Origin of the sequence: Rhizobium mulingense (assembly GCF_029194105.1) — a bacterium.
In the GTDB taxonomy this organism is placed as follows: domain Bacteria; phylum Pseudomonadota; class Alphaproteobacteria; order Rhizobiales; family Rhizobiaceae; genus Rhizobium; species Rhizobium mulingense.
In genome coordinates this window covers 56,688-245,965 of sequence record NZ_JARFVE010000011.1, presented here as the reverse complement: position 1 = coordinate 245,965, position 189,278 = coordinate 56,688, and the positions used below count along the sequence as shown (strand labels likewise).

General features: G+C 61.6%; 185 protein-coding genes and 11 pseudogenes (1 of these 196 only partly in view). 99 read left to right on the top strand and 97 right to left on the bottom strand.

All coding sequences use genetic code 11. The annotated features are described in order from the left end of the window. Positions 1 to 81, top strand: a pseudogene (locus tag PYR71_RS23515) (ThuA domain-containing protein); the annotation flags it as partial. 99 nt (positions 82 to 180) lie between these two features. Beyond that, the gene (locus PYR71_RS23510) at positions 181 to 1,224 is read left to right on the top strand and encodes a Gfo/Idh/MocA family protein (protein WP_183934658.1); all 1,044 of its coding nucleotides are present in this window, start codon (positions 181 to 183) and stop codon (positions 1,222 to 1,224) included. A 49-nt stretch (positions 1,225 to 1,273) separates the two neighbouring features. On the opposite strand, the gene PYR71_RS23505 is transcribed toward PYR71_RS23510, so the two are convergent. The 5 genes from PYR71_RS23505 to PYR71_RS23485 all read right to left on the bottom strand — a co-directional run bounded on the left by PYR71_RS23505 (position 1,274) and on the right by PYR71_RS23485 (position 6,439). Further along, positions 1,274 to 1,666, bottom strand: coding sequence for a DUF4112 domain-containing protein (locus tag PYR71_RS23505; RefSeq protein ID WP_275621038.1), 393 nt, complete (start codon positions 1,664 to 1,666; stop codon positions 1,274 to 1,276). 165 nt (positions 1,667 to 1,831) lie between these two features. After that, complete coding sequence (locus tag PYR71_RS23500) at positions 1,832 to 2,905, bottom strand: alcohol dehydrogenase family protein (RefSeq protein ID WP_275621037.1); 1,074 nt, start codon at positions 2,903 to 2,905, stop codon at positions 1,832 to 1,834. Positions 2,906 to 2,916: 11 nt separating this feature from the next. Beyond that, the gene (locus tag PYR71_RS23495; RefSeq protein WP_275621036.1) at positions 2,917 to 4,296 is read right to left on the bottom strand and encodes an aspartate aminotransferase family protein; all 1,380 of its coding nucleotides are present in this window, start codon (positions 4,294 to 4,296) and stop codon (positions 2,917 to 2,919) included. Between the two features lie 28 nt (positions 4,297 to 4,324). Further along, the gene (locus PYR71_RS23490) at positions 4,325 to 5,821 is read right to left on the bottom strand and encodes an NAD-dependent succinate-semialdehyde dehydrogenase (protein ID WP_275621035.1); all 1,497 of its coding nucleotides are present in this window, start codon (positions 5,819 to 5,821) and stop codon (positions 4,325 to 4,327) included. Between the two features lie 120 nt (positions 5,822 to 5,941). Further along, entirely contained in the window at positions 5,942 to 6,439 is a 498-nt protein-coding gene (locus tag PYR71_RS23485; RefSeq protein ID WP_275621034.1) for an Lrp/AsnC family transcriptional regulator, read from the bottom strand. Positions 6,440 to 6,540: 101 nt separating this feature from the next. Here PYR71_RS23485 and ehuR point away from each other — a divergent pair, with 101 nt between their 5' ends. The 10 genes from ehuR (at position 6,541) to doeB (ending at position 16,139) form a co-directional block, all read left to right on the top strand. Then, complete coding sequence (gene ehuR, locus PYR71_RS23480; RefSeq protein WP_275621033.1) at positions 6,541 to 7,926, top strand: MocR-like ectoine utilization transcription factor EhuR; 1,386 nt, start codon at positions 6,541 to 6,543, stop codon at positions 7,924 to 7,926. Between the two features lie 122 nt (positions 7,927 to 8,048). Then, entirely contained in the window at positions 8,049 to 8,834 is a 786-nt protein-coding gene (gene ehuA / locus PYR71_RS23475; RefSeq protein ID WP_020919732.1) for an ectoine/hydroxyectoine ABC transporter ATP-binding protein EhuA, read from the top strand. A gap of 60 nt (positions 8,835 to 8,894) precedes the next feature. Continuing rightward, positions 8,895 to 9,743 (top strand): ectoine/hydroxyectoine ABC transporter substrate-binding protein EhuB, encoded by an 849-nt coding sequence (gene ehuB, locus PYR71_RS23470; RefSeq protein WP_183934651.1) that lies wholly within the window; start codon positions 8,895 to 8,897, stop codon positions 9,741 to 9,743. Between the two features lie 76 nt (positions 9,744 to 9,819). Beyond that, positions 9,820 to 10,479 (top strand): ectoine/hydroxyectoine ABC transporter permease subunit EhuC, encoded by a 660-nt coding sequence (gene ehuC / locus PYR71_RS23465; protein WP_183934650.1) that lies wholly within the window; start codon positions 9,820 to 9,822, stop codon positions 10,477 to 10,479. A gap of 4 nt (positions 10,480 to 10,483) precedes the next feature. Next, positions 10,484 to 11,143, top strand: a complete 660-nt coding sequence (gene ehuD / locus PYR71_RS23460; protein ID WP_275621032.1) for an ectoine/hydroxyectoine ABC transporter permease subunit EhuD — start codon at positions 10,484 to 10,486, stop codon at positions 11,141 to 11,143. 1 nt (position 11,144) lies between these two features. Beyond that, positions 11,145 to 11,924: an ectoine utilization protein EutA gene (gene eutA, locus PYR71_RS23455; protein ID WP_183934648.1), complete on the top strand. Its 780-nt coding sequence runs from the start codon at positions 11,145 to 11,147 to the stop codon at positions 11,922 to 11,924. 4 nt (positions 11,925 to 11,928) lie between these two features. After that, positions 11,929 to 12,930 carry a hydroxyectoine utilization dehydratase EutB gene (gene eutB / locus PYR71_RS23450; protein ID WP_275621031.1) on the top strand — a complete coding sequence of 334 codons (1,002 nt, stop codon included), beginning with the start codon at positions 11,929 to 11,931 and terminating at the stop codon, positions 12,928 to 12,930. Then, complete coding sequence (gene eutC, locus PYR71_RS23445; RefSeq protein ID WP_275621030.1) at positions 12,927 to 13,910, top strand: ectoine utilization protein EutC; 984 nt, start codon at positions 12,927 to 12,929, stop codon at positions 13,908 to 13,910. The genes eutB and eutC overlap by 4 nt, the downstream gene beginning before the upstream one ends. 32 nt (positions 13,911 to 13,942) lie before the next feature. Next, complete coding sequence (gene doeA, locus PYR71_RS23440) at positions 13,943 to 15,124, top strand: ectoine hydrolase DoeA (RefSeq protein ID WP_275621029.1); 1,182 nt, start codon at positions 13,943 to 13,945, stop codon at positions 15,122 to 15,124. Between the two features lie 7 nt (positions 15,125 to 15,131). Then, positions 15,132 to 16,139 carry a N(2)-acetyl-L-2,4-diaminobutanoate deacetylase DoeB gene (gene doeB / locus PYR71_RS23435; protein ID WP_275621028.1) on the top strand — a complete coding sequence of 336 codons (1,008 nt, stop codon included), beginning with the start codon at positions 15,132 to 15,134 and terminating at the stop codon, positions 16,137 to 16,139. Between the two features lie 41 nt (positions 16,140 to 16,180). Here doeB and PYR71_RS23430 read toward each other — a convergent pair whose 3' ends face one another. Beyond that, the gene (locus PYR71_RS23430) at positions 16,181 to 17,998 is read right to left on the bottom strand and encodes a methyl-accepting chemotaxis protein (RefSeq protein ID WP_275621027.1); all 1,818 of its coding nucleotides are present in this window, start codon (positions 17,996 to 17,998) and stop codon (positions 16,181 to 16,183) included. 589 nt (positions 17,999 to 18,587) lie between these two features. On the opposite strand from PYR71_RS23430, the gene PYR71_RS23425 reads away from it, so the two are divergent. The 11 genes from PYR71_RS23425 to PYR71_RS23370 all read left to right on the top strand — a co-directional run bounded on the left by PYR71_RS23425 (position 18,588) and on the right by PYR71_RS23370 (position 30,494). Next, complete coding sequence (locus PYR71_RS23425; RefSeq protein WP_275621026.1) at positions 18,588 to 21,692, top strand: autotransporter family protein; 3,105 nt, start codon at positions 18,588 to 18,590, stop codon at positions 21,690 to 21,692. 501 nt (positions 21,693 to 22,193) lie between these two features. After that, positions 22,194 to 22,841: a TetR/AcrR family transcriptional regulator gene (locus PYR71_RS23415; RefSeq protein ID WP_275621025.1), complete on the top strand. Its 648-nt coding sequence runs from the start codon at positions 22,194 to 22,196 to the stop codon at positions 22,839 to 22,841. A 737-nt stretch (positions 22,842 to 23,578) separates the two neighbouring features. Further along, positions 23,579 to 24,418 carry a transporter substrate-binding protein gene (locus tag PYR71_RS23410; protein WP_275621024.1) on the top strand — a complete coding sequence of 280 codons (840 nt, stop codon included), beginning with the start codon at positions 23,579 to 23,581 and terminating at the stop codon, positions 24,416 to 24,418. A gap of 162 nt (positions 24,419 to 24,580) precedes the next feature. Then, a complete protein-coding gene (locus tag PYR71_RS23405; RefSeq protein ID WP_275621023.1) occupies positions 24,581 to 25,243 on the top strand; it encodes an amino acid ABC transporter permease in 663 nt (220 codons plus the stop codon). A gap of 5 nt (positions 25,244 to 25,248) precedes the next feature. Beyond that, on the top strand, positions 25,249 to 25,908 hold the full coding sequence (locus PYR71_RS23400) for an amino acid ABC transporter permease (protein ID WP_183934639.1): 660 nt from the start codon (positions 25,249 to 25,251) through the stop codon (positions 25,906 to 25,908). An 11-nt stretch (positions 25,909 to 25,919) separates the two neighbouring features. Further along, entirely contained in the window at positions 25,920 to 26,690 is a 771-nt protein-coding gene (locus tag PYR71_RS23395) for an amino acid ABC transporter ATP-binding protein (protein WP_183934638.1), read from the top strand. A gap of 157 nt (positions 26,691 to 26,847) precedes the next feature. Then, positions 26,848 to 27,597, top strand: a complete 750-nt coding sequence (locus tag PYR71_RS23390) for a GntR family transcriptional regulator (RefSeq protein ID WP_275621022.1) — start codon at positions 26,848 to 26,850, stop codon at positions 27,595 to 27,597. A 4-nt stretch (positions 27,598 to 27,601) separates the two neighbouring features. Next, the gene (locus PYR71_RS23385) at positions 27,602 to 28,387 is read left to right on the top strand and encodes a transporter substrate-binding domain-containing protein (protein ID WP_275621021.1); all 786 of its coding nucleotides are present in this window, start codon (positions 27,602 to 27,604) and stop codon (positions 28,385 to 28,387) included. Between the two features lie 76 nt (positions 28,388 to 28,463). Further along, positions 28,464 to 29,135, top strand: a complete 672-nt coding sequence (locus PYR71_RS23380) for an amino acid ABC transporter permease (RefSeq protein WP_275621020.1) — start codon at positions 28,464 to 28,466, stop codon at positions 29,133 to 29,135. Continuing rightward, positions 29,132 to 29,791 (top strand): amino acid ABC transporter permease, encoded by a 660-nt coding sequence (locus PYR71_RS23375; protein ID WP_275621019.1) that lies wholly within the window; start codon positions 29,132 to 29,134, stop codon positions 29,789 to 29,791. Before PYR71_RS23380 ends, PYR71_RS23375 begins: the two co-directional genes overlap by 4 nt. Further along, positions 29,769 to 30,494 carry an amino acid ABC transporter ATP-binding protein gene (locus PYR71_RS23370; protein WP_183934633.1) on the top strand — a complete coding sequence of 242 codons (726 nt, stop codon included), beginning with the start codon at positions 29,769 to 29,771 and terminating at the stop codon, positions 30,492 to 30,494. The genes PYR71_RS23375 and PYR71_RS23370 overlap by 23 nt, the downstream gene beginning before the upstream one ends. 139 nt (positions 30,495 to 30,633) lie before the next feature. On the opposite strand, the gene PYR71_RS23365 is transcribed toward PYR71_RS23370, so the two are convergent. The 3 genes from PYR71_RS23365 to PYR71_RS23355 all read right to left on the bottom strand — a co-directional run bounded on the left by PYR71_RS23365 (position 30,634) and on the right by PYR71_RS23355 (position 32,992). Next, complete coding sequence (locus tag PYR71_RS23365) at positions 30,634 to 31,122, bottom strand: cupin (protein ID WP_275621018.1); 489 nt, start codon at positions 31,120 to 31,122, stop codon at positions 30,634 to 30,636. A gap of 257 nt (positions 31,123 to 31,379) precedes the next feature. Continuing rightward, on the bottom strand, positions 31,380 to 32,042 hold the full coding sequence (locus tag PYR71_RS23360) for a ZinT family metal-binding protein (protein ID WP_275621017.1): 663 nt from the start codon (positions 32,040 to 32,042) through the stop codon (positions 31,380 to 31,382). Positions 32,043 to 32,398: 356 nt separating this feature from the next. After that, positions 32,399 to 32,992: a TetR/AcrR family transcriptional regulator gene (locus PYR71_RS23355; RefSeq protein WP_275621016.1), complete on the bottom strand. Its 594-nt coding sequence runs from the start codon at positions 32,990 to 32,992 to the stop codon at positions 32,399 to 32,401. A gap of 94 nt (positions 32,993 to 33,086) precedes the next feature. On the opposite strand from PYR71_RS23355, the pseudogene PYR71_RS23350 reads away from it, so the two are divergent. The 4 genes and pseudogenes from PYR71_RS23350 to PYR71_RS23335 form a co-directional block, all read left to right on the top strand. Next, positions 33,087 to 33,494, top strand: a pseudogene (locus PYR71_RS23350) (NAD-dependent epimerase/dehydratase family protein); the annotation flags it as partial. After that, positions 33,422 to 33,976 carry an NAD-dependent epimerase/dehydratase family protein gene (locus PYR71_RS23345; RefSeq protein WP_323115736.1) on the top strand — a complete coding sequence of 185 codons (555 nt, stop codon included), beginning with the start codon at positions 33,422 to 33,424 and terminating at the stop codon, positions 33,974 to 33,976. The pseudogene PYR71_RS23350 and the gene PYR71_RS23345, both read left to right, overlap by 73 nt. After that, complete coding sequence (locus tag PYR71_RS23340; protein ID WP_275621015.1) at positions 33,963 to 34,118, top strand: hypothetical protein; 156 nt, start codon at positions 33,963 to 33,965, stop codon at positions 34,116 to 34,118. Before PYR71_RS23345 ends, PYR71_RS23340 begins: the two co-directional genes overlap by 14 nt. A 38-nt stretch (positions 34,119 to 34,156) precedes the next feature. Continuing rightward, positions 34,157 to 34,549 carry a nuclear transport factor 2 family protein gene (locus PYR71_RS23335; protein WP_246720413.1) on the top strand — a complete coding sequence of 131 codons (393 nt, stop codon included), beginning with the start codon at positions 34,157 to 34,159 and terminating at the stop codon, positions 34,547 to 34,549. A gap of 122 nt (positions 34,550 to 34,671) precedes the next feature. Here the strand turns inward: PYR71_RS23335 and PYR71_RS23330 are convergent, their stop codons facing one another. Next, a complete protein-coding gene (locus PYR71_RS23330) occupies positions 34,672 to 35,409 on the bottom strand; it encodes a PspA/IM30 family protein (RefSeq protein ID WP_275621014.1) in 738 nt (245 codons plus the stop codon). Beyond that, the gene (locus PYR71_RS23325; RefSeq protein ID WP_183934626.1) at positions 35,406 to 35,840 is read right to left on the bottom strand and encodes a YjfI family protein; all 435 of its coding nucleotides are present in this window, start codon (positions 35,838 to 35,840) and stop codon (positions 35,406 to 35,408) included. Before PYR71_RS23325 ends, PYR71_RS23330 begins: the two co-directional genes overlap by 4 nt. Before the next feature lie 115 nt (positions 35,841 to 35,955). Between PYR71_RS23325 and PYR71_RS23320 the strand changes: the two genes are divergently transcribed. Genes PYR71_RS23320 through PYR71_RS23300 form a run of 5 tightly spaced genes read left to right on the top strand, consistent with a single transcriptional unit; the run spans position 35,956 to position 39,871 of the window. Beyond that, complete coding sequence (locus PYR71_RS23320; RefSeq protein ID WP_275621013.1) at positions 35,956 to 37,011, top strand: ion channel; 1,056 nt, start codon at positions 35,956 to 35,958, stop codon at positions 37,009 to 37,011. Continuing rightward, the gene (locus PYR71_RS23315) at positions 37,008 to 37,667 is read left to right on the top strand and encodes a YjfK family protein (protein ID WP_275621012.1); all 660 of its coding nucleotides are present in this window, start codon (positions 37,008 to 37,010) and stop codon (positions 37,665 to 37,667) included. Before PYR71_RS23320 ends, PYR71_RS23315 begins: the two co-directional genes overlap by 4 nt. A gap of 34 nt (positions 37,668 to 37,701) precedes the next feature. After that, positions 37,702 to 38,103, top strand: a complete 402-nt coding sequence (locus PYR71_RS23310) for a DUF350 domain-containing protein (RefSeq protein ID WP_183934623.1) — start codon at positions 37,702 to 37,704, stop codon at positions 38,101 to 38,103. Positions 38,104 to 38,115: 12 nt separating this feature from the next. Beyond that, positions 38,116 to 38,712: a DUF1190 domain-containing protein gene (locus PYR71_RS23305; RefSeq protein WP_275621011.1), complete on the top strand. Its 597-nt coding sequence runs from the start codon at positions 38,116 to 38,118 to the stop codon at positions 38,710 to 38,712. Between the two features lies 1 nt (position 38,713). After that, positions 38,714 to 39,871, top strand: a complete 1,158-nt coding sequence (locus PYR71_RS23300) for a glutathionylspermidine synthase family protein (RefSeq protein WP_275621010.1) — start codon at positions 38,714 to 38,716, stop codon at positions 39,869 to 39,871. 87 nt (positions 39,872 to 39,958) lie between these two features. On the opposite strand, the gene PYR71_RS23295 is transcribed toward PYR71_RS23300, so the two are convergent. The 9 genes from PYR71_RS23295 to PYR71_RS23255 form a co-directional block, all read right to left on the bottom strand. Beyond that, positions 39,959 to 40,291, bottom strand: a complete 333-nt coding sequence (locus tag PYR71_RS23295; protein ID WP_275621009.1) for a type II toxin-antitoxin system RelE/ParE family toxin — start codon at positions 40,289 to 40,291, stop codon at positions 39,959 to 39,961. Then, entirely contained in the window at positions 40,288 to 40,527 is a 240-nt protein-coding gene (locus PYR71_RS23290; RefSeq protein ID WP_183934619.1) for a type II toxin-antitoxin system ParD family antitoxin, read from the bottom strand. The genes PYR71_RS23295 and PYR71_RS23290 overlap by 4 nt, the downstream gene beginning before the upstream one ends. 98 nt (positions 40,528 to 40,625) lie before the next feature. Then, positions 40,626 to 41,612, bottom strand: a complete 987-nt coding sequence (locus PYR71_RS23285; protein ID WP_275621008.1) for a sugar kinase — start codon at positions 41,610 to 41,612, stop codon at positions 40,626 to 40,628. 19 nt (positions 41,613 to 41,631) lie between these two features. Beyond that, entirely contained in the window at positions 41,632 to 42,447 is an 816-nt protein-coding gene (locus PYR71_RS23280) for a carbohydrate ABC transporter permease (protein WP_183934617.1), read from the bottom strand. After that, the gene (locus PYR71_RS23275; protein WP_183934831.1) at positions 42,447 to 43,388 is read right to left on the bottom strand and encodes a carbohydrate ABC transporter permease; all 942 of its coding nucleotides are present in this window, start codon (positions 43,386 to 43,388) and stop codon (positions 42,447 to 42,449) included. The genes PYR71_RS23280 and PYR71_RS23275 overlap by 1 nt, the downstream gene beginning before the upstream one ends. Further along, the gene (locus PYR71_RS23270; RefSeq protein ID WP_275621007.1) at positions 43,385 to 44,713 is read right to left on the bottom strand and encodes an ABC transporter substrate-binding protein; all 1,329 of its coding nucleotides are present in this window, start codon (positions 44,711 to 44,713) and stop codon (positions 43,385 to 43,387) included. The genes PYR71_RS23275 and PYR71_RS23270 overlap by 4 nt, the downstream gene beginning before the upstream one ends. 55 nt (positions 44,714 to 44,768) lie before the next feature. Next, complete coding sequence (locus PYR71_RS23265) at positions 44,769 to 45,446, bottom strand: GntR family transcriptional regulator (RefSeq protein WP_275621006.1); 678 nt, start codon at positions 45,444 to 45,446, stop codon at positions 44,769 to 44,771. Positions 45,447 to 45,453: 7 nt separating this feature from the next. After that, the gene (locus PYR71_RS23260) at positions 45,454 to 46,338 is read right to left on the bottom strand and encodes a dihydrodipicolinate synthase family protein (protein WP_275621005.1); all 885 of its coding nucleotides are present in this window, start codon (positions 46,336 to 46,338) and stop codon (positions 45,454 to 45,456) included. A 171-nt stretch (positions 46,339 to 46,509) separates the two neighbouring features. After that, a complete protein-coding gene (locus tag PYR71_RS23255) occupies positions 46,510 to 47,547 on the bottom strand; it encodes a class I SAM-dependent methyltransferase (RefSeq protein WP_275621004.1) in 1,038 nt (345 codons plus the stop codon). Positions 47,548 to 47,777: 230 nt separating this feature from the next. Between PYR71_RS23255 and PYR71_RS23250 the strand changes: the two genes are divergently transcribed. The 4 genes from PYR71_RS23250 to PYR71_RS23235 all read left to right on the top strand — a co-directional run bounded on the left by PYR71_RS23250 (position 47,778) and on the right by PYR71_RS23235 (position 51,772). After that, positions 47,778 to 49,724, top strand: a complete 1,947-nt coding sequence (locus tag PYR71_RS23250; RefSeq protein WP_275621003.1) for a putative bifunctional diguanylate cyclase/phosphodiesterase — start codon at positions 47,778 to 47,780, stop codon at positions 49,722 to 49,724. 117 nt (positions 49,725 to 49,841) lie between these two features. Beyond that, positions 49,842 to 50,699 (top strand): AraC family transcriptional regulator, encoded by an 858-nt coding sequence (locus PYR71_RS23245; RefSeq protein ID WP_097607343.1) that lies wholly within the window; start codon positions 49,842 to 49,844, stop codon positions 50,697 to 50,699. Positions 50,700 to 50,735: 36 nt separating this feature from the next. Next, complete coding sequence (locus tag PYR71_RS23240; RefSeq protein ID WP_416340306.1) at positions 50,736 to 51,470, top strand: AzlC family ABC transporter permease; 735 nt, start codon at positions 50,736 to 50,738, stop codon at positions 51,468 to 51,470. Next, positions 51,467 to 51,772 carry an AzlD family protein gene (locus tag PYR71_RS23235; protein WP_275621002.1) on the top strand — a complete coding sequence of 102 codons (306 nt, stop codon included), beginning with the start codon at positions 51,467 to 51,469 and terminating at the stop codon, positions 51,770 to 51,772. The genes PYR71_RS23240 and PYR71_RS23235 overlap by 4 nt, the downstream gene beginning before the upstream one ends. 153 nt (positions 51,773 to 51,925) lie before the next feature. On the opposite strand, the gene PYR71_RS23230 is transcribed toward PYR71_RS23235, so the two are convergent. Then, a complete protein-coding gene (locus PYR71_RS23230) occupies positions 51,926 to 52,951 on the bottom strand; it encodes a LacI family DNA-binding transcriptional regulator (RefSeq protein ID WP_275621001.1) in 1,026 nt (341 codons plus the stop codon). 440 nt (positions 52,952 to 53,391) lie between these two features. Between PYR71_RS23230 and PYR71_RS23225 the strand changes: the two genes are divergently transcribed. From PYR71_RS23225 to PYR71_RS23195, 7 genes and pseudogenes are all read left to right on the top strand, one after another. Continuing rightward, complete coding sequence (locus PYR71_RS23225; RefSeq protein ID WP_246720412.1) at positions 53,392 to 54,537, top strand: fatty acid desaturase family protein; 1,146 nt, start codon at positions 53,392 to 53,394, stop codon at positions 54,535 to 54,537. Continuing rightward, entirely contained in the window at positions 54,534 to 54,896 is a 363-nt protein-coding gene (locus PYR71_RS23220; RefSeq protein ID WP_416340305.1) for a MocE family 2Fe-2S type ferredoxin, read from the top strand. Before PYR71_RS23225 ends, PYR71_RS23220 begins: the two co-directional genes overlap by 4 nt. Beyond that, positions 54,893 to 55,729, top strand: coding sequence for a 3-methyl-2-oxobutanoate hydroxymethyltransferase (locus tag PYR71_RS23215; protein ID WP_275621000.1), 837 nt, complete (start codon positions 54,893 to 54,895; stop codon positions 55,727 to 55,729). The genes PYR71_RS23220 and PYR71_RS23215 overlap by 4 nt, the downstream gene beginning before the upstream one ends. Positions 55,730 to 55,824: 95 nt before the next feature. Next, the gene (locus tag PYR71_RS23210) at positions 55,825 to 56,766 is read left to right on the top strand and encodes a substrate-binding domain-containing protein (protein ID WP_275620999.1); all 942 of its coding nucleotides are present in this window, start codon (positions 55,825 to 55,827) and stop codon (positions 56,764 to 56,766) included. 69 nt (positions 56,767 to 56,835) lie between these two features. Then, a pseudogene (locus PYR71_RS23205) lies at positions 56,836 to 57,857 on the top strand (ABC transporter permease). A 1-nt stretch (position 57,858) separates the two neighbouring features. Continuing rightward, the gene (locus tag PYR71_RS23200; protein ID WP_275620998.1) at positions 57,859 to 58,620 is read left to right on the top strand and encodes an ATP-binding cassette domain-containing protein; all 762 of its coding nucleotides are present in this window, start codon (positions 57,859 to 57,861) and stop codon (positions 58,618 to 58,620) included. Beyond that, positions 58,617 to 59,663, top strand: coding sequence for a hypothetical protein (locus PYR71_RS23195; RefSeq protein ID WP_275620997.1), 1,047 nt, complete (start codon positions 58,617 to 58,619; stop codon positions 59,661 to 59,663). The genes PYR71_RS23200 and PYR71_RS23195 overlap by 4 nt, the downstream gene beginning before the upstream one ends. 165 nt (positions 59,664 to 59,828) lie before the next feature. Here PYR71_RS23195 and PYR71_RS23190 read toward each other — a convergent pair whose 3' ends face one another. From PYR71_RS23190 to denD, 6 genes are all read right to left on the bottom strand, one after another. After that, entirely contained in the window at positions 59,829 to 60,728 is a 900-nt protein-coding gene (locus PYR71_RS23190; protein WP_275620996.1) for a carbohydrate ABC transporter permease, read from the bottom strand. 11 nt (positions 60,729 to 60,739) lie between these two features. Continuing rightward, positions 60,740 to 61,672, bottom strand: a complete 933-nt coding sequence (locus PYR71_RS23185; protein WP_275620995.1) for a carbohydrate ABC transporter permease — start codon at positions 61,670 to 61,672, stop codon at positions 60,740 to 60,742. A gap of 80 nt (positions 61,673 to 61,752) precedes the next feature. After that, entirely contained in the window at positions 61,753 to 63,057 is a 1,305-nt protein-coding gene (locus PYR71_RS23180) for an ABC transporter substrate-binding protein (protein WP_275620994.1), read from the bottom strand. Between the two features lie 159 nt (positions 63,058 to 63,216). After that, positions 63,217 to 64,284 carry an ABC transporter ATP-binding protein gene (locus tag PYR71_RS23175; RefSeq protein WP_275620993.1) on the bottom strand — a complete coding sequence of 356 codons (1,068 nt, stop codon included), beginning with the start codon at positions 64,282 to 64,284 and terminating at the stop codon, positions 63,217 to 63,219. 77 nt (positions 64,285 to 64,361) lie between these two features. After that, complete coding sequence (locus PYR71_RS23170; protein ID WP_183934597.1) at positions 64,362 to 65,135, bottom strand: SDR family oxidoreductase; 774 nt, start codon at positions 65,133 to 65,135, stop codon at positions 64,362 to 64,364. Next, entirely contained in the window at positions 65,132 to 66,118 is a 987-nt protein-coding gene (gene denD, locus PYR71_RS23165; RefSeq protein ID WP_275620992.1) for a D-erythronate dehydrogenase, read from the bottom strand. Before denD ends, PYR71_RS23170 begins: the two co-directional genes overlap by 4 nt. A 369-nt stretch (positions 66,119 to 66,487) precedes the next feature. Here denD and PYR71_RS23160 point away from each other — a divergent pair, with 369 nt between their 5' ends. Then, positions 66,488 to 67,486, top strand: a complete 999-nt coding sequence (locus PYR71_RS23160; protein WP_275620991.1) for a LacI family DNA-binding transcriptional regulator — start codon at positions 66,488 to 66,490, stop codon at positions 67,484 to 67,486. Between the two features lie 210 nt (positions 67,487 to 67,696). Then, positions 67,697 to 67,939, top strand: a complete 243-nt coding sequence (locus PYR71_RS23155) for a hypothetical protein (protein ID WP_275620990.1) — start codon at positions 67,697 to 67,699, stop codon at positions 67,937 to 67,939. Between the two features lie 13 nt (positions 67,940 to 67,952). Here the strand turns inward: PYR71_RS23155 and PYR71_RS23150 are convergent, their stop codons facing one another. Then, positions 67,953 to 68,420: an NUDIX hydrolase gene (locus PYR71_RS23150; RefSeq protein ID WP_275620989.1), complete on the bottom strand. Its 468-nt coding sequence runs from the start codon at positions 68,418 to 68,420 to the stop codon at positions 67,953 to 67,955. A 98-nt stretch (positions 68,421 to 68,518) separates the two neighbouring features. Between PYR71_RS23150 and PYR71_RS23145 the strand changes: the two genes are divergently transcribed. From PYR71_RS23145 to PYR71_RS23130, 4 genes are all read left to right on the top strand, one after another. Continuing rightward, on the top strand, positions 68,519 to 69,340 hold the full coding sequence (locus PYR71_RS23145; RefSeq protein WP_275620988.1) for a DUF1206 domain-containing protein: 822 nt from the start codon (positions 68,519 to 68,521) through the stop codon (positions 69,338 to 69,340). Positions 69,341 to 69,387: 47 nt separating this feature from the next. Then, positions 69,388 to 69,885: a metallophosphoesterase family protein gene (locus tag PYR71_RS23140; protein ID WP_275621048.1), complete on the top strand. Its 498-nt coding sequence runs from the start codon at positions 69,388 to 69,390 to the stop codon at positions 69,883 to 69,885. A gap of 151 nt (positions 69,886 to 70,036) precedes the next feature. After that, positions 70,037 to 70,609, top strand: coding sequence for a GXWXG domain-containing protein (locus PYR71_RS23135; RefSeq protein WP_275620987.1), 573 nt, complete (start codon positions 70,037 to 70,039; stop codon positions 70,607 to 70,609). A gap of 59 nt (positions 70,610 to 70,668) precedes the next feature. Next, complete coding sequence (locus PYR71_RS23130; RefSeq protein WP_275620986.1) at positions 70,669 to 71,187, top strand: hypothetical protein; 519 nt, start codon at positions 70,669 to 70,671, stop codon at positions 71,185 to 71,187. 147 nt (positions 71,188 to 71,334) lie between these two features. Here the strand turns inward: PYR71_RS23130 and PYR71_RS23125 are convergent, their stop codons facing one another. Beyond that, entirely contained in the window at positions 71,335 to 71,691 is a 357-nt protein-coding gene (locus PYR71_RS23125; protein ID WP_183934589.1) for a response regulator, read from the bottom strand. Next, complete coding sequence (locus PYR71_RS23120) at positions 71,688 to 73,382, bottom strand: sensor histidine kinase (protein WP_275620985.1); 1,695 nt, start codon at positions 73,380 to 73,382, stop codon at positions 71,688 to 71,690. The genes PYR71_RS23125 and PYR71_RS23120 overlap by 4 nt, the downstream gene beginning before the upstream one ends. Positions 73,383 to 73,534: 152 nt before the next feature. Here PYR71_RS23120 and PYR71_RS23115 point away from each other — a divergent pair, with 152 nt between their 5' ends. Next, positions 73,535 to 74,827: a GGDEF domain-containing protein gene (locus PYR71_RS23115; RefSeq protein ID WP_275620984.1), complete on the top strand. Its 1,293-nt coding sequence runs from the start codon at positions 73,535 to 73,537 to the stop codon at positions 74,825 to 74,827. A gap of 49 nt (positions 74,828 to 74,876) precedes the next feature. Here PYR71_RS23115 and PYR71_RS23110 read toward each other — a convergent pair whose 3' ends face one another. Further along, a complete protein-coding gene (locus PYR71_RS23110) occupies positions 74,877 to 75,074 on the bottom strand; it encodes a hypothetical protein (RefSeq protein WP_275620983.1) in 198 nt (65 codons plus the stop codon). A 165-nt stretch (positions 75,075 to 75,239) separates the two neighbouring features. Between PYR71_RS23110 and PYR71_RS31050 the strand changes: the two are divergent. Continuing rightward, positions 75,240 to 75,501: pseudogene (locus PYR71_RS31050) on the top strand (hypothetical protein); the annotation flags it as partial. 106 nt (positions 75,502 to 75,607) lie between these two features. On the opposite strand, the gene PYR71_RS23100 reads toward PYR71_RS31050, so the two are convergent. The 6 genes from PYR71_RS23100 to PYR71_RS23075 form a co-directional block, all read right to left on the bottom strand. Further along, positions 75,608 to 76,642: an L-idonate 5-dehydrogenase gene (locus tag PYR71_RS23100; protein ID WP_275620981.1), complete on the bottom strand. Its 1,035-nt coding sequence runs from the start codon at positions 76,640 to 76,642 to the stop codon at positions 75,608 to 75,610. A 10-nt stretch (positions 76,643 to 76,652) separates the two neighbouring features. After that, entirely contained in the window at positions 76,653 to 78,059 is a 1,407-nt protein-coding gene (locus tag PYR71_RS23095; RefSeq protein ID WP_275620980.1) for a TRAP transporter large permease, read from the bottom strand. 4 nt (positions 78,060 to 78,063) lie between these two features. Further along, positions 78,064 to 78,636: a TRAP transporter small permease gene (locus PYR71_RS23090; RefSeq protein WP_275620979.1), complete on the bottom strand. Its 573-nt coding sequence runs from the start codon at positions 78,634 to 78,636 to the stop codon at positions 78,064 to 78,066. A gap of 227 nt (positions 78,637 to 78,863) precedes the next feature. Then, positions 78,864 to 79,838: a sialic acid TRAP transporter substrate-binding protein SiaP gene (locus PYR71_RS23085; protein WP_275620978.1), complete on the bottom strand. Its 975-nt coding sequence runs from the start codon at positions 79,836 to 79,838 to the stop codon at positions 78,864 to 78,866. A 23-nt stretch (positions 79,839 to 79,861) separates the two neighbouring features. Beyond that, positions 79,862 to 80,620 carry a FadR/GntR family transcriptional regulator gene (locus PYR71_RS23080; RefSeq protein ID WP_275620977.1) on the bottom strand — a complete coding sequence of 253 codons (759 nt, stop codon included), beginning with the start codon at positions 80,618 to 80,620 and terminating at the stop codon, positions 79,862 to 79,864. Positions 80,621 to 80,708: 88 nt separating this feature from the next. After that, positions 80,709 to 80,855, bottom strand: coding sequence for a hypothetical protein (locus PYR71_RS23075; protein ID WP_275620976.1), 147 nt, complete (start codon positions 80,853 to 80,855; stop codon positions 80,709 to 80,711). A gap of 239 nt (positions 80,856 to 81,094) precedes the next feature. Between PYR71_RS23075 and PYR71_RS23070 the strand changes: the two genes are divergently transcribed. Next, complete coding sequence (locus tag PYR71_RS23070; RefSeq protein WP_323115734.1) at positions 81,095 to 81,382, top strand: hypothetical protein; 288 nt, start codon at positions 81,095 to 81,097, stop codon at positions 81,380 to 81,382. On the opposite strand, the gene PYR71_RS23065 is transcribed toward PYR71_RS23070, so the two are convergent. After that, positions 81,342 to 82,106 (bottom strand): Crp/Fnr family transcriptional regulator, encoded by a 765-nt coding sequence (locus PYR71_RS23065; protein WP_275620975.1) that lies wholly within the window; start codon positions 82,104 to 82,106, stop codon positions 81,342 to 81,344. The two genes, PYR71_RS23070 and PYR71_RS23065, sit on opposite strands and share 41 nt — an antisense overlap. Positions 82,107 to 82,281: 175 nt before the next feature. Between PYR71_RS23065 and PYR71_RS23060 the strand changes: the two genes are divergently transcribed. Together PYR71_RS23060 and PYR71_RS23055 are read left to right on the top strand one after the other, a co-directional pair. Next, positions 82,282 to 83,661 carry a sensor histidine kinase gene (locus PYR71_RS23060; RefSeq protein ID WP_275621046.1) on the top strand — a complete coding sequence of 460 codons (1,380 nt, stop codon included), beginning with the start codon at positions 82,282 to 82,284 and terminating at the stop codon, positions 83,659 to 83,661. A gap of 327 nt (positions 83,662 to 83,988) precedes the next feature. Further along, complete coding sequence (locus PYR71_RS23055) at positions 83,989 to 84,756, top strand: Crp/Fnr family transcriptional regulator (protein ID WP_275620974.1); 768 nt, start codon at positions 83,989 to 83,991, stop codon at positions 84,754 to 84,756. Between the two features lie 165 nt (positions 84,757 to 84,921). Here PYR71_RS23055 and PYR71_RS23050 read toward each other — a convergent pair whose 3' ends face one another. Further along, a complete protein-coding gene (locus PYR71_RS23050; RefSeq protein ID WP_275620973.1) occupies positions 84,922 to 85,209 on the bottom strand; it encodes a hypothetical protein in 288 nt (95 codons plus the stop codon). Positions 85,210 to 85,478: 269 nt separating this feature from the next. Between PYR71_RS23050 and PYR71_RS23045 the strand changes: the two genes are divergently transcribed. Further along, positions 85,479 to 85,850, top strand: a complete 372-nt coding sequence (locus PYR71_RS23045) for a response regulator (protein ID WP_275620972.1) — start codon at positions 85,479 to 85,481, stop codon at positions 85,848 to 85,850. Between the two features lie 182 nt (positions 85,851 to 86,032). Then, on the top strand, positions 86,033 to 86,506 hold the full coding sequence (locus PYR71_RS23040) for a hypothetical protein (protein WP_275621051.1): 474 nt from the start codon (positions 86,033 to 86,035) through the stop codon (positions 86,504 to 86,506). A 30-nt stretch (positions 86,507 to 86,536) separates the two neighbouring features. Here the strand turns inward: PYR71_RS23040 and PYR71_RS23035 are convergent. Together PYR71_RS23035 and PYR71_RS23030 are read right to left on the bottom strand one after the other, a co-directional pair. Continuing rightward, positions 86,537 to 87,255: pseudogene (locus PYR71_RS23035) on the bottom strand (Crp/Fnr family transcriptional regulator). A 108-nt stretch (positions 87,256 to 87,363) separates the two neighbouring features. Then, complete coding sequence (locus tag PYR71_RS23030; protein WP_275620971.1) at positions 87,364 to 88,350, bottom strand: alpha/beta hydrolase; 987 nt, start codon at positions 88,348 to 88,350, stop codon at positions 87,364 to 87,366. 262 nt (positions 88,351 to 88,612) lie between these two features. Here PYR71_RS23030 and PYR71_RS23025 point away from each other — a divergent pair, with 262 nt between their 5' ends. Beyond that, positions 88,613 to 89,359, top strand: a complete 747-nt coding sequence (locus tag PYR71_RS23025; RefSeq protein WP_275621045.1) for a Crp/Fnr family transcriptional regulator — start codon at positions 88,613 to 88,615, stop codon at positions 89,357 to 89,359. A 189-nt stretch (positions 89,360 to 89,548) separates the two neighbouring features. Here the strand turns inward: PYR71_RS23025 and PYR71_RS31045 are convergent. Then, positions 89,549 to 89,693: pseudogene (locus tag PYR71_RS31045) on the bottom strand (cytochrome b/b6 domain-containing protein); the annotation flags it as partial. Positions 89,694 to 89,873: 180 nt separating this feature from the next. On the opposite strand from PYR71_RS31045, the gene PYR71_RS23015 reads away from it, so the two are divergent. The 4 genes from PYR71_RS23015 (at position 89,874) to PYR71_RS23000 (ending at position 91,454) form a co-directional block, all read left to right on the top strand. Then, on the top strand, positions 89,874 to 90,422 hold the full coding sequence (locus PYR71_RS23015) for a sigma-70 family RNA polymerase sigma factor (RefSeq protein ID WP_183934574.1): 549 nt from the start codon (positions 89,874 to 89,876) through the stop codon (positions 90,420 to 90,422). Further along, positions 90,419 to 91,063 (top strand): NrsF family protein, encoded by a 645-nt coding sequence (locus tag PYR71_RS23010; protein WP_275620970.1) that lies wholly within the window; start codon positions 90,419 to 90,421, stop codon positions 91,061 to 91,063. The genes PYR71_RS23015 and PYR71_RS23010 overlap by 4 nt, the downstream gene beginning before the upstream one ends. 68 nt (positions 91,064 to 91,131) lie before the next feature. Beyond that, positions 91,132 to 91,284, top strand: coding sequence for a hypothetical protein (locus PYR71_RS23005; RefSeq protein ID WP_183934572.1), 153 nt, complete (start codon positions 91,132 to 91,134; stop codon positions 91,282 to 91,284). Beyond that, on the top strand, positions 91,284 to 91,454 hold the full coding sequence (locus PYR71_RS23000; protein ID WP_183934571.1) for a hypothetical protein: 171 nt from the start codon (positions 91,284 to 91,286) through the stop codon (positions 91,452 to 91,454). The genes PYR71_RS23005 and PYR71_RS23000 overlap by 1 nt, the downstream gene beginning before the upstream one ends. Positions 91,455 to 91,499: 45 nt before the next feature. Here PYR71_RS23000 and PYR71_RS22995 read toward each other — a convergent pair whose 3' ends face one another. The 11 genes and pseudogenes from PYR71_RS22995 to PYR71_RS22950 form a co-directional block, all read right to left on the bottom strand. Beyond that, on the bottom strand, positions 91,500 to 92,834 hold the full coding sequence (locus tag PYR71_RS22995) for a cytochrome P450 (RefSeq protein WP_323115733.1): 1,335 nt from the start codon (positions 92,832 to 92,834) through the stop codon (positions 91,500 to 91,502). A 142-nt stretch (positions 92,835 to 92,976) separates the two neighbouring features. Then, positions 92,977 to 93,504 carry a sigma-70 family RNA polymerase sigma factor gene (locus PYR71_RS22990; protein ID WP_183934569.1) on the bottom strand — a complete coding sequence of 176 codons (528 nt, stop codon included), beginning with the start codon at positions 93,502 to 93,504 and terminating at the stop codon, positions 92,977 to 92,979. A 99-nt stretch (positions 93,505 to 93,603) separates the two neighbouring features. Continuing rightward, positions 93,604 to 93,777 carry a hypothetical protein gene (locus PYR71_RS31040; protein WP_416340308.1) on the bottom strand — a complete coding sequence of 58 codons (174 nt, stop codon included), beginning with the start codon at positions 93,775 to 93,777 and terminating at the stop codon, positions 93,604 to 93,606. Between the two features lie 3 nt (positions 93,778 to 93,780). Continuing rightward, positions 93,781 to 94,079 (bottom strand): annotated as a pseudogene (locus tag PYR71_RS22985) (ATP-binding cassette domain-containing protein); the annotation flags it as partial. A gap of 37 nt (positions 94,080 to 94,116) precedes the next feature. Further along, positions 94,117 to 95,835: a GH32 C-terminal domain-containing protein gene (locus PYR71_RS22980; protein WP_275620968.1), complete on the bottom strand. Its 1,719-nt coding sequence runs from the start codon at positions 95,833 to 95,835 to the stop codon at positions 94,117 to 94,119. 4 nt (positions 95,836 to 95,839) lie between these two features. Next, positions 95,840 to 96,733 carry a carbohydrate ABC transporter permease gene (locus tag PYR71_RS22975; RefSeq protein WP_183934567.1) on the bottom strand — a complete coding sequence of 298 codons (894 nt, stop codon included), beginning with the start codon at positions 96,731 to 96,733 and terminating at the stop codon, positions 95,840 to 95,842. After that, entirely contained in the window at positions 96,726 to 97,664 is a 939-nt protein-coding gene (locus PYR71_RS22970; protein ID WP_275620967.1) for a carbohydrate ABC transporter permease, read from the bottom strand. The genes PYR71_RS22975 and PYR71_RS22970 overlap by 8 nt, the downstream gene beginning before the upstream one ends. A gap of 93 nt (positions 97,665 to 97,757) precedes the next feature. Beyond that, positions 97,758 to 99,050: an ABC transporter substrate-binding protein gene (locus PYR71_RS22965; protein ID WP_275620966.1), complete on the bottom strand. Its 1,293-nt coding sequence runs from the start codon at positions 99,048 to 99,050 to the stop codon at positions 97,758 to 97,760. A gap of 36 nt (positions 99,051 to 99,086) precedes the next feature. Beyond that, positions 99,087 to 100,091: a LacI family DNA-binding transcriptional regulator gene (locus tag PYR71_RS22960; RefSeq protein ID WP_275620965.1), complete on the bottom strand. Its 1,005-nt coding sequence runs from the start codon at positions 100,089 to 100,091 to the stop codon at positions 99,087 to 99,089. 225 nt (positions 100,092 to 100,316) lie between these two features. Then, positions 100,317 to 100,637 (bottom strand): hypothetical protein, encoded by a 321-nt coding sequence (locus tag PYR71_RS22955; protein WP_275620964.1) that lies wholly within the window; start codon positions 100,635 to 100,637, stop codon positions 100,317 to 100,319. 316 nt (positions 100,638 to 100,953) lie between these two features. Further along, positions 100,954 to 101,109: an NUDIX domain-containing protein gene (locus PYR71_RS22950; RefSeq protein WP_275621044.1), complete on the bottom strand. Its 156-nt coding sequence runs from the start codon at positions 101,107 to 101,109 to the stop codon at positions 100,954 to 100,956. A gap of 77 nt (positions 101,110 to 101,186) precedes the next feature. Between PYR71_RS22950 and PYR71_RS22945 the strand changes: the two genes are divergently transcribed. Together PYR71_RS22945 and PYR71_RS22940 are read left to right on the top strand one after the other, a co-directional pair. Then, complete coding sequence (locus tag PYR71_RS22945) at positions 101,187 to 101,504, top strand: hypothetical protein (RefSeq protein WP_275620963.1); 318 nt, start codon at positions 101,187 to 101,189, stop codon at positions 101,502 to 101,504. Between the two features lie 107 nt (positions 101,505 to 101,611). Then, entirely contained in the window at positions 101,612 to 102,205 is a 594-nt protein-coding gene (locus PYR71_RS22940) for a phosphotransferase-like protein (protein WP_275620962.1), read from the top strand. Between the two features lie 169 nt (positions 102,206 to 102,374). Here the strand turns inward: PYR71_RS22940 and PYR71_RS22935 are convergent, their stop codons facing one another. Both PYR71_RS22935 and PYR71_RS22930 read right to left on the bottom strand, forming a co-directional pair. Beyond that, a complete protein-coding gene (locus PYR71_RS22935) occupies positions 102,375 to 102,620 on the bottom strand; it encodes a hypothetical protein (protein WP_275620961.1) in 246 nt (81 codons plus the stop codon). 224 nt (positions 102,621 to 102,844) lie between these two features. Further along, entirely contained in the window at positions 102,845 to 103,297 is a 453-nt protein-coding gene (locus PYR71_RS22930) for a GFA family protein (RefSeq protein ID WP_275620960.1), read from the bottom strand. A gap of 610 nt (positions 103,298 to 103,907) precedes the next feature. On the opposite strand from PYR71_RS22930, the gene PYR71_RS22925 reads away from it, so the two are divergent. From PYR71_RS22925 to PYR71_RS22915, 3 genes are all read left to right on the top strand, one after another. Then, a complete protein-coding gene (locus PYR71_RS22925; protein WP_275621043.1) occupies positions 103,908 to 105,650 on the top strand; it encodes an adenylate/guanylate cyclase domain-containing protein in 1,743 nt (580 codons plus the stop codon). A 436-nt stretch (positions 105,651 to 106,086) separates the two neighbouring features. Continuing rightward, positions 106,087 to 107,166, top strand: coding sequence for a YihY/virulence factor BrkB family protein (locus tag PYR71_RS22920; protein WP_275620959.1), 1,080 nt, complete (start codon positions 106,087 to 106,089; stop codon positions 107,164 to 107,166). 86 nt (positions 107,167 to 107,252) lie between these two features. Beyond that, positions 107,253 to 108,536 carry a cystathionine gamma-synthase family protein gene (locus PYR71_RS22915; protein ID WP_275620958.1) on the top strand — a complete coding sequence of 428 codons (1,284 nt, stop codon included), beginning with the start codon at positions 107,253 to 107,255 and terminating at the stop codon, positions 108,534 to 108,536. A gap of 49 nt (positions 108,537 to 108,585) precedes the next feature. On the opposite strand, the gene PYR71_RS22910 is transcribed toward PYR71_RS22915, so the two are convergent. From PYR71_RS22910 to PYR71_RS22895, 4 genes are all read right to left on the bottom strand, one after another. Further along, positions 108,586 to 108,999, bottom strand: a complete 414-nt coding sequence (locus tag PYR71_RS22910; RefSeq protein WP_275620957.1) for a cupin domain-containing protein — start codon at positions 108,997 to 108,999, stop codon at positions 108,586 to 108,588. A 62-nt stretch (positions 109,000 to 109,061) separates the two neighbouring features. Continuing rightward, positions 109,062 to 109,826 carry an SDR family oxidoreductase gene (locus PYR71_RS22905; protein ID WP_275620956.1) on the bottom strand — a complete coding sequence of 255 codons (765 nt, stop codon included), beginning with the start codon at positions 109,824 to 109,826 and terminating at the stop codon, positions 109,062 to 109,064. A gap of 367 nt (positions 109,827 to 110,193) precedes the next feature. Beyond that, entirely contained in the window at positions 110,194 to 110,331 is a 138-nt protein-coding gene (locus tag PYR71_RS22900) for a hypothetical protein (protein WP_275620955.1), read from the bottom strand. A gap of 47 nt (positions 110,332 to 110,378) precedes the next feature. Continuing rightward, positions 110,379 to 110,648, bottom strand: a complete 270-nt coding sequence (locus PYR71_RS22895; RefSeq protein WP_275620954.1) for a cupin domain-containing protein — start codon at positions 110,646 to 110,648, stop codon at positions 110,379 to 110,381. A 216-nt stretch (positions 110,649 to 110,864) separates the two neighbouring features. Between PYR71_RS22895 and PYR71_RS22890 the strand changes: the two genes are divergently transcribed. After that, positions 110,865 to 111,293 (top strand): LysR family transcriptional regulator, encoded by a 429-nt coding sequence (locus PYR71_RS22890; protein ID WP_275620953.1) that lies wholly within the window; start codon positions 110,865 to 110,867, stop codon positions 111,291 to 111,293. A gap of 156 nt (positions 111,294 to 111,449) precedes the next feature. On the opposite strand, the gene PYR71_RS22885 is transcribed toward PYR71_RS22890, so the two are convergent. Genes PYR71_RS22885 through PYR71_RS22875 form a run of 3 tightly spaced genes read right to left on the bottom strand, consistent with a single transcriptional unit; the run spans position 111,450 to position 114,570 of the window. Then, positions 111,450 to 112,652 (bottom strand): thiolase family protein, encoded by a 1,203-nt coding sequence (locus PYR71_RS22885; RefSeq protein WP_275620952.1) that lies wholly within the window; start codon positions 112,650 to 112,652, stop codon positions 111,450 to 111,452. After that, complete coding sequence (locus PYR71_RS22880) at positions 112,630 to 114,150, bottom strand: class I adenylate-forming enzyme family protein (protein ID WP_275620951.1); 1,521 nt, start codon at positions 114,148 to 114,150, stop codon at positions 112,630 to 112,632. Before PYR71_RS22880 ends, PYR71_RS22885 begins: the two co-directional genes overlap by 23 nt. A gap of 3 nt (positions 114,151 to 114,153) precedes the next feature. Then, positions 114,154 to 114,570, bottom strand: coding sequence for an acyl-CoA thioesterase (locus PYR71_RS22875; RefSeq protein WP_275620950.1), 417 nt, complete (start codon positions 114,568 to 114,570; stop codon positions 114,154 to 114,156). Between the two features lie 53 nt (positions 114,571 to 114,623). Between PYR71_RS22875 and PYR71_RS22870 the strand changes: the two genes are divergently transcribed. Then, the gene (locus PYR71_RS22870) at positions 114,624 to 115,616 is read left to right on the top strand and encodes a zinc-dependent alcohol dehydrogenase family protein (RefSeq protein WP_275620949.1); all 993 of its coding nucleotides are present in this window, start codon (positions 114,624 to 114,626) and stop codon (positions 115,614 to 115,616) included. A 219-nt stretch (positions 115,617 to 115,835) separates the two neighbouring features. Here the strand turns inward: PYR71_RS22870 and PYR71_RS22865 are convergent, their stop codons facing one another. After that, the gene (locus PYR71_RS22865; RefSeq protein WP_275620948.1) at positions 115,836 to 116,711 is read right to left on the bottom strand and encodes a LysR substrate-binding domain-containing protein; all 876 of its coding nucleotides are present in this window, start codon (positions 116,709 to 116,711) and stop codon (positions 115,836 to 115,838) included. A 106-nt stretch (positions 116,712 to 116,817) separates the two neighbouring features. Between PYR71_RS22865 and PYR71_RS22860 the strand changes: the two genes are divergently transcribed. Further along, a complete protein-coding gene (locus tag PYR71_RS22860) occupies positions 116,818 to 117,522 on the top strand; it encodes an SDR family oxidoreductase (RefSeq protein WP_275620947.1) in 705 nt (234 codons plus the stop codon). A 14-nt stretch (positions 117,523 to 117,536) separates the two neighbouring features. After that, positions 117,537 to 118,112, top strand: coding sequence for a pyridoxamine 5'-phosphate oxidase family protein (locus tag PYR71_RS22855; protein WP_275620946.1), 576 nt, complete (start codon positions 117,537 to 117,539; stop codon positions 118,110 to 118,112). Between the two features lie 37 nt (positions 118,113 to 118,149). Here the strand turns inward: PYR71_RS22855 and PYR71_RS22850 are convergent, their stop codons facing one another. From PYR71_RS22850 to PYR71_RS22835, 4 genes are all read right to left on the bottom strand, one after another. Continuing rightward, entirely contained in the window at positions 118,150 to 118,617 is a 468-nt protein-coding gene (locus PYR71_RS22850) for a response regulator (protein ID WP_275620945.1), read from the bottom strand. Positions 118,618 to 118,782: 165 nt separating this feature from the next. After that, a complete protein-coding gene (locus PYR71_RS22845) occupies positions 118,783 to 120,702 on the bottom strand; it encodes a sensor histidine kinase (RefSeq protein WP_275620944.1) in 1,920 nt (639 codons plus the stop codon). Further along, a complete protein-coding gene (locus PYR71_RS22840; RefSeq protein WP_183934547.1) occupies positions 120,699 to 121,358 on the bottom strand; it encodes a response regulator in 660 nt (219 codons plus the stop codon). Before PYR71_RS22840 ends, PYR71_RS22845 begins: the two co-directional genes overlap by 4 nt. Next, entirely contained in the window at positions 121,355 to 122,485 is a 1,131-nt protein-coding gene (locus PYR71_RS22835) for a sensor histidine kinase (RefSeq protein WP_275620943.1), read from the bottom strand. Before PYR71_RS22835 ends, PYR71_RS22840 begins: the two co-directional genes overlap by 4 nt. 187 nt (positions 122,486 to 122,672) lie before the next feature. On the opposite strand from PYR71_RS22835, the gene PYR71_RS22830 reads away from it, so the two are divergent. The 4 genes from PYR71_RS22830 (at position 122,673) to PYR71_RS22815 (ending at position 124,620) form a co-directional block, all read left to right on the top strand. Beyond that, positions 122,673 to 123,143: an SgcJ/EcaC family oxidoreductase gene (locus PYR71_RS22830; RefSeq protein ID WP_275620942.1), complete on the top strand. Its 471-nt coding sequence runs from the start codon at positions 122,673 to 122,675 to the stop codon at positions 123,141 to 123,143. Positions 123,144 to 123,329: 186 nt separating this feature from the next. Continuing rightward, positions 123,330 to 123,887: a DUF3299 domain-containing protein gene (locus tag PYR71_RS22825; protein WP_275620941.1), complete on the top strand. Its 558-nt coding sequence runs from the start codon at positions 123,330 to 123,332 to the stop codon at positions 123,885 to 123,887. A 65-nt stretch (positions 123,888 to 123,952) separates the two neighbouring features. Further along, on the top strand, positions 123,953 to 124,213 hold the full coding sequence (locus PYR71_RS22820) for an antitoxin (RefSeq protein WP_275620940.1): 261 nt from the start codon (positions 123,953 to 123,955) through the stop codon (positions 124,211 to 124,213). Further along, positions 124,210 to 124,620, top strand: a complete 411-nt coding sequence (locus tag PYR71_RS22815) for a type II toxin-antitoxin system VapC family toxin (RefSeq protein ID WP_275620939.1) — start codon at positions 124,210 to 124,212, stop codon at positions 124,618 to 124,620. Before PYR71_RS22820 ends, PYR71_RS22815 begins: the two co-directional genes overlap by 4 nt. 101 nt (positions 124,621 to 124,721) lie before the next feature. Here PYR71_RS22815 and PYR71_RS22810 read toward each other — a convergent pair. Both PYR71_RS22810 and katG read right to left on the bottom strand, forming a co-directional pair. Next, a pseudogene (locus PYR71_RS22810) lies at positions 124,722 to 124,874 on the bottom strand (SDR family NAD(P)-dependent oxidoreductase); the annotation flags it as partial. Between the two features lie 406 nt (positions 124,875 to 125,280). After that, complete coding sequence (gene katG / locus PYR71_RS22805) at positions 125,281 to 127,467, bottom strand: catalase/peroxidase HPI (protein ID WP_275620938.1); 2,187 nt, start codon at positions 127,465 to 127,467, stop codon at positions 125,281 to 125,283. A gap of 143 nt (positions 127,468 to 127,610) precedes the next feature. Here katG and PYR71_RS22800 point away from each other — a divergent pair, with 143 nt between their 5' ends. After that, complete coding sequence (locus tag PYR71_RS22800; protein WP_275620937.1) at positions 127,611 to 128,525, top strand: hydrogen peroxide-inducible genes activator; 915 nt, start codon at positions 127,611 to 127,613, stop codon at positions 128,523 to 128,525. Positions 128,526 to 128,610: 85 nt separating this feature from the next. Here PYR71_RS22800 and panB read toward each other — a convergent pair whose 3' ends face one another. After that, positions 128,611 to 129,432 carry a 3-methyl-2-oxobutanoate hydroxymethyltransferase gene (gene panB / locus PYR71_RS22795; RefSeq protein ID WP_275620936.1) on the bottom strand — a complete coding sequence of 274 codons (822 nt, stop codon included), beginning with the start codon at positions 129,430 to 129,432 and terminating at the stop codon, positions 128,611 to 128,613. After that, entirely contained in the window at positions 129,429 to 130,322 is an 894-nt protein-coding gene (panC, locus tag PYR71_RS22790) for a pantoate--beta-alanine ligase (protein WP_275620935.1), read from the bottom strand. The genes panB and panC overlap by 4 nt, the downstream gene beginning before the upstream one ends. A 234-nt stretch (positions 130,323 to 130,556) precedes the next feature. On the opposite strand from panC, the gene PYR71_RS22785 reads away from it, so the two are divergent. Then, positions 130,557 to 131,027: a ProQ/FINO family protein gene (locus tag PYR71_RS22785; RefSeq protein ID WP_275620934.1), complete on the top strand. Its 471-nt coding sequence runs from the start codon at positions 130,557 to 130,559 to the stop codon at positions 131,025 to 131,027. Here the strand turns inward: PYR71_RS22785 and repC are convergent. From repC to PYR71_RS22740, 9 genes are all read right to left on the bottom strand, one after another. Further along, the gene (repC, locus tag PYR71_RS22780) at positions 131,020 to 132,303 is read right to left on the bottom strand and encodes a plasmid replication protein RepC (RefSeq protein ID WP_275620933.1); all 1,284 of its coding nucleotides are present in this window, start codon (positions 132,301 to 132,303) and stop codon (positions 131,020 to 131,022) included. The two genes, PYR71_RS22785 and repC, sit on opposite strands and share 8 nt — an antisense overlap. A gap of 214 nt (positions 132,304 to 132,517) precedes the next feature. Next, positions 132,518 to 133,489 (bottom strand): plasmid partitioning protein RepB, encoded by a 972-nt coding sequence (gene repB / locus PYR71_RS22775; protein ID WP_275620932.1) that lies wholly within the window; start codon positions 133,487 to 133,489, stop codon positions 132,518 to 132,520. Between the two features lie 69 nt (positions 133,490 to 133,558). Further along, a complete protein-coding gene (repA, locus tag PYR71_RS22770; RefSeq protein ID WP_275620931.1) occupies positions 133,559 to 134,767 on the bottom strand; it encodes a plasmid partitioning protein RepA in 1,209 nt (402 codons plus the stop codon). Between the two features lie 238 nt (positions 134,768 to 135,005). After that, positions 135,006 to 136,067, bottom strand: a complete 1,062-nt coding sequence (locus tag PYR71_RS22765) for an ABC transporter ATP-binding protein (RefSeq protein ID WP_275620930.1) — start codon at positions 136,065 to 136,067, stop codon at positions 135,006 to 135,008. Positions 136,068 to 136,089: 22 nt separating this feature from the next. Continuing rightward, positions 136,090 to 136,944: a sugar phosphate isomerase/epimerase family protein gene (locus tag PYR71_RS22760; protein ID WP_275621042.1), complete on the bottom strand. Its 855-nt coding sequence runs from the start codon at positions 136,942 to 136,944 to the stop codon at positions 136,090 to 136,092. Positions 136,945 to 136,971: 27 nt separating this feature from the next. Continuing rightward, positions 136,972 to 138,210: an ROK family transcriptional regulator gene (locus PYR71_RS22755; protein ID WP_275620929.1), complete on the bottom strand. Its 1,239-nt coding sequence runs from the start codon at positions 138,208 to 138,210 to the stop codon at positions 136,972 to 136,974. 39 nt (positions 138,211 to 138,249) lie between these two features. Continuing rightward, positions 138,250 to 139,092, bottom strand: a complete 843-nt coding sequence (locus PYR71_RS22750; protein ID WP_275620928.1) for a carbohydrate ABC transporter permease — start codon at positions 139,090 to 139,092, stop codon at positions 138,250 to 138,252. Next, positions 139,089 to 140,018: a carbohydrate ABC transporter permease gene (locus PYR71_RS22745; protein ID WP_275620927.1), complete on the bottom strand. Its 930-nt coding sequence runs from the start codon at positions 140,016 to 140,018 to the stop codon at positions 139,089 to 139,091. Before PYR71_RS22745 ends, PYR71_RS22750 begins: the two co-directional genes overlap by 4 nt. Positions 140,019 to 140,262: 244 nt before the next feature. Further along, positions 140,263 to 141,561: an extracellular solute-binding protein gene (locus PYR71_RS22740; RefSeq protein WP_275620926.1), complete on the bottom strand. Its 1,299-nt coding sequence runs from the start codon at positions 141,559 to 141,561 to the stop codon at positions 140,263 to 140,265. 351 nt (positions 141,562 to 141,912) lie between these two features. Here PYR71_RS22740 and PYR71_RS22735 point away from each other — a divergent pair, with 351 nt between their 5' ends. Beyond that, positions 141,913 to 142,962, top strand: a complete 1,050-nt coding sequence (locus PYR71_RS22735; RefSeq protein WP_275620925.1) for a Gfo/Idh/MocA family protein — start codon at positions 141,913 to 141,915, stop codon at positions 142,960 to 142,962. Here PYR71_RS22735 and PYR71_RS22730 read toward each other — a convergent pair. Further along, positions 142,959 to 144,098: an ROK family transcriptional regulator gene (locus PYR71_RS22730; protein WP_275620924.1), complete on the bottom strand. Its 1,140-nt coding sequence runs from the start codon at positions 144,096 to 144,098 to the stop codon at positions 142,959 to 142,961. The genes PYR71_RS22735 and PYR71_RS22730 overlap by 4 nt on opposite strands. Positions 144,099 to 144,328: 230 nt before the next feature. On the opposite strand from PYR71_RS22730, the gene PYR71_RS22725 reads away from it, so the two are divergent. Then, positions 144,329 to 144,781: a hypothetical protein gene (locus PYR71_RS22725; RefSeq protein WP_275620923.1), complete on the top strand. Its 453-nt coding sequence runs from the start codon at positions 144,329 to 144,331 to the stop codon at positions 144,779 to 144,781. A 53-nt stretch (positions 144,782 to 144,834) separates the two neighbouring features. Here the strand turns inward: PYR71_RS22725 and PYR71_RS22720 are convergent, their stop codons facing one another. Beyond that, positions 144,835 to 145,023 carry a hypothetical protein gene (locus PYR71_RS22720; RefSeq protein WP_246720401.1) on the bottom strand — a complete coding sequence of 63 codons (189 nt, stop codon included), beginning with the start codon at positions 145,021 to 145,023 and terminating at the stop codon, positions 144,835 to 144,837. A 149-nt stretch (positions 145,024 to 145,172) separates the two neighbouring features. Here PYR71_RS22720 and PYR71_RS22715 point away from each other — a divergent pair, with 149 nt between their 5' ends. Next, a complete protein-coding gene (locus PYR71_RS22715; protein WP_275620922.1) occupies positions 145,173 to 145,721 on the top strand; it encodes a DEAD/DEAH box helicase family protein in 549 nt (182 codons plus the stop codon). A gap of 185 nt (positions 145,722 to 145,906) precedes the next feature. Next, positions 145,907 to 148,933 carry an alpha-mannosidase gene (locus PYR71_RS22710; protein WP_275620921.1) on the top strand — a complete coding sequence of 1,009 codons (3,027 nt, stop codon included), beginning with the start codon at positions 145,907 to 145,909 and terminating at the stop codon, positions 148,931 to 148,933. Positions 148,934 to 149,460: 527 nt separating this feature from the next. Here the strand turns inward: PYR71_RS22710 and PYR71_RS22705 are convergent. After that, complete coding sequence (locus PYR71_RS22705; RefSeq protein ID WP_275620920.1) at positions 149,461 to 150,375, bottom strand: LysR family transcriptional regulator; 915 nt, start codon at positions 150,373 to 150,375, stop codon at positions 149,461 to 149,463. 120 nt (positions 150,376 to 150,495) lie between these two features. Here PYR71_RS22705 and PYR71_RS22700 point away from each other — a divergent pair, with 120 nt between their 5' ends. Further along, positions 150,496 to 151,431: an alpha/beta hydrolase gene (locus PYR71_RS22700; RefSeq protein WP_275620919.1), complete on the top strand. Its 936-nt coding sequence runs from the start codon at positions 150,496 to 150,498 to the stop codon at positions 151,429 to 151,431. A 32-nt stretch (positions 151,432 to 151,463) separates the two neighbouring features. On the opposite strand, the gene PYR71_RS22695 is transcribed toward PYR71_RS22700, so the two are convergent. After that, complete coding sequence (locus PYR71_RS22695; RefSeq protein ID WP_275620918.1) at positions 151,464 to 152,459, bottom strand: substrate-binding domain-containing protein; 996 nt, start codon at positions 152,457 to 152,459, stop codon at positions 151,464 to 151,466. A gap of 174 nt (positions 152,460 to 152,633) precedes the next feature. Between PYR71_RS22695 and PYR71_RS22690 the strand changes: the two genes are divergently transcribed. The 6 genes from PYR71_RS22690 (at position 152,634) to PYR71_RS22665 (ending at position 157,979) form a co-directional block, all read left to right on the top strand. After that, positions 152,634 to 153,581: a sugar ABC transporter substrate-binding protein gene (locus PYR71_RS22690; RefSeq protein WP_275620917.1), complete on the top strand. Its 948-nt coding sequence runs from the start codon at positions 152,634 to 152,636 to the stop codon at positions 153,579 to 153,581. A gap of 123 nt (positions 153,582 to 153,704) precedes the next feature. Continuing rightward, complete coding sequence (locus tag PYR71_RS22685) at positions 153,705 to 154,826, top strand: ABC transporter permease (RefSeq protein WP_275620916.1); 1,122 nt, start codon at positions 153,705 to 153,707, stop codon at positions 154,824 to 154,826. 2 nt (positions 154,827 to 154,828) lie between these two features. Continuing rightward, a complete protein-coding gene (locus tag PYR71_RS22680) occupies positions 154,829 to 155,623 on the top strand; it encodes an ATP-binding cassette domain-containing protein (RefSeq protein ID WP_275620915.1) in 795 nt (264 codons plus the stop codon). Between the two features lie 74 nt (positions 155,624 to 155,697). Continuing rightward, positions 155,698 to 156,501 carry a TIM barrel protein gene (locus PYR71_RS22675; RefSeq protein ID WP_275620914.1) on the top strand — a complete coding sequence of 268 codons (804 nt, stop codon included), beginning with the start codon at positions 155,698 to 155,700 and terminating at the stop codon, positions 156,499 to 156,501. Between the two features lie 42 nt (positions 156,502 to 156,543). Next, a complete protein-coding gene (gene iolG, locus PYR71_RS22670) occupies positions 156,544 to 157,536 on the top strand; it encodes an inositol 2-dehydrogenase (RefSeq protein ID WP_275620913.1) in 993 nt (330 codons plus the stop codon). Between the two features lie 107 nt (positions 157,537 to 157,643). Continuing rightward, positions 157,644 to 157,979: a MurR/RpiR family transcriptional regulator gene (locus PYR71_RS22665; protein ID WP_183934521.1), complete on the top strand. Its 336-nt coding sequence runs from the start codon at positions 157,644 to 157,646 to the stop codon at positions 157,977 to 157,979. Between the two features lie 124 nt (positions 157,980 to 158,103). On the opposite strand, the gene PYR71_RS22660 is transcribed toward PYR71_RS22665, so the two are convergent. Continuing rightward, positions 158,104 to 158,733, bottom strand: coding sequence for a TetR/AcrR family transcriptional regulator (locus PYR71_RS22660; protein ID WP_275620912.1), 630 nt, complete (start codon positions 158,731 to 158,733; stop codon positions 158,104 to 158,106). A gap of 187 nt (positions 158,734 to 158,920) precedes the next feature. Between PYR71_RS22660 and PYR71_RS22655 the strand changes: the two genes are divergently transcribed. Further along, positions 158,921 to 161,380 carry a glycoside hydrolase family 3 C-terminal domain-containing protein gene (locus tag PYR71_RS22655; protein WP_275620911.1) on the top strand — a complete coding sequence of 820 codons (2,460 nt, stop codon included), beginning with the start codon at positions 158,921 to 158,923 and terminating at the stop codon, positions 161,378 to 161,380. 61 nt (positions 161,381 to 161,441) lie between these two features. Here the strand turns inward: PYR71_RS22655 and PYR71_RS22650 are convergent, their stop codons facing one another. Further along, positions 161,442 to 161,978 carry an OmpA family protein gene (locus PYR71_RS22650; protein WP_010031899.1) on the bottom strand — a complete coding sequence of 179 codons (537 nt, stop codon included), beginning with the start codon at positions 161,976 to 161,978 and terminating at the stop codon, positions 161,442 to 161,444. A gap of 14 nt (positions 161,979 to 161,992) precedes the next feature. Next, entirely contained in the window at positions 161,993 to 162,667 is a 675-nt protein-coding gene (locus PYR71_RS22645) for a L,D-transpeptidase (RefSeq protein ID WP_275620910.1), read from the bottom strand. 384 nt (positions 162,668 to 163,051) lie between these two features. Between PYR71_RS22645 and PYR71_RS22640 the strand changes: the two genes are divergently transcribed. The 5 genes and pseudogenes from PYR71_RS22640 (at position 163,052) to fhuF (ending at position 168,724) form a co-directional block, all read left to right on the top strand. Next, positions 163,052 to 164,035: an ABC transporter ATP-binding protein gene (locus PYR71_RS22640; RefSeq protein ID WP_275620909.1), complete on the top strand. Its 984-nt coding sequence runs from the start codon at positions 163,052 to 163,054 to the stop codon at positions 164,033 to 164,035. Position 164,036: 1 nt separating this feature from the next. After that, complete coding sequence (locus PYR71_RS22635; RefSeq protein WP_275620908.1) at positions 164,037 to 164,831, top strand: ABC transporter permease; 795 nt, start codon at positions 164,037 to 164,039, stop codon at positions 164,829 to 164,831. Beyond that, a complete protein-coding gene (locus tag PYR71_RS22630; RefSeq protein WP_275620907.1) occupies positions 164,789 to 165,634 on the top strand; it encodes an ABC transporter permease in 846 nt (281 codons plus the stop codon). The genes PYR71_RS22635 and PYR71_RS22630 overlap by 43 nt, the downstream gene beginning before the upstream one ends. Positions 165,635 to 165,855: 221 nt before the next feature. Further along, positions 165,856 to 167,934 (top strand): annotated as a pseudogene (locus PYR71_RS22625) (TonB-dependent siderophore receptor); the annotation flags it as partial. A gap of 4 nt (positions 167,935 to 167,938) precedes the next feature. Continuing rightward, a complete protein-coding gene (fhuF, locus tag PYR71_RS22620; RefSeq protein WP_275620906.1) occupies positions 167,939 to 168,724 on the top strand; it encodes a siderophore-iron reductase FhuF in 786 nt (261 codons plus the stop codon). A gap of 33 nt (positions 168,725 to 168,757) precedes the next feature. Here the strand turns inward: fhuF and fhuB are convergent, their stop codons facing one another. Genes fhuB through PYR71_RS22605 form a run of 3 tightly spaced genes read right to left on the bottom strand, consistent with a single transcriptional unit; the run spans position 168,758 to position 172,076 of the window. Next, complete coding sequence (gene fhuB / locus PYR71_RS22615) at positions 168,758 to 170,722, bottom strand: Fe(3+)-hydroxamate ABC transporter permease FhuB (RefSeq protein ID WP_275620905.1); 1,965 nt, start codon at positions 170,720 to 170,722, stop codon at positions 168,758 to 168,760. Then, entirely contained in the window at positions 170,722 to 171,552 is an 831-nt protein-coding gene (locus tag PYR71_RS22610; protein WP_323115735.1) for an iron-siderophore ABC transporter substrate-binding protein, read from the bottom strand. Before PYR71_RS22610 ends, fhuB begins: the two co-directional genes overlap by 1 nt. A 32-nt stretch (positions 171,553 to 171,584) precedes the next feature. Further along, positions 171,585 to 172,076, bottom strand: coding sequence for a GNAT family N-acetyltransferase (locus PYR71_RS22605; RefSeq protein WP_275620903.1), 492 nt, complete (start codon positions 172,074 to 172,076; stop codon positions 171,585 to 171,587). A 164-nt stretch (positions 172,077 to 172,240) separates the two neighbouring features. On the opposite strand from PYR71_RS22605, the gene PYR71_RS22600 reads away from it, so the two are divergent. Continuing rightward, positions 172,241 to 172,897 (top strand): sigma-70 family RNA polymerase sigma factor, encoded by a 657-nt coding sequence (locus tag PYR71_RS22600; RefSeq protein ID WP_275620902.1) that lies wholly within the window; start codon positions 172,241 to 172,243, stop codon positions 172,895 to 172,897. Here the strand turns inward: PYR71_RS22600 and PYR71_RS22595 are convergent. The 3 genes and pseudogenes from PYR71_RS22595 to PYR71_RS22585 form a co-directional block, all read right to left on the bottom strand. Beyond that, positions 172,788 to 173,975 carry a PLP-dependent transferase gene (locus tag PYR71_RS22595; protein ID WP_275620901.1) on the bottom strand — a complete coding sequence of 396 codons (1,188 nt, stop codon included), beginning with the start codon at positions 173,973 to 173,975 and terminating at the stop codon, positions 172,788 to 172,790. The two genes, PYR71_RS22600 and PYR71_RS22595, sit on opposite strands and share 110 nt — an antisense overlap. 10 nt (positions 173,976 to 173,985) lie before the next feature. Next, a pseudogene (locus PYR71_RS22590) lies at positions 173,986 to 175,403 on the bottom strand (MATE family efflux transporter). Next, positions 175,400 to 176,386, bottom strand: coding sequence for a GNAT family N-acetyltransferase (locus PYR71_RS22585; RefSeq protein WP_275621041.1), 987 nt, complete (start codon positions 176,384 to 176,386; stop codon positions 175,400 to 175,402). Before PYR71_RS22585 ends, PYR71_RS22590 begins: the two are co-directional and overlap by 4 nt. Positions 176,387 to 176,580: 194 nt before the next feature. Here PYR71_RS22585 and PYR71_RS22580 point away from each other — a divergent pair, with 194 nt between their 5' ends. The 3 genes and pseudogenes from PYR71_RS22580 to PYR71_RS22570 all read left to right on the top strand — a co-directional run bounded on the left by PYR71_RS22580 (position 176,581) and on the right by PYR71_RS22570 (position 182,165). After that, positions 176,581 to 176,799 (top strand): MbtH family protein, encoded by a 219-nt coding sequence (locus PYR71_RS22580; RefSeq protein WP_096764123.1) that lies wholly within the window; start codon positions 176,581 to 176,583, stop codon positions 176,797 to 176,799. A gap of 18 nt (positions 176,800 to 176,817) precedes the next feature. Further along, positions 176,818 to 180,810 (top strand): annotated as a pseudogene (locus PYR71_RS22575) (non-ribosomal peptide synthetase). Further along, positions 180,807 to 182,165 carry a lysine N(6)-hydroxylase/L-ornithine N(5)-oxygenase family protein gene (locus PYR71_RS22570; RefSeq protein WP_275620900.1) on the top strand — a complete coding sequence of 453 codons (1,359 nt, stop codon included), beginning with the start codon at positions 180,807 to 180,809 and terminating at the stop codon, positions 182,163 to 182,165. The pseudogene PYR71_RS22575 and the gene PYR71_RS22570 overlap by 4 nt, the downstream one beginning before the upstream one ends. On the opposite strand, the gene PYR71_RS22565 is transcribed toward PYR71_RS22570, so the two are convergent. From PYR71_RS22565 to PYR71_RS22550, 4 genes are read right to left on the bottom strand one after another with little or no spacing between them, the layout of a single operon-like run. Then, complete coding sequence (locus tag PYR71_RS22565) at positions 182,138 to 182,857, bottom strand: 4'-phosphopantetheinyl transferase family protein (RefSeq protein WP_183934501.1); 720 nt, start codon at positions 182,855 to 182,857, stop codon at positions 182,138 to 182,140. The genes PYR71_RS22570 and PYR71_RS22565 overlap by 28 nt on opposite strands. Before the next feature lie 46 nt (positions 182,858 to 182,903). After that, positions 182,904 to 183,701: an ABC transporter ATP-binding protein gene (locus PYR71_RS22560; RefSeq protein WP_275620899.1), complete on the bottom strand. Its 798-nt coding sequence runs from the start codon at positions 183,699 to 183,701 to the stop codon at positions 182,904 to 182,906. Positions 183,702 to 183,712: 11 nt separating this feature from the next. After that, on the bottom strand, positions 183,713 to 184,606 hold the full coding sequence (gene ntrB / locus PYR71_RS22555) for a nitrate ABC transporter permease (RefSeq protein ID WP_275620898.1): 894 nt from the start codon (positions 184,604 to 184,606) through the stop codon (positions 183,713 to 183,715). Between the two features lie 56 nt (positions 184,607 to 184,662). Further along, positions 184,663 to 185,976, bottom strand: a complete 1,314-nt coding sequence (locus PYR71_RS22550) for a CmpA/NrtA family ABC transporter substrate-binding protein (RefSeq protein ID WP_275620897.1) — start codon at positions 185,974 to 185,976, stop codon at positions 184,663 to 184,665. Positions 185,977 to 186,666: 690 nt separating this feature from the next. Here PYR71_RS22550 and PYR71_RS22545 point away from each other — a divergent pair. Then, on the top strand, positions 186,667 to 188,544 hold the full coding sequence (locus PYR71_RS22545; RefSeq protein ID WP_275620896.1) for a HAMP domain-containing methyl-accepting chemotaxis protein: 1,878 nt from the start codon (positions 186,667 to 186,669) through the stop codon (positions 188,542 to 188,544). Positions 188,545 to 188,777: 233 nt separating this feature from the next. Then, a protein-coding gene (locus tag PYR71_RS22540; protein WP_416340304.1) for a putative bifunctional diguanylate cyclase/phosphodiesterase crosses the window boundary here: on the top strand, positions 188,778 to 189,278 show its beginning. It continues 1,230 nt past the right edge of the window; 501 of the gene's 1,731 nt are visible here — the first part of the coding sequence; its start codon is at positions 188,778 to 188,780; its stop codon lies off the right edge, out of view.

The following is a 189,278-nucleotide window of genomic DNA, read 5'->3' as shown; positions in this document are numbered from 1 at the left end:
GTGCCGGTAGAAAAGGCGCTGGAGCCGATCGTCGAACGCGGCCCGAGACTGCACCAGGCCGGCGAAGCCGGTTACCGATAACAGATGAGATGCCGTGGGCAGGGGCCGTTTGGCCCCGCAAGACGCCGTGATGATCGCGCGGCCGCTCACGCTTTGATGGATAACGATGAGGACAAAAGAATGCGCTTGATCATTCTCGGTACCGGAGGATGGGCAAATACCCATGCCATGCATTTTTCGGAAATCGCCGGCGTCAAAATTGTTGCCGCTGTCGATACGGATGAGGTTCGGCTGCGGGCCTTCGCGCTCAGGCATACTATCCCGCTGACGTTCACGTCGCTCGATGACGCCCTTGCCTGGGGAGAATTTGACGCCGTCACCAATGTCACGCCGGATCGCGCGCACTATTCCACGACGATGAAGTTACTCGCCGCGGGCAAGCATGTCCTCTGCGAGAAGCCGCTGGCGGTCAACTACCGCGAAGCCAAGGAAATGGCCGATGCCGCCGCGGCATCCGGCAAGGTCACGATGGTCAACCTTACCTATCGGAACGTGGCGCCGTTGCAGGCAGCGCGCAAGATGGTGCTGGACGGCCGCCTCGGCGCCATCCGTCACTTCGAAGCGTCCTATCTGCAGAGCTGGCTGGTCTCGAAGGCCTGGGGCGACTGGACCAAGGAATCGCAATGGCTTTGGCGGCTGTCGACGAAGCACGGCTCCAATGGCGTGCTGGGCGACGTCGGTATCCACATTCTCGACTTCGCGGTCTTTGCCGCCGGAAGCGACGTCAAGGCGGCGGCATCGCATCTCAAGGTGTTCGACAAGAGTCCCGGGAACCGGATCGGCGAGTATGAGCTCGATGCCAATGACAGTTTTCTGATGATGGCAGAGCTCGAAAACGGTGCGGCCGGCGTCATTCATGCGACGCGCTGGGCAACCGGCCATCTGAACGAATTGCGCCTGCGCCTGCATGGAGACAAGGGCGCGCTGGAGGTGGTGCATACGCCTGAAGGTTCGACCCTCAGGGTCTGCGAAGGCGCCGATGCCGACAAGGCAATCTGGCGCAAGATCGAGGTCGAACCGGTTATCACCAATTTCCAGCGATTTGCAAAAGCGGTGCAAAAAGGGCAGCCGGATGAGCCGGGTTTTGCCCACGCGGCCAAGCTGCAATTCGTACTCGATCACGCCGTGAAGACGGCGGGCGCCCTGACCGAAGTTTCGGCGTGAGGCGCCGGCTGCATGTTCTCATCCGAGCTGCCGGCGAAGACGAGGGTTCTCAGATTCTCCGGTTCAGCTCGTCTTCGCTGATGCCGAAGTGTTCGAGGATGATACCGACGTTGCGGCGATGCGATTTGAAATAGACGTCGAAGAGATCACCGACCAGCGGAACCGTCCCGCCGGCCGCATCGATGCCGAGATTGACGGCCATGCGTGCGAGCTTGTGGTTGGGAACGCCGAGACGCCGGGCCTCATTGAGGATGTAAAGGCCGATGAGCGACGTGGCAACGTCGCCGATGCCGGGGAGGAGGCCGAGCACCGAATCGGCGCCGATCCGTACGCCGATGAAAGGCAGTCGGACTGCGGTGTCCATCAGCCGTGCAATGCCCACAGCACGACGAATCTTTTCGAGTTCGACAGGGGTCAGGTATGTCGTCTTGGCAGCCGGCATCAGAGACCTTCTGGCGTGACCGGCGGTTTCGCTTCCTTCAAGGCCGCGGAGACGCCCCAGATTGCCTGGTTCAACGAATGGCCGATGTGATCGCGACGATTGTTCATGGCCGTGAAACGCCGATACGCCGATAAGGTTCGCCAGCGGCGCGATCGGAATCTCGCCTTATCCTCGGTCGGGCACCACGACCAATTTGCCGACGAAATTCTTCGCCATGAACTCGGTCTGGGCGCGATGGAATTCAGACAGCGGATAAACACCGCCGACGAGAGGCCGGATCTTCCGGCTTTCGATATAGCCGACCAGCCGGCGGAAGTCGGCGCGGCTTCCCTGGCTCGATCCATGCAGTTCCAGCTGCTTCAGATACATGGTCCTCAGGTCGAGCTGGACGACGGGCCCGGCGATTGCGCCGGCCGTCGTGTAACGGCCCTCTGGGCGCAGGATCTTCAGGAGATCGTTGAACAGCGGCCCGCCGACGAGGTCGGCGACGACATCGATCGGTTGTCCGCAGCTTGCGGAATGGACGGCTTCGACCAGATCGCCCTTGCCGCGGGTCACGACCGCTTCGGCGCCGATATCGAGCATTGCCGCCTCCTTGCCCGGTCCGGCGACGGCGATCGGGATGGCGCCGCGGGCGCGCGCGAGCTGGATGATCGCCGAGCCGACGCCGCCCGAGGCGCCGGTGACGAGGACGCGTTCGCCTGCGGCAAGCCGCGCCCGTTCCAGCATGCGCTCGCCGGTCAGATAGGCGCAGCAGAAAGTGGCGAGCTCGATATCGGTCAGATCGGTTGCGACGACATGGGCGTTTTCGGCCGGCAGCGCCATATATTCGGCGTAGCCGCCGTTGCGGCCATGACCCATGTAGTCGATGTCGGCGAGACTGTCGTCGTCGCGATTATAGATCGAGAAGTCGACCATGACGCGTTCGCCGATGCGCGCGGGGTCGATACCGCGGCCAACGCCGACAATGTGGCCAACCGTATCGGTGCCCTGAATGCGTGGAAATGTCAGCGTATTGCCCTGCCTGCGCCAGGTCGAGATTGCGGAGGGGTCGTCCTCGGTGCCATAGGCGCCCTCACGGACCCAAACGTCGGTATTGTTCATGCCGCAGGCGGTGACGCGGATCAGCACCTCGCCCTCCGCCGGCGCCGGCACGGGCACGTTTCGGTCGTAGACGAGCTTCTCCAATCCGCCGTGGCCGGTGAGCAAAACGGCTGCCATCTTTTCCGGGATCGTCATGCGGCTTCTCCTCAGATGTTCTTGAAGGCGCTTTCGATCGCGTCCGCTGTCGCCATGACGACAATGTCCGCCTCCTGACGCGTTAGGCAGAGCGGCGGCGCAAAGCCGAGGATGTCGCCCTGTGGCATGGCGCGGCCGATGACGCCGCGTTCGAGAAGGGCCGAGGCGACCTGCGGGCCGATTTTGCGGCCGGGATCGAAAAATATCCGATCATCCCTGTCCTCGACGAACTCGACCGCAGCCATCAGGCCGTCGCCCCGGACGTCGCCAACGTTGCGATGGCCGCCCACCGCCTTCTCCAGTTCCGAGCGGAAATAGGCGCCGGTCGTGCCGGCATTTTCGACGATGTCCATTTCGTCGATCAGTTCGAGGTTGGCGATGCCGGCGGCGGCGCAGATCGGATGGGCGGAATAGGTCCAGCCGTGGCCGATCGCTCCCAATTCATCGGAACCCTGCACCAGCACCTGCCACATCTTGCTCGAAACGATGCTGCCGGAAAGCGGGGCATAGGCGGAGGTCAGGCCCTTGGCGATGGTGATCAGATCCGGCTTCATGCCGTAGTGATCCGAACCGAACATCGTGCCGAGACGACCGAAGCCCGTGACGACCTCGTCGGCGACGAGCAGGATGTCGTATTTGTCGAGCACGGCCTGGATCTTCTGCCAATAACCTTGCGGCGGCGGTACGATGCCGCCGGTGCCGAGGATCGGTTCGCCGATGAAGGCGGCGATGGTATCGGGGCCTTCGGCGAGGATCATCTCCTCCAGTCTGTCGGCGCAATATTGCGAGAACTGCTCCTCATCCATCGACCGGTCGGCGCGGCGGAAATAATAGGGTGCTTCGGTATGAAGGATCGGCGCGCGCGGCAGGTCGAAGGCATTGTGGAAGAGCGCCAGGCCGGTGAGACTGCCGGTCATGACGCCGGAGCCGTGATAACCACGCCAGCGCGAGATGATCTTCTTCTTGTCGGGGCGGCCGAGGATGTTGTTATAGTACCAGATGAGCTTGATGTTGGTCTCGTTGGCGTCCGAGCCCGAGAGGCCGAAATAGACACGGCTCATGCCGGCGGGCGCGCGGTCGATGATCATCTTCGACAGCGTAATCGACGCTTCTGTACCGTGGCCGACATAGGCGTGATAATAGGCGAGGTTTTTCGCCTGTTCGGCGATCGCGTCAGTGATCTTCTGGCGGCCGTAGCCGACATTGACGCAATAGAGCCCGGCAAAGGCATCGAGGCTTTTGCGGCCGCTCGTGTCGGTGATGTAGACGCCTTCCCCTTCGGCGACGACACGCGTCGGCGTCTCGCCGCGCGCGTGCATGCCCATATGGGTGGAGGGGTGAAAGAAGTGATCGCGGTCCCAGGCGGTGAGTTCGTTGCTTTTGTCGAGCATGTCCTGTCCTCTTCTTGAAATTGGGTGCTCAGGCGGCGGTGTCGATGCAGAGGTATTTGAGCTCGGTGAAGGCCTCGAGCCCGTGGCGTGAGCCCTCGCGGCCCAGGCCGGATTGCTTCCAGCCGCCGAAGGGGATGGGACCGCCGGTGATCTTCACGCGATTGATCGCCACCATGCCGTATTCCAACGTGCGGCCGAGGCGCATCTGGCGGGCGCCATTCTCGGTGACGACATAGGCAACCAGGCCATATTCGGTATCGTTGGCACGGGCGACGACCTCTTCCTCCGTATCGAAAGTGGCAAGTGCGGCCACAGGCCCGAAAGTCTCCTCCCGCATGATCAGCGCATCCGCGGGAACATCCGTCAAAAGCGTCGGCTGATAGAAGAGCGGGCCGGCCCTATGGCGGCTGCCGCCGGCAACGAGCCGGGCGCCACGCGCCAACGCGTCAGCGACCTGGTCCTCGATCTTGACGACGGCGCGTTCATGCATCAGTGGCCCGATTTTGCTGTCAGCCTCGATGCCTGCGCCGACCTTCAGCGCGCCGATGCGCGCGGCAAAAGCCTTGGTGAAGGCATCGGCAATGCGCCGCTGGACGAAAATGCGGTTGGCGGCAAGGCAATCCTGGCCCGATGTCGCAAACTTGGCGCCGACGGCGATCTCGACGGCTTTCGCGACATCGGCATCGTCGAAGACAATCAGCGGCGCGTGCCCGCCGAGTTCCATTACCAGCCGCTTCATGGTCGGCGCGCACTGGGCGGCGATCAGGCGGCCAACCTCGGTCGAACCGGTGAAGCTCATGGCGCGCAGGCGGCTATCGCTGCACATCCGTCCGACGATCGTTGCGGCATGGCCGGTGACCACGTTGAAGACGCCAGCGGGAATGCCGGCCCGTTCGCCGAGTTCGGCAAGCGCGAGGGCCGAAAGTGGCGTCTCCGAAGAAGGGTGGGCAACGACCGTGCAGCCTGCGGCAAGTGCTGCGCCCGCCTTGCGGGTGAGCATGGCGGAAGGGAAATTCCAGGGTGTGACGACGCCGACGACCCCAAGCGCCTCGCGCCGCACGATCATTTCCGCTCCGGCCAGATGGCTGGTGACGCTTTCGGCGTTCAGCCGCTTGCCTTCTTCGGCATACCACTCGATGAAGGAGGCGGCGTAGTCGATCTCACCACGCGCTTCTGCAAGCGGCTTGCCCTGTTCGAGCGTCATGATCAGCGCCAGATCTTCCCTGGCGGCGAGCATCAACGCGTGCCATTCCCGCAGGATCGCCGCGCGGTGCTGCGGCAGCATCGCGCGCCAAGCGGCAAAGGCCAGCGACGCCCCATCGATCGCCATTGCTGTCTCCTCCGCATCGAGGCTCGCAACCCAGGCCAGCGTTGCCGACGAGGCCGGATCGGCAACAGCGAAGCTTTTGCCTGTCGCCCCCGCCATCCACCGGCCGCCGACATAAGCGAGATCGCGTAGGAGATGACGGTCGGCAAGCCGTGACAGCGCATCATGATAGTCGGGGCGGGCAAAAACGGCGGTCATGTCCAATCTCCTCGTTGCGGTTGACGCAAGTCTTCCACAAGAGCCGACGAGAGATTGTCCTTTACCGAAGGCGGAAAGAGACAGACGGTCTAAAGGACGGCCGTCTGCTAGACAGATTGTCTACGAGACATTCTGTTCTTCCCCAGAGGCGGAGAAGGAAGAGACCGGAAGGACTGTGTCCTCCTTCACCGTTTTGGTGACGATGTAGGTGAAGTAGCGGTCGATGCCGAGTTCGCGGTCGAGAAGACCATCGACCAGCCGCTGATAGGCGTCGATATCGGCCGCCATGATTTTCAGGATATAGTCGACGCCGCCGCCGACCGACCAGCAGGCGACGATCTCGGGGGTTGCGGCAACGGCGCGCTCGAAGCGCTCGAAATCGGCCTGGCGATGATTGGCGAGCGTTACTTCCATCATCACGCTGGCCACCGGCGCAATGCGCCGCGGGGCGATTCGGGCGTGGTAGCCGGTAATGATCCCTGCCTTTTCGAGCTTGCGCAGCCGCATCCAGCACGGCGTCGGCGACAGCCCGGCCTTTTCGGCCAGCGCCAGCTTAGTGATGCGGCCGTCGTGCTGGACGGCGTCGAGGATGCGCAAGTCGATGGCGTCGAGCTTCATGGCGCTTTCTTCAGAAAGAAATCATTTCAAACGCGGCGAAAAGACAATGGAAGCGGATTTTGGCATTGTCAATTGAACTGATTTTCAGCAGTGTTGAAATCATGACAAATTGGCGCCCTGATCCCTCGCAACTCCGTCGGCCTGCCTATCTCTCGCTCGCCGAGCAGATCGCCAATGCGATCACCGACGGCAAGCTCTCTGACGGCACGCAATTGCCGCCGCATCGCAAGCTGGCGGATGATTTGCATCTTTCCGTGCAGACGGTGAGCCGTGCCTATGACGAGCTGAGCCGCCGGGGGCTGATATCGGGTGAGATCGGACGCGGCAGCTTCGTGCAGACGCGGCCGCGCGAGCCGGAGCCGCCTTATCTGCCGGAACGACTGGGGGAGGTAATCGATCTTTCGATCCTGAAACCGGTGTGCGAGCAGATCCATCTGGAAAGACTGCGCCAAGCCTTTGGCTGGCTCTCCGAGAATCTGCCGTCCAGCTCGGCCCTGTCGTTCCGGCCGAATATGGTTTTTCCCCGCCATCGCGTCGTTGCCACGGAATGGCTGGCGCGCTGCGGGCTCGACGTATCGCCGCTGAACGTCAGCCTGACGAATGGTGCGACCTCGGGCATGACGGTAGCGCTGATGAGTGTCGCCCCGCCCGGTTCGACCATTGCCACCGAGGCGATCAGCCATCATACGCTGGTGCCGCTCTGCGGCTATCTCGGCCTGCACCTCGAAGGGTTGGCAATCGACGAGGAGGGGATGATTCCCGAAGCGCTGGACGAGGCCTGTCGAACGGGGCCGATCCGGGCGATTTTCCTGCAGCCGTCGGTGATCAATCCGATGGCGGCGCTGATGAGCGCGGAGCGCCGGCGGGCGCTAGCCGCCGTCGCCGCCAAGCATGACATAGCGATCATCGAAAACGATATTCTCGGGCCGATGATCGAGGACCGGGCGCCGCCGATGGCGGCCGTTGCGCCGGAGCGCACGCTTTACGTCACGAGCTTTACGAAGATTACCGTTCCCGGCCTCAGGATCGGCTACCTTGTCGCGCCCGACCGCTATGTTGCCGCCGTCGCCAACCGGCATCTCGTCTCCAGCTGGATGGCGACGCCTGCCATGGCCGAGATCGCTAGTCGCTGGGTCAGCGATGGCACGGCGATGGAACTCGTCAACTGGCAGCGCCGCGCCCTTGTCGGACGCCATGCGATCGCGGCGGAGATGCTGGCCGGCCTGTCCTATCGAACGCACCCGCAAAGCCTGCATGTATGGCTGCCGCTGTCCGGCAGCCATACGGAGGATGGTTTCGTGTCGCAGGCAAGGCTGCGCGGCGTGGCGATTGCGCCGGGCAAATCCTTCCACACCACCGATCATGGCTGGACGCCAGCGGTGCGCATATCGCTCGGCTCGACGACGGAAGGCGAACTGCGAACCGGACTTGGGATTGTCGCCTCGCTGGCGCAGGGAAATCCGGAAGAGCTGCTGCTCGCGATTTGACGCCAGCGCTGCATTTGTCGGCAGGCGCAGAATAATTGTCATGATATTATTTTACGAATTGACATGATTTTCGTGGGCCGTCATCGTTAGGTTATTGCTTGTCTCAACAAGGAGAGACATGAATGCCTGCGCCCATCATCCGCATCGACAACATCGTTAAGAGATACGGTCCGCTGACAGTGCTCGACGGTCTGTCGATGAATGTTATGCCGGGCGAGAAGCTGGCGCTGATCGGGCCTTCAGGCTCCGGCAAGACGACGATCCTGCGCATCCTGATGACGCTGGAGACGATCAGCGGCGGCCATATCGAGGTCGACGGCGAGCAGCTCTACCACATGCCTGGTGGCAGCGGGCTGGTGGCGGCCGATGAGCGGCACCTGCATCGCATGCGGGAAAAGATCGGCATGGTCTTCCAGCACTTCAACCTGTTCCCGCATAAATGCGTCCTCGATAACGTGACGCTGGCGCCGATGCTGACCAAGGGAATCAAGCGGCCGCAAGCCGAGAAGCGGGCGATGGAGCTTCTCGATATGGTCGGCCTAGCCGACAAGGCGAAAAGTGTGCCGGCGCAGCTTTCCGGCGGGCAGAAGCAGCGCGTCGCCATTGCCAGGGCGCTGGCGCTGTCGCCGAAGATCATGCTGTTCGACGAGGTGACCTCGGCACTCGACCCGGAGCTGGTCGAGGAGGTGCTGAACGTCATGCGGAAGCTCGCTTCCGAGACCGATATGACGATGCTTCTCGTCACCCACGAAATGGGCTTTGCCCACGACTTTGCCGACCGCGTGCTGTTCTTCGATCGCGGCAGGATCGTCGAGGAAGGCAGGCCCGGCGACATCTTCCGCAATCCGACGCAGGAAAGGACGCAGACCTTCCTGCGCAAGATCATCGCGGCTGGGCACCGCGTCTGACCTCAGACATTGCCCGCAAAGAACAAAACGCAAAGAGAAAAGCCAGAGGAGTTGGGAACGATGAAAGCAGGATATGTTTTGAGCGCCGTCAGCCTGTCGGTGCTTCTGGTTACGGCGGCCGCTTCGGTATCCGCCGCCGATGACAAGCTCGAACAGCTGAAGGAACAGGGTTTTGCCCGCATCGCCATCGCCAACGAGCCGCCATTCACCGCCGTCGGCGCCGATGGCAAGGTTTCGGGCGCCGCCCCCGATGTGGCGCGCGTGATCTTCGAAAAGCTCGGCGTCAAGGAAGTGGTCGCCTCGATCTCGGAATACGGCGCGATGATCCCCGGCCTGCAGGCCGGCCGCCATGACGCGATTACGGCGGGCCTCTTCATGAAACCCGAACGCTGCAATGCCGTCGCCTATTCCGAACCGATCCTGTGCGACGCTGAAGCCTTTGCCCTCAAGAAGGGCAACCCGCTGAAGCTGAACAGCTACAAGGATATCGCCGACAACCCGAACGCCAAGATCGGCGCGCCGGGCGGCGGCACGGAAGAGAAGCTGGCGCTGGAAGCCGGCGTGCCGCGTGACCGCGTTATCGTGGTTCCGGACGGGCAGAGCGGCATCAAGATGCTGCAGGACGGCCGCATCGACGTCTATTCGCTGCCGGTCCTGTCGATCCACGACCTGTTGACCAAGGCGAACGATCCAAACCTCGAAACCGTCGCGCCCGTCGTCAATGCGCCGGTCTATTGCGACGGCGCCGCCTTCCGCAAGCAGGACGTTGCGCTTCGCGATGCCTTCGACGTCGAGCTGAAGAAGCTGAAGGAATCGGGCGAATTCGCCAAGATAATCGAACCTTACGGCTTCTCGGCCAAGGCGGCGATGTCGACGAGCCGCGAAAAGCTCTGCGCCGCAGCCAAGTGACCTGATGTAAGCAGCCGGCCATGCTCCCGCCATGGCCGGTTGCCCTTCGCACCATCTCCAGAGAAGTGAGCTACCGATGTCGGTGTGGTCCGGCTATCTGACACTGATCCTTCAAGGCGCCTTGGTGACGCTCGAACTGACGATCATGGGCTCGGCGCTGGCGCTCGTCATGGCTTTCCTGGCCGGCCTCGGCCGCCTGTCGCGTTTTTTTGCCGTCCGGGCTCTGGCGACCGCCTATATCGAATTCTTTCGCGGCACCTCAATCTTCGTCCAGCTCTTCTGGGTCTATTTCGTCCTGCCCTTCGCGGGATTGACCTTGACGCCGCTGCAGGCGGGCGTGCTGGCGCTCGGCCTGAATGTCGGCGCCTATGGCGCGGAGGTGGTGCGTGGCGCCGTCAAGGCGGTCGGGCGCGAACAGTCGGAAGCCTGCATCGCGCTCAACCTCTCGCGATACCAGCGCATGCGCCATGTCATCTTGCCGCAGGCGTTGCCGCTGATGCTGCCGACCTTCTGCAACAATGCGATCGAGCTTTTGAAGGGTACGGCCGTGGTGTCGCTGATCTCGCTGACGGACATGACGTTTCAGGCGCAGGTGGTGCGGGCGCAGACCGGCAATACGCTGGTGCCCTTCGCGACGATCCTCATTCTATATTTTTTCATGGCCCTCGCGATTTCGACGGCAATGCGCTGGCTCGAGCGGCGGATGGCGCGTGGCGTCGACGGCATAAGGGCCTGACCGGATGGAATGGGATTGGGACTTCGTCTGGCAGATCATGCCGACCCTTCTCGAGGGGTTCAAGATCACTATTCTAGCCACCATCCTCGGCGCCGCGGTCGCGATGGTGGTCGGGCTGGCGCTTGCCATTGCGCGGCGATCCCCGGTCGCCGCCGTCTCACGCACGGTCGGTTTCGTCCCCGAATTCATTCGCGGTACGCCGCTGCTGGTGCAGCTCTATTTCATCTTCTATGTGCTGCCGGATATCGGCATTCGGCTGTCGCCGCTAACCGCCGGCGTCATCGGCATGGGGATTCACTACGCGACCTATACCGCCGAGGTCTATCGCGCCGGCATCGAGAACGTCTCGCGCGGACAATGGGAGGCGGCCAGGGCTACCAATCTGACGACGCGCCAGACCTGGATTCACGTGGTCCTGCCGCAAGCCATTCCGCCGATGATCCCGGCGCTCGCCAATTATTTCATTGCTATGTTCAAGGAAACGCCGCTGCTTTCGGCGATCACTGTGCTCGAGCTGATGAACCAGGCCAAGAGCATCGCCAACAGCAACTATCGCTACATCGAACCGATGACGCTCGTTGGCGCCTTCTTCCTCGTCATCAGCCTGATCTCGGTCGTAGGCTTGCGCTGGCTTGAGGAGCGTTACGCCAGGATGGATGACTGACATGACCTCTGGAATCGAAATCATCCCCGCCGGCCGGCGGCCACGGCTGGATGACCGGCCGCTCGAAAAGCGCATCGGCCTCGTCATTCTGGCGACTGATCACACGAGCGAAGTCGACTTCCGGCGCATGGTCGCCAGCGACCGCATCGGCGTCTATGTCAGCCGCATCCATTATGCCAATCCGGTCACGCCGGAAAACCTTCTGAAAATGCAGCCGTCTTTGACGGAAGGCGCCGGGCTGATCCTGCCGGATGAGGCGCTGGATGCGATCATGTATTCCTGCACCTCCGCCTCGGTCGTCATTGGCGACCGCAATATCGAAGCGGCGATCCACGCTGCTAAGCCGGGCGCTTCAGTGGTGACGCCGACGGCGGCGGCGATGAAGGGCCTGAAGGCGCTCGGCGCCCGCCGGATTTCGGTGCTGACGCCTTATACGATCGAGACCAGTCGGCCGATGGCGGATTATTTCGCAGCTCTCGGCTTTGCGATCGACCGCTTCACCTGCCTCGGCCTGAGCGACGATCGCGAGATGGCTCGGATTGCGCCGGATGAGATCGCCGTCTTCGCGCGTGAGGCGCTGGCGCCGCGGTCCGACGCGCTATTCATCTCCTGCACGGCTCTGCGCGCCGCACAGGTCGCCGCCCGCATCGAAGGCGAGACCGGCAAGCCGGTGGTGACCAGCAATCTCGCAACCGCCTGGGCCTGCCTGAGGCTTTGCGGCGAAGATCGGGTGCGGCCCGAGTTCGGCCGGCTGATGACCATGCCCTATGGGGAAGGCTGAGATCATGGTGAGCACCTTGCCGGTTTCGCTGGAGGATATTCGCGCAGCGGCGCGGCGGATCGCCGGCCGGGTCGTCGAAACACCGATGGTGCTGTCGGCATCGCTTGCCGAGATTGCCGGCGTTCCGGTCTGGCTGAAGCTCGAACATCATCAGACGACGGGCAGCTTCAAGCTACGCGGGGCGACCAATGCGGTGTTGTCATTGTCACCGGCAGAACGCGCACGCGGCGTCGTCGCCGCCTCGACCGGAAATCACGGCCGGGCGCTTGCCCACGCCGCGAAGGCGCAAGGCGCAGTCGCGACGATCTGCATGTCGCGGCTGGTGCCGGAGAACAAGGTTGCGGAAATCCGCCGTCTCGGCGCCGATGTGCGCATCGTCGGCCGATCGCAGGACGAGGCGCAGCAGGAAGTCGACCGGCTGGTGCGGGAGGAGGGGCTGATGATGATCCCGCCTTTCGACCATCCTGACGTCGTCGCCGGGCAGGGAACGCTCGGGCTCGAAATCGCCGACGCCTTGCCTGAGCTGACAACGGTGCTGGTGCCGCTTTCGGGCGGCGGCCTTGCGGCGGGCGTCGCCGCCGCGGTCAAGGGCGTCAATCCCAAAACGAAGGTGATCGGCCTGTCGATGGAACGGGGCGCGGCGATGAAGGCGAGCCTCGATGCCGGAGGGCCGGTGCAGGTCGAGGAGATGAGGAGCCTCGCCGACTCGCTCGGCGGCGGCATCGGCCTCGACAATCGCGTGACCTTCGCCATGTGCCGCGAACTTCTCGACGGCGTCGTCCTGCTGACAGAGACGGAGATCGCCGCCGGCATGCGCCATGCCTATGCCTGCGAGGGCGAGGTCGTCGAGGGGGCGGGCGCAGTCGGCATCGCAGCGCTGCTGGCCGGAAAGATCCGCACCGGCGGCCCGGTCGTTGCGATCCTTTCGGGTCGGAATGTCGACATGGAACAGCACCGCCGCGTGATCAATGGCGAGGATGTGGCGTTCGCGGAGGATACTGCATGATTATTCTGACGGAAGCGGAATTGCGAGAGATCGTCGGGCTCGATCCAGACGCGGTCGCTTGCGTCGAGCAGGCCTTCGCCGCGCTTGCGACGAAGGCGGTCGCCATGCCGCCGATCCTGCGACTCGACATTCCGGAGTATCGGGGCGAGGTCGATGTGAAGACCGCCTACATTCCCGGCATCGAGGGTTTCGCGATCAAGATCAGCCCCGGCTTCTTCGACAATCCAAAAATCGGTCTGCCGAGCACCAACGGCATGATGGTGCTGCTGTCGAGCCGGACCGGCCTGGTGCAGGCGCTGCTTCTCGACAACGGCTATCTCACCGACGTGCGCACCGCCGCGGCCGGCGCCGTCGCGGCAAAACATCTGTCGCGGCAATATTCCAGCGTGGCGGCAATCTTCGGCGCCGGCATGCAGGCGCGGCTGCAGCTGGAAGCGCTGACGCTAGTGCGGCCGATCCGTGACGCCAGGATATGGGCGCGGGATGCGACCAAGGCTAAGGGCGTGGCTGCGGAACTGGCGGCAAGGCTCGGCTTTCCCGTCAACGCGATATCCGACCCGCGGGAAGCAATGTCCGGCGCCGATATCGTGGTGACCACCACGCCCGCGGAAAAACCGATTATTGGAGCCGGCTGGCTCGGACCCGGGCAGCATCTGACGGCCATGGGATCGGATGCCGAGCACAAGAACGAGATCGATCCCGCGGCCATCGCCGGCGCCGGCCTCTATGTCGCCGACAGCCTGAAGCAGACGCGCCGGCTGGGTGAGCTTCACCATGCGATCGAAGCGGGCCTCGTCGAAAGGGATGCCGATTTCGCCGAACTCGGCCGGATCGTCGCCGGGCGAATGCCGGGCAGGACGGGCGACGAGCAGATCACCATCGCCGACCTCACGGGAACCGGCATTCAGGACACCGCCATCGCCACGCTCGCTTTTGCCCGAGCCGGCGCGGCGAATGCCGGCACCACATTCGAAAGCTGACCGGCGCGGCGCCGGACAAGAAGGGAAGAGATATGACCCAGCCCCATCTGAAGTTCTCGCTCGGCGAATATGCCGAGCGCCTGGAAAAGACACGGCGTGCCATGGAGGCGAAGGGCGTCGATCTGCTTATTGTCAGCGATCCCTCGAATATGGCCTGGCTGACCGGCTATGACGGCTGGTCCTTCTACGTGCATCAGGCGGTGATCGTGCCGCCGCAGGGCGAGCCGATCTGGTTCGGCCGCGGCCAGGACGCCAACGGCGCCAAGCTCACCGCCTATCTCAGCCACGACAACATCGTCGGCTATCCCGATCACTACGTGCAGTCGACTGAGCGCCACCCGATGGATTACCTCTCCGGCATCCTGACGGAACGCGGCTTCGGCAAGCTGACGATCGGCGTCGAAATGGACAATTACTGGTTCTCCGCCGCAGCCTTCGCCGCGCTGCAGAAGCATCTGCCGAATGCGCGTTTCACCGATGCGACCGCGCTGGTCAACTGGCAGCGCGCGGTCAAGAGCGAGACCGAGATCAAGTACATGCGCAATGCCGCCCGCATCGTCGAAGCCATGCATGCCCGCATCTTCGACAAGATCGAAGTCGGCATGCGCAAGTGCGATCTGGTGGCGGAAATCTATGACGCCGGCACGCGCGGCGTCGACGGCATCGGCGGCGACTATCCGGCCATCGTGCCGCTGCTGCCGTCCGGCGTCGAAGCATCCGCTCCGCATCTGACCTGGGATGATCGGCCGCTGAAGAAGGGGGAGGGCACCTTCTTCGAGATTGCCGGCTGCTACAACCGCTATCATCTGCCGCTGTCGCGCACCGTCTTCCTCGGCAAGCCGACGCAGGCCTTTCTCGACGCCGAAAAAGCGACGTTGGAAGGTATGGAAGCCGGTCTTGCGGTCGCCAGACCCGGCAATAGCTGCGAGGATATCGCCAATGCCTTCTTCGCGGTGCTGAAGAAATACGGGATCGTCAAGGATAACCGTACGGGTTACCCGATCGGGCTTTCCTATCCGCCGGACTGGGGCGAGCGCACCATGAGCCTGCGGCCGGGCGATCGGACGGAGTTGAAGCCCGGCATGACCTTCCATTTCATGACCGGCCTCTGGCTCGAGGACATGGGGTTCGAAACGACGGAGAGCATCCTCATCACCGAGAGCGGTGTCGAGTGCCTCGCCAACGTGCCGCGCAAACTGATGGTGAAGGATTGAGGCTGTCATGACAGAGACCCGTTTGCGGCCGTCGCCGATCAGCGCGACGGTGGATTTCGCCGCCGAGGGCGTCCAGCACGGTTTTCTCAGGCTGCCCTACAGCCGCGACGATTCCGCCTGGGGATCGGTGATGATCCCGATAACGGTCGTCAGGAACGGCAAGGGGCCGACGGCGCTTCTGACCGGCGGCAATCACGGCGACGAGTATGAGGGACCGATCGCGCTCTTCGATCTCGCCCGCTCGCTGAAGCCTGAGGAGGTGAGCGGCGCCGTCATCATCGTGCCGGCAATGAATTATCCGGCATTCCTGGCGGGCACCAGGACGTCGCCGATCGACAAGGGCAACATGAACCGCAGTTTCCCCGGCCGGCCGGACGGCGCGGTGACCGAGAAGATCGCCGACTATTTCAGCCGTGTGCTTCTGCCGATGGCGGATATCGTCCTCGACTTCCACTCCGGCGGCAAGACGCTCGATTTTCTCCCGTTCTGCGCAGCGCACATCCTGCCGAACAAACAACAGGAGGCGCAGGCTTTCGATTTCGTGACAGCCTTTGCCGCACCCTATTCGATGAAGATGCTGGAGATCGATGCGGTCGGCATGTATGACACGGCGGCTGAAGAAATGGGCAAGATCTTCATCACGACCGAGCTCGGCGGTGGAGGTACCGCCACGGCCAGAAGTGCGGCGATCGCCAAACGTGGCACCATGAACGTGCTGCGACATGCCGGTATCGTCGCCGGCGCCGTCGATACCGAGCCAACGACCTGGCTGGATATGCCGGATGGCCGCTGTTTCTCTTTCGCTGAACAGGGCGGTTTGATCGAGCCCGCCATCGATCTCGGTGAAGCGGTCGCCAAGGACGCCGTCATCGCTCGCATCTATCCGACGGGCAGGACGGGTGAGGCGCCGCGCGAGATCCGTGCCGCCATGGACGGTATTCTCTGTGCGCGGCATTTCCCGGGGCTGGTCAAATCAGGCGATTGCGTTGGGGTCGTGGCGATTGTGACGAACTGAACGGCGACTGGCGTGTGGTGAACGTCACCTTCCGATCAACATCAAGCTGCCTTCCGCGCTCTTGACCCAGCAGTTGCCGCATCGGTCTGGAAACGACCGACAATCCCTTCCAGCGTCTGCGTCTGGCCGCCGAGCGCACGGCAGGCTGAGACCGTTTCCGCGGCCATGGCGGCGTTGCGCTGCGTGACCTCATCGAGCGCATTGACGGAAGCATTGATTTCCCCGATCGCCACCGTCTGCTCGGAGGAAACCGAAACGATGCGGGCGATCAGGTCGGCGACCTGCTCGACCTGGCCTTCGATTTCCATAAGCGCCTTGCCAGTGCGGTTGACGAGCTCCACGCCGGTGGAAACCTGAGACGATGACGTGGAAATCAGAGATCTGATCTCCTTGGCGGCATTGGCCGAACGGAGGGCGAGCTCACGTACTTCCTGCGCTACAACGGCGAAGCCTTTGCCCGCTTCGCCTGCGCGGGCGGCTTCCACACCGGCGTTGAGCGCCAGAAGGTTGGTCTGGAAGGCTATCTCGTCGATGACGTTGACGATCTCACCGATCTGGGCGGACGAAGCTTCGATCTTCTGCATGGCAGCGATCGCATCGCGAACGATGGCAGCCGAATGTTCGGCGCTGCTGCGCGTCTCGGCCATCATGCCGGTCGCCTTGCCGGCATGGTTCGAAGCATCCTTGGCCTTGGCGTTCATTTCGCCGAGCGCGCTCGTAGCCTCTTCAAGCATCGCTGCCTGCTGTTCGGTACGCAATGCAAGGCTGTCGGCGGCATTCGTGATGCCGGCGGAGGAGCTGCCGACCTGCCTGGAGGTCTGGGCGACCTCGGCCATTGAGGCCGAAAGCGCGTTCATGCTGTCGTTGAACTTGGCGCGCAAGCTCTCGTAGGTGGCGGCAAAGGGTGTCGTGAGGCGGCAATCGAGATTGCCGTGCGACAGCTGATCTAGGCCGTATGTCAACTCGTCAATAACCGTTTCGCGTGTCCGCTCCTCGGCCGCCTTCTCGGCCATCTGGCTGCGCTCGCGCTCGAATTCGGCATCGCGAAGGACCGCTTCGCGCTTCTGCGCGTCTTGACGTTCCAAGGCGTTGCGGCGGAAGACCGCGACGGCCTTGGACATGGCGCCGATCTCGTCGGAACGGTTCGCATAGGGAACTTCGGTCGAAAAATCGCCCTCGGCCAGATTGCCCATATAGGCCTTCATGCCGTCGAGCGGCACGATTGCCCGGCGGCGCAGGAGATAGAGCCCGACCAGCAGCAGAGCGAAGGAGCCGAAGCCGGCAGCTCCCGCATAGATCGTCCAGGTCACGATTTCAGAAGCTGCGTTCTTTTCCTCGCCCTTCAGGAAAGCGTCGGAATTCGCGACGAGCTTCTCCACAGCATCCTGGTGCGTATGGAAGGCGACGCGCAATTGCTCGATCGCGCCGTGCGCCTTATCTTCGTCCTTTGCTTTCAGCGCCGGGATGATCTCGCGGTTCATCACCTCCCAGAATGCATCGCCCTTGGTCAGCACATCGCTTTCAAGCTCATCCTTCAAAGCCTGCGGCAGCCTGGTGGTTTTCCAATAGGCGCGACGGTCGTCGTAAGCGGCTTTCAGATTGGCGATCTTCGCCAGATTGGTTTCGGTGAGCTCGGGGAATTTGCTCGCCTCGAAGGAGAGCATGTAGGATTCGACCACGAAGAGCGGAGGCGGCAATATATCGGCGATGAGATCCTTGCCGTAGACCACCTGCTCGTAAACCGGGCCGTTGACCTTCAGCCTTTCAAGCGCCGATTGCTGCAATCCAATCGACATGAAAAGGCCGGCTGAAACGGCGATGCCAAAGGCCACCAGACTGCGCGCAATGGTAAATGCCAAGACTGTCTCCAAATAACTTTTGACTTCTCTTCTTCGAGATGCCTGATCTACGTATGCCATTATTTCGCGAGAACACTGAAATATGGTTAAAACTCTTGTCGAATTGTTCACGATTGGAACGAATGCCGCTGTGGCGCCGCCCTAGTGGCTTTTACGCAACAATACGTTGAATTTTGCGCCTGGTAATCGCCTAGTCTGGTGCCGGCGGCAGAGTTGTGATTTACACTTATGCTGTTATTTCTCTCCCGTGAATGATCAGAAAAGTCTTTTTTATCAAATGCTTAAATATGAGCCGGCTTGCGATGCACTCGAACTGTGATGTGCCTGGCAACTGCAAGCAAGATCGCGTGAAACGGGAGCCTGTGCCGACGCGACGGCATTGTTCACCGGTGATGGACGAGGCGCCGCTTCGGAAGACGATCGCCGCCGCAGATGCGAATACTCCCGTCTCAGCGCCCACGCATCCATGAGCACCCCCAGAAGACCTCGATACGGATGACCGGCCGCAGTCTTGTCGCGCCCGTCTTGCCGTCGGGCATTGGTGCCGAATGCAATTGAACATAAGGATCGAGGGAATATCATGTTGCCGATGAGCGCCGCCGTCCGCCGGAAAAGGGCCGAGAGCTGGAACGCAATTTCTCGTGCCGCGCTTTCTTCCACATCGTTGGTCGCCCTGGCGGCAATGCTAGCGTCCATGCCGCACAGCGCTGACGCCGCCAACGAATGCGGCGCGCCGGTCGGTGGCGTGGTCACTTGCTCTGGCAGCAGTTATCCTTCGCCTGGCATCAGCTACAATGTGAACGGCATAACCGTGGTACTCAATAACTCCAACCTGGTTGCTCGAAAGACGACCGCGGGTCTGGGCGCAGTCTACGTCGTGGGCGGCGGAATCAACGTCAACGACATTGTTATCAATGCCCTCCTGTTTCAGTCAGTCCAGGCGACCGCATCTCTGACGAACGGCCTATTTGCCGTGAACAACGGGACCGCCGGCAATTCCATCATCCGGATGGACGCCGGTAGCGTGACGACGGCAAGCACCGGCGCCGGCACAGGCGCGCTTAACGCGCAAATCAACAACAGCCTCGGTACTGGCAATGCCGTGATCACTCTCAATGGCGGACAGGTCACCAATACCGGTGTGGGGGGGCATGGCGTAAGTGCCCTGAATGCGGGCACTGGCAATGCTGCCGTCACGATGAATGGCGGCGCGGTCAGTACCAACACCGGCGTCGGCCTGCGCGCGATTGTCAGCAACACCACCTCTTTCGGCACCGCCAGCGTCGCCATCAGCGGCGCATCGGTGATGACGACTTCCGGCACGGGCGTATTGAGCCAGTCGGAGCGGGGTAACGCCGGCATCACCATGACGGCCGGCAATGTCACGGTCCAGGGCGGCGCCAATCCCGCCCTGACAGCGGTGGTCAACAACGCCGCCGGCACTGGCACGGCCAGCATCGCCATGAGCGGAGGCACTGTGACGAACAACGGCAGCGGCGACGGCATATTCGCCAACAACAAGGGCACAGGAACTTACAACATCAGCGTCACAGGCGGCACGGTGACCGGCGGCTCCGGCACGGGCGCCGCCATCCATGCGGCCGCTGCTTCGGGCGGCACGATCGCCATCGGCTCCGACGCTGTCGTCAATGCCGGAGCCTCGGGCATCGCCGTCAGCCAAACTGGCGGCGCGGCCACCATTACCACGGCTGGCACTGTAACCGGCGACATCAACCTGAGCAGTGCCGCCAATACCCTTTCTTTCACGGGCGGCACCATCGACGGCAACATCAGCGGCGGGGGCAATACGGCGCTGAGCTTTGATTTGGGCACCGGCAGCTTCACCTACGACGCCGCCTACGCGATCAGCGGAATGGGCAGCGTCGCCATGAATTCGGGGTCGGCCGAAATCGGCGGCAGCCTTGCCACCAACACGCTTGCCGTCAACGGCGGCAGTCTCATCCTCAACGGCGCCGCGTCGGTGTCGAGCGGCACGACAATCTCGGCCGGCACTCTGCAGCTCGGTAACGGCGGCAGCTCCGGCTCGATCACGGGCGACGTGACTAACAACGGCACGCTCGCCTTCAACCGATCGGACGCCTATATCTTTGATGGCATCATTTCCGGCTCGGGTGCTATCCGGCAAATCGGCTCCGGTCTGACAAGGCTCACCGGCGACAGCTCAGGGTTCACAGGAACGACCTCGGTGGAAGCCGGTACACTTTCGGTCAACGGCAACGTGTGCGGCGACATGAACGTGCTTTCCGGCGGTCGGTTGCAGGGCGTCGGCACGGTGTGCGACACCGATAATGCCGGCATCATCGCCCCCGGCAACTCGATCGGCACGCTGACGGTGAGCGGCAACTATGTCGGCAATGGCGGCACGCTGGAGATCGAAACGGTGCTGGGGAACGATGCCTCGGCCACGGACCGGCTGGTGGTGACCGGCAATGCGTCGGGCAGCACCAACGTCAAGGTCGTCAATGTCGGCGGCGGCGGCGCGCAGACCATCGAAGGCATCAAGATCGTCGACGTCGGCGGGACCTCGAACGGCACGTTTTCGCTGCTGGGCGACTACGTCTTCCAGGGCGACCAGGCGGTCGTCGCAGGAGCCTATGCCTATCGGCTCTACAAGAACGGGGTCGGCACGCCCAGCGATGGCGACTGGTATCTGCGGTCGACCCTGATCAATGGCTCGGGTGCGGGTGCATCGCCGCTTTATGCGCCGGGCGTGCCGCTCTATGAGTCCTATGCGGGTGTCCTGCAGAGCTTCAACCAGTTGGGCACTCTCCAGCAGCGCACCGGCAGCCGCTCCTGGACGGCCGGCGACGGCAACGTTGACGAGAATACGAGTCCGCTGGGCATCTGGGGACGGATTGAGACTGCGCACAGCCATCTGGAGCCGGGGACATCGACGACCAGCACCGACTACGATTCGAACATCTGGAAGCTTGAGACGGGCGCGGACGGGGCGTTGGCTGAAAGCGCGGCCGGCGCCCTGATTGGCGGGTTCAGCGTTCACTATGGGACGGCTTCCGCAGACGTATCCTCTCTGTGCGGTACCGGCGACATCGACGCCACCGGCTACGGGCTTGGCGGCACCATGACCTGGTACGGCAATAGCGGCCTCTACCTCGACGCTCAGGGGCAGCTGACCTGGTATGACAGCGATCTTCATTCCGACGACCTGAGCAGAACGCTGACAAAGGGCAACGACGGCTTCGGCTATGCAGTGAGCATCGAAGCCGGGCAGAAGATCAGTCTTGGCACCCAATGGTCGCTGACGCCGCAGGCCCAGCTTTCCTACTCGTCCGTGCGATTCGAAGACTTCACCGATCCCTATGGTGCCGCTGTATCGCTTGGCGACGGCGACACTCTGCTCGGCCGCCTTGGACTTTCCGTCGATTATGAGAACGAATGGAAGGATGCCAAGGGACGGGCGAGCCGCGCAAGTGGCTACGGAATCGCCAATCTCTACTATGATTTCCTCGACGGATCCGATGTCGACGTCTCGGGGACGAGATTTGTGAGCGAGAACCGAGCGCTGTGGGGCGGACTGGGCTTGGGCGGCTCCTACAACTGGTCGGATGAGCGCTATTCCATCAACGGTGAAGCATTCGCGCGCACCAGCCTCCAGGACTTTGGCGACAGCTACTCGATCGGCGGCAAGGTGAGTTTCAATGTGAAGTGGTGAGGGTACTGACTGTTCATAAAGGCAACGCCGATGAACTAAAGCCCTCCACCTCTTTGACGTGCGAGTGCCCCATAGACCTGTCATCCCTCATCTGCTTCAGCCTTATAAGACGCAATTCCGAACTGGAGCCGATTGATCGGAAGAACGGCTTAACGCCAAATCGATATCAACTCCGACAAAGTTTATCCGGGCTGCTGGAGATGTCTTCGTCGAGCTTCCCGCTCGTGGTTGATTTTTTTGCCGAAACTGTACTACAGGATTGAATGCCTTGGGATGCGGATGTCGAGCTCTTGCTATAGGAATAGGAGGAGACTGACGCGGCGGCTGAAAAGGTCGGCATAAGCGCTCCATCGCCAGACATTGGGTGCAAACGCATTACAGAACCATTTAGTTCTCTCCGTCGAATTTACTGATGCCGCAACCGGAAAAATCATCCCTCAGAAATAGCAGGCTGCTTTTCAGGATCGATGGCATGCGCTTCGGCAAAGCGGTGTGATCGTCATGGATATTGCCGACGAGCGCGCAGAGGAGCCGCGCAGACGCGGGCGGCCGAAAGTCTCTAGCGACGAAGACAAGCGGACGCATATCGTTGAAGTCGCCCGCCGCGTTTTCGTAAAATATGGCTATGCCGGAAGCACGACCGCAGTCGTCGCCTCGGAGGCGGGTGTTTCCAAGCAGACGCTCTACAAGCTGTTTCAGAGCAAGGAAGAGCTGCTCGCCGCCGTGGTCGGCGCACATCGGCGCCTGATGCTCGACCTACCCAGACCCGCTGAAGATATCCCGATCGCCGAGAGCCTCGAACGTATATTCATGATCGATATGGACGAGGACCTAGATGCGGAACGCGCCGGTTTCCTGCAGCTCGTCTTTCGCGAAGCGGCGCAATTTCCCGAGCTTATCGACATTCTCCAGCGCGAAGGCATACTCGCCAGCCGGCAGCATCTCGCCGACTGGCTGAGCGATCGCCGGGCGGAAGGCAGGCTGTCGCTGGATGATCCGGAGAGCGGCGCCCGCATGCTGATGGATATGATCTTTGGCGGCATGGGCCCACCGGAAGGCCGCGTGCAAGCCTGGCCCGACCGGAGGCTGATGCTTGCTCATCTTCACCGCTGCATCGCGATCTTCGCCGTCGGCATCGGGGCCGCTTAGACCGGAAAGCGGCGCAGCAACTAAATCGAGCCACTGGTCTCGACCGTACTCTGTATTTCGACTTCCAATTCCTGATTGGATTATTGATAGAACCATATGATTCGATTTGGCCATATGCAGCTGGCCCCCGCCTGTTTTCAGCAAAGACCAGAAGCTTCAACCGCTGCTGCCGACAAGCTTTCGCGCGGCGTTGCCCTGCTGGAGCAATTCCAGCCAAAGTGCGTCGCGGTTGCACATCCGGAATTGCGGCTTCACCACCGATACGCTGCTTGCCGTGGCAACTGAAAGGCAGCGAAATGCGCCGACTGCACTTGCGGTGGCCTGAAGAACACTCACCAGCCTCCGCTTTCGCTGAAGTCGGGGTGCAGGGCCGTTCCAACAACTTGTAAGGATCCGAACATTGGCGACAGGTTGTCCTGCTCCGCCATCGTCAATGCGGGGTTGCGTTGCGATCTTTGCGGACTTGAAAGCCACCTGCCGGCCCAGAGCGTGCAGGTCGAATATTCACTTGAGCCGCTCTGATCTCACTTCCGTGTCTGCCGAGGAGGGGGCAGTGCGGCGATTCGCACATAAGTCGTCGCTGTGCGGCGCTGCCGGATCGCCACGCACATAACTGCGCGTTTTTCGCCACGGCCCATTGACAATTCATCCCCAATGGCACTTGATACATCATTCCAGTAAAACAGACATACGTCCATTATATTGGAATAAGAGAAACCAATCACAAGGGGAACGCCATGACCATTTCCTTTCGCGCTGGCCTGATGTCGCTGGCCCTCGCCGCCTTGGTGTCGACGCCTGTGCTCGCCGAGGGCAGCAAGCTCGATGAAGTGCTGGCTCGTGGCCATCTCGTCCTCGGAACCGGCAGCACCAACGCGCCCTGGCATTTTAAGAGCGCCGACGACAAGCTTCAGGGTTTCGACGTCGACATGGGCCATATTATTGCCAAGGCGCTGTTCGGCGATCCTGAGAAGATCGAATATGTGAACCAGTCTTCGGACGCTCGCATTCCGAACATCACTACCGATAAGGTCGACATCACCTGCCAGTTCATGACTGTTACGGGCGAACGCGCCCAGCAGGTCGCCTTCACGATTCCCTATTATCGTGAGGGCGTCGGCCTGATGCTCAAGGCGGACGGAAAATATAGCGACTATGCCGCCCTGAAGGCTGCCGGCTCCTCGGTCACCATCTCGGTTCTCCAGAACGTTTATGCCGAAGCTATGGTGCACGCGGCATTGCCGGAGGCGACCGTCGACCAATACGAATCCGTCGACCTGATCTATCAGGCGCTGGAGTCGGGGCGTGCTGATGCCGCTGCCACGGATCAGTCGTCGCTCGCCTGGTACATGACGCAGAACCCGGGCCGCTACAAGGATGCCGGCTACGGCTGGAATCCACAGACCTATGCCTGCGCCGTCAAGCGCGGTGATCAGGACTGGCTGAACTTCGTCAACACCGCTCTTCACGAAGCGATGACCGGTGTCGAGTTCGACTTCTACGCCAAATCCTTCAAGACCTGGTTCGGCAAGGATCTGGCGCCGCCGCAGATCGGCTTCCCCGTCGAATACAAGTGACCGCGATACGGGGCGGGAGCTTGCTCCCCGCTCCGCTGGAATAGGATGATCTTGGTCCAGATCGGGCTAAGATCTAACTCCACTTCTGAATCGAATGGTTGGAGCATGACGTCTTCCGGGCCGCTCGGATTCGGCGGCATGCTCCGGTCTGAAAGGACCCGTATGGGTTACACACTGAATTTCGCAGCCGTCTGGCGCAATTTCGACTTTCTCTTGAGCGGACTTGCCCTCAGCCTCGGCCTTGCCGTGATCTCGATCCTGATCGGGGCCGCAATCGGTCTTGTCGTGGCTTTCGCGCTGACGTCGAGGAGCCGCTTCGCGCTCGTGCCGGCGCGCGTCTATGTCACTGTCATTCGCAACCTGCCAATTCTCGTCCTGGTGCTTTTCGCCTTTTTCGCGCTGCCGCAGATGGGCTTGCGCCTCGACAAGATGAAAAGCTTCGTGCTGGTTCTTTCGCTCTATTCCGGCGCCTATCTCGCCGAGGTGTTCCGCGCCGGACTGCTGTCGATCCCGAGAGGATTGACGGAAGCCGGCCTCGCCATCGGCCTGACGGCAATGCAGATCCGCAGCTCGATCATCGCACCGCTGATGCTGCGCAACGTGCTGCCATCGCTCTCCTCGACGATCATCTCGCTCTTCAAGGACACCTCGCTCGCCGCCGCCATCGCCGTGCCCGAGCTGACCTTTGCCGCCCGCAAGATCAATGTCGAGAGCTTCCGCGTCATTGAAACATGGATGGTTACATCAGCCCTCTATGTCGCGACCTGTTTCATCATCGCCGCCTTGATGCGCCTCGTCGAGCGCCGTCTGGCCCTGCCGAGATAGTCCCGATGTCTCACGCTTTCCTCGAACAACTCTGGATCGCCCGCTACGTCATCATGAACGGCATTGCGATGACGGTGTCGATTTCGCTGCTGGCCATTCTCGCAGGTTCCGTCCTCGGCGTTTTCGTCGGGCTGGCGCTCGTCTATGGCGGCATGATTTTACGCCTCCTCGTACGCGCCTATACGGATATCATCCGCGGCACGCCGGTGCTCGTGCTCGTGCTGGCAAGCTATTATGTCTCCGCCGCGGTCGGTCTCGATCTGGGGCCGTTTTCCGCCGGCGTGCTCGCTCTTGCGATCTTCTGTTCTTCCCATGTCGGCGAAATCGTACGCGGAGCGCTTCAGGCGATCCCGAAGGGGCAGACGGAAGCCGCCAAGGCGATCGGCCTGACCTTTACCCAGACCTTCACCTCGGTGCTGTGGCCGCAGGCCATGCGCCAGTGCCTGCCGGCCTGGGTGAATACGGCGGCCGAGATGGTGAAGGCTTCGACGCTGCTCTCCGTCATCGGCGTCGCCGAGCTTCTCCTGCGCACGCAGGAGATCATTTCCCGCAATTTCATGAGCCTCCAGTTCTATTTTCTGGCCGGCGGTCTCTATTTCATCGTCAACTACGGCATCGAGCACTTCGGCAAATATGTCGAGCGCAAGACCGCCCTGCCGTCCTGAGGAGCCTACCGATGGCCAAGACCATTCTCGACATCAAGGGTCTGCGCAAGACTTACGGCATCCATGAGGTTCTCAAGGGCGTCGATTGCGCCGTGCAGGAAGGCGAGGTCATCTCCATCATCGGCTCCTCCGGCTCCGGCAAGACCACCTTGTTGCGATGCGTCAACATGCTCGAGGAATTCCAGGGCGGCACGATCAGCCTCGACGGAGAGGAGATCGGCTATCACGTCGACGGCGCGACCCGGCGGCGCAAGAGCGAGAAGGAGATCGCGCGCCAGCGTGCGCTGACCGGCATGGCTTTTCAGCAGTTCAATCTCTTCCCGCATATGAGTGCCGCCGAAAACGTCATGCTCGGGCTCGTCAAGGTGAAGAAGATGACGAAGCCGGAAGCCCGCATCATCGCGGAAAAATGGCTCGACCGGGTCGGCCTCGCTGCCCGCGCCAATCATTATCCCGGTCAGCTCTCCGGCGGCCAGCAGCAGCGCGTCGCGATCGCCCGCGCCATCGCCATGTCGCCGCGGCTGATGCTGTTCGACGAGGTGACCTCGGCGCTCGACCCGGAACTGGTGGGCGAGGTGCTGCAGGTGATCAAGGGGCTTGCCGCCGACGGCATGACCATGCTGCTCGTCACCCATGAGATGCGTTTCGCTTACGAGGTTTCGTCCCGCGTCATCTTCATGAACCAGGGCGTCATCTGCGAGGAGGGCGATCCGAAGGAAATGTTCGTACGTCCGAGGACCGAACGGTTGGCCGAATTTCTCAAAACCTCGAGCTTCAACTAAGACGGGGCGAAGCGTGCGGCAGGTCGGCGACGGGGCCGCGCTCGCTTAAATTACGTTCAGTCTGCATTCCCGGCAGGCATATTTTCCGCAAAGCATCCGAGGCGTGCCGAAAATCCTAAGCACAGGATTTTGGCATGCGCTTTGCTTTCTGTCTTGTATGCAAGATAGCCACACATCCGAGACCAACCAGAAGTCCATCGAGGCGACGATCGTCTCCGGCATCCTGTCCGCTAAGATCAGGCCCGGTACGCGGCTTGGCGAAAACCAGCTGGCGGCACTCTTTGGCGTGTCCCGAACCCGCGTCCGTGAAGCCATGATGCGCCTGGAGACGCGCGGCATCGTGCATGTCAGCCCCCGGCGGGGCTGGTTTGTCGTCGAGCCGTCCGCCGAAGAAGCGATCGCGGTTTATGAGGCAAGGCGCATCGTCGAGGCCGGTTTGCTGCGCAGCATGCGCAAGTTGACGGAGGAGGGGCGCAAGGCTCTCGACGCGCATCTGAACGAGGAACGAAATGCGATGGCGGCGGGCGACCGCCAGCGCCTGACCTATCTGATGGGCGATTTCCATATCCGCGTCGCGGAACTGAGCGGCAACGCCATCATCGTCGATATCCTGCGCGACCTGACCGCGAGGACAATCCTCATTTCGATGCTCTATCAATCCGAATTTCATGCAGCACAGTCCCACGAGGGGCGCTGCCGCATTTTCGAGGCAATGCAGGCAGGCGATTTCGGCAGAGCTGCGGCGCTTGCCGTCGAACATCTTGATGAAGTCGAAATGGGCCTCGACCTCACGGCGCGCCCGGATCCGCTTTCGGATCTGCGCAATTCCCTGTCGCTTCCGCTAAAGGCCGCGTCCGCCGTCTCCCGACAGTCAGACTTAAAAACCACAACCTCAAAGGAGCAATGAATACATGCTGACAAGACGAGTCTTTTTCGCAATCGCGGGCCTGGCCGCGACCTTCGGCTTCAACGCGCCGTCTCACGCCGATGCTCTCGCTGACATTACGGCGCGCGGTACCCTGCGTGTCGCAGTCCCGCAAGATTTCCCGCCCTTCGGCAGCGTCGGCACCGATATGGCGCCGATGGGCTACGATATCGACGTGGCCAATCTCATTGCCGAAAAGCTGGGCGTCAAAGCCGAGCTGGTGCCGGTCACGAGTGCCAACCGCGTCCCCTATCTGCAGACGAACAAGGTCGATCTCGTCATATCAAGTCTCGGCAAGAATCCGGAGCGCGAAAAGGTTATCGATTTCTCGGTCGCCTACGCGCCCTTCTTCAACGGCGTGTTCGGACCGGCCGATCTTGCGGTCGCCAAGGCGGAAGATCTCGCGGGCAAGAGCATCGGCGTCACGCGCGGCGCCGTGGAGGATCTCGAGCTGACAAAGATCGCGCCGGCCGATGCGACAATCAAGCGCTACGAGGACAATAACGGCACCATCTCGGCGTTCCTGTCCGGCCAGGTCGACATCATTGCCACCGGCAACGTCGTGGCGGCTGCGATCCTCGCCAAGAATCCTCCCAAGCGCCCTGAGCTGAAGTTCCTCATCAAGAACTCGCCCTGCTACATCGGCCTCAGCAAGGAACAGTCCGGCCTGCTGGAGAAGGTGAACGGCGTTATCGCCGCCGCCAAGTCCGACGGCACGCTGAACGCGATATCGCAGAAGTGGCTCGGCGCCGATCTGCCGTCCGATCTGTAAGCAAACCTGGATCTTGCGCATGTCTCCTGCGGCCGCGGGATGACATGCGCTCCGTCACCGCAAGAGGGGACATTCCTTGAGCTACCATTTCGAATTCGGTTGGCTGCTTCAATATTATCCCGAGATCATCAAGGGTGTGCTGATTACCCTGGAGCTTATCGCCATCGGCGGTGTGCTCGGCATTTCGCTCGGCATCTTCTGCGCCTGGGTGCGGGCGCTCGGCCCGGTCTGGCTGAAGCCGGTCGTCGCGGCCTATGTCGAACTGATCCGCAACACCCCGTTCCTGATCCAGCTTTTCTTCATCTTTTTCGGTCTGCCATCGCTTGGCCTCCAGCTCTCCGAACTGACAGCCGCCAATCTTGCCATGGTCGTCAACCTCGGCGCCTATAGCTGCGAGATCATCCGTGCCGGCATCCAGGCAACGCCAAAAGGCCAGTTCGAGGCAGGCGAGAGCCTCGCCATGACGCGCTTCGAGACTTTCCGCCACGTCGTTCTCGTGCCGTCGCTGCAGCGCATCTGGCCGGCGCTGTCGTCGCAAGTGGTCATCGTCATGCTCGGCTCAGCGGTCGTATCGCAGATCGCCGCCGAGGATCTGACCTTCGCCGCGAATTTCATACAATCGCGAACCTTCCGCGCCTTCGAGGCCTACATAGTCTCGACATCAATCTATCTCGCGCTGGCGATCCTGCTCCGGCAGGTGCTGGGCCTGATCGGCTGGTTCATCTTCCCGAGGAGGGCAGTGCGATGATCACGTTCACGCTTTGGGACATCCTGCGCAACCTGCTGCTCGCCACCCGCTGGACGATCCTTCTTTCGCTCGTCTCGTTCGTCGGCGGCGGTATGGTTGGCTTGTGTCTGCTATTCCTGCGCATCAGCAGGCGCAAGCCCGCCAGGGTACTCGCAAAATATTACATCGAGCTCTTCCAGGGCACGCCGCTGCTGATGCAGCTCTTCATCGCCTTTTTCGGTCTCGGCCTCTTCGGAATAGACGTGCCGGCTTGGCTTGCCGCGGGATTGGCGCTGATCCTGTGGAGCGCCGCCTTTCTCACCGAGATCTGGCGAGGCTGCGTCGAAGCGGTTGCGAAGGGGCAATGGGAAGCTTCCGCCAGTCTCGGCATGGGGCGTCTGCAGCAGATGCGTTACGTCATCCTTCCGCAGGCGCTGAGGATCGCCATACCGCCGACCGTCGGTTTCTCCGTTCAGATCATCAAGGGCACGGCGCTGACCTCGATCATCGGCTTCGTCGAATTGTCGAAGGCCGGCACCGTGGTCACCAACGCCACCTTCCAGCCCTTCACCGTCTATGGGCTCGTGGCGCTCATCTATTTCGCCCTTTGCTGGCCCTTGTCGAAAAGCAGCCAGGTCCTGGAGAGAAAACTCAATGTCGCTCATCGAAATCACTGACGTCCACAAAAGCTTTGGCGCCACCGAGGTGCTGAAAGGCATCAATCTCGATGTCGAGCCGGGGGAGGTCATCGCCATTATCGGCAAGAGCGGTTCGGGCAAATCGACCCTGCTTCGCTGCATCAACGGACTGGAGACAATCACCAGCGGCTCCATCTCCGTGGCCGGTGCGCAGCTCCTCGACGATGAGGTGCACCTCAAGGCACTGCGTCTCAAGGTCGGCATGATCTTTCAGCAATTCAACCTTTTCCCGCACTTAAGCGCCGGCGGCAATGTCATGCTGTCGCAAACCGTGGTCAAGAAGACCGCGAAGGCCGAGGCAGAAGCTACCGCCCGCAAGATGCTGGAGCGGGTGGGGCTGGGGCACAAGTTCGACGCTTATCCGGATGAGCTCTCGGGCGGCCAGCAACAGCGAGTCGCCATCGCCCGCGCGCTCGCAATGCAGCCGACCGCGCTTCTCTGCGACGAGATTACGTCGGCGCTTGATCCGGAACTGGTCGCCGAAGTTCTGGCCGTCGTGCGCGAGCTTGCCGCCGAGGGAATGACGCTGCTGATGGTCACGCATGAGATGAAGTTCGCCCGCGACGTCTGCAGTCGCGTCGTCTTCATGCATCAGGGCAGGGTCCACGAAGCAGGCCGGCCGGAGGATGTCTTCGCCAATCCGCAGACTGCCGAGCTCAGGCAGTTTCTTGGTGTCGGCTAAAGCGCGCCGCATCAAATTTGATTCATGCGACGCGCTTTAGCTCTTTGTTTTTATGCATGTCGTTGTCCCGGAACCGTGCACAGTTCCGGGCGACATGCATTGGGTCGTCATGGTGGCCGCGTGATTGGGCGGCAAACAGCTACCGCCATTTTTTGGTGAGAAATCCCGACGGACCTTGAACCGGATCGCTGTGGGGGAGGGGTACGGATGCGATTTTTGCCAGCATGTCGCTGGATGCAGCCGAAGTCTGAATGTCGGCATGCTGTCCCTTGGGATAAGCGCCGACCACCTGGAAGTCCGACGTGCAGCCGAGATTTTGGTGCCCTGTCCCGGCCGGAAGCACCAAACAATCCCCCGCCGCGACCTTTATGGCTTGACCGCCGGGACCGCCAATCAGAAGGGTGGCGCTACCGCGTGCAACTCCGAGCACCTCGTGTGCGCCGGCATGGTAGTGCTGATAATCGAAAACACCGTTTGTCCAGATGCCTGTCCAACCGCTTGCCGCGAAGCGATCCTCGAAATCGCAATGTCCGTAGTCGTCAACAAGCCCCGTGTAAAGCAGCACAGGAAGGCGCTGATTGTTCGGAACCCAGTCGCTCGGCTCGAAAATTGTCGCTTCGGCGTGCATGTCCAATTCCCAGGTTGTCATCGATTGCCGCGGCGAGAGAAAGCGAGGAGCCGTTGCAACTGTTCACACCGGCGTTTTGACGCGCTCTTCGCCGAAGGCATCCGCGCTGGCGGCGGCAAAAACCAAACTTTGGTGATTGCCAAAGGTTCCTCGACACGCCCGGCAGGAGGTTGCCTGATGCTCGCGCTCCGAGCCAAGACAAGAGCGAGGGCGCTCTGCGCGCCCCCGATCCGGCAACGTGCGGTCGCTTCGGCTCGTCAGTGGGCCAGCATCTCCTCGGCGATCTGCTTGCCGTTCAGGTTCGCGGGGTAGTAGGTCGGCCAGTTGGTGACCTCGTTCAACAGCGCGGCGCGGTCATTGCCCCAGTAAAGATGGTAGTGGTCGGCCTTCTCGGGGGCGACGATGTGGTCGCTGAACTGAATGAACCGAGGTGCGGCGTCGTCACCGGCGCTTTTCCTGAAGATGAAACGAACGCCTCGATTGCCCTTCTTGTAGGTGAGGATTTCGTGCCCATCAGTCTCGTAGTCTCCGGTCACGGAGTCCTTGCCGCGGAAAAACGTAACCTTCTTTCCGTTGATGACGATCCGGCCGACGTTGGTCTTGTATCCCCTGTCATAGTAGGCACGATATTCCCCGCCGCTCTTGTCGCCATGTTTCGCCTTGTCGGCCAACACCGGATCCAAGGTTCCGTCGACAAGATAGGGGTAGACCGACTGCCAATCGCCTTCCCAGTCCGACAGTTCACGCGCCTTTACCTGATCGTCATCGAAATACCCATCATGTACCGACCCCTTCTTATCGTGGGAATGGCTGTGGCCGTGATTGTTCCCCGAAGATGTCTGGGCGCCTGCCGTTCCCGCAAAAGTCAACGTTGCGGATACAGCCAGGGCGTAGCTGAGTGTTGTGATCGCCTTCTTCATTCACTGAAACCTTTCGATTGGCCGGCACGGCTCGTGCTCGATATGTCATGTAATAACATTACAGACGCCGATTAGCGTGGTTTGGCCGCAAGCGCAAGGTAGGAGATGCGCGTCGCTTGGTGATCACCATTCGAACGCATTGCGTTCAAGTCAATTGGGGGGCATCGCTGCAAAAGCTCGGGTTCATACCGAAATCCCGCGTCATCTTCATGAACCAGGGTCGTCTGCGGGGAGGGCGATCCGAAGGAAATGTTTGTGCGTCCGACGCAAATAGCCACCTTGGCCTTATGGACTTCGATCTCGCGGCCGGCGTCTGCTAATTTCTGCGGCAAAGCTGCCGCGGCGATGCCGGTCGGTCATCTCCTGCTTTCCGGCATGAGCGCCAATTGCAAAATCCGCATCAACAGCCGCATGGATTCATCCGATGGTCCACCGGCGCGGAAATTATGCTTGATGCCATCCATCGCAGCCGCAATAAGCGCAGCGAGGTCAGCAGGTCGGCCTCCTGATGCTACCAGATCGATTTCCCCCCGCTCTAGGGCTTCCCCCAGGGCCCCTGACAACAGCGCGATGAGCTTCGATCGGGCGGCAATCGTTATGTCCTCGGCGAGCTCCATGTTCGTTTCGAACAGTTCCTTGGCATTTTCGCTGTTGCCGAACGGGGCGATCAACCCTTCCTGGAAGGCGGAGATGGCAGCCGCGATACGATCGATCACATCGCCCGTCCGATTAAGGACCGCTTCCACCTCGGCCATTGTCAATCGGTGCGCACGGGCGGAACCGGCCCGAAACAGTTCTTCCTTGCTGTTGAAAGCAAGATAGAGCGAAGCGCGCGATATCCCTGCCGCGCGCGCAATATCCGCCATGGTGGTTTTCTGAAAGCCGTACCGGGCGAACACTGGGAGCGCGGAATCCAGAATATGAGCTGATTTGCGATCTTCATTTTTCATATGGACACATTGACACTGCTTGTCTGAGGCGTCAAAAGTCAGATAGACAAATTGAGTCCAATTGTCTATCTGACCATCGCTAAGGAGCAGGACGATGAATCGGACGCAACTACCGAAGGACACCACGGTCCTTGTCACAGGTATCAGTGGTTTCCTGGGCGGGCACGTGGCGCTGCAGTTGCTGCAACAAGGTTATCGCGTTCGGGGAAGCATGCGGGCGATGCGTTCAGCGCCGGAAATCGGCTCGCGCTTTCAGCCTTTCGCTAAAAGTCTGAGCTTCGTCGAAGCCGACCTCGACCAAGATCTCTGCTGGACGAAGGCGATTGAGGGCTGCGACTACGTCATCCATACGGCGTCTCCGTTTCCAAGCGGCGCGGTGCGCGACGCGGCAGGGCTCATCCGGACAGCGCGGGAGGGTACTCTCCGCGTATTGCGCGCCGCCCATTCGCGGAAAGTGCAAAGGGTCGTCCTTACCTCATCCATCGCGGCCACCAACCATGGTGGCGCGCTCCATTCAGCGAGACGGACTGGACCGACACTGAGAGCAAACGGGCAACCGCTTACTACCAATCCAAGACATTGGCCGAACGCGCCGCATGGGCGTTCGCCGAACAAAACGATCTTCCTCTCGCCGTGATAAATCCAGGCCTCATCCTTGGCCCTTTAATGGGCAATGACTGCGGCACGTCGGTTGGACTGATCAAACATTTGATGAGCGGCAGATTCACGAGGCTCCCGCGTTACGGCTGTGCAATCGCGGATGTTCGCGATGTCGCCCTTGCCCATGTCCGCGCGATGATCCAGCCTGAAGCTGCCGGACACAGATTCATGGTTGGAGGAGGCGTCTTCTGGATGAAAGACCTTGCGCGCGTTCTAGCCCAATCCTTTCCAGATTACGCATCACAATTGCCATCCGCAGAACTTCCGAACTGGGTCGTCCGAATTCTGACTCATCGATGCCGACGCTCGGATGATCGTTCATGAGCTTGGACGGGACCTGCGCATCAACACCGCCAAGGCAGAAACGATGTTGCAATGGCAGCCGCGCCCTGAGGAGGAAACTATCCGCGCCTGCGGTCAGAGCCTGATCGACAACGGCCTGGTGACCGCCGGTCGTCAAAATTGATCTGCGCGGCGAAGAGCAAATGCATCCAGGAGATGAAAATGACAAGCAATGGTCAAACTGCAGCAGACCACATCCGTGAAATCGAGCGCACCCGGCTGCGTGCACTGGTCGCGGCCGATATGGCCGCGGCCAGGCCTCTTCACGCCGATGATTTTCAATTGATCACGCCAATCGGTGTAGCCCTCTCGCGCGAGGAATATCTAGGCGCTATCGAAGCCGGACACATCGAGTATCGGGCTTGGGAGCCAAGTGACATTGCGGTCCGCCTCAATGGCTCCGCTGCGGTGATACGTTATCGTGCGCGCCTCGAAGTCATCTTCAACGGGCACGCCGTGCCGCCCGGGGAGTATTGGCATACAGATACTTATGAACACCGCGACGGAGAGTGGATGGTTGTCTGGTCGCAGGCAACAGCCGTCGGCCGCCGATAGCCGCGAGATCGGCGCCCCCGCGACGCAAATAGATCTTCGCCTTCGCGAGATCTACCGAAGTTCAACGTGCGGCCGCTCGGTCTTCGGGAATAAATATCTCGACAGGGCGGCCGCTCCGGGAATTATCGGTCCTTGTTGCCGGCAGGGGCGGGCAGCAAGACTGGCTCGGTCGAGCGTGTCGGAGCCATCAGCTGTGCAAGGACGTCATCGGCCGACTGGCTCGAACTGCCGATGCCGGCCTCACGCAGCTGGCGGTCGAGATCGCTGCCGTTTTCCAGTGCGGCCAGTTCAGCCCCGGCTTCGATGCGTCCGGCGGTGATTTCCTGGCGTTTCTTGATGCGTTCGAGACTTTCCACGGCGCTGCCGAGACGGTTGTTGATGCCCGACTGGTTATGGGCGATCGCCGATTGGGCGCGCAAGAGCGACTCATTGGCTTTGACGTTCTCCACCTCGCGCTTCATCTGCGCGATGCGCGACTCAGTTTCCTGAATCGTGCGCAGCATCTGCTGCTGGCGGGGCAGCAGCCGATCGAGCTCTTCCTGGTCTCGCTGCACTTCGGCGCGACTATTGGCAATGCGCTGCGCCAGACCCTGCGCGAGATCCGTACGGCCCGCGGAGATCGCAGCGCGGGCGCTGTCGGTATCCTTGGTTTCCTTCGCTCGGTTTTCTTCAAGCCGGCGCATGACGCTCTTGTTCGATGCCATAATGCCGGCGAGATCGGATCGCGCCCGGCGCAGCGACTGTTCGGCGTCGCGAATTTCCTGGTCGAGAATGCGCATGGATTGGCTGTCGGCGGCTGCTTCTGCTGCCTCGTTGATGCCGCCGCGAATGGCGGTAAAAATTTTTCCCCAGGTGCTCACGCTGCAATCTCCCCGCTTTTCCATTCTTCAATCATATGCGCTGCATCGACGGCATTGGCAGCCAGAATTGCGACTTCCTCCACGACGGTCTCGGCCGGCGAGCGTGCTGAAAGCGAGCCAAACAATTCGTACCATTCCTCACCGTCGATCGTGGTGATGCCGAAACTGGAAAGCGGCACGAACTTGTGCGTCTTCAGAACCATGCGTTCGAAGGCCTCTCGCTTGGGCACCTCCTTGCAGGGCACTAGAACAACGCTGACGAGGATGTCGCGCTCGCCGCTCACCGTGACGAAAACGTCAAGATCGCCTCTTTCCTTCAGCGTTACGCACAAGACGTCCCCGTGTTCGGGTACGGCTACGTCAACATCGCCGAGCGCCTCCGGATCCGCGGCGAACAGGCGCGTTAAAGTGGTGAGGTTCCAGGTCTCCAAAAAAGTCCTCCATCGGTTAGAGCGTCAAAAATATCTGGGTAGTCGGTTTACAACTTAAAGGTCTGGTGCGCGAAATAAATTTCGGTAGGGTGCACGTTAGCAACGGGGGAATCGCTTGCCATTTATCGCTTCATTTTTGCGGCGTATATATCTTTCGCTCGGCGAATTGGCCTGGTCAGCGCTTTTTCTTGTCCTCGTTCTCCATCTGGTCGCGTCTTACCTGCTCTTTATGTTGGCAGGCGAGGGCGATCTCGTCGGCAACCCCGTCGACTTCCTTTACTACTATATGGTCACCGCAACGACTGTCGGCTATGGCGATCTTTCTCCAAAGTCGGCGCCCGGCCGGATCATCACCGTCCTGGTCGTTCTTCCCGGTGGCATTGCCATCTTTACTGCAGTTCTTGGCAAGTTGTTGACAGCTATCGGTACGATCTGGAGGAATCGCATGCGCGGATTGGGTGATTACAGCGAACGCGCCGGCCATATCATTGTTCTGGGCTGGCAAGAGGGGCAGACATACCAGACGATGCGGCTGCTGCATTCCGAACGCCAAGCCAACGAGCCGATGAGCGTTCTGGTCGCCAAGGATCTGCCGGAGAACCCCGCCAGCGACTGCACCGACTATATCAGAACCGATCGGCTTGCCGATGCCGATGCACTGGTGCGGGCCGGCGTGGCCCAGGCACGCCCCATCATCGCGCGCGGCGCTAATGACGACGAGACGCTGGCCGCAGTCCTGATTGCCGAGGATCACGCGCCCAATGCCCATATCGTGGCCTATTTCGCCGATGACCACACGGCACAGATGGTCAAACAGCTGCGGCCGCGCGTCGAGGCGGTGGGCTCGCTCGCCGAGGAGCTTCTGTCGCGTTCAGCGCGTGACCCGGGCTCCTCGGAAATCGCCGCACGACTGCTGTCGGCCGCCTCCTCCGACACGGCCTTTTCCCTGCCGGTACCACCTTTGCAAACGCCACTGCTCTATGGCGACGTGTTTTTAAGGCTCAAGCGTCGGTACAACGTGACACTGGTGGGCATGCTGAGCCAAGGCATGACCGATCTGAATTGCCGAGACGAGACGCCGATGCACGGCGGGGAGACTCTTTACTACATCAGCGGAATGCGGCTAGATCCCGCTGCCATCGTCTGGGCTAGAATGGGAGACGAAACATGATCGGCTGGTTCGGTGGAAATAAGAATGAAAAGCCTCTGCCCAAAGAGCTGGGCCCCTTAAGCGCGGCCATCGGTGGGGCGTTCGAGATCGATTTCCTCTCCCTTGAAGCCGATGCTCTTGGCGGCGAGCCGGCCATGCCGCTGCCACGGAGCGGGCCGTTCATCATTGCCGGCTACGGTGAGGTTTCGCTCGATGCCGGCACGGTTCTGTCGCGCTACTACGATGAAGAGAACCGGATGATTCAGGTGATGTCGGCCTCGGGCAAGCCGGGTGACGCGATCGACGATATCAGCTTTTATCAGCCGTGGGACAGTGTCGTGCCGGCCGGTCAGAGCGAATGGCGCCGCTGGACCGGTCCGGCCGGCCTGATCGGCCAGCCATCCTATGATGCCGACGGGATCCTCTATAACCGATTCTGGGGCGACGGCCCGGAACGCGCCCAACTGGTGGAATTTATTGAAAAGGTCGACGACGGCGAAGCGCAGCGCTCCATTCACCAGACCTGCATGTTGTATTACCGCCCACTTGGCTCGACGCGCGAAATGCTTCTGATCAACGTCGAGCGCGACCTCGACCTCGGCCAGAGCCAGGCGGGCAGTTCAGTGGAATTTCTGATCGGTTACGGTCTGGCTCCAGCCGATGTTCGCCGCGTCTGATGGACCCTATCAATTTTAACGGAGGAATTTATCGATGCTCGATTACGTGGCGGGCCTGCCTGCCTTCCTTGGCTATTTCGCCGTCGGTCTAGCCGCATACGCTGTTTTCGCGGTGATCTACACATTCCTGACACCGCAAAAGGAAGTCCAGCTCATTCGCGCAGGCAATCTTGCCGCGGTCACGGCATTTTTGGGAGCGCTTGTCGGTTTCAGTCTGCCTCTGGCTTCGGCCGCGGCCAATTCGGTCAGCATCGTCGACTATATCATATGGGCGGTGGTCGGCATTCTGGCGCAGATCCTCGCTTTCTATATTGCGAATTTCACCATGAGGGATCTGCATGAGAAGATCACTGCCGACAATATCGCCGCAGGCATCTGGGGCGGCGGCATCGCGCTGGTCATCGGTATTCTCAACGCCGCCTGCATGACCTATTGAGGGGAGGGAACGATGCGCAGACGTAAGAGCGGGCATAGACGACCTTTCCTGGCCCTTGGCACTATCGCTGCCTCGACCCTGGCGCTATCCGGTTGCGGCGATCAGACGCCTTCGGAGGTTATGTTCACCTCCGTCGACCAATGCGTGGCATCCGGCATGGACCGGCAGGTCTGCCAAGCCGGCTATCAGGATGCGATGCGGGCCCACCTTGCCGCCGCGCCGCGTTTCGACGGCATGGCCGCCTGCGAAGCCGAATATGGCAAGGGCCAGTGCACGGAACAGCAGGCCAACGCCGTCCCCAACAATACCGGCGGCAGCGGCAGCTTCTTTACGCCGTTCCTGGCAGGCTACATGCTGTCTTCGGCACTGAACAACATCAGCGACTATTCCGATTATCGCCGGCGCCAGGAGGCGAGTGGTTCCTACTACGGTTCGACGCCGATTTATCGCAATCGCTCGGGGCAGACGCTGACAACGACGGTTCGCTCAGGCGGCGCGGACAGTGTGACTGCGCCCTCGCGCCAGAGCGTCAAGCCGGTCAATGTCAATACCCGCACCGTCGCCCGGCAGGGCTTCGGTGGCCGTTCGTCCTTCAGTTTCGGCGGCTGACATGAAGCGCATCACTCTTCCCGCGCGTCCTGATTGGCGTGACAAGGCGCGCGCCGTCGGCTTCGGATTTCACGTCATGTATGGCGAGCCCTACTGGCTCGACGATGCCGCCTATACGTTCACGCTCGACGAAATCGAGGCGCAGATCGAAGAACCGAGCCAGGAACTGCATGACATGTGCATGGATCTGGTCGGTGATATCGTCGGCAGCGAAGAGTCGCTCGACAGGCTGGCCATTCCGGAGGACCTGCGCGATGTGGTACAGCGCTCCTGGCAGCGTCGCGACCGGCACCTTTACGGCCGTTTCGATCTTGCTTACGACGGCAGCGGCCCGGCTAAGCTGCTCGAATACAACGCCGATACTCCCACCTCCGTATTCGAGACCGCCTATTTCCAGTTCAACTGGCTGACCGATCAGATCGCTTTGGGTGTTCTGCCGAAGGAAGCGGACCAGTATAATTTCCTGCAGGAGAGCCTTGTCGAGGCGTTCGACCAGTTTCCAAAGGAGCCGATCTTCCACTTCGCTGCGATAACCGACAACGAGGAGGATCGCGGCACGACGGTCTATTTGATGGACTGTGCGGTGCAGGCCGGCCATCGCGTCGAGCTTCTCGACATTCGCGAGATCGGCATCGATGCCGAGGGCCGCTACACCGATCTCAAGGATCGGGTGATCGACCGCTGCTTCAAGCTGTATCCATGGGAATTCATGCTGCGCGAGCCGTTTGCCCGCGAACTCGCGCGCTCGGGCGATGTTTTCGTCGAGCCCGCCTGGAAGGCCGTGCTTTCCAACAAGGGGCTTCTGCCTTTGCTCTGGCAGCGCCATCCCAATCACCCCAATCTTTTGCCGAGCTATTTCACCGATGACCCTGCGGCGTCCACCTTGACCGACTATGTGCGCAAACCGCTGTTGTCGCGAGAAGGTGAGAACGTCACGATATTTCGACAGGGGCGGGAACTGGTTTCTGCTCCGGGCGATTACGGCGACGAAGGTTTCATCATCCAGGCCTACGCCCCGCTTTTCGAAAGCGACGGCGGCTTCGCCGTGCTCGGCAGCTGGGTCGCCGGTGATCGCGCCTGCGGTCTTGCGGTTCGCGAAGATCGGACACGGATAACGGCCAATCTATCGCGCTTCGTGCCGCATGTTATAATGGAGTAATAGGTGATATGCCCGTATTGATAGCAAAAGTGGCGTAAGATAGCTTATGGAACATCCCTTGAAGAAGGGCATTACAAATACGTCGCGCTAATCCGATGCCTCTGAATCCTGCAGCCACGCCGGAATGTCCTGTTTGGCGTGCAGAAGCCGCCACACATCGACGTGGTCGGCCCGCTCAAGATAGAAGACCACATAGGGAAAGCCTTTGATCGTCGTGCAGCGCAGATCGGGCAGACCGAGTTCATATGCGTAGCGCAATGAACCCGATGCGGGATGCTCTGCGATCAAAGTATAGGTCGATTGCAGTGCATCGATGAAACCTACCGCTATCTGTGCTCCCGCCGTGCGAGCGTAATAATCCACGGCATTCTCGACATCCCCGCGAGCTGACTGGCGGGGGACGACAGGTTTCGCGGTCACTTGGCGCTTTGTTTCGTTGCGCGTTCGCGCAAGCTATCGAAATAGCTGGTATTAACGGGTTCGGTCACCTCGGTTGACGCGCCTTCAAGCAGAAGATTGCGCAACTGCTGCCGATCCTTGTCGTGACGGATCAGTTCGCGCACGTACTCGCTGCTCGTGCCATATCCTCGGCCGGCCACCTGCTGGTCGACGAAGTGCTTCAGATGATCGGGTAGCGAGATATTCATCGTGCTCATGGGACCAAAATAGCCGCCATGGCAAAATTTGGCAAGGGGTGGCCCTTCGTACGGCGGCGAGGCGCATCGCGCCATTGGCGACGACGCAGCGTTCGACCTCAGCTATCGAACGCGATTTCGCTCGCCTTCCGGGAAACTCCGAGATTCCAATCCCGTAGAGCATCGCACACCTCGGCTCGTGTGGGCGCGCCGGTGCGTCCGCCGAACACCCGGCATTTCAGCGCCGCCGCCATCGACGACAAGCGCATCGTCTCTTCGATCGGCAGGCCTTCAGCGATCGCCAGCGCGAAAGCGCCGTGGAAGATGTCGCCCGCCGCAAGCGTGTCGACCGTTCTGACCTTCGGGGCGGCAAGGTGACGGATATCGCCGCTTGGGTCATCGAACCACAGGGAGCCTGTTTCGCCGGCTGTGACGCTGATGAAGGCGTGTTCGAATTTCCGCTTCAGAAGGCCGACGCTTTCCACGAGATCTGCCGTTCCGGCAAGTCGCTCGGCGGCCGGCTGCGAAAAGATGATGTGAGAGGCGGCCGGCGCGAGCATTTCGATAACGCCCTCGCCAGCAACATCGCCATCGAGAATAGCAGGTTTGCCGGCTTCGCGGGCCGCGATCAGCGTCCGCAGCGCCAGCTTCGGCCAGCGGACGTCGACCAGCACGGCATCGAAGGCAGAAATCTCCTGCGCGCTGACCGGCCTGACCGTATCGTGGAGCCGCGCGTCGTAGAAGGGCACGATCAAGCGTTCGCCCTGATCATCGATGAGGATCGTCGAGATGGCCGAGCGGGCGCCGTCGATACGCAGCATGTCGCTCGTAACGATGCCGCTCTTGCCAAGATCGGCAATGATGCGTTCGCCGGCAGCATCGTTGCCAACCGCGCCCCAGAGGCTGGCAGCGCCGCCAAGCCGGACGATGGCATAGGCTGCACTCGACGCCATGCCTTCGGCAACCTGCAGCATCTCATAGGGCAGGATCTTGCCCTGGCCAGCGGGCAAAGTTCGGACGCGAAACAGCGTGTCCAGAACTGCCGCGCCGACACATAATACGCGGCGCGCCGGACCGGGCGGCCGGTCGAGGCTGAAGGAAGTCATCAAGGGCCGCCTCGCCCGCTCACTTGACCGCTCCGGCCGTCAGCCCTGCCACGATCTGCCGTTGCGCGAACACGGTCAAGATCAGGACGGGCAAGGTGACGATCAACGCCGCCGCTGCAAGCGGCCCCCAACTGACCTGCTCGAAGGAGAGCATATTGTAGACGGCAACGGGAAGTGTGCGCGTCTCGCGGCTGGCGAGCACGATGCCGAAGACGAAATTGTTCCACGAGAAGATGACCGACAGAATGAAGGCCACGACGATGCCCGGCCTCGCGATCGGCAGAGCGACCAGGCGGAAAACCTGCCAGGGCGTCGCGCCGTCGATGCTTGCGGCCTCCTCCAGCTCCATCGGCGTCGTCTCGAAATAGCCGATCATGATCCATACGACGATCGGCACCGTGACCACCAGGTGGATGATGATCTGCGGCATCAGCGTCCCAAGCAGGTTCAGCCACTGAAACAGCAGAAAGAGCGGAATGAGGAAGGACAGGCCCGGCGTCATGCGCGCGATCATGATGACCATCGCCGACTTCTCCGCCTTCAGGCGGGCGATGCCATATCCGGCAGGCACGCCGATCAAGAGCGCCAGAAGCGTGGCGCTGCCTGTTACCAACAGCGAATTCCAGAGATAGAGGAAGAAGTTGTTCTCCTCGAAAACCTTCAGATAGTTCGTCCAGGCGAAACGCTCCGGAATGAAGATCGGCGGATAGGCGCCATTGTCGATTTCATATTTCAGCGACAACGAGATCATCCAGAGGAAAAACAGGATGACTGGCGAGATCATCACCAGAGCGACGAACAGCAGTCCGATGCGGTCGAGCGTCTTGCGCTTCATCAGCGTCCCTCCCCGTTCGACCAGTTCGCCCGCTGCCGGACCATCAGAAGCACGAAGGACAGCAGTACGATCAGGATGAAGAAGATGACCGCCATGGCCGAGCCGTAACCGATATCGTAATAGGCGAAGGCCGTGTTGTAGAGATAGATGTTGATCGTTTCCGAGGCCGTGCCGGGGCCGCCCTGGGTCATGGCGTAGATGATGTCGAAGCTCTTTACGGCATCGATGCTGCGGATGATCACGGCGATCATCAGGAACGGCGCAATCATCGGCAGCGTCAGATAGCGGAACTTCTGCCAGACATTGGCTCCGTCGATCTCCGCACTTTCATAGGGTTCGCGCGGAACCGCCGCCAGGCCGCCGAGCACGATCAGCATGACGAGCGGCGTCCATTGCCAGGTCTCGACCAGAACCAGCGAGGGGATGACGCTGCTCTGGTTATAAATCCACTCCTGCGGTCCAATGCCGACAAAGGACAGGAGGTAATTGAGAACCCCGAGCTGCGGATGGAACATCATCGTCCACACCAGCGCGATGGCGACAGGCGTCGCCATCATCGGCATCACGAATATGCCGCGTAAAAGACCGCGGAACGGAAACTGGGCATCGAAGATCAGCGCGGCGAGCGTCCCAAGAAACAGGGGCGCTGCCACGGAGAGCGTCGTATAAAGCATCGTGTGCCAGAGCGACTCCCAGAAACGCAAGTCGACCGCCAGGCGGGCATAATTGTCCAGCCCTGCAAAGACTTGCGATTGACCGAGCGTCCAGCTGTTCACGCTCATCCACAGGGTAAACACCCATGGAAAAACGATGACGGCTGATATGACGATCAGCGCCGGGATGACGAAGGGCCAGTAGTTCGGAGCAAACCGATCCGGTTTGCTCCTTCCTTTGTGCGCGGCCTTGGTCGCTGCGGCCGTTTCAATGCTCGCCGCCATTATCCCTCGCTTTTCGCCAGGACGGGTTCGAATTGGGCCGTCGCCGCCTTCAGCTCGGTTGCCGGATCGGCGCCGCCGATCATGTTGGTCAGACCGACGCCATAGATGTCGCGGAACTCGGTGACCGGAATGATGACCGGCAACGCGAGCTGCGAAATCTTGCCGGAGCCGGCGACCGCATCCAGCCATGCGGCCGGCATCTTGACGCCTTCGCGGACCTTCGCATCCTCAAGCACGGACTGACGGAAAGGAACACCGGCGCCGGCCTGCAGCAGGCGCGCGCCCATGTCGTGCGAAATCGCCCATTGGCAGAAGAGGTAGGCTGCTTCCTTTTTCTGGCTTGCCGCGACGACGCCAAGGCCGTCGCCGAAGGTTCCCGCTGCTTGCGCCTTCGGGCCTTTCGGCATGATACCGTACCCGACCTGGCCGACGACACGCGACTTTTCAGGGTTCTCGATCGGCGGGGCAAAGCCGACGCCATCCAGCCACATGCCGATCTTGCCTTGCAGGAAGGCAGACTGCGCCTCGGCCCAATTGAAGCCCGAGACGCCGGGAGGGGCGGTCTTGGTCATCAGCCTCTGGTACAGCGTGGCGGCATCGATCGCTTCCTGCGATGTCGTCCGTAGCTTGCCGTCCGGTCCGAGCGGGCTCGATCCGTAGCCGAGCAGCAACGTCGTCCAGACCGGCGTATTGGCGTTCTTCAGGCCGCGGGCGACGAAGCCGTAGGTGTTGGTCGAAGGATCGGTCAGCGCCTCTGCGGCGCTTGCCAGCTCTTCGAAGTTCGTGGGGTAAGCAAGCCCCTTTTTCTCGAACAGCGTCTTGTTCCAGTAGATGATCCAGTAATCGACCGAGAAGGGCAGCGAACGCAGGACGCCATCCGCATCCTTGGCGAAGGCGAGGCCGGCTTCGGCAAAATCGCTTTCAGTAAGCGACGGGTCGGTTAGGGATGGGTCCTTGAGAAACCCGCTGATATCGGCAAGCCAGCCGCCTTTCTCGAACTGCCGTTTCTGAACGTGGTAGCTCATGTGCACCACGTCGAAGCTCGGCTTCCCGGAGCTGAGTTCTATGGTCGTCTTCTGGCGCTGCTGTTGTTCAGGCGTTGCTTCGGCATTGACCTTGATGCCGGTGAGTTCCTCGAACTCGGGCAGGTACTTGGTCAGGATTTCGCTGCGCGGGCTCTTGACCAGGTTGACTTCGAGCGTTGTGCCGGCGAAGCGCTTCCAGTCGACGGCAGCGGCGGCCGGCCGCATGCCCAGCACGCTGCTGGCCCCGAGAGCGGCCGTGCCCGCTAGAAAACCGCGCCGCGTCGAATTGAAGAATGATGGCATGTTGATCCTCCTCCTTTTGCCGGCGATCTCCTCATCCCCGGCTGTTCATTCCCGATTATATCCTGAGCGCACGATCCCTTGCATGATTGATATGTGCGACAAGGCTGTTGACGGCGTCCTCCGCCGATCGTCGTTCGATCGCCTCGAGCACTTTCAGATGCTCGCCCATGACGGGTCCGACGTGACCGTCGATGCGAAAGCGATCCTGGCTGATCAGGCGCATCTTGATCGAATTCACGCGGTAGGCGTTCGAAATAATGGTATTCTCCAGGGCATCGATAAAGGCATCGTGCATGCCCCAATCGACGGCCTGGGCACGCAGCTCCAATTCGTGCGAGCTATCGCCGTTTCGGATGGCCTCGGCAATATCCCGATGCTGCTTCAACAGTCCGGCGATCGTCTCGTCCGACGCCGACCGGGTGAAGAGCGCCACGGCCTCCTTTTCCAGGAACACGCGCAGTTGGAAGGCTTCGCGAATGAGGTTCAAATCGATGTGAGCGATCTGCAAGCCCCGTTGCGGCACCGTCTTGATCAGCCCTTCGGCTTCAAGCCTGGGAATGAGCTCGCGGATGGCGCCAAGCGTCAGTCCCGTCAATTCGACGAGGCGGCGCTGCGAAACGAACTGGCCGGGACGCACGTCACGCGCAAGCAGGTGGCGCGTGAAACTCGCATAAGCCTTTTCCCGCAGCGTCGGCTGCTCGTCCGTTCCGTCCATCGCCTCCTCCAGCAACATGTCCGACCTACGCGGCTTTCGACTGGAAAAGATCGTCGAAAGCGCGGGCGAGCTGGGCCTTCCCCTCCCCGGATATTGAAACGAGCGGCGGACGAACCGCAAGCCAGATTTCATCCGATGTCTGATGTGCCACCATGGCTTTCACCGCTGGGACAACAGGATATTTGAGCAACTCGTCCACGAATGCCTCGATGCGGGGGTCGTCCTTGCCGTCTTCGGCCATCAGCTTGACGTCGCGGGGTACAAAATTCGCCATACCGGAGATCGCGCCCTGGCCGCCAAGCCGAACGCCCCTGGCGAGATGGCGTTCATCGCCGATCAGGATGATGAGGTCGCCGTGTGTCTTGAGCAGGCTTTCCGTGAAAGGCCAGTCGCCGGAAGAATCCTTGACGCCAGTGACAATGTTCGGAAAGGCGGTGCGCAAGCGGCCGATCAGCGACACCGTCAGCGGAACCATGGTGATGGAGGGAATGTTGTAGACGATGATGTCCCGCGCCTGATCACCCAGCATGGCGAAGACCGCCGAAAACCACTGGAAGACGCCATCATCGCCGACGTTTTTAAAATAGGACGGCGGAGCCAGAAGGATATTCCTCGCTCCGAGCGAAAGGGCATGACCCGCCTGTGTCGCCGCATCCTCCACCGAGTCGACCAGCACGCCGGCGATAATGTCCTCTGCAGCGATCCCTGCATCGAGGAAGGCGGCGACCACGCGCTCGCGTTCCCGGCTTCCGATGGATGAGCCCTCCCCCGTCGTCCCGAACAATGTGACGCTGCCGCAGCCGGCAGCCAGGCACCGTTGCCCCTGCGCAATCATCGCATCGAGGGCGATATCGCTATTGCCGTCAAACGGCGTGGCAAGGGCGACAGAAAGCCCGAATTTTGATGGCAATATCATTCCTCCCCATCTGGTGGATCAGGTTTAGCAGACTAACATGTTAGCTGTAAAGACCTCGCAGCGGGACTTAGGAAGCAATAGCAAGCAAACCTTCAGTAAGGCCGTTTCTGCAGCGTCCGTGCCGCTTGGCGCCAACGCCGTTGCGTATCGGGCCAAAGGGCGACCCTAGGACGTTCTTTCGATTTCGCAGTAGACAATGCTCCGATTTGAGCCGGACCATACAGACACCTTCACACCCGCCCCAGTCACGCTTTCACCCGCAATCAACCCCATCTCGTGTTCTGACCGCAACAGCAGCGCCCAGTTCATGAATGTCTCCATATAGCCATCAACATCCGTTTCCGGGGAGAAGTTGGCGAAGAGGAATGTGCCCCCAGGCTTAAGCATGCCGACGCACTTCCTGGTCAGCTTCACGGCCACCGCGTCCGGCAAATAGTCGTAGAGACCTGCGGCGTAGACGAAATCGAACGTTCCCAGCGCATGCCTTCCACCGAGCACGGATTTGACCGACCCGTTCACCGCCTCGACGGACGTACCGGCGAAATCGCGGGCTACGGTTCCGACGCTTATCGGGTCCTGATCCAAAGCGACCCAGCGTTTGATCGCGCCGGTGCCGAGCGCGCGCGACAAAGGCCCTTCACGAAGATGCCCCGAAGCGATGGCCAGAACTTCGGTGGAACCAGGCCGAGCCGAAGCGATTTCGTCGACGCGGCGCGCCAGAATGTCTCGACGCTCCCTTACCGCGACGGATGACGAAGCATTTCGAGTATAGGCGTAGATCGAACGTCCCAAGTCGCTTGATGATGCGACTGCGTCATCGATCTCAGGCCTGCCGTAGATGAAGTCTAGAAGACGTGCGTCGCCAGAATAGCCGCGCGGCTTTTCGAACGACCAGCGCGTCAATGGATCTTGATGTAGATAGTGAGCAACCGGATGAGATTGCGCGATCGGAACGATGACGTCCCACACGTCAGGATGAAAGCGACGCCGTAACTGATGCAGGGCCTCGGTGAGACGCTCGATTATCGCACCAGGCTCGACGCCGGAATTGAACTGACGGAGCGACACGTCAAGGCTGATGGCAAGCTCGGCTTTGGCAACTATCAGGTCGCCGGGCTTTGGCGCGGCAAACCTCCTTGCTGCCTGACGAATTTCACCGGGCGCAACAAGACTTTCACCATCCAAGACAAGACTTCGTGCCATTTTGAGACCCCTTTGACCTAGCGTTAAGCATAATCAACCTCGAAATAGGATGCGACTGGAATCTGCACGGGATAAGGGTAATTCTACTGTTGCGGGTGGGAACCCGATTCTCTACGAACGTTAAATAATAAGACAAACCGGTTGCAGGTTGCGGAACGAAATCCTGGAGGGCGCCGAAGCATGGTTTACAGTTTACCTTCGTTAGATCGTAGCCAGGCTGGCATCGTTACATGAGCGCGGCTCACCCTACTGTGCGGCGCGATGAATCAACCGACAGTTTTTCATTTGCCGAGGCTTGCAAGTCTCTGGAAGCCGAAAATGATTCTGTCAGAAGGCAAAGCTCACGGCATGGTCTCTGGATCGCGGTGGCCGTTTATGTGTCCTTCGCACTTCCCGATCGGTGGCTTATCCCCGACGTTGCGCCTTTGACGATCGCCGCGCGATTCGTCGTTGCAGCGATGGCGCTGCTGGCTTTTGAAGCCTTGCGACTTGCAAAAGCGAAAATCGTCTGGCTCGACATCACATGCGCCGCGGCACTGCTGGCGGGCTATTTGGGCTGGCTTTACCCGGCGATTGGCACCCGTGACGTCGCTGCCATGTCTTACTATATGATTTTCGGCGCCATCTTCATGATGGGCGCCAACCTCTTTTTCAGTTTCTCGTTTCGGCTGTCGGTGATCACCTCCAGCTTCGTGCTTTGCGCATTTTTCGTGACGATCGAGACGTATTTTCCTTCAAGTCAAGTCTACAAGCTTGCCTTCGGGATGTTCTACATTTCCTGCTTTGTCTTCACGTCTTCAATCAATTGGCGATTGAATGTCGAGCGTCGAAACGTGCTGCTGAACGCGGCGGAGGCGCGCTATCAGCACTGGGAAGCGTCTGAGCGCGGAAGGTCGCTGCTCGAGCTTTCAAATACCGACTACCTGACAGGGATAAGCAACCGGCGTGCGCTCGATCGGCGACTCGACGAATGCTGGGCTGCTTGGAAAGACGAAGGCCGCGACTTCGTCGTATTGCTCATCGATGTCGACTTTTTCAAACGCTTCAATGATCGCTACGGACATCAGGAAGGGGACCGATGCCTCGCTGTCATCGCCAATCTGCTGAAGGCGGTTGTAGAGTCGTCGGGTGGCATGATCGGCAGATACGGCGGCGAGGAGTTTATCGTGGTCATGCCGGCCGAAACTCCCTCGATCGCGATGAGCCTCGCCGAGAAGATCAGGATGGAAGTCGAGCTTCTCGCGATTGCTCATGACGAGCGACCAGATGATAGCCCAATCGTAACCGTCAGCATTGGCGTAGCTTTCACCAGCGAGGACGTTGGAGAGAAAGTTGAACGGATAGTGCGAGAAGCCGATCTTGCTCTCTACAATGCAAAAGCGAGTGGCCGAAATTGCATTCGTAGGTTTGATCCCTCGTTGCCTCGGCCCGACGACAACGCTGGTAAACTCGTCCCGCTGCTGACGGCCGCCATTGACCGCAAGCTGGTCTCGCTCGTTTACCAACCGATCTTCGACCTGACGAACGAGAGAGCAAGAGCCGTCGAGGCTTTGATGCGCCTCAGGATGCCTGATGGTACCGCAGTTTCGCCAAGGACATTCATTCCGGTTGCCGAACGAACCGGCGCTATCCTCGAATTGGGTAAGTGGGCGATCGAGACGGCATGCCGTGATATACTGATGACAGATCGGATGGCCACCGTCAGCGTCAACGTGTCGCCCATACAACTGCGCTCCCCCGGCTTTGCCGCGAGTGTCGCTGACATTCTTGCTCGGTGCGGGGTCTGCGGGTCGCGGCTGGCCTTGGAAGTCACCGAGGGTCTGGACATGGATATGCAGTCCGAGGTGCTGAAATGCATTGCGGATCTGCGGGCTCTCGGCGTCGAAATTTGGCTTGACGATTTCGGCTCCGGCTTCGCGGGCCTCTCTTGGCTGAGGGCGATCGAGTTTCAGACGGTCAAGGTCGATCGGACCTTTCTGCACGACTGCTCCAACCCACGCGGGTTGACGATGCTTCAGGACATGGTCTCTCTAATCCGCAATCGTGGGAATACGATCCTGGTGGAAGGGGTCGAAACGGCAGCACAATTGTCCCTGCTCAAGGATCTTCGCATTGACCGCGTCCAAGGCTTTCATATGGGAATGCCGGTTAGCGCCGAACGTCTGAACGCTGCGTAAGTCGAACTCAACGTTTCCAGAAGACCGGTATCTTTTGCCGATCGGCTGGGAATGTGGCCAGCTTCGCTGATCACTTTTGTTCAAGAAGCGTCGCGGGAAAACTGCTATATCCGCCCGATGCAGAATATTTCCCAGGAACAGGCGACCGAAGCCATGCCACTCGCGGGAGCGGAGACGACGCGCTTTTGGCGCGATCCGCGCTTCGGCGGCATGGAATGCCTGAGCGCGACCTTCCTGACGCATGAGTTCGCACCGCACGCCCATGATACGTTCAGCATCGGCGCCATCGAGAGCGGCAGCCAGATCGCCACGATCTGCGGTGCACGCGAGGCCTCCGGCCCCGGCGATCTCTATCTGATCAATCCGGGCGAGACGCATGACGGGGCGCCGACCGATGGCGGCTATCGCTATCGCATGATCTATCCCGACCTGTCGCTCTTTCGCGAAATCCTCGAGGATGTCACCGGCCGCACCTTTCGCGGCACGCCGGCCTTCGGCAAGCAGATTCTTCACGATCCCAAACTGGCCGCGGCGTTTCTTGGTGCCCACCGGACCTTGGAGGCCGGAGTCGGGGCACTGGAGACCAGCCAGAGCATGTTCCTGGTGCTCGACGCAATGTTTCGCCAGCATGGAAGCTCGATCATCGTGCCGACCGACACCTCGGAGCGTTCAGCAGTTCGGCGCGCGCGGGATTATCTGACGGAACACTATGCGACCGATCTGGGGCTGGAAGAACTCGCCGCCGTCGCCGGCCTCAGCCGCGCGCATCTGATCCGCGCCTTTCGCAAGGAATTCCATATCACGCCGCACGCCTTCCTTACCGACGTCCGCGTCAGGAGCGCGCGCCGCAGGCTGCGGGCCGGTGACCTGCCGGCAGAGGTCGCGCTGGAATGCGGTTTTGCCGACCAGGCGCATTTCACCAGGCACTTCAAGGCGCGAACGGGATTAACCCCTGGCCAGTATCGGGCGCGATAATCACTTTCGTTCAAGACGTCGCTTCGGCACGGCTCTATGACCTCGGCATCAAGCGGAGGTTCGAACGTGCGCAAAAACGAAATCTGGGCCGAATTTTCAGGCGGAATGCGGGCGATTGCGCCACTCGTTGCCGCCGTCATCCCCATTGGGCTGGTGTTCGGCGCCGTCGCCGCAACGAAGGGGCTCTCGCCTCTTGAAGTCAGCCTGATGAGCGCGCTCGTTTTTGCCGGCGGTTCGCAATTCGTGGCGATGGATATCTGGACACATCCCGCCTCCTGGACGAGCCTCGGTTTCGCAGCCCTTCTCGTCAACATCCGCCACGTGCTGATGGGAGCATCGATCGTCACGAAGATGCAGGCGTTTTCACCACGCGCCCGTTATCTCTCGGTGCTTTTCCTGGCCGATGAAATCTGGGCAATGGCGGAGTTCCGCGCCGGTGTGGCGAGGCTGAAACCGGCATGGTTTACCGGCCTGGCAGCGCCCTTCTACATGGCATGGGTTCTTTCCGGGCTGGCGGGCGCCACACTCGGCGCCTTTCTCGGCGATCCCGCAGCGCTTGGGCTGGATTTCGCATTTCCGGCCGTCTTCATCGTGCTTGTCATGGGATTCTGGAAAGGACGAGAGACCGGCGCCGTTCTGCTTGCGAGCGCGGCAGCGGCCGTGCTTACCCACCACTTCTTACCGGGCGTCTGGTATGTCGCGGCCGGCGCTCTTGCCGGTGTCGCAGCCGCGACCTTCAGCGGTATGCGCCGCCTGGAGGTGACGCCATGACGCTCGACCTGCAGACCTTGTTCGCCATTCTGGCCATGGCGGCCGCGACCATCCTGACGCGTGTCAGCGGGCTTTTTCTGCTGCGATATGTGTCGCTGGACCGCGGCAGGCGCAAGGCGATCGAATCCATTCCGCCCGCAGTGCTCATGGCCGTGGTGGCGCCGACTGCTTTTGCGACAGGTATCGCGGAGAGCGCGGCCTGTGCCGTTGCCGCGCTCGCTGCCCTGCGTTTGCCGATGCTGGTTTCCGTCGCGGCCGGCGTCTTTTGCGTGGCTGTGCTGCGGGCAATCGGCCTTGGCTGAGCTCACACGCCCCCTCATTATTTCTCTAGGAAAAAGCGCCCTCTGGAAGCATGGCATCGGCGAGACGCCCCGGTGGCAGACATCGGGACAGCTCCTGTTCGGCGCGGCTTCGCTTCCTGATGCGGTGAGATTCTCTTACGCAAGCGTTCCGCGTCAAACGAGTGGGATATTCTCGCGAAAGATGATCCGTGGCTCGATGTTCTTCAAAGACAAGGTCGGCGTGCTTGCCGCGATCGAGCCGAGGAGCCTTATGACCACCTGCTCGCCGATCAGGCGCGCATTCTGGTCGATCACGACGTCGATCAGATCTTCTGCCAGCCATGCCCGCGTCGCGTCGGTGAGGTCATGCATGATGACGAAGGGACGCTTGTTTCCTTTCGCTGCTTGCAGAACTTCGGCGATGCCGGCCCTGCCTGCGCCGACGCAATAGACGCCGACGAGATCGTCGGTGTCGCGTAGCATCCGTTCCATCGCCGGCTGGGACAGCTTGTTCTCGTCGCGGGTTTCTATGGCAGGAAGGATCGTCAGATGCTTGAATTGCTCCTCCAGCAACGTCCGGAATCCATATTCCCGCTGCTGGTGTCCGTGGAGCGTTCGCGAGCCGAGGAACAGTCCTATCGATCCCTTCTTCTCACGCGACGTGAGGCCCATGATCAGCGCCGCGGTTCGCCCCGCCACCAGATTATCGACGCCGACGAAGGCAGAGCGTGGGGTCGAGAGAACATCCGTCACTAGGGTCACGACGCGGACGCCGGATTCGCACAGGCGGCGGATCGCATGCCGTGTCTTCGGGTGATCGACGGCAATCACGCCGACGCCGTTGGTCCGGAGCGGAAGACCTTCCAGCGCCGCTACGAGCGCGTCAGGGTCGATGCCGTCGAGTGCCGTGACATTGCACGACGCCACCAGCGGCAGGGATGACGCGAAGCTGGTGATCTTCCTGGCGACGTCCTGCATGAATGAGTTGTGCGCAAAGGGGATGAAGAACTCCAGATGCGCGGGGCGCGTGGGCAAGGGAAGCATCCCCTCGGTCGGCAGATAGCCAAGTTCCTTCGCGGCACGAAACACCCTCTGGCGATTGGCGGCACTGACACCACCACGGTCGTTCAATGCTCGATCGACTGTTGCAGTCGAGAGGCCAGCCCTCCGGGCGACATCGGAAATCGTCGTTTTCTTCATGATCCTTCCCTTTGCGCAGCTGAGGGGAATGCCGTTTTGTCGCATCAAAAGATGAGGCTATTCACATCATATCCAACCTGCAACATAAGTAAGGCCACGAAATGAAATAAGCATCTCAAATACAATTATTACCAAGAGTTCTGCTGAATTCCAATCAATATGGGAGGAAACATCTGATGTGATTTGATGTGATATTGAGTTGCTAAGCTTCTTTCGGCAGCCCAGTTTGGCATCAGCAGGGTCATTACAACATCACGGGTAGCAGGCCGAGGATCGGCAGATCTCGCAGCGGCCATGCGTGATGAATATGGATATAGGGGTGAACGGGTGATGTGTCCGGAGCGATCCGAGGTGCCGGCGGCAATACAGGTGAACGGCCTGAGCGGGACCGGTCTGTCGCTTTCAGCGCAGCATCTGTTCCCGCCACCGGAGATGATCGCATGAGCGCCAATTCGGCCAACATGGAAACAAGCGGGCAGTCTGCCGCCCTCCCCCGCGACTACGGTTTGACCGGTGCTTCCGCTAGACAAGCCGTCGAGGCGGGGCTGGTGGCGGCCGAATGGTATCACACCGAAGTGCCGCGCAAGCTGATGAAGGAGTTGATGCAGCGCAGCGACCAGCCGGCGATCCGCGACACGATTCTATGGGCAGTTCTCCACGTGGCTTTTGCCGCTGGCGGCATCTGGTTCTGGGGCAGTTGGTGGGCGGTGCCGTTCTGGTTTGCCTATGGGGTGATGTATGGCTCGGCCTGCGACGCACGCTGGCACGAATGCGGCCACGGCACCGCCTTTCGCACGCGCTGGATGAATGACGTGCTTTATCACATCTGCTCGTTCCAGGTGGCACGCAACCCGGTGAACTGGCGCTGGAGCCACGCCCGCCACCATACCGATACAATCATTGTCGGCCGCGATCCCGAGATCGCCTGGATGCATCCGATCGCGCTGACGCTGAAAGCGCTCGCCTATACCGGCGTGGTCGAGGTCTGGCAGAACCTCAAGACACTCGCGCGCAATGCGGCCGGGGTCCTCTCGCCGGACGAGAAGGACTACGTGCCCGAGAGCGAATGGCCCAAGGCGGTGTTCTGGGCGCGGGTGCATATGGCAATCTACGCAGCCGCCATGATGACCACCATAGGCATGCTCATCGCCGGTGCAGGTTGGAAGGCGGCGATCCCGCTTCTTCTGGTCGGCGGTCCGCGCATCTATGGCTGTTGGCATATGGTGATGACCGGGCTCCTCCAGCACGGCGGGCTCGCGGAAGACGTGCTCGACCATAGGCTTAATTCGCGCACCGTCTATATGAATCCCGTCAGCCGCTTCATCTATTGGAACATGGGTTATCACGTCGAACACCACATGTTCCCGATGGTGCCTTACCATGCGCTGGCAAGGCTGCACGAGGCGATCAAGCACGACCTGCCGCCCGCAAACACCTCGATCTGGGACGGCTATCGCGAGATGTTTCAAGCGATCATGCGGCAGAGACGGGAGCCTGGCTATTATCTCAAGCGCGCCTTGCCGCAAGGGGCGAAGCCTTATCGCGAAGAGCTGCATGCGGCTGTGCCGGAAAGGTCCCTCGCATGATCGCCCCACCATCAGAGATTCCCATTGAACATGGAAACGAGGACCATATGCCCTGGATTGCTGCCTGCGCCGAAGACGACATTGAAAAGGAAGACGTTTTGGGCTGGATCCATGGCGGACGGAGTTTTGCAATCTTTCGCAGCCCTAACGACGAATTCTTTTGCACTGATGGGCTCTGTACCCATGAGCAGGTAGAGCTCTCAGACGGATTGGTGCTCGACTATGTGATCGAGTGTCCCAGACATAATGGCCAATTCGACTATCGAACGGGTGAGGCCAAGCGCTCGCCTGCCTGCGAGAACCTGCGAACTTATTCCGTCCGGCGCGAGGGCGGGCAAGTCCTGGTGTTGGTCGAATGACAGAGTTGAGCAAACAGGAGAGCCGGGGCGCTGCATCACGCCGTTTGCCGACGGTGGCGGACCTGCGCGCCTGGAAAGGCCGCCGCCAGCTGACCATGCTGCGCTATTTCAGCCTCGATGAGGCGGCAGCCGCCGAAGCCGCGGGCATCGACATCGCCTCCGTGCCGGCCGACATCGTCCTTAATCCGCGCTACCGCGCGGTTGCGCCGACGGTCTTCTCGATGACCGGGCAGACCCATCTCGAGATGGGGACCCCGGACGATTATCTCCGCTGGTGCGGCAATGCGCTAAACCGCGGCGCCGACGCGGTCTACTGTTCGGGCTCGCTGAAGACGGTCGAAAAGCTCTCTCGTGAATATTTCCCCGTTGTCGGGCATGTCGGGCTGGTTCCCACCCGTGCCACCTGGACCGGTGGCTTCAAAGCGGTCGGCAAGACTGCCGAGGCGGCGTTGCGGCTCTTCGAGGAGGTTAAGGCCTATGAGAGCGCCGGTGCCTTCGCAGTCGAAATCGAGGTCGTGCCCGCCGAGGTCGCGGCCGAGATCAGCAAACGGGTCGGAATCCTGCTATGGTCGATGGGCGCCGGCCCAGGCTGCGACGCGCAATATCTCTTCGCCAACGACATACTGGGCTACACCGAAGGTCATGTTCCGCGCCACGCCCGAGCCTATCGCGATTTTGGCTCGGAATATGCGCGGCTGCAACGCGAGCGGGTCGCGGCTTTCAGCGAATATGCCGCGGATGTCGCCGACGGCGCCCTCCCGGAGGAGCGCCATCTGATCCGCATGGATCCGCGTGAATTGGAGAAGTTCATCGACGCGGCCGAGCGGCAATGAGGAGACTGACCGAGCCAATACGTCGTTCGTCACACAACAGATTTCACCGGCCGGGAGGAGCATAGAGACCGGCCACCAACGGGAGGAGACAGGACATGCTGAGACGAACTTTTCTGGGCGCGGTGGCCGCGTTGGCGCTGATGCCGGCAGTAGCAATGGCGCAGAGTGCCGCGAACAAAACCTTTTACTGGATATCGCACGGCTCCCCAACCGATCCAGTCTGGACCTACTTTCTTCAGGGTGCCGAGAAATTCGCTGCCGATACCGGGGTGAAAGTGAACACCTCGTTCCATTCGAATGATGTACCGAGCCATCAGGAAGCCATCCGCGCCGCCATCGCCGCCGGCGCGAACGGCATCTGCACGACGAGCCCGGGGCCTGGCACCTTGGTGGATGTTGTCAACGAGGCCAACCGGGCCAACATCCCGGTCATCAACTTCAACACCAAGGACCCGGCGCCGGCCTGGAGAGCCTATGTCGGCGTTGATCTCAAGGTCGTCGGCCGCACGTGGGCACAGTATCTGGTCGACCATAAGCTGGTGAAGAAGGGGGATTTTGTCTGGATGCCGCTCGAAGTTCCGGGGGCAGGCTATGGTGAAGAGGAATCAGCCGGTGCCGACGAAGTGTTCAAGCCGCTCGGGATCACCTGGGAAATCCAGGACGCCTCCTACGACCAGGCCGAGGCCATCAACCGAATGACCGACTACGTGACCGCCAACCGCAAAAAGATCAATGCGGTCATCGGCCTCGGTGATCTGGTAACCGGTTCGGTCAAACGCGTCTGGGATCAGGCCGGCATCGCCAAGGGTGAGATTCCGGTGGTCGGATGGGGCAACTCGTTGGACACGACCTCGGAGGTCAGCGAAGGGTATGTGAATGCGGGCATGTGGCAGGATCCACTGGCAACCTCTTACATGTGCCTCTCGGCACTGATGTCTGAAGCGAGCGGCATCCCGATCAACTTCGACATCATTACCGGCGCACTCTACGAAGCCGACAAGGCGCCGTTCTACGCCAAGATCATGGGCGGTAAATAAGCCTGCCATCCTGGCATCCGCGGTATGCTGCCGCGGATGCCTGTTTCAGCCCCAACGCGAGTGCGCACCATGATCGAGCAAAGCAGCGATGCTTTCACCCCGCCACGTGAAAGGCCGAGCCTTGTCAGGACCTTCATCGCCTATCCGGAATTCGGGCCTTTCGTCCTTCTGATCGCGATGCTGGTGGTTTTCACGGCAATCAACCCCGCCTTCCTGTCGCTGATCAATATCGGCAATGCCTTGACCTTCACCGTCGAACTCGGCCTCTTGCACTGGCGATGACGCTGCTGATGACCGCGGGAGAATTCGACCTTTCGGTCGGTTCGGTCTTCGGCTTCGCCCCCGTGGTGATGTGGACATTGTTCAATGCGGACGTGCTGCCCTTGCCTTTGGCATTTCTTGCGGGAATAGCCGTCGCTCTGGCGATCGGTCTTTTCAACGGCCTCTTCGTTACCCGTCTGGCTATCCCGTCATTCCTGGTGACGCTTGGAACGCTGCTGGTCATCCGCGGCACGGCCTTGTGGCTGACGGCCGGCTTTCCGCAGCGCACCTGGGAAGCGGGCGAACAATGGCTGGCGCAATTGCTGGTCGGCGACTTCTATATCGGCAACCTGCGCGTCTTCATGAGCCTGATCTGGTTCGTAGCGCTGGCATTGGCGCTCCACTACGTCTTGACCCGCACACGGTTCGGCAACTGGATCCAGGCGACCGGCGGCAATGCCAACGCCGCCCGAAACCGCGGGGTGCCGACCGCAAGGGTCAAAGTGATCCTGTTCATGCTGTCGGCGGCCATGGCGGCCTTTGCTGGCATCATCTCGTCGATCCGCGTCTCGGCCGCCAATCCGAATGCCGGTACCGGCTATGAACTCGAAGTCATCGCGATGGTGGTGATCGGCGGTACCGTCCTGACCGGCGGCCGCGGGACGATCCTCGGGACCATGCTCGGCGTGCTGATCCTGCGGCTGATGCGCAACGGGATCGTCCTGATTGGCGTGCCCGGTCTCGCCTACAATATTTTCATCGGTGCGATCATCCTGGCGATGATGGCGCTCCATGCCGGCCTCGAACGCCGGCACAATACGGGGGTCTGAGATGAGCGATAGCGAAACCCTGGTCCAGATGCGGCACATCGAGAAATTCTATGGTCGTGTCCACGCTTTGCGCGATGTCAACCTCAGCATAAGGAAGGGCGAGATCGTCGGCCTTCTCGGCGACAACGGCGCGGGCAAGTCCACCCTGATCAAGGTGCTGTCGGGCGCGGTTCCCTACACATCCGGCCAGATCTTCATCAAGGGACGCGAAGTGCAGCTGCGCAGTACCAACGACGCGATCGGCAGCGGCATTGAGACCATCTATCAGGACTCCGCCCTGGTCCCACAGCTTTCCATCGCTCGCAACCTCTTTCTTGGACGGGAGCTCCGGACGGGCCCCGGCTTCCTCGACCGGCTGGACCAGGAGCGGATGAACGCAGTTGCCGCCGATCTTCTGAAGCGAGTCGGCATTTCTAAGAACATTCCGCCCACCACCCCGATCGGATCGCTTTCCGGAGGCGAACGGCAGGCCGTGGCCATCGCGCGCGCCATGTATTTCGACAGCGACCTGATCGTCCTTGACGAACCGACCAACAATCTCGGCGTGGCCGAAACCCAGGGCGTACTACGCTTCGTGCGCGAGGCACGCGACACCGGCCACTCCTGCATTTTCATCGCGCACAACATCCATCATGTCTTCCAGGTGGTGGACCGCATGGTGGTGATGCGACGCGGCACCGTCGTGGCCGACGATCTAAGTCCCGCCACCGCATCGATCCAGGAGGTCGAAAATATCATAACCGGCGAACATCTCGCGGCATGATCGAGATCCGTGCCAAGGGAATCCGTTTCGGCTTCGATGCGCGGACCGGTCTCCTTGACGGCTTTACCGTGGAAGATGAGGGGCACGAAATCGCTCTGCTGCACCGTGCGCCCTGGGTCGGCACGGAGGAGATAATGCCCCCCGGTACGCCGCCGCATCTGATGACGCTCGGCGGCGATTTCTTCTGCGCACCCTTCGCAGGCAGCCAAGAGGGATCGCCCCTTCATGGATGGACCGCCAATTCACCCTGGGATGTGGTCGAACACGAGGCCGGGCGGCTGCGGGCCAGGCTGCAACGCACCGTCTGCGGCGCGACGGTCACCAAGGAGCTCGAGGTTGAAGACGGGCACGCCTGGGTCTATCAGCGCCATGTCTTCGCCGGCGGGAGCGGCCGCATTGCCGTCTCGAACCATGCCAACGTCTCGCTGCCTCGGGGCGGACTCATCAGTTGCTCGCCCAAATCGGCATGGGAGACGCCGCCGGCGCCGCCTGAAGTCGATTCCGCCCGCGGGCGTTCCGGCCTGCGCTACCCCTCGCGGTCAACGGCGCCCGATCACTTTCCCGGAATCGACGGATCGGTGGATTTGAGCCGGTTCCCGTGGAACCCGCGGCATGAGGATGTCGTCATCGCCATAGAAGGCCGCGAACACAGCTTGGGTTGGACCGCGGTGGCGCGGCCGGTCGAGAGAGACCTGTTTCTTTCCCTCCGGAATGCCCGCCGCTTGCCCATGACTATTTTCTGGCATTCCAACGGCGGCCGTGACTATCCCCCGTGGTCGAGCCGACACTTCGGCTGTTTGGGGGTCGAAGAGAGTGCGGCCGCAGCTTTGCGCAGCCGCTCCAGCGAAAACGACCTCTCAGGTCCCGGGGCTCTCACCCTCGTCCGGGACGAGGAAGCCGAAGTGAGGCATGCCATAGGCGCCATATCGTGGCCTTCAGGTGAGCGCGTCGAGGATATTCGTGTGGTGGACCGCGCCATAGAAGTTTGCGGCAGTCGAGGAGGGTTCCGGCGCCTGGCTTTCCGGACGCACTTTCTCGACTGAGGCGAAGGACACAAGATCGGTGGGGCGAGCCCTTGCCGAAAACCGGGCGACTCAGTCTCGGCGCGTTGGGAGCGAAATCGCACTCTCAGGCCGCCTGCAACGCAGCGTCGATGACAAGGCAAAAATGACTTGCCTTGCTCGTTGCCGAAAAGCTCGGTCCGGGCGCTACTCCTTCACTGCGCCCGTCATCGACGACACGTAGTAATCGACGAAGAAGGAATAGAGGATGACCACAGGCAGCGAACCGAAAAGCGCGCCGGCCATCAGCGATCCCCATTCGAAGACGTCGCCGCGCACCAGTTCGGTCAAGACGCCGACCGGAATGGTCTTGTTCTCCGAGGACTGGATGAATGTCAGCGCATAGATGAACTCGTTCCACGACAGGGTGAAGGCGAAGATGCCGGCCGAGATCAAACCCGGCACCGCAAGCGGCAGGATGATCTTGACCAGGATCTGCCAGCGGTTGGCGCCGTCGACCAGCGCGCTCTCCTCGAGTTCGAACGGGATCGAGCGGAAATAGCCCATCAGCAGCCAGGTGCAGAAGGGAATGAGGAAGGTCGGATAGGTGAAGATCAGCGCCAGGCGCGAATCGTAGATGCCGAGCTTGAAGACGATGAAGGCGAGCGGAATGAACAGGATCGACGGCGGGATGAGATAGGCGAGAAAGATCACGAGGCCGATCTGCCGCGAGCCGGTGAAACGCACACGCTCGATCGCATAGGCGCCGAAGACCGAGGCCACCAGCGACAGCGCCGTCGATCCCATCGCCACCAGCATCGTGTTCCACAGCCAACCCGGATAGGACGTTTCCAGGAACAGATATTTGATGTGATCGAGCGTCGGCCCAATCACCCAGAATGGGCTGTAATTGTTGTAGTCGGTCAGCTGCTCGTTCGGCTTCACGGCGGTGATCGCCATCCAGTAGAAGGGAAAGAGCAGCACGAAGACGAAGACCGCCATCGGCAGGTAGAGCATCACCACCCGCCGCGGCAGCCGGTTTAGGTAGCTCATGCCCTCGGCATTGTCGGTCAGGACCTGATCGGCCGTTTTGAGATTGGTCGACATCGTTATTCCCCCTAATCCTGGCCGCCCTGCTGCCATTTGCGGCGTTGCAGGCCGAAGAAGCTGAACATGATGGCGCCGAGCAGGAAGGGGACCATGGCGACGGCGATGGCCGCCCCTTCGCCCAGCTGCCCGCCTGGAATGCCGCGTTGGAACGAGAGTGTCGCCATCAGATGCGTTGCGTTGACCGGTCCGCCCTTGGTCAGCACGTAGATCAGCTGGAAATCCGTGAAGGTGAAGAGCACCGAGAAGGTCATGACGACGGCGATGATCGGCGTCAGCATCGGCAGCGTCACATAGCGGAAGCGCTGCCAGCTCGTTGCGCCGTCGAGCGAGGCGGCCTCCTGCAGCGAGGCCGGGATGGTCTGCAGGCCGGCGAGCAGCGAGATCGCCACGAAGGGGATGCCGCGCCAGACATTGGCGACAATCACGGCGATGCGTGCATTTGTGGGATCGCCGAGGAAGTTGATCGGCGCGTCGATCAGCCCCAGCTTCATCAGCGACCAGGAAATGATCGAGAACTGGGAATCGTAGATCCACCAGAAGGCGAGCGCCGAAAGCACCGTCGGAACCACCCAGGGCAGAAGCACAATCGCCCGGAAGAAGGATTTGAACGGAAGGTGCTGGTTCAGAAGCAGCGCCAGCCAGAGGCCGAGCGCGAATTTTAGCACCGAGGCGATGACCGTGTAGAGAATGGTGTTGAAGACCGACAGCCAGAAAACCGCGTCATCGGCCAGGAACTGGTAGTTCTCCAAGCCGATGAAGATGCCGTCCCGGCCGATCCGGGTATCGGTGAAGCCGAGCCAGACGCCGAGCCCCAATGGGTACGTGAGAAAGCAGACGAGGAACACCGCGGCCGGGAGCATGAACAGGAAGCCGAGCACGTTGTTGTTCTGCATGAGCGAGGAGATCGGGCCGCGCGTATCCCCGGATTTCAAGGTCGACATTGCTTGCCTCCAGATTGCTTCAATTCTTGAGAGACGGGCGGCATGCCGAAGCCGGACATGCCGCCTCTCCTGGCTCTGGATCAGACTCGGTAGTACCGGTTCGCCCGGCGCTCTGCTTCCTTCATTGCATCCTCCGGCGACTTCTGGCCGGTGACGGCGGCAGCATACATATCGACCAGCACATAATCGGCCATGGTCGCCGCCGAGGCATAGCCAAGCGGGCCGGCATAGCCGTTCGGGCGCAGCCTTTCCGAAGCGCGCGCATAAGGCGCGTGAACGGGATCGGCGGTCCAGACCGGATTATTGGCGAAGGCCTTGAGGGGCTGGCAGCAATAGGCGCTGGAGCCTTGGATCCAGGCGTTCATCTGGTCGGCTTCCATCATGAACTTGATATAGGCCTTGGCCGCTTCCGGATATTTGCTGTGCTTGAAGAGCAGCAGCGAGCTCGTCTGGAAAAGCTCGACGCTCTTGCCGACCGGTCCGATCGGGAAGTTCGTCGTGCGCATGTCCTTGGCGATCTCGGCGAGCTTCGGATCGTTCTTGGCCGTGTAATAGACCGAGACGCCATTTGCGATCAGCGATACTTGGCCCGCCAGGAATGCGCGGTTGTTGTTGACGTCCTGCCAGCTTTCCGTGCCGGGAATGAAGGTCGCGTAGAGCTCCTTGGCGTAGTTGATTGAGGCGAGGGTTTCCGGGCTGTTGATCGTCACCGTGCCGCTTTCATCGACCATCTTGCCGCCATGGCTCCAGAGCAGCCAATGGGCGTAGTTGTTGCCGTCTCCGACGGCCTTACCATGCGGGAAGCCGGCGGGCGTGCCCTTCGCCTTCATGGCCTTGCATAGCTCGAGGAAGCCCGCGGTATCGTTCGGAAATTCGTTGAAGCCGGCCGCCTTGACGTGGCTGTCGCGATAGACGACCGCATTGCCGATCGCCGTCAGCGGCATGGCGATGAACTTGTCGTCGCGTATGGCGTAGCCCTTGAGGCCGTCGTACCAGCCCTCATACTTGTTGCCGAGATAGTTGCCGAGTTCGGTGAGATCGACCAGCTTGTCGGGATATTGGTGCGCGTCGTCGAACCAGCACATGATGAGATCGGGGCCGGAGCCGACATTGGCCGCGACGGCTGCCTTCGGACGAATGTCTTCCCAGCTCTCCTTGTCGATGCGAACTTCCACGCCTGTGGCTTCGGTGAACTTCTTGGTATTGGCGATCCAGGCATCCTCATCGCCCTTCACGAAAGGCGTCCAGCGCAGCAGCCTGAGGCTCGCGCCGCTTTCCGGTGTGTAGGTCGGCTCGGCCTGCGCAAAGGATGGTTTAATGCCAAGACCGGCGACACCGGCAACGGCTGCCGATGCGGCAAGAAATTCACGTCTCTTGATCGTCATGAGATTCCTCCTCATTGAAACAGCGGGAGCAATTCTCCGGCATCCACCTCCCGCTTGGTGAACGGCGGCCTGGCATCTCCGGGGAGCTTGCGCTCCCGGGATGCTTGCTCTCCGGTGGCAGGGAGAACTCCTCCTCTCCCGTGCCGCCGCCGGATGGCATCAGTCGGTCAACCTCTTGCCGCCTTCGGCATCGAAGAGGTGAACATGCGCGGCGTCGATCGCCACGCGGATGGCTTCACCCGGGCGGGCATCGACACGCTCGCGGAAGACGCAGCTGACCTCGCTGCCGCCGAGGCGGACGGTCAGATGTGTTTCATAACCGGTCGGCTCGATCACTACGATTTCGGCTGCCAGGCCGTTGGGATCGAGCGAGATATATTCGGGGCGCAGCCCGTAGACGAGGTCGCGGCCCACAGCGCTCGCCGGCGGATTGGCGACCGGCAGCCGCGTGCCGTTGGCCGCAACGAATTGACCGGGATCTTCCGGATCGAGCCTGCCGTGGATCATATTCATCGCGGGCGAGCCGATGAAACCGCCGACGAAGAGATTGACGGGACGGTCGTAAAGCTCGAGCGGCGAACCGATCTGCTCGACGATGCCGTCATGCATGACGACAATCTTGTCAGCCATCGTCATCGCCTCGATCTGGTCATGGGTGACGTAGACGGTCGTCGTCTTCAGGCGCTGGTGCAGTTCCTTGATCTCGGCGCGCATGGCGACGCGCAGTTTCGCATCGAGGTTGGACAGCGGCTCGTCGAACAGGAAAACTTCGGGATCGCGCACGATGGCGCGGCCCATGGCGACGCGCTGGCGCTGGCCGCCGGAGAGCTGGCGCGGATAGCGGTCGAGCAGCTTGTCAAGGCCGAGGACGCCGGCGGCATATTTCACCCGTTTCTCGGCTTCCGCCTTCGGCGCCTTGTTGAGCATGAGCGAAAAGCCCATGTTCTGCTCCACCGTCATATGCGGATAGAGCGCATAATTCTGGAAGACCATGGCAATGTCGCGGTCCTTGGGCGGCAGTGTGTTGACGACGCGGCCGCCGATCTTGATCTCGCCGCCGGAAATGTTCTCGAGCCCGGCCAGCATCCTCAGAAGGGTCGACTTGCCGCAGCCCGAGGGGCCGACAAGGATGACGAATTCGCCATCGGCAATATCGATGTCCACCCCCTTGATGACAGGATGCGCCCCAAATGATTTCCGGACATCTTCGAATTGAACGTTTGCCATACTCCCTCCTCCCAGATCATGAGCATTACGCAATGCACTGTATCTATGTCGTTTTCGGCCGGCGGCAGCCCGCCTTCTCACCCCCGCCCGACAAAAGGCATCTTCGTTGCCATCACTGTCATGGTCAGCACATTGGCGCTGAGCGGCAGGCCCGCCATGTAGACGACCGCATCGGCAATATGCGCCGGGTCGATCGTCGCCTCCGCGGCAATACTGCCGTTTGCCTGCAAGACGCCGGCCGCAATCCTCGTCGTCATGTCGCTTGCGGCATTGCCGATATCGATCTGACCGCAGGCGATGTCGAATTCGCGCCCGTCGAGGGCGGTGGATTTCGTCAGTCCTGTAATGGCGTGCTTCGTCGCCGTGTAAGGTGCGGAATTCGGGCGCGGTGTGGTGGCGGAAACGGAGCCGTTATTGATGATGCGCCCGCCGCGCGGATTCTGGCTCTTCATCAGTCGGAAGGCCTGCTGGGTGCAGAGAAAAGCGCCGGTGAGATTGGCGGCGACGATGGCGCTCCATTGCTCAAAGGAAACCTCTTCCAGCGGCACCCCCGGCACAGTGACGCCGGCATTGTTGACCAGCAGGTCGAGCCGCCCGTATTTTTCCGAGATGGCGTCGAAAAGAGCCCGCACCGAAGCGGGATCGCCGACATCGGCGGAAACCGCGAAGAACTCCGCGCCGGTTTCGCCGCCAAGCTCAGCGGCGGCCTTGTCGAGCACGTCGGCCCGCCGTCCTGAAATGACGACCGCGTAACCGGCAGCGCCCAGCCCCCGCGATATGGCTCGCCCGACGCCGGTGCCGCCGCCGGTGACAAGCGCGATCCTTGCCTTTCCGCTGGCCGATATGCTCATGCGATCCTCCCGCCCAGTTCATCCTCGATATGTACTTTCAGGATCTCGTCGAAGCTCGTCTCCGCCTTGAAGCCGAGCGAAGACGCTCTCTCTGCGTCGAACCGGGTCGGCCAGCCGGCGACGATGCGTTCGATTACCGGATCGGGCACGCGTTTGATGAGCGCGACCGCCTTGTCGCCGGCCACGCGGCGCAGCGCTTCGATCTCTTCGGAGACCAGCGCGGAAAGGCCTGGCATGGTGAGGTTGCGCCGCGCGCCGATCCGTGCCGTATCGATCGTCGCGGCATGGATGAAGAAGCCGACGGCCGCGCGCGGACTTGCAAACCAGTGCCGCACGCTGTCGCTGACCGGCAGCACCGCTTCCTTGCCGACCAGCGGTTCGCGCAGGATATTGGAGAAGAAGCCGGATGCTGCCTTGTTCGGTGCACCGGGCCGCACGCAGATAGTCGGCAGCCGGATGCCGATGCCGTCGAAAATGCCGCGGCGGGAATAATCGGCGAGCAGCAGTTCGGCAATGGCCTTCTGGGTGCCGTAGCTCGTCAGCGGCGTGGTGAAGAATTCGTCGGGAATGACTTCCGGGAACGGCGTTCCGAAGACGGCGATCGAGGAGGCGAAGACGAGGCGCGGCACGTAATCGCTCGTGAGGCCGGCCTGACGGATCGCATCGAACAGGGCGCGCGTGCCGTCGAGATTGACGGCGTAACCCTTGTCGAAATCCGCTTCCGCCTCACCCGATACGACGGCGGCGAGATGGAAGATCAGCTCCGGCCGGCCTTCGATCAGCCTGTCGGCGGCGCCGGCACCGGCGAGGTCGACCGTCAGCGCTGTCGAGACCGGCCGGAGCGGTTCCGGCACGGACGGCTGAAAGGCGTCCACCAGCGTCAGCCGGGTGACGGGCCGGCCGAAAGCCAGCGGCTCGCGCGCGATCTTCTCAACCAGCTTGCGGCCGACCATGCCGGCCGCGCCCAAAATCATCACATGCATGGCGGCTCTTCCTCCCGTTCGGCCGGTGTCTTCGGCAAGATCGCGCTGCTCGCCGCGTTCTATGTTGCAGCTGGCGGCACGATCGGAATGTATCCGATCGAATTCAGATAGGTCTGCAACCTGCAGGTCAAGCCGGCTAGGCTGATCCGCAGATGGTCGCAGTCAAACATTCGTACGATGCGGGACGCCCAAAGCCTCGTCCGTCCCGTTTCTGCTCCTGGGTTTGATCGTTGGTATCGATACCGGTATCGGTAACAACGCCCATTTTACTCGCATATGTCAAGTACTGCGTATTTTCCTTTTTTGGAAAAGAGCCTATGAATCTGGTGTTGACCGCTGGCGAGGCAATTCGACTAAGGAATCGGTTCGATGCGTAAATCCACATTGGAAGAGGTTGCCGCCGCGGCCGGTGTCAGCAAAATGACGGCATCACGGGCCCTTCGCGGCGCGGCCGACGTCTCCAAGGAGACCCGCGCAAAAGTGCTCCAGCAGGCGGAACGGCTGAGCTATGTCGGCAACCGGCTGGCGCTCTCGCTGTCGTCGCAGCGCACGAACCTCGTCGCCGTCGTCGTTCCCAGCATGTCCAACATCGTCTTTCCCGAGATGTTGGCGGGCATCTCGGCCGGACTGCGGGGATCCGGCATGCAGGCGGTGTTCGGCATCTCCGACTACGATATGGCGAAAGAGCGCGAGATCATCCGCGACATGCTCTCCTGGCGTCCTGCGGCCATCATCGTGACGGGTCTCGATCAGCCGGCAGAAACGGTCAGAATGCTGCAGAATGCGGAGATCCCGGTGATCCAGCTGATGGACCTCGACGGCACGCCCATCGATTTCAACGTCGGGCTTTCTCATGGCAAGGCGGGAGAGGAGATGGCAAGAGCGCTTTTGGCGGCCGGCCGGCGGCGGTTCGGCTATATCGGCAGCGCGATCGACCGGGACTTGCGGGCCGGCAAGCGGAAGGCCGGCTTTGAGAAGGCCCTGCGCGAAAGCGGCCTGTCTTTCGTGGAGGAGCGGTTCAACGCCGCCTATTCCTCGGTGGCCCACGGCAAGCGGCTGACGATGTCCATGCTCGCGGCGACGCGCGATCTCGATTGCATTTACTATTCCAACGACGACATGGCGACCGGCGGCGCCTTCGCATGCCTGGAACTCGGCGTTTCCAGCCCCGCCGATATTCTGATTGCCGGGTTCAATGGACTTGATGTCGCCCGCGCCCTGCCCGTCAGGATCGCGACCTCGATCTCGCCGCGGCGTCAGATGGGCGAAGCCGCCGCAGCACTTCTGCTTGCGGCGAGCAGAAGTGACGGAAATCCGCCCTCAGAAAAGATCATCGTGTTCGATCCCGAGATTACCGGCGTCGATTAGGCTCCAGCAACCGCTCGTAAACAAAGCCTATCCCCATCCGATTGAGGAATGGCTGATGGCGTCTGCGATGCAGATGGATGTCGTCCGGCGCCGAACATTGAAATAGCGCCAAGCTCGCATATCTGCCCTTGCGCCGCCGCGGGCCTTTCTCGGAGCCAGGGCCGCTGAAGCAGTATGCTTTAGGCGCAGACTTTCTGAAAGAGGTCCTTGATGAGCCGCTCCCGATTGCAGGGGCAGTACGAATATGGTCTTGAAAGACGCCTGGCGTTGGCAAGCTGCAATGGCGGTCCTGTTCCTTTTCACTGCGGCCACAGCCCAGCTGCTGGCTCGGCGAGGCTGAACGTCACGGCCATGAGGACCCAGCCGACCGTGTCATCGATGATGGCCGATGCGACGATCAGCTGGCCAATATTGCTCGAGACGGCCGACCGCTCCTTCATCGAAACGGAGTGATCGAAATGCCTCCTTATCGGCCTCGGCCGAGCTGTTTTGCGAGATCTGCAAGCATTGCGACCTGCCCCTTGAGAATCTTGATCTCAGCCTCTGCGGTGGAAAACCACTCGGCGCGGTCAACTTCGGGAAAATTCTGGAAACGGCCCGATCGTGGCGGCCATTCGAGCTGAAACTCTGAACTGCGCACCTTCGCGACATCAAGCTCGGCCTCCACCGACCAGACGACCACGATTTTTCCGCCCGGTTGGCGATATTCGCCGAGCGGGGCGAACGCTCCCTGGATTTCCACGCCGAGCTCCTCCCGCGCCTCCCGGATTGCTGCCGACAGCTCGTCTTCACCAGCTTCGATCAATCCCTTCGGGATCGACCAGGCGCCCTCGTCCTTCCTGGCCCAGAATGGACCCCCGGGATGCACGAGCAGGACCTCAGGCCTCGTCTCGGAAAGGCGGTGGATCAGAAGTCCGGCGCTACGGACCGGCATCGGCAACTCCCGGCGTGAGCGTCGCCTTTTCCTCGACGACAACTTTCCGCGTGGTGGCGCGTTAGGGGTGACAGCCACACAGATGCGCGGAGTATATCATGGCCAAAGGATTTCGTTTCGACCTGCTTGCCAAGAGCGGCTATGTGGCGCGCGGCGTCGTATTCCTGCTTGTGGCGGGCCTGGCCCTGTTCTCCGGTGTTGCCGGCGGAAGGCCGGAAACGAAGTCGGCGCTTTCGACGCTGCTCGCGCAGCCCTTCGGCCGCGTCTGGGTGGGGCTGATCGGCATCGGCCTGCTCGGATTCGTAGCCTGGCGGCTGTCCCAGTCGCTGGCCGATTCCGACGGGCATGGCACCGGCACCAAGGCGATCGCCATCCGCACGGTTCTCTTCGGCAGCGCTGTCGTCTACCTCGGGCTTGCGGGATACGCCCTGGCACACGCGTTTTTCAGCGGTGGCGGAAGCCAAGGCTCGGGTGAGAAGGGATTGGCCCAGTGGATCATGTCGCAGCCGTTCGGCGCCTATCTTGCCGTTGCCGTCGGCCTCGGCTTCATCATCGGCGGGGTCGTGACGGCAGCCAAGGGCATCACCAGGAAATTCGAGCGCTATCTGAGGCTTGCCGATGCCAGCGGCGTGGTCACCACGGTCTGTGTCTACGGCCTCGTCGCCCGCGGCGTCGTCTTCGTGATCACGGGGATCTTCTTCGCCTATGCGGGTTTCCGCGTCGACCCGCAACAGGCGGGCAGCATGGCGGACGCGCTTGAATGGGTGAGGCAGCTGCCTTTCGGCTCGATCCTTTATATCGCCGTCGCGGCCGGACTGGCGGCCTTCGGAGTCTATAACCTCGTCGAGGCGCGCTATCGCGTCGTGCGCGGTCCGTCCCTTGCCGACATCAAAGATTCGATCCCCACAGCCGGCCATTGAAAAAAACGGCGACTTTCCAACCGGGCGAGCTGCGCCATCTCTGTCAGATGATTTACTTCACCGGCGATACCCATTTTGCAGATCCGCGCGTCCTTCGCATCGACCGACGCCCCTTCCCCGACATGGCCTCGCATGACGTGACGCTGATCCGGAACTGGAACGAAATCGTTGGCCCGCAGGACGACATCTGGCATCTCGGCGACGTCATGTCCTTCCGTGGCGGGAATTGTGACCAGCTCCTTTCGATGCTGAACGGGCGCAAGCACCTCATCATCGGGAATAATGATCCGCCGACGACGACGGAGGCGAGGGGATGGGCGAGCGTTCAGCACTACAAGGAGATGACGCTGGACGATCATCTCCTGATCCTGTGCCACTACCCGTTCCGCACCTGGAACAAGATGGGCAAGAAATCGATCAATCTGCATGGACATTCCCATGGCCGCCTGAAACCCCTGCCCCGCCAGTACGATGTCGGCGTCGACGGGCACGGTCTCAGGCCGGTGTCGCTGGAAGCCTTGCTGTCAACGGAGCGAGCGCTGTGATCCGGCCGTATCGAGAACATTCGGCGTCCGCGGGATCCAAGCCCTGGCAGGTGACGCTCTCCTTGCCGAGGCGCCGGAACCGCATGATCTGGCCGGCGGCGCCGCCATCTGCTTTGTCGCGGGCGAGGTTCGATCGCGTGACTGGAAACGGATGGAAAGCATGGGCCGGCAGGACGAGATGAAGGCCTGGTTCTCTTCGCTGAAGCCTGTCCAGCCGGTCGAGATGATCGGCTTGTGGAGGGGGGCCGGTATTCCGTCCGATCACCCGCTCGACGGCGTTCTCGAGAACCTTGGCTGGTTCGGCAAGCGGTTTCACGCGGACATGCGCGCGGACGCCCTCCTCTTTCAGTGGCGAGCCGATCGGCTGATCGCCATCGAACCCGGCTTTTTTCCAATCGGACTGGCCATCAAAGCCGCACCGTTCGGGCGCACAATGGTCGCCCGAAGCTGGTTCTCCTATCTACAGAAGGCATTGCGTGCGAGGGGCACGACCGCGTCGCTTGCGCTTCAGACTTCGGGGGACGGTGTCACCGCCGCAATGCGTTACGACAGGCAGCCGATCGTCGATTACTTTCGCAGGATGAATGGCCAAGAGCTGGCTGGCATGATGTGCATTGCGGGCGACGCCCGTCGTTATTTCTTCAAGCTGCGAAGAATCGACGCCACCGCAGCGACGGCGGGGTCGTCAGGCCCTTCACCTGCGAGGGCGGCAAAAACAATCTGACGCCGGGAACAATCTGCCATGCCGACCTGTTGTTCGGACACGCAAACCAGGGGGCTGCCATGCGTATGGTCCTGATCGCAACTTTACTCTTGCTGCCTTGCCTGCCTGTCGGGTCGTTGGCGTCGGAGGTGGGTTTTTTGCAGTCTTTGGCCGGCGACTGGAGCGGGACTGGAAGGGTGCTCACGCGGATTGGCGGCACAAATCTGAAGGTCTCCTGCACCCTCCGGTCTGATGCGAGCGCATCCACCGTTTCGATGAACGGAAAGTGTCGCGGCCTGGCGGTTTTCACCAGAAGCTTCTCTGCGACCGTCAAGGCCGCCGGAGAGCATTATACCGGCAACTATGTCGGGCCGTCGGGACTGCCGTCGAAGCTCGCAGGCAGCAGGAAAGGTGCTGCCCTCAACCTGCGCGTGACCTGGGCGCGGCTGGTCAACGGCGATCGAGACGCGGTCTTGATGATCGAGAAAGTCGGGCAGAACCGGCTTCGACTTCAGACCGTCGACCAAGATCCTGCTTCCGGCCAGCCGGTCGTGACCAGTCGCATCGATTTGCAGCGGCCTTCGACGACAGAAAGATAGCAGGCCGCCCGCTTTCGTTTCGGTGCTTTCCGGCGTGATGCTCGCCGCAATCGCCTGTTGTTGCAGCAAGGAAAACGCCGGAGATGCCAACAGGATGCGGTTTGCCCGCGGCATTCAGATGCGCAAGCCCGTGCGTCGACTCAGGTATCAGGTAGCCATTCTGACCAGCGCGTCGCAGAGCTGTCGGGTGTCGTAAGGCTTGGGGAAGAAGACGCCGCGCTCGGGCAATTCATCTTTGTCCGGCTGCTTCATGCCGGAGACGATGATGATTTCAACGGGCGGCCAGCGATCGCGGACGGCCTTTGCGAGTTTCAAACCGTCCATCTTTCCCGGCATGTCGATGTCTGTGAACAGAATCCGAATGCCGGGCACGCTTTCGAAAAGCATCAGAGCCTCATCAGCATTGCGTGCTTCGAGCGGCTCCAAGCCTGCTTCCTCGACGATGCCGACCGCCATCATCAGCAGCAGAGCTTCGTCCTCGACCACGACTACTTTGGTTTTCATGTTTCGCTCGCATGCATGTCATCCTTACCCAGAGGGTCAACTTCGCCTTTCGCAACCGGTTCCCCGATTAAAAATATAACTTCGAAAACGAGGCCACCCGGCCTGTAGTCCGACCTGGACCGCGCCTGCGCCTTCGCCGGGAAGGCCCGTTCTATCAGTATCGAGCCGAAGCCCTTTTTCGTCGGTGTCGAAACCGGCGGTCCATCCGCTTCCGTCCAGACGAGAAGGACGCGTCCGTCATCCTGCTTCCACTCGATGGTGACTGTTCCATATTCGCTTCCGAGACTTCCATACTTGGTTGCGTTGGTCGCCAGCTCGTGCACAACGAGCGAAAGCGGCAGCGCGATGTCTGCGGGAAGAACCACTTCCGGGCCATCCAGGCGAATGCGCTCGGCCTGCGAGGCGACGTGGGCACGCAAGGCTGCGGAGACAATCTCCCTGACAGATGAGACCGATCCCTCGCGCGACAGGATGAGATCATAAGTGCCGGCGAGCGCTGCGAGCCTCTCGGCGAAGGAATTGTATCTTTCCGGATCGGAGCGCGAGAAGGTTTGCCGGGCGATCGCCTGAACGAGGGTGAAGCCATTCTTGACCCTATGAGCCAGTTCGCGGACAAGAAGGCTGCGCTCCTCCTCCGCCTCCTGGCTTTGGCGTCTTCGTTCATCGAGTTCATCGAGCAGCCGATCGAAGGTCGCACCGACGACACCGAGTTCGTCCGGTCCTTTCATGCCGGTCCGCGCCGTCGTTTGACCGCCGCGCCACTTTTCCATCACATCCGCGATCCTGGAGATCGGCACGAGGATGAAGCGGTTGCCGATGAAGATCGCGGCCAGGAAGGCAAAGAGCGCGCCGCCGATAATGGCGAGCGTATTCATCGTCGTCGCCCTGTTGATCGGGGCGAAGGCCTCCTCCTTGGAGAAGCCGGCGCTGACATAGAGAGGATTGGAAGGCAGCGCGATCGGGCGATAGCCAAGGATGCGTTCCGTTCCGTCCTCGCTCATCAGCTCGATTACATCGGGCTGGTCGGCATGGATCAGCCGCTGATAGGCGTCGGGCATGGCGGTGCCGACGAAGCGCTCGGGCGAAGGAACGCGCGCAACGATCGTCCCGTTGCCATCGGCTATCGTCACCGCATTGCCGGTAGCAACACCGCGCTCGGTGATACGGTTCTGCAGCCAGTCCACCCTGATTCCGCTGACGATGACGGCCTTCATGGCGTCGCCCTCCATGAGGGGCATTGCGATCGGCAGGACGGGTCTGTCGACAAGGCGGCTCTGCGTATAGGTGCCGACCACGAAAGCCTTGGTCGTGAGCATCTGCTGGAAATAGTCTCGATCGGAGAAGATCACGCCCTCGGGAAAAGCCATGCTGCCGCAGATCGGCTGTCCGTCGAGCCCGACAACGAAGATGGTGCGGATGTTCGGAATGCTTTCGACAACCGCCTCGAGCGCCGCATTGCAAGCCGGGACGTCGAGCTGCCGGACGGAAGGCATGGCGGCGACGGAGACGAGAAGGGCGTGCAGGCCCTCTATGATCCGTTCGACTTCGGACGAGGCTTGTCTGGCCGCTTGTGCCGCGGATGCGCGCACTTCTTCATTGCGCTGATGGCGGAGCGCGACTTCGTTGTAAACGAGCATCGCCACAACCGGCGCCAGCGCCGCGACCGCTACTGCGACCAGCTTAAGTCTCATCCTGCTCCCTCTCGGAATAAGCTAGTTAGCATGTTCGAAAGGGTCTAGCCCAGATCACGCGGCCAATCTTGTTTACAAAATATCAATGCAGGTATCCGGACGTTCGCGCGGCAGCCTTGCCGAGTTTCCGATTTTGGTTAGATAGAGCAAAGATGAATGATGGCAAAAGCACGTCCTTCGACCGTCCTGCAGCCGGGGCCTACTCGCCGCAGCCGCTGACCGGTGCCGTGGCGGACGAAGTCGAACGCCTCTTATCCGGCCGAACCCGCGATATTCGCCTGACGGGCGACCTGCTGCGCCGGTTCGACGAAAGGCTGTGGCGCCAGAGGGCGAAAGTCATCCGCTCCTGGATGACATGGGTCGCCTTTGTCGACGTTCTGACGCTGGCGCTGAATGCCATGCTGCTTCCCCGCGAGGTTGCCCTATTGATGGTCGCCCCGGCCTGCCTGCTGCCGCCGGCGGCGATCCTGACGGCGCTCGTCTGGACCAAGCCGCGCCCGGCAGCGGTTCAGCGCGCATCGCTCCTCGGCGGAATGTGCGTCATCCTGCTGTCGGTCGCACTCGTCGGCGTCTTTGCCGGAGGCGAATTCTACGAGCGCCATTTGACCATCATGCTGTTCGTCGCCACCAGCGCAATCACCATCTTCAGCGTGCCGCTCGCCTGGACGATCGCAATCGCCTGTTATGCCCTCTGCCTCTATTTCACCTTTCAATGGTACAACCCGCTCGTGGATGCGGGCAGCGTCATAGCCGGGACCCTGTTCTTTTCCTGCGGGATCATCGCGACCGTGGTCGCCAGGCGAACGATGAACATACTGGCGCAGAAGACATTTCTCCTGGACTGCAGGGATCAGCGCCGCGTTGCGGAATTGGCCGATGCGAATGCCCGATTGGAACGGCTGGCCAGAACCGATCCGCTGACGGGGATCGCCAACCGCCGTTGGATGATGGAAACGCTCGAGAGCCTCTGGCGCCACGGCCGTGAAACCGGCATCGTCGCCATGCTCATGTGCGACATCGACCACTTCAAGGCGCTGAACGACAAGCTCGGGCATGGCGAAGGCGACCGCTGCCTTGTCAAGGTCGCCGGCATCATCCAGAGCTGCGTGCGCGCCGATCGCGACCTGGTCTCGCGCCACGGCGGCGAGGAATTTCTCATCGTCCTGCCGGATGTCGACGAAGAAGAGGCCGTCGCGGTGGCGAAGCGAATACGTGAAAGCGTGGAGGCCGCCGCCCTTCCGAACCCGTCTTCCAGCGTCGGCCCGTCGGTGACGCTGAGCGTCGGGGTGGCGTTCAAATCGGCTGCGGACACTGGCCTTTCCCTGGCCAATCTCCAGCACGAAGCCGACGTGGCACTCTATCGCGCCAAGGAAGCAGGCCGCAACCAGGTCTGCGTCTTCCACCGTCCGCCACCCGCTGCGGAGCAGATCGCCGCCCGCCGCTGAAGGCAGCTGGGCGGGAGGTTTCGATCGACGGGCATCGGCGCAATCAACGTCAGCGGATCACTAACACCGCCGCCATGGCGACTGCCGAGACGAAGCCGGCGGCGCTCAGTCCGAATGTCAGATATTCTGTCGCTGTTTGTCGGTGGCCGAGCTCGACACTTCCAAGGACGGCCGCAAGGCCTCCCGCTATCCAGCTCGCCAACGTCAGCGCGCCGAAGAAAAGCGCCCACTGCGTTGCTGTCTCCATGATTCTGCTCCCGTTTCGGCCGCCGCTCGAGGAACTCCTGCGCGGGTCTATCAGTAACAAAACTCGGCCCGCTTTGTTTCCACATGGCCTTGCACTTTTCCGACCATTCGGCACGCCGCTGGTCCATATCGCAGCTTGTCAGGCCGGTTGGCGCTGCGAAACAGCGGCGGTTTTGCGGGCCTGTCGGCGGCGCACCGGCTCTTGCGGCTCGATTCGACGCTGCGGGTCCCGTTCTCGAAGCGGGCATCGTGGCGGGTCCGGCCGACGCCGATTCCGGCTTCATCATCGACCTGCCGCACGAAGTTTCCTCGGATGATTTCATCGAAGGCCTTCACCCTCCGGCCTGTTCTCGCCTGGCACGGTCATCATCCAGCCGGCCGCCTATATAAGAGGCGTGGCCGACTGCCTGCAGGCGCCGGTGCGGCTTTGCAGGCCAAGCCGGCTTCGCTGCCGCCGCAGCCGCTGACGACGATCGGCGCGAAGATCCATCTCGCCTACGCGAATGGCGCGCCTGCAGGGAGTGACACAGACTTCTAAAACGTAAGCTGTACCTTACAGGCGACCGTCCGGTCGCCGGCCAGTGTGAAGGCTGCGGTGGCCTCTTCGAGGGGCAGGCTGTGGCTGATGATCGGCCGGACATCGATCTCTCGACTTGAGATCAGCTCGACGGCGGCGGCGAATTCCTCGTGGAAACGCTGCGTGCCATGGATATGGAGCTCCTTGCCGACGATGGCGTTGAGCGGGATCGGGATCTCTCCTGTGACGCCGACCTGCACGATCGTGCCGCGCGGCCTGATGGCGGCAATGGCACTACGGATGGCGGGTGCGGCGGCCGAGCACTCGAAGACGAGATCGAAATAGCCCTTGCCCGTCTCGAATTCGGCAAGCGCCGCAGCCTCTCGAGACACATTGATCGTCCGGCTCGCGCCCATCGCCTCGGCTCTCTTCAGCGCCGCATCGGCCAGATCGGTCACGATGATCTCGGCCGCGCCGTGATAGCGGGCGGCGGCAACCATCAGGCAGCCGATCGGACCGGCGCCTGTGACGAGGACGCGCTTGCCCGCGAACTCTCCCGCGCGCGATGCCGCGTGCAGGCAAACGGCCAAGGGCTCGCTGCATGCGGCTTCCGAGGCCGTCGCCGCCGCTCCCACTTCGAAGCACTGGCTGGCCGGCACGACCAGCCATTCCCGGAACATGCCCTGCTCATGAGGCAGGCGCATCGCGCTGCCCATGAAGTGCATGTCGAGACAGTGGATCGGCAGTCCCTTCCCGCAATATTCGCACAGGCCGCAGGGTTGGCTCGGGTTGACCGCCACCAGAGTCCCAGGTTTCAGGTCTACCCCTTCCCCTGCACTCTTCACGGTTCCCGATGCCTCGTGACCGGGTATAATCGGCTCGCGTACCCTGATCGGTCCGAAACCGCCGTCCTGATAATAGTGCAGATCGGAGCCGCAAATGCCGGCGGCCGCCATTTTCAGAAGCACTTCGCCTGGGCCGGGAGCCAGTACGGTGCCGGTCTCCACCCTGAGATCGCCCTTTTGATAAAGCCGTGCCAGACGTGTCGGCATCGTAACCCTCCTATCTCAACAGTCCGAGTTGCTGCGGCAGCCAGAGCGATACGGCCGGAATGAAGGTGATCAAGATCAATGCGAGGAAGAGCGGCACCAACCAGGGCAGGATCGCCATTGTGGTGCGTTCGACCGAGAGTTTGGCCACTCTCGACAGCACGAAGAGCACCATGCCGAGCGGCGGATGCAACAGGCCGATCATCAGGTTCAGCGTCATGATCAGGCCGAACTGAACCGGATCGATACCGAACTTGGCGACAATCGGCAGCAGGATCGGCACGAGGATGGTGATCGCGGCGATCGTATCGAGGAAGCAGCCGACGAACAGCATCAGCAGGTTCACGAGGATGAGGAACACCCACTTATTGTCGGTGATCGACAGGATCGCATCGGAAAGCAGCTGGGCGGCCTGGCTGACCGTCAGCAGCCATGCGAAGACGGAAGCCGCGGTGACGATGAAGAGAACGGATGCCGTCGTCTCGATCGTATCGAAGCTGGCCTTGGCGAGCGTCGAGAAGGTCATGGTGCGGTAGCGCACGAGTCCGAGGAACAAGGACCAGAGCACCGCCGCCACCGCAGCTTCGGTCGGCGTGAACCAGCCCATCGTCATCCCGCCGATCAGGATAACCGGGGTCATCAGCGCCATGACGGCGGAAAAGCCAAAATACCAGTCGAGCGCCAGAAGCGCGAGAAGGGCAATACCCGCGGCGGCATTCATCGACAGGCCGGCCCGCATCATCAGATAGATCGCCACGGGCACCATCAGCACGACGATGATCTCCAATCCGGCCGACAGCAGCTGCCTGACGTCGAAGGGTGCGTCCGAGCCCCAGCGCTTGTAATAGGCAAAGGCGGCGACGGTGATCATCATCAGCAGCGTCATCACAATGCCGGGCAGGATGCCGGCCATGAACAGAGCGCCGATCGAGACGTTCGCCATCATGCCATAGATGACGAAGGGCAGCGACGGCGGAAAGATCGGGCCGAGCGTGGCAGATGCCGCCGTGACGCCGACCGCCGCTTCGACCGGATAGCCGTGATCCTTCATCGCCTTGATCTCGATCGTGCCGATGCCGGCCGCATCGGCGAGCGCCGTGCCCGACATGCCGGAGAAGATGACCGAGCCGATAATGTTGACCTGCGCCAGTCCGCCCTTCATCCAGCCGACCAGCGCGACCGCGAAGGAATAGATGCGGCCGGTCACACCCGCCGAGTTCATCAGATTGCCTGCCAGGATGAAGAAGGGCACGGCGAGCAGCGGAAAGCTTTCGACGCCGGCGATCATGCGCTGGGCGACGATAATGTCCGGCGCGATGCCGTAGAGCACGATGTAGAGCACGGATGCGACGGCCATCGAGATGGCGACGGGCACGCCGATCAGCATCATCACCAGAAAGGAACCAAGAAGCAGCAGCATGGGGTCAACCCTCGACGGTCTGGAATTCTTCCGGGCGCTCCAGAACGGAATAGCCGCGGCGCATATTGGCGATGAAGACGATCACTGCGCGGATCAGCATCAGCACGAAAGCGACAAGCACCGAGTAGAAGACGATGTTGCGCGGCAGTTCGATGGTGACCATCTGCTCGTCGGCGACGATTTCGACGTAACGCCACATCAGATAACAGCCATAGGCGAAGAAGCCGATGCGGATGATATCGACGAGAGTTGCGAGCACGCGCGCCAGCCCCGCCGGCATATAATGATAGAACACATCCACCTGGATATGCCGGGAGGTGCGCACGCACATGACGGCGCCGAGGAAGACGACGCCGATCAGGCAGTTGATCGCGATTTCCTCGGTCCAGGCATAGCTGTCGTTCAGCACATAACGCGTGAAGAATTGCAGGAAGACGCAGCCTGCCATCAGCCAGAAGACGATCAGCGTGATCCAGTCCTCGATGGCGTAGTCCGAGACATTTGCGGTCGGCGCGTGGCCTTCGAACTCGTGGCCGATTTCCTCGGCCGTAATTGGCGTGTGAATTTCTTGCGACATGATCGGCCTTGTTCCTGTTGGCGAAGAAGGGCGCGGCGCGGCGGCGCGACCTTGGTTCGTTGAGGGAGGCGCTATCCCTCATCCGGCTGCCGCCACCTTCTCTCCGCACGCGGGGAGAAGGCACAGGCCGCAACCTCTCGGTTCGCCCCCGGCCTCTCGAATGGCACGTCCCCTCGCCCCGTTTACGGGGAGAGGGTTAGGGTGAGGGGCAGTCTTCGCTGAGGAGCTTACTGGATCGCCCGGATCGCTTCCCAATCGGACTTCTCGTAGCCGAAGTCCTCGAACTTGACCTTCTCCATCACGTTCTTTTCGAAGTCGGCCTTGTCGACCTCGGTGACGTTGATGCCCTTTTCCTTGAAGGTGGCGACGAGGCTGTTTTCCTTGCCTGCGATCGTCTTGGTGGTGCGCTCGGCGGCCTCCTGCATCACTTCGCCGAAGATCTTCTTGTCTTCGTCGGAAAGGCTTGCCCACCGCGTCTTCGAGATCACCGTGTTGAGGTGGTCGACGATGTGGCCGGTCAGGATGATGTTTTTCTGGACTTCGAAGAACTTCTTCGCCTCGATCGTCGTCAGCGGGTTTTCCTGCGCCTCGACCGTGCCGTTCTGCAGGGCGAGATAGACTTCGGCGAAGGCGATTGGCGTCGTGTTGGCGCCGCAGGCGCGCGGCATGGCGAGGTAGGCCGGAACGTCGGGCACGCGGATCTTCAGCCCCTGCATGTCGGCGCATTTGGCGATCGGCTTGTTCGAGGTCGTGTGACGCGTGCCGTAATAGCTGACGGCGGCGATATGGTTGCCGGTCTTGTCTTCATAACCCTTGGCGAGGCGCTTGAAGACGTCGCTCTTGGTATAGGCGATCAGGTGGTCCGGGTTACGGAAGATATAGGGGAAATAGGTGACGCCGATCGGCTTGTAGTCGCGTGCCGCAAAGCTCGATCCCGAGATGATGATGTCGACCGTGCCGAGTTTGAGGCCCTGGTTGATATCGGCTTCCTTGCCGAGTTGCGAGGCCGGATAGACTTCGATCTTGTAGCGCCCATCGGTGCGCTTGTTGATTTCTTCGGCGGCCCAGACGGAATCGGTATGGAAGGGCTCGGACGTCTCATAAACATGCGCCCATTTCAGGACGGTCTGGGCATGGGCGATCGCCGTACTCGCCATGATTGCGGCTGCGGTGCAAAGTATTGTTGCCAGTCTGCTCTTCATTGCTCTCTCCTCCCGAGCTCGGGTTAAAACTTGTCGGTTCCTTTCGCGGGACCCTTGTTGCGGCCACGCTCCTCCTCTCCCGAAAACTCCTCCCCGAAGCTCTCGGAAAACCTCTTCTGCGATAGGGTCAAGTGGGTGCGCATGGCAGCCCGAGCACCTGCCGCATCACCGGCGGCGATTGCATCGCGGATCGCCTGATGTTCGCCGAGGGCGGTGCGCCATGTCGTCGGTCCCTCGAAATGGCTGGCCAGCTTCGCGAAATACGGCGTCATGCGCATGTCGAACATTTCTCCGGTCACCCGGATCAGAGTCGCATTGCCGACGATCATGGCAATGCCGGTGTGGAAGGCGCGGTCTGCGGCAAGTACAGCACCTGCATCGTTGACGTCGCTGCTCATGCGCATCAGCGCCTCGTCGAGCAGGGCAATGCCTTCGGGCCCGGCGCAGCCTGCCGCTTCTTCGGCAATGGCGCATTCGATAATCGCCCGAGCCTGCAAGAGCTCGAAAGGCCCTTCCACCGGGTCGCGCTCGCTTGCCGGGGCATGGGCGGCATGCCGGCGCACCACATAGATGCCGGAACCCATGCGGATGTTGATGAGGCCTTCCACCTCCAGCACGATCAGCGCCTCACGAACAGTCGGTCTCGATACGGACAATTGCTCCGCCAGATCGCGCTCGGCCGGCAATCGCTGGCCGACGGCGAGCTCGCCGCTCGCGATCATCAGGCGAATTTGATCCGCCACCTGCCGGTAAAGGCGGCGCGATTCAACGGGCGAAAACATCGTTGCCTCCCTGACGGCATCTCCTCAACGCCGCTGGTCAACTGGCTTGACCAATTGCCTTTATGCCTATCACCGCTTGATTTGTGCGTCAATGCGCCGCATGAAACTCAGGCGGGCGGCTCACACCGTAGACCGCGCCAAGGGTGCGGAAGGTTCCCAGCGTTGCCGGGTCGAGCTCGACCACCTTGCTCTTCCCTGCGGGCAGCCGCCGCCCATTCACGGTCGCCGGTGCCATGACAGCCAAGCCTTCGCGCGCTGGCGAGTTGTGCAGATATCGATATCGATGAAGACGGCGGGTTTGAGGGCGATGACGAAAGCGCCGGCCCGATGGGATGGAGAAGACGGGACCGGGCATCGTTCAATTCAATCCGTTCTAAGATCCCATAATCCCTAGCCAAGCGCCCGTCCTTCTTAAGTCGGCCAGCATGCATATGAGACGACGGCAATATGCTTGGGAACCGCAGGAGGTGTAGTGTGACAGGTTCTGATATTGTCGCGGAACGCAGGTTCGCCTCGACTCTCGAGGCGATGACCGATGAAGAACTATTTGATCTAATGGCCGAGCTGGAGATGGGTTGCGAAGCACCAGAGCGACTGTCGGTCGTCGATGACCTCTTCGCAAAGATCGTGCTGACCGAAAGCGCCATCGAAAGGCGTTTCCCCGGGCAGATGCTGCGGCCTTACAAGGATTGGCAAAGCGGACAGAAGCCGCGGCCGCACGTCAACGTGCAGCAGCCGATGCACGGCCTGCGCGGTCGCTGATCTCGACCAAACAGGGGCCGGATACGCCCAAGAGATCATAAGCATCGGCCGCGAAAGTTTCGAGCGCCGCGCGATTGCGGACGATGACCAGACCTCGGCTGGAGTAGATGAGACGTTCGCCTTCCAGTATATGTAAGGCGTCGGTGACGCTCGATCGCCTTACGCCGAGCATCGTCGCCAGATACTCGTGGGTAATTGCAATTTCCTGACCCTCCAGCCGATCCTGACACATAAGGATCCACTTCGCCAACCGTACATCAATCTTATGCACGGCGTTCGAAAGCGCGGTATGTGCCACTTGCGCGAAGAAAAGATGAAGGAAGTGCGAAAGCAACGGCCGAACTGCCGGCTGCTCATACAGAAACCGTCCCAAAGCGGCAGCTTCTACACGTCGTCCATGACCGGCCATCTGCATGGTGACTTGGAATGGAGATCCCTGTCCCTCCATAATCAGGGCGGGCGGCGACACTCCGTCCCTGCCGATCAGTCCGATCTCTGCCTTTCTGCCTTCGGGGCTGGCGGCCACTATGGAAGCGATTCCGCTTTCCAGAAAATAATAATGGCTGATGGGCGTGCCGGAATGGACAAGATCGACCCACGCGGGAGGAGGAGCGGCTCGAGAATTTTCTCCAGCGCCAAAAGTTCCGAACCCGTCAGATACGATAGAATGAGGTTTTGAGTTTGAGAATGTCGCATGGCCCGGCCCGGAGTTTGGCAAGAGCACGTCGTCTCCCAGCCGCCAACGCCGCCTAGTCTGCTGACGATGTCCGAATTATGGACCTCGGCCCGACCGATTACAAGTTGGATCGGCGGGGTTTTGTGCGAAAGCGCACGTACCATCGAAAGTTATGTAGCAAGTGCTAATGTATGCCGAGGGCAGTGCCGTGGAGTTCGTTGGCATGGATCAATGTTCCTTCCCCGGAGGTGAGGATGAAATCTATCGGCATATTGTCGAGAGCGCCTTCGACTATGCCATTTTCGCGATGGATCTCAGCGGCGCAGTGACGACGTGGAATGCAGGGGCGAGCAAGCTCTTCGGTTATTCAGCCGAGGAGATCATCGGCCAAAACAGTGCCATCATCTTTTCCTTCGAGGATCAACTCGCCGGAGCGGCCCTCAAGGAGATGAGGCTTGCTCTTTCCACCGGCCGCGCAGACGACAACCGGTTGCACGTCAAGAAAGATGGCAGCTTTTTCTGGGCATCCGGATTGATGATGCCGCTTCGCAACGGCGCCGGCAAAGTCTACGGGCTGATCAAGGTCGTTCGCGACCGGACGCAGTCGCTCCAGCAGGACGAAGCATTACGCGCCAGCGAAGAGCGCCTGCAGCTCATTCTTGAAAGTGCTGTCGATTACGCGATTTTTGCCTTCGATCAGGACGGACGGATTATCAGCTGGAACACTGGAGCCTCCCGCATCTTCGGCTATGAGGAGAGCGAAATCCTTGGGCGCGACGCCCGAATCCTGTTCCTGCCGGACGATCGTGAGGACGGGGCGCCGGACCGCGAGATGATGACGGCGCTTGAGCGGGGTAGCGCAGAGAACGAAAGGTTTCACTTGCGCAAGGATGGCTCGACGTTCTGGGGCAGCGGACTGACAATGCCGTTGCGTGTCGATCGCAAACGCGCCGGCTTCCTTAAGGTCCTTCGGGACGATACGGAACGTCACTTCGCCGAAGAGCATCAGCAGGTTATGGTGCGCGAAATGAGCCATCGCGTCAAAAACAGCCTCGCACTGGTCGCGGCTATGCTCGCGATGCAGGCCCGTTCAGCAAAGGAGCCAGAGGCCAGTCGAGCCCTTCGCGACGCCGAGGCGAGAGTGGGAACGATCGCCCAGGTGCATGATCAGTTGTGGCGTCAGCCGCATGTCGAAACAGTAGATCTGTCGGAATTCCTGTCGAGCCTTTGCCAGCGTCTTGAACAGTCGAGCGCGCTGCATAGGGTATCGATTGACGCCGACGGGTGCGTGGTCGATGCCGATCGCGCAATCCAGATCGCTCTTCTGGTCAACGAATTGGTGACGAATGCATTCAAACACGCTTATCCGGCCGTGCATGGCGTCGTTACGGTCAACGCGCGCTGCGCCGGCGATGAGATCCGTCTCGAGATCTTCGATAATGGCAGGGGATTGCCGCCGGATTTTTCGCCCGGCGAGACGAACGGAAGAAGCCTCGGAATGAAGATCGTGCGTGGTCTCGTGCAGCAACTCAAGGCCGAGCTTCGTATCGAGAATCGTCAGCCTGGTGCGGGTTTCGTGATTCGTATGCCGAAAGATGGCTGATTTGGGTTCCTTTCCTTCCGCTGAACAGGCCGGGCGAACCGCCGCTACCGCTCTTCCGGGCTGCTCCAGGACGCGGCGCGGTCGAGCGCTTGGCCTTTCCGCCTCAATGCATACCCTCGGCGAAGCAAGGGTAGCAGCGCAATGGCAAGTCCCTGTATCTAAACGATGATATTGTTTCCCGAGCGACCTACGCGTTTTGTCAAAACCGCACAGAAGGGCTCGCGAATATGGCTTTGGCGGCTCTTTTGAAGCATAAGCAGTTCATTACCGTGACCGCACAGGGTGCCGGTATGAGCGGCGGGCTCTCCTTCCCCGCAGGAGAGGGTCATGGCCGCACCGAATCAGCACGATGTTCATAATCTCTTGTTGAAGGTTTTGCCTACCGACGCCTTCGATATGCTTCTTGCCGATGCGCAGGCGGTCCAGCTGCCAGCAAGACATGTCCTGGTTGAAGCCGACCAGCCGCACGAGCACGTCTGTTTCCTCGAAGATGGTCTCGCGTCGATGGTTGCGGTGAACGGTGAAGACGAGGCCGTCGAAGTCGGACATATTGGATACGAAGGCATGGCGGGCGCGCATATTGTGCTGAAGACCGATACGACTCCCAATCGAACTTTCATTCAGGTCGCGGGATCAGGTCTGCAGGTCTCCGTCGAACGCTTCCGCCGGGTGACGACGGAATTTCCGGATGCCCATACTTTGTTCCTCAATTATGTGCACTGCAGCGACATCCAATTGGCCCAGTCGGCGCTTGCAAACGGGCGCTACAACATGCACGAGCGGCTCGCCCGCTGGCTGTTGATGTGCCATGATCGGTTGAATGGAGGCGACCTGCCCCTCACGCACGAGTTCCTGGCGCTCATGCTCGGTGTTCGCCGCTCGGGCGTCACGAACGAACTGCACGTCATCGAGGGCTTGAGAGCGATCAGGTCGACCCGGGCGAATGTCCGGATTCTGGACAGGGAGCGGCTGGAGGAGATCGCGGGAGGAAGCTATGGCATTCCGGAGCGGGAATACGAACGGCTGATCGGGTTGCCGATCCGCCGTCCGGCTCATCCGATTGCCGATCCGCCGGCCGCTAATCGGCGCGTCTGATCGTCGTCTCGGCAAAGTGCACGACCAGGAGGAGCATCCCCTGTTCGTCACAGATGTGCGCCGTCGCACAAATCCTGGGTTCTTCAACGATCAGCTTCAAGGCAATCTGCCGATCGGAAGTATCGAGACTGGAGCTTGACAGCGACCGAGCCGATGCTGCGACTGCTATCCATTGTGGAATACCCACTGGCTGGCCTTGAAAGTCGCTGGCGGACGCGCCTTCCCCGGCTCCTCCTCAAGGTCCAGATGCATATGGCGCATGAGCCCCGTCAATTTATGCTTGTCGCGAATCCCGCATTCGAACCATGAGACAAGCTCCCTGGCAACGAGTTCGGCCGCCGGACTGGTGATCGCGTAGGACTTTTCCTGGCACCATCCGCGCAGAATCGCTTGCAGCATAGACACGTCGTCAGGCTGCAGCGCCGGCTTCGAAATTCCCGAATGCTGCCTCATCCGCGTTCCTCCCTTTTATATGCAGGGATCCTAAACTTCAGCTTTTCGATTTCAACAGCTGGTGCGAAAGCGTACGGATAAGCATGTAACTCAACTGGGTCATGAAAACCGGGAACCGGTCTACCCTGATCGGGTTTGGGCAGCACGATAAAACCGGTCGCATCACGCGCTTGGATGTGGTAGGCGCGGGCCAGGCTTGGCCGCCCGATGTTGGAAAGCCCTCGACAGCATGTTCACCAGGTAAACTCGTAACGTAGTAAGCGTCCGCCATGAAGTCGCTCAGTCCGATAGCCGGCAAGACGATCCTTATCATTGGTGAAGCCGATTTTCTTTCGGGCGATGCCAAGGCGGCGTTCATTGCGCGCCAGGCGTCCGTCACCGGCCCGATCGTTGTGTCCGGGGTGGTGGATTACCTGCGCGAGGGGCTTGTGTTCGACGCCATGATCATCGACGTCACGATCTGCGACGAAGACATGCTGTGGATGAATGAATGGCTGGAGGCTCGGCAAATTCCCTTTGTCTTTGCTCATGACGAGCGATTTGAAATGCGTCCTGGCGGCTTCGTCCTCAGCGCGCGTCCTTCTGACATCGACGCAATGATTGCGGCGTTGTTCGGGCCGGATTCGTCCTACTACCATTAAGAGGATCCTTTGCACCTCCTGCATGAGGCTGGCTGCATGAGGCTGGGTCGATCGCTCTTAATTTGTCCTCCGGACTTGCGATGTCCGTTTGCGTACAGTTGTCCACGAAAACTTGCGTAGGTCATCTTCCGATCCCATTATCAAAGTGCACAACGAGAATCCTCGGGCCCAGCGAGGCTGCAATGCTCGATGCTCAGTCGATTCATTTGAAAGCGCTTGATTCAGCCGATCTCGACGGCCTGAACGCAATCTTGAACATAATCTCACGAGAGGCAGGCGCGCCGTTGCGCGCGCCAGAGATGCAGGCCGTCGCGGCGATGCTGATAAAATTGTATCGCCATGGCGTGACCGATGAGGAGAAATTGCTGTCGGTCGGGCGCCTGGCATTGAAGCAAGCAGAGGCCCGTCTGCCGCTATCAAGGCCGCCCCTGACAGTCCGCCCGAAGTCAGCATCGAGACGCTCGAGCTCCAGGACAACCGCGAATAACGATGAGCAGGCGGGGGGAGTGAGAACCAACCATGATCCTTCCAACCGGAATAAAATCCCGCCGGCCGGTCCACACGCCAGGGATGACCTGACAGACAGGAGCAAGACGCCTGGCGCCGGATCGCTGCCGGAGAAGGATGAGGAGAGCATTACTCCTGGATCGGGCTGACGAATCCTGAACCGAGCCGGCTTTCTCGTGTCAACGCGCGAGTTGTCTTCCGATCAGCCTTCGGTATTCTTCCTCGGCCGCGCCGTACGACCCGTGTGCTTCCTCGATCAATCCCCGCCGGTTCAGAATGACGATTGGCGGCGGGTCGAGCGGATGAGACCCTTGCCTTCGAGCAGATGCAGCGCGACTGTGACGCCGGCACGGCGGACGCCGAGCATCACTGCGAGAAATTCATGGGTCAGCCAGATAGTCGTGCCGTCGGTTCTATCGTGGACCATCAATAACCAGCGCGCCAGCCGCTCCTCGAGCTTGGCGTGACCGTTGGCAAGTACGGTCGAGGTTGTTTGCGCCAACAGCGCCTGAACATAGGCGAGAAGCAGGCTGCGAAGCGCGCGGCTCTCATCCATCGCGGCGGAAAGCACCCGAGCCGGTAATTTGAAGCCGTGGCCGGTGACCTGCATGAATGTTCTATTCGCGGATTGGCTGCCGCCAAGGATGACTGCGGCGCCTGTCATGCCCTCTCGCCCGACGATGCCCACCTCGATATCGCGCCCGCCAGGAAATCTTGCAACGATCGAGGCAAGTCCGGACTCGAGAATGTAGACGTCGCTGACCGGGCTGTTCTCCATTTCGAGAATCAGAGGCACCTCCAGTTCGATCGGCTCAAGATGAGGCAGCAGAAGTTCACGCTCCTGAGGCCCCATGGCCTGCAAGAGATCATTGCGAAAATGCAAATGTTGATCGTCCATGTCCATCAGCGATCGAAGATAATCGGCCCTATTGCGAGTGAACCTAACCATCTAGAATCGTTGAGCAATATATTGTGCAATAGCGTACAATCTTCAAGGCTGTGACTCTCAATCATCGCCCGACCCATCATTCTCGCAAGACTGCGATATCCACGATCTGACAAGGCCGTTCGCCCTTGCCGCCAGCCTTGTCGGAAAACGGTTGAAGCCGTGCGGCGCATGGGGAAACGCGACGCAGTCGGCATTGCCGCTCTGCTGCTGCCATTGCCGCGCCATCGAAAGGCTGTCGTCGACAATAGGATCGAGTGCCCCTGCAATCAGCAGGGCTGGGGGTAGCCCCGAGAGATCGGCGAACAAGGGGCCTTCGGCTTCGCGTCCCGAAAGACTTGGCGTTAGTCGCCGGAGATTACGAAGCGCCGCCGGCCCGTCAATGACGAGGCTCCTGCCTGTCGAGCGCCGGAGACTTTTCGATCCCGTTAGGTCGAAGGCGCCACAAACCGAGATGAATCCTGCGACGACTCCCGCCCTGCCGCGTTCGCGCAGATGAAGAAGCGTTTCCGCTGCAAGATGCGCACCGGACGATTCGCCGCCAAGAATGATCCGCTCGACCTGCAGCTCGGAGAGATGCTCGACTACCCAGTCGATCGCCGCCCTGCAATCCTCCAAGGTAATGTCGAGCCGGTCATCGACCGCATTGTGAAAGTCGACACCGGCCACCAGCACTCGGCAATTTTGTGCAATGGGCCGGGTGATGCGGTCATCGAGGCGGGCGTTTCCCATCACCCAGGCGCCACCGTGGAAATGCACGTAAAGCCCACGGCGGATCCTCTTGGGAAGAATTAGCCGCAGGCCGACGCGCCTGCCATCCGCAAGGATGGCGCGGTGGGCAATATCGCTGTGGCGCGGCAGTCCCAGGGAACACAAGAACTGGACCGCGCGCACCGTCACCTGCACGGCTTTGGCGTTCCAGCGCCGGTCAGTATGATACCGCGGAAGAACGTTCAGAACAGTATTCAAGCCGCGGGCGCGGGCGAGCTCATGGCGAGTAAAGCATGGGTGCTTGCCGACGGCATTCCCGGGCACAGCCTCGTTCACCTCGAATCAACCTCCACTGCGCTCGTTGATGCATTCTTAGGCCCCGCAGATTCAGTAGCGATGCGCGTTTCAGGGAACTCGATCCGAACCTGCAAAATGCGGCGGCCAAACACGAACAACGAAACCGCAAGACGGTTCCAGGCGGGAACCAACAGAAGTGTTGGGAGTTGGACATGGCGAGCTGGCCATCGCGGCATCGAACTGACGGCATCGTCCGCAGCATCCCGCACTCGCCGAAGGGCGAAGATTGGCAGAAACCATGATGCAGCCCAAAGAGAATCGCTTGCTGGGGCTCCTGCCGAAAGAGGAGTATGCAGGTGTCGTCAGCCAACTCGAACCCTGCGCCATTCCGCGCGGTTTCGTCATCGCCGCGGCAGATGCTGTCATAGAATACGCCTATTTCCCATGCTCGGGCATAGGCTCGGTCATCAATATCTCGCCTGAGGGCAATCGTGTCGAAGCGGGATTGTTCGGCCGCGACGGTTTTGCGCCGGTCGCGGCGGCGATAGGGGCAGGCATCAGTGTCCCTGAGGTCACCATCCAGGTGCCCGGTTTTGCCTATCGTCTGCGACAAACCGCGCTGCTGGATCTGATGAAAACGCAGCCGGTTTTCGCCAGCCTCCTCAATAAGGCTGTTCATGTTCTGGCAACGCAGGCCGGCTTCACCGCGCTCTCCAATGCCGTCCATGAGATCGATGAGCGGTTGGCCCGCTGGATATTGATGTGCCACGACCGGATCGACGGCAATGAGCTCGCGCTGACACACGAGTTCATCGCCTTGATGCTGGCGGTGCGGCGGCCGAGCGTCACCACCGCCCTGCATCTGCTCGAAGGCTACCGCTTCATCCGCTCCGTTCGCGGCCTGGTGATCGTCAGGGATCGCGCCGGCCTGGAAGACTTCGCTTCCGACGCCTATGGCAAAGCAGAAGACGAATATGAGCGTTTGATCGGGCCTCTTAGGAAATCGAGGCGCGGTCTGACCGACATATCTTCCGCACGCCCGGCCTGACCAAGCGGGTCAACGCTTGGCCGTGGCATACAATTCGTAGCCGCGATCCTCCCAGAACCCCGCTATTGCCACCGTAGAGCTGGCCGAGATCGGCGACCGCTTTTGAGAGGCCAAGAAAGCCCGTCATGTTGAAAGTATCGGTCAACCCCTTCACCTGGTGGGCGTGTTCGACGGTCTCCATCAAGGTGCGGTCGTTGTCGGCGCCGTATTGGCCCCAATAGAGCGCCGGGTGCGTATTGAATATCTGCAGTCCGCTAAACAGCAGCACAGCGAGACAAAGGACGTTCACCCATTGCGACAGGCGCACGGCAAGGCTGCGCCGGTAGATAATCATAGAACTCTCCTGATGGATTTTCGTGTCCACCGGCGGCCTGCCGATGGCTCACCTCCGGTTATTCGCGGGAGTGCCGGGAGCGTTACAGCTTCATGCGCATGTGATAGAGCTGTTATGCCGAAATTGCTTTCATCTTCCTGTAACCGATTGGACGCTTCCAGCGAATGAACTCTTGACAGCATGACAACCGCCCATTCGGAAGAAGCCCTGAGAGCATTGATGCTTCTCTCCCTCGATGGGGACGAGGCTGCCTATCGGCGTTTGCTGACGGCGTTGCGTGTGCTGCTTGTCGGTTATTACAGCCGCAGGATGGCTGCGGCGGCGAAAGCGGATATGGAAGACCTGGTCCAGGAGACATTGCTGGCGCTGCATTCCCGCCGGTCCACCTATGACCGAGAAAGACCTTTCACGGCCTGGTTCTTCTCGATCGCCCGCTATAAGCTGATCGACCATCATCGCGGCCGCGGCGGACGCAGGTTGACCGAGACCGAGCTCGATGACGAGATCGAAAACGACTTCAGCGAGGATAGGCTGACAGCCCGCATGGACGTCGAGCGGTTGCTCGACGGGCTGCCGCCGAGACAGCGGGAACTGATCCGGCAGGTGAAGCTCGAGGGCCAATCAGTCGCCGACACCGCGAACCGCACCGGCCAGTCTGAATCGGCGGTGAAAGTCGGCATCCACCGGGCGCTCAAGGCGCTCGGAGAAAGATTGCGAGGCGCATCGTGACAGAGACGGACGACATTATCGAACATCTGGCAGAGGACCTGAAGCCGGTGCCGCGCAACGCGCTGCGACGCCGCTTCACGCTCGGCATCGTGCCGGCCATGGGGTTCTCTTTGCTGCTGATGCTGATCATTCTTGGTCTCAGGATCGATATGCCTGACGTGCTGATGCTACCGGTCTTCTGGATCAAGTCGGCCTATAATGCCCTGGTTGCCGTGGCGGCTTTCATTGCCGTCTACCGGCTTTCCCGCCCCGATGGTTCCGAGGGAGGCTTTTTCGGTCTGCTTGCCTTGATCTTTGCCGCCATGGCCGTTGTTGCCGCCATCCAGCTCCTGATGGCGCCGGTCGGCACCTACCGGTTACTGATCCTCGGGTCCTCGGCGCTGCATTGCCCGCTGCTCATCGTCGGCTTCGCCATCCCCATTTACGCCGGCACGGTCTGGGCGCTGCGCCGCGCGGCGCCTGTGGATCTGCGTCTGACGGGCTTCATTGCGGGCATTGCCGCCGGTGCAGCGGGCGCCTGGGTATATTCCTGGTTCTGCACCGAAAACGGCATGCCGTTCGTGTTGATCTGGTATACGTTCGGTATCCTGATCACCGGCGCTCTCGGCGCCGTGGCCGGACCTCGCCTGCTCCGCTGGTAGAGCCCTTCTCAACCCGTTGTCCGGAACATTCCGCCTTTCGGCTGGTTCGAGAGCCGAAGGAGAGGAAGATGAACCAAGGTTCGGATCGTCGCGCTTTCGCGATCTATATCGCAGCCATCGTCTTAGTCGGGCTTTTGATCGTGCTCGGCACTACGCTCTCCTGGAACGCGGGCAGCAGAAGCGATCATAGCATACAGTTTTCAAGGGAAGCCAATCCGTGATGGAACAGCCGAAAGACGACCCTGTCCGGGTGGACGGGCTGAATGCTGACCAGCAGCGGAACGGCCTGAAAATCCTGTGGTTGGTCATCGCTCTGTTCGCAACAGTGGTCGCCATCGCCTTTCTGCTTTACGTCTCGATCCTCGTCTACGGCGTAATGCAAAGGATGTAGCACCGGCGGAGTTTCGTCGCGAACGAGCGTCACCGAAGGCAGACCCTACTCCTTGCGTCGAGCTGCCAGCCGGAGCCGGATGGCGAAGTGATCGAGACTTCCGGGCAGATTGTCGACAGTGAGCGAGGGTTGGAGCAGCACAACATCGGCCGCCGACAAGAATGCGCCGACGGCAAGGCTCGCAACCGTCGGTACGAGATTATGTGCCGGGCAGATGGCGGGACCGGCACTGAAGGGTACGAGCCCGGCGGCCGGCAACGCATCATTCTCTCCCCAGATGCTCGGTTCCATCCGGTTGGCATAGAGGAACTCGGGGTCTCGATGGAAGAACGGTGCGAAGATGATGACGCCCGTGCCACGCCGGATGACCCTGCCGCCAGATTTGATATCCTCGGTCAGCTGCCTGAGGATGACGGGCGTTGTCGGCCAGAGTCGCAAGACCTCGAGCAGGCAACTGCGGGTGAAAGGGCGATCGAGGTCCCCGCTCATGGCCTCTTCCACGGCTTTGGCCCAATAGCTCACATGGCAGGCCAGCATCGCCAGCGTCCTCATAACGGCAATTCCGGCCGCGTCGAAAGCGAACAGCCACTGAGCCACTTGGCTTTCCGGAGCGAACTCACCGCCTTTCGGAAACCGGCTGACGAGACTGTGTTTTTCCGGGTCGCTGAGATAGTGACTGACCTGCTGATGAAACAGGGCTAGCTTGCCCCGGTCGACCGGGGCGGCAAAAGCCCAGTTCGCCCGCTCCCGGAGGTCGTTCAAGGTCTCGGTCAATTTAATGTCATTGCGCGCCCGCTCGCCGAGGACGAGTCGCCGGACGGCCCGAAACCGGGCCTGCGAAAAAGCTGGCCAATCGAGCTCAGCCGACCGGTTGGATCCGATGTCGCGCAAAAGCTGGAGGAATTCGGCGTCTACGACGGCTTTGAAATGGGCGGAATACGGATGGAGCCGGTCTGCGGTTGCCAATGCCTGCTCATGAGCGGACCGAAGCTCGCCGCGCCGCGAGGCCGACGAGACCAGGACGTTCTTCGGTTCGACGTGGGAAAGGGCGGCGTGCTTTTCCGCCGTTGCAGCGGCAAATGGTTCGGGCGAAGATTGGAGCACCGTGGAGACATCAGCCGGATCCAGGAGGAGCAGTTGCGGCCGGAATGGAATAGGCAGCAGAAGAGGCGCCGGACCGTATTTCCTTTTCAGCCGCTGCATTTGTTTCACGGCTTTTGCATCCCAGTCCTGCTGCTCCGCCAGATGCTCGATCGCCCGGCGGCGGATAATGATGCCCCTGGCAACCGTCGGGGCCACGATCGTCATGATCACCCGAAGCGTATCGGTCCATCCGGCACGGTTTACTCTGGGAAAAACAGCGTGACTTCGCGCATTCATGACACTCCAACCCGGTCGGCAGCGACCCTCCGTAGCGGAGGGGTCTGACCTGTACCTGTAGGGCCATCTTATCGGCGTAAATTTGGAACCAGGACGAGGGCCATTTGTTCCTGCCCGGCCTGCCGATGGACCGACTGGGCGCTCAGTCGGCGAGATGGTTTCCGAGCATCTGCAGCAGGGACTCGCGGGCACGGCTGACGCGGCTTTTCAAGGTGCCGATCCGGCATCCGCACATCCTGGCGGCGTCCTCGTAACTCGTTCCGGCAGCCACCAATGTCAGCGCGCGGCGCCTGTCCTCGGATAGACGCGTCATCGCCCGTTTCAACTCGTGTTCCCGCAGCGTCCACTCCTGGGTCGGTGCGATCGCCACCTGCTCAATCGCCGCATCCATCCCTGCCGGTTCGCGTTTCCGCCGGCGGTAGTTGGTGCAGAACGTATTTCGAAGGATGGTGAAAAGCCAGGATTTGAGCGACGTGCCGGGCTGATAGAGATGCACCGAATTCAGCGCCTTCAGCAAGGTTTCCTGGACGAGATCGTCAATGTCATCTTCACTGCGCAAAAATCTGCGGGCAAAGGCCCGCAAGGCCGGCGTCAATTCGACGATCTCAAGCTCGATTGCGGACTTTTCTTTGCAATGCGACGCAGGACGTACGGAAGACGAGGAAGTCATTTTTCTCTCCTGGAATGAGAGGGAAAGTTCCTGCCGTCCTTTTCGTTGCCGTACGATATCGGACAAACCGGTGTTTTCGCCGGACCGCTTTTTCGTCGATCAGTCAAGACCTCCCCGCGGCCGTCTCTTGCGGATGGAGAGCATTTCATAATCGTGCAAACGGGAACAGAGAACTTTCAGGACCTCGCCGGTCAATTCGGGATCGAGCGCCGACGCAACCTCGTCGAACAGCATCACCTTGGGCTTCATCGCCAGCGATCTCGCGATCGCCACGCGCTGCTGCTGTCCGCCGGAAAGCTGGCGTGGCAAATGATCGAGCTTGCCTTCGAGGCCGACCCGCCGCAACGCGTCCTCGGCGAGGGCGCGCAGCTCATTTTGGGAAGGCTCTGCACGAGGCACGGCGCCAGCGTAATGTTTTGCCCCACCGTCAGGTGCGGAAACAGATTGTAGCTCTGAACCATGCCGACCTGCTGGCGCAGTTTCCTGAGATCCGTCTTCGGGTCGTTTACGGTGATGCCGTCGACGAGGAGCGAGCCGTTCTGGAGCGCTTCCAGGCCGTTGATACAGCGCAACATCGTGCTCTTGCCCGGCATGCTCGTATCATCCTCCAGATCAAAGACCGAGTTGCCAGATTTCGGCAGCGATTATATTTCCCTCGGGTGCGGTCAAACGCACCGCACTCACCCCCTTGAAACCGGGCAGCCGCTTGGTGCCCGTCCAGCGGCCATCGTCGGCGAAGATCTCGATCGAGCCTGCATCGAGAAAGATCCGGATGGTCGACGGGCGTGCGCCGGCGGCGATATAGCGGGGCGATGCTTTGGCATTCGCCACCGAGAAGGGAATGCTCAGCCCGTCGTCGTTCAGCTGAACCGTGACCGTCGCCTCGGGATGTTCGAGATCGAGGCGGAAAGCATTGCCGGCCTGCCTGAGGTTGAGCAGGATTTCGACGGAGCCGCTGGCGAGATCGACGGTCCGGCCGTCGAGAAAACCTTTGGCATCCAACTGGCGCTGACGCAGGCTTTCAACACCCGATACCGGCGGCGTGATCAGCGCACCGCTCTGCAATGCGAGCCGGCGCGGCAGGGTCATCGCCGTCGGCATGTCGATCTCTCTTGATATATCGGTCCAGTTCGCAAGCCAGGCAATGCCGACCGGACCGCCCTCGTCGACGAAGGCCTGGAACGCGTAGGCGTCGGTTCCGAAATCCAGCTCCTGCTCGAATTCTACGGAGAAGCTGCGGCCATCGAAACGGCCGATGGTTGCGAGCGTCATGTTGCGCCGGCCGGTTGCCGGGTCGCGGCTGGTCAGCAGACCGAAGATCAGGGCCCAGCGCGTCGCCGGGTCGTTCGCGGGGCCGTCGAGGGGCAGCATGCAGGGGCATTCCGCCGCCGTCATCCCGAAGCGGTTTTCGCGGTGAAGCGTGCCGAGGAAAGTCCATCCCGCCGCCGCGGCCGGATCGTCGGTTTCGTAGAGCAGGATGACGCCGCCCTCGCGGTCTCGTGTGCCGAGCAGCATCTTCCATTTGCCGTCGGGGCCTGGGAAGACGTAAGGGTCGCGGAAATCGGTCGTCAGCCCGAGCCCGGCGGGACGCGTCGGCAGGATCAGATCTGCCGTCTCGACAGTAACAAGATCGCGGCTGATGGCGGTGAACTGTACCTGTTCCTCCGGTTCTCGATCCTTCATGTGCTCGGTGAAGAAAATGCGAAGGCCGGCTTCAGCGCCGGGAAGAGCGATCGCGGAGCCGGAAAATGCCCCGCCCCGCCCATTGGCCCGGGCGACAAGTTCATCCGAAGGGAAAAGAAAAATCGGGAGATGCGTCCAACGAAGATAGTCCTCCGACACCGCATGGCCCCAATGCATGTTGTTCCACCGCAGGCTATGGGGATAGTGCTGGTAGAAGAGGTGCGGCTTGCCGCCGAACCTTCCAAACCCATTGGGATCGTTCATCCAGCCGAAAGGTGGGCGGAAATGATAACCGCCCGGGACTTCTGGGGCGGCATTGGCAGGGCGGACATGCAGCAGCCGGACGCCTTCTTCGAGAACGCGGGGCTCAAGGAAAGCATAAAGGACCGATATCTCGGTTGTCGCCGGATCGTAGGAGAAGGCGGTCTCTCCGCCTCTTTCCAGCGTCATCGGCCGAAACTCGAACTCATCAGAATTTGACGTTTCGACAGCGCCGGCGGCGTCTCCGTCGACATGTGCCGTCAGCCTTCCCGGGGTGCCGCCACGCGACGCCCTGATCCAGGCATGGACCGTGGACCTCGCGGGCAGGACGGCGCGGATCGTCTCCAGCCCCGCTTCATCCGAGGGCGAGCTCGCTTGGCTTGTCATCGATTCAACCTTTCACCGCAGAGCCGATAAAGGAGCTCACGAACCAGCGCTGGAATGCGAGGTAGAGCCCCAGGATCGGGATCATCATCAAAACGGAGGCGGCCATTGCTCGATCCCAGTAAATGCTGTCCTGTCCGAAGAAGGTCGCGATGGCCACCGCGATCGGCCGCGCATAGTCGGTCTGCGTCACCAGGATCGGCCAGAGATACTGATTCCAGGTCTCGATTCCCATGAGGATCGACACGGTTGCGAGCGCGGGTAGGCTGAGCGGCAGGAAGATCGAGCGATAGGCCCGGAAAAACGAGGCGCCGTCGATCTCGGCTGCCTCCAGCAACTCTTTCGGCAGCTGCGCGAAGAACTGGTAGAACAGGAAGATGTAAAGCGGACTGGCGACCCAGGGCACGATCTGCACCGCGAAGGTATCAGACATACCCGCCCTTGAGACCATGATCACCAGCGGCATGATGATGCTTTCCTGCGGGATCACATAGAGCGCGATCACGATGGACAGAATGACGGCGCGGCCCCTGAGCGATCCCCAGGCGAGAACGAAGCCGGCCATCGAATTCACGATCAGGCCGGAGCAAACCGTGGTGACGAGAATGATCAGCGAGTTGATGAGATAGCGCCCGAAGGCGAGTTCGCCCGAGAGGTGGCCGACTTCGGCATAATTCGAGAGCGTCGGGTTCGACACCCAGAAGGCCCGGAAGCTGCCCATGTCGGCCAGAATCTGGAACCGGTCGTCTTTGAGGCTGGCGACGACCAGAAGCAGCAATGGAGAGACGATCACCAATGCGATGATGAAAATGCTGACAGTTTGGATGGCGCGGAGAACGCTGGCGGCGGAACGAGGGCGCGCGGTGCGGGCCTGTGGAATCGAGAGAGCGATATCAGACATCGAAGCGCCTCAGGAGTTGGCGCTGGACCAGCGCGATGACGAGAACGATGACAAACAGGATGACCGAGACGGCGGAGGCATAGCCCATCTTTTGCTCTTCGAAGCCGGCGCGGACCATGTAATGCACGACAGTTTCGGTGCTGCTCTTTGGTCCGCCCTGCGTGAGGATGGCGACCTGGGTATAGAGCTTGAAGGCCTGGATGGTAGTGATCACCAGCACGAAGACATGGATCGGCCGCAGGCCGGGCATGGTCACATGCCAGAAGCGGCGGAAAGCGTTGGCGCCGTCGATCTTGGCGGCATCGTACAACTCGTCGGGAATGCCCTGAAGGCCGGCGAGGTAGACGATCATCTGGAAACCATAGGCCTGCCAGGCCGAGAGCAGCACCAGCGAGAACATCGCCCATTGCGGATCGCCAAGCCAATCGATCGGCTGGATCGCCCCGCCTGAGAGGAAGCCGAGGATCTGGTTGAACGGCCCGGTAGGATACTGGAACAAGGTGCCCCAGATGACGCAGACCACGACCATCGAGGTGATCGCCGGCAGGAAAAACATGCCGCGCAGCAGATTGCGGAGCGGCAGCTTCTGATGCAGCAGCAGCGCCGTCGCGAAAGCGAGGCCGCACTGCGCCGGAATGATCCAGAAGGTGAAGCGCGAGACGTTCCAAAGCGCTGTCCAGAACAGCTCGTCCTGGAAGATACGGATGAAATTGTTGAACCAGACAAAGCGGACCGGCGTCGGCCGCGGCACCAGAGGCTGGTTGGTCATCGCCGTCCAGAAGGACAGGAGGAACGGCACGATCAGAAAGAGGGTCAACAGGATGACGGCCGGCGCCAGCATGGCGGCTTCCTGCATCAGCCGTCCCTTGTCGTGGCGGCGTGCCGAGGCTTTTCGAACGAACGTCGAAGATGTCGATTGCTGCAGGGCCATATAGCTCCTCCTTTCTCAACTTGGCTGCCGGTCCGGCCCGGCGATGTCTGCTCGAGACATCGCCGCACCGCGACCTGACGACGGCGATGACGCCTATTGCTCGTCGCCGAATGGCGGGTAGCCGTCGTTGTCCTCGATATCCTGATCGATCTTCTTGGCGGCCGATGTCAGCGCCTCCTTCGGATCGCCGCCGTTGAATACCTCGTCGACCGCCTGCATGAAGGCGGAGGTGATGGTCGGATAGGCTGGATGCGGCGGACGGGCGACGGCCGTCTTCGACGCCTGTTCGAAGGCGATCGCCATCGGGCCGCCAGCTGCATAGAGTGGGGATTCGGCGGCGAAGCTCTTCAGGCCGGGATAGCCCGACTGGCTGGCGACGTAGGTCCTGTATTCCTTGTCCTTCAGCAGGAAGCTGATGAACTTGCCTGCGATATCGGGATGCGCCGACGTCTTGGTGATAGCCCAGATCCAGGTGCCGTCGGGGCTCGCGCCCTTGGCGCCGAACTTCGGAAGCGGCAGCACGACGATGTTGTCCTTCATGGTCGCGGCGGCTTCCGCATAGACCCAGTGTCCGCCGAGCGCCAGCGCTGCCGGATTGCCTTCGGCGAAGAACTGGTTGGTTCCGGCCGATTGCGGCACGACCCAGCCGTTCTTGACCCATTTCTGCATCATCGCCAGCGCATCGACGCAGGCGTCGCTGTCGAGCGTGCCTTCGGCTTTCCAAGCCTTGCGATCGATGAGGTCGCAGCCGGCCGATTGCAGGATCGGGCTATAGGCATAGGTAATCCATTCGGTCTTGATGCCGTAGCCGCGGAAGGTGTCGATCGGCCACTTGACCCCATCGAGCTTGGAAAGCTTTTCGAGGTAGGTTTCGAACTCTTCCCGGGTCCAGGCATCGTCGACGGATTTCGGGATGCGGGCGCCGATCGCTTCGAGATATTTCTTGTTGCCGTAAAGAACAACCGAGGAGTCGGTCAGGCCGATCGCGTAGAGGTCCTTGTCGATCGGATATGTGCCCTGGGCGATGTTGGACTCCGTCATGTCGTCGAGAACATCCTTGTCGATCAGCGGCTTGATTGGCTGAAGATAGCCCGACCAGACGTAATTGGCGAGGAACGGCGCATCGAGCTCCATGACGTCGGGTAGCTGCTTGGCCATGACGGCGGCGCTGAGTTTCTCGTTATAGGCGTCGTGCGGCGCGTAGATGAACTGCACGTCGACATCGGGATTGGCGGCCTCAAACCGTTCGGCGACCTTGCCGTAGGCGGCGACAAAACCGGGGTCGCCCTGATGCATGACCTGGATTGCGGTTTTTTCGGCTGCCTGCGCCCCTACGGCTGATAGTGCCGAGGACAGGACCAGCGACCAAAGTAAACGTTTACCCATTAGAATTCCTCCTCAATTGAATGGGCCTGTTTCAATTCATACGGATGCCCGCTCCACCAGCTGGAACGGCAGTTTCTGCACCCCGACCGGAGCCCGGTCTTCAGCAAGCAGGATTTGCGCGGCCCGGCGGCCCATGGCGCGATGCGGAAGCGCCATCGTGGTCAGCGGCGGGTCGAGACGCGAGGCGATCTCGACCTGGTTGTCGAAACTCGCAACGGCAACGTCGTCGGGAATGGACGCGCCTGTCCGGCGCAGCGCGGCATAGACTTCCATGGCCACGCGGTCATTGCCGCACAGGATGGCATCGGGGCGCTGGGAGGCGTTCATCAGCGCATGCACATGCGCGCCCACGATGCTGTGCGCCCGATCGCTGTAGATCGCCTTGCTGACGGCGGGCAGGACGATGGCGCCGGCTCCGTCGATGCCGGCCTGATCGAGCGCTTGCCGGAAGCCGAGTTCGCGAAGTTCGCCGGCGAGCAGGCCGGGCAGATTGATGAAGGCGATGTTGCGGCGGCCGGCATCGATGAGATATTTGGTAATCTCGAGCGCCGCCCCCGTTTCATCAGGCACCAGCGAGGTGACGCGGTCGTTGGCATCGCGGCAATTGATCATGACGCCGACGGCATCGGCAAATTCGGGCGGCAGGTCGACGCTCTTGTGATACATGGCGGCATAGGCGATAGCCCGCGGGCGAAAGCGCCGCATCTCGTCGAGGATCGATGCGATGCTCCGGTGCCCGCCGAGTGTCATGGCGAAGACGGCCATGTCGGCGGCGCGCACGGCGCCGTCGAGCCCCCGGATGATCTCCGTCGCGAAAGGCGAGGTGATCAGATCATCGGCGACAAGGCCGACGAGCGGCATCCAGCCTTGCCGCATGCTGCGGGCGGCGAAGTTGGTGACATAGCCGAGTTCCTGGGCGATTTCCTTGATCCGCTGCCGGGTTTCCTCCGACATGCGTGCCGACCCGCCATGCAAAGCGCCCGAGACGGTCTTGACTGAAACGCCGGCGCGGGCGGCTATGTCGTTGAGTGAAGATGTCACTGGGTTCGCTTGGGTTATCGATTACCCAAATTGATATCGGTCCTTTTGCTGGGAGTCAAGGTGGGATGGCGTTGCGGAACGCAAATGCCGCCTCCGGGGGTTTCCCCTGAGTGCTGTGGTCAACTCACGCGAACTTCTTATGGATGTTCGAATGAGGGTGTCGGAAAGCCACATGTAATCACGAGAAAAACCCCGCCGAAGCGGGGTTTTTCTCGCAGGCAGCGCTCAATTGTTGTGTGCAGCGCAGGCTTCGTCCATCGGCGTGGCATTACTCGTGCCGCCCTGCGTCTGAAGGTTTGCCGAGTTGTTGACCGGATTGGGGCACTTGGTCTTGTCCATTTTCATCGCGCCGCCGGTCGTGGAGCCGGTCGTGGTGGTATCGGTTGCCATCGGCTTTTTGGCATTCGTGTTGCCGCTCGCGCCGCCACCTTGATCAGCCTGGTTCTTATCGATCGTGGCGCCGGCCGGCGCCGGATTGGATTGGGCGAAGGCCGATGTGGCCATGCCGATGGCAAAAAGCGAAGCTGCTACGAGTTTCATACGCATTGCGATATCCTCCTTGGGGAATTTTGCCTTATTGGCCTATCCACAACCTCACTGGCAGGTCATTGTTCCGCAACAGCTGCTGACAAATATGTGGAAGGTCTGGAGCCTTTCGACCGGCAGACGCAGCTTCGGTTGAAAAGCCTAATCGGGCGTGTCAGGTCGTCCGGTCGAAGAGCGCGAGCGACCGGATGTGCTTCAATCGGAAGACCTCGCGGGGCGATTGCTGGCCCGGCGCATTTCGCCCTCGACCGGCTCCAGGAAATCGGCTTCGGCGGGTGCGGCTGCCCGTGGTTTGCAGTTGTTCGAGATAGGGTGTTCAGACGCCGGTCTTTTCCTTCAGCACGCGCCGCGCCGCAGCTTCCAGATCCGCATCCTCGTCGATATGGATCCAGCCGCCCGGCAAGGCCCATTCGGCGGAAAGGGACGCGTTCGCCCGCCGCAGGAGAAGCACGGAGGGGCCAGCCGGCGACAGCGAGAAGATCGCGAGATCGACGGTCGCGATCGGTTTGAAGGCGTCATTGTCATGCGTTCGAGCACGCCGATCCGAAAATGCTGCAGGCGCTCGCCTCGGTCGGCATGATGCCCGGCCAGCTGATGGCGCTCGTCTTCCGCGACCTTGCCGACAATGTTGCCTCGGATGCGGATTATCTGCGCTACTTCGTCCGTGAACCTTTCCCGAGCCGCACCACCGGCGCCACGATCGCCGTCGGCCTCGTCTCCGATACCCAGCCGTTGACCATCGTCTCCGAAATGCCGGAACACGGCGTGATCTTCAGCGACGGCATCGAGGCGGACTTCCTCGCCTTCAACGCCGGAACGCGGGCGGTGGTGACAGTCGCTGAAAGGCAGGGGTCGCTGGTGGTGTGAGCGGTGGGGGATCCGATGCAGGGCGCCGTTGATGCGGCCATTGCGACCTCCGCGATATCCGCTATTCTGCCGATCTCTCAGCGTGAGATTGGAAAGCTGACACCGCCATGAGTATTTTCGTTTTGCTGATGGGCTTCCCCGGCGTTGGGAAGCTGATGATCGCGACTGAATTGAGTTCGCTCTTTCCTGCAAAGATCATCGATAATCATTGGTTCAATAATCCGATACTCCGCGTGCTCGATGACGACGGCGTGACACCGCTTCCGAAAGGACTCTGGGAGTACACCGGCAGAGTGCGGCAAGCGGTGCTGGATGCGATTGTCGCATACTGCCCTCCCCCGGCGAACTTCATTTTCACCCATGCCGGTATCGACGGCGACGATCGTAGCGCTCGCACGTATCAGCAGATCTCCGACGCGGCCCGACGGTGTGGGGCGCTGCTGGTGCCGATTAGATTGCTTTGCGACGAGGAGGAATTGGCGCGCCGTATTTCGACGCCCGCGCGTCGCGACCGGCTGAAGTCAATTGACGCGCAAGCCTCCAGAGAGAAAAGCAGACAAGCGCGCGTGTTCGATCCCAAACATCGATTTACCCTGGATTTGGACGTGACTGCCAAAACCGCAGAGGTCAGCGCAGCAGCAATCCAGCATCACATTTTGAGCGTTGCCGCCGGCGATTTGGGCTCGCCCGCTCCCGCTTGATGATGGCAGTCAAGATTTGGTTCGCTGGCGTAGGTATTCTCCATCGGCCAAGAGAAATTAACACATTGAATTTGTTTGGATGGTTGCTGTTGCGGAAGTGATTTCGGCGTTTATTTCCTCTGCTCCCTGATGCAAAAACGGGCAGCCATGTAGTTGACGCGATTTTTTGTCAGCGATTACCGATAGTTCCCAGTTTCCCAGGTCGAAAATTCTGAGGCCCCATATGGAACGGCAGCCGCCAATACGCGAACCGTCTTGCATCTTCTGCAAGATAAGCGGGCGCTTCTTTCGTTCCGTGCTTGCCGAACGCCTCGATCAGGTGCTCGACCCTCCAGATGAGAAGAGCGGCGGCCGCTACCACCGGTTCGGCCAGCCTGTTCTCTATATGAGCTCTTCGGCTGAATGGGGCGATCATTGCGATTTCCGGCTATATGCGGGAGGATGGGACGACCGCGTGTCGTCGCGCCGCTGTCGGTGAGCGATGCATTCGTGCTCGATCAGTATGATAAGCCGGCCTGGGAACGGCTCGGTATCGATCGGAATATTTCCAATCTCCCTGGCGAGTCGAGATGAGCGGTGAGCCCATGGAGATTATCTGTCAGACACCGGCTCAAAGTGGGCCCAACCGCGGCTTCTGATTCAGCGCATCCGCTCGCCAAGCGGCCGGTCATCTACCGTAGCGGCCAGCGAAACCAATCCCCGCTGCGCACGCGCCATGCCGTCCGGAAGCTGCAACCAGTCATGCCTGGATCGTTCGTACACGGAAACCAGGGGCGCGGGGAACGTCGGGTCTGCGAAGGCGCCGACGGCGACGATGCGGAGATTCGGATTGAAATTGCCCTCCCAATACAAGGAGGTTCCGCAGTTCGGGCAGAAGCGGAAGCGAACCTTGCGCCCGTCCGCACCGGCGCGCTCGAAGAGCTTCCACTTTCCCTCGGTAGTCACCTCGGCTTTCTCGAAGACCGCGCCGCTGCCCGCCACCGCGCCAGTACTGCGCTGGCAGTCGCGGCATTGGCATAGGCTCACCATCAGTGGGTCGCCTGAGGTCTTCGCGCGGAGTGATCCGCAGTGGCATTGTGCAAGTCTTTTCATGTTCCAATCTCGCTTGCTTCGCTGTCGACCCTGACGGGCATTCGATGACAGATGTCGGAGAGCATAGGGTCTGGCGCTCAAGGCCCGACCGCGAGGTTCGAAGGGAGGCGGACGCGCTGGTGCTTTTCGGAGGGGCAGAAGCCCGGCGCGGGAGAAGGCGCCGGGCTTCAATAGTGACCGACAGCATGGGAGGAGGAGTGCTGTCCATCGGGCCGACGCAGCCGAGGAGGAGTATGGCGCGTCGGGTCGTTACGAGGTAGTGAGGCAATACGGCGAATTCAAGCCTGGGGGTTGCGCTAATAATGCGCAGGTGCAACGCGCCATGGCGCGACTACGTCAGCGGGTTCGGTGCTGCGTTGTCCGCGGACAACTATCCCGCTGCCGCCACAACAGGCGGGACCGTTCTGCTCCGGCAAACTGCCATCGCAATCCTTGTTGTCCGCGGACAACCGGATGATCGGCGCTCCTCCGTCTCATGCAGCCGCTGCCGCCGATCAACGTTTCGGTTCGCTGTGCCGCCATAGGACGGCGCGCCGGGTCGATATAGTGGTTTATAGGTTGCCCCTTGTTTGTGTGTTAACGTTTGGCACGTCGTCTTGTGGGGGGGGCTATGGAGAGGAAGCTTGCGGCCATTCTTGCGGCTGACGTCGTTGGATACTCGGCGCTGATGGAGCGTGATGAGACCGGGACGTTCGAGCGTCTCGTCGGGATTCGAAAAGAACTAATCGAGCCGGAAATCGCAAAGCGGCGCGGCCGCATCTTCAAGCTCATGGGCGACGGGTTGCTCGCCGAGTTCGGCAGCGTCGTGGATGCTGTCGAATGCGCGGTGTCGGTGCAGCGGGCGCTCAAGGAGCGCAACGCCGAGGTGAAGGAGAACGAGCGGCTCGAATTGAGAATAGGGCTCAATCTCGGCGAAGTCATCGTCGATGGCGATGACTGTTATGGCGATGGCGTCAACGTGTCGGCGCGTTTGCAGCAGCTCGCCGATCCTGGCGGTGTCTGCATCTCCGGCAAAGTCGCGCGTGAGGTCGAAAAGACGCTCTCCTTCGGGTTTGAAGCGATGGGTGAGCAGCAGGTCAAAAACATTGCCGAGCCGATCACGGTTCACCGTCTCGTGCAGGAAGGAACGTCCCCGCTGGCGCGGCTGTCCAGGCCGCCTACTTTGCCGAACAAACCGTCGATAGCCGTGCTGGCCTTTGCGAACATGAGCGGTGATCCTGAGCAGGAGTATTTTGCCGACGGGCTGGTCGAGGATGTCATCACCAACCTCTCGAAAGTTCCGAGCCTGTTCGTCATCGCGCGAAATTCCACCTTCGCCTATAAAAACAGGGCGACCGACGTCAGGCAGATCGCCAGAGAACTGGGCGTCCGCTACGTGCTGGAAGGCAGCATCAGGCGGGCGGCAAGCCGAGTGCGCATCAGCGCGCAATTGATTGAAGGGAAGAGCGCCACCTATATTTGGGCCGACAAGTTCGAAGGTGCGGCCGAAGACATTTTCGATTTGCAGGACCAGTTGACCGAGCGCATCGTCGGGACGCTCGAACCGACAATCAGGCGTGCGGAGATAGAGCGGGCGCGCCGCAAGCGGCCTGACAGCCTGGACGCTTATGACCTTTTCCTTCGCGCATTGCCGCACAGCTATGCCAATACCCCCGCGGACACGAGCGAAGCATTGCGGTTGCTGGCTGAAGCTTTGCGCCTTGATCCCAACTATGCCGCCGCGCACGGTTACGCCGCCTGGGGATACGAGCAGCGCTTCCTGCGCGGTGGCTTCGATCCCAAGGACAGGGCCGCGGCGCTCAGCCACGCCGATGCGGCGCTCGCCACCGGCTCGGACGATCCGCAGGCGCTGTGCCTCGGAGCCTTCGTTCATGCCACGATCAGCCATGACTACGAGCGGTCGATCAACGCACTCGACAGGGCTTTGATGCTAGACAGCAATTCGTCGCTCGCCTACGGGCTGAGTGCGATGGTGCATATGTTCAACGAGATCTACGACCGGTCCCGCGATCACGCGTTCAAGGCCCTTCGGCTCAGTCCGCTCGATCCGATGAACTATCATTCCTATCTCGCATTGGCATGGGTCAGCCTATTTACCGGGCGGTTCGAGGATGCCGTGAAATACTCGGCCCTGGGAGTTCAGGTGAACCCGGGCTTCAGCATTCTCCACGCTAGCCTGGTGGCAAGCTACGCCAATCTCGATCGTTTGGAGGCTGCGCGAGCGGCCGCCACGCGATTGCTGAAGGTTGCGCCGGACTGGACGATCGGTGGTTTCGTGCGAATGGATGTCGTGCGGCCGCAGCTCATGAAGGGGCTGGCGTCGGCGTTGCGCAAGGCTGGCCTCCCGGAATAAGGATTTCCTGCCTTCCTCTCCCTTTGTCGGTCCGGCATGTCAGATCCTGCCGCTCGAGGAGCCAATCGCGGATAAGGGGAGCGGCTATTGCTGGCCATCGCCGACGGCGCTACTGGATGTGTGCAAGGACTTTTTCGCCTGCCGGGATTCAGCCCCGGCACGCGTTTTCCAGGTTCCGACGCTCAGGGGCGCCACTTACGGCCCCTGTCGATATCACCCTAACAAAGCGGTAACGAAACCAAAGGCCGGTTTTGCTTCCGTAGTGCGGGATAGTTCCTACAAAATCAGTTGCTTATAATCTGCAAAACTTCATGGGTCTGGTCTCTTTTAGGGCGTCAGCCCTCCCCTGCCCCGGGAATTTCTGCAGGAAAGCAACGGCTTGCATCCTTTAGCGGCAATCGGCGTTATCCACGCAGCAAATCGGAGGACAGGGATAATGGCAGATGCGTTCCGCCTCAAGAGGTTCTCGATCGCAGCGACGGTGATGGCCGCAGCGATCGGCGCGTTTGTTGTCCTCCAGGCAAGGCAGCGCGGCACTGTCGCCCTGTCCAGCGATACCGCCCGGGGCGGCGACGATCATGGGCGCAGCGCGGCGACGCCGGAGGCCATTCCGCTCAGCGGCCTTCGTGACGTATTCTGGCGGGTCTTCCACGAGATCCTGAACGACCGGGTCACGCTCATCGCCGCCGGGGTGACCTTCTATCTGCTGCTGGCGATTTTTCCGGCGCTGGCGGCGCTCGTCGCCCTCTACGGACTGGTTGCCGATCCGCTCACCATATCCGAACATCTTCGCGAATTGGTCGTCCTCCTACCGCCGGGGGCCTTCGATCTTCTAACCGACCAACTGACGGCGCTCATCGAACGACGCGAAAGCACGCTCGGAATCACCTTCTTCGTGGGTCTCGCCATCGCGCTCTGGAGCACGCATAGCGGCACGCTCGCGATCTTCGATGCGATGAACGTGGCCTATGAGGAGGATGAGAAACGGAGCCTCGTGCGACTGAACCTGATCGGCTTCTGCTTCACCTTATGCGCAATATTCTTCGCCGTCCTGATGGTTGCCCTCGTCGGCGTGATGCCGCTTGTGCTCTCCTTTCTGTGGCTTGACCAGTTCAAGGAGCAAATGGCGCTCCTTCTCAGATGGCCGCTGCTGCTGCTGGTGGTGGTGGTCGCGGTTATGCTGGTCTATCGCTTCGGCCCGAGCCGCGAGCCCGCCAGAGTGCGGTGGATGACATGGGGCGCTGCTCTGACGACGCTCGCCTGGGCCGTCATGTCGCTCGGCTTCTCCTTCTATCTCGAGCATTTCGCCAACTATAATGCGACATACGGCACGCTTGGCGCGTTGATCGGCTTCCTCATCTGGATTTGGCTTTCCGTCGTCATCCTCATCGTCGGTGCGGAACTGAACGCCGAGCTCGAGCATCAGACGGCCAAGGACACGACGACGGGGCAGCCGCTGCCGATGGGCGCGCGCGGGGCCTATGTCGCAGACACTTTAGGCGAGACCGTGAGCTGACCGTTAAGGAGCGGCATTGATGCCTGCTGCTTCGATGCGGTTTTGATGTAATTTGTGATTCGGCAGGCTCGACAGAGGAGACGATCATGACCGCCCCGCATCCTTCCAAAACGCATATCGGCAATCATGCACTGCATCCCGAAACGCAGATGCTGAACTACGGCTATGACCCTGAGCTCTCGGAAGGGGCGGTCAAGCCGCCGGTATTCCTCACCTCCACCTTCGTCTTCAATTCTGCCGAGGATGGCCGAGACTTCTTCGATTACGTATCGGGCCGGCGCGAGCCGCCGGCCGGCAAGGGGGCGGGCCTCGTCTATTCACGCTTCAATCATCCCAACAGTGAGATCGTCGAGGACAGGCTTGCCGTCTATGAGAAGACCGAAAGCGGCGCGCTGTTTTCCTCAGGCATGGCGGCGATCGCCACCACCTTGTTCGCCTTCGTCCGGCCGGGCGATGCGATCCTGCATTCGCAGCCGCTCTACGGCGGCACGGAAACCTTGCTGGCAAAGACCTTCCTCAATTTCGGCGTCGCCGCGGTCGGCTTTGCCGATGGTGTCAGCGAAAATTCGGTGCAGAAGGCGGCCGACGAGGCGGTGGCCAAGGGCCGCGTCTCCGTCATCCTGATCGAAACACCAGCCAATCCGACCAATAGCCTGGTCGACGTCCCGATGATCCGGCGCGTCGCCGATGCGATCGGCGCAAAGCAGGGGCATACGCCGATCATCGTCTGCGACAACACCCTGCTCGGGCCGGTGTTCCAGCGGCCGATCGAGCACGGCGCCGACATCTCGCTCTATTCGCTGACCAAATATGTCGGTGGTCATTCCGATCTGATCGCCGGGGCCGTTCTCGGCCGCAGGGCCGTCGTCAAGCAGGTCAAGGCGCTGCGCGGCGCGATCGGCACCCAGCTCGATCCGCATTCCTGCTGGATGCTCGGCCGGTCTCTGGAAACATTGCAGCTGCGCATGGAGCGGGCAAACAGCAATGCGCGGGCCGTCGCCGATTTCCTGCGCGATCACCCGAAGGTCGAGAAGGTCCACTACCTGCCCTACCACGATCCGGAATCGCCGTCGGGGCGCACCTTCGCCGCGCAATGCAGCGGCGCCGGCTCGACCTTCTCCTTCGACATCCGCGGCGGTCAGCCGGCCTCGTTCAAATTCCTGAATGCGCTGCAGGTTTTCAAACTCGCCGTCAGCCTCGGCGGCACGGAATCGCTGGCGAGCCATCCTGCTACGATGACGCATTCCGGCGTGCCCGCCGATGTAAGGGAGCGGATCGGCGTGCTGGAATCGACGATCCGCCTGTCGATCGGCATCGAGCATCCCGATGACCTGGTTGCCGATCTGGAACTGGCGCTGCAATCCGCTTGACGGCGCAGCGAGGAAACGATGCCCGGCGGCGCCGGGCATCGAGGGCGGCTTACTTGTCGTCGGTCGTCAGCTCGGTCTCGTCCGAGTTCACCACAAAGATCGCGAGCAGTTTCGCCGGCTCGGTCTTGCTGCCGTTGGCGCTGACGCTGTGATGATCGCCGGGGAATTCGGGAAAGCTTTCGCCGGCCTTATAGGTCTTCACCGGGCCGTCATTCACCTGGCTTTTGATCGAGCCCTCCAGAACGGTGGCGTAGATGAAGGCCGATTTCGGGTGAGTATGACCCGGCGACATGCCGCCAGGCTTATATTCGACGAGCACGGCCTTGATGCTCTTGCCGGGAACATTGGGAAGCTTCTGGTCGTAGACCAGGGTTACCTTCGCCTTGTCGCCCGCGGCATAGGATGTGGTGCAGGCAACAAGGGCAACGGCGAATGCCGCTGCCGTAGTTAATTTTCCTGACATGTCTGGTCTCCTTGGATTGATGGGAACGGTTGCAGCGAGCGCCGCGAAAGCGGCCCCGGCGATCAGGCGCTCATCTTCTGGGGCGGATGCTGGAGCAGCCAGTCGTCGAAGCGGATGCGGCCGAGCCGGGCCTTCGGCCCTGCCACGAGCGAATTGTCCTCGAGCTCGACACCAAAATAGCGGGCGTGCGGATCGGCCATAATCTGACGCGCATCGTTCGTCGCCTTGAAGAGCCGCTTCACGACCTCGGTGAGGCGGATCTTCTCCGGGCCGCCGATTTCGATCGTGCCGTTTAGGGGTGCTGCAAGCGCCACGTCGGCCATGACGTCGGCGACGTCATCCGAGGCGATCGGCTGCACGTAAGCCGGCGACAGGTGCACCATCTGGCCGACTGCGCCCGCCTGAGCAATTCCCGCCATGAATTCATGAAACTGCGTGGAGTGAACGATCGTGTAGGGGAGGCCCGAACCTTTGATCAGCTCTTCCTGCGCCATCTTGGCGCGCATATAGCCGCTGTCCTGCAGCCGCTCCATGCCGACGATCGACAGCGCGATATGATGTTTGACGCCGGCGGCAGCCCCTGCCTTCAGGAGGTTGCGGCCCGAGGTTTGGAAGAATTCCATCACCGCCTTGTCCTCGAAGGAGGGCGAGTTGGCGAGGTCGAGCACCACCTGCGCGCCTGCGAGCGCTTCGGCAAGACCCTTGCCGGTGATGGTATCGACGCCTGAATTCGGCGAGGCCGGCAGCACGTCGTGTCCCTTCTTGCGCAATCTTTCCACCGTCTTTGAACCGATGAGGCCGGTGCCGCCGATAATGACGATTTTCATGGGTAGTCTCCTTGTCCTTTGCGAGGAGTATCCTCTATTGACTTTGAGGGCAGGCGCCGACACCACGGTCCCGATGAGGCTGGCGAAGGCTGCTGTGCCCGTCCCGCTCGCGATGTCCGGCGTGGCCGGCCGAAACCGACGAGCCGCAGAATGCGCCGGATCTTAACCCCGAACCATTCTTCGCTAGTCGCTGTCATCCTATGCAAAGGCAGTAGGGCTGCTCGCCTTGCGACCGAGCCCGTCGGCCGAATGGACGCCGAGGAGAGCTCGTGCAGACCACGGAGCGCCGGGTGCCTGGCGAATATTCACGGCCAGGCGCATTGCGATGTGTGAGGCATTGATTGCGGGCAGCCGCATATCGCGGGGGTCAGGGCGTTCGGTCTGCCTCCCAGTTTGCCGGCCCCCGAAATTCGATGCCGTAGCGTTTCGCCAGCTGCAGCAGCCGATCCATGTCTTCCGGCAGCCGCGGTGCCTGGGCGGCCGCCTCGATGAAGAACTCCTCCATCCCGCCCGGCGTCAGGATGGTGAGATTACGTCCGGGAGATGTGCCGGTTACCCAAACGTATGCGGCACGCGCGGCAGGAAGATCGAGCTGCCCGGACTGACCGGGACAAGCTCGCCATCGCACCAGAACTCGTAGTCGCCTTCGATCACATGGATCACTACGTCCTCGTTGTGATGGATGTGGATCGGTGGTCCGCTGCCTGCAGGAACCTTGCTTTCGAAAAGGCCGAGAATGCCGCCGTTTTCAAACCTGCCGATATTGATGGTGTAAGTCGTGTTCCAGGTTACCGTTCGTACGGTTCTCGCCGCAACGCTCATGGCAATTTCCTTCTGAGGTCATTTGGACTAGAGTTCCAAGCTGCTCACCATCGCTTTCGCCGACGGCCGCAGCGCGGAAATTGAATGATCGTATAAGGGATATTGACCGCGTAATTTCTCCGCCCTCGACCTGAACCTGTTGCGCGTCTTCGACGCCATGATGGCAGAGCTCTCGACGGTGCGGGCAGGCGAGCGGGTCGGCTGTCGTAGCCGGCCGTGAGTTCGGCGCTCGGCAGGTTGCGCGCCTTGTTGGGCGACGAACTGTTCGTCAGGGAAGGCAATCAGATGATGCCGACGGCGCGCGCTCTCGAACTGCGTCAGCCGGTCAGAAAAGCGCTCGCCGGCATGGAAGAGGCATTGGCGACTACCGCTGTTTTCGATCCCGTCACCTCGACCCGTCCCTTCGTGCTGATCGGATCGGATTACTTCTCGACATTGCTGATGCCGCCGCTGGCTGCGCGTGTGGCCGAAGCTGCGCCCTCCGTTACCTTGCAGATGATCGATCATGCCTCGTCAGAAGTCTTCGAGGTGTTGCGCGATGGCCGAGCGGACATCGTCATCGATCGATCGCTCGAGCCGCCGGAGTGGGTCGCCAGCCGCAAGGTGCTCCAGTCATGGCTGGTCTGCTGCCGAAAATGGATGTGACCGTGTACTGGCTTCGTCGCTTCGATGCCGATCCGGGAAGTGCATGGCTTCGAAATGAGATCGCGCAGGCGCTCGCCGCGCCGGAGCCGCCCTATTCCCATCATCGCCGGAGCCGGATCGACTGGAGGATTGATCCCACAGCGCACGATGCGGGTTTCATCCGGAAAGCCGGACAGCCTCGAACAGCGCCGTCAGCCCGATGCCCCCGCCGATGCCGATCATGGCGAGCGCTGTTGCGCCAGACGGCGAACCATCCTCGCGAACCAACTGGCTGTACAGCCGGGTGACGAGGACGGCGCCGGAGGCGCCGAAAGGATGACCGAGCGCGATCGCGCCGCCATCCCTGTTGACCCTGTCGGTCGCGATATCGAGTTGGTCCAGCGACGCCAGGACCTGCGCCGCAAAGGCTTCGTTGAATTCTATGGCATCGACCTCAGATAGAGAAAACCCCGGCTGGCGCTCAAGCAGTTTTCGGGTCGAGGCGACCGGGCCGATGCCGAGCAAGTTGGGGTCGACGCCGGCGGCTGCGCTGTCGATGAAGGCGAGACCTTTTCCGATGCCCAGGCTTCTGGCCATGCCGCGGCTGAGGACGAGCACCAGGCAGGCGCCGTCATTGAGCGGGCAGGCGTTGCCCGCCGTCACCGAGCCGTCGGCCAGGAAGACGGGCTTGAGGTTCGCCAGCGCTTCCATCGATGTCGCCGGGCGCGGGCATTCGTCCCGCTCCACCACCCCGTGCCCGGTGGAAATCTCGATGGTTTCGGACTGGAAGAGGCCGGCTTCGGCCGCCTTTACGGCGAGCCGGTGGCTGCGCAAAGCGAATTCATCCTGCCGCTGGCGCGTGATGGCGAATGCGCGGGCGACGTTTTCTGCGGCGACACCCATCTCGGGATCGCCGATTGCATCGGGAGAGAACCGGGCGCGGCCGTAGAAGCGCGGCAGGGCGCCATGGACTTTCGGCCTTTCGGCCCGCCACGGCGCGGTGCTGACGCTCTCGACGCCGCCGGCCAGAAAGCAGGAGCCTGCCTTTGCCTGGATCAGCCGGGCGGCCATGATGATCGCTTCGAGGCCCGAACCGCATTGCCGGTCGATGGCGACGCCCGGAACGGCGATCGGCAGTCCGGCGGAAAGGGCGGCGAGGCGCGCGATATTGCCGCCGCCGCCGGCGGCATTGCCGACGAGCACGTCGTCTATGGCCTCGGGTGATATGCCTGTCTCGGCAAGGATGCGGCGGATGATCGGCGCGAGCAGGTCTTCGGAGGCGACCGTCGCAAGCGAGCCGAAGGCCCGGCCGATCGGCGTGCGGTAGGCGGCGACCACGACCGGCTGCCAATCCTCGTCAGGCTGATAGGAGTAGGACAAGGCCGTCTCCCGAAATGACCGATGCCTGCACCTGGCCGCGCGCGATCTTGCCGCTGTTCGTCATCGGCCAGGAGGCGATCTGGTAGAATTGCCTGGGGATCTTGAACCTTGCAAGCTTGCCCGCGCAATGGTCGGCCAGGATTCTCGCATCGATCGTCTCGCCGGAGACGACGGCGACGATCCTCTGGCCGTAATAGTCATCCTGCAGCCCGAAGACGACGGCTTCCTCGACGCCGGGGCAGGTCTTCAGCGCGCTCTCCACTTCGGCGGGATAGACATTGTTGCCGCCCGAAATCATCATGCCGCCCGCCCGGCCGATCACCCGTAGCATGCCGTTGGTGTCGATTTCCCCGAGGTCGCCGACGGTGGCGCCGGCCGGTGTAACCCGGAACGCCTGGCCGTCATCTCCCCAGAGATAGCCGTCGGCGATCAGGTCGCTGTTGACGACGATGGTGCCCGGCACGTCGGTGCCGACATCGTTGTCTTCAGGGTCGCGGATGGAAATCACGACGCCAGGATAGGCTTGCCCCACCCGGTCGATTGGAAAATCGGTCTCGCCGCCGACAAGCGTCGAGACGGTCATGAAGCCGATCTCGGAAGCGCCGTAATATTCCCGGATGCGCGCCTTGGGAAAGAGGCGGCGCATGGACTCGACCTCGTTGAGGTTCAGCTTGGCGCCGGCGGTCAGCACGTCGCGCAGGGAGTTGAGCGCCGGCTCGCCGGCCCATACGCGGGCAATCCCGGCTATATGGGTCGGGACTGCGACCAGCCGTTCGATCTCTTCTGAGGCCAGCGTGCGCGCGACCGCGCCGGCATCCCACTTCCGCACCGAATGGAACGTCGCCCCGGCATCGAGGGCTTCCACCAGGGCGTAAAGCGCCAGGCCATGCGCCAGGGCGCCGGGACAGAGGGTCGAGGGCGCGTTTTGGAGTTCGAAAACCAGCCGTCCCCGGTCGAGGCTCCGGCGCCACTGTTCGCGCGAGCGGTAATAGGCTTTCGGCTCGGCCGTGGTGCCTGAGGTGAAGCCGATCAGGAAGATGCCATCTGCATCCGGCAGGTCCTCTCCCAGTGCGGAGAGATCGAAAGGCTCGGCTCCGGCGATGACGACCAATATACCGAGCAGGCGGCCGATCTCCGCACTTGGGCTCGCCTCGTCGTCGACGACAAGCACGTCTGGCGCAAGGCGATCCAGAATGCGCTCGATCCTTTCGGCCGGCATCATCGGGTCGATGACGGCGCAGGCGTTCGGCAAGGCGGTGGCGGCGACGAAATGTTCGGCAAAGCCGAGATGATTGCCGAGGCTGAGCGCGACGAGCTTCTCGACGCCTGGCAGATCGATCGTGCGGCGGTTCGTGCCGGGAAGCTCCTGGAAAAAGCGATAGATCGCCCGCGAGCGCGTATAGAGTTTGCCGTAGCTGAGCGCGCCGTCGTCGATCACCACCGCCGGCTTGTCCGGTCTCGCCATGGCATGTCGACGAAGCTCTGCATGGATCGGCATGGATCAGCCCTGCGACAAGGCGGCTCTGGTCGCCTCGGGAATCGGCGTCGGGCGGCTGTCGGAGAGGCCGACGCAGACCCAGACAAGGCCGGTCGATGCGCAATGAGCGCCATCGCGCCGGCGAAAGAGTTCGATCGCAAAGGCGAGGCTCGTGCGCCCGATCTTCTCGACCGCGACCTTCGCCTCGACGACATCGTCGATGTCGATCGGGTTGTGAAAGGTGATCTCCGCCTTCTTGACGTGATAGGCGACACCCGAGGTGGTGTGGCGGAAGTGGCCGAGGATCTCGCAGTGGCGCAGAAACTCGACGACGGCATCCTCGCAATAATCGAGATAGACCGAATTGTGGACATGGCCATAGATGTCGATGTCTCGCATCGAGACCCGAAACGATGCTAAAGGCCTGTCGTCAACGCTCATTCGATCACCCAAATTCGGTGGGCTGTTCTAACCGCTGTTCTCAGGGGGATGCAATGCAATATCAGGCGGTGGTGCGAAAATTCGGCCCGGCCCATGAGGTCGTCGGGATCGAGCGGACGCCGCTGCCGACGCTGCGGCGCGACCAGGTCCGAGTGCGGCTGCTGGCCCGTTCTATCAATCCTTCCGATATCATCACCATTTCGGGCGCCTATGCCGGCCGCACGACCCTGCCCTTCATTCCGGGCTTCGAAGCCTTCGGCGTGGTTGAAGCCTGCGGCGAAGCTGTCTATGGACTGGCGCCGGGGACGCGCGTGCTGCCGGTGCGCAGCGCCGGCGGATGGCAGGAGTTCAAGGACACCGACCCCAGTTGGTGCCTGCGCGTGCCGGACGCGCTCTCCGATTTCGAGGCGGCGACGAGCTACGTTAACCCGATGACCGCCTGGCTGATGCTGCACAACAAGATCGGGCTGAGACCGGGCATGCGCATCGCCGTCAATGCCGCCGCCTCTTCGATCGGATCGATCCTGATCGGCCTCGCAAATGCCGTTGGCGTCGAGCCGGTAGCGATCGTCCGCAGCGAAGAATCCCGCCAGCGCCTGCACGGCCGGCTCGAGACTGTTATCATCGACAGGGAGGATAGTGACCTGACAGCCGGGCTCGTCGGCCGTCATGGGCTCGATGCGGTGCTCGACTGCGTCGGCGGCCCACGCGCCTCGGTCCTTGCCGATGCGCTCAAGCCGGGTGGCCATTTCGTGCATTACGGCCTGCTTTCGGGTCAGAGCATCCCGAATTCCTTCTGGTCCTCCCATCCCGATATCACCTTTTCCTTTTGCCACCTCCGGGAATGGGTTCATTCGGAAACCATGGACAATGTCCAGCGCGCCTATTCCGATGTGGCCGCGCAGATCGCCGCAAACGTGATCGCAACCGAGGTGCGGGAGGTGTTTCCGCTGGAACAGATCGGCGAGGCACTGCAAGCCGCCCTGCCCTTCCGGATTGGCGGCAAGGTGCTGCTGGCTTCAGGGGGCGCCCGCCTCGTCCTTTGAGGCCTTCGGGGCACCTCCGGATGAGGCTCTCGCGGGCATTGGCGCATCCTCCAACACCCCCGTGATTGTCGGCGCGGCATACTCCAACGTCCCTCATCCTTGTACGTTGGGGATAGTGTGGGGTATGCGGCGTGACGGAGGGCGTGTCATCCCAGGGTTTTGAACTCGTGCCTCAACGAGCGCCTCCGTTGCGGTGAGCCGGTCTCGATCATCAGGCGCTCAGGTGAGCGACAGCCGCGCCGCGCACCAGTCCCACACCGCGTCCACGGCCTTTCGCGGCGATGATGAGCGTTTGCGGACGAGAAAGTAATCGGCTCCGATGGTCGCTGTGGCATTCGTCACCTGCACCAGCCGCCCAGCCTCGAGATCGGCCGCCACGAAAGCCCGGCAGGCGAGCACAACGCCCTGGCCGGCAAGCGCCGCATCCAGCGCCAGTGTCGTGTGGTTGAAAGCCGCGCCCGGCAGCTTCTCCCGGATTCCGAGGAACACGCCCCAGCGATCGTGTGAGTCATGCAGGAGCGGCAGCTTGCAAAGTTCTTCGCCGCTCAACGGGAGGGTAAGGCCCTTGACCAGATGCGGGCTCGCGACCGCGACAAGTTCCTGGCGGAACAGCAGCCTTGCCTCCAGCGTCGCCGGGAAAGCTTGGCTGGTCAGGCGCACGGCGATATCCACCTGGTCGCGGTCGAAATCCGACAGCGCCTCGGTGGCCACCGTCCTCAGATCCACCTCGGGAAAGGCGCTGTAGAGCTCGGCGAGGCGCGGGATCAAAAGCTTGGCGGCTACGGTCGGGGTGACGCTGATCGTCACGGTTTCCGGCCGCGCCAGAAGCCGCCCGGTCGCTTCGCCAAGCATGTCGAAGGCGCGGGTGACGTCGGAGAGGTAGGCCGCACCCTGCGCGGTCAGCGCAAGGCCGCGGGGCAGGCGCTGGAACAGCATGAGGCCGAGCTGATCTTCCAGCGCGCGGACCTGCTGGGCGATCGCACCCTGCGTGACGCCGAGTTCCTCGGCGGCGGCGCGGAAATTCAGCCTGCGGCCCGAAGCCTCGAAAGCGCGCAAGGCATTCAACGGCGGCAGCGCGCGGCGGGATTGGATCATTGGCTTATCCAGTAGATTTTCTACAGTCTCGCATGTTTCTTTCTCGCGCGAAAGCAGAGAGCATATCTGGCATAATGCTTCGCAAACTCAGCAGTCGGAGATTTCAATGTCTGAAGAAAAAGTCGCTCTCATCACCGCAGGCGGATCCGGCATGGGCGCCGCAGCCGCGCGGAAGCTGGCGGCGGACGGCTACCGTGTCGCCATTCTGTCCTCCTCCGGCAAAGGTGAGGCGCTGGCAAAGGAACTCGGCGGCGTCGGCGTCACCGGCTCCAACCAGTCCCACGACGATGTGAAGCGGCTCGTCGATCTCTCGATGGGGCGATGGGGGCGCATCGACGCGCTGGTCAATTCCGCCGGCCACGGCCCGCGCGCGCCGATCCTCGACATCTCAGACGAGGACTGGCACAAGGGCATGGAGGTCTATTTCCTGAGCGCGGTGCGACCGATCCGGCTGGTGGCGCCGATCATGGAGAGACAGGGCGGCGGCGCCATCGTCAATATCTCGACGGCATGGGCTTTCGAACCCTCGCCAATGTTCCCGACCTCGGCCGTCTTTCGGGCGGGGCTGGCGAGCTTCACCAAGATCTTCGCGGACAGCTATGCGGCCAAGAACATTCGCCTGAACAACGTCCTGCCCGGCTGGATCGACAGCCTGCCCGCCACCGACGAGCGGCGCGACAGCGTTCCGATGGGCCGCTACGGCACCAGCGAGGAAATCGCGGCCACCATCGCCTTCCTCCTGTCGGAGGGGGCCGGCTACATCACCGGCCAGAACATCCGCGTCGACGGCGGCATCGCCCGTTCCGTTTGACCAGGGACCTGCCGGTGGATCTCGCTGGGATCGACGCCTCGGCATGGGCGGAGCTCGAAACGGCTGCGGCGGATCCGCAGTCGGGTTTCCGCTATCTCAACCTCTGCTCCGTCGATGTCGAGACGAGGCCGCAGGCGCGCATGGTCGTGCTGCGAGGCGCCGACAGATCGGCGCGGCGTCTCGAATTTCATACGGATACGCGCAGCCCGAAATGGCAGGAGCTTTTCGCAAATCCTCGTGTCACGGTCCTCGGCTTCAGCGCCGAAAGCCGGCTGCAACTTCGGCTTCAGGGAGAGGTCAAGCTTCATGGGCCGGGAAGCGGAGGGACCGAGGCCGCATGGGACAGGCTACCCGCGCGGACAAGGATGACCTATACGGGCGGCCCGCCCGGGGACGAACGCGCCTTCGAAACGATCGACACGGCGGCGGAGCCTGCGGATGAGGCGGAGGCAAAGGCGCGCTTCGGCGTCTTGGTCTTTAGGGCTCGGACGCTCGATTGGTTCCAGTTGCGGCAGCAGGACAATCGCAGAGCATCATTCGGCTATGACGAAGCCGGCGCCCTCTCCTTTTGCCGCTGGGTCAATCCCTGACCTTAGATTGGACTCGCCGACGGATCGGCGACACGGATCAATCGATCCTGGGGCGTTCCGATTTCGGCGTCGCCAGCCCGTGCCTGGCGAGTTCCAGCGTCAGGATACGGGTTTCGAGTAGGTTGAAGATGCGCAGGACCGCCTCGATCGCATCGAAGGGCTTGGTCAGGAAATCCTTCGCGCCGAGGGAAAGCGCGCGCCGGCGCGTCGGCAGGGTCGCATCGGCGGTCAGAACCAGGATCGGAAGGTAGCTGTCGTCGGGGACGAGCCTTGCGAAAGTCTCGAGCAGCGCGAAACCGTCGAGATCGGGCATCATCAGGTCGAGCAGGACGAGATCGACGGGATACTCGCGGAAGAGCCGCAGGGCCTCGCGCGGCTCGGTGGTGCTGATCAGCGCCGTAAAACCCTCGCGCTTGAGGATGCGCTCCAGCAGCGAAACATTGGCGGGCTCATCGTCGACGATCAGGATCGTCGAGGCGCGCAGGATATCGGTGGCATCTGTCATGGACCCAAATCCGCGACGTCATCCTCGGCCTTGTGCCGAGGATTTACGCCGGCCCAATTAAGTTTCTGAAAATAAATGTTTTCCAGCCAAGAAATTATCGTGGTCAGATGCTCGGCACAAGGCCGAGCATGACGGAAGAGAGCCTTTCAACAAACCGGCGGCGCCTTACGGCACCGCGACGTCTTGCGCCGCCGCCTCCCGCATCGCCGGAGGCGCACGCGGCAGATCGACGTGGAACGTGGCGCCGCCCCCCCGCCGGTTGCCGAAGCCGAGCGTCCCGCCCATGGCGTCGATCAGATGTCTGGAGAGCGCGAGCCCGAGGCCGGTACCCTCCTGGCTTATGCGCTCGGCGCCCAGACGGTCGAAGGGGGTGAACAGCCGCGCGACGCGCTCGGCCGGAATGCCTGGGCCTGTATCGCTGACTTCGATGCGGATGCGGTCATCAAGCGCCTGGTGGCCGACGGTCACGCTGCCCCGCGGGCGATTATATTTCACCGCATTGGAAAGAAGGTTGAGCAACACCTGTAGGAGACGCCGGCGGTCGGCGAGCGCCGCCAGATCCGGCTCGGCCTCCATGATCTCGATGCGGATCTGCTCCTTGCCGCAGAGCGGCCTTGCGAGCGACACCGCTTCCTCGATCACCTCCGCGATGGGCTGCGGCTCGACGGCCAGATCCATGCGCCCGGCCTCGATTCTCGCCATGTCGAGAACCTCGTCGATCAGGCTCAGCAGATGCCGGCCGCCTCGCAATATCTGCGCCACGCTCTCCCGGGACTCCGGGTCGTTGACGTCCATTTCCAGAAGCTGGGCGAAGCCGAGCACGGAATTCAGCGGCGTGCGCAGCTCGTGGCTCATGCGCGACAGGAACTCGCTCTTGGCGTTGCTGGCCCGCACGGCATCCTCGCGGGCGGCCAGCAGCGCTTCCTCGAATTGCTTGCGCTCGGTAACGTCGCGGGTGATCTTGGAAAAGCCGCGCAGCCGCCCGGTCTCGTCATGGAGGGCGGTGACGACGACATGCGACCAGAAACGCGAGCCGTCCTTGCGCAAGCGCCAGCCCTCCGCTTCGGTGCGGCCGTGCAGCGCTGCCTTGGAAAGTTCCTCCGCCGGAAATGTCTCCCTGGTCTCAGCGGGATAGAAGCGGGAGAAATGCTGGCCGACGATCTCTTCGACCTGGTAGCCGGTGATCCGCTCGGCGCCGGCATTCCAGCTCACCACCCGCCCATCAGGATTGAGCCCGAATATGCCGTAATCGCTGACGCCCTCGACCAGCTGGCGGAAGCGCTCCTCGCTCTCGGTCAAATCGGTCTCGCGCTTTTTCAGAAGTACGCTCGCATCTGCGAGCGCCTGTCCGAGATTGCCGAGCTCATCACGGAAGGGATCGGCTGATGTCACGACCTCCCCCCGCGAGAGGCGGTGCGCCTCGGCCTTCAGCGCGTGCACGCGGCGCACGATGCTTGCCGAAAACAGGAAGACGGCGACGAGCGCCCCGGCAAAGCCGAGAAAGCCGGCGGCGATCATCAGGCTGCGCGACAGAGTGCGGACCCGGTCGGCGGCCTGCGTCCTAGCATTGAGGAGATCGGCCTCGCGCCGGTTCATCGCGTCGATCTCCTGTCGCAGCATGTCGAGCACCTGCTTGCCCTCGATGAGCTTGGCGGCAAGATCTTCTCGCCCGCCGACGCGCAGGACGTCGGCCTGTTTCAGGAGCTGCAGACGGTCGACTTTGGCGTCGACCAGGGCGCGGATGCGCTCGAGGCGGGCCTTCTGCTCCTCATCGCGCAAGCGCCGGCCGACTTCGTCGAGCACCACGGGCAGCCTGTCCTCCGCCCGGCTGAAGGGATCGAGAAAGTCGCTCCTGCCGGTCAGCAGATAGCCACGCATGGCGGTCGCCGCTTCGGCGATCAGGGCATGCAGCTCCTGAATGCCGGACTGGATCTCCAGCGTCACCCGCACCTGGTCCTCGGCAATGCGGCTCTGCCGGTCGGCGACGAAGACCGAAGCGAGTGCGGTCAGGAGCAGCGCCAGCGGCACCATGATGATGACGATGCCCTTTGCCCTGAGCGGCAGGTTGGCGAAGCGCGGCATCATTGCCCTTCCCTAGCTGTCGGCACGAGCCCGCCGCGCACCGCCATGACGGCGGCCTGCGTCCTATCGCCGGCGCCGAGCTTGGCGATGATGCGCTCGACATGGATCTTGACCGTGCCGGGCGAGATTTTCAGCGCGCGGCCGATCTCCTTGTTGGTCAGGCCCTCAGCTACCTTGCTCAGCACCTCGCGCTCGCGCACCGTCAACGTTTCTAGGCTGTTGGCATTGGTCTGCGGCTTGGTGGCGGCGCGCTTCAGCAGCCTTGCGACCAGCGGGCCGTCGAAGAAGGCGTCGCCTTCGAGCACGCGGCGGATTGTGCGCAGAATGTCGTCGCGGCTCGCATCCTTCAGCAGATAGCCGCTGGCGCCGGCCTCGATTGCCGCTTCCAGATAATCGAGGCTGTCATGCATGGTGATGATCATGACGCGGGTGCCGGGTGAGACGCGCCGGATCTCGCGCGTCGCGGCAAGGCCGTCCATGCGGGGCATGCGGATATCGAGCAGCGCCAGATCCGGTTTGTGCAGTGCTGCCGCTTCCACCGCCTCCGCGCCGTCGCCCACGTCGAGGGCGACATGGAAATCGTCCTGGCCGCCGATCATAGTGATCAGACCGGCGCGGGCGATGTCGTGATCGTCGGCAACGAGAATGGATGCGCTCATCCCGCCGCCTCCTGCTTGAGCGGCGCTGCGGCGTGGACGTGCGTGCCGCCGGAGGCGCCGGCGCCGATCTCGCAACGGCCGCCGAGCAGCGCCAGCCGCTCGCGCATGCCGGCAATGCCAAGCCGGGCTCCCCTTCCCTGAACTTCAGCATGGCGGGCCTCGCCGATGCCCTTGCCGTCGTCGATCACTTCGAGATGGGCCTGCCCAGCGCCGTCTTCGAAAAGGCGCACGATGAGCCGGCTCGCTTCGGCGTGCTTGAGCGCATTGGTGATCGCCTCCTGGGCGACGCGGTAGAAGATGATCCCGGTCGAGGCCGGCCAGCGGTCGGCGGCGCCATCGAGATCGGCGATCACCTCCATGCCGTCGATCGCATCGAGGCGGGTTCGCAGTGCGGCGGCGACACCGAGATCATCGAGCTCAGGCGGGCGCAGATCGGCGATCGCCGCGCGAAGATCGGCGACGGAATGGCGCGCGAGCGCCGCGAGCTCATCGATCTCGGGTTTGAGCGCATGCGCTTCGCCCATCCGCGCCGCCAGATCCTGCAGCCGGTAGCTGAGGCCGGCGGCAAGCTGGGCCGAGCCGTCATGCAGGTCGAGCGCCACCCGCTGGCGCTCCTGCTCCTGCGCCTGGATCAGCTGTGCCACGAGGGCCGCGAGTTCGCTGCGCTGCCGTTCGAGATCGCCGAGCAGCGCCTGCTTTTCCACTGCCTGCCGTTCGAGATTGCAGGCGTCGGCAAGCTGGCCGGCCACCACCTCCAATGTCTTCAGGTCGTCGGCATCGACGGCGTGTCCTCGCAACGGGCCGATGAGCGTGAGGCTGAGACCCGAGCCGTCTTCGGAGGCAAAGAGGATACCCTCGTAATCAATGCTCCTGCCGATCTCCAGCCGCACCGGCGCTGCTCCGTGCAAGGAGGGAAAGACGAGTTCGGCCCGGGAGGCGCCGGCAAAATCGGAAAGGCGGGACAGCACCTCGGGCGCGGCCGCTTCGAAGGCCCGCGCATCGAGCAGGTTTCGTGCCTCGATGATGAAGCGCAGCCGCGCCGCGCGGGCTTCCGCCGCCCGGTAAAGCGCCCGCATTTCCGCGACATCGGGCGCATGGGCGCTATCCGTATTACGCTCCCGACCCAAAGGGACTGCTCCTGCGATGAATGACGCGGGCACGATAGTCATTCCGGCGCGAATGTCATCTATGCCGTTCGGCAGATCGGATCGAAGCCACCCGGCAGATGGGGCAGCGGCGCCCGGCACCTTAGATCTCGGTCATGCGGTCGACCGATGCGATGTCCGCCGGAACCGCGATACAGGAAAGTCAAACATGCGTATGATCATTGCCGCCGCCCTCGTCTTCAGTGCCGTTCAGGTCCAGTCGGCCGCGGCCGCCAGCGATACGGTAACCTGCGCCCCGGTGAGCGACCAGCAGGTCGCCAAGCTCTTCGACCGCTGGAACGGCTCGCTCGCGACGCTGAGCCCGGATGAGGTCGCCAAGAACTACAGCGAGGACTCCGTGCTGCTCGCCACCCTCTCGAACAAGCCCCGCCTGACCCAGGAAGAGCGGATCGATTATTTCAAGCACTTCCTCGCCAACGAGCCCAAGGGCCATATCGACAGCCGCGACATCAAGACCGGCTGCAACTGGGCCGTTGACACCGGCACCTACACCTTCGCGATGAAGGACGGCTCCAAGGTCCCCGCCCGCTATACCTACACCTATGAATTCAAGGACGGGAACTGGCTGATCACCTCGCACCACTCCTCGATGATGCCGGAGAAAGCCGCGGCTCACTGATCGCTGCGGCCCGGCAGGAAGACCCCGTGTTCACCTCACACGGGGTCTTCCCATGACGAGGGCGTGCAATTGCTCTCACTTCAAAAAACACTCACCAAGGAAGGAAGTTTTGACGGCCGAGCGAAATCAGGAGTAGCATTCGCGCGGCAGCGGCAGGTCGCCGAAACGGCCGGCCCAGGAGACGCGATGATGAAGCACAGTCCCTTTTGCCTGATGGTCGCGGTGCTGGCATTGGTTTCCACATGGCCGGTTTCAGATGCATTTGCCGCAGCCCAGCCCATTTTCTGGAGTGCTTTGCGGCCGGCCGATCAGGCCAAGGCGACAATGCCGCTGTCGGGCAAGACGGTCAGCGGCCCGCAGGGCGAAACGCTGGCCTGGCATGACGAGGGCCAGCCGGTCGAATTGACGGGCTTCGTGCTGCCGGTCGACCAGGATGGTGACCTCGTCTACGAATTCATGCTGGTCCCCTGGGCCGGAGCCTGCAGCCATATGCCTTCCCCTCCGCCCAACCAGCTGGTGCGCGTCGTTCCGCAGGAGCCTCTGCATCTCGAAAGAATGTATGAAACAGTCACCGTGACGGCAACGCTGCGGCCCGGCCTGGACCAGGCGCAGTTCTTCATGATCGACGGCGTCCGCGTCCTTGCCTACGGCTACAGCATGAGCCACGCCGAGGTGGCGAAAGCGACGGAGACTGATGATCCCGATCTGCTGACGCTCTCGCCTTTCGGCATTCTGCCTCGTTAGTGGAACGGCTTCTTGGATGAATGCCGCCAGCCGCGGGTATACATACAAGCTGTGGAGCGTTCTCTATGCCGCAATATGCGCGCGTGTTTCAATCCGGCAATTCGCAGGCCGTCCGGCTGCCGAAGGAGTTTCGCTTCGACGTGGATCAGGTGGAAGTGACACGGGAAGGCGATGCGATCATTCTCCGGCCGCGGACTGATCATGGCGTGCGGTGGGCCTCGTTGCGCAGCGCCCTGGAGCGCGGCCTCAGCGACGATTTCATGGCGGAGGGACGCGAGGAGCCGGAAGATCAGGAGAGAACTGGCCTTCAGGACTTGTTCAAGTGATCACCCATCTCATCAACACCAATGCGATGATCGCTCTGATCGGCCGGAAGTCCGACACGCTGCTCGCCCACGTCATGGACAGCGATGAGGGATCGATCGGGCTGTCGAGCATCGTCATGCACGAGCTCTATTACGGCGCCTATAAAAGCGCGAAAATTTCCTACAATCTCGAAACCCTGCGCCTGTTCATGGCGGATTTCCCGACCGTCGGTTTCGAGCGCGAGGATGCGCTGGCCGCTGGAGAGGTCCGCGCGGCGTTGGCGGCAAAGGGAACACCGATCGGTCCTTACGATGTGCTGATCGCCGGGCAGGCGAAGACGCGGGATCTTGTTCTTATTACGAACAACGTCGGGGATTTCCGGCGCGTGGATGGCCTGCGCGTCGAGGATTGGACGACCGGGCGGTAGCCCCAGAGAGCTTCAGCCGTTTCGGCGCGCCGTATCCGCCTCCTGGCCGGTTTATACGGAGATGATTCCACCCTGCCTTCCGCTCAACTCAAATGTCGAAGGAGCCTGCCGCAGGCTGCGTCCAGCGCCGTCTCGTCCCGATCGATCATCACCACCGTACCGCCGGCAGAGATGATCGCTTCGGTCGACGCCAATCCAATACCCGAGGCGGCTCCGGTGATGGCCGCGACTTTACCTTGAAACCGTTCCCCCAAATGCGGCGATTATCTATCGCATTCGAGGTCGCTCATGGCTAGAAGTCTGCGACACTGCATCGACGGCCCGAACGATCGGGAGCTGGAGCCGGGAAACTCCGGTGTGGGAGAGAATGGCTGGAGGCCAACCCCGCTCCTCATTCCTGTGCCACAGGAATCCAGCCACCGCGCGTCCGCGCGGTGAACGACTCAATACAACAATTGAAAAGTGTCTCGCGCCCAAGGACTTGGCGCACTGGATTCCTGTGACGAGCACAGGAATGAGGAAGGAGAGGTGGTGCCCATCTCCACCTAATCTGACTTGGTGAGGCAGGAGAATCACGGCCTTAGCAATACAGGCATTCGATAGAGACGAAAAAGCCCGGGCGCAGCCGAAACCGCGCCCGGGCAAAATTTGCGGGACTGATCAGACGAGGTCGAAGCGGTCGGCGTTCATGACCTTGTTCCAGGCGGCGACGAAGTCATTGACGAACTTCCCCTTGGCGTCGGCCTGGCCATAGACTTCGGCGAAGGCGCGCAACTGCGAGTGCGAGCCTAAGATCAGGTCGACGCGGGTGCCGGTCCACTTGGAAGCGCCCGTTTTGCGGTCGCGGCCCTCATAGACGCCGTCCTTGCCGGCGGCGGGAACCCACTGCGTGCCCATGTCGAGCAGGTTGACGAAGAAGTCGTTCGTCAGCGTCTCGGGACGCGAGGTGAAGACGCCGTGCTCCGGGGCGCCGGCCTTCAGCACGCGCAGGCCGCCGACAAGGACGGTCATCTCAGGACCGGTCAGCGTCAAGAGCTGAGCGCGGTCGACGAGAGCTTCTTCCGGCTTCATGAACTGATGACGCTTGTCGTTCACGTAGTTGCGGAAGCCGTCGATACGCGGCTCGAGTGCTGCGAAGGAAAGCGCGTCGGTCTGGGCTTCAGAAGCATCCATGCGGCCCGGCGTGAAGGGCACGTTGACGGCGTTGCCGCCGGCCGCTGCCGCCTTCTCGATGCCGGCAGCACCGGCGAGAACGATGAGGTCGGCGAGCGAGATCTTCTTGGCCCCGGTCTGGGCGGCGTTGAAGTCCTTCTGGATGCCTTCGAGGACGCCGAGCACCTTGGCGAGCTGCGCCGGCTGGTTGGCGTCCCAGTCCTTCTGCGGGGCAAGGCGGATGCGCGCGCCGTTTGCGCCGCCGCGCTTGTCGGAGCCGCGGAAGGTCGAGGCGGACGCCCACGCGGTCGAGACTAGTTCCTGCACGCTGAGGCCGGTGGCGAGAACCTTTTCCTTCAGTTCGGCAATGTCCTTGTCGTCGACGAGGGGATGGTCGACGGCTGGGATCACATCCTGCCAAATCAGGTCTTCGGCCGGAACTTCCGGGCCGAGGTAGCGTACCTTCGGGCCCATATCGCGGTGGGTCAGCTTGAACCAGGCGCGGGCGAAAGCGTCGGCGAACTGGTCGGGGTTTTCGAGGAAGCGGCGCGAGATCTTCTCGTAGACCGGATCAAAGCGCAGGGCCAGGTCGCTGGTCAGCATGGTCGGCAGGTGCCTCTTCGAGGCGTCGTAGGCGTCCGGAATGGAGGCTTCGGCGTTCTTCGCCTGCCACTGATGCGCGCCGGCCGGGCTCTTCGTCAGCTCCCATTCGAAGGCGAACAGGTTTTCGAAGAAGTGGTTGCTCCACTTGGTCGGCGTCTGCGACCAGGTGACTTCGAGGCCGGCGGTGATCGCATCCTTGCCGACGCCGGAGCCGAACGAGCTCTTCCATCCGAGGCCCTGGTCCTCGATCGCGCCGCCTTCCGGCTCTGGGCCAATGAAAGAGGGATCGCCGGCGCCATGCGTCTTGCCGAACGTGTGACCGCCAGCGATCAGCGCCACGGTCTCTTCATCGTTCATCGCCATCCGAGCAAAAGTCTCGCGGATGTCGCGCGCCGAGGCGAGCGGATCGGGGTTGCCGCCCGGGCCTTCCGGGTTAACGTAGATGAGGCCCATCTGCACGGCGCCGAGCGGTTCTGCGAGCTGGCGTTCGCCGCTGTAGCGCTCGTCGCCGAGCCACGTGCCTTCAGGACCCCAGTAGAGCTCTTCCGGCTCCCAGACATCGGCGCGGCCGCCGGCGAAGCCGAAGGTCTTGAAGCCCATCGATTCGAGCGCGACGTTGCCGGTGAGGATCAGGAGGTCGGCCCAGGAGATGCGGTTGCCGTATTTCTGCTTGATCGGCCACAGCAGGCGGCGGGCTTTGTCGAGGTTGGCATTGTCAGGCCAGGAGTTGAGCGGTGCGAAACGCTGCTGGCCCTGGCCGGCGCCGCCGCGGCCGTCGGTGATGCGGTAGGTGCCGGCGCTGTGCCAGGCCATGCGGATGAAGAGGCCGCCGTAATGGCCGAAGTCGGCCGGCCACCAGTCCTGCGAATCCGTCATCAGCGCGTGAAGATCCTTCTTCAGGCCGTCGAGATCGAGCTTCTTGAACTCCTCGGCATATTCGAAATCCTTGCCCATCGGGTCGGCGCGGCCGGAGTTGTGATGAAGAATCTGCACGTTCAGCTGGTTCGGCCACCAGTCGCGATTGGCTCTGCCGCGCGGCGTATTACCATGGGCCACAGGACATTTGCCTGTGCTGTCAGTGGGGTTGTCCATGATCGTCTCCTTCATTGTTCGATCTGCCTGCGGTTCAAAAGATGAGCCGGGCCGATGCCCCACTCTCTCCCTTGCAGTGTTCATATCGGAAGCATCCAATAATTTTAAGTTGGATTTACTGATTGCTGCGATAAGCTAAGGTTATGAAGAATGTTACCCTGAAACAGCTGCGTTATTTTGAAGCCCTGGCAAGGAACGGCCGTTTCCGCCGCGCGGCCGATGCCTGTGCCATCTCCCAGCCGGCGCTCTCCATGCAGATCAAAGAACTGGAGCAGGAATTGGGCAGCGAACTCTTCGAGCGCAGTGCGCGCGAGGTGAAGCTCACCCCCTTCGGCCAGACCTTTGCACTCAGGGTCGGCGACATCCTGCGCGCTGTCGACGAGCTCGGCGAGTTTGCCCGCGCTTCGCGCGATTCCTTTCTCGTGCGCCTGCGCATCGGCATCATCCCGACGATCGCGCCCTATCTGCTGCCGGCAATTATAAACGATCTCAACAAAACCTTCGCCGGAATTCAGATCGAGGTGCGCGAGACGCAGACGGGTAAGCTGGTTCAGGAGCTGGCGCAGGGCCAGCTCGACATGGCGATTGTCGCACTGCCGGTGTCGGAACCCTCACTCACCGAACTTGAGCTTTTCAGGGAGGAATTCGTGCTGGTCCGGCGGCGGGAGGACGGCGAAAAGCCAGTGCCCGAGCGTGAGGCGCTCCGCGAAATGAGGCTGCTGCTGCTCGAAGAAGGCCACTGCTTCCGAGACCAGGCGCTGTCCTTCTGCAAGGTGGGCACTGCCCGCCCGCGGGAGATCATGGAAGGCAGCTCGCTCTCCACGCTCGTCCAGATGGTCGGCGCCGGCATCGGCGTCACCCTGATCCCGGAAATGGCCGTTCCCGTCGAAACGCGCTCGGCCCACGTCTCGATCTCCCGTTTTCCGTCGCCGCAGCCGTCGCGAACCATCGGCATGGTTTGGCGCAATTCCACGCCGATGGCCAGGCAGTTGCAGGAGGTTGGCGAGGCAGTCCGCCGGTCGGCGGAGACGATGCGTCAGCAGTATGGCGGTGGGTGACGGACTTGGCTGTCCCCGTTGGCGCCCCGAGACCTTCCCCCTGCGGGAAAGGGTTGAGGAGCGATAAGCGGCCAGACCCTTCGTCTTACGGCCGTCGCTTGAACGTGTGGTCGGCTGCCGGGAACTTTCGCGAGCGCACGTCCTCGGCATAGGCGGCGACGGCATCCGCGACCCTCTTGCCGAGTTCGTCATAACGCTTGACGAAACGTGGCGTGAAATCGTTGAAGAGCCCCAGAATGTCGTCAGAGACCAGAACCTGGCCGTCGCAGGCGGCGGAGGCGCCGATGCCGATGGTCGGTATGTGCATGGCTGAAGTCATTTCGCGAGCGAGCGGTTCCACCGTGCCCTCGATGACGACGGCGAAAGCTCCCGAACCGCCGATGGCATGCGCGTCGCGACGGATCTTTGAGGTCTCGTGTTCGGAGTGCCCGACGGATCGATAGCCGCCGGCGGTCTGGACCTGTTGCGGCATCAGGCCGATATGCCCCATGACCGGAATTCCGCGCTTCGTCAGGAAGGCGATGGTCTCGGCCATCTCTTCTCCGCCTTCCAGCTTGACGGCGTCGCAGCCGGTTTCCTGTAGAATGCGGACGGCGTTGCGGAAGGCGGTCTCCTTCGATTCCTGGTAACTGCCGAACGGCATGTCGACGACGACGCAGGCCTTGGCAACGCCGCGCATGACAGCTTTGCCATGTGCGATCATCATATCGAGTGTGACGCCGATCGTGGTCTCCATGCCATAAAGCACCATACCGAGCGAGTCCCCGACCAGCAGCAGGTCGCAATGCTCATCGAGCAGACGCGCCATCGGCGTGGTATAGGCGGTGAGGCAGACGATCGGTTTGCCGCCCTTCATGGATGAGATGCGGGCTGGCGTAAGACGCTTGTGGGATCCGACCGCACTCATCTGCTTACTCCCTTTCCCGGCAAGCTCCGCTCGCCGATAAGCCTGTTGCCCCCGATAACCCTGTTGTCGAGAAGCCGTGTCGAACCGATCCTTACGAAGAGCGCCACGACAACCGGCGCCGTGATCGAGGCGACCGGCTGCAGCGTCGAGGCGTCCCTGACCGCAACGACCTCGGGCTTTGCCAGAGGTTCGCGACCGAGAAACGCCGTCAGCTTCGCCTCGAGTTCGCCGGGATCCGCAAGACCATCGGCGACGAGACGCTCCGCCTCGTCGAGGGTCTGAGGGATGATCACCGCGGCCCGCCGCTCCGCCTCGCTGAGATAGACATTGCGCGACGACAAGGCGAGGCCGTCGCTGTCCCTGACGGTCGGCACGGCAATGACACGCACCGGAACGGCGAGATCATTCACCATTCGCTTGATGATGACGACCTGCTGGTAGTCCTTCTCTCCGAAATAAGCGGTCTGCGGCTGCACGATGTTGAAAAGCTTGCAGACGACAGTCGCAACACCGGCGAAATGCCCGGGTCGCACCGCGCCTTCCAGCTCGCCCCCGAGATCGGGAAGATCGACCACGGTCAGCATCGGGCGGGGATACATATCCTCGACACCGGGCGAAAAAAGGAAATTGACCCCGGCCTGTTTCAGCATGGCTGAATCGCGCTCCAGATCGCGCGGATATTTGCTGAGATCTTCCGCCGGGCCGAACTGCAGTGGATTGACGAAAATCGAGACGACGACGATGTCGTTCTCCGCGCGGGCACGCGCGACAAGCTGCATATGACCGGCATGGAGATAACCCATCGTCGGAACGAGGCCGACGGTCCGGCCCTGCCGCTTCAGCGCATCGAGCGTGTGGCGCAGCTCGTCAATGCTCGAGAAAACCCGCATATATCCTCCCCGCGGCCAGTCATTCTTCTTGGGCGCGGATAAGAAGTGTAATCGATGCCGGAGGTCAATGCACATTCCGCGATAAAAACGATTATATGGGAATGGCAGACCGATAAGGCCGAACCTATATCCGCCCGGAAATGGAAGCTTGCCGCGGGCTAGCAATGTGCGGGCCGCGGCGTTATTGGCCCTGTCCGTCAAGATACCATCATAGTCGGCCGTTATGGAGGATGCATGGACAAACCCTGGAAGATCAGCCGCGGGCCAATTGCGGCGACCGAGCTCGATGTGGAGAAGGCAAACGCGATCAACAGCATGTTGATCCGGCCGGTCGGCGTGCTTCCGGCCAAGCCCGGCGATCCCGTTCTTCCCTTCGCCGTCGGCCTGTTCAACGAGCTGCGTCCGCTATTAAAACCCGAGGCCGGGGTAACGACGCTCCGGCGCGCGACCGCCGCCTATGTCCATTGCCGGCGCTATTATTTCGCCAGCGCCCAGCCCGATTCCATGCGCCACAACATCGACGGCGAACCGGTCGACCCCTTGTCGGCCGAAGACCGGCTGGTCGCGCAGAAGCGCTTCCTGAGCCTCAAGCAGGGCGCTAAGGCCGAGGCGCCCGAGCCGGCGCCGGTTCCACCGCCCGTCCTCAACAAGAACGAACAGATTCGCGCCGCTCTTCTGCGCGGCAGAAAGAGCACCGTCAGCTGACTTTGGCGATTGGCGGATTTTTCACCCGCAACAGCGCCATCAGCATCGGACCGAGCGCGAATTCGCCGCCTCCGGCGCAGCGCGTGAGATCCCTGAGATAGCCGCCGGCGGAGGTGATGCCCCCTCCCCTTTGCAGGATGCAGGCCATGACGGTGGCGGCGTTTTCCGGCCCCATCACCGAACAGGCTTCCTCATAGGCCGGCGGGCTGACGCGCAGCATCGCGCGCACGGTGATCGCCGCCGTCATCAGATCCCGCCAGCTGCCGATGGCCCCGCCCGGACCGTATTCGATGATATCGGGGCAGGCCTGCAGCACCATGCCGAGCGGGAAGGATTTCAATCTCCCCGCATGCGGCCGAGACACGGCCCGCCATCCCTGCCCGCCATCCCCTCGCCTGCTCTGGTCATGGCTTTCCAGTCCTGCCCTCGTCTGATCGTTCCGCCTCGCCTCCTGCCCCGTTTCCAGGCCCGGTTCAAATTCAGATAGGGATTCGGGATTCGAATTCTGTATGTGGCGCTCACTCTGGGATTCATTGGTGCTCGCCATTTGCATTTTATCGTGCGATTCCAATGTGTTGATGATGGAAAGGCGAAGCGTTTCCAGCTCTTCGAGAAGCGGCGGCAGATTTTCGAGCTTTGTCGCCTTCGGGATGCGCCGCAGCAGTGTGTGAAACAGCGAAGACACCCGCTCCCACTCTCCGGGAACGGTTTCCTCAAGTGCTGCTGCGATGAGCTTGACGATGTCGCGTCGGCAGATCGTCAGCCGCTCCTTCATTGCCCGCAGCCTCTGCCGGTCGGCGGCGAGCCCGGCGGCCATCGCCTCAATTTCCGATGCGCGGGCGAGCAGCGGCGCCAGGCTGAAGCCATAGGCCTCGTCGATGCTGCCTTCCCTGCCGCGGCGGACGTAACGCTTGCCGTTCGGGCTGTCCTTGCGGGAGATGAGGCCGGCCTCAACGAGCACGGCGAGATGCCGGCGAAGAGTGGCGGCGGCCATGCCGCGTGCTCGCAGCGAAAGCTGCACATTCGAGGGAAAGACCACCAGCCCTTTTTCGCTGGAGAGCTCGTCCTCGGGATAGAAGCTCAGCAGCGCGTCGAGCACGGTGAGCGCCCGGTCGGTCACGCCGAGCCCTGCCCGCGCCTCGCAGACCGATCGGAACAATTTCCATTTGTTGCGCGTGGTTCCAGCCGCGATCGCTTCGCCGCGCCGCTGTTTCAGCAGCAGGGCAAGCGACATCGGCCGCCGCCCGAAGGGCGTCGTCACAGATTCACTCTCCATTTCCTTCACCTCTCATCAGGCAAAAGAAATCCGCTCACCGAAACGATGGGAGGAGGAAAAGCGCTGCAGCGTCATTGCCGCATCTGAAAAGACACGGGTGCGCGCTTCAGGACTCTTGACGGGGATTCGTGAAAATGCGATTCTCTGTCTTGCTTAAGGATGTGAGAAGGGCTTCCACGACTCGTTCGTTTGGGGGCCTTTTTCTTTTGCGGTTTCAGTCTCCTTGTGTGCCCTCCTCGGCGAGGAATTGCTCATAGAGCGCATCCAGCCTGCCGGAGAGAAATTCCCCGAAGCGGCCGGCATTCCTCGCCTTCATCGAGAGCGAGAACGCCTTGCCGTCATTCTTCATTTCCGCCTGAACCGCCTTGTCCAGCGGCTGCCATGTCACCTTCCTGGCGGCGGCGGTTTTCCTGACCGGCCGCGCGCTTTTGTTGAGCGCCGCATAGAGCGCTTCGAATCGTTTGTCGGAGGGTAACTCATGAAAGTTGTCGTCCTCGAGGACCTTGGCGACACTTGCGGCATTGGCCGATTTGCCGGCGAGCAGCGACAGTTCCACCCAGCGTTCGCGGCCGACGCCGGGTGCCGGGCCGATCGCCTGGACGACCTCCTGCGGCAGCCGCTCCATCACCGACATCATCTTCGAGACCGAGGCCGCATTGGCGGCGAGCGCCGTCGAGATCACCTCTCTGTCATAGCCGAGCTCCTCCAACCGCTTGGCGAAGAGCGCCCGCTCGATGAAGGTGAGGTCGGCGCGGGCCGAATTTTCCTGGCCCTGGGCGATGACATGGGTGCGGTCGTCGATCGCCTTGACGACGGCGCGGACATTGCGGCCGAGTTCGCGGGCGGCGCGCAGGCGCCGGTGGCCGAACACGACCTGATAGCGTCCGTCGATCTTACCGTGTGGGCGCACCAGGATGGGCGTGTGCTGTCCGCGTGCACGGATCGCCTCGACCAGCGCGCGGAACGCCTCGTCGTCTTCCGACAGCCGGTCCTTGACGAATGAGACCTCGACGACATCGGGGTCGAGATCGACCACCGCCTCGCCCTCGAGGAATTTCTCCGCCTGCTTGGCAAGCTCGTCCAGCGATCGGACGAGCGAGCGGCCTGCCCCGCGCATCGGATAGTTCGGCGCGCCCGCGCTCTCGGGCATCTCGGTGAGCCCCTCAAGCAGATTTTTCCGTGCCATGACTTCCTCCGATTGCAGTCATTCCATTGATTTGCTTCATGGAAACGGTGAATTTGTCGGCCGACAAATTCACCGCCCCCATGCCTGGTGAATGAGCCCGGCGATCTCGGCGTTGACGGCGTCCATCGCCTCGATCGCGCGATCATAGGTTCCCCGGTTCATCGAGGAGCGCTCGACCTCATAAAGCGTCTGCTTGGTGATGCCGGCATCCGAAATCGCCGTCGATTTGACCATCTGGTTCCTCAGCATGAATTCGTGGAACATGGTCGACATGAAGCCGACCATCTGCGCCTGCGGCACATCGGTCGGCTCGTAACGGGTAATGAGGTAGCGGTACCAGGAGAGGTTCACCTCGGCGCCGGCAGCGCGGATCGGCTTCAGGATGCCGCCGAGCATGAGCAGGAACTGGCCCATCGACATGACGTCGAGCATCTGCGGATGGATGGTGATCAAGACGCTGGTCGCCGCCGTCAGCGCCGTTAGCGTGAGGTAGCCGAGCTGCGGCGGGCAATCGATGACGACGACGTCGTAGCGATCGTCGACTTCGGCGATCGCGCGCGAGATGCGGGTGAAGAAGGTCTTGCCGTCATTGCTCGATTTGTCGGCCATGGCGAGCGGCGTGTCGTACTCGTACTCCTGCAGATCCAGATTGGCCGGCACGATATCCAGGCCGGGAAAATTGGTCTGGTGGATGATTTCCGACAGCTTCTTCTTCTCGCCGTCGTAGCGGATCGCCTCGTAGAGCGAGGAGGCCTGGTCGAATTCCGGCTGGAAGCCGTGCAGGGAAGAGAGCGAGGCCTGCGGATCGAGATCGACGGCGAGCACGCGGTGGCCGGTCAGCGCCAGATGCTGGGCAAGATGGGCAGCTGTTGTCGTCTTGCCCGAGCCGCCCTTGAAGTTGACGACGGCGATGACCTGCAGCTTCTCGTTTCCGCGGCGATGGGGCACATACATGCGGCTTTCGGAGCGGCCATGCGCATCGAGATAGCGCCTCAGTTCCAGCATCTGCTCGGCGCTGTAGGAGCGCCGCCCGGAAGGCGAGGTCCTGGGACAGGGGCCTTTGCCTTCGAGATGCAGCTTCTTCAGCGTGCTCTGCGACGCGCCGACATAATTGGCGACCTCCGCCAGCGAGAAGCTGCGCAGCGTCTTCTTCGCATTCGGCGGAAAACGCTGCACGCTGAGCAGATGCAGCTTCTTCGATATCACGTCGCCATGTTCGAGAATCTGATCCTCGAAATGCAGTGGTGCTGCCTTCAAGGCATTCAAATTAGCGTTCATCGGCGGCAATCTCTCGGATAACGATTTTCGGGATCAAAAGCCCCTCTAACCGTTATTATCCGCGATTCTCCGATACCGGCCAAGAAATTTAAGGTTAACGCATATTAACCTTTTGGCCGCGTATTCAAACACTTGCTCGGTGCTGCATGATGTCTGAGAGGCCGGGGAGTTTGGGCCGGGGGCGCTGATAACGCGCCCCCGGCGGCGCCCGGCCGAAGGGGAGGGGCATTCGGCGGGCTTAACTCAACGGCGCTTCGCCTGTGGTGATCCGCTGCTCGTCGGCGGCGAAGAGGTGCACGGCATCGTGGATCGGCGCGATCTTCAGGATGTCGCCGGGCGCAGCCCTGATCCGCTCGCGGAAGACGCAGGTCAGCGTCTGCCCTCCCAGCCGGACGAGGACGAGGGTTTCCGAGCCCGTCGGCTCCACGACGACGGTCGTCACCTCGATGCCTTCAGGATCGAGCGCGATATGTTCGGGACGTATGCCATAGGTGACGGCGTTTGCCGGGCGCCGCTCGCTCGGCAGCAGCAGGCCATCCACGGTCCTGAAGCCGTCTTCGCCCATGCTGCCCTCGATGAAATTCATCGCCGGCGAGCCGATGAAGCCGGCGACGAAGAGATTGCTCGGGCGATCGTAGAGTTCGAGCGGCGAGCCGGACTGTTCGATCAGCCCGTCCTTCATGACGACGATCTTGTCGGCCATGGTCATCGCCTCGATCTGGTCGTGGGTAACGTAGATGGTGGTCGTCTGCAGCCGCTGATGCAGTTCCTTGATCTCCGAGCGCATCTGCACGCGCAGCTTGGCGTCGAGGTTCGACAAGGGCTCGTCGAACAGGAAGACGGCCGGATCGCGCACGATCGCCCGGCCCATCGCCACGCGCTGCCTCTGGCCGCCAGACAATTGCTTCGGATAGCGCTCCAGCAGATTTTCGAGGCCGAGGATCTTGGCGGCATTGACGACCCGGTGGTCGATCTCCGACTTCGGCATGCGCTTCAGCCGTAGCGAGAAGCCCATGTTCTTGGCGACCGTCATATGCGGATAGAGCGCGTAGTTCTGGAACACCATGGCGATGTCGCGATCCTTGGGCGCCAGCTCGTTGACGATATGCTTGCCGATCTGGATCTGGCCCGAGGTGATGCCTTCCAGCCCGGCGATCATCCGGAGCAGCGTCGATTTCCCGCAGCCGGAGGGGCCGACCAGCACGACGAACTCGCCGTCACCGATATCCACCGACACGCCTTTGATGGCTTTGAACGCGCCGTAATCCTTGCGCGCATTGTTGACCGAAACATGGGCCATGAAACTCCTCCAGAATTCGCCGTCAAAGTCCGTTCAAGACACTCTTGAGATAATCGAGGCCGAGGCGTTCGCCCTCCTTGCGCGCATGGAGATCCTTGCCCGGCCAGCCATAGGCGGTGTCCTCGTGCTCGATCGAGAGCGTGCCATCGAAACCATGTCCGCGCGCCTGGCTGAGGAAACGCGGCCAATCGAGAAGGCCGAGCCCCGGCAGCTTGTATTGCCACCAGCCCCTGCCGTGATAGCCGATCGCCTGCAGGGCCTGCTTGTCGATCGCCGTATCCTTGGCATGCAGGATGGCGAGGCGATGCTTCACCGCCTCCATTGCGTGATAGGGATCGACGCCGATGCGGATGAGGTGCGAGGGATCGAATTCGAGCCCGAAGCGGCGATCCGGGATTCTGGCGAAAAGCTCCTGCCAACCCTTTGGCGTGGTGCCGATGAAATTGTCTTTCGGTCCCGGCCAGTTTTCGATCGCGAAGGTTAGGCCGGAGGATTGGGTCTCGACGATCAGACCGTTCGCGAAGTCGGCGAAATCGTCGTAGTTGACCTCGTCGCTGGCGCTGTCGTCGCGGCCCGGGAAGATCACGAAGATCTGCACGCCGGTCTCGCCGATCGCCTGGGCGAACTCCGCCGTCCTTGTCCTGAGCTCCCGGCGCTTGTCGCGGTCGGCATCGAGCTGGTTGCCGAAATAGGTGATCGAGGAGACGAAGAGGCCGCGCTGCCTCGCCAGCGCGACGGCGTCCGCCACTCGGTCCGGTGTCTTGATGTGGCCGCCGACATCGATCTCGATGGCGTCGAAACCGGCCGAGGCGGCGAAATCCACCACTTCCTCCAGCGGGCGGTCATTGAATGTCGAGGTATAGAAGCCGATCTTCACCATATCCTCCCGCGCCTTGCGGCCGTTTCAACTGTTCAGCCGATCCATGAATTTGAGCGGCGAGCGCGTGCGTTGCGCCACATCCGCCGATGCGAGCATGAGGGCGGCCGCCATCGGCATCGCCGCCGCGCCGATCGCCGAGGCGTCCTCGCCGAGCGAGGCGCGATGCAGCGAGGGCAGGTTTGTATCCTCGGCGTCGAGATGCTCGTGCACATAACGCAGCAATTCATCGACGATGCGGATCGGCAGCCTGCCGCCGACGAGCACGGCATCGGGATCGACGATCATGGCGATATGTTTGACGGCGACCGCCAGATGCGCGCTCATCTCCTTCAGCCACTGCGAAACGAGACGCTTGCCCTGCGCGTCGAGCGCCAAAAGATCCTGGGGAACGCTCACTTCGATGCCGTGTTTGGCCAGGAAATCATAGAGGAAGAACAGCGAGAAGATCTCGCCGAGAAGCTGGACCTTCTGGCCTTTGCCGTCGCGGCCGTCGGCGATCGGCAGCCAGCCGATCTCGCCGCTGAGGCCCATGGCGCCGCGATGGCCGTTGCCGTCGAGCACCAGGCCGCCGCCCGGGCAGGCATTGACGGCGATGTAGAAAAAGCTGCTGCTTTCGGCGCCGAGGCCGTAATCGAGCTCGGCAAGGGCAGCAGCATTGGCCTCGTTTTCGATGAAGACGGGATGCTGCGTCAGGTTCTCGAGGGCGGCGCGCACATCGAATTCCGTCCATTCCTGATAGGCATCCGGCTTGCCGAGCAGCGAGATTTCGCCAAGCCAATCCGGCACCGCCAGCCCGATGCCGCAAAGGCGCGCATCGTCGATCAGCCGGCTGCGCTGGAAATGCGAGATCGCGTCCGATGTCAGCTGCATGAATTCACCAGGCAGGATGAAGCGCTTCTCGTGATGGACCCGGGCGCGGACATTGCCGACGGCATCGACGGCGAGGATCGTCAGATGGTCGCGATCGATGTTGATGCCGATGGCGTAAGAGGCGTCCGGGTTGATCTCCAGCTCGATCGCCGGCTGGCCACGCAGCCCGTGGCGTCGGCGCGCTTCCATAATCAGGCCTTCATTGAGCAGGCGGTCGACGATACGGGCGATGGCCGGCTTGGTGAAGCCGGTCCGCCGCGCGATTTCGGCCCGCGAGATCGGCGCCTGGCGGTGGATGCAGCGCAGGACGACGGCCCTGTTGTGCTCGCCGGCATCTTCGACATTGGCCCCCGTCAGATCCGGGGAGAGCCTGGCGCCGAGCGTCTGGTTCATGCGTTCGATCCTTCCTCACGCGTCAAGAAGCAGACCGTCTCATCCCTTCACCGCGCCGCTGGTCATCGCGCCGAGGATTAGCCTCTGCAGCGACAGGAAAGCCACGATTGCCGGAACGACCGAGATCAGGCAGGCGGCGGCAAGCAGCTGGATGGATGAGTCGGTCTGCATGCCGCGGAAGTTAAAGATTCCGACACCGATCGGCATCAGGTCATTTTTAGTGAGCAACAGGAAAGGCACCAGGAATTGCGACCAGCCGGCAATGACGGTGATGATGAAGACCGAGGCGATGCCCGGCGCCGACAGCGGCAGAATGATCCGCCAAAAGACCGAGAAGCGGTTGCAGCCATCGATCATCGCCGCCTCGTCGAGGCTGCGCGGAATGCCGTCGACCGTGCTCTTCAACAGCCATGTCGCAAGGGGAACGCCGAGCGCGATATAGACCATGACGACGGCAAAATGCGTATCCAGCATTCCGAGCCGGTTCATGTAACGGTAGAGCGGCACCATGATGACGAGCGGCGAGATCATCTGGAAGAGCAGCAGCCCCATCATCGACAGGCCCTTGCCGCGGAAATTGAAGCGGGAAAAAGCGTAGGCCGCGGGCAGCGCCACGATCAGCACACCAAAGCCGCTGAGCGCCGCGAGCTTGAGGCCGTTCCAGAGATAGATCGGGAAATAGCTGTTGTTGAGAACGGTGATGAAATTGTCGACGGTCGGATTGTTGGGGATATAACGCGCCGCGCCGCGATAGATCTCGCGCTTGTCGCGCATCGCCATCGACAGGAGATAGGTGAGGGGGCCGGCGAAGAAGATGAACATCGCCAGCATGAAGAGATAGCTCATGGCATCGCCGAGCGGTGTTCCGGTGCGTCGGCTCATTGCTCTTCCTCCTTCGGCAGGAACGAGGCGTAGATGAAAGCGAGGCCTAGGCTGATGATCAGCATCACCACGGAGAGCACGCTGCCGCCGGAGAGATCGTAGTTCCGGAAGACGATGTTGAAGACGTAGAGCGAGATGACCTCGGTCGCGCGCCCGGGACCGCCGCCCGTCAGCGTGATGATCGCATCGAAGGTGTTCACCGTCTGGATGGTGATGAGGATCATGTTGACGAGGATGGCAGCGCGCAGCTGCGGCAGCGTGACGAAGAAGAACTGCTGCGAGGCGGTGGCACCGTCGACTTCGGCAGCTTCATAGAGCGAGGGATCGATCGCCTTCAGCGCCGCATACATGACGACCATGGAAAAGGCGGTGCCGCGCCAGATGTTGGAGATCAGCGTCGACCATGGCGCGATGGCCGGATCGGATAGCCAGGCAACGGTCGGCATGTGCATCAGCCTCAGAATGCTGTTCAGCGCGCCGTAGGGCGCTTCGGAAAACAGCATCTGCCAGATGATGCCGCCGGCAATGCCGGGCACGACCCAGGCGACCAGCGCCGTCGTTCTCAGGATCGTCGTGCCGAACAGGCCGCGCTTTTCACCACGGATGACCGTGACGGCGACGGCAAGGCCGAGGATCTGCTGGCCGATGACGCTGCCGCCGACGAAGATCAGCGTCGCCCATAAAATGTCGGGCAGCTGCGGCGAGCTCAGCGCATTGGTGATCGAGCCAAGCGTATAGTCCTGATTGTCGCCGATCAGCGTGGCGTTCGTGAAGGAAAGCCGGAAAACATCGATGACGGGGTAAAGATAGAATATGCCGATGACGATGATCACGGGCATGATCCAGGGCAGGGGCGCGCCGGCGAAACGGCGCATGAACGTTCTGCTTTGAGGCGGGCTGTCGGCCTCGATGGCAATAGGGCTCATTGGCTTCTCTGTCCTGATTTGGCAAAGCCGGCGACGCCCGCGGGCGGGCGCCGCCGCTGTCTTATGCGTTGGAGATCGCGGCTGCCCCTCACCCTAACCCTCTCCCCGCTCGCGGGGAGAAGGGACGTGCCCTGCGAGAGGTAGAAGGGAACGGAGAGATCGCGGCTTGTCCCTTCTCCCCGTCACAACGGGGAGAAGGTGGCGGCAGCCGGATGAGGGCCTTCTCCTGAGCTTAACCGCAGCATCACAGACGCTTGTAAGCCTCCATCGCCGCGCTGAATGCGGCATCCAGAGCTTCTTCCGGCTTCTTTGTGCCCGAAAGCACGTCGCCCATCATGATCTGGATCTGGTTGGATATTTCAGGATAGATCGGCACGCCCGGGCGAGCCTGGCCGTTGACCAGAGCCTGGGCGAAGGTCTTGTTGGCTTCGGTAGAGAAGACCTCATACTTGTCGAAGAGCGATTTGCGGGTCGGCAGCTGCTCCTGCAGCGCGTTGGCCGGGCCCATATAGACCTCGCGGGCGAGGTTGGCGCACATCTCGATTTTGTCCTTGTCCTTGCTGAAGGACGCGATCGTCCAGCCGCCAGTGCCCGTTGAGCGCTGATCGGCCGTCGGGCCGGGGATCGGCGAGAAGGTCCAGTTGGCGAACTCGTCTTCGTCCAGCGTCGTCTTCAGCTGCGCATATTGCCAGTTGCCGCCGATGAAGAGGGCGGTCGTGCCGGCTGCCGCGGCAGCGTTCATGTCGTCGTAATTGGCGATGGTGCTGACGCGTTTGGGAGCCGCGCCGGAATCGACGAGATCCTTGAAATAATTCAGCGCCTTCAGGAATTTTTCCTTATTCTCGCCCTCGCCGAAGACGGGCTTGCCGCTGTCGTCGACGAGTTTGCCGCCGAGCGCCCAGTAATTGGCGAGCCAGTCGAACGTGGTGCCTTCCCAGCGCCCGCCATTGAATAGCACGCCTTCCATGCCTTCCTTGGTGGAGGCAAGGGCGGCCTTCTTCAGGTCGTCCCAGGTCTCAGGCGCATCTGCTACAATCGACTTGTTTCGGTAGAGCACGCGAAGGTCCGTATCCCACCACCAGGCGCGCACCGTCTGATCCTTGTCGGTGATGCCGGCGCGGATGAAGGGGAAGAGATCGTCCACTTCTTCCTTGGAGAAGTAGGGCGTGAAATCGGCCAGCACCTTGTTGACCATGAACTGAGACAGCACGAAGGAGTCGACGGCGGCGCAATCCGGCGCATTGCCGGCCTTGGCCTGTTCCAACATCTTGGCCTGCTCAGTGCCGATGTCGGAGGACATGAACTGCATCTGCAGTTTCCACTCGGGATGCTTCTTGATGAATTCGACGAACAGCTTCTGATAGCCCTCCGCAATGGCGGGGTCGGAGTTGTTCGGGCTGTCGTTGGTCAGGCGGACGACCAGGGTTTTGGCCGCATTGGCGAGGCCGATCCGGTCTTTACTAGCTAGTTCCTGGGCAAAAATGGCGGATGCTGAAAATAAAACAGTGCTCAGCGCCAATGCGCTGATGGTCGCGCTCTTCATGATGGGTCTCCTCCCCATTTGGAACGGTTACAGCCTGGCGGTCAGTTGACCTCTCCTCATTTCCGTGCTGCATTAAATAGATTAAGTTACTTTGATTTGATGTCAAGCCAGAGCTTTGGGAGGATCGAGATGCTGGCGACATTCAACAGCAGCTAGCGCGCCCCCGGGGAAAATCGAGTCGACTTCGCGAGGCATGCGCCGGTCCGCTATGTTGGAGCGCTCTCCTGGACGCTCGCCGCATCCACCTCGCAATTTTCCCGAGGAAGAGCCCGAGCGACCGCGGATGGCCGTGACCGCAAGCGGCGGTTTTTGCCCGGCGGCAGCCGGAAATCCAACTCTGTGGAGGAGAAGATGCGTTTACTTATTCTCGGCACCGGCGGCATGGCCAACCAGCACGCCGCACGCTTCAAGGCGATCGAAGGCGTCAGCGTCGTCGGTGGGGTCGATGTCGTCCCGGAAAGGCTCGCGGCCTTCTGCACCGAACATGGCATCGCCAATCATTTCCTCTCGCTCGAGGATGCGCTTACCTGGGGCGAGTTCGATGCGGTGGCCAATGTCACGCCTGACAGCATCCACCACCCGACGACGCTGCAGGCGATTGCCGCCGGCAAGCATGTCTTCTGCGAAAAGCCGCTCGCCACCGATGCGGTCAAGGCCATGGAAATGACCGAGGCGATCGAGCGGGCGGGCAAGGTCGGTATGGTCAACTTCACCTACCGCAACTCGCCGGCGCTGCAGAAAGGCCGGCAGATGGTGCTCGCCGGCGAGATCGGCGCGGTCCGCCATGTCGAGGCGTCGCATCTGCAGAGCTGGCTGGTCGGCCGCCACTGGGGCGACTGGAAGAGCGAGAGCAAATGGCTGTGGCGGCTGAGCAAGAAGCACGGCTCGAACGGCGCGCTCGGCGATATCGGCATCCACATCGTCGATTTCGCTTCCTACGGCTCCGGCCTCGACGTCGCCCATGTTTTCGCGCGGTTGAAAACCTTCGACAAGGCGCAGGATCACAGGATCGGCGAATACGATCTTGACGCCAATGACAGCTTTACGATGAATGTCGACTTCACCAATGGCGCAATCGGCACGATCCAGGCAACGCGCACCGCCGCCGGCCAGATGGACCAGCTGCGGCTTAGGGTCTATGGCGAAACCGGCTCGGTCGAGATGATCTACGACACCGGCAATTCGACGCTGCGCGCCTGCCTCGGCGAGGACGTGCACACGGCGACCTGGCGCGACGTGCCCTTCGATCCCGTCGAGACCAACTACCAGCGTTTCGTTCAGGCGGTGCGGGCGGGCAAAACCCAGGAGCCGTCTTTCCGCCGCGCGGCGAATATCCAGAAGGTGCTCGACAAGGCGCTCGCTTCCGATCTCAGCCACAAGGACGAGGCACTCACTTCTTAGGCCGAAGCCGGCGGCAGCAGCAGCGTGTTGAGGAAGGGCAGCAGCGCCGCACCGAGCGCGACACCGCCGCCGCTGAAGCTTGCCGGCCGCATCGGCGAAATCCACGGCGTGATGATCGGGCGTGTGGATGTATCGCGCCGCTCGATCGAAAGCTGGTGGATCAGCGCCTCGATCACGCCCTGCGGCAGATCTCCGCCGATCATGACGGTGCTCGGGGCGAAGAAACCGGCCATGGCGATGATCGGATCGAGCAGATGGCCGGCAGCCTCGCGGATCCATTGCGACAGCAAGGGGCAGGAGAGTTCCTCGCCCTTCAGCAGCCGGGCGAAGTCCTCGTCGCCGATGCGCGCGCGCAAGGAGCCGAAGCCGACAACGGTATTGAGCAGAACATTGTCCGGCCCCGTCAGCATTTCGCCGATGCTGCCCGCCCGCCCGTGCACGCCGGAATAGGGAACGCCGCGGATGAGGAAGCCCGCCTGCACGTCGTCGTCGATGATGATCATCGCGAGCCCGCCCTCCGGCAGGGCGCTGCCGATGGTGCGTTCGGCAAGAAGGCCCGCCGTGCACTCGTTTTCCACATAGGGACGCGCGATCGTCGACATCGCGGCGATCGCGTCGCTCTCATCCTCCGTCCAGTCGTTGGCGGCAATGCCGAGCCCGATGACAGGCAGGGCGGGGTGCCGATCGACCAGGTCACGGGCGGCCGCATGCACCAGCCTGACCTTGTCCGCCGGATCTACGTCGAAATAGGCCCGCTCATGCACCTGGCCGCTCAGATCCACGAGCACGATCTCGCCGCGCCGCTCACGAAGCTTGACCCCGACCGAAAAGGCCCCTTCCGGCCGCAACGCGAATTCCGTCGCCGTAGCGCCGCCACGGAGCCCGTTGCGGCGGTTCGACGTGACGAGCTTCTCATCCGCCAGCCGCCGCAGTATATTGGTGATGCCAGGCCCGGTCAGCCCGCTATGCCGCCCCAGCTCGGTGCGGGTCAGCGGCCCATGCCGGCGGATCGCTTCCAGGATGACGCGAATATTCCGGTCGGCGATTTCCCCCGACCTCAGACCCACCGTTTTGGCGCGCGGACCGCCCATCTCCTGGGTGTGAAGCCGACGCGGCCCTGACCGAAGATACCGCATGACCGTCTTTCTTAGAGCACTATCCGATTGTGTATCACGCTTGCAGGTGTTCGTAACAATTTTCCAGTAGGTGGTGTAACGAAGGGCTGCGGCTCTACACAGTTAAGGCGTGCTTGGAATTACTTGCGTGGAGAGTTGACCGATGACCAATGAACATTCTCCCGCCACCGACCGTGACCCAAACGCCGCCCAGCCAATTCTCGTACTGCGAGAGCGTTAGATACCTCTCCATGATCCTTGGCCTCCTGGCGCTCTTTTCCGTCTATCTCTCACTTATCGCCCTTGGGCAGATCGAAATGAGCAGACGCACGAGCGGTGTCGGAGAGGGCTTGTTCGCGATCGTCTTCCTCGGCCTCATCGTTTATGTCGTGGTAAACGCTCGGAATGTGGACTTCACGAAGCCCATTATGGTGATCGGGCCCGACGGCATCATTGCTCAAAGGCTGCCGAAGCCCATCCCTTGGTCGATGATCGAACGTGTCGATATCCCCCAATCCGGGCAGGCGGAATTCATCTATGTGACTGTCCGCAAAGACGCTGATCCCGAGATACTTGGACAGTTGCGCAAGGAGCAGCCTGTTGAAAGGACCGTCGCGATACCGCATAGATGGGTTCCGGGGTTCAGTTCAAGCGAAGTCAAGGACATCGTGAATCACTACTTTGAACGCTCACGACAAAGCTGAAGCGGAATGAATATCTGCTTCCGGCGGCTCATCGCTCCGACCGGCCCTATGATTTAGTAGCTGCAAGGGCGATCGTTGCCGAAGCCGTCCCGGCAGGCAGGTCTGAGTCCATAGTCGACGCTGCTGTATCCAACCGAGCCGGTTTGCACCGAGTCTGTTGAGCTGGTCGTGCAGGAAGACAATGACAAGGCAACCGCGATGACGGCTGCTACGGCTGCCAATGATTTGCGAATCTGGAGCATCCTACCCTCCCAATCGCCGGCTGAGAGCCAGCGTCTTCAGTGTGATTCCCCTGCAGATAGGCGGATGCGACGATCGGTAAACTGTTGCGCCCGATCAAGATTCCGTTATTTGTTGAAAGTGCGGCGCCGGCTTTCGAGCGGAGGACACCATGCCCGCAGCAATACTGATTGGAGCCTCTGGTTCCGGCAAAACGACCATCGCTCGGGCAATTGCCGAGCGCTCTCCCGACGATACGGATGTTCTCTTCTTCGACTCGATAGGCGTGCCGAGCGCTGAGGACATGATGCGTGAATATGGATCGGGCGAAGCTTGGCAGTTGGCCAAGACGGTCGAATGGATGAGGAGGATCGCCGAAATTGCCACGTCAGGACGACAGGTCGTATTTGAGGGCCAAACGCGGCTTTCATATTTGGCTGAAGGCGCGGTCGCCGCGGGCTGGGGCGACTATATCCCGATCCTCATTGACTGCAATGATGCCACAAGAGCCGCTCGGCTGACTTTCGACCGACGACAGCCCGAACTCGCTAATCCCGAGATGATGAAATGGGCGAAGTATCTGAGACTAGAGGCGCGAGCGCATGGATGTGAGGTTTTAGACACCTCTGCCATCTCGGTAGAGCAAGCCACCTCTTGTGTCTTGAGCCTCATACTGACCGCCGGTACGCGGCCATCGGAGCCTTCTCTATCGTCGAGGTGACGCGGCGGTAATGAGGGTTCACAACAACCCCTTTCGGACTTGACGGCAAATCAAAGTTACTTAATCTAAGCGCCGCCAGGAACCGCTGGGAGGAGGGCCGGCATATCGCGATCTCTGCGCCATCTTCATCTCCCAAGCCATGACTCCGAAATCGCTCGCCGCCGATTTTTCAACAGGGATAGACCATGCCTCTGACAATTGCCCAACGCCTCGATCGCCTCAAAGTCCGCATTGCCGAGCTGGCGCACTGGCGGGATCGGCAGAGTAGCCCGATCGACGGCTGGACCTTCGAGGGCGAGCCGATAAGCCATCAGCAGGATTGGCCGCATCGCCAGGGCGTGGTGCATTTTGCTGCCAGCGCCGAGGCGCCGGCGGGCTGGCCGCTCGTGGATATCCGCCTGCAGCTCGATCTCGGCGGCGAGAGCCTGATCACGCTGAGCTATCCGGATGGCCAGAGCGAGACATTCGGGCTCGATCCCTATCATCAAGAGTTTCCGGTCAAGGGCCGCCGCTTTTCGATCGCGACGGAAAGCGTCGCGCGTTTTCCCTTCGGCGAACCGAACCGGGCGCCGAGACTGAACAAGGCCCGGTTCATCTGGCTCGACGGTCCGGCCCATCGCCTGCATCTTTTGCTGAAGCAGGTTTCCGAGGCGATCGAGGTGCTTGGTGATCATGAAGTTGTGCCGCATCTGGCCGACGCCGCCGAGCACGCCTTGCGCAGCCTCGACTGGCCGTCGGATACCGCGACCTACGTCTCCCGCACCGCCGATGCCGTCATGCAGCAGAAGATCTGGGAGCTGCCGGAACTCGAGGAGAATCCGACAGGGCTCTCCCACCAGCAGAGTGCTTCGGCATCGTCCGCCTTCGAAGTGCTGACGGCGCGGCTGAAGGAATTGCAGAAACGCTTTCCGCCGAATGGCGAGCTGCTGCTGACCGGCCATGCACATATCGATCTCGCCTGGCTCTGGCCCTATCGCGAGACGCAGCGGAAGATGCGGCGCACGTTCAACACGGCGCTGTCGCTGATGGAGCGTTCCGACGATTTCCGCTTCAACCAGTCGACCGCGCATTATTACGCGCAGATGGAAGAAGAGGATCCGGAACTTGTCGAACGCATCAAGGCGAAGGTCGCGGATGGAAAGTGGGAAACCGTCGGTGGCATGTGGGTAGAGCCCGATACCAACATGCCGACCGGGGAGAGCCTCGTCCGCCAGGTGCTCTACGGCCAGCGCTATTTCGAAAAGACTTTCGGCTTCCGTCACACGGTGTGCTGGCTGCCGGATTGCTTCGGTTTCTCAGGCGCGCTGCCGCAGATCCTGAGGCAGGGCGGCATGGACAGCTTCTTCACCATCAAGGTCAATTGGAGCGAGACCAACCATATTCCCTCCGATCTTTTCTGGTGGAAAGGCCTCGACGGCAGCCAGGTGCTGACCCACACCTTCGACAATCCGATGCAGGGCTATAACGGCTTCGTGCAGGCCGATTGCTACGTGCCGACCTGGAAGAATTTCCGCGGCAAGGTGCAGCATCATGCCTCGCTTCTCGCCGTCGGCTATGGCGACGGCGGCGGCGGCGTGACGCCCGAAATGGTGGAGCGCGAAGTGCAGCTACGCGATTTTCCCGCCATTCCGCAGGCGCGCTGGGGCACGGTCAAGGGTTTCTATGAAGAGGCCCACCGCACCGCATCTGAAAAGAGCCTGCCCGTCTGGGACGGCGAGATCTATCTCGAACTGCACCGCGCGACGCTGACGACGCAAAGCGGCGTCAAGCGCAAGCACCGCCAGGCCGAGCGTGCGCTGATCACCGCCGAGACCATTGCTTCGCTTGCCCATATGCTGGGCGCGGACAAGCCTAGAAGCCTGGAAGCCGATTGGCGCGTGGTGCTGAAGAACGAGTTCCACGATATCCTGCCGGGCTCGAGCATCCGCGAGGTCTATCAGGATGCCGAGCAGGAGCTTAGCGGCGTGATCGACAATGCCGGCGCCGAGCAGGCAAAGGCCTTGCAGGCGCTCTCGGCCCATCTGCCGAAAGGCGGCGTCGGCAATGCGCTTGTCGTCGTCAATCCGTCGCTTGCGCCGCGGCCCCTCAGCGCAAAGCTCGCCGACGGAACCGTCGTCTCGGCCGCGGATATCGTCGCTCCCCTGTCCGTCGCCGTCTTTGACAGGCAGGCGCTGCGGTCAGCGGGGGAGTTGAAGGCAACATCCGATCGCCTCGAAAACGATCATCTCGCCGTCGTCATCGGTAGGGACGGAGCGGTTGCGAGCCTCGTTCATAAGGCGAGTGGCCGCGAAGCGGTCGACGGCTCGGCAAACCAGCTCTGGGTCTATCCGGCCGACAAGCCGCGCAATTGGGACGCCTGGGATATCGATGCCGATTATGCTGAAAAGGCCGTCCGTCTCGAAGCGCCGGAAAGCATCTCGCTCGTCGAAAGCGGCCCGCACCGCGCGGCGATTCGCGTCGTTCACCGCTACCGGAATTCGAGCGTCACGCAGACCTACGTGCTCAGCGCCAATGCCAAGCGGCTCGACATTGAAACGACGATCGACTGGCACGACCGCCGCACACTGCTGCGCACCCTCAATCCGGTTGACGTCAAGGCCCGCAAAGCCGCGTTCGAATGTGCCTTCGGCATCGTCGAGCGGGCGACGCACACCAACACTTCCTGGGAACAGGCGATGTTCGAGGCTGTCGCCCATCGCTTCGTCGATATCAGCGAGCCGGGATTTGGCGTTGCGCTGCTCAACAATGCCAAATACGGCCACAGCGCCCGCGGCAATGTCATCGGCATGAGCCTGGTGCGCGGACCGGTCTATCCCGATCCGCTGGCCGACGAAGGCGAGCAGAGCTTCACCTATGCGCTGATGCCGCATGACGGCGCCTGGCATGAAGGCGGCGTGCTCGACGAGGCGATCGATCTCAACCAGCCACTCGTCGCGCTTGGAGCTCAAGGCCTCTCGGCCGGCACTTTCACGCCGCTGGCGATCAGTGGTGTGCCGGTTGCCTTTTCGAGCCTTAAGCCGGCGGAAGAGGGCGATGGCCTGATCCTGCGCCTCTACGAACCCGCCGGCCGGCGCGGCCGCCTCTCCCTTGCCCTGCCATCCGGATGGTCGGTATCGCAGCCGCTCAACATTCTCGAAGAGCCGATGGCGCGGAAAGGCCCCGCCGACATCATGCCGTTCGAGATCAGGACCTGGAAGCTGCAACGGGCCTGAGACTGTTCTTGAGATGACTCGCAGCAAATGCTGGGGGGCGTTCCCCTCACGCGAGCCTGCCCGTCCTATCGGCTAGGGGAACTGGTGACGGCGACGGGCGAGGCTGGGCCAGACCCAGGATCGACGAGCATGTCCGGTCGATCGCAACGGCCGCAAGAGAACAGTCGACCGGCCTTTTCGAAGTCTCGACCGCGGTCAACCAGATGGATCAGGTCACGCAGGGGAACGCGGCCATGGTCGAGGAAACCACGGCCGCGGCCAACCGGCTGGCGGAAGAGGCGACCAATCTTTCCCGGCTTGGCTGATCGCCCGTTTCAACCTGGACGCCGTGCAGATCGCGCCCCAGGCCGTCACCCCGCAAAGGAGACGGTCGCCTCGCCAGCGCACCCGCTCGGCCAGAAACTCGCCGGCGCCTTTGGCGGTAGTGCTGCACGGCGACTGCTGCCGCGGCCTCCTGCGAGGAGTTCTGACGGAAGCGCGTACGGTCGGCTCTTGAAAGCGACCTCAATGTGCTGATGAAATCGTGATCAGTTTGCCGCCGGTCGAAAAGCCTCGGGTCGAGCGGCGAAATTCTCGACCACGAAATCCACGAAGGCGCGGATTTTGGGTGAAAGCTGGCGGTTCGACGGCCAGACGAGCGAGAGCGAGCCTAAGGGCGCCATGAAGGTGGTGAGGGCGGGGATCAGGGTGCCGGCCCTTATGTGCGGCTCGGCGACATAGACGGGCAGATGCGCGAGCCCGAGCCCATCCTTTGCCGCCCGCAACCCGGCATCCGTATTGTTGAACGTCAAGTTTTTCGGCAAAAGCAGGCGCTCGTGCGGCGGGCGGAACGCCCAGGGCGCGGTGCGGCCGCTGGATGGGTATTTGAAGTGAATGCAGGCGTGCCCCGAGAGATCGTCAGGCGTCTCCGGCTGTCCGTGAAGTTCGAGATAGGCGGGGCTCGCGCAGACGACGAAATGCTGCTCGCCGAGACAACGGGCGATCAGCCGCGCATCGGCAAGCTCGCCGCTGCGCACGACCACATCGAGCCCTTCCGTAATGAGATCGATGACCCTATCTTCAAAATCGATGTCCAGTTCGATCTCTGGGAACTGCGCGGTGAAGCTTGGTAGGATCGGCAACAGAAGGTGGTGGCCGACGATATGCGGAACGCTGATGCGCAGGCGCCCCCTCGGGCGGTCCCGGCCCTTTGATACGGCTGCCTCCGCGTCCTGCATGTCGTCGAGGACGCGTTTGTAGCGCTCGTAGAGGACAGTCCCTTCCTCGGTCAGGCTGATGCTGCGCGTCGTGCGGTTGAAGAGCCGCACGCCGAGGCGGCTTTCCAGGCGCGCCACCGCCTTGCCAATGGCCGAAGGCGAAATGCCGGCGAGACGCGCGGCGGCCACATAGCTTTGCTGTTCGGCGGCATGAACGAAGGCGACGACACTTGCGAGACTATCCACGGCCACATCCCGATTGAGGACATTTTTTCCTTTATGTAAATCCAAGCACCATGATTGATCAACATTGCGTAACAAATATCCTTTGTCTCGGATCCAGCCCAACTTGCAGGAGCGAATGCCATGCGGGACTATGCTAAGGAATTGCCCGAGCACAGGGAAAAATTCGTCGGCGAGAATGACCTTTTCCTTGAGATATTTCATGGGGACCATGGCTCGCGACAGCCCGGCCGGCCGCCTCTGCTGTTCGTCCATGGGGCCTTCACCGGAAGCTGGATGTGGAGCAAGTACATTCCACATTTCATGGCCGCAGGATGGGATTCTTACTGCATCAATTTGCGCGGCCACTACAAAAGCAGATCGGTCGATTTCACGCAGGTCGAGTTCGCGCATTATCTCGAAGACATTCGAGAGGTGATCGCCGAAATCGTCGATGAAACGGGAAGCCCGCCTGTCGTGATGGGCTTCAGCATGGGCGGGATCCTCAGCCAGAAACTGGCGGAAAGCGTGGAGATCGCCGGGCTGGTGCTGATCGATTCCAGCATCTGCAGGCAAGTGCATGACGCGGTGCCCTATCAGGACCTTGCCCCGCGGGCGCCCGGCCTCGTCGTGCCCGCACCGGCGCGAGGCGAGCAGTTCACCGCCGATGAGACCTCCGAGGATATCGCGTTCCAGCGGAAATACCTGTCCATGGAGTCAGGCAAGGCTTTCGGCGCCTTCTCCTTTCATTTTGGAGCGCAGGGAATTTCCGTCGACGGCGGCCGCATCACCTGTCCCAGCCTGGTCATCTCAGCCGTCGGCGATGAAGACGATGACCACCGCGGCCGGGCGGCGGCGCGGCACATCGGCGGCGAATACTTGGGTCTTTCCGGTACGACCCACACGGGTCTGCTGGTTGGGCAAAGGTATCACGAAGCGGTCAGCAGCATTATGGATTGGTTGGCACGCTTGGAAAATTGCTCCAGTCAACCTTCCAAGCCGTGGCCCGCGAATGGACACCAAAATAGGCTTCCCGGTGCGACAAATATCGAGCTTCACGGGCCTCGATGCGATAAGTGAGCATCTGGCGCGCTTCGCTTCAAAACCTGCAATCAAGCCGATAGTCTGGCAACGAGATGCCCTGGCAAGGTGACTGCTTCGACGGCGCGGGCTCCGATAATCATCTCTACGATCGTGTTGATCATGTCATAAGTGGGTTGCTCGTAAGTCGTCAGCCCATAGGCGGGCGTCGCGCCAAGCGCGATATTGTCGAAGCCGACCACCGCAAGCTCTTGCGGAACGCGGCAGCCAAATTCACTGCGGGCGGTATCCATGGCTCCTAAAGCCAGGATATCGTTTTCACACATCAATACATCCACGCGCGAAGAAGAGGGGGTCGCGCTCAGATAGGCTCGCGCCGCCTCGGCGCCCGCCTCAGCACTGTACCGGTCCGCATTCAGTTCTACGATGCTCTCCACGCCCTTCTGCCTCCAGAAGTTTGCGTAGTGGTGGCGCCTGCCGAGTGCGGTCGACAGGGTTCTTGCTCCCGTCATGAAACCCGGACGGCGATATCCCTTGTCGAACAGGTAATCGACCATTTGCCTGAGAGCGAGTTCAGCATCGCAGGCGATTGCAGGGACGCCGGGGATCTGGCTGTCTCTTGCCAGAACGAACATCGGCGGAAAACCTGGGCCGAGGCGTCGATCGCCCAGAGTTTCCTCGCGAAACGCCGTACCGAAGAGAATCACGGCGTCGAATTGCCGTTGGTCGGCATTGATCAAGGCGTGTACATGATCGAAATGCCGATTGATGTTGATCAATACCGTCAACAGACCCTCCGCCTGCAGACGCTCCGTGAGCATCTCCAGAACCGGAAGCTTGTGCGGATTGGCAAAGTCGTCGACGAAGACCGCGACTTGATGCGTGATGTTTGTCGCAAGGCTGCGGGCAAGCAAGTTCGGCGAATAGTTCAGCGCCTCGGCGGCCTGAAGCACTTTATGCCGACTGGCGTCGGTAATGGATGCGCCTGGTGTAAACGCACGGATCACCGTCCATTTCGATACGCCGGCGGCTTCCGCTACCTCCTTCGCCGTTGCCCTTTTGCGCATGCGGGTCTCCTCTCAGTTGGAATGAATATTCCATAAAAAATAAAAATGGAATGGATGCTTGATTTTTACGGACAATAAAGTAATTTGGCTGCGCTTGCTACCGGTAGCAAGTGAGATGCAACCGGTAGCAAGCGGCGAGGTCCGCGTAAGGCGGACTGTTTTTGGGAGGGTAAAATGAAGTTAGGTTTGAAATCGCTTCTCGCCGGCGCGGCCGTTGCTGTTGCGCTCATGTGCTCTTCGGCAGTTGTCAGCGCTGCGGACATTCGCATCGTTGCCGTCACTCATGGCCAGGCCAATGACCCGTTCTGGTCCGTGGTTAAGAACGGCGTCAACGCGGCTGCGAAGGATGTCGGCGTCAGCGTCGACTATCGGGCGCCGGAAACATTCGACATGGTCTCGATGGGGCAGCTCATCGATGCGGCCATCAATCAGAAGCCTGACGGTCTTATCGTATCGATTCCGGACGCCTCGGCGCTCGGCCCGTCCATCAAGAAGGCTGTGGCCGCCGGCATTCCGGTTATCTCGATCAACTCGGGATCGGATGTTTCGAAGGAGTTGGGAGCGCTTCTGCATGTCGGCCAGGACGAATACACCGCGGGCAAGGCCGCCGGTGCGAAGCTGCATGAGCTGGGCGGCAAGGAAGGCTTGTGCGTGAATCAGGAGGTCGGCAATGTCGCGCTCGATCTGCGCTGCAAGGGCTTCGCCGACGGTTTTGGCGGCAAGGTCACGGTTCTGCCCGTCAGCAACGATCCTGCTGATGTCCGCGCAAAGGTCAAGGCGGCACTGAGTTCCAATTCGGCGGTTGATACCGTCATGGCGCTTGGCGCCGGAACCGCCGGCGAGCCGTCGCTCGCGGCTGTCGAGGATGTTGGAATGACCGGCAAGATCAATGTCGCGACCTTCGACCTTTCGGCCGATTTCCTGAAGGCCGTGGCCGACGGCAAGGCAGCCTTCGCGATCGATCAGCAGCAGTTCCTGCAGGGCTATCTGCCGGTCGTATTCTTGGCCAACTACGCCAAATACGGGTTGATCCCTGGAGGTAATGTGCCATCCGGCCCCAATCTTATCACCAAGGAAAAGGCCGCCCAGGTCGTCGATCTGTCGGCCAAGGGCATTCGCTGACCAGAACTGCCGGAAGGCATTCTCTCAGAATCTCCTCCCTCTCAAGGGGAGGGGGTTCGGTTGACCGAGCGCTGCCGAGCAGCGCCGCCCCTAACTCAAAACAAAGATTCCATGGGAGGAGATATGGCTTCGCTTGAGCAGAACACGGCGGCTGCGCCGACGGTCGATGAGCGCGTCAAACAAGTGAGTTTTTTAACCCATATGATGCGGCGGCCCGAACTGGGCGCCGTGGCGGGTCTTGCTCTCGTCGTCGTCTTTTTCTTTCTCACCGCAGATTCGACGATGTTTTCTCTTTCGGGCCTGATGACCATCATGGCGCCGGCATCGCAATTGGGAATCCTCGCCATTGCGGCGGCACTGCTCATGATCGGCGGAGAGTTCGATCTCTCGATCGGCTCGATGGTGGCTTTCGCAGGACTGATCTTCGGCGTCATCCTGACCAATTTTGGTCAACCGCTTTCGGTTGCCATCGTCATGACAATGCTGTTTGCGGCGTTCATGGGCGCGATCAACGGGCAGATCGTCATCCACACCCGGCTGCCGTCGTTCATCGTGACCCTGGCATTTCTCTTCATACTGCGCGGCTTGACCCTCGTCGGTTTGAAATGGGCCACTGGCGGCTCGACGCAGCTTCGCGGCATTGGTGACCATGTGAAGGACAGTCCGCTGCTCGGGCTCTTTTCTGGCGATGCTCTGAAGAGCCTATTCGTCTGGCTCGCAGATCACGATATGATCGACAAGTTCCCCAATGGCCTGCCGAAGGTCACGGGCATCCCCGTGTCGGTCCTGTGGTTCGTCGCGCTTGCCCTGGCTGCAACCTGGGTCCTATTGCGCACCCGCATGGGCAACTGGATCTTCGCAGCTGGTGGCGATCCGAATGCAGCAAGAAACTCGGGTGTGCCTGTCCATAGGGTGAAGACCGGCCTGTTCGCCTTGACGGCGTGTGCTGCCGCGCTGGTCGCCATCATCACTGTGCTTGACGCCGGCTCGACCGACGCCCGACGCGGTTTTCAGAAAGAGTTCGAGGCGATCATCGCCGCCGTCATTGGCGGGTGCCTGCTCACAGGCGGCTATGGTTCGGCGATCGGTGCCTTCGTCGGAGCGATCATCTTCGGCTCGGTTTCCATCGGCCTGACCTATACCAGGTTCGACTCCGACTGGTTCCAGGTCTTCCTCGGCTCGATGCTGCTGCTGGCTGTTCTCTTCAACAATTTCATCCGCCGCAAGGTTACCGGGGAGCGCTGATCATGCCAGACGTCAACAACCGAACCCCGATCATCGAAGTAACCGATATCGTCAAGCACTACGGCTCCGTCATCGCCCTCAACGGCGTGTCGATGCAAGTGTCGGCCGGAGAGGTGCTTTGTCTCCTCGGAGACAATGGCGCGGGCAAATCCACCTTGATCAAGACGCTGTCCGGTGTCGTACGGCCAAGCGGGGGCTCCTTTCTCGTCGAAGGCAAGCCGGTCAATTTCCGCAGCCCGCGCGACGCCCTCGATGCAGGGATCGCGACGGTCTATCAGGATCTCGCCATGATTCCGCTGATGTCGATCACGCGTAATTTCTTCATGGGGCGGGAGCCTCGCAAAGGCATGTTCCCATTCCGTCACTTCGACCTCGCGCACTGCAACGATGTCACGCGTGAAGAGATGCGCAAAATCGGCATCGATATCCGCGATCCCAATCAGGCGGTGGGCACTCTGTCTGGCGGCGAACGCCAATGCGTTGCGATTGCGCGCGCGGTCTATTTCGGCGCAAAGATCCTTATTCTCGATGAGCCCACCTCGGCACTCGGCGTGGCGCAGACTTCGATGGTGCTGAAATACATTCATCAGGTTCGACAGAACGGATTGGGCGTGATTTTCATCACCCACAATGTTCGGCACGCCTATGCGGTAGCGGACCGCTTCACCATCCTCAATCGCGGCCAGACGCTCGGCACTTTTGCCAAGGCGGATATCGCGATGGACGAGCTTCAGAACCTGATGGCAGGCGGCAAGGAGCTGCAGCAACTGTCCGAAGAGCTCGGCGGCACGATCTAGCCCTGCTTATCCCGCGGTGCCCGATTGGCTTTGGCAGGCTGCCGCATTCTCAAACACCAAACATGGAAATGGTCATGAACGATGGTTCGTCGAATACCTCATCCCCCTTCACGCTTGCTGTCTGCGCCGAAATGGTCTTCAAGTCGCTTCCTGTTGTCGACAGGCTGAAGCGTATCACCGAACTCGGCTTTCAGGCCGAGATCTGGGACTGGACGAAACATGACATCGCTGCCCTTGCAAGATCCGGGGCGGCCTTCTCGTCGATGACTGGCTACGTGACCGGTACGCTGGCCGACGACGATGGCGCAGAAGAATTGCTGCGAACTGCGAAGCAATCGATCCCGATTGCCAGAGAACTGAACTGCCCGCGTCTCAATCTGCACGGCACCGGTCTCGACGGCCAGGGTCTGCCGGTCGTCAAGGCGGAGCAAGTGACGGGCGCCATGTGGCTCAAGGCACGCGATACGCTCAATCGCATCGCCGATCTCGGGGAGCAGGAAGGCGTCACCTTCGTGCTCGAGAACCTCAATCAAGCCGTCGATCACCCCAAGACGCCCTTTGCCAAGGCCGAGGATACGCTTGCGCTCGTCTCGTCCGTTAACCGGCCGGCGTTGAAGCTCAATCTGGACCTCTATCATGCGCAGATCGGCGAAGGAAACCTGATCGAGCTATGCCGGCGCGCGCTGCGCTATATCGGCGAAATCCAGGTGGCGGATGTGCCCGGTCGCATGGAACCGGGTACCGGCGAGATCAACTACAAGGCAATCGCGCGCGCGCTCAAGGACATGGGTTATCGCGGCACGATCGGCATGGAGGCCTGGGCCTCCGGAGACGACGAGACGGCGCTTGCCCGCTTCCGCGACGCCTTCACCGTTTGAAGGTTTCGATAGTGAAGACTTACATATAATGGAGAGACATCAATGATCAGATTTGGAGTGATCGGCGCCGGCCGGATCGGCAAAGTGCATGCAACAACGATCGCGGCGAACCCCAATGCGAAGCTTGCCTATGTCGCGGATGCCTTCAAGGCATCAGCAGAAGAGCTTGCCGCACGGACGGGCGCCGAGGTTGCCGAGGCGGAGGATGTCATCAACTCCTCGAACGTCGATGCGATCCTCATCGCGACGCCGACCCCGAGCCACGCCGATCTCATCGAGGCGGCGGCGCGCGCCGGCAAGGCCATCCTCTGCGAAAAGCCGGTATCCCTGTCGGTCGACCGCATCAATGCCTGCCTCGAGATTGTCGAGAAAAACAGGTCGACCTTGATGATCGGCTTCAATCGCCGGTTTGATCCGAACTTCGCAAGTTTGGAGGCCCGCCTGCGCCGCGGTGATATCGGCGCGATCGAGATCGTGACGATCACCAGCCGGGATCCGGCGCCGCCGCCTGCCGACTACGTCAAATCCTCCGGTGGCCTGTTCCGTGACATGATGATCCACGACTTCGATATGGCCCGCTTCCTCATGGGCGAGGAATTCGTGGTCGTGAACGCACTCGGATCCTCGCTCGTCGACAAGGCGATCGGGGCCGAGGGTGATGTGGATACCGCCGCCGTCCAGATGCAGACGGCTTCGGGCCGCGTTGCTGTCATCACCAATTCGCGCCGGGCGACTTATGGATACGACCAGCGCATCGAAGTCCATGGTGCTGCCGGTATGCTTGCAGCGAAAAATATCGCCGCGACGAGCGTCGAGCTTTCCAATGCGAACGGCATCAGCGGCGATCCCGTTCAACATTTCTTTCTCGAGCGCTACGCGCAGGCTTATGCCAACGAGATCAATGCCTTCATCGAAGCGATCGACAGCGGCAACCCATCGCCGAGGCCGGGTGGATTGGATGGGCTTCAGGCTCAAAAACTAGCCGAGGCCGCCACAGTGAGCTGGCAGACAGGCAGGCCAGTTGCCGTCGATTGACGTCAAGGCGATGCAGTTCGGTCCTCGTGGCTCCCCTGCATCGCCCGACTCCCCGAATGCAGAGTCGACTTGTCCTGCGCGAAATGCATCTGCCACGGAGGCGCCAAATGTCAGCCACGCGTCCTATGAAAGATCAACGTCCTCAAACCTTTCAGGAACTAAAGCAGTCCATTGCCGAAGGAAGGATCTTTTTCCCTAACCAGGTGGAACAGGTTGCCAGGCGGATGCTTGAGCATCCGGAGATGGTAGCCTTCGAAAGTGCTGCTTCAGTCGCAAAAAAATGCGGCGTCTCGCAAACGACAGTTATACGGCTGAGCAGCTTTCTGGGAATTGGATCATACCGCGGTCTGAAGGATCTCTGTGCCCGCTATATTCGAGAACGCTCCAAAGGCATGTCGCCGCCTTACCAAGTCCCTCAGCCGCCACCGCGCAATGTCGGGTAGGATGTCCGTTGCTTGAAGTCGCCGCCGGCAAGGAATGAGTAACCGCCAGGGGACGCATGAGGGGAGCAGGCAACCGCCGGCAGGCGACAAATGCCAGGCCTTCCGATCTGCACTCCATCCTCGTTCAGCCATCCAGACCGAGGCTCGTCTGCAGGCGGCTGACATAGGCTTCGAACCCGCCGACCATATCGAAGCGATCGGGGTCGCGCAGCCAGAGCATCTGCAGGCCGTCCATGACGGCGATCAGTTCGGCCGCCATCGCCTTGCTATCGATGTTCTTGGCGAACGAGCCATCGGCGGCGGCGCGTTCGAAGGTCGCGGCGATATGCTTCTGCATCTGCGTGGCGCGATCGAGAAACCAGGCCTTGGCGGGGTGGTCCTTCATCAGGCTTTCGGCATTGAGGATGGCGAAAGCCCTGGTGACCTCGACCATTTCGGCGTTGCGACGGAAGACGGCGACCATGCCTTTAAGTAGGCCCCGAAGGTCCAAACGATAGTGGTCGATGAAATCTGCGCTTTCCAAATCGCGGTTGTCCAGAATGGCGAGCAGGAGATCGACCTTGGTCGGGAAATGGTGCAACAGGCCGGGCAGCGACAGGCCGACATCTTGGGCGATATCCCCAATGGCGGCATTCTGATAGCCGTCTTCGGCGAAGCGGCGCATCGCCGCCGCAAGGATTTCCGCTCGGCGCGCCTCCCCCTTGCTGGATTTGCGCCGCTGCTTTTCCCTCGGGCCGGTCTCTTGTTCTGCCATCGTCTCTTTCCGTTTGCCTCCTTTTAACGGCGACGCGCCAATCGGCAAGCCTGCAGCCCTGCAAGCTGTCTACCCATACATCAGACAGTGGCAGTTGACATCTTAAAAATACCGAGTAATCGGTAGGTTTAATGATCAAAGCGCCCGGATCGCGTCTTGGATCCGGAGTCGTAGCAGGGAGGTTTGCATGATCGATTCCATTCTCGACCAGATGACGCTCGAAGAGCAGGTCTCCCTTCTGTCCGGTGCCGATTTCTGGACGACGTTTCCGGTCGAGCGTCTCGGCGTTCCGAAGATCAAGGTGACGGATGGACCGAACGGCGCGCGCGGCGCCGGCTCGCTGGTCGCCGGCGTCAAGGCGACCTGCTTTCCCGTCGCCATCGCGCTCGGCGCCAGTTGGAATCCCGAACTTATCCATCAGATGGGCGCGGCCCTTGCGCGCCAGGCAAAGAGCAAGGGTGCCGCGGTGTTGCTGGCGCCCACGGTGAACATCCACCGCTCCGGCCTCAACGGGCGCAATTTCGAATGTTATTCCGAAGACCCGATGCTGACCGCTGAACTGGCCGTCGCCTATATCGAGGGCGTACAGGGCCAGGGGATCGCGGCGACGATCAAGCATTTCGCCGGCAACGAATCCGAGATCGAGCGGCAGACCATGTCTTCCGATATCGACGAGCGCACGCTACGCGAAATCTATCTTCCTCCCTTCGAACAGGCAGTGCGTCGCGCCGGCGTCATGGCTGTGATGTCCTCCTATAACCGCCTGAACGGCACCTATACCAGTGAGCATCACTGGCTGCTGACCAAGCTGTTACGCGAGGAGTGGGGCTTCGACGGCATCGTCATGTCCGACTGGTTCGGTTCGCATTCGACGGCCGAGACGATCAATGCCGGCCTGGATCTCGAAATGCCGGGTCCGGCCCGCGACCGCGGCGACAAACTGGTCGCGGCCGTGCGCGAGGGCAAGGTCGAGGCCGCGACGGTACGCGCTGCGGCGCGGCGCATGCTGCTTCTCCTCGAGCGGGTCGGTGCGTTCGAGAAGAAACCCGATCTAAACGAGCGGTCGGTCGACCTGCCGGAAGACAGGGCGCTGATCCGGCGTCTCGGCGCGGAAGGCGCTGTGCTCCTCAGGAATGACGGCATCCTGCCGCTTGCCAAAACCTCCCTCGATCGCATCGCCGTCATCGGCCCCAATGCCGCAAGCGCGCGCGTCATGGGCGGCGGCAGCGCGCAGATCGCCGCGCATTATACGGTGAGCCCGCTCGAAGGCATCCGCGCCGCCCTCTCCAACGCCAACAGCATCAGCCACGCGGTCGGCTGCCGCCACAACCGCCTGATCGACGTGTTCAAGGGCAAGATCTCGGTCGAATATTTCAAGGGCCGCGGCTGCAAGGGCGAGCCGCTCTATGTCGAAACGGTCGACAAGGGCGAATTCTTCTGGTTCCAGCTGCCGTCGGGCGATCTCGACCCTGCCGATTTTTCGGCCCGCATGACAATGCATTTCCTGCCGGAGGAGAGCGGCAATCACGTCTTCGGCATGACCAACGCCGGACTGGCGCGGCTCTTCGTGGATGGCCGGCTGACTGTCGATGGCCGCGACGGCTGGACACGCGGCGAGAATTATTTCGGCACCGCCAATGACGAACAGCGCGGGGCGGTGTCCCTCGAGGCCGGCCGGTCATACAAGATCACTGTCGAATATGAGCCGTGCACCGCGGCCGAGGAGGGCATCAACCTCATCGCTGTGCGCTTCGGCGTCGAAAAGCCGCTCGGCGAGACCGATATCGAGTCGGCCGTCGAGACGGCGCGCAATGCCGATGTGGCGCTTCTCTTTGTCGGCCGCGACGGCGAATGGGATACGGAAGGGTTGGATCTGCCCGACATGCGGCTGCCCGGCCGGCAGGAGGAACTGATCGAGCGGGTTGCGGCCGCCAACGCCAACACGGTGGTCGTGCTGCAGACCGGCGGTCCGGTGGAAATGCCCTGGCTCGGCAAGGTTCGCGCCGTGCTGCAGATCTGGTATCCCGGGCAGGAACTGGGCAATGCCGTCGCCGATGTCCTATTCGGCGATGTCGAGCCGAGTGGGCGCCTGCCGCAGACCTTCCCGAAGACGCTTGCTGACAATTCCGCCATGACAGGCGATCCCGCCGTCTATCCCGGCCAGGACGGCCATGTGCGCTACGCCGAGGGCGTCTTCGTCGGCTATCGTCATCACGATACACACGCCGTCGAGCCGCTCTTCCCCTTCGGCTTCGGCCTCGGCTATACCCGCTTCCGCTGGAGCGAGCCGCGGCTGTCGGCCGGCGAAATGAGTTCCGACGGCGTCACCGTCAGCGTCGACCTGGCCAACATCGGCGACCGGGCTGGCTCCGAACTGGTGCAGCTCTATGTGCGTTCGCCGAAGACCAAAGTGGCGCGGCCGGACAAGGAACTGCGCGCCTTCGCCAAGCTATCGCTGCAGCCCGGCGAGACCGGCACGGCGATAATGCAAATCCAGCCGCGCGATCTCGCTTACTTCGACGTCGAAGCCGGCGCTTTCCGCGCCGAGGCCGGCAATTACCAGCTGGTCGTGGCGGCGAATGCTGCGGATATCAGGTTCGTGCTCGATCTGCCGTCATCATCCAGCTACGAGTTGCCGCCCTCCTAGAACAGGAGGCCCGAGATACGGTTGGCGCGTCTACGCGAGCGTCGAGTGGTCCAATCTGCGATCAGGCCGCGTCCGGCTGGGCACGCAGATTGGTGACGACACGCCGGTTCTGCACCTTGCAGGAGCGGTCCGTGCAGTCGCGAACTTCTCGATCGTTGCCATAGCCTTTGGCCCACATGCGCTTCGGGTCGACGCCCTTCGAGGCGAGATAGGCCATCGCCGCGTCGGCGCGCTTCTGCGACAGCGTTTCCATCTGGGAGGCGGAACCGGAATCGTCGGCAAATCCCTGCAGCTTGAGCAGCCAGGTCGGGTTTCTGTTGAGCCAGGCGGCCTGGTTATCCAGCGTTGCCATGGCGACGGAATCGAGGGTGGCGGAATCCTGCTTGAAGTAGATCCGCCGGCCGACATTGAGGATGAAATCCTCTTCGCTTCCGGCCGCGACGTTTTCGAACCCCGGCGCCGGATCATTGGTCTGGCCGGTCATCGGCGCCGCAGTCGGTTCTTCCAGGGAGGCGATCTCGGTGGTGGAGCAGGCGGCAAGCGCCAGGAGCATGGCCGCGGCGAGAAGGCGGCTCGTATATCCGGTCGTAGCAGACATCAGGGTAAGGTTCCTTATTCGACCGGGGTTGTTTGGCTGACCTGCGTGGGGCTTTCGGCTTGGTCGGCAATACGCGGCAGAACCTGTACAGCTGTGCCGATCGGGCAGCGTTGGTAAAGATCGATGGCGTCTTCGTTGAACATGCGGATACAGCCGCTGGAGGCGTCCTTGCCAATGCTCCATGGCTCCAGCGTGCCGTGGAAGCGATAGCCGGTATCGACACCGTCACGATGTAGATACATGGCGCGAGGCCCGAGCGGATTCTTCGGTGAACCGCCCGCGACGAATTCGGGCAGTTCAGGATGGCGCTTGCGCATCTCCGGCGGCGGCGTCCAGCGCGGCCAAAGCGATTTGGCGTCGATCGTGGCGCGACCGAACCATTTGAAGCCTTCGCGGCCGACGCCGACCCCATAGCGGATGGCGGTCTTATTCTCCATGATCACGTAGAGAAAATGGTGCCTTGTGTCGACAACAACCGTGCCGATCGGCTCGCTGCTGAAATATTTGACAACCTGGCGGTGCCACCGCTTGTCGATTTTGGCGAAATTGGTGCTGCGGAACGTCACGCCATTGTCGACGGCCGTGCCGTCAAAATAAGAAGATGCCGCGGCGACCGCCGGTTTTCGAACGGCGCCGGCCCCAAGCAACGCCAATCCACCCAGCACAATACTCCTGCGGTTCCACGTCATCGGCCAAGCCCCCCTGAAAGCCAACAAGCGAAGCGCCAGTAAAGCAGATTTTTCATTTGCCTCAATAGAAAACTCCTCGCCTCATCAAGATCGATATCGAGTCGAGGGTCGCTCAGATTTGTATTGCTCCGGCCGTTACTCGGCTTTGGATCATGTTATACCAACGCCGCACGGGGTCACTGGATTGGATAGAAGGATGCGGTCAGTGCCGATCTTCTGTCGAAAGTCAGGCAGTTCGCCAGCGGAGCGCCGCATCATCCGCAGCGCCGGCATTCCGACGATTGATCGGTTGTATCAAAAGAATTGTCTATCCCAGGCGGCAGGTATTGCATAGGTTTCACGCGACTCGCTTATTGGGATCGTCCCATTTTGCTGGATTCCCTCATGCTGCCGATTATCAGTGCCAAGAGCGTAAGCAAGACCTTTAGCCAGCGGGTTCCGCAGCCCGGCCTGGTTGGGGCGCTGCGCAACATCGTCGCGCCGGTGACAAAGCCCGTGCACGCGGTGGAGCAGATTTCCTTCGCGGTCGGGCCAGGGGAGGCTGTCGGCTATCTCGGACCGAACGGTGCGGGCAAATCGACCATGATCAAGATGCTGACCGGCATCCTCATGCCCTCCTCCGGCGAAGTAAGCGTGCTCGGTCGCCGGCCTGTGGAGGACCGGATTGCCAATGCGCGCGAGATCGGCGTGGTCTTTGGCCAGCGCACGCAATTATGGTGGGACCTTCCCCTTGCCGAGAGCTTCGAGTTGCATCGGCGCATCTATCGGGTTCCGGATGCGGCCTTTCGCTGCAATAGAGCCGAACTTGTCGAGATGATGCAGCTGTCCTCATTCATCGAGCGGCCAGTGCGTCAGCTCAGCCTGGGCCAGCGCATGCGCGCCGAGATTGCCATGGCGCTTATGCATGAACCGAAAATCCTGTTTCTCGATGAGCCGACCATCGGACTCGACGTGGTTGCCAAGGATGTCGTGCGCAAGTTCCTTGCGCGCACCAACAGGGAACGCGGTACGACGATCATTCTCACTACGCACGATCTGCAGGACATCGAGGAGATTTGCCCGCGCCTGATCATGGTGGACGAAGGGCGGCTGCTGTTCGACGGTCCGCTTGCGGAATTGCGCGTGACTTTCGGCGCGAGGCGCCGGCTGACGCTGGAGTTCGACGGCGAACCCGGCGCAGTCTCGTTGGCGGGGGCCGAGCTGCTCGGGGGTGAGGGAACGGTGCGCGAATTTCTGTTGGCAGACGACGGACGCTCGCTGATCGATCTGATGGGCGCGCTGACGGCGAGGGCCGCGCTTCGCGATGTCCGGCTGCACGAGCCCGGGATCGAGGAGGTGATCCGCACCCACTATCAGGCACGGGGGTGACATGCGGAGCTTTCTTGCATTTGCAGCGGCCGCGGTCCGCCAGCAGGCCGGTTATCGCGCCGAAATCCTCTCGATGGTTCTCGGCGCGCTGATCGAAGTCTTCGCCCGTATTTCGATATGGAAAGCTGTCTATGGTGGTCAACATGCCGTGGCCGGCATCACGCTGCCGCAGATGATTGCCTACGCCATCATCGGGGCTACCCTGCTTTCGAGTTGGGATGCCGCACTGGTCGTACGGGAAATCGGCGCGGCGATCCGCACCGGCCAAATCGCCAATTCACTCGTTCGGCCGGCAAGCTTTCCGCTGACGCTGTTTGCCGAAAATCTCGGGCCGCGGCTCTTCAACTTCGCCGTCGTGTGCACGCCGGTGATCGTCGTATTCTCGCTTATATACGGGCTCTTGCCACCCGCGAGCGTGGCGCATGGCCTCGTTTTCATCGGCTATCTGGCCGTCTCCACGACCCTGCTTCTGTTGATCTCGATCCTGTTCGGACTTCTGTCCTTCTGGGTCTTCGACGCACATTCGCTGGAATGGTTCATGCGCGGATTCGGGGCGCTTCTGTCCGGCGGGCTGGTGCCACTATGGTTCTTTCCCCCGGTGCTCGCCGAAGCCGCGCACGTGCTGCCCTTCGCCTGGATCACCTATTATCCGATGGCGGTCTATCTCGGTCAGCTCGACCTCGTTTCCTCTCTCGCATATCTGGCCGTCGGGCTTTGCTGGATCGCCGTCCTCGTCGGTCTGATCGCAGCGCTTTGGTCCGGCGCCTGCCGGCGGATTGTCGTTCAGGGAGGCTGATCATGCAGGAAACGCTGACGCTTGCCTGGTATCTCATGCGGCTGCGAATGCGGACCCGGCTGCAATATCGGGCGGCACTGGTCCTGGCCTGGGTCTCGCAGGGCTTCGGCTATGCCGGCGCCTTCGCCTCCCTTTGGATCATCCTCACCCGATTCGGCGGCATGGGCGGCTGGCGTTGGCAAGATGTGGCGCTGCTGCTGGGTTTCCACACTCTGGGTTACGCCCTTGGCGCGTGCTTCACCTTCGTGCAGCTGCGCCGAATGGAAGAAATCGTCAGGGATGGCGAGTTTGACACGCTGCTGACCAGGCCGGTGAATACATGGGCTTTCCTGTCGTTTTCCGGGTTCAACATCGAGTATGGCAGCCATGTCATTCTCGGCGTGGGCCTGATGGCCTGGGCTTTGCCCAAGGTGGCGATCGACTGGAGCATGCTGACCCTATTGCAGCTGGTTGCCAGCCTTTTCAGTGCGGCGCTTCTGACCGGCGCGGTCATCACGTCGATCGGCGCAAGTGCGCTGGTGTTGCGGCGCGCGCGCTATATTTTCGGCATATATTTCGATTTCTGGGAATTATCCCGCTATCCCATAACGATCTTTGCAGCGCCACTCCAGTTTCTGCTGCTTTCCGGCTTGCCCTTTGCCTATATGGCCTATGTGCCGGTCGCCGCCCTGATCGGAAAGCCGATTCCTTATCTCGGCGATGCCGCCGCGCCCGCGGCCGTCGCCGTGGGGCCCTTCGCCGCCTTGATTGCCGCCGCCTTCTGGCGCTTCACGATCCGGCGTTATCAGCGTGCAGGCGGCTGACATGCTGCAGCTGGACCATTAGCCATCTGCGCTTGGAAATGTGCATGTACATCTCGACGCTGCATGCAACCTGTTCGGGAACGCCAAGCATACAAAAATCATCGATGAAAAGATGACCAAAATAATCATCTTATGTTGACAAGGCTTCCTTCGCTCCATAGGTTCCGCGCGCATCTATGACGTAGGGACCAAGCAATGGCGCGTGTTTTTTTGAATGTTTCGCGGCATCGCCGGCTTCCGCCCAGAGCGCCAACACCGGCGACACGGCGACGACGCTGGAACCGATCGTCATCCAAGGTGCAGCCTCTGATAGCAAGACGGACCGGACGTCGGTCGCCGCCAAAAACAGCGCCGGCGCGACCAAGATCAGCACGCCGCTCGTCGAGACGCCGCGTTCCGTGTCGGTCACCACCGAGAAGGAAATCGAGCAGCGCGGCGCGCAGACGGTCATCGAGGCAGTGCGCTACACCGCCGGCGTGACGACGGGAACGAGCGGCTTCGACCCGCGTTTCGACCAGATCTACATTCGCGGCTACAACGCTACGACGGTCGGTGACTATCGCGACGGGTTGCGCCAGCCCTACATCAATTATGGCATGTTCCGCACCGATCCCTATCAGCTGCAGCGCGTCGAGGTGATCAAGGGACCGGTATCGGTTCTTTACGGTTCCGGTTCGCCGGGCGGCCTCGTCAACAAGATATCGAAGCTTCCGACCGAGGAGCCGATCCGCGAAGTCGGCATTACCTACGGCACCGAGGACCGGGTGCAGGGAATGTTCGATTTCGGTGGGCCGATCAGCGAGGGCAACGACGATTTTCTCTATCGCATCGTTGGTGTCGCCCGCCGCGGCGACACCAATTTCGACATCGCCGACGACCGCTATTTGTTCGCGCCGTCCTTTACCTGGAAACCCGACGAGGGCACGTCCTTCACGGTCTACGGCCTGGCGCAGGCGGACGAGACCGACTCCAATGTCGGCGCGATCACGACCGTAGACGGCCGGATTCTCGATCTCAGGGCGAGCGATCCCGACTACGACCACCAGAAGATCAAGCAGCAGCAGGTTGGCTATCAATTCGAGCATGAATTCGACAACGGCCTGACCTTCCGGCAGAACCTGCGTTACTCGCATCTCGATCTGGAGGCTCGCTACCTCGGCGTTACCGGCTGGACCGGGACCGTCGCGCATCGTGGCACCAACGCGATCCGGGACGAAATGAACGTTTTCCAGGTCGATAACCAGCTCGAGGCGAAGTTCGATACAGGCCCGCTTGCGCATACGATGCTGTTCGGGCTCGACTACACCAATCTCCAGTCGAGCTTTGGCTACGGCGCCGGAGCCGCAGATCCGGCATTCGACTTCGATATCGCCAATCCGACCTATGGAGTCTCGGGCGCTACGCCGGATTATAATATATTGGCGTCCGAGGCCGATATGCGGCAGGTCGGCATTTACGTCATGGACCAGATCGAGGCCGGAAACTGGCGCTTCAACCTCGGCGGCCGGCAGACCTGGGTGAACCAGACGCGAGATTCGACCTTGCCCACGGTCAGCGCGGAGGACGTCGACAAAAATGCCTTCTCCGTGCAGGCTGGCGCGCTTTACCTCTTCGACAACGGCATCGCGCCCTTTGCTTCCTACGCTACCTCCTTCGATCCGGTCACCAACCGGTCGGCAACCAACACGATTCTTCCGCCGACGAAGGGCGAGCAATTCGAACTCGGGGTGAAATACCAGCCGCCCGGCTCCGACATCCTGCTCTCGGCTGTCGCCTATCACATCGTTGAGCAAAACAAGCCGAGGCTCGCCGACCCGCTGACCTTCGCCTACGACTCCCAGGGCGAGGTGACAGGAAAAGGTATCGAGCTTGAAGCCCGCGCGGCAATCGCCGATGGCCTCGATATTATTGCCGCCTACACCTACAACGACTCGGAAATAACCGGGGGCAACAACGTCGGAAATACGCCCGCCATTACCCCGACCCATGTTGCGAGCCTGTGGGCGAATTATACCTTCCAGGAAAGCAACCCCTTCAACGGTCTGTCGATGGGCGCCGGCGTACGCTACATTGGGGAGACCTGGACGGATGTCGCCAACACCTCGAAGAATTCCGCAACTTTCTATGTCGATGCCGCCCTCGCCTATGATTTTGGGGCCGTCGACAAGAAATATGAAGGACTTACGGCAGCCTTCAACATCCGCAACATCGGTGATCAGCGCGAAACAGTCTGCGAAGAGGGCTTCTGCTACCTCGGCCAGGGTCGCAACATGACCGGCACCCTGAAGTATCGGTGGTAGCACCATGGCGGCAGAGATGAACGGGGCGGCATCGCGCCCTTCGATCGCCGATCATCCTGTCGCGCACCAGGCTGTCGACCTCGACGGCCTGGTGGGCGATGGCCCGTTCGCCTATTGCCGCGGCAAGCTGCTTGCCTCTCCGCCGCCGGCCGGGATTGTCGTTCCCTGCAGCGACCTTGGCGACCGGGACGTCTTTGACGGCATCATCGCCCGCTATGGCGAAAAATTTCCGGGCAGCGACCGCCGCGCGATCGTCTCCATGTGGACGCTCTATTATTTCAGCATGCTGACGATCGCTCCGAGCGTCCACATGTTCGTGAACCGCATCACGCTGCCGCTGGACATCGACCGGCTGTCGCTCGTTTGCAACGGTGAGACAGCCGAGCCGGAAGCATTCGTGATGTCCGATCGGCCGGAGGCTGCGGCCGATCCGACAGCCGAGCTTCACCGGCTGATGCTCGGTCACGCCGAACCGGTCATCGCGGCGATCGCTGCCAATGCCGGCGTCGCGCCGAAGCTTCTCTGGAACAACGCTGCGGCCTATCTCTCCTGGATCCTCAAAGAGATCGCTCACCGGCACGAGCCCGGACTCGTCGAGGGCGGCCTGGCGCTGCTGAACGATGCTGAGTGGCCGGGCGGCGGGCGCAACCCGATGTTCGGCATGATCCGCATGGCGCGCCAGCAATGCGGGCTGGAATTCGCCCGCCGCAAGGTCTGCTGCCTGCGCTACAATCTGCCGGGCGTCGGCGGCTGCGGCGAAGCCTGTCCGCTGCCGGACGGGCGGCATTGACGCAGATGCCGGCCGTCTCGGAGACGGGCGCGATCACGACCTTCGTCTGAGAATGATGAGCAACATCGGGGCTCCCACGAGAGCCGAGATCAATCCTGCCGGGAGCTGATAGGGGAAGGCGATCATGCGCCCGGTCCAGTCGGCGATGACGAGCAGGATCGCCCCGATCAGGGCGGCCGCGAGAAGCTGGCCGGAGGGCCGGCGAAGACCGAGCCCTTGGGAAAAGTGAGGAGCCATCAATCCGATGAAGCTCAAGGGGCCGACGACCAGCGTGGATGCGGCCGTCATGAGCGCGCAAAGCGCATACAACGTGCCGCGTGCGGGAGCGATCCTGAGCCCGAGTTCGCTCGCCGTCTCCGATCCGAGTTGCAGAAGGGCAAGCCATCTACTGGCGAGGAAGGCTGCGGCCAGGCAGGCGAGCGCGACCAGCAGGGCGCTTGCGGCAACGGTGTTGTCGACGAAATAGGTCGAGCCCGACATCCAGCGGATGAGCGCCAATCCGCGCGGGTCGCCGCTGGCGGCAAGAACGCCGATCCCGGCGTCGAGGATGGCGCCTAAGGCAATCCCGGCGAGCAGCACACGGATCGGGCCGAAGCCCGACCGCGCGCCGAGGAGGAAGATCAAGGTCAGCACGAGGAGAGCCCCGCCGCCGGCAAAGGAAAGCTGAATAGTCAGTCCCGGTGCAGCAAAGACGAACATCGAGGCGGCAACGCCGAGTGTTGCTCCCGCTGATACGCCAAGCACCTCGGGGCTTGCCATTTCGTTTCCGGTCAGCCGCTGCAGAATGAGGCCGGTGACGCCAAGCACGGCTCCCGCGCCGAAGGCGGCGGCGACTCGCGGTAGCCGAAGAGGAAGGATGTCATCCCATGAGGCTGCGGGCAGCCATGTCCAGGCTCCATCAGGCGCGCGGCCGAAGAAGATTGCGGCAATCGCAAATGTGACGACCAGGGCAAACAGCAGAGCAAAGCTTGCCGCTCCGTTGCTGGCCACATGCCGTGGGGAGGCCAACTCGGGCAGCGCGCGCGTTGTTGTCGCCAGGCGCGGCAGCAGAGCGATCAGGATCGGTCCGCCGAGCAGCGCGGTTACTGCCCCCGTCGGCACGAAGTCGCCGGGAGCAAGGAGCTTGTTCGCCTCGTCCGTCAGGAGAAGAAGGCCGGCGCCGGCAATGGGCGACCAGATCAATTGGCTGACGACGCGGCGTGCGCCGGCCAGTCGGACGATCTGCGGGGCGACCAGCCCGATGAAGCCGATGACGCCGACGGCGCTGGTGACGAGGGCGCTGAGCGCAATTGCGATCGCGAGGATGACGCCGCGCGACCATTTGATCGGTAGGCCGAGGCTCGTCGCGCCGGCATCGCCGAGCTGGCTCAGCGCCAGCGGCCTCGCGGCGAGAAAGGCAAGGCCGGCGAGGGGGACGACCTTCGGCAGCAGCGATATCGGAATCGCCCAGCTCTGCTGCGAGAGCGATCCGGCGCCCCAGATGAATATCCCGGAGAGATATTGATCGTTCATCAGGATGAGAATGGCCGCCGCCGCGCCGCACCAGAGGCCGATGATCATGCCCGACAGGATGAGGGAAAAGGGCGAAAATCCGTGCCGGGCGCTGATCGAGAAGATGGCGAATGCGGCAACAGCACTTCCGGCAAGCGCGACCGCATCGCGGCCCCATCCTGTCAGCGACGGAAAGGCGAGCATGACGGATACCAGCGCCAGATTGGCGCCGGCCGAGACGCCGAGCGTCGTCGGCGAAGCGAGCGGATTGCGCAGCACCTGCTGCAGGATCGTGCCCGACAGCGCGAGGGCGGCCCCGGTGATCACGGCCGTCGCGATGCGCGGAAGCGTCGAATAGAGAAGGAGAAGGTGCTGCGCGTCGTATCCGCCTGATGCCTCCAGATGCGGCAGCGCCGGGAGCAGGTCGAGGAGAGCCAGGCCGAGGCCCGAAAACAGCAGCAGCGCCGCGAGGGCGGGCGCGCCAAAGCAGGAAATTTGCGCTTTCATCAGGCGGCAGCCTCCAGAACATCGACCATCAAAGTCGAAAAGCGCAGTGCCTCCTGGACCATTCCAAACATCAGCACGCCTGGAACGACCGAGATCCGCTGCTGCCGGACGAAGGGAAGGCTGGTCCAGAGCGGGCTTTCGGAAAGCCGGGTCAGGACATCGGGCGGAAGCAGCGGCGAAACGACGACGAGATGCGCCTCTTCATCGAGTTCGGCGAGCTGTTCAAGGCCGATCGTCTGAAATCCCCAGTAGCTCGCCTCGCCTTTCCAGGCGTTCTCGAGGCCGATCCGGCGCATGGCGCCGCCGTAAAGTCCGGGGCCGCCATAGATGCGCGCATGCCTCTGGTCGATGAAGTTGATGACGGCGACCGGGCGCGCGGACAGGTTTTTCATCCGGTCGCGCAGCCGGGCGAAGGTGGCATCGGCGCGGGACAGAAATGCCTCCGCTTCCCTCTGCCGCTCGACCATGGCGCCGAGCCGCAGTGTTTCGGCGTAAGAGCGGTCGAGCGCCTCGCCATTCTCGGCGTAGACGGTGAAGGTTTCGACCGGCGCGATCTGAGACAGTTTCTCATCCATGGCTGCAAGAAAAGGCGTGCTGAGGATGAGCGACGGCCTGAGGCTGGTGAGGACTTCGAGATTGATCTCGGCGGTGGTGCCCACATCGACGACGCCTGAGGGCATCGCCGGCTCGACCACCCATTCCGGCCAGTTCCTGAGCGAGGCGATTGCGCGCGGCACGCTGCCGAGCGCCAGCATCGTCGACGCCAGTCCGTAGTCGAGTGAAACGATGTTGGCATCGCCGGCGCGCGCGATGGTGGGCGCGCCGGTCATCGCCAGCGCGCCAAGAAGAAAGTCACGTCGTCTCAAAGCGCGGTCCTGCCCGGCTGCGTCTCCGTGAGCGGTTTGACCATCAACAGGCACGGATGGTCCTCATGCCAGAGTTTTGGAAAGACCTCGGCCCTCACGAAGCCGGTCCGGTCATAGAAGCGCCGCGTCGCCTCGAATTGCGGCTCGTGGCGGCCGCGCGGCGCCAGCGTTTTGACCGTCAGCAGCCGGGCGCCGGAGTCATGGGCGAAGCGCTCGGCCGCATCGACGAGATGGCGCCCGGCGCCGCGGCCATGATATTCGGGCCGCGTCGCGATCAGCGCAATCTCGACGGCGCCGGGCAGGTGCGGCTTCAAGGCGATCAAGGCGGTGACGACATCCGCTTCGATATATCCAAACACCGGCAGGTCCTCGACCGCAAGGGCGCTTGCCTCGATCACGTCCGGCTCTGAAAACCAGTCGGGCAGCGCCCCCATGATCGATCGGCAGAGCTCTGCCTTGCCCGTCAGGATCTCAACTGTTCGTCCCATTTTTTCTCGCCTTCGTTCGGTCGATTTAAACTTGACTCCTGTTATCATCTTAAAATAGACACTGCAATCAGATCGTGTAGCTTCCTTCGAGAAAGGAACGCCAAGACCGCACTCACCAGCAACGACAGAGCCTGATTTTCCATTTGTAAAAAGGGTACGGGACAATGCGCGCATCGCATCGTGATGTGAATGGAAATGCCGTGGTCAACGCCATGATCGAAAACAAGGATAAGCTCCTTAAAACGATTGAAAGCGTTGTCAAAACAAGGTCATATTCTGAGGATATATTTCAGGACGGAGTGATAAAAGCTTACGGGGTCAAAACCGACGAGATCCGTTGCCCGATCGGTTACGCCTTCCGGATGGTATATAATCTCGCCCTCGACGAGAGCCGCCGACGACGCCAGCAGGTGAACAACTATAGGTCGATTGACCAGGTTCAAGAGATGACGGCGCCCATCCCCACCGTTCTCGATCAACTGGTCGCCGCAGAGACCCTGCGCGATGTGCTTGCCTCGCTCGAGGCACTACCGAAGCGCACCAACGACGCCTTCATCCGCCATCGCCTGAACGGCGTGCCGCAGAAGGATATCGCCGCCGAACTCGGCGTCTCCAGAACCCTCGTCAACTTCATGATCAAGGCGGCGGAGCAGCATTGCCACCTGGCAATCGCCGAGCCCGGCCGCCCCGATCACGAGCGCCTGCGGGATATTACCGCTTCGCGGCGTGCAGCGCCTGCTGCAAATCGCTCCACAGTAACTCCGGTTCTTCCAGCCCAACAGCAAAACGGATCGTCTGCTCGCTCACGCCGAACCGGATGAAGGTGGTCATCCGGTCAGGGATCTGCAGCGCGACCTTGGCCGGAACGACCAGCGTTTCCGGCCCTCCCCAGCTGACGCCAAGGCGGGTCTCGCGAAGCGCGTTGACGAAGCGCGCGACATCGATATCGGGCGTCAGGTCGAAGGCGAAGAGGCCGGCATAACCTGACAGCGTCGCCCGCCCGGGATGATCCTGAAAGGCCGGATGGCGGACGCGCGCGATGTCGGGATGCTGCTTCAGCCGATCGGCAAGCAGAAGCCCGCTGCGTTCGTGCTCCTTGAGGCGCACACGCAGCGTGCGCATGCCGCGCAGCAGCAGCCATGCCTCGAAGGGCGAGAGCTTGGCGCCGACATAGGGATAGGAGGTCGAGTTGATCTTGGCGATCGCCTCCTTCGAGCCGACGACGACGCCGGCGACCGTATCGCTATGGCCGCCGAGATATTTCGAGGCGGCGTGAATGACGATATCGACGCCATGCTCGATCGGCTTCTGAAAGAGCGGCGTTGCCCAGCTATTGTCGATGATCGTCGTCACACCAGCCTCTTTCGCCATGGCCGACAGGGCCACGATGTCCTGAAGCTCGAAGATGAAGGAAGACGGGTTTTCGAGATAGAGCAGCTTGGCGCCCGGCAGCGTCTTGCGCACCTCGTCATGATCGGAGGGATCGACGAAATCGACGGTGACGCCGAGCCTGCCGAGCAGCTTCACCAGAAGGCGGTAGACGTCATTATAGAGGTGGCGGACCGCAACGACCCGGTCGCCCGCTTCCACGAGGCTGAGAATGGTCGAGGTGATGGCGGCCGTGCCGCTCGAAAAGGCGCGCCCATCCTCCGCGCCTTCGAGTCGGGCGACCAAGAGCTCGAATTCACGGACAGTCGGATTGTCGCCGCGCGAATAGATGAAGTTGCGCGCCCGGCCGGCGAAGACATCCTCCATCGCTTCGTAGCTGTCATAGGTGAAGAGCGAGGTCTGGAAGATCGGCGGCGAGACGGCGTTGAATGCTGCCGGATCGACGGGCGTGAAGAGATCGTCGGCGGCCGCATGGGCGCCGAGGTCGCTGGGGCTGAACGACTGGTTCATGATAATCTTCTTATGGACAAAAGCTGGGATAGGGACGGAGGGAGGCCAGATCTTCGGCCGAGCGCTGCCGGAGCGCGCTGAGCGATCTCGCCAGGCAGAAGCATGACAGCAGGCCGGTCAGCGCCGAGGCCAGGAACATGGCGGCGAGCAGGCCGGAGAAGCCGAAGAAGGGCGGCAGGATCGCGAGCAGCGGAAGGAGAAGGTACCCGTTCTGTGCCAGGCCGACGGCGAGCGCGGCTTTCGGCCTGCCCTGAGCCTGCAAGAGGATCAGCACCGTCTGCCGCAGGCCGAACAGCAGGAAGGGAAGATGGGTCGCGATGATTGCCTGGCCGGCGACCGTAAGCACCGAAACTTCGTCGGTGAAGACGCGGCAACGCGCACGGAAAAGATGATCGCTGCCAGCCCGCAGACGCCACCGACGACGCTCGTAACCACGGAAAGCATGCGGGCTGCCGCCAGAACCCGCGATATATCCCCGCGGCCCCAGGCAAAGCTCAGGATGGACTGCGCCCCGAGCGAAATACCGATGACCGGCAATGCACCGACCGCAAGCAGCCGCAAGGCGATGCCGACGCCGGCGATGCCATCTTCACCGTGATAGGTGCCGGCGACCGACAGCATCGCGGCAATCGCACCCGCTGTTGCGAGGCTTGTCAGCGTCGTCGGCGCGCCGACCGCAAGGACCGGCTTGAGATGCCTGATATTGGCGAACCGCCAGCCGAGCGTCAGCCGGACCGTTCCGAGTCGTCTCGCGTGATAGGCGCCGTAGATTGAGAGTGCCACGAGCTGCGAGAGGATGGTTGCCATCGCCACTCCCTGCAGGCCAAGGCCGAAACCGAAGATCATGACCGGGTCGAGGATGATGTTCAGCGCGAAGCAGGCGACCAGCGTCCACATGCTGAAGCGGGCATTGCCCTCGGCGATCGCCAGGAAATCGAGAATGATCTGCGCCATCGTCAGCGGTATCGAGATCGCGATGATGAGGAGATAATGCTGCGCGAGCGGCTCGATCGCGGATGTGGCGCCGAACAGCAGGACCGAGGGAAAGGCGACGATCGCCACCGCGCTTGCCGCGCCGAAGGCGATGCCGGCGGCAAGGCTGACCGAGGCAAGGGTGCTGGCTCTCGACCGGTTGCCGGCGCCGAGCGCGCGTCCGACCTCCGTCGCCACACCGACGCCGATGCCTTCGCCGAAGGCCGCGACGAGCATGAGGATCGGCAGCACGATCATGATCGCGGCGATCTGGTCTTCGCCGATCATGCCGACGAAGACCATGTTGATCGTGTGATGCGCGGCGTTGATCGACAGGCCGAACATGGCGGGCAGCCCGAGCCGCAGCAGCAGCCTGAACAGCTGCGGGCTGGCAAGATCTTCCGGCGCAAGCCGCCGTTTCCGCAGGCTGCCGCTCATCCCGCTCATGTCGTTCATGATGCAGGCACCCAGAGATGATCGCCGAAGAAGCGCTCGCGGGTCAGCATGACGAGCAGCGCCCGCTTATGCGGAAAATCGAAATGCTTGACCTTGGCGAAGCCCGAGCGGTCGAGATTGCGGATCTGCTGCTCGTGGCTGGCGCGCGGCTCGCCGACGATGCGCTGCGTGCGGGGATCGTCGAGGAAGATGAAATGCATCAGCGAGGGAAGCCAGGCGCTGATCCATTTCCTGCCGCGGTAATCCGGCTCGCCGATCGCCACATGCCATCCGCGATCGTAATCGTCGGCATCGTAAAAGGGACCGAGCCGGTTCTCCTTGGCCCAGTAGACCTCGAAATAGCCGAAGGGGATATCGGCGAAACTGCCGATCAGCGGCAGCACATGCGGATCGGCGAGCCGTTCCTCCAGGGTCTCCCGGTGTTTGTCGAGCGAGCCCGCATCCTCCCAGATCGTGTTGACCTGTTCGTCGTTCATCCAGCGGTGGAAGGCGGCAAGATCGGTCTCGGGATCGGCCACCCGGAAGCTGATGTCCCGCTCCAGCCAGGGAATGAACCGCTGGTAGACGGTGCCCTTCGGCTTTGCCGGCCGGCGCGGATGATAGCGGCCCGCGGTCATCTCGCGTACGGGCGGCAGCGGATAGGAGAGCTGCGGCAGCCATAGCGACGGCCATTGCCAGAGGATCGCGGAATCGAGCTTTCCCATGCTCGAAATATGCCCGGGAAGGCTTGCCTGATGGCCTTCGAAGGCGACCGACTTGATCGAGCGATCCTCCGCCGTCACCGCTTCGGCGGCGGCCATCAGAAGCTCCGCCGATTGCGGCGACTCGCCGTGGTAGAAGGTGATCGTTGCGACGCCGGCCCCCACCTCGAAGGCGGCTTCGTGGTGTCCGTGCGCGGCTTTCAGGTGGACGAGATTAGGGGCAAGCCTGATGTAGCTCCGCGACTGCAGAGCCCGCCTTTGTTTGGCGGCGTCGAAATCCATGATGTTCTCCTTGATCGGCAGGGCTTTTGACGCTGCGAGCATGAAGCCCGCTCCTGTGCCGATTTGGTAAAATGACGATCCATCTCTGGCCCGATTTAGGGTTAAGCGAAGAAAAAAATTCTCATCAATTTTCTAAACTGCAACCTGCCCGATCCGTCATTTGCGCATGACGTCAATCTCGGCAGGAGCTTCGAATGGACAATCTTGAGCCCCGCGACGATCTCTGGATCGTCGTCTACGACACCGAGCGCCACTACTCGGTCTGGCCGCAGGACAAGCGGATTCCGGTGAGCTGGGAGGCCGCGGGCTTTGCCGGTTCGCGCCAGGAATGCCTGGCCCATATCCGCGAAATCTGGACCGATCCCCGCCCGCTCTCCCTGCGCTCGGCAATGGCCGCTGACGCACGTCTCTGAAACCGTCTGGATGGCAAGATGAACAAGCAGATCACCAATTTCGCCGTTGCCCGCCCGACCGACGCAGTGGATGCCGTCTTCGAGAGTTTTCCGCTGACCATTGCGCAGAAGCGCATCTGGTCGCTGGAGCAGATCGGCAATTACACCGTCTTTCCCGACCAGGTCATCGGGCTGCGACTGAGCGCAGCAATCGACGTCGAGACGATTGCCGGGGCCTGCCGGGCGCTCGTGGCGCAGAATCCGTCACTTGCCTCGCGTTTCCGCCGGCTGGCGGGCGGCCGCATCGAGCAATACCGCGCCGCATCGAACGCGGTGCCGATCGAAATCCTCGGCAAGGATGACGCGGCCGTTTCCGAACCCGATGCAGCGGCCGCACGGAAGGCTTTCCGCGACAAGCGCTTCGATCTCTTGGAAGGTCCCGGTGCGCGTATCCAGGTCATCCGGCTTGCCGAGGGGCAGTCGCTGCTGACGATCGTGCTGCATCCGATCATCTGCGACGACCGCGAAAAATCCGTTCTTGCCGGCTCGCTCGCCCGCATTCTCGATGGCGAACCCGCCGGCGACATGCATCCGGTGGAAATCGCCGCCGGGGCGCGGGAGGCCGATTGGCTGGAGACGGATGAGGCGCGGCAAGTGCTTGCCTATTGGCGCGATGCGATCGGCCTCGACTATGCGGCCTCGACCTTCCCGACCCGCTTCAACAGCGGCGGGTTGGCCGGTGTGGCACGCGCCGAACATCGGTTTTCGATCGAGCCCGACCTCTGGGATAAACTCGAGCGGCATGCTGGGGCTAAGGGCGTTCCGGTCGAGCGCGTGCTTCATGCCGCTTTCTGCGCTCTGCTGGCGCGCTACAGCGGCAACTACGCCTTGCTGACCGGCCTCCTCGTCGCGCGGCCCCGCAACGGACATCTCGCCAGCCGCGGCCGCGCCGAGCAGGTTCTGCCCCTCGTGCTTTCGCTGACCTCCAGGCACTCGCTCGACGACGTCGTCGCGGCGATCTCGTCGGTGACGGAGGAGGGGCTTGCCCGCCTCGTGCCGCTGGAGCGCATCACGCAGGATCTCGTCGTCGATGAGGCCGCCGCCCAGGAGGCCGTGGTCAAGGCCTTGTTCGAATTCCGCGAGCCTTATCCCGTCGCAAGGCAGGCGACGAACCTGGAACCCTCCGGCGCACGTGCCGACAGCGAGCTTTCCCTGGTGATCGAGGCGCGTCCCGATGGCGCCGCATACGGGCTGATCGACTATGCCGGGGATCTCTATGACGGCGCCCTGATTCCCCGCGTCGCCCGGCATTTTTGCCTGGTGCTGGAGCAGATCGTCGCCAAGCCCGATCTCAGGATCAAGGATTTAGAACTCATGGGCAGCGACGAGCTCAACTGGCTGTCGGCGCCCTATGAGGATGACGTCGTCAACGACGACAGGCCGGTGCACGAGCTGATCTCGGCCCATTCGCGCCGCACGCCTGAGAAGACCGCGATCGTCTATGGCGACGAGGAGTGGAGCCATGGCTGGCTGGAGGCGAGCACCAACCGCCTCGGGCATCGGCTGCGGCAGCTCGGCGTTCGCGCCGAAGTGACGGTCGCCATCTTCATCAAGCGCTCGCCGGAAGCGATCGTCGGCATCCTCGCGACGCTGAAGGCCGGCGGCGCCTATATTCCCGTCGAGCCAGACCATCCGCCGGTGCGCAACCACCACATCCTGCGCGATGGCGGCGTCAAGATCGTGCTTACCCATAGCTGGCTGCGCCATCGCCTGCCGGAGGAGCTCGATGCGACCGTCCTCGAACTCGACAAGCTCGATCTCGACGGCGAGCCGGATACGCCGCTCTATGTTCCCACGCACAAGGACCAGCTCGCCTATGTCATGTACACCTCAGGCTCGACGGGATTGCCGAAAGGGGTTGCCGTCGAGCACGGGCCGCTGACGCACCATCTGCAGAATACCTCGCGCGTCTATGGCATGAGCTCGGAATCGCGCGAGCTGCCCTTCCTGCCCTTCAGTTCGGACGGCGGCCATGAGCGGTGGATGAACCCGCTGATGGAAGGCGGCAGCATCATCCTTCCGGACCAGCCGCTGTGGACGCCGGAGGAGACGCTGACGGCGATGCGCAAGCATGGCGCCAACAATGCGAGCATCCCCACAACCTATCTACAGCAGCTGGCGGAATGGGCCGACATCACCGACGGCGCGCCGCCGATGCGGCTCTATTCCTTCGGCGGCGAGGGGCTGGCGCAATCGACCTTCGATCTTCTGTCGCGGGCGCTGAAATCGGAGTGGCTGATCAACGGCTACGGACCGACTGAAACGATCATGACGCCGATGGTCTGGAAGGTCAGGGCCGGCACGAAGTTCCAGGGCGTCTATGCGCCGCTCGGCCGCGCTGTCGGGCTGCGGCGTGTCTATGTGCTCGATCCCGACCTCAGCCTGTGCCCGATCGGCGTGACCGGCGAACTCTATATCGGCGGCGAGGGCATCGCGCGCGGTTATCTCGGCAAACCTGACACCACGGCGGACCGCTTCGTCCCCGACCCGTTCTCCAAGGAGGGCGGCCGGCTTTATCGCTCCGGCGATCTGGCGCGTTGGCGTGAGGACGGGACGGTCGAATTCGTCGGCCGCGTCGACCATCAGGTCAAGCTGCGGGGATACCGCATCGAACTGGGTGAGATCGAGGCAGCTTTGCTCCAGCAGCCCGGCGTCGGCGAGGCCCTGGTCGTGCTGCGCGATGACGATGCCGGCGGCGAAAAGGCGCTGGTTGCGTATGTCGTTCCGAAGAAGGACGAGAGGCTGGACGTCGAGACAGTCCGCGCCGGACTCGAACGCAGCCTGCCGTCCTATATGGTGCCGGCTGCCGTGGTCGAACTCGAGAAGATGCCGACCAATCCGAACAGCAAGCTCGATCGCTTCGCGCTGCCCGCACCCCAACCGGTCAGACGCGCCATCGTCGAGCCGGCGACCGCGCTGGAGGAGGAGGTGCTGGATGTCTGGCGCCAGATTCTCAAGCTGGAAGCGATCAGCGTCGAGGACAATTTCTTCGCGATCGGCGGCAATTCGCTGGGCGCGATCCGCATCCTGTCGCTGCTGCGGCAGCGCCGGCCGAACGTTCCGCTGACCGTTGCCGATATCTTCAACAACCCGACCATCCGCGCCTTCGCCGGCGTGATGGAGCAGGGGGAAGAGCGGGATCTCTCCGAGGTGATCGTGCTGCGCGCCTCCGGCGCCAAGCCGCGGCTCTATTGCTTCCCGGGGCTTCTGGTCAGCACTCGCGAATATGTGAAGCTCGTCGATTATCTCGGCGCCGAACAGCCGGCGACAGGCTTCATTTGCCATTCGCTGTCCGAAAAGAAGGAAGTCGGCGCGCCGATCGAAGAGATCATCGAAAGCTATGTCGATTATATCAGGACGTATAGCAAAGGCGCGCCCTGCTACTTCCTCGGCTGGTCCTGGGGTGGGCTTCTCGCCTACGAGGCCGCCCGCACTCTCGGCAACGAGGTCGACGTCAGGATGATGGCGATGGTCGACGTGTGCGATCTCGGCTCGGAATTCGCGATCGGCGCCAAGCCGCGCTTCCGCCCCGGCGAACGCGATGCGCTGCATCGGGACGTCTAGGCATGGCTGCGGAAAACGGCGATGCGCCCGGAATGGGACCGGCTGCTTTCGACGATGGACGCCGATACTTACGAGCAGTTCCTGCGCTTCGTCGGCGACGAGAAGGATCCACTTCCGACCGACGGGCCTGACATCAGCAGCCGCGAACATACGTTCTGGGTGCTGATCGACAACGCCCTGATCTTTCGCAAGCATCGGCTCGTTCCCCATGACGTGCCGATCTATCCCTGGGCGGCCGACGACAGCCTCAACCGCGGCCTCAACCTGATCGATTGGCGCCGTCTGTCGCCGCGGGCGCGGGCGGCCGAAATCATCACCGGCACCAACCATCTGCACATGATCGGGTCTCCCGCTTTCCATTCAAGGCTTGCCCTGCGTCTCAAGGAAACAGAGAAGGATAACGCATGACCGTCGCTTTTACCCGCAGGGATGCCCTCAGCGAGCCGCTCGATCTTGCCGGCATCGGCATCGGTCCCTCCAATCTGAGCCTTGCCTGCCTGCTGGAATCCGTGCCCGAAGTGCGCAGCCGCTTCTTCGAGCGGCGAGCCTCGTTCGATTGGCATCCCGGCATGATGATGCCCGGCGTCGAGCTGCAGTCGTCCTTCCTGAAGGACCTCGTCACCCCGGTCCTGCCGACGAGCCGCTGGTCCTTCGTCTCCTATCTGGTGGCGCATAAGAGGCTCTATGCCTTCCTGAACGCCAATTACGAGGCCGTTCCCCGGCAGGAATTTGCGCGCTATCTCGCCTGGGTCGCGAACGGCGTTGACGGCTTGCGTTACGGAACTGACATTCGCGACGTCGAGCACCGCGACGACCGTTTCGTCCTGCGCTTCGACAACGGCCAGGAAGAAGCGAAGAACCTGGTGATCGGTACGGGATCTTCGCCCTTCGTGCCCGATTGGGCGAAACCCTTCCTTGGGCCCGATTGCTTCCACAACAGCGAGGCCAAGGCGCGTCTCAATGATCTTCGCGCCGCCCGCATCGTCGTGGTCGGCGGCGGTCAGAGCGGTGGGGAGGTGGTCGAAGCGCTGCTTGGGGATGCCAGTTCGATGAAGGAGCTGACCTGGATCAGCCGGCGCCACAATTTCGAGCCGATCAACGACACGCCGTTTTCGAACCAGGTCTTCTCGCCGGAATATGTGCAGGCCTATCTGAAGCTCACCGGCGAGCAGAAGCAGGCGGCGCTGAAGAACTCGATCCTGACCAGCGACGGCTTGTCGATCTCGACGATCCACTCGATCTACCGCCGCCTCTACGCGCTGCGTTATCTCGAGCCGAGCACGCTGAATGCATCTCTGTCGCCGAACCGCGATGTGATCCAGATGGAGCGGAACGGCAATGCCTATCGGTTGATCGTCCGCAACCACTTCGACGGCGGGATCGAGGTGCTGCATGCCGATGCGGTGGTGCTGGCAACCGGCTACAGGTTCCGCTTGCCGGATGCGCTCGGATCGCTCAGCGAAAGGATCAGCCTCGACAGAAACGGCTATCCCAACTTGAACGACGATTACACGATGCAGTGGACTGGCCCAAGGACAAACCGGCTGTTCGCACAGAATGCCGGCCGATACTCGCACGGCATCGCCGACTCTCAGCTCAGCCTGATGGCCTGGCGCAGTGCAAGCATCGTCAACGCGCTTCTCGGCCGGCAGCATTTCGATGCCGAACCCGACAATGCACAGCTGGTCTGGGCGACGGAGGCAGCTTCGAGCATGCCGCATCAGCTCCGGGCCGGCTATTCGGACGGCATGCTGTCATCCTGAAACGTCAAGACATGAATGCCGGGGGAGCCTGATTGGGAGCGGACGGCCAGCGCGACGACGTGCTGGCCGCTGCCCTCGATCAGGCGGTAATGCCATTGCCGGTCCGGTTCACCGCTCTGAACCATGACAGGGATGCCGTCCTGCCAGGAAAAGGCGACGCTGCGGGGATCTTCGCGCAGGCCCACCCCGAGTGCCTTGAGATGGCTCTCCTTGAGCGTCCAAAGTGCAACGGCTGCCCGCGGCCCTTCGCCCGCAGGCATATGATCGAGCCAACGCCGTTCGTCCGGACTGCAGTAGCTTCCCAACGCCGCCGCTTCGATTTCGGCGTCGGCGCGTTCACAGTCGATGCCGATGCGCTCGTATCCTGAAGCGATGGCGACCGCCACCAGCCCGTCGGCATTGGAAAGGCTGAATTGCAGCCCATCATGACCGGCGACTTTCAGCTTGCCGTATGCGTCCGACACCAACACGAGCTTGTCAGGCGGAGTTTGCGTATGCACGCCCAGCCGTTGCCGCAGCAGATACCGGCCGGCAATGAACGAGGTCCGGTCCCGTTCGAACCGGTAGGTTGTGGCGCGCTCCCGCTCATTCGATGAAAGCGACCGCATCCAGCGCTTCTCATCGCCTTCGTTCTGCGGATATCGCCAGAGCGCGACGTCGATGGCGGCTGGTTGATCGTCTGATTGCTGCATCAGGCCAGTATGCGTACCGCGGACCGGTTGGCAATCGCCGCGGGGTCTACTCCGCGGCTTCGATGAAGCGGTGGCGCTCGTAAAGGAACTTGAGCACGGCCTCGCGGCATTTGAGATATGTCCGCTCGGAGGCGAGTTCGATGCGATTGCGGGGGCGGGGCATGGTCACGTCGAGCACTTCGCCGATGCGGGCCGCCGGGCCGTTGGTCATCATCACGATACGGTCGGAGAGCAGCACCGCTTCATCGACATCATGGGTGATCATCACCATCGTATTACCAAGCCGGGCGTGAATTTCCATCACCGCATCCTGAAGATGGGCGCGCGTCAGCGCGTCGAGCGCGCCGAAGGGTTCATCGAGGAGCAGGATCTTCGGCTCCATGGCAAGCGCGCGGGCAATGCCGACGCGCTGCTTCATGCCTCCCGATATTTCCGCGGGCCGCTTGTCTTTGGCATGCGCCATCTGCACGAGGTCGAGATTGGTCATGACCCAGTCATGCCGCTCGGCCTTGGTCTTCGTTCTGCTGAAAACCTTGGAGACGGCGAGATTTACGTTCTCATAGACCGTCAGCCAGGGCAGCAGCGAATGGTTCTGAAAGACGACGGCGCGTTCCGGACCCGGTTCGTTGACCTCGCGATTTTCCAGGAGCACGGCGCCTGAAGACACCGGGGTCAGGCCGGCGATGAGATTGAGCAGGGTGGACTTGCCGCAGCCGGAATGGCCGATGATCGAGACGAATTCGCCCTCGGATATCGTCAGGTTGATATCCTTCAGGACTTCGGCGCGCGCGCCGCCGCGATCGAAATGCTTGTCGATATGATCGAGCTTGAGATAGGCGTTCATCAGAATGGTCCTCAGTTGGCCATGGCGCCGCGGGTGACGAGTTTGCCGAGCGCGGCCACCAGCTTGTCGAGGATAAAACCGACGATGCCGATATAGGCGAGCGCGACGATGATGTCCGGAAGGCGCGAGGAGTTCCATGCGTCCCAGATGAAGAAGCCGATACCGACGCCGCCGGTCAGCATCTCGGCCGCGACGATGGCGAGCCAGGAGAGGCCGACGCCGATCCTGAGGCCGGTGAAAATGTAGGGAGCTGCGGACGGCAGCATGATCTTCCAGAAGAATTCGAACTGGTTGAGCCGCAGCACTTCGGCGACGTTGCGATAATCCTGCGGAATATTGCGGACGCCGACGGCGGTGTTGATGATGACAGGCCAGATCGAGGTAATGAAGATGACGAAAATCGCCGAAGGGTTGGAATCCTGGAAGGCGGCGAGCGACAGCGGCAGCCAGGCGAGCGGCGGCACCGTGCGCAGCACCTGGAAGATCGGATCGAGGCCGCGCATCGCCCAGACCGATTGGCCGATGATCGCCCCGATGATGATACCGGTAACTGCGGCAAGGCCGAAGCCATAGGCGACGCGTTGCAGCGAAACCAGTACGCGCCAGCCGAGGCCGATATCTTGCGAGCCGTAGTTGAAGAACGGGTAGGCTATGAGGTCGTAGCTATCCTGCCAGACCTGATGGGGCGAGGGCAGAGAGGCATCCGCCGATGAACAGAGCACCTGCCAGAGAATGAGGACGAGTGCCAGCACGACGGCCGGCGGAACGATGTTGTGAAGTGCGGTCAGCGCCGCACGGCGAAAATCGAACCGCGACCCTTGCTTGCCGGAGAATGACAGAATTTTCGCCGCCGGCTTGGCGGAGGCGACGATCGAGGGAGTTTCTTTGTTTGCCAGGGCGGACATCAGCGCGCTCCTCACGGGAATGGAAGGCCGGCGCGCCGCGCGCGCCGGAGGCGGGATCAGGAGACGGCCTTAATCGAAAGGCTGTCGAGATAGGCGGAGGGATTTTCAGGATCGAAGACCTTGCCGTCGAAGAAGGTCTCCTTGCCGCGCGACGAGGATGCGGGAATGTCGGCTGCGGCGACACCCAAATCCTTGGCGGCTTCCCGCCAGATGTCCTCGCGATTCACCTGGTTGACCAGCGCCTTGATGTCGGTTGTACCAGGCAGATTTCCCCAGCGGATATTTTCCGTCATGAACCAGGTGTCGTGGCTCTTGAACGGATAGGAGGCGCCATCCTTCCAGAATTTCATATAGAGGTCGGTGGCCTTGGCCTCGCGGCCGTTGCCGTAGTTGATGTCGCCCTTGAGGCGGCCGAGCACGTCCTTGGTCGGAACGTTGAACCATTGGCGCTTGCCGAGGATCTCGGCCATCTCGGCCTTGTTCTCCATGCTTTCGCACCATTGCTGCGCCTCCATGACGGCCATCAGCAGGGCCTTGGCAGCATTGGGGTTCTTCTCGATCCAGTCGGCGCGCAGGCCGAGCGCCTTTTCGGGATGGCCCTTCCAGAGTTCGCCGGTGGTCGCCGCGGTGAAGCCGATGCCCTGGTTGACGAGCTGCTCGTTCCACGGCTCGCCCACACAGAAGACGTCCATGTTGCCGACCTTCATGTTGGCCACCATCTGCGGCGGCGGCACAACGATTGTGGAAACATCCTTGTTCGGATCAATGCCGCCGGCGGCGAGCCAGTAACGGATCCAGAGGTCGTGGGTGCCGCCGGGGAAGGTCATCGCGGCCTTGATCTCCTTGCCTTCCGCCTTCTTTTTCTCAAAGGCAGCCTTCAGCTTGGAAGCATCGAGCTGCACGCCAGTTTCGGCATATTCCTTGGCGACGGAAATGCCCTGGCTGTCGAGATTGAGCCGGGCGAGAATCGCCATTGGCACCGGCTTGTTGTTCTGCGTCACCTTGCCGGTCTGCATGAGGTAGGGGAGCGGCGAAAGGATGTGGGCCCCATCAATGCCGTTGGCCGCACCGCCGAGCACCAGATTATCGCGGGTCGCACCCCAGGATGCCTGCTTGGCGACATCCGTTTCCGGAAGGCCGTGCTTGTCGAAAAGGCCTTTCTCCTTGGCGACGATCAGCGGCGCAGAGTCCGTCAGGGCAATAAAGCCGAGCTTGACGCCCTTTACTTCAGGACCCGTCCCGGCGGCGAAGGCGCCGGAGGGAAAGGCAGTCTTGACGGCGCCGATCAGGGCGGCCGCCGCAGTCGTCTTGAGGATGCTGCGGCGGGTGATGCCGCTTGTCGAAATCCCAGTCGTCGAAATCTTTTTCATCTGCAGGTTCCCCTCTGCTTGGTGAATTCGGACGCAAAAAAACGCCGCCGGCATCTGCGTTCGGGATGGGAGATCCCGGACAGCAAAAACCTTGCGACGTCGGTGTCGAAGTCGGCGCCTATGCCGCGCCTCTCTGCCTCAGTCGCCGTTGACCGGGCGTTGGGGAACTTGCAACCAGCGTGCCAATTCGAAGGAAGGCAAGTAACAGCAGGAACCAAAACAACAAAATCAGAAATTTCAGGATGATTGTTTTTTGTGCACAAGTAGAATGTGATCATGATTTGTGCGAATGCGAATGCGGAGCGCACGCGCGGAGCGCCAAATTTGTGCAGCGCACATAATGGAGCCACGCGAATTAAGCCCCCGGATCCAATCGAAGGCTGCACCCGCGCGGTCGACGGCCGAAGGCATCAAACGACCATTCTCATGTTGGGCGGTCTGACGAATCGCAACGCAGTGACAGTCTGGGGCACCCCGCCGCGCACTGATTTGGCGTCCGGCAAAGTCGTAATTCCGCTTATTTTCCAGTAACTTTGAGTCGAGGCGACTTCGAATTGATCGCGGAAGTAATTGCGCCCACCAGAGATTTTGAAAACCAAGCGACTCTCCTCGTTTAGTTAATACTAAATTATCGAATCCGATGGGAGGTTTCGCATTAACCGGCAGCGACCGTCCCAAGAGGAGACCCGCATGAAGCGCCCGAGTATCAAGCAAGCCCTCATCCTAAACCTGTCCATTATTAGCATGTTCATATTTGGTCTGTCCTACGTCTCGCTGGACACCATTTCTTCGCTTCGCGCAAATGCGGAACAGGTCGGTACCTTCTGGGTGCATCGGCTGGTGACGGCGCGTGAAATTAAAGCCAACTTTCTTGATCTGAAACTTGCCCACGCCCGGTATTTGCTCGAAGACACGGTGGAAAACGACAAAACCGGAAAGCAGGCGATCGCGGCCGCTTCATCGGGGCTCGAGACGGTTGTTGGCGAATACGAAAAGGACGTGCGCACCGAGCGCGGGCGCCAGCTGATCAATCAGATAAAGCCCGAACTCGACAAATACCGCGCACTGGCGGAGCAGATGACAGCGCTCGAAGATAGCGGCAAGACATCTGAGGCCGTCCGGCTTTTCAAGGAGAAGATGGAGCCGCAGGCCGAGCTGGTGAACAATGGGGTAGCGGATCTGGTGGCATTCATTCTCAGCCAGACCGAAAGCTTCGTAGCGGCAAGCGATGCGTCCGCGAATTCCGCTTTCATCATGACGGCCGCGATCGCCTCTCTCGCCTTGCTGGTTGCCGTCGCCGGGATCGTCTTTGCAATTTCCGGCATTGCCAATCCGATCCGCAATACGGCGTCCGCCATGAAGCGGTTGTCGGCTGGAGATCTCGACAGCGATATTCCTTATGCCGGCCGCGCGGACGAAATCGGTGAAATGGCCGGCGCAGTTGAAGTGTTTCGCCAGAATGCTCTCAATGTTGTCAGGCTTGAGAAGGAAGCTGCCGAATCCCGCAGTGAGAGCGAGGCGGCGCGGGCCGCAGCCCAGCAGCGTACCGAACGCGAAGCCGAGCAGCTGCGCTTTGCAACCACGACCTTGGGCGGGGGCCTCCGGCGCCTTGCCGCGGGCGATATATCCTTCCAGCTCTCGGAACGATTTGCCGCTGAATACGAAGCATTACGCGACGATTTCAATACTTCCCTGCAGCAATTGGGCGCGACGATCGGCGCCGTGCTCCAGACGGTACACAGCATAGACAATGGCACCGGTGAAATAGCGTCCGGCGCCCAGGACCTGTCGAAGCGCACGGAACAACAGGCCGCTTCACTCGAGGAGACCGCCGCCGCGCTGGACGAGATTACCTCGAATGTCGCGATGGCGACGAAACGCACCGAGGAGGCGCGCAATATCTCTGTGGAAGCCAATGTCAGTGCCCAGCGCTCGGCCACCATCGTGTCGGAGGCGGAGCAGGCCATGCGACGGATCGAGGACAGTTCGCAGCAGATTTCCAACATTATTGGCGTCATCGACGAAATCGCTTTCCAGACGAACCTGCTGGCGCTCAACGCCGGTGTCGAGGCGGCACGCGCTGGTGAGGCAGGAAAGGGTTTTGCGGTGGTCGCACAAGAAGTCCGCGAACTCGCGCAACGAGCCGCCCAGGCGGCCAAGGAAATCAAAGGCCTTATTCAGAAGTCATCGACCGAAGTCGAACACGGGGTCAAACTTGTTCTCGAAACCGGGACGTCACTGAAATCGATCGGCGAACGCGTCGCCGAGATCAACCGAGCCATGGACGCGATCGCCACCTCGGCGCGCGAGCAGGCGACCGGGCTTTCCGAGATCAACACGGCCATCAATCACATGGATCAGGCAACCCAGCAGAATGCGGCAATGGTCGAGCAGTCGACGGCCGCCGCCTCTTCGCTAGCCTCCGAAGCAAGCCGCCTGCGCGAGTTGGTCAATCAGTTCCAATTGGATGGTGACAGAGGCCCTGTAAATGCCCCGTACAACACGCGCTCCTTGGAAAGCGGCATGCCGTCGCAGGTGGTCGCTCTGCGGCCCGCGATGCAGAGGTAAACTTGCCGCCGTGGTCAGCTTCGCGTCAGTCGGAAAGATTCCGACTGACGGGTCGAATGCTTCGGCTTCGGTCGAGTAGACAGTGTGCTTGCGCTTGCGGGGGCTTGTCAGCAAACTCGACCCTTGATCGAAATGATCGATCTGCGATTGGTCGGCGCCGACGGGCTCCTCTCGATTAGCACTCTTTAAAATGTTCAATGCGACATTCAGGCGAACGAAATAGCGAGATCGCCTTGAGCAACAAACTATCCAGGACAAATGTCGAGCTTGAGAACCTGCTTCGCCAGCTTGGATTGGCCCTTGAAGCGTCCGGGGTAGGGATCTGGCAGCACAACATCGCAAAAAACCAGACGCGATGGGACGAACAGCTCAAATCGATCTATGGCGTTTCGAAAGCGCCGCTCGATGTCATCTGGCTCGACAGTATCCACCCCGACGACCTGGTGGCTGCAAACGAAATATTTTTGCGCGCGATTGAAACCAGATCGGATTATGCATCCGAGTTTCGCATTATTCGGCCTGATGGAGCGACCCGCTATCTACGTTCGCGTGCTCGTTATTTCATCGATGCGGCCGGCGACCCATGCTTTGTCGGCGCCGAATGGGATGTGACGGACGACGTGCTTCTCAACAAGGAACTGGAGAGGAGCCGGGCCGAGGCGCGGTTCGCGGCCGATCACGATCACCTCACCGGCCTGTTGAATCGGCGCAGCTTCGATTTCGCCCTGTCCGAA

What these genes read in the sequence shown, in the direction of transcription:
- PYR71_RS23360 (WP_275621017.1), bottom strand. Translation starts at nt 32,042, where the DNA reads ATGAAGAAGGCGATCACAACACTCAGCTACGCCCTGGCTGTATCCGCA.
- PYR71_RS22675 (WP_275620914.1), top strand. Translation starts at nt 155,698, where the DNA reads ATGAACGATGGTTCGTCGAATACCTCATCCCCCTTCACGCTTGCTGTC.
- PYR71_RS22990 (WP_183934569.1), bottom strand. Translation starts at nt 93,504, where the DNA reads ATGACTTCCTCGTCTTCCGTACGTCCTGCGTCGCATTGCAAAGAAAAG.
- PYR71_RS22840 (WP_183934547.1), bottom strand. Translation starts at nt 121,358, where the DNA reads ATGAGCGCATCCATTCTCGTTGCCGACGATCACGACATCGCCCGCGCC.
- PYR71_RS22935 (WP_275620961.1), bottom strand. Translation starts at nt 102,620, where the DNA reads ATGATCGCCCCATTCAGCCGAAGAGCTCATATAGAGAACAGGCTGGCC.
- PYR71_RS23085 (WP_275620978.1), bottom strand. Translation starts at nt 79,838, where the DNA reads ATGAAGAGCAGACTGGCAACAATACTTTGCACCGCAGCCGCAATCATG.
- PYR71_RS23100 (WP_275620981.1), bottom strand. Translation starts at nt 76,642, where the DNA reads ATGCCGACACGTCTGGCACGGCTTTATCAAAAGGGCGATCTCAGGGTG.
- PYR71_RS22745 (WP_275620927.1), bottom strand. Translation starts at nt 140,018, where the DNA reads ATGAGCCCTATTGCCATCGAGGCCGACAGCCCGCCTCAAAGCAGAACG.
- PYR71_RS22635 (WP_275620908.1), top strand. Translation starts at nt 164,037, where the DNA reads ATGCGGAGCTTTCTTGCATTTGCAGCGGCCGCGGTCCGCCAGCAGGCC.
- PYR71_RS23385 (WP_275621021.1), top strand. Translation starts at nt 27,602, where the DNA reads ATGCTGACAAGACGAGTCTTTTTCGCAATCGCGGGCCTGGCCGCGACC.
- PYR71_RS22850 (WP_275620945.1), bottom strand. Translation starts at nt 118,617, where the DNA reads ATGACAGATGCCACCGATATCCTGCGCGCCTCGACGATCCTGATCGTC.
- PYR71_RS23060 (WP_275621046.1), top strand. Translation starts at nt 82,282, where the DNA reads ATGGATCAATGTTCCTTCCCCGGAGGTGAGGATGAAATCTATCGGCAT.
- repA (WP_275620931.1), bottom strand. Translation starts at nt 134,767, where the DNA reads ATGAACGCTAATTTGAATGCCTTGAAGGCAGCACCACTGCATTTCGAG.
- PYR71_RS22755 (WP_275620929.1), bottom strand. Translation starts at nt 138,210, where the DNA reads ATGAACCAGACGCTCGGCGCCAGGCTCTCCCCGGATCTGACGGGGGCC.
- PYR71_RS22830 (WP_275620942.1), top strand. Translation starts at nt 122,673, where the DNA reads ATGCGTATGATCATTGCCGCCGCCCTCGTCTTCAGTGCCGTTCAGGTC.
- PYR71_RS22565 (WP_183934501.1), bottom strand. Translation starts at nt 182,857, where the DNA reads ATGCAGCAATCAGACGATCAACCAGCCGCCATCGACGTCGCGCTCTGG.
- PYR71_RS23055 (WP_275620974.1), top strand. Translation starts at nt 83,989, where the DNA reads ATGGCCGCACCGAATCAGCACGATGTTCATAATCTCTTGTTGAAGGTT.
- PYR71_RS22955 (WP_275620964.1), bottom strand. Translation starts at nt 100,637, where the DNA reads ATGCGTATGAAACTCGTAGCAGCTTCGCTTTTTGCCATCGGCATGGCC.
- PYR71_RS23110 (WP_275620983.1), bottom strand. Translation starts at nt 75,074, where the DNA reads ATGGAGACAGCAACGCAGTGGGCGCTTTTCTTCGGCGCGCTGACGTTG.
- PYR71_RS23015 (WP_183934574.1), top strand. Translation starts at nt 89,874, where the DNA reads ATGACAACCGCCCATTCGGAAGAAGCCCTGAGAGCATTGATGCTTCTC.
- PYR71_RS23390 (WP_275621022.1), top strand. Translation starts at nt 26,848, where the DNA reads ATGCAAGATAGCCACACATCCGAGACCAACCAGAAGTCCATCGAGGCG.
- PYR71_RS23135 (WP_275620987.1), top strand. Translation starts at nt 70,037, where the DNA reads ATGGAAAGCATGGGCCGGCAGGACGAGATGAAGGCCTGGTTCTCTTCG.
- PYR71_RS23235 (WP_275621002.1), top strand. Translation starts at nt 51,467, where the DNA reads ATGACGCTCGACCTGCAGACCTTGTTCGCCATTCTGGCCATGGCGGCC.
- PYR71_RS23115 (WP_275620984.1), top strand. Translation starts at nt 73,535, where the DNA reads ATGAATGATGGCAAAAGCACGTCCTTCGACCGTCCTGCAGCCGGGGCC.
- PYR71_RS22765 (WP_275620930.1), bottom strand. Translation starts at nt 136,067, where the DNA reads ATGGCCCATGTTTCGGTCAACAATGCGCGCAAGGATTACGGCGCGTTC.
- PYR71_RS23500 (WP_275621037.1), bottom strand. Translation starts at nt 2,905, where the DNA reads ATGACGATCCCGGAAAAGATGGCAGCCGTTTTGCTCACCGGCCACGGC.
- PYR71_RS23335 (WP_246720413.1), top strand. Translation starts at nt 34,157, where the DNA reads ATGACAAGCAATGGTCAAACTGCAGCAGACCACATCCGTGAAATCGAG.
- PYR71_RS22585 (WP_275621041.1), bottom strand. Translation starts at nt 176,386, where the DNA reads ATGGATTTCGACGCCGCCAAACAAAGGCGGGCTCTGCAGTCGCGGAGC.
- PYR71_RS22550 (WP_275620897.1), bottom strand. Translation starts at nt 185,976, where the DNA reads ATGAAAAAGATTTCGACGACTGGGATTTCGACAAGCGGCATCACCCGC.
- PYR71_RS22970 (WP_275620967.1), bottom strand. Translation starts at nt 97,664, where the DNA reads ATGGCCCTGCAGCAATCGACATCTTCGACGTTCGTTCGAAAAGCCTCG.
- ehuB (WP_183934651.1), top strand. Translation starts at nt 8,895, where the DNA reads ATGAAAGCAGGATATGTTTTGAGCGCCGTCAGCCTGTCGGTGCTTCTG.
- PYR71_RS22925 (WP_275621043.1), top strand. Translation starts at nt 103,908, where the DNA reads ATGGAGAGGAAGCTTGCGGCCATTCTTGCGGCTGACGTCGTTGGATAC.
- PYR71_RS22820 (WP_275620940.1), top strand. Translation starts at nt 123,953, where the DNA reads ATGCCGCAATATGCGCGCGTGTTTCAATCCGGCAATTCGCAGGCCGTC.
- PYR71_RS22645 (WP_275620910.1), bottom strand. Translation starts at nt 162,667, where the DNA reads ATGACGTGGAACCGCAGGAGTATTGTGCTGGGTGGATTGGCGTTGCTT.
- PYR71_RS23405 (WP_275621023.1), top strand. Translation starts at nt 24,581, where the DNA reads ATGGGTTACACACTGAATTTCGCAGCCGTCTGGCGCAATTTCGACTTT.
- PYR71_RS22720 (WP_246720401.1), bottom strand. Translation starts at nt 145,023, where the DNA reads ATGCTCCAGATTCGCAAATCATTGGCAGCCGTAGCAGCCGTCATCGCG.
- PYR71_RS23300 (WP_275621010.1), top strand. Translation starts at nt 38,714, where the DNA reads ATGAAGCGCATCACTCTTCCCGCGCGTCCTGATTGGCGTGACAAGGCG.
- panC (WP_275620935.1), bottom strand. Translation starts at nt 130,322, where the DNA reads ATGCGGGTTTTCTCGAGCATTGACGAGCTGCGCCACACGCTCGATGCG.
- PYR71_RS22930 (WP_275620960.1), bottom strand. Translation starts at nt 103,297, where the DNA reads ATGAAAAGACTTGCACAATGCCACTGCGGATCACTCCGCGCGAAGACC.
- fhuB (WP_275620905.1), bottom strand. Translation starts at nt 170,722, where the DNA reads ATGAAAGCGCAAATTTCCTGCTTTGGCGCGCCCGCCCTCGCGGCGCTG.
- PYR71_RS22870 (WP_275620949.1), top strand. Translation starts at nt 114,624, where the DNA reads ATGCAATATCAGGCGGTGGTGCGAAAATTCGGCCCGGCCCATGAGGTC.
- PYR71_RS23125 (WP_183934589.1), bottom strand. Translation starts at nt 71,691, where the DNA reads ATGAAAACCAAAGTAGTCGTGGTCGAGGACGAAGCTCTGCTGCTGATG.
- PYR71_RS22570 (WP_275620900.1), top strand. Translation starts at nt 180,807, where the DNA reads ATGACCGTCGCTTTTACCCGCAGGGATGCCCTCAGCGAGCCGCTCGAT.
- PYR71_RS23185 (WP_275620995.1), bottom strand. Translation starts at nt 61,672, where the DNA reads ATGTCGACCTTGAAATCCGGGGATACGCGCGGCCCGATCTCCTCGCTC.
- PYR71_RS22560 (WP_275620899.1), bottom strand. Translation starts at nt 183,701, where the DNA reads ATGAACGCCTATCTCAAGCTCGATCATATCGACAAGCATTTCGATCGC.
- PYR71_RS22640 (WP_275620909.1), top strand. Translation starts at nt 163,052, where the DNA reads ATGCTGCCGATTATCAGTGCCAAGAGCGTAAGCAAGACCTTTAGCCAG.
- PYR71_RS23355 (WP_275621016.1), bottom strand. Translation starts at nt 32,992, where the DNA reads ATGAAAAATGAAGATCGCAAATCAGCTCATATTCTGGATTCCGCGCTC.
- PYR71_RS22750 (WP_275620928.1), bottom strand. Translation starts at nt 139,092, where the DNA reads ATGAGCCGACGCACCGGAACACCGCTCGGCGATGCCATGAGCTATCTC.
- ehuD (WP_275621032.1), top strand. Translation starts at nt 10,484, where the DNA reads ATGGAATGGGATTGGGACTTCGTCTGGCAGATCATGCCGACCCTTCTC.
- PYR71_RS22595 (WP_275620901.1), bottom strand. Translation starts at nt 173,975, where the DNA reads ATGAACCAGTCGTTCAGCCCCAGCGACCTCGGCGCCCATGCGGCCGCC.
- doeB (WP_275621028.1), top strand. Translation starts at nt 15,132, where the DNA reads ATGACAGAGACCCGTTTGCGGCCGTCGCCGATCAGCGCGACGGTGGAT.
- doeA (WP_275621029.1), top strand. Translation starts at nt 13,943, where the DNA reads ATGACCCAGCCCCATCTGAAGTTCTCGCTCGGCGAATATGCCGAGCGC.
- PYR71_RS23040 (WP_275621051.1), top strand. Translation starts at nt 86,033, where the DNA reads ATGCTCGATGCTCAGTCGATTCATTTGAAAGCGCTTGATTCAGCCGAT.
- PYR71_RS22700 (WP_275620919.1), top strand. Translation starts at nt 150,496, where the DNA reads ATGCGGGACTATGCTAAGGAATTGCCCGAGCACAGGGAAAAATTCGTC.
- PYR71_RS23425 (WP_275621026.1), top strand. Translation starts at nt 18,588, where the DNA reads ATGAGCGCCGCCGTCCGCCGGAAAAGGGCCGAGAGCTGGAACGCAATT.
- PYR71_RS22915 (WP_275620958.1), top strand. Translation starts at nt 107,253, where the DNA reads ATGACCGCCCCGCATCCTTCCAAAACGCATATCGGCAATCATGCACTG.
- PYR71_RS22975 (WP_183934567.1), bottom strand. Translation starts at nt 96,733, where the DNA reads ATGTCTGATATCGCTCTCTCGATTCCACAGGCCCGCACCGCGCGCCCT.
- PYR71_RS22735 (WP_275620925.1), top strand. Translation starts at nt 141,913, where the DNA reads ATGCGTTTACTTATTCTCGGCACCGGCGGCATGGCCAACCAGCACGCC.
- PYR71_RS23140 (WP_275621048.1), top strand. Translation starts at nt 69,388, where the DNA reads ATGATTTACTTCACCGGCGATACCCATTTTGCAGATCCGCGCGTCCTT.
- PYR71_RS23415 (WP_275621025.1), top strand. Translation starts at nt 22,194, where the DNA reads ATGGATATTGCCGACGAGCGCGCAGAGGAGCCGCGCAGACGCGGGCGG.
- PYR71_RS23215 (WP_275621000.1), top strand. Translation starts at nt 54,893, where the DNA reads ATGACAGAGTTGAGCAAACAGGAGAGCCGGGGCGCTGCATCACGCCGT.
- PYR71_RS23080 (WP_275620977.1), bottom strand. Translation starts at nt 80,620, where the DNA reads ATGTTTTCGCCCGTTGAATCGCGCCGCCTTTACCGGCAGGTGGCGGAT.
- PYR71_RS23200 (WP_275620998.1), top strand. Translation starts at nt 57,859, where the DNA reads ATGAGCGATAGCGAAACCCTGGTCCAGATGCGGCACATCGAGAAATTC.
- PYR71_RS23510 (WP_183934658.1), top strand. Translation starts at nt 181, where the DNA reads ATGCGCTTGATCATTCTCGGTACCGGAGGATGGGCAAATACCCATGCC.
- PYR71_RS23130 (WP_275620986.1), top strand. Translation starts at nt 70,669, where the DNA reads ATGCGTATGGTCCTGATCGCAACTTTACTCTTGCTGCCTTGCCTGCCT.
- PYR71_RS22845 (WP_275620944.1), bottom strand. Translation starts at nt 120,702, where the DNA reads ATGATGCCGCGCTTCGCCAACCTGCCGCTCAGGGCAAAGGGCATCGTC.
- PYR71_RS23225 (WP_246720412.1), top strand. Translation starts at nt 53,392, where the DNA reads ATGAGCGCCAATTCGGCCAACATGGAAACAAGCGGGCAGTCTGCCGCC.
- PYR71_RS22655 (WP_275620911.1), top strand. Translation starts at nt 158,921, where the DNA reads ATGATCGATTCCATTCTCGACCAGATGACGCTCGAAGAGCAGGTCTCC.
- PYR71_RS23340 (WP_275621015.1), top strand. Translation starts at nt 33,963, where the DNA reads ATGATCGTTCATGAGCTTGGACGGGACCTGCGCATCAACACCGCCAAG.
- PYR71_RS22825 (WP_275620941.1), top strand. Translation starts at nt 123,330, where the DNA reads ATGATGAAGCACAGTCCCTTTTGCCTGATGGTCGCGGTGCTGGCATTG.
- PYR71_RS23270 (WP_275621007.1), bottom strand. Translation starts at nt 44,713, where the DNA reads ATGCCATCATTCTTCAATTCGACGCGGCGCGGTTTTCTAGCGGGCACG.
- panB (WP_275620936.1), bottom strand. Translation starts at nt 129,432, where the DNA reads ATGAGTGCGGTCGGATCCCACAAGCGTCTTACGCCAGCCCGCATCTCA.
- PYR71_RS23095 (WP_275620980.1), bottom strand. Translation starts at nt 78,059, where the DNA reads ATGCTGCTGCTTCTTGGTTCCTTTCTGGTGATGATGCTGATCGGCGTG.
- PYR71_RS22910 (WP_275620957.1), bottom strand. Translation starts at nt 108,999, where the DNA reads ATGTCAGGAAAATTAACTACGGCAGCGGCATTCGCCGTTGCCCTTGTT.
- PYR71_RS23050 (WP_275620973.1), bottom strand. Translation starts at nt 85,209, where the DNA reads ATGAGGCAGCATTCGGGAATTTCGAAGCCGGCGCTGCAGCCTGACGAC.
- PYR71_RS22545 (WP_275620896.1), top strand. Translation starts at nt 186,667, where the DNA reads ATGAAGCGCCCGAGTATCAAGCAAGCCCTCATCCTAAACCTGTCCATT.
- PYR71_RS23190 (WP_275620996.1), bottom strand. Translation starts at nt 60,728, where the DNA reads ATGTCGACCAATCTCAAAACGGCCGATCAGGTCCTGACCGACAATGCC.
- PYR71_RS22860 (WP_275620947.1), top strand. Translation starts at nt 116,818, where the DNA reads ATGTCTGAAGAAAAAGTCGCTCTCATCACCGCAGGCGGATCCGGCATG.
- katG (WP_275620938.1), bottom strand. Translation starts at nt 127,467, where the DNA reads ATGGACAACCCCACTGACAGCACAGGCAAATGTCCTGTGGCCCATGGT.
- PYR71_RS22945 (WP_275620963.1), top strand. Translation starts at nt 101,187, where the DNA reads ATGCTGCAGGCGCTCGCCTCGGTCGGCATGATGCCCGGCCAGCTGATG.
- ntrB (WP_275620898.1), bottom strand. Translation starts at nt 184,606, where the DNA reads ATGTCCGCCCTGGCAAACAAAGAAACTCCCTCGATCGTCGCCTCCGCC.
- PYR71_RS22665 (WP_183934521.1), top strand. Translation starts at nt 157,644, where the DNA reads ATGTCAGCCACGCGTCCTATGAAAGATCAACGTCCTCAAACCTTTCAG.
- PYR71_RS22725 (WP_275620923.1), top strand. Translation starts at nt 144,329, where the DNA reads ATGATCCTTGGCCTCCTGGCGCTCTTTTCCGTCTATCTCTCACTTATC.
- PYR71_RS22880 (WP_275620951.1), bottom strand. Translation starts at nt 114,150, where the DNA reads ATGCCGATCCATGCAGAGCTTCGTCGACATGCCATGGCGAGACCGGAC.
- PYR71_RS23285 (WP_275621008.1), bottom strand. Translation starts at nt 41,612, where the DNA reads ATGACTTCCTTCAGCCTCGACCGGCCGCCCGGTCCGGCGCGCCGCGTA.
- PYR71_RS23310 (WP_183934623.1), top strand. Translation starts at nt 37,702, where the DNA reads ATGCTCGATTACGTGGCGGGCCTGCCTGCCTTCCTTGGCTATTTCGCC.
- PYR71_RS22995 (WP_323115733.1), bottom strand. Translation starts at nt 92,834, where the DNA reads ATGAATGCGCGAAGTCACGCTGTTTTTCCCAGAGTAAACCGTGCCGGA.
- PYR71_RS23175 (WP_275620993.1), bottom strand. Translation starts at nt 64,284, where the DNA reads ATGGCAAACGTTCAATTCGAAGATGTCCGGAAATCATTTGGGGCGCAT.
- PYR71_RS23155 (WP_275620990.1), top strand. Translation starts at nt 67,697, where the DNA reads ATGAGCCGCTCCCGATTGCAGGGGCAGTACGAATATGGTCTTGAAAGA.
- denD (WP_275620992.1), bottom strand. Translation starts at nt 66,118, where the DNA reads ATGCATGTGATGATTTTGGGCGCGGCCGGCATGGTCGGCCGCAAGCTG.
- PYR71_RS23220 (WP_416340305.1), top strand. Translation starts at nt 54,534, where the DNA reads ATGATCGCCCCACCATCAGAGATTCCCATTGAACATGGAAACGAGGAC.
- PYR71_RS23365 (WP_275621018.1), bottom strand. Translation starts at nt 31,122, where the DNA reads ATGCACGCCGAAGCGACAATTTTCGAGCCGAGCGACTGGGTTCCGAAC.
- eutA (WP_183934648.1), top strand. Translation starts at nt 11,145, where the DNA reads ATGACCTCTGGAATCGAAATCATCCCCGCCGGCCGGCGGCCACGGCTG.
- PYR71_RS23045 (WP_275620972.1), top strand. Translation starts at nt 85,479, where the DNA reads ATGAAGTCGCTCAGTCCGATAGCCGGCAAGACGATCCTTATCATTGGT.
- repB (WP_275620932.1), bottom strand. Translation starts at nt 133,489, where the DNA reads ATGGCACGGAAAAATCTGCTTGAGGGGCTCACCGAGATGCCCGAGAGC.
- PYR71_RS23005 (WP_183934572.1), top strand. Translation starts at nt 91,132, where the DNA reads ATGAACCAAGGTTCGGATCGTCGCGCTTTCGCGATCTATATCGCAGCC.
- ehuC (WP_183934650.1), top strand. Translation starts at nt 9,820, where the DNA reads ATGTCGGTGTGGTCCGGCTATCTGACACTGATCCTTCAAGGCGCCTTG.
- PYR71_RS22785 (WP_275620934.1), top strand. Translation starts at nt 130,557, where the DNA reads ATGGACAAACCCTGGAAGATCAGCCGCGGGCCAATTGCGGCGACCGAG.
- PYR71_RS23150 (WP_275620989.1), bottom strand. Translation starts at nt 68,420, where the DNA reads ATGCCGGTCCGTAGCGCCGGACTTCTGATCCACCGCCTTTCCGAGACG.
- PYR71_RS22695 (WP_275620918.1), bottom strand. Translation starts at nt 152,459, where the DNA reads ATGCGCAAAAGGGCAACGGCGAAGGAGGTAGCGGAAGCCGCCGGCGTA.
- PYR71_RS23025 (WP_275621045.1), top strand. Translation starts at nt 88,613, where the DNA reads ATGCAGCCCAAAGAGAATCGCTTGCTGGGGCTCCTGCCGAAAGAGGAG.
- PYR71_RS22940 (WP_275620962.1), top strand. Translation starts at nt 101,612, where the DNA reads ATGAGTATTTTCGTTTTGCTGATGGGCTTCCCCGGCGTTGGGAAGCTG.
- PYR71_RS22800 (WP_275620937.1), top strand. Translation starts at nt 127,611, where the DNA reads ATGAAGAATGTTACCCTGAAACAGCTGCGTTATTTTGAAGCCCTGGCA.
- PYR71_RS22980 (WP_275620968.1), bottom strand. Translation starts at nt 95,835, where the DNA reads ATGACAAGCCAAGCGAGCTCGCCCTCGGATGAAGCGGGGCTGGAGACG.
- PYR71_RS23000 (WP_183934571.1), top strand. Translation starts at nt 91,284, where the DNA reads ATGGAACAGCCGAAAGACGACCCTGTCCGGGTGGACGGGCTGAATGCT.
- PYR71_RS23160 (WP_275620991.1), top strand. Translation starts at nt 66,488, where the DNA reads ATGCGTAAATCCACATTGGAAGAGGTTGCCGCCGCGGCCGGTGTCAGC.
- PYR71_RS22580 (WP_096764123.1), top strand. Translation starts at nt 176,581, where the DNA reads ATGGACAATCTTGAGCCCCGCGACGATCTCTGGATCGTCGTCTACGAC.
- PYR71_RS22900 (WP_275620955.1), bottom strand. Translation starts at nt 110,331, where the DNA reads ATGGAGGAGTTCTTCATCGAGGCGGCCGCCCAGGCACCGCGGCTGCCG.
- PYR71_RS23280 (WP_183934617.1), bottom strand. Translation starts at nt 42,447, where the DNA reads ATGAAGCGCAAGACGCTCGACCGCATCGGACTGCTGTTCGTCGCTCTG.
- PYR71_RS23400 (WP_183934639.1), top strand. Translation starts at nt 25,249, where the DNA reads ATGTCTCACGCTTTCCTCGAACAACTCTGGATCGCCCGCTACGTCATC.
- PYR71_RS22605 (WP_275620903.1), bottom strand. Translation starts at nt 172,076, where the DNA reads ATGGGACGAACAGTTGAGATCCTGACGGGCAAGGCAGAGCTCTGCCGA.
- PYR71_RS23495 (WP_275621036.1), bottom strand. Translation starts at nt 4,296, where the DNA reads ATGCTCGACAAAAGCAACGAACTCACCGCCTGGGACCGCGATCACTTC.
- PYR71_RS22650 (WP_010031899.1), bottom strand. Translation starts at nt 161,978, where the DNA reads ATGTCTGCTACGACCGGATATACGAGCCGCCTTCTCGCCGCGGCCATG.
- eutC (WP_275621030.1), top strand. Translation starts at nt 12,927, where the DNA reads ATGATTATTCTGACGGAAGCGGAATTGCGAGAGATCGTCGGGCTCGAT.
- PYR71_RS22600 (WP_275620902.1), top strand. Translation starts at nt 172,241, where the DNA reads ATGCGCGCATCGCATCGTGATGTGAATGGAAATGCCGTGGTCAACGCC.
- PYR71_RS23250 (WP_275621003.1), top strand. Translation starts at nt 47,778, where the DNA reads ATGAGCGCGGCTCACCCTACTGTGCGGCGCGATGAATCAACCGACAGT.
- PYR71_RS22685 (WP_275620916.1), top strand. Translation starts at nt 153,705, where the DNA reads ATGGCTTCGCTTGAGCAGAACACGGCGGCTGCGCCGACGGTCGATGAG.
- PYR71_RS22965 (WP_275620966.1), bottom strand. Translation starts at nt 99,050, where the DNA reads ATGGGTAAACGTTTACTTTGGTCGCTGGTCCTGTCCTCGGCACTATCA.
- PYR71_RS22680 (WP_275620915.1), top strand. Translation starts at nt 154,829, where the DNA reads ATGCCAGACGTCAACAACCGAACCCCGATCATCGAAGTAACCGATATC.
- PYR71_RS23290 (WP_183934619.1), bottom strand. Translation starts at nt 40,527, where the DNA reads ATGAGCACGATGAATATCTCGCTACCCGATCATCTGAAGCACTTCGTC.
- PYR71_RS23265 (WP_275621006.1), bottom strand. Translation starts at nt 45,446, where the DNA reads ATGTTGCTGGAGGAGGCGATGGACGGAACGGACGAGCAGCCGACGCTG.
- PYR71_RS23395 (WP_183934638.1), top strand. Translation starts at nt 25,920, where the DNA reads ATGGCCAAGACCATTCTCGACATCAAGGGTCTGCGCAAGACTTACGGC.
- ehuA (WP_020919732.1), top strand. Translation starts at nt 8,049, where the DNA reads ATGCCTGCGCCCATCATCCGCATCGACAACATCGTTAAGAGATACGGT.
- PYR71_RS23375 (WP_275621019.1), top strand. Translation starts at nt 29,132, where the DNA reads ATGATCACGTTCACGCTTTGGGACATCCTGCGCAACCTGCTGCTCGCC.
- PYR71_RS22710 (WP_275620921.1), top strand. Translation starts at nt 145,907, where the DNA reads ATGCCTCTGACAATTGCCCAACGCCTCGATCGCCTCAAAGTCCGCATT.
- PYR71_RS22740 (WP_275620926.1), bottom strand. Translation starts at nt 141,561, where the DNA reads ATGAAGAGCGCGACCATCAGCGCATTGGCGCTGAGCACTGTTTTATTT.
- PYR71_RS23195 (WP_275620997.1), top strand. Translation starts at nt 58,617, where the DNA reads ATGATCGAGATCCGTGCCAAGGGAATCCGTTTCGGCTTCGATGCGCGG.
- PYR71_RS23245 (WP_097607343.1), top strand. Translation starts at nt 49,842, where the DNA reads ATGCAGAATATTTCCCAGGAACAGGCGACCGAAGCCATGCCACTCGCG.
- PYR71_RS22895 (WP_275620954.1), bottom strand. Translation starts at nt 110,648, where the DNA reads ATGAGCGTTGCGGCGAGAACCGTACGAACGGTAACCTGGAACACGACT.
- PYR71_RS22865 (WP_275620948.1), bottom strand. Translation starts at nt 116,711, where the DNA reads ATGATCCAATCCCGCCGCGCGCTGCCGCCGTTGAATGCCTTGCGCGCT.
- PYR71_RS22920 (WP_275620959.1), top strand. Translation starts at nt 106,087, where the DNA reads ATGGCAGATGCGTTCCGCCTCAAGAGGTTCTCGATCGCAGCGACGGTG.
- repC (WP_275620933.1), bottom strand. Translation starts at nt 132,303, where the DNA reads ATGGAGAGTGAATCTGTGACGACGCCCTTCGGGCGGCGGCCGATGTCG.
- ehuR (WP_275621033.1), top strand. Translation starts at nt 6,541, where the DNA reads ATGACAAATTGGCGCCCTGATCCCTCGCAACTCCGTCGGCCTGCCTAT.
- PYR71_RS22690 (WP_275620917.1), top strand. Translation starts at nt 152,634, where the DNA reads ATGAAGTTAGGTTTGAAATCGCTTCTCGCCGGCGCGGCCGTTGCTGTT.
- PYR71_RS23315 (WP_275621012.1), top strand. Translation starts at nt 37,008, where the DNA reads ATGATCGGCTGGTTCGGTGGAAATAAGAATGAAAAGCCTCTGCCCAAA.
- PYR71_RS23170 (WP_183934597.1), bottom strand. Translation starts at nt 65,135, where the DNA reads ATGAGCATATCGGCCAGCGGAAAGGCAAGGATCGCGCTTGTCACCGGC.
- PYR71_RS23485 (WP_275621034.1), bottom strand. Translation starts at nt 6,439, where the DNA reads ATGAAGCTCGACGCCATCGACTTGCGCATCCTCGACGCCGTCCAGCAC.
- PYR71_RS23410 (WP_275621024.1), top strand. Translation starts at nt 23,579, where the DNA reads ATGACCATTTCCTTTCGCGCTGGCCTGATGTCGCTGGCCCTCGCCGCC.
- fhuF (WP_275620906.1), top strand. Translation starts at nt 167,939, where the DNA reads ATGGCGGCAGAGATGAACGGGGCGGCATCGCGCCCTTCGATCGCCGAT.
- PYR71_RS23180 (WP_275620994.1), bottom strand. Translation starts at nt 63,057, where the DNA reads ATGACGATCAAGAGACGTGAATTTCTTGCCGCATCGGCAGCCGTTGCC.
- PYR71_RS22610 (WP_323115735.1), bottom strand. Translation starts at nt 171,552, where the DNA reads ATGACCGGCGCGCCCACCATCGCGCGCGCCGGCGATGCCAACATCGTT.
- iolG (WP_275620913.1), top strand. Translation starts at nt 156,544, where the DNA reads ATGATCAGATTTGGAGTGATCGGCGCCGGCCGGATCGGCAAAGTGCAT.
- PYR71_RS23230 (WP_275621001.1), bottom strand. Translation starts at nt 52,951, where the DNA reads ATGAAGAAAACGACGATTTCCGATGTCGCCCGGAGGGCTGGCCTCTCG.
- PYR71_RS23075 (WP_275620976.1), bottom strand. Translation starts at nt 80,855, where the DNA reads ATGGCACCGGCGACCGTGAATGGGCGGCGGCTGCCCGCAGGGAAGAGC.
- PYR71_RS22660 (WP_275620912.1), bottom strand. Translation starts at nt 158,733, where the DNA reads ATGGCAGAACAAGAGACCGGCCCGAGGGAAAAGCAGCGGCGCAAATCC.
- PYR71_RS23370 (WP_183934633.1), top strand. Translation starts at nt 29,769, where the DNA reads ATGTCGCTCATCGAAATCACTGACGTCCACAAAAGCTTTGGCGCCACC.
- PYR71_RS22715 (WP_275620922.1), top strand. Translation starts at nt 145,173, where the DNA reads ATGCCCGCAGCAATACTGATTGGAGCCTCTGGTTCCGGCAAAACGACC.
- PYR71_RS23145 (WP_275620988.1), top strand. Translation starts at nt 68,519, where the DNA reads ATGGCCAAAGGATTTCGTTTCGACCTGCTTGCCAAGAGCGGCTATGTG.
- PYR71_RS22730 (WP_275620924.1), bottom strand. Translation starts at nt 144,098, where the DNA reads ATGCGGTATCTTCGGTCAGGGCCGCGTCGGCTTCACACCCAGGAGATG.
- PYR71_RS23090 (WP_275620979.1), bottom strand. Translation starts at nt 78,636, where the DNA reads ATGTCGCAAGAAATTCACACGCCAATTACGGCCGAGGAAATCGGCCAC.
- PYR71_RS23240 (WP_416340306.1), top strand. Translation starts at nt 50,736, where the DNA reads ATGACCTCGGCATCAAGCGGAGGTTCGAACGTGCGCAAAAACGAAATC.
- PYR71_RS22875 (WP_275620950.1), bottom strand. Translation starts at nt 114,570, where the DNA reads ATGAGCGTTGACGACAGGCCTTTAGCATCGTTTCGGGTCTCGATGCGA.
- PYR71_RS23210 (WP_275620999.1), top strand. Translation starts at nt 55,825, where the DNA reads ATGCTGAGACGAACTTTTCTGGGCGCGGTGGCCGCGTTGGCGCTGATG.
- PYR71_RS23120 (WP_275620985.1), bottom strand. Translation starts at nt 73,382, where the DNA reads ATGAGACTTAAGCTGGTCGCAGTAGCGGTCGCGGCGCTGGCGCCGGTT.
- PYR71_RS23255 (WP_275621004.1), bottom strand. Translation starts at nt 47,547, where the DNA reads ATGGCACGAAGTCTTGTCTTGGATGGTGAAAGTCTTGTTGCGCCCGGT.
- PYR71_RS22905 (WP_275620956.1), bottom strand. Translation starts at nt 109,826, where the DNA reads ATGAAAATCGTCATTATCGGCGGCACCGGCCTCATCGGTTCAAAGACG.
- eutB (WP_275621031.1), top strand. Translation starts at nt 11,929, where the DNA reads ATGGTGAGCACCTTGCCGGTTTCGCTGGAGGATATTCGCGCAGCGGCG.
- PYR71_RS23490 (WP_275621035.1), bottom strand. Translation starts at nt 5,821, where the DNA reads ATGACCGCCGTTTTTGCCCGCCCCGACTATCATGATGCGCTGTCACGG.
- PYR71_RS23305 (WP_275621011.1), top strand. Translation starts at nt 38,116, where the DNA reads ATGCGCAGACGTAAGAGCGGGCATAGACGACCTTTCCTGGCCCTTGGC.
- PYR71_RS23505 (WP_275621038.1), bottom strand. Translation starts at nt 1,666, where the DNA reads ATGCCGGCTGCCAAGACGACATACCTGACCCCTGTCGAACTCGAAAAG.